Origin of the sequence: Variovorax sp. PBS-H4 (genome assembly GCF_901827205.1) — a bacterium.
Classification (GTDB): domain Bacteria; phylum Pseudomonadota; class Gammaproteobacteria; order Burkholderiales; family Burkholderiaceae_C; genus Variovorax.
On the sequence record NZ_LR594675.1, the window covers coordinates 6,095,771 to 6,320,754 of the forward strand.

General features: G+C 67.1%; 212 protein-coding genes and 1 pseudogene (2 of these 213 running past the window's edge). 105 read left to right on the forward strand and 108 right to left on the reverse strand.

Features of this window, described 5'->3' with window-relative positions; all coding sequences use genetic code 11:
• Positions 1–358, reverse strand: the beginning of a protein-coding gene (gene dbpA / locus E5CHR_RS29000; protein WP_232062229.1) for an ATP-dependent RNA helicase DbpA. Its footprint begins 1,049 nt before the window's first position; only the first 358 of its 1,407 coding nucleotides appear in the window; its start codon is at positions 356–358; its stop codon lies beyond the left edge, outside the window.
• Positions 359–366: 8 nt separating this feature from the next.
• Positions 367–633 (reverse strand): translation initiation factor IF-1, encoded by a 267-nt coding sequence (gene infA, locus E5CHR_RS29005; RefSeq protein ID WP_068679401.1) that lies wholly within the window; start codon positions 631–633, stop codon positions 367–369.
• A gap of 436 nt (positions 634–1,069) precedes the next feature.
• On the opposite strand from infA, the gene E5CHR_RS29010 reads away from it, so the two are divergent.
• The gene (locus E5CHR_RS29010; protein ID WP_162583221.1) at positions 1,070–2,128 is read left to right on the forward strand and encodes a S1C family serine protease; all 1,059 of its coding nucleotides are present in this window, start codon (positions 1,070–1,072) and stop codon (positions 2,126–2,128) included.
• A gap of 7 nt (positions 2,129–2,135) precedes the next feature.
• Here E5CHR_RS29010 and E5CHR_RS29015 read toward each other — a convergent pair whose 3' ends face one another.
• Positions 2,136–3,194 (reverse strand): sugar phosphate isomerase/epimerase family protein, encoded by a 1,059-nt coding sequence (locus E5CHR_RS29015; protein ID WP_162583222.1) that lies wholly within the window; start codon positions 3,192–3,194, stop codon positions 2,136–2,138.
• 168 nt (positions 3,195–3,362) lie between these two features.
• On the opposite strand from E5CHR_RS29015, the gene E5CHR_RS29020 reads away from it, so the two are divergent.
• Complete coding sequence (locus E5CHR_RS29020; RefSeq protein WP_162583223.1) at positions 3,363–4,244, forward strand: gamma-glutamyl-gamma-aminobutyrate hydrolase family protein; 882 nt, start codon at positions 3,363–3,365, stop codon at positions 4,242–4,244.
• Here the strand turns inward: E5CHR_RS29020 and E5CHR_RS29025 are convergent.
• Both E5CHR_RS29025 and E5CHR_RS29030 read right to left on the reverse strand, forming a co-directional pair.
• Positions 4,241–4,423: a hypothetical protein gene (locus E5CHR_RS29025; protein WP_162577781.1), complete on the reverse strand. Its 183-nt coding sequence runs from the start codon at positions 4,421–4,423 to the stop codon at positions 4,241–4,243. The two genes, E5CHR_RS29020 and E5CHR_RS29025, sit on opposite strands and share 4 nt — an antisense overlap.
• A gap of 23 nt (positions 4,424–4,446) precedes the next feature.
• On the reverse strand, positions 4,447–7,368 hold the full coding sequence (locus E5CHR_RS29030; RefSeq protein WP_162583224.1) for a DNA topoisomerase III: 2,922 nt from the start codon (positions 7,366–7,368) through the stop codon (positions 4,447–4,449).
• A gap of 139 nt (positions 7,369–7,507) precedes the next feature.
• Between E5CHR_RS29030 and E5CHR_RS29035 the strand changes: the two genes are divergently transcribed.
• From E5CHR_RS29035 to E5CHR_RS29045, 3 genes are read left to right on the forward strand one after another with little or no spacing between them, the layout of a single operon-like run.
• A complete protein-coding gene (locus E5CHR_RS29035) occupies positions 7,508–8,059 on the forward strand; it encodes an SET domain-containing protein (protein WP_162583225.1) in 552 nt (183 codons plus the stop codon).
• A gap of 2 nt (positions 8,060–8,061) precedes the next feature.
• Entirely contained in the window at positions 8,062–8,859 is a 798-nt protein-coding gene (locus tag E5CHR_RS29040; RefSeq protein ID WP_162583226.1) for a biotin--[acetyl-CoA-carboxylase] ligase, read from the forward strand.
• 2 nt (positions 8,860–8,861) lie between these two features.
• Positions 8,862–9,068 (forward strand): sporulation protein, encoded by a 207-nt coding sequence (locus E5CHR_RS29045; protein ID WP_162583227.1) that lies wholly within the window; start codon positions 8,862–8,864, stop codon positions 9,066–9,068.
• A gap of 66 nt (positions 9,069–9,134) precedes the next feature.
• On the opposite strand, the gene E5CHR_RS29050 is transcribed toward E5CHR_RS29045, so the two are convergent.
• The gene (locus E5CHR_RS29050) at positions 9,135–10,952 is read right to left on the reverse strand and encodes a winged helix-turn-helix domain-containing protein (RefSeq protein ID WP_162583228.1); all 1,818 of its coding nucleotides are present in this window, start codon (positions 10,950–10,952) and stop codon (positions 9,135–9,137) included.
• A 162-nt stretch (positions 10,953–11,114) separates the two neighbouring features.
• On the opposite strand from E5CHR_RS29050, the gene E5CHR_RS29055 reads away from it, so the two are divergent.
• Positions 11,115–12,227, forward strand: a complete 1,113-nt coding sequence (locus E5CHR_RS29055; protein ID WP_162583229.1) for a substrate-binding protein — start codon at positions 11,115–11,117, stop codon at positions 12,225–12,227.
• 78 nt (positions 12,228–12,305) lie between these two features.
• Positions 12,306–12,980, forward strand: coding sequence for a glutathione S-transferase family protein (locus E5CHR_RS29060; RefSeq protein WP_162583230.1), 675 nt, complete (start codon positions 12,306–12,308; stop codon positions 12,978–12,980).
• 18 nt (positions 12,981–12,998) lie between these two features.
• Here E5CHR_RS29060 and E5CHR_RS29065 read toward each other — a convergent pair whose 3' ends face one another.
• The 4 genes from E5CHR_RS29065 to E5CHR_RS29080 all read right to left on the reverse strand — a co-directional run bounded on the left by E5CHR_RS29065 (position 12,999) and on the right by E5CHR_RS29080 (position 17,961).
• Positions 12,999–15,146: an adenylate/guanylate cyclase domain-containing protein gene (locus E5CHR_RS29065; RefSeq protein ID WP_162583231.1), complete on the reverse strand. Its 2,148-nt coding sequence runs from the start codon at positions 15,144–15,146 to the stop codon at positions 12,999–13,001.
• A gap of 126 nt (positions 15,147–15,272) precedes the next feature.
• Positions 15,273–16,721 carry a sensor histidine kinase N-terminal domain-containing protein gene (locus E5CHR_RS29070; protein WP_162583232.1) on the reverse strand — a complete coding sequence of 483 codons (1,449 nt, stop codon included), beginning with the start codon at positions 16,719–16,721 and terminating at the stop codon, positions 15,273–15,275.
• Positions 16,722–16,746: 25 nt separating this feature from the next.
• Positions 16,747–17,418 (reverse strand): response regulator, encoded by a 672-nt coding sequence (locus tag E5CHR_RS29075; RefSeq protein WP_162583233.1) that lies wholly within the window; start codon positions 17,416–17,418, stop codon positions 16,747–16,749.
• A 57-nt stretch (positions 17,419–17,475) separates the two neighbouring features.
• Positions 17,476–17,961: a MarR family winged helix-turn-helix transcriptional regulator gene (locus E5CHR_RS29080; RefSeq protein ID WP_162583234.1), complete on the reverse strand. Its 486-nt coding sequence runs from the start codon at positions 17,959–17,961 to the stop codon at positions 17,476–17,478.
• 148 nt (positions 17,962–18,109) lie between these two features.
• Between E5CHR_RS29080 and recA the strand changes: the two genes are divergently transcribed.
• Together recA and recX are read left to right on the forward strand one after the other, a co-directional pair.
• Complete coding sequence (gene recA / locus E5CHR_RS29085) at positions 18,110–19,177, forward strand: recombinase RecA (protein ID WP_162583235.1); 1,068 nt, start codon at positions 18,110–18,112, stop codon at positions 19,175–19,177.
• Positions 19,178–19,186: 9 nt separating this feature from the next.
• Positions 19,187–19,636, forward strand: coding sequence for a recombination regulator RecX (gene recX, locus E5CHR_RS29090; RefSeq protein WP_162583236.1), 450 nt, complete (start codon positions 19,187–19,189; stop codon positions 19,634–19,636).
• A 10-nt stretch (positions 19,637–19,646) separates the two neighbouring features.
• Here recX and argC read toward each other — a convergent pair whose 3' ends face one another.
• Entirely contained in the window at positions 19,647–20,576 is a 930-nt protein-coding gene (argC, locus tag E5CHR_RS29095) for an N-acetyl-gamma-glutamyl-phosphate reductase (RefSeq protein WP_162583237.1), read from the reverse strand.
• A gap of 194 nt (positions 20,577–20,770) precedes the next feature.
• Between argC and sucC the strand changes: the two genes are divergently transcribed.
• From sucC to E5CHR_RS29135, 8 genes are all read left to right on the forward strand, one after another.
• The gene (sucC, locus tag E5CHR_RS29100; RefSeq protein ID WP_162583238.1) at positions 20,771–21,937 is read left to right on the forward strand and encodes an ADP-forming succinate--CoA ligase subunit beta; all 1,167 of its coding nucleotides are present in this window, start codon (positions 20,771–20,773) and stop codon (positions 21,935–21,937) included.
• Between the two features lie 9 nt (positions 21,938–21,946).
• Complete coding sequence (sucD, locus tag E5CHR_RS29105) at positions 21,947–22,840, forward strand: succinate--CoA ligase subunit alpha (protein WP_162583239.1); 894 nt, start codon at positions 21,947–21,949, stop codon at positions 22,838–22,840.
• A gap of 89 nt (positions 22,841–22,929) precedes the next feature.
• The gene (locus E5CHR_RS29110) at positions 22,930–23,613 is read left to right on the forward strand and encodes a TerC family protein (RefSeq protein ID WP_162583240.1); all 684 of its coding nucleotides are present in this window, start codon (positions 22,930–22,932) and stop codon (positions 23,611–23,613) included.
• Between the two features lie 33 nt (positions 23,614–23,646).
• Positions 23,647–24,456 carry a Stp1/IreP family PP2C-type Ser/Thr phosphatase gene (locus tag E5CHR_RS29115; RefSeq protein WP_162583241.1) on the forward strand — a complete coding sequence of 270 codons (810 nt, stop codon included), beginning with the start codon at positions 23,647–23,649 and terminating at the stop codon, positions 24,454–24,456.
• A 64-nt stretch (positions 24,457–24,520) separates the two neighbouring features.
• Entirely contained in the window at positions 24,521–25,171 is a 651-nt protein-coding gene (locus E5CHR_RS29120; RefSeq protein ID WP_162583242.1) for an FHA domain-containing protein, read from the forward strand.
• 39 nt (positions 25,172–25,210) lie between these two features.
• On the forward strand, positions 25,211–27,484 hold the full coding sequence (locus tag E5CHR_RS29125) for a CHASE2 domain-containing protein (protein ID WP_162583243.1): 2,274 nt from the start codon (positions 25,211–25,213) through the stop codon (positions 27,482–27,484).
• Between the two features lie 26 nt (positions 27,485–27,510).
• Positions 27,511–28,320 carry a 3',5'-cyclic-nucleotide phosphodiesterase gene (locus E5CHR_RS29130; RefSeq protein ID WP_162583244.1) on the forward strand — a complete coding sequence of 270 codons (810 nt, stop codon included), beginning with the start codon at positions 27,511–27,513 and terminating at the stop codon, positions 28,318–28,320.
• A gap of 197 nt (positions 28,321–28,517) precedes the next feature.
• Positions 28,518–29,015, forward strand: coding sequence for a pilin (locus tag E5CHR_RS29135; protein ID WP_174255763.1), 498 nt, complete (start codon positions 28,518–28,520; stop codon positions 29,013–29,015).
• Between the two features lie 318 nt (positions 29,016–29,333).
• Here E5CHR_RS29135 and E5CHR_RS29140 read toward each other — a convergent pair whose 3' ends face one another.
• Genes E5CHR_RS29140 through E5CHR_RS29165 form a run of 6 tightly spaced genes read right to left on the reverse strand, consistent with a single transcriptional unit; the run spans position 29,334 to position 36,851 of the window.
• Complete coding sequence (locus E5CHR_RS29140; protein WP_162583245.1) at positions 29,334–33,509, reverse strand: PilC/PilY family type IV pilus protein; 4,176 nt, start codon at positions 33,507–33,509, stop codon at positions 29,334–29,336.
• Between the two features lie 16 nt (positions 33,510–33,525).
• Entirely contained in the window at positions 33,526–34,158 is a 633-nt protein-coding gene (locus tag E5CHR_RS29145) for a pilus assembly PilX family protein (protein ID WP_162583246.1), read from the reverse strand.
• Positions 34,155–35,360 carry a PilW family protein gene (locus E5CHR_RS29150; RefSeq protein ID WP_162583958.1) on the reverse strand — a complete coding sequence of 402 codons (1,206 nt, stop codon included), beginning with the start codon at positions 35,358–35,360 and terminating at the stop codon, positions 34,155–34,157. Before E5CHR_RS29150 ends, E5CHR_RS29145 begins: the two co-directional genes overlap by 4 nt.
• The gene (gene pilV, locus E5CHR_RS29155) at positions 35,357–35,776 is read right to left on the reverse strand and encodes a type IV pilus modification protein PilV (RefSeq protein ID WP_162583247.1); all 420 of its coding nucleotides are present in this window, start codon (positions 35,774–35,776) and stop codon (positions 35,357–35,359) included. The genes E5CHR_RS29150 and pilV overlap by 4 nt, the downstream gene beginning before the upstream one ends.
• On the reverse strand, positions 35,776–36,363 hold the full coding sequence (locus tag E5CHR_RS29160) for a pilus assembly FimT family protein (protein WP_232062230.1): 588 nt from the start codon (positions 36,361–36,363) through the stop codon (positions 35,776–35,778). Before E5CHR_RS29160 ends, pilV begins: the two co-directional genes overlap by 1 nt.
• Positions 36,357–36,851 carry a type IV pilin protein gene (locus tag E5CHR_RS29165; RefSeq protein ID WP_443083131.1) on the reverse strand — a complete coding sequence of 165 codons (495 nt, stop codon included), beginning with the start codon at positions 36,849–36,851 and terminating at the stop codon, positions 36,357–36,359. The genes E5CHR_RS29160 and E5CHR_RS29165 overlap by 7 nt, the downstream gene beginning before the upstream one ends.
• Positions 36,852–36,971: 120 nt before the next feature.
• Between E5CHR_RS29165 and E5CHR_RS29170 the strand changes: the two genes are divergently transcribed.
• Entirely contained in the window at positions 36,972–38,675 is a 1,704-nt protein-coding gene (locus tag E5CHR_RS29170) for a PglL family O-oligosaccharyltransferase (RefSeq protein ID WP_232062231.1), read from the forward strand.
• Positions 38,676–38,678: 3 nt separating this feature from the next.
• Here E5CHR_RS29170 and moaC read toward each other — a convergent pair whose 3' ends face one another.
• A complete protein-coding gene (moaC, locus tag E5CHR_RS29175; RefSeq protein WP_162583249.1) occupies positions 38,679–39,173 on the reverse strand; it encodes a cyclic pyranopterin monophosphate synthase MoaC in 495 nt (164 codons plus the stop codon).
• A gap of 56 nt (positions 39,174–39,229) precedes the next feature.
• Here moaC and E5CHR_RS29180 point away from each other — a divergent pair, with 56 nt between their 5' ends.
• Positions 39,230–40,786, forward strand: coding sequence for a M48 family metalloprotease (locus tag E5CHR_RS29180; RefSeq protein WP_162583250.1), 1,557 nt, complete (start codon positions 39,230–39,232; stop codon positions 40,784–40,786).
• Positions 40,787–40,789: 3 nt separating this feature from the next.
• Here E5CHR_RS29180 and E5CHR_RS29185 read toward each other — a convergent pair whose 3' ends face one another.
• The 3 genes from E5CHR_RS29185 to E5CHR_RS29195 are packed head-to-tail and all read right to left on the reverse strand — an operon-like array spanning position 40,790 to position 42,388.
• Positions 40,790–41,143 carry a phage holin family protein gene (locus E5CHR_RS29185; RefSeq protein WP_162583251.1) on the reverse strand — a complete coding sequence of 118 codons (354 nt, stop codon included), beginning with the start codon at positions 41,141–41,143 and terminating at the stop codon, positions 40,790–40,792.
• A 21-nt stretch (positions 41,144–41,164) separates the two neighbouring features.
• A complete protein-coding gene (locus E5CHR_RS29190) occupies positions 41,165–41,629 on the reverse strand; it encodes a hypothetical protein (RefSeq protein ID WP_162583252.1) in 465 nt (154 codons plus the stop codon).
• A 21-nt stretch (positions 41,630–41,650) separates the two neighbouring features.
• The gene (locus E5CHR_RS29195) at positions 41,651–42,388 is read right to left on the reverse strand and encodes a TerC family protein (RefSeq protein ID WP_162583253.1); all 738 of its coding nucleotides are present in this window, start codon (positions 42,386–42,388) and stop codon (positions 41,651–41,653) included.
• A gap of 414 nt (positions 42,389–42,802) precedes the next feature.
• Here E5CHR_RS29195 and E5CHR_RS29200 point away from each other — a divergent pair, with 414 nt between their 5' ends.
• Positions 42,803–43,267: a DUF3717 domain-containing protein gene (locus tag E5CHR_RS29200; RefSeq protein ID WP_162583254.1), complete on the forward strand. Its 465-nt coding sequence runs from the start codon at positions 42,803–42,805 to the stop codon at positions 43,265–43,267.
• A 16-nt stretch (positions 43,268–43,283) separates the two neighbouring features.
• Positions 43,284–43,592: a putative signal transducing protein gene (locus E5CHR_RS29205; RefSeq protein ID WP_162583255.1), complete on the forward strand. Its 309-nt coding sequence runs from the start codon at positions 43,284–43,286 to the stop codon at positions 43,590–43,592.
• A gap of 18 nt (positions 43,593–43,610) precedes the next feature.
• On the opposite strand, the gene E5CHR_RS29210 is transcribed toward E5CHR_RS29205, so the two are convergent.
• The 4 genes from E5CHR_RS29210 to E5CHR_RS29225 are packed head-to-tail and all read right to left on the reverse strand — an operon-like array spanning position 43,611 to position 47,844.
• Positions 43,611–44,171, reverse strand: coding sequence for a YaeQ family protein (locus E5CHR_RS29210; RefSeq protein ID WP_162583256.1), 561 nt, complete (start codon positions 44,169–44,171; stop codon positions 43,611–43,613).
• Between the two features lie 34 nt (positions 44,172–44,205).
• Positions 44,206–45,594 carry an adenylosuccinate lyase gene (gene purB / locus E5CHR_RS29215; RefSeq protein WP_162583257.1) on the reverse strand — a complete coding sequence of 463 codons (1,389 nt, stop codon included), beginning with the start codon at positions 45,592–45,594 and terminating at the stop codon, positions 44,206–44,208.
• A gap of 37 nt (positions 45,595–45,631) precedes the next feature.
• Positions 45,632–46,690 (reverse strand): M48 family metallopeptidase, encoded by a 1,059-nt coding sequence (locus E5CHR_RS29220; protein WP_162583258.1) that lies wholly within the window; start codon positions 46,688–46,690, stop codon positions 45,632–45,634.
• On the reverse strand, positions 46,687–47,844 hold the full coding sequence (locus E5CHR_RS29225) for a YjgN family protein (RefSeq protein WP_162583259.1): 1,158 nt from the start codon (positions 47,842–47,844) through the stop codon (positions 46,687–46,689). The genes E5CHR_RS29220 and E5CHR_RS29225 overlap by 4 nt, the downstream gene beginning before the upstream one ends.
• Before the next feature lie 106 nt (positions 47,845–47,950).
• Here E5CHR_RS29225 and E5CHR_RS29230 point away from each other — a divergent pair, with 106 nt between their 5' ends.
• Entirely contained in the window at positions 47,951–48,562 is a 612-nt protein-coding gene (locus E5CHR_RS29230; protein ID WP_162583260.1) for a glutathione S-transferase N-terminal domain-containing protein, read from the forward strand.
• A 362-nt stretch (positions 48,563–48,924) separates the two neighbouring features.
• Here E5CHR_RS29230 and E5CHR_RS29235 read toward each other — a convergent pair whose 3' ends face one another.
• Positions 48,925–49,482 carry a glutathione peroxidase gene (locus tag E5CHR_RS29235; RefSeq protein ID WP_174255810.1) on the reverse strand — a complete coding sequence of 186 codons (558 nt, stop codon included), beginning with the start codon at positions 49,480–49,482 and terminating at the stop codon, positions 48,925–48,927.
• Positions 49,483–49,676: 194 nt separating this feature from the next.
• Here E5CHR_RS29235 and E5CHR_RS29240 point away from each other — a divergent pair, with 194 nt between their 5' ends.
• Together E5CHR_RS29240 and E5CHR_RS29245 are read left to right on the forward strand one after the other, a co-directional pair.
• Positions 49,677–50,534, forward strand: coding sequence for a ferritin-like domain-containing protein (locus tag E5CHR_RS29240; RefSeq protein ID WP_162583262.1), 858 nt, complete (start codon positions 49,677–49,679; stop codon positions 50,532–50,534).
• A gap of 50 nt (positions 50,535–50,584) precedes the next feature.
• Positions 50,585–51,526 (forward strand): RNA polymerase sigma-70 factor, encoded by a 942-nt coding sequence (locus tag E5CHR_RS29245; RefSeq protein ID WP_162583263.1) that lies wholly within the window; start codon positions 50,585–50,587, stop codon positions 51,524–51,526.
• Positions 51,527–51,541: 15 nt separating this feature from the next.
• Here the strand turns inward: E5CHR_RS29245 and E5CHR_RS29250 are convergent, their stop codons facing one another.
• Together E5CHR_RS29250 and glnE are read right to left on the reverse strand one after the other, a co-directional pair.
• The gene (locus E5CHR_RS29250; RefSeq protein WP_232062232.1) at positions 51,542–52,597 is read right to left on the reverse strand and encodes a septal ring lytic transglycosylase RlpA family protein; all 1,056 of its coding nucleotides are present in this window, start codon (positions 52,595–52,597) and stop codon (positions 51,542–51,544) included.
• Positions 52,590–55,415 (reverse strand): bifunctional [glutamate--ammonia ligase]-adenylyl-L-tyrosine phosphorylase/[glutamate--ammonia-ligase] adenylyltransferase, encoded by a 2,826-nt coding sequence (glnE, locus tag E5CHR_RS29255; RefSeq protein ID WP_162583264.1) that lies wholly within the window; start codon positions 55,413–55,415, stop codon positions 52,590–52,592. The genes E5CHR_RS29250 and glnE overlap by 8 nt, the downstream gene beginning before the upstream one ends.
• Positions 55,416–55,440: 25 nt before the next feature.
• Between glnE and E5CHR_RS29260 the strand changes: the two genes are divergently transcribed.
• From E5CHR_RS29260 to E5CHR_RS29280, 5 genes are all read left to right on the forward strand, one after another.
• Positions 55,441–59,568, forward strand: a complete 4,128-nt coding sequence (locus tag E5CHR_RS29260) for a YhdP family protein (protein WP_162583265.1) — start codon at positions 55,441–55,443, stop codon at positions 59,566–59,568.
• A gap of 40 nt (positions 59,569–59,608) precedes the next feature.
• The gene (locus tag E5CHR_RS29265; protein ID WP_162583266.1) at positions 59,609–60,424 is read left to right on the forward strand and encodes a carbon-nitrogen hydrolase family protein; all 816 of its coding nucleotides are present in this window, start codon (positions 59,609–59,611) and stop codon (positions 60,422–60,424) included.
• A 75-nt stretch (positions 60,425–60,499) separates the two neighbouring features.
• A complete protein-coding gene (locus E5CHR_RS29270) occupies positions 60,500–62,509 on the forward strand; it encodes a two-component system sensor histidine kinase NtrB (protein ID WP_232062335.1) in 2,010 nt (669 codons plus the stop codon).
• 34 nt (positions 62,510–62,543) lie between these two features.
• Positions 62,544–63,170 (forward strand): response regulator transcription factor, encoded by a 627-nt coding sequence (locus tag E5CHR_RS29275; protein WP_162583267.1) that lies wholly within the window; start codon positions 62,544–62,546, stop codon positions 63,168–63,170.
• 126 nt (positions 63,171–63,296) lie between these two features.
• Positions 63,297–64,625 carry an NEL-type E3 ubiquitin ligase domain-containing protein gene (locus tag E5CHR_RS29280; protein WP_162583268.1) on the forward strand — a complete coding sequence of 443 codons (1,329 nt, stop codon included), beginning with the start codon at positions 63,297–63,299 and terminating at the stop codon, positions 64,623–64,625.
• Between the two features lie 70 nt (positions 64,626–64,695).
• Here E5CHR_RS29280 and E5CHR_RS29285 read toward each other — a convergent pair whose 3' ends face one another.
• Both E5CHR_RS29285 and E5CHR_RS29290 read right to left on the reverse strand, forming a co-directional pair.
• The gene (locus tag E5CHR_RS29285; RefSeq protein ID WP_162583269.1) at positions 64,696–65,349 is read right to left on the reverse strand and encodes an OmpA family protein; all 654 of its coding nucleotides are present in this window, start codon (positions 65,347–65,349) and stop codon (positions 64,696–64,698) included.
• 35 nt (positions 65,350–65,384) lie between these two features.
• Entirely contained in the window at positions 65,385–65,546 is a 162-nt protein-coding gene (locus E5CHR_RS29290; RefSeq protein ID WP_174255764.1) for a hypothetical protein, read from the reverse strand.
• Here E5CHR_RS29290 and mltA point away from each other — a divergent pair.
• Entirely contained in the window at positions 65,545–66,693 is a 1,149-nt protein-coding gene (mltA, locus tag E5CHR_RS29295; protein ID WP_162583270.1) for a murein transglycosylase A, read from the forward strand. The genes E5CHR_RS29290 and mltA overlap by 2 nt on opposite strands.
• Positions 66,694–66,815: 122 nt before the next feature.
• The gene (locus E5CHR_RS29300) at positions 66,816–69,077 is read left to right on the forward strand and encodes a PhoX family protein (protein ID WP_162583271.1); all 2,262 of its coding nucleotides are present in this window, start codon (positions 66,816–66,818) and stop codon (positions 69,075–69,077) included.
• Here the strand turns inward: E5CHR_RS29300 and E5CHR_RS29305 are convergent, their stop codons facing one another.
• Positions 69,078–69,551 (reverse strand): Lrp/AsnC family transcriptional regulator, encoded by a 474-nt coding sequence (locus E5CHR_RS29305; RefSeq protein ID WP_162583272.1) that lies wholly within the window; start codon positions 69,549–69,551, stop codon positions 69,078–69,080.
• Positions 69,552–69,657: 106 nt separating this feature from the next.
• Here E5CHR_RS29305 and mdeB point away from each other — a divergent pair, with 106 nt between their 5' ends.
• Complete coding sequence (mdeB, locus tag E5CHR_RS29310; protein WP_162583273.1) at positions 69,658–72,306, forward strand: alpha-ketoglutarate dehydrogenase; 2,649 nt, start codon at positions 69,658–69,660, stop codon at positions 72,304–72,306.
• Here mdeB and E5CHR_RS29315 read toward each other — a convergent pair.
• On the reverse strand, positions 72,303–72,932 hold the full coding sequence (locus E5CHR_RS29315; protein ID WP_162583274.1) for a TetR/AcrR family transcriptional regulator: 630 nt from the start codon (positions 72,930–72,932) through the stop codon (positions 72,303–72,305). The genes mdeB and E5CHR_RS29315 overlap by 4 nt on opposite strands.
• Positions 72,933–73,096: 164 nt before the next feature.
• On the opposite strand from E5CHR_RS29315, the gene E5CHR_RS29320 reads away from it, so the two are divergent.
• The 5 genes from E5CHR_RS29320 to E5CHR_RS29340 all read left to right on the forward strand — a co-directional run bounded on the left by E5CHR_RS29320 (position 73,097) and on the right by E5CHR_RS29340 (position 77,591).
• Entirely contained in the window at positions 73,097–74,050 is a 954-nt protein-coding gene (locus E5CHR_RS29320) for a VOC family protein (protein WP_162583275.1), read from the forward strand.
• Positions 74,047–74,946 (forward strand): c-type cytochrome, encoded by a 900-nt coding sequence (locus E5CHR_RS29325; RefSeq protein ID WP_162583276.1) that lies wholly within the window; start codon positions 74,047–74,049, stop codon positions 74,944–74,946. Before E5CHR_RS29320 ends, E5CHR_RS29325 begins: the two co-directional genes overlap by 4 nt.
• A gap of 143 nt (positions 74,947–75,089) precedes the next feature.
• Positions 75,090–75,755, forward strand: a complete 666-nt coding sequence (locus E5CHR_RS29330) for a hypothetical protein (RefSeq protein WP_162583277.1) — start codon at positions 75,090–75,092, stop codon at positions 75,753–75,755.
• Positions 75,756–76,086: 331 nt separating this feature from the next.
• On the forward strand, positions 76,087–77,298 hold the full coding sequence (locus tag E5CHR_RS29335) for a hypothetical protein (RefSeq protein WP_162583278.1): 1,212 nt from the start codon (positions 76,087–76,089) through the stop codon (positions 77,296–77,298).
• A gap of 104 nt (positions 77,299–77,402) precedes the next feature.
• Entirely contained in the window at positions 77,403–77,591 is a 189-nt protein-coding gene (locus tag E5CHR_RS29340; protein ID WP_162583279.1) for a hypothetical protein, read from the forward strand.
• A gap of 15 nt (positions 77,592–77,606) precedes the next feature.
• Here the strand turns inward: E5CHR_RS29340 and E5CHR_RS29345 are convergent, their stop codons facing one another.
• Entirely contained in the window at positions 77,607–77,915 is a 309-nt protein-coding gene (locus E5CHR_RS29345) for a plasmid stabilization protein (protein WP_162583280.1), read from the reverse strand.
• Positions 77,916–78,029: 114 nt separating this feature from the next.
• Complete coding sequence (locus tag E5CHR_RS29350) at positions 78,030–78,380, reverse strand: hypothetical protein (protein ID WP_162583281.1); 351 nt, start codon at positions 78,378–78,380, stop codon at positions 78,030–78,032.
• 125 nt (positions 78,381–78,505) lie between these two features.
• On the opposite strand from E5CHR_RS29350, the gene E5CHR_RS29355 reads away from it, so the two are divergent.
• Positions 78,506–78,721, forward strand: a complete 216-nt coding sequence (locus E5CHR_RS29355; protein WP_162583282.1) for a hypothetical protein — start codon at positions 78,506–78,508, stop codon at positions 78,719–78,721.
• Here the strand turns inward: E5CHR_RS29355 and E5CHR_RS29360 are convergent.
• Positions 78,678–81,008: an ATP-dependent DNA helicase gene (locus tag E5CHR_RS29360; protein ID WP_162583963.1), complete on the reverse strand. Its 2,331-nt coding sequence runs from the start codon at positions 81,006–81,008 to the stop codon at positions 78,678–78,680. The two genes, E5CHR_RS29355 and E5CHR_RS29360, sit on opposite strands and share 44 nt — an antisense overlap.
• A 254-nt stretch (positions 81,009–81,262) precedes the next feature.
• Between E5CHR_RS29360 and E5CHR_RS29365 the strand changes: the two genes are divergently transcribed.
• The gene (locus E5CHR_RS29365; RefSeq protein ID WP_162583283.1) at positions 81,263–81,766 is read left to right on the forward strand and encodes a CinA family protein; all 504 of its coding nucleotides are present in this window, start codon (positions 81,263–81,265) and stop codon (positions 81,764–81,766) included.
• Between the two features lie 176 nt (positions 81,767–81,942).
• Positions 81,943–82,944, forward strand: a complete 1,002-nt coding sequence (locus E5CHR_RS29370; RefSeq protein WP_162583284.1) for an SDR family oxidoreductase — start codon at positions 81,943–81,945, stop codon at positions 82,942–82,944.
• On the opposite strand, the gene E5CHR_RS29375 is transcribed toward E5CHR_RS29370, so the two are convergent.
• The gene (locus E5CHR_RS29375) at positions 82,919–84,073 is read right to left on the reverse strand and encodes a YihY/virulence factor BrkB family protein (protein ID WP_162583285.1); all 1,155 of its coding nucleotides are present in this window, start codon (positions 84,071–84,073) and stop codon (positions 82,919–82,921) included. The two genes, E5CHR_RS29370 and E5CHR_RS29375, sit on opposite strands and share 26 nt — an antisense overlap.
• A 98-nt stretch (positions 84,074–84,171) precedes the next feature.
• Positions 84,172–85,080 (reverse strand): LysR family transcriptional regulator, encoded by a 909-nt coding sequence (locus E5CHR_RS29380; RefSeq protein WP_162583286.1) that lies wholly within the window; start codon positions 85,078–85,080, stop codon positions 84,172–84,174.
• A gap of 133 nt (positions 85,081–85,213) precedes the next feature.
• Here E5CHR_RS29380 and E5CHR_RS29385 point away from each other — a divergent pair, with 133 nt between their 5' ends.
• The gene (locus tag E5CHR_RS29385) at positions 85,214–85,972 is read left to right on the forward strand and encodes an SDR family oxidoreductase (RefSeq protein WP_162583287.1); all 759 of its coding nucleotides are present in this window, start codon (positions 85,214–85,216) and stop codon (positions 85,970–85,972) included.
• Positions 85,973–86,005: 33 nt separating this feature from the next.
• On the opposite strand, the gene E5CHR_RS29390 is transcribed toward E5CHR_RS29385, so the two are convergent.
• Positions 86,006–87,055 (reverse strand): SDR family oxidoreductase, encoded by a 1,050-nt coding sequence (locus E5CHR_RS29390; RefSeq protein WP_162583288.1) that lies wholly within the window; start codon positions 87,053–87,055, stop codon positions 86,006–86,008.
• Positions 87,056–87,213: 158 nt separating this feature from the next.
• Between E5CHR_RS29390 and E5CHR_RS29395 the strand changes: the two genes are divergently transcribed.
• Entirely contained in the window at positions 87,214–87,693 is a 480-nt protein-coding gene (locus tag E5CHR_RS29395) for an FKBP-type peptidyl-prolyl cis-trans isomerase (protein ID WP_162583289.1), read from the forward strand.
• 61 nt (positions 87,694–87,754) lie between these two features.
• Here E5CHR_RS29395 and E5CHR_RS29400 read toward each other — a convergent pair whose 3' ends face one another.
• Both E5CHR_RS29400 and E5CHR_RS29405 read right to left on the reverse strand, forming a co-directional pair.
• Entirely contained in the window at positions 87,755–87,994 is a 240-nt protein-coding gene (locus E5CHR_RS29400) for a hypothetical protein (protein ID WP_162583290.1), read from the reverse strand.
• A 100-nt stretch (positions 87,995–88,094) separates the two neighbouring features.
• Positions 88,095–88,310: a hypothetical protein gene (locus tag E5CHR_RS29405; RefSeq protein WP_162583291.1), complete on the reverse strand. Its 216-nt coding sequence runs from the start codon at positions 88,308–88,310 to the stop codon at positions 88,095–88,097.
• A gap of 403 nt (positions 88,311–88,713) precedes the next feature.
• Between E5CHR_RS29405 and E5CHR_RS29410 the strand changes: the two genes are divergently transcribed.
• Positions 88,714–89,778, forward strand: coding sequence for a pirin family protein (locus tag E5CHR_RS29410; RefSeq protein ID WP_162583292.1), 1,065 nt, complete (start codon positions 88,714–88,716; stop codon positions 89,776–89,778).
• On the opposite strand, the gene E5CHR_RS29415 is transcribed toward E5CHR_RS29410, so the two are convergent.
• Positions 89,775–91,154 (reverse strand): hypothetical protein, encoded by a 1,380-nt coding sequence (locus E5CHR_RS29415; RefSeq protein WP_162583293.1) that lies wholly within the window; start codon positions 91,152–91,154, stop codon positions 89,775–89,777. The two genes, E5CHR_RS29410 and E5CHR_RS29415, sit on opposite strands and share 4 nt — an antisense overlap.
• Before the next feature lie 113 nt (positions 91,155–91,267).
• Positions 91,268–92,284: a Bug family tripartite tricarboxylate transporter substrate binding protein gene (locus tag E5CHR_RS29420; protein ID WP_232062234.1), complete on the reverse strand. Its 1,017-nt coding sequence runs from the start codon at positions 92,282–92,284 to the stop codon at positions 91,268–91,270.
• Between the two features lie 105 nt (positions 92,285–92,389).
• On the opposite strand from E5CHR_RS29420, the gene E5CHR_RS29425 reads away from it, so the two are divergent.
• The 4 genes from E5CHR_RS29425 to E5CHR_RS29440 are packed head-to-tail and all read left to right on the forward strand — an operon-like array spanning position 92,390 to position 96,120.
• Complete coding sequence (locus tag E5CHR_RS29425; RefSeq protein WP_162583294.1) at positions 92,390–92,941, forward strand: VOC family protein; 552 nt, start codon at positions 92,390–92,392, stop codon at positions 92,939–92,941.
• On the forward strand, positions 92,934–94,430 hold the full coding sequence (mhpA, locus tag E5CHR_RS29430; RefSeq protein WP_162583295.1) for a bifunctional 3-(3-hydroxy-phenyl)propionate/3-hydroxycinnamic acid hydroxylase MhpA: 1,497 nt from the start codon (positions 92,934–92,936) through the stop codon (positions 94,428–94,430). Before E5CHR_RS29425 ends, mhpA begins: the two co-directional genes overlap by 8 nt.
• Before the next feature lie 27 nt (positions 94,431–94,457).
• Positions 94,458–95,213, forward strand: coding sequence for an IclR family transcriptional regulator (locus E5CHR_RS29435; protein ID WP_232062235.1), 756 nt, complete (start codon positions 94,458–94,460; stop codon positions 95,211–95,213).
• A 58-nt stretch (positions 95,214–95,271) separates the two neighbouring features.
• Positions 95,272–96,120, forward strand: a complete 849-nt coding sequence (locus tag E5CHR_RS29440) for a fumarylacetoacetate hydrolase family protein (RefSeq protein ID WP_162583296.1) — start codon at positions 95,272–95,274, stop codon at positions 96,118–96,120.
• Between the two features lie 156 nt (positions 96,121–96,276).
• Here E5CHR_RS29440 and E5CHR_RS29445 read toward each other — a convergent pair whose 3' ends face one another.
• Positions 96,277–97,323, reverse strand: a complete 1,047-nt coding sequence (locus tag E5CHR_RS29445) for an aldo/keto reductase (RefSeq protein ID WP_162583297.1) — start codon at positions 97,321–97,323, stop codon at positions 96,277–96,279.
• A 225-nt stretch (positions 97,324–97,548) separates the two neighbouring features.
• On the opposite strand from E5CHR_RS29445, the gene E5CHR_RS29450 reads away from it, so the two are divergent.
• Complete coding sequence (locus E5CHR_RS29450; RefSeq protein WP_162583298.1) at positions 97,549–98,328, forward strand: exodeoxyribonuclease III; 780 nt, start codon at positions 97,549–97,551, stop codon at positions 98,326–98,328.
• A gap of 59 nt (positions 98,329–98,387) precedes the next feature.
• Here E5CHR_RS29450 and E5CHR_RS29455 read toward each other — a convergent pair whose 3' ends face one another.
• From E5CHR_RS29455 to E5CHR_RS29485, 7 genes are read right to left on the reverse strand one after another with little or no spacing between them, the layout of a single operon-like run.
• Positions 98,388–98,753 (reverse strand): hypothetical protein, encoded by a 366-nt coding sequence (locus E5CHR_RS29455; protein ID WP_162583299.1) that lies wholly within the window; start codon positions 98,751–98,753, stop codon positions 98,388–98,390.
• A gap of 12 nt (positions 98,754–98,765) precedes the next feature.
• Positions 98,766–99,362 (reverse strand): cytochrome c oxidase subunit 3, encoded by a 597-nt coding sequence (locus E5CHR_RS29460; RefSeq protein ID WP_162583966.1) that lies wholly within the window; start codon positions 99,360–99,362, stop codon positions 98,766–98,768.
• A 53-nt stretch (positions 99,363–99,415) separates the two neighbouring features.
• Positions 99,416–101,380 (reverse strand): cytochrome c oxidase subunit I, encoded by a 1,965-nt coding sequence (gene ctaD, locus E5CHR_RS29465; RefSeq protein WP_162583300.1) that lies wholly within the window; start codon positions 101,378–101,380, stop codon positions 99,416–99,418.
• 6 nt (positions 101,381–101,386) lie between these two features.
• The gene (gene coxB, locus E5CHR_RS29470; RefSeq protein ID WP_162583301.1) at positions 101,387–102,355 is read right to left on the reverse strand and encodes a cytochrome c oxidase subunit II; all 969 of its coding nucleotides are present in this window, start codon (positions 102,353–102,355) and stop codon (positions 101,387–101,389) included.
• Entirely contained in the window at positions 102,352–102,915 is a 564-nt protein-coding gene (locus tag E5CHR_RS29475; RefSeq protein WP_162583302.1) for a c-type cytochrome, read from the reverse strand. The genes coxB and E5CHR_RS29475 overlap by 4 nt, the downstream gene beginning before the upstream one ends.
• Positions 102,912–103,775: a substrate-binding domain-containing protein gene (locus tag E5CHR_RS29480; protein ID WP_162583303.1), complete on the reverse strand. Its 864-nt coding sequence runs from the start codon at positions 103,773–103,775 to the stop codon at positions 102,912–102,914. The genes E5CHR_RS29475 and E5CHR_RS29480 overlap by 4 nt, the downstream gene beginning before the upstream one ends.
• The gene (locus tag E5CHR_RS29485) at positions 103,753–105,546 is read right to left on the reverse strand and encodes a methanol/ethanol family PQQ-dependent dehydrogenase (protein ID WP_162583304.1); all 1,794 of its coding nucleotides are present in this window, start codon (positions 105,544–105,546) and stop codon (positions 103,753–103,755) included. Before E5CHR_RS29485 ends, E5CHR_RS29480 begins: the two co-directional genes overlap by 23 nt.
• Before the next feature lie 320 nt (positions 105,547–105,866).
• Here E5CHR_RS29485 and phnN point away from each other — a divergent pair, with 320 nt between their 5' ends.
• The 5 genes from phnN (at position 105,867) to E5CHR_RS29510 (ending at position 109,155) form a co-directional block, all read left to right on the forward strand.
• Positions 105,867–106,415 carry a phosphonate metabolism protein/1,5-bisphosphokinase (PRPP-forming) PhnN gene (gene phnN, locus E5CHR_RS29490; protein ID WP_162583305.1) on the forward strand — a complete coding sequence of 183 codons (549 nt, stop codon included), beginning with the start codon at positions 105,867–105,869 and terminating at the stop codon, positions 106,413–106,415.
• 217 nt (positions 106,416–106,632) lie between these two features.
• Entirely contained in the window at positions 106,633–107,166 is a 534-nt protein-coding gene (locus E5CHR_RS29495) for a hypothetical protein (RefSeq protein ID WP_162583306.1), read from the forward strand.
• A gap of 27 nt (positions 107,167–107,193) precedes the next feature.
• Entirely contained in the window at positions 107,194–107,568 is a 375-nt protein-coding gene (locus tag E5CHR_RS29500; RefSeq protein ID WP_162583307.1) for a hypothetical protein, read from the forward strand.
• 197 nt (positions 107,569–107,765) lie between these two features.
• Positions 107,766–108,233 (forward strand): YidB family protein, encoded by a 468-nt coding sequence (locus E5CHR_RS29505; RefSeq protein WP_162583308.1) that lies wholly within the window; start codon positions 107,766–107,768, stop codon positions 108,231–108,233.
• 25 nt (positions 108,234–108,258) lie between these two features.
• Positions 108,259–109,155 carry a YihY/virulence factor BrkB family protein gene (locus E5CHR_RS29510; protein WP_162583309.1) on the forward strand — a complete coding sequence of 299 codons (897 nt, stop codon included), beginning with the start codon at positions 108,259–108,261 and terminating at the stop codon, positions 109,153–109,155.
• Here E5CHR_RS29510 and E5CHR_RS29515 read toward each other — a convergent pair.
• On the reverse strand, positions 109,127–110,095 hold the full coding sequence (locus tag E5CHR_RS29515) for a Bug family tripartite tricarboxylate transporter substrate binding protein (RefSeq protein WP_162583310.1): 969 nt from the start codon (positions 110,093–110,095) through the stop codon (positions 109,127–109,129). The two genes, E5CHR_RS29510 and E5CHR_RS29515, sit on opposite strands and share 29 nt — an antisense overlap.
• A gap of 59 nt (positions 110,096–110,154) precedes the next feature.
• Complete coding sequence (locus E5CHR_RS29520; RefSeq protein ID WP_162583311.1) at positions 110,155–111,537, reverse strand: FAD-dependent oxidoreductase; 1,383 nt, start codon at positions 111,535–111,537, stop codon at positions 110,155–110,157.
• A gap of 127 nt (positions 111,538–111,664) precedes the next feature.
• Here E5CHR_RS29520 and E5CHR_RS29525 point away from each other — a divergent pair, with 127 nt between their 5' ends.
• Both E5CHR_RS29525 and E5CHR_RS29530 read left to right on the forward strand, forming a co-directional pair.
• Positions 111,665–112,447: an IclR family transcriptional regulator gene (locus E5CHR_RS29525; protein WP_162583312.1), complete on the forward strand. Its 783-nt coding sequence runs from the start codon at positions 111,665–111,667 to the stop codon at positions 112,445–112,447.
• Between the two features lie 115 nt (positions 112,448–112,562).
• On the forward strand, positions 112,563–113,147 hold the full coding sequence (locus E5CHR_RS29530; protein WP_162583313.1) for a BPSL1445 family SYLF domain-containing lipoprotein: 585 nt from the start codon (positions 112,563–112,565) through the stop codon (positions 113,145–113,147).
• Positions 113,148–113,166: 19 nt separating this feature from the next.
• Here the strand turns inward: E5CHR_RS29530 and E5CHR_RS29535 are convergent, their stop codons facing one another.
• Together E5CHR_RS29535 and E5CHR_RS29540 are read right to left on the reverse strand one after the other, a co-directional pair.
• On the reverse strand, positions 113,167–113,409 hold the full coding sequence (locus tag E5CHR_RS29535; protein ID WP_162583314.1) for a hypothetical protein: 243 nt from the start codon (positions 113,407–113,409) through the stop codon (positions 113,167–113,169).
• Between the two features lie 81 nt (positions 113,410–113,490).
• Positions 113,491–114,258 (reverse strand): esterase/lipase family protein, encoded by a 768-nt coding sequence (locus E5CHR_RS29540; RefSeq protein WP_197893883.1) that lies wholly within the window; start codon positions 114,256–114,258, stop codon positions 113,491–113,493.
• 208 nt (positions 114,259–114,466) lie between these two features.
• Here E5CHR_RS29540 and E5CHR_RS29545 point away from each other — a divergent pair, with 208 nt between their 5' ends.
• Both E5CHR_RS29545 and E5CHR_RS29550 read left to right on the forward strand, forming a co-directional pair.
• Positions 114,467–114,901, forward strand: coding sequence for a hypothetical protein (locus tag E5CHR_RS29545; protein WP_162583315.1), 435 nt, complete (start codon positions 114,467–114,469; stop codon positions 114,899–114,901).
• 57 nt (positions 114,902–114,958) lie between these two features.
• The gene (locus tag E5CHR_RS29550) at positions 114,959–115,375 is read left to right on the forward strand and encodes a DUF3037 domain-containing protein (RefSeq protein WP_162583316.1); all 417 of its coding nucleotides are present in this window, start codon (positions 114,959–114,961) and stop codon (positions 115,373–115,375) included.
• A 229-nt stretch (positions 115,376–115,604) separates the two neighbouring features.
• Here E5CHR_RS29550 and E5CHR_RS29555 read toward each other — a convergent pair whose 3' ends face one another.
• Positions 115,605–116,132 (reverse strand): HEPN domain-containing protein, encoded by a 528-nt coding sequence (locus E5CHR_RS29555; RefSeq protein WP_197893884.1) that lies wholly within the window; start codon positions 116,130–116,132, stop codon positions 115,605–115,607.
• 67 nt (positions 116,133–116,199) lie between these two features.
• Positions 116,200–116,868, reverse strand: coding sequence for a hypothetical protein (locus tag E5CHR_RS29560; RefSeq protein ID WP_162583318.1), 669 nt, complete (start codon positions 116,866–116,868; stop codon positions 116,200–116,202).
• Between the two features lie 270 nt (positions 116,869–117,138).
• Between E5CHR_RS29560 and E5CHR_RS29565 the strand changes: the two genes are divergently transcribed.
• The 4 genes from E5CHR_RS29565 to E5CHR_RS29580 all read left to right on the forward strand — a co-directional run bounded on the left by E5CHR_RS29565 (position 117,139) and on the right by E5CHR_RS29580 (position 121,873).
• The gene (locus tag E5CHR_RS29565) at positions 117,139–118,257 is read left to right on the forward strand and encodes a type I restriction endonuclease (RefSeq protein ID WP_162583319.1); all 1,119 of its coding nucleotides are present in this window, start codon (positions 117,139–117,141) and stop codon (positions 118,255–118,257) included.
• A 315-nt stretch (positions 118,258–118,572) separates the two neighbouring features.
• Positions 118,573–119,835 (forward strand): SIR2 family NAD-dependent protein deacylase, encoded by a 1,263-nt coding sequence (locus E5CHR_RS29570; RefSeq protein ID WP_232062237.1) that lies wholly within the window; start codon positions 118,573–118,575, stop codon positions 119,833–119,835.
• Entirely contained in the window at positions 119,832–121,664 is a 1,833-nt protein-coding gene (locus E5CHR_RS29575; protein ID WP_162583320.1) for an ATP-binding protein, read from the forward strand. The genes E5CHR_RS29570 and E5CHR_RS29575 overlap by 4 nt, the downstream gene beginning before the upstream one ends.
• Positions 121,661–121,873 (forward strand): KTSC domain-containing protein, encoded by a 213-nt coding sequence (locus tag E5CHR_RS29580; protein WP_162583321.1) that lies wholly within the window; start codon positions 121,661–121,663, stop codon positions 121,871–121,873. Before E5CHR_RS29575 ends, E5CHR_RS29580 begins: the two co-directional genes overlap by 4 nt.
• 322 nt (positions 121,874–122,195) lie before the next feature.
• Here the strand turns inward: E5CHR_RS29580 and E5CHR_RS29585 are convergent, their stop codons facing one another.
• Entirely contained in the window at positions 122,196–123,110 is a 915-nt protein-coding gene (locus E5CHR_RS29585; protein ID WP_162583322.1) for a LysR family transcriptional regulator, read from the reverse strand.
• A gap of 226 nt (positions 123,111–123,336) precedes the next feature.
• Between E5CHR_RS29585 and E5CHR_RS29590 the strand changes: the two genes are divergently transcribed.
• The 4 genes from E5CHR_RS29590 (at position 123,337) to E5CHR_RS29605 (ending at position 128,011) form a co-directional block, all read left to right on the forward strand.
• The gene (locus E5CHR_RS29590) at positions 123,337–123,996 is read left to right on the forward strand and encodes a hydrolase (RefSeq protein ID WP_162583323.1); all 660 of its coding nucleotides are present in this window, start codon (positions 123,337–123,339) and stop codon (positions 123,994–123,996) included.
• A 133-nt stretch (positions 123,997–124,129) separates the two neighbouring features.
• Positions 124,130–126,019, forward strand: coding sequence for an amidohydrolase (locus E5CHR_RS29595; protein ID WP_162583969.1), 1,890 nt, complete (start codon positions 124,130–124,132; stop codon positions 126,017–126,019).
• Positions 126,020–126,021: 2 nt separating this feature from the next.
• Positions 126,022–126,420 (forward strand): DoxX family protein, encoded by a 399-nt coding sequence (locus E5CHR_RS29600; RefSeq protein WP_162583324.1) that lies wholly within the window; start codon positions 126,022–126,024, stop codon positions 126,418–126,420.
• On the forward strand, positions 126,413–128,011 hold the full coding sequence (locus E5CHR_RS29605) for an MFS transporter (RefSeq protein WP_162583325.1): 1,599 nt from the start codon (positions 126,413–126,415) through the stop codon (positions 128,009–128,011). The genes E5CHR_RS29600 and E5CHR_RS29605 overlap by 8 nt, the downstream gene beginning before the upstream one ends.
• A 118-nt stretch (positions 128,012–128,129) precedes the next feature.
• Here the strand turns inward: E5CHR_RS29605 and E5CHR_RS29610 are convergent.
• From E5CHR_RS29610 to E5CHR_RS29620, 3 genes and pseudogenes are all read right to left on the reverse strand, one after another.
• Positions 128,130–128,708 (reverse strand): annotated as a pseudogene (locus E5CHR_RS29610) (SGNH/GDSL hydrolase family protein); the annotation flags it as partial.
• Positions 128,705–129,667 carry a bifunctional enoyl-CoA hydratase/phosphate acetyltransferase gene (locus tag E5CHR_RS29615; protein WP_162583326.1) on the reverse strand — a complete coding sequence of 321 codons (963 nt, stop codon included), beginning with the start codon at positions 129,665–129,667 and terminating at the stop codon, positions 128,705–128,707. The pseudogene E5CHR_RS29610 and the gene E5CHR_RS29615, both read right to left, overlap by 4 nt.
• Positions 129,668–129,701: 34 nt before the next feature.
• A complete protein-coding gene (locus tag E5CHR_RS29620; RefSeq protein WP_162583327.1) occupies positions 129,702–131,381 on the reverse strand; it encodes a Na/Pi cotransporter family protein in 1,680 nt (559 codons plus the stop codon).
• A 165-nt stretch (positions 131,382–131,546) separates the two neighbouring features.
• Between E5CHR_RS29620 and gcvA the strand changes: the two genes are divergently transcribed.
• From gcvA to E5CHR_RS29640, 4 genes are all read left to right on the forward strand, one after another.
• Positions 131,547–132,446 (forward strand): transcriptional regulator GcvA, encoded by a 900-nt coding sequence (gene gcvA, locus E5CHR_RS29625; protein WP_162583328.1) that lies wholly within the window; start codon positions 131,547–131,549, stop codon positions 132,444–132,446.
• Positions 132,447–132,577: 131 nt separating this feature from the next.
• Entirely contained in the window at positions 132,578–133,180 is a 603-nt protein-coding gene (locus E5CHR_RS29630; protein ID WP_162583329.1) for an HD domain-containing protein, read from the forward strand.
• A gap of 50 nt (positions 133,181–133,230) precedes the next feature.
• A complete protein-coding gene (locus tag E5CHR_RS29635) occupies positions 133,231–134,832 on the forward strand; it encodes an L-lactate permease (RefSeq protein WP_162583330.1) in 1,602 nt (533 codons plus the stop codon).
• Between the two features lie 54 nt (positions 134,833–134,886).
• Positions 134,887–136,059, forward strand: a complete 1,173-nt coding sequence (locus tag E5CHR_RS29640; protein WP_162583331.1) for an alpha-D-ribose 1-methylphosphonate 5-triphosphate diphosphatase — start codon at positions 134,887–134,889, stop codon at positions 136,057–136,059.
• A gap of 10 nt (positions 136,060–136,069) precedes the next feature.
• Here the strand turns inward: E5CHR_RS29640 and E5CHR_RS29645 are convergent, their stop codons facing one another.
• Together E5CHR_RS29645 and E5CHR_RS29650 are read right to left on the reverse strand one after the other, a co-directional pair.
• Positions 136,070–136,831 (reverse strand): SDR family oxidoreductase, encoded by a 762-nt coding sequence (locus E5CHR_RS29645; protein ID WP_162583970.1) that lies wholly within the window; start codon positions 136,829–136,831, stop codon positions 136,070–136,072.
• A 284-nt stretch (positions 136,832–137,115) separates the two neighbouring features.
• A complete protein-coding gene (locus tag E5CHR_RS29650; RefSeq protein ID WP_232062238.1) occupies positions 137,116–137,865 on the reverse strand; it encodes a TetR/AcrR family transcriptional regulator in 750 nt (249 codons plus the stop codon).
• A gap of 3 nt (positions 137,866–137,868) precedes the next feature.
• Between E5CHR_RS29650 and E5CHR_RS29655 the strand changes: the two genes are divergently transcribed.
• Positions 137,869–138,420: a DinB family protein gene (locus tag E5CHR_RS29655; RefSeq protein ID WP_162583332.1), complete on the forward strand. Its 552-nt coding sequence runs from the start codon at positions 137,869–137,871 to the stop codon at positions 138,418–138,420.
• Here E5CHR_RS29655 and E5CHR_RS29660 read toward each other — a convergent pair.
• The 10 genes from E5CHR_RS29660 to urtA form a co-directional block, all read right to left on the reverse strand.
• Positions 138,353–138,982 carry an ANTAR domain-containing response regulator gene (locus tag E5CHR_RS29660; protein WP_232062239.1) on the reverse strand — a complete coding sequence of 210 codons (630 nt, stop codon included), beginning with the start codon at positions 138,980–138,982 and terminating at the stop codon, positions 138,353–138,355. The two genes, E5CHR_RS29655 and E5CHR_RS29660, sit on opposite strands and share 68 nt — an antisense overlap.
• A gap of 1 nt (position 138,983) precedes the next feature.
• Positions 138,984–140,135 carry a transporter substrate-binding domain-containing protein gene (locus E5CHR_RS29665; protein WP_162583333.1) on the reverse strand — a complete coding sequence of 384 codons (1,152 nt, stop codon included), beginning with the start codon at positions 140,133–140,135 and terminating at the stop codon, positions 138,984–138,986.
• Between the two features lie 38 nt (positions 140,136–140,173).
• Positions 140,174–142,159 (reverse strand): nitric oxide reductase activation protein NorD, encoded by a 1,986-nt coding sequence (locus E5CHR_RS29670; RefSeq protein WP_162583334.1) that lies wholly within the window; start codon positions 142,157–142,159, stop codon positions 140,174–140,176.
• Between the two features lie 14 nt (positions 142,160–142,173).
• Positions 142,174–142,932 (reverse strand): CbbQ/NirQ/NorQ/GpvN family protein, encoded by a 759-nt coding sequence (locus tag E5CHR_RS29675; protein WP_162583973.1) that lies wholly within the window; start codon positions 142,930–142,932, stop codon positions 142,174–142,176.
• Positions 142,933–143,042: 110 nt separating this feature from the next.
• Complete coding sequence (locus E5CHR_RS29680) at positions 143,043–144,080, reverse strand: aliphatic amidase (RefSeq protein ID WP_162583335.1); 1,038 nt, start codon at positions 144,078–144,080, stop codon at positions 143,043–143,045.
• Positions 144,081–144,142: 62 nt separating this feature from the next.
• A complete protein-coding gene (urtE, locus tag E5CHR_RS29685) occupies positions 144,143–144,829 on the reverse strand; it encodes an urea ABC transporter ATP-binding subunit UrtE (protein ID WP_162583336.1) in 687 nt (228 codons plus the stop codon).
• A 10-nt stretch (positions 144,830–144,839) separates the two neighbouring features.
• Positions 144,840–145,643: an urea ABC transporter ATP-binding protein UrtD gene (gene urtD / locus E5CHR_RS29690; protein ID WP_162583337.1), complete on the reverse strand. Its 804-nt coding sequence runs from the start codon at positions 145,641–145,643 to the stop codon at positions 144,840–144,842.
• The gene (gene urtC / locus E5CHR_RS29695) at positions 145,640–146,686 is read right to left on the reverse strand and encodes an urea ABC transporter permease subunit UrtC (protein ID WP_162583338.1); all 1,047 of its coding nucleotides are present in this window, start codon (positions 146,684–146,686) and stop codon (positions 145,640–145,642) included. Before urtC ends, urtD begins: the two co-directional genes overlap by 4 nt.
• Positions 146,687–146,689: 3 nt before the next feature.
• Entirely contained in the window at positions 146,690–147,592 is a 903-nt protein-coding gene (gene urtB / locus E5CHR_RS29700; RefSeq protein ID WP_197893885.1) for an urea ABC transporter permease subunit UrtB, read from the reverse strand.
• Between the two features lie 38 nt (positions 147,593–147,630).
• Complete coding sequence (gene urtA / locus E5CHR_RS29705) at positions 147,631–148,824, reverse strand: urea ABC transporter substrate-binding protein (protein ID WP_162583339.1); 1,194 nt, start codon at positions 148,822–148,824, stop codon at positions 147,631–147,633.
• A 471-nt stretch (positions 148,825–149,295) separates the two neighbouring features.
• Here urtA and acuR point away from each other — a divergent pair, with 471 nt between their 5' ends.
• The 5 genes from acuR to acuI all read left to right on the forward strand — a co-directional run bounded on the left by acuR (position 149,296) and on the right by acuI (position 154,870).
• Positions 149,296–149,931 (forward strand): acrylate utilization transcriptional regulator AcuR, encoded by a 636-nt coding sequence (acuR, locus tag E5CHR_RS29710; RefSeq protein WP_162583340.1) that lies wholly within the window; start codon positions 149,296–149,298, stop codon positions 149,929–149,931.
• Between the two features lie 87 nt (positions 149,932–150,018).
• Positions 150,019–151,683: a GMC family oxidoreductase gene (locus E5CHR_RS29715; protein ID WP_162583341.1), complete on the forward strand. Its 1,665-nt coding sequence runs from the start codon at positions 150,019–150,021 to the stop codon at positions 151,681–151,683.
• A gap of 21 nt (positions 151,684–151,704) precedes the next feature.
• Positions 151,705–152,964, forward strand: coding sequence for a CaiB/BaiF CoA transferase family protein (locus E5CHR_RS29720; protein WP_162583342.1), 1,260 nt, complete (start codon positions 151,705–151,707; stop codon positions 152,962–152,964).
• 31 nt (positions 152,965–152,995) lie between these two features.
• Positions 152,996–153,877, forward strand: a complete 882-nt coding sequence (locus tag E5CHR_RS29725; protein WP_162583343.1) for an enoyl-CoA hydratase — start codon at positions 152,996–152,998, stop codon at positions 153,875–153,877.
• A gap of 12 nt (positions 153,878–153,889) precedes the next feature.
• A complete protein-coding gene (gene acuI, locus E5CHR_RS29730; RefSeq protein WP_162583344.1) occupies positions 153,890–154,870 on the forward strand; it encodes an acrylyl-CoA reductase (NADPH) in 981 nt (326 codons plus the stop codon).
• 57 nt (positions 154,871–154,927) lie between these two features.
• On the opposite strand, the gene E5CHR_RS29735 is transcribed toward acuI, so the two are convergent.
• A complete protein-coding gene (locus E5CHR_RS29735; RefSeq protein ID WP_162583345.1) occupies positions 154,928–156,379 on the reverse strand; it encodes an amidase in 1,452 nt (483 codons plus the stop codon).
• A gap of 130 nt (positions 156,380–156,509) precedes the next feature.
• Between E5CHR_RS29735 and E5CHR_RS29740 the strand changes: the two genes are divergently transcribed.
• Positions 156,510–157,415 (forward strand): LysR family transcriptional regulator, encoded by a 906-nt coding sequence (locus tag E5CHR_RS29740; RefSeq protein ID WP_162583346.1) that lies wholly within the window; start codon positions 156,510–156,512, stop codon positions 157,413–157,415.
• Between the two features lie 47 nt (positions 157,416–157,462).
• Here the strand turns inward: E5CHR_RS29740 and E5CHR_RS32170 are convergent, their stop codons facing one another.
• The 6 genes from E5CHR_RS32170 to E5CHR_RS29770 form a co-directional block, all read right to left on the reverse strand.
• Positions 157,463–157,528 carry a DUF2200 family protein gene (locus E5CHR_RS32170; RefSeq protein WP_162583975.1) on the reverse strand — a complete coding sequence of 22 codons (66 nt, stop codon included), beginning with the start codon at positions 157,526–157,528 and terminating at the stop codon, positions 157,463–157,465.
• 9 nt (positions 157,529–157,537) lie between these two features.
• The gene (locus tag E5CHR_RS29750; protein WP_162583347.1) at positions 157,538–157,801 is read right to left on the reverse strand and encodes a hypothetical protein; all 264 of its coding nucleotides are present in this window, start codon (positions 157,799–157,801) and stop codon (positions 157,538–157,540) included.
• Between the two features lie 101 nt (positions 157,802–157,902).
• Entirely contained in the window at positions 157,903–163,029 is a 5,127-nt protein-coding gene (locus E5CHR_RS29755) for a non-ribosomal peptide synthetase (protein WP_162583348.1), read from the reverse strand.
• A 96-nt stretch (positions 163,030–163,125) separates the two neighbouring features.
• Positions 163,126–164,121, reverse strand: a complete 996-nt coding sequence (locus E5CHR_RS29760) for a universal stress protein (protein ID WP_162583349.1) — start codon at positions 164,119–164,121, stop codon at positions 163,126–163,128.
• 472 nt (positions 164,122–164,593) lie between these two features.
• Positions 164,594–165,616: a potassium channel family protein gene (locus E5CHR_RS29765; RefSeq protein WP_162583350.1), complete on the reverse strand. Its 1,023-nt coding sequence runs from the start codon at positions 165,614–165,616 to the stop codon at positions 164,594–164,596.
• Between the two features lie 105 nt (positions 165,617–165,721).
• Complete coding sequence (locus E5CHR_RS29770; RefSeq protein ID WP_162583351.1) at positions 165,722–166,630, reverse strand: LysR substrate-binding domain-containing protein; 909 nt, start codon at positions 166,628–166,630, stop codon at positions 165,722–165,724.
• Positions 166,631–166,739: 109 nt separating this feature from the next.
• Between E5CHR_RS29770 and E5CHR_RS29775 the strand changes: the two genes are divergently transcribed.
• From E5CHR_RS29775 to E5CHR_RS29820, 10 genes are all read left to right on the forward strand, one after another.
• On the forward strand, positions 166,740–167,624 hold the full coding sequence (locus tag E5CHR_RS29775; RefSeq protein ID WP_162583352.1) for a dioxygenase family protein: 885 nt from the start codon (positions 166,740–166,742) through the stop codon (positions 167,622–167,624).
• Between the two features lie 28 nt (positions 167,625–167,652).
• On the forward strand, positions 167,653–168,459 hold the full coding sequence (locus tag E5CHR_RS29780; protein WP_162583353.1) for a citryl-CoA lyase: 807 nt from the start codon (positions 167,653–167,655) through the stop codon (positions 168,457–168,459).
• Entirely contained in the window at positions 168,456–169,622 is a 1,167-nt protein-coding gene (locus E5CHR_RS29785; RefSeq protein ID WP_162583354.1) for a CaiB/BaiF CoA transferase family protein, read from the forward strand. Before E5CHR_RS29780 ends, E5CHR_RS29785 begins: the two co-directional genes overlap by 4 nt.
• Positions 169,619–170,593 carry a Bug family tripartite tricarboxylate transporter substrate binding protein gene (locus E5CHR_RS29790; RefSeq protein WP_162583355.1) on the forward strand — a complete coding sequence of 325 codons (975 nt, stop codon included), beginning with the start codon at positions 169,619–169,621 and terminating at the stop codon, positions 170,591–170,593. The genes E5CHR_RS29785 and E5CHR_RS29790 overlap by 4 nt, the downstream gene beginning before the upstream one ends.
• A gap of 145 nt (positions 170,594–170,738) precedes the next feature.
• Positions 170,739–171,956: an amino acid ABC transporter substrate-binding protein gene (locus E5CHR_RS29795; RefSeq protein ID WP_162583356.1), complete on the forward strand. Its 1,218-nt coding sequence runs from the start codon at positions 170,739–170,741 to the stop codon at positions 171,954–171,956.
• Positions 171,957–172,123: 167 nt separating this feature from the next.
• On the forward strand, positions 172,124–172,990 hold the full coding sequence (locus tag E5CHR_RS29800; RefSeq protein ID WP_162583357.1) for a branched-chain amino acid ABC transporter permease: 867 nt from the start codon (positions 172,124–172,126) through the stop codon (positions 172,988–172,990).
• A gap of 54 nt (positions 172,991–173,044) precedes the next feature.
• Positions 173,045–175,036: a branched-chain amino acid ABC transporter ATP-binding protein/permease gene (locus E5CHR_RS29805; protein WP_232062240.1), complete on the forward strand. Its 1,992-nt coding sequence runs from the start codon at positions 173,045–173,047 to the stop codon at positions 175,034–175,036.
• Positions 175,029–175,733 carry an ABC transporter ATP-binding protein gene (locus tag E5CHR_RS29810; RefSeq protein ID WP_162583358.1) on the forward strand — a complete coding sequence of 235 codons (705 nt, stop codon included), beginning with the start codon at positions 175,029–175,031 and terminating at the stop codon, positions 175,731–175,733. Before E5CHR_RS29805 ends, E5CHR_RS29810 begins: the two co-directional genes overlap by 8 nt.
• 44 nt (positions 175,734–175,777) lie before the next feature.
• A complete protein-coding gene (locus E5CHR_RS29815) occupies positions 175,778–176,803 on the forward strand; it encodes a uroporphyrinogen decarboxylase family protein (protein ID WP_162583359.1) in 1,026 nt (341 codons plus the stop codon).
• Between the two features lie 143 nt (positions 176,804–176,946).
• A complete protein-coding gene (locus E5CHR_RS29820; protein WP_232062241.1) occupies positions 176,947–177,891 on the forward strand; it encodes a cytochrome c oxidase assembly protein in 945 nt (314 codons plus the stop codon).
• A gap of 117 nt (positions 177,892–178,008) precedes the next feature.
• On the opposite strand, the gene E5CHR_RS29825 is transcribed toward E5CHR_RS29820, so the two are convergent.
• From E5CHR_RS29825 to rpoN, 3 genes are all read right to left on the reverse strand, one after another.
• Positions 178,009–178,221, reverse strand: coding sequence for a KGG domain-containing protein (locus tag E5CHR_RS29825; protein WP_162583360.1), 213 nt, complete (start codon positions 178,219–178,221; stop codon positions 178,009–178,011).
• A gap of 202 nt (positions 178,222–178,423) precedes the next feature.
• A complete protein-coding gene (locus E5CHR_RS29830) occupies positions 178,424–179,344 on the reverse strand; it encodes a manganese catalase family protein (RefSeq protein WP_162583361.1) in 921 nt (306 codons plus the stop codon).
• Positions 179,345–179,523: 179 nt separating this feature from the next.
• Complete coding sequence (rpoN, locus tag E5CHR_RS29835; RefSeq protein WP_162583362.1) at positions 179,524–180,909, reverse strand: RNA polymerase factor sigma-54; 1,386 nt, start codon at positions 180,907–180,909, stop codon at positions 179,524–179,526.
• Between the two features lie 176 nt (positions 180,910–181,085).
• Here rpoN and E5CHR_RS29840 point away from each other — a divergent pair, with 176 nt between their 5' ends.
• The 3 genes from E5CHR_RS29840 to E5CHR_RS29850 all read left to right on the forward strand — a co-directional run bounded on the left by E5CHR_RS29840 (position 181,086) and on the right by E5CHR_RS29850 (position 183,434).
• Positions 181,086–181,490 (forward strand): histidine kinase dimerization/phospho-acceptor domain-containing protein, encoded by a 405-nt coding sequence (locus E5CHR_RS29840; RefSeq protein ID WP_162583363.1) that lies wholly within the window; start codon positions 181,086–181,088, stop codon positions 181,488–181,490.
• A gap of 87 nt (positions 181,491–181,577) precedes the next feature.
• Positions 181,578–182,969, forward strand: a complete 1,392-nt coding sequence (locus E5CHR_RS29845) for a sigma-54-dependent transcriptional regulator (RefSeq protein WP_162583364.1) — start codon at positions 181,578–181,580, stop codon at positions 182,967–182,969.
• Positions 182,970–183,050: 81 nt separating this feature from the next.
• Positions 183,051–183,434, forward strand: coding sequence for a CBS domain-containing protein (locus E5CHR_RS29850; RefSeq protein WP_162583365.1), 384 nt, complete (start codon positions 183,051–183,053; stop codon positions 183,432–183,434).
• A 21-nt stretch (positions 183,435–183,455) separates the two neighbouring features.
• Here the strand turns inward: E5CHR_RS29850 and E5CHR_RS29855 are convergent, their stop codons facing one another.
• The 11 genes from E5CHR_RS29855 to E5CHR_RS29905 form a co-directional block, all read right to left on the reverse strand.
• Complete coding sequence (locus E5CHR_RS29855; RefSeq protein ID WP_162583366.1) at positions 183,456–188,042, reverse strand: CheR family methyltransferase; 4,587 nt, start codon at positions 188,040–188,042, stop codon at positions 183,456–183,458.
• 197 nt (positions 188,043–188,239) lie between these two features.
• Entirely contained in the window at positions 188,240–188,797 is a 558-nt protein-coding gene (locus tag E5CHR_RS29860; RefSeq protein WP_232062242.1) for a DUF1003 domain-containing protein, read from the reverse strand.
• Complete coding sequence (locus E5CHR_RS29865; protein WP_162583367.1) at positions 188,784–189,608, reverse strand: TIGR04290 family methyltransferase; 825 nt, start codon at positions 189,606–189,608, stop codon at positions 188,784–188,786. Before E5CHR_RS29865 ends, E5CHR_RS29860 begins: the two co-directional genes overlap by 14 nt.
• A gap of 14 nt (positions 189,609–189,622) precedes the next feature.
• Positions 189,623–190,720: a CgeB family protein gene (locus tag E5CHR_RS29870; RefSeq protein WP_162583368.1), complete on the reverse strand. Its 1,098-nt coding sequence runs from the start codon at positions 190,718–190,720 to the stop codon at positions 189,623–189,625.
• A 49-nt stretch (positions 190,721–190,769) separates the two neighbouring features.
• A complete protein-coding gene (locus E5CHR_RS29875; protein ID WP_162583369.1) occupies positions 190,770–191,867 on the reverse strand; it encodes a CgeB family protein in 1,098 nt (365 codons plus the stop codon).
• A 16-nt stretch (positions 191,868–191,883) separates the two neighbouring features.
• Complete coding sequence (locus E5CHR_RS29880) at positions 191,884–193,002, reverse strand: CgeB family protein (protein WP_162583370.1); 1,119 nt, start codon at positions 193,000–193,002, stop codon at positions 191,884–191,886.
• The gene (locus E5CHR_RS29885; protein ID WP_232062243.1) at positions 192,990–194,123 is read right to left on the reverse strand and encodes a glycosyltransferase family 4 protein; all 1,134 of its coding nucleotides are present in this window, start codon (positions 194,121–194,123) and stop codon (positions 192,990–192,992) included. Before E5CHR_RS29885 ends, E5CHR_RS29880 begins: the two co-directional genes overlap by 13 nt.
• On the reverse strand, positions 194,113–195,159 hold the full coding sequence (locus E5CHR_RS29890) for a Gfo/Idh/MocA family protein (RefSeq protein ID WP_232062244.1): 1,047 nt from the start codon (positions 195,157–195,159) through the stop codon (positions 194,113–194,115). The genes E5CHR_RS29885 and E5CHR_RS29890 overlap by 11 nt, the downstream gene beginning before the upstream one ends.
• A 32-nt stretch (positions 195,160–195,191) precedes the next feature.
• Positions 195,192–196,148 carry an MDR/zinc-dependent alcohol dehydrogenase-like family protein gene (locus E5CHR_RS29895; protein ID WP_162583372.1) on the reverse strand — a complete coding sequence of 319 codons (957 nt, stop codon included), beginning with the start codon at positions 196,146–196,148 and terminating at the stop codon, positions 195,192–195,194.
• The gene (locus E5CHR_RS29900) at positions 196,130–197,269 is read right to left on the reverse strand and encodes an NAD-dependent epimerase/dehydratase family protein (RefSeq protein ID WP_162583373.1); all 1,140 of its coding nucleotides are present in this window, start codon (positions 197,267–197,269) and stop codon (positions 196,130–196,132) included. Before E5CHR_RS29900 ends, E5CHR_RS29895 begins: the two co-directional genes overlap by 19 nt.
• Positions 197,266–198,384, reverse strand: a complete 1,119-nt coding sequence (locus tag E5CHR_RS29905; protein ID WP_162583374.1) for an NAD-dependent epimerase/dehydratase family protein — start codon at positions 198,382–198,384, stop codon at positions 197,266–197,268. Before E5CHR_RS29905 ends, E5CHR_RS29900 begins: the two co-directional genes overlap by 4 nt.
• Before the next feature lie 221 nt (positions 198,385–198,605).
• Here E5CHR_RS29905 and E5CHR_RS29910 point away from each other — a divergent pair, with 221 nt between their 5' ends.
• Together E5CHR_RS29910 and E5CHR_RS29915 are read left to right on the forward strand one after the other, a co-directional pair.
• Entirely contained in the window at positions 198,606–199,763 is a 1,158-nt protein-coding gene (locus E5CHR_RS29910; RefSeq protein WP_162583375.1) for an inositol-3-phosphate synthase, read from the forward strand.
• Positions 199,760–200,713, forward strand: coding sequence for a beta-xylosidase (locus E5CHR_RS29915; protein ID WP_162583376.1), 954 nt, complete (start codon positions 199,760–199,762; stop codon positions 200,711–200,713). Before E5CHR_RS29910 ends, E5CHR_RS29915 begins: the two co-directional genes overlap by 4 nt.
• Here E5CHR_RS29915 and E5CHR_RS29920 read toward each other — a convergent pair.
• Positions 200,673–201,743 carry a UDP-glucuronic acid decarboxylase family protein gene (locus E5CHR_RS29920; RefSeq protein ID WP_162583377.1) on the reverse strand — a complete coding sequence of 357 codons (1,071 nt, stop codon included), beginning with the start codon at positions 201,741–201,743 and terminating at the stop codon, positions 200,673–200,675. The two genes, E5CHR_RS29915 and E5CHR_RS29920, sit on opposite strands and share 41 nt — an antisense overlap.
• Before the next feature lie 173 nt (positions 201,744–201,916).
• Here E5CHR_RS29920 and E5CHR_RS29925 point away from each other — a divergent pair, with 173 nt between their 5' ends.
• The 5 genes from E5CHR_RS29925 (at position 201,917) to E5CHR_RS29945 (ending at position 205,801) form a co-directional block, all read left to right on the forward strand.
• The gene (locus E5CHR_RS29925) at positions 201,917–202,450 is read left to right on the forward strand and encodes a protein-tyrosine phosphatase family protein (protein ID WP_162583378.1); all 534 of its coding nucleotides are present in this window, start codon (positions 201,917–201,919) and stop codon (positions 202,448–202,450) included.
• Entirely contained in the window at positions 202,450–204,537 is a 2,088-nt protein-coding gene (locus tag E5CHR_RS31895; protein ID WP_232062245.1) for a zinc finger-like domain-containing protein, read from the forward strand. The genes E5CHR_RS29925 and E5CHR_RS31895 overlap by 1 nt, the downstream gene beginning before the upstream one ends.
• Positions 204,538–204,626: 89 nt before the next feature.
• Entirely contained in the window at positions 204,627–204,905 is a 279-nt protein-coding gene (locus tag E5CHR_RS29935) for a hypothetical protein (RefSeq protein WP_162583379.1), read from the forward strand.
• Positions 204,906–204,992: 87 nt separating this feature from the next.
• On the forward strand, positions 204,993–205,358 hold the full coding sequence (locus E5CHR_RS29940) for a hypothetical protein (RefSeq protein WP_162583380.1): 366 nt from the start codon (positions 204,993–204,995) through the stop codon (positions 205,356–205,358).
• A gap of 191 nt (positions 205,359–205,549) precedes the next feature.
• Entirely contained in the window at positions 205,550–205,801 is a 252-nt protein-coding gene (locus E5CHR_RS29945; RefSeq protein ID WP_197893887.1) for a DUF2934 domain-containing protein, read from the forward strand.
• A gap of 46 nt (positions 205,802–205,847) precedes the next feature.
• Here E5CHR_RS29945 and E5CHR_RS29950 read toward each other — a convergent pair whose 3' ends face one another.
• From E5CHR_RS29950 to E5CHR_RS29965, 4 genes are all read right to left on the reverse strand, one after another.
• On the reverse strand, positions 205,848–206,075 hold the full coding sequence (locus tag E5CHR_RS29950; RefSeq protein WP_162583382.1) for a hypothetical protein: 228 nt from the start codon (positions 206,073–206,075) through the stop codon (positions 205,848–205,850).
• Positions 206,076–206,092: 17 nt separating this feature from the next.
• Positions 206,093–206,911, reverse strand: a complete 819-nt coding sequence (locus E5CHR_RS29955; protein WP_162583981.1) for a ZIP family metal transporter — start codon at positions 206,909–206,911, stop codon at positions 206,093–206,095.
• 109 nt (positions 206,912–207,020) lie between these two features.
• A complete protein-coding gene (locus E5CHR_RS29960) occupies positions 207,021–207,632 on the reverse strand; it encodes a hemerythrin domain-containing protein (RefSeq protein ID WP_162583383.1) in 612 nt (203 codons plus the stop codon).
• Between the two features lie 67 nt (positions 207,633–207,699).
• Positions 207,700–208,194, reverse strand: coding sequence for a hemerythrin domain-containing protein (locus E5CHR_RS29965; RefSeq protein ID WP_162583384.1), 495 nt, complete (start codon positions 208,192–208,194; stop codon positions 207,700–207,702).
• A gap of 248 nt (positions 208,195–208,442) precedes the next feature.
• On the opposite strand from E5CHR_RS29965, the gene E5CHR_RS29970 reads away from it, so the two are divergent.
• Genes E5CHR_RS29970 through E5CHR_RS29980 form a run of 3 tightly spaced genes read left to right on the forward strand, consistent with a single transcriptional unit; the run spans position 208,443 to position 211,314 of the window.
• Positions 208,443–210,176: a RecQ family ATP-dependent DNA helicase gene (locus E5CHR_RS29970; protein ID WP_162583385.1), complete on the forward strand. Its 1,734-nt coding sequence runs from the start codon at positions 208,443–208,445 to the stop codon at positions 210,174–210,176.
• Between the two features lie 36 nt (positions 210,177–210,212).
• Positions 210,213–210,998: an OBAP family protein gene (locus E5CHR_RS29975; RefSeq protein ID WP_232062246.1), complete on the forward strand. Its 786-nt coding sequence runs from the start codon at positions 210,213–210,215 to the stop codon at positions 210,996–210,998.
• Positions 210,999–211,017: 19 nt separating this feature from the next.
• The gene (locus E5CHR_RS29980) at positions 211,018–211,314 is read left to right on the forward strand and encodes a hypothetical protein (RefSeq protein ID WP_162583386.1); all 297 of its coding nucleotides are present in this window, start codon (positions 211,018–211,020) and stop codon (positions 211,312–211,314) included.
• Positions 211,315–211,335: 21 nt separating this feature from the next.
• Here E5CHR_RS29980 and E5CHR_RS29985 read toward each other — a convergent pair whose 3' ends face one another.
• The 4 genes from E5CHR_RS29985 to E5CHR_RS30000 all read right to left on the reverse strand — a co-directional run bounded on the left by E5CHR_RS29985 (position 211,336) and on the right by E5CHR_RS30000 (position 215,467).
• Entirely contained in the window at positions 211,336–211,914 is a 579-nt protein-coding gene (locus tag E5CHR_RS29985; protein WP_162583387.1) for a molybdopterin-dependent oxidoreductase, read from the reverse strand.
• Between the two features lie 88 nt (positions 211,915–212,002).
• Complete coding sequence (locus E5CHR_RS29990; protein WP_162583388.1) at positions 212,003–214,354, reverse strand: phosphocholine-specific phospholipase C; 2,352 nt, start codon at positions 214,352–214,354, stop codon at positions 212,003–212,005.
• Between the two features lie 180 nt (positions 214,355–214,534).
• Complete coding sequence (locus tag E5CHR_RS29995) at positions 214,535–214,885, reverse strand: response regulator (RefSeq protein ID WP_162583389.1); 351 nt, start codon at positions 214,883–214,885, stop codon at positions 214,535–214,537.
• A gap of 165 nt (positions 214,886–215,050) precedes the next feature.
• Positions 215,051–215,467: a hypothetical protein gene (locus E5CHR_RS30000; protein WP_162583390.1), complete on the reverse strand. Its 417-nt coding sequence runs from the start codon at positions 215,465–215,467 to the stop codon at positions 215,051–215,053.
• A 35-nt stretch (positions 215,468–215,502) separates the two neighbouring features.
• Between E5CHR_RS30000 and E5CHR_RS30005 the strand changes: the two genes are divergently transcribed.
• The 4 genes from E5CHR_RS30005 (at position 215,503) to E5CHR_RS30020 (ending at position 217,520) form a co-directional block, all read left to right on the forward strand.
• On the forward strand, positions 215,503–215,712 hold the full coding sequence (locus E5CHR_RS30005; protein WP_162583391.1) for a hypothetical protein: 210 nt from the start codon (positions 215,503–215,505) through the stop codon (positions 215,710–215,712).
• On the forward strand, positions 215,678–216,571 hold the full coding sequence (locus tag E5CHR_RS30010) for a DUF72 domain-containing protein (protein ID WP_162583392.1): 894 nt from the start codon (positions 215,678–215,680) through the stop codon (positions 216,569–216,571). The genes E5CHR_RS30005 and E5CHR_RS30010 overlap by 35 nt, the downstream gene beginning before the upstream one ends.
• Before the next feature lie 23 nt (positions 216,572–216,594).
• On the forward strand, positions 216,595–217,023 hold the full coding sequence (locus E5CHR_RS30015) for a VOC family protein (RefSeq protein ID WP_162583393.1): 429 nt from the start codon (positions 216,595–216,597) through the stop codon (positions 217,021–217,023).
• Between the two features lie 80 nt (positions 217,024–217,103).
• Positions 217,104–217,520: a hypothetical protein gene (locus E5CHR_RS30020; RefSeq protein WP_162583394.1), complete on the forward strand. Its 417-nt coding sequence runs from the start codon at positions 217,104–217,106 to the stop codon at positions 217,518–217,520.
• Positions 217,521–217,523: 3 nt separating this feature from the next.
• Here the strand turns inward: E5CHR_RS30020 and E5CHR_RS30025 are convergent, their stop codons facing one another.
• Genes E5CHR_RS30025 through E5CHR_RS30040 form a run of 4 tightly spaced genes read right to left on the reverse strand, consistent with a single transcriptional unit; the run spans position 217,524 to position 221,478 of the window.
• Entirely contained in the window at positions 217,524–218,336 is an 813-nt protein-coding gene (locus E5CHR_RS30025; protein ID WP_162583395.1) for an alpha/beta hydrolase, read from the reverse strand.
• Positions 218,337–218,340: 4 nt separating this feature from the next.
• On the reverse strand, positions 218,341–219,327 hold the full coding sequence (locus E5CHR_RS30030) for a tripartite tricarboxylate transporter substrate binding protein (protein WP_162583396.1): 987 nt from the start codon (positions 219,325–219,327) through the stop codon (positions 218,341–218,343).
• Positions 219,328–219,332: 5 nt separating this feature from the next.
• Complete coding sequence (locus tag E5CHR_RS30035) at positions 219,333–219,785, reverse strand: cupin domain-containing protein (RefSeq protein ID WP_162583397.1); 453 nt, start codon at positions 219,783–219,785, stop codon at positions 219,333–219,335.
• The gene (locus E5CHR_RS30040; RefSeq protein ID WP_162583398.1) at positions 219,775–221,478 is read right to left on the reverse strand and encodes an alkaline phosphatase family protein; all 1,704 of its coding nucleotides are present in this window, start codon (positions 221,476–221,478) and stop codon (positions 219,775–219,777) included. Before E5CHR_RS30040 ends, E5CHR_RS30035 begins: the two co-directional genes overlap by 11 nt.
• 115 nt (positions 221,479–221,593) lie before the next feature.
• Here E5CHR_RS30040 and E5CHR_RS30045 point away from each other — a divergent pair, with 115 nt between their 5' ends.
• Positions 221,594–222,505, forward strand: a complete 912-nt coding sequence (locus E5CHR_RS30045; RefSeq protein ID WP_162583399.1) for a LysR family transcriptional regulator — start codon at positions 221,594–221,596, stop codon at positions 222,503–222,505.
• Positions 222,506–222,514: 9 nt separating this feature from the next.
• Entirely contained in the window at positions 222,515–223,405 is an 891-nt protein-coding gene (locus E5CHR_RS30050; RefSeq protein WP_162583400.1) for a 1-acyl-sn-glycerol-3-phosphate acyltransferase, read from the forward strand.
• Positions 223,406–223,528: 123 nt separating this feature from the next.
• Here the strand turns inward: E5CHR_RS30050 and E5CHR_RS30055 are convergent, their stop codons facing one another.
• Together E5CHR_RS30055 and E5CHR_RS30060 are read right to left on the reverse strand one after the other, a co-directional pair.
• Positions 223,529–224,347 carry a phosphosulfolactate synthase gene (locus E5CHR_RS30055; protein WP_162583401.1) on the reverse strand — a complete coding sequence of 273 codons (819 nt, stop codon included), beginning with the start codon at positions 224,345–224,347 and terminating at the stop codon, positions 223,529–223,531.
• A gap of 12 nt (positions 224,348–224,359) precedes the next feature.
• On the reverse strand, positions 224,360–224,984 hold the 3' portion of the coding sequence (locus tag E5CHR_RS30060; RefSeq protein ID WP_162583402.1) for a Bug family tripartite tricarboxylate transporter substrate binding protein. The gene runs 368 nt beyond the window's last position; 625 of the gene's 993 nt are visible here — the last part of the coding sequence; its start codon lies off the right edge, out of view — the gene reads right to left on this strand; its stop codon occupies positions 224,360–224,362.

Sequence of the window (224,984 nt, forward strand, 5' to 3'; positions counted from 1 at the left end):
ACAGCTGGCCGCGCAGCGCCACGCCGCCGCACAGCGTGACCACCTTGATGTTCTCCTCGGCGCGTGCCAGGCGGCGGATCTCGGCGGTCACCTGGTCGGCCAGCTCGCGCGTCGGGCACAGCACCAGCGCTTGCACCTCGAAGCGGCGCGAGTCGAGCCGCGCCAGCAGGGGCAGCGCGAAGGCGGCGGTTTTGCCGCTGCCGGTCCTGGCCTGGGCGATAAGGTCCGCGCCGCCGAGCGCTGCCGGCAGGCTGGCCGCCTGGATCGGCGTCATCTGCAGGTAGCCGAGCTGACGCAGGTTCGCCAGCACGGGCGGCGAAAGCGGCAGCGTCGAAAAGTCGACGGCGGGACCGGTCACGTCGATGCTCAGCGACGCGGGCCGTTGTTGCCGCCGGTCGGCGGCGGGCCGCGACGCTCCAGGTGCCGGAAGGTGATCCGGCCCTTGGTCAGGTCGTAGGGCGAGAGCTCAAGCGAGACCTTGTCGCCAGCCAGGATGCGGATGTGATGCTTGCGCATCTTGCCGCCGCTGTAGGCGATCAGTTGGTGACCGTTGTCCAGGGTCACGCGATAACGCGAGTCGGGCAGCACTTCGGTGACCGCACCGTTCATTTCGATCAGTTCTTCCTTGGGCATGAGGACCTCTGAGGTTTGCGTGGATGATTGCGAATGGGCGCCTGCGCAAGGCGACACCGCCTTGCGCCTGAAAACAGTGAGAAGTGCGCAGGCCCGCCGGATCTGGCGCCCACCGGAGCGGACAGCGCGCTCTATTCGCTTCAATGAAGTACGAAGGCAGTGGCGGCATTCACGGGCACCCGGCCTGGCGCACCAACACACTGCGTGACCAGCCGAGAAAGAGCCTGAGGATTCCAGGTCGGCCGGGGAGTGACGAATGCTTCGTCGACTATCGAAGCGAACCCCACATTCTAACCGCTCTGGCATGACTGTTGCTCGACGCTGTCGCTGCCAGCACCAAAGCCCATGGGCCCGGAACGACATCGCGCAGCAGGCTTGCGAGGGCCCGGCCCCGGGGCGCACCATCGCGTCAACCATCGTTGCGAGGAGCGCGGCCATGAAAGATCCAGTATCGTCCCGGCGGCTCCAGTTGCTCGTCGCTGGGATCTTCTGGCTGCTCGTGCTGGCGGCCGTGCCCCTGGCCCTCGCCGCCACGCCGCCGCTGCCGGATGCTTCCTCGTCCCAAGTCCAGGCCCTGCAACGCGCAGGCGACGCGGTGGTGGCGCTCCGCGTCACCGCAACCGAGGGTGCAACCTCGGCCGAAAACCTGGGCGCGCGGCGCTCCGGCTCGGGTGTAGTGATCGGGCCGGACGGGCTGATCCTCACCATCGGCTACCTGTTGCTCGAGGCCGAGACTATCGAGGTCACGACGCAGGACGACCGCACCCTGCCCGCACGCCAGGTCGCTTATGACCTCGCGACCGGCTTCGGGCTGTTGCGGACGTTGGTGCCGTTGCGAGGCATCGCGCCGGTGCCGCTCGCGGGAGTCGACGGCCTGAGCCCCGGCGAGCCCCTGCTGGTTGCCACCGGTGGCGACAGCGGCACCGAAGTGGGCTTTACCGGGCTGGTGGCCGTGCGGCCCTTCACGGGCTACTGGGAGTACCACATCGAGTCGGCCCTCTTCACCAGTCCTCCGGTGCCCAACCACAGCGGGGCGCCCCTTTTCAACCGCAATGGCGAGCTGCTGGGCATCGGCAGCCTGCTCGTCCTCGAGACCGCCGAGGGCCAGGGGCAGCGGGTGATTCCGGGAAACATGTTCGTGCCCGTCGAGTTGCTGCGGCCGGTGCTGGACGAAATGCAGGCCACCGGCCGCAGCCGTGCAAGCATCCGGCCGTGGCTGGGCGTGTCGTCGTCGGAGCGCGACGGCCATGTCGAGATCGTGCGGGTCGACCGCCAGGGCCCGGCGCTTGCTGCCGGGCTCGAGCCGGGAGACGTGGTGCTGGAGGTGGACGGCATCCAGGTGGCCACGCTCGAGGCCTTCTACAAGCAGCTCTGGAAGCGCCCGGCGCCCGACGTCGAAGTGGAACTCACGGTGCAGCAGGGTTCGCAGACGCGCAAGGTGCGCGTTCATGCGGTGGACCGCATGAAGACGCTGCGCAAGCCTGCCGGAATCTAGGGCGGCCCTAGCTGCGGATGCCCAGCATCCGGCGGTTAGCCGCGCTGTCCACCGCATTGGCCGCAAAGTCGTCGAACGCCCGGTCGGCCACGCGGATGATGTGGTCGGCGATGAAATGCGCGCCCTCGCGCGCGCCGTCCTCCGGGTGCTTGAGGCAGCACTCCCATTCGAGCACGGCCCATCCGGGGAAGTCGTAGGCCGCCATTTTCGAGAAGATGGCCCCGAAATCGACTTGGCCGTCGCCCAGGGAGCGGAAGCGTCCGGCGCGGTCGATCCACGGCTGGAAGCCGCCGTAGACGCCTTGCTTGCCGTTCGGATTGAATTCCGCATCCTTCACATGGAAGATCTTGATGCGCTCGTGGTAATGGTCGATGTACGCAAGATAGTCGAGCTGTTGCAGCACGAAGTGGCTCGGGTCATAGAGCAGGCAGGCGCGCGGATGCTGGCCGACACGCGCCAGGAACATCTCGTAGCTCACGCCATCGTGGAGGTCCTCGCCAGGATGGATCTCGTAGCAGACATCGACGCCGACATTGTCGAAGGCGTTGAGGATCGGCAGCCAGCGCCGCGCGAGTTCATCGAATGCCTCCTCGATCAGCCCGGGCGGGCGTGGCGGCCAGGAATAGACATAGGGCCACGCCAGCGCGCCCGAGAAGGTGGCATGCGCGGTGAGCCCGAGATTCGCCGAAGCCTTGGCCGCAAGGTGCAGCTGCTCCACGGCCCAGGCCTGGCGCTTCGCCGGATCATTGCGCACCTCGGGGGCCGCAAAGCCATCGAAACCTGCGTCATAGGCCGGGTGCACCGCGACCAGCTGGCCCTGCAGGTGAGTCGAGAGTTCGGTAATCTGAATGCCGTGCCGTGCCAGCGTACCCTGGACCTCCTCGCAGTAGGTCTTGCTCTCCGCGGCCATGCGCAGGTTGAAGAGGCGGGCGTCCCAGCTCGGGATCTGCACACCCCTGTACCCCAGGCCGGCGGCCCAGCCCGCGATGGCGTCGAGTGAATCGAAGGGGGCGCTGTCGCCCGCGAACTGGGCCAGGAAGATGGCAGGTCCCTGGATGGTCTTCATTCGGTCACTCCTGTCTGTCGAGTCGCACGCAAAAAGAGGACGATCCTATCCCCGCGGCGGTGTCCGACGCAGGAGCGGGTGTGCTGTCCACGGCGAAGGTCTTTGGAACGTTTCACAATACTCTTACTGTTACCGAAGCCGCGGCGGCCCGCGCGGCGCTTGATCGCGATGCCACAAACCGTTTCCGGCCGATTGAAGATCGGCCTGTCCGCCTGCTTTTCCCACGCCGACCCGGCGCGCTCGCTGTTCACCAACAAGACGCTGCAGTACGTCGAGCAGTCGATCACCCACTGGCTGATGTCGGCCGGCGCCATGGTGGTCATGGTGCCCTGCCCCACAGGCGAAACTGCGCGCGGCGACACCAAACTCTCTCACTACGCCGAATGGCTCGACGGCGTCGTGATGCACGGCGGTGCCGACGTTTGGCCCGGCAGCTACGGCGAGGTGCCGCTGAAGGACGCCTGGGTTGGCGACCGCGTGCGCGACCTCTACGACCTGGCGCTGGTCGAGGCCTTCGAGGAGGCGGGCAAGCCCATCTTCGGCGTGTGCCGCGGCCTGCAGCTGATCAACGTGGCCTTCGGTGGAACGCTCTACCAGGACATCGAGGCACAGCATCCCAACGCACTGCGCCACCGCGACCCGGTGACCTACGACCAGAACTTCCACGAGATCGGCATCGCCCCCGGCTCGCGCCTGGCGAAGCTCTACCCGGGCATGGAGCGCGCGCGCGTCAACAGCATCCACCACCAGGGCGTGAAGGATCTCGCCCCGGGCTTCGAGGTTGAGGCCTGGAGCATTCCCGACCGTGTGCCCGAAGCCATACGCCGCAAGGACGGACGCGGCCGCAGCTACATCGCGGCGACCCAGTGGCATCCGGAATTCCACAAGTACGGCAGCACCGAAACTGTGGACGACACGGCCATCCTCGAAGACTTCCTCTGGGCCTGCGCGACCGCGAAGGTGAGCCCGAGGGGACCGCTGCGCACCGCCCCCGGCCGCATCCGCAACCGCGCGGCGCGGCTGCTGCGACAGGCGCTGCTGATGCGCTAGTCGCGCGACGAGCGGTTGCGCGTGCCGCTGACGGCCGCGTCGATGGTGCCGAACACCGTCACCCCGCTGCTGGTGCCGATGGTCGGGCGCTCGCCATCGGTGGCCCCGGACGGCGAGGCACACCCGGCGACAGACCCCAGCGCCACGATGAAGCACAAGGCACAAACGAGCTTTCTCACTGGATCTTCCTTTCGTCGGTTCGTCAGCTCAGGTGCTTGCCCACGATCCCTGCAATCTCGAACATCGTCACCTGGTCTTTGCCGAACACTGGCCTGAGCTTGGCGTCGGCGTTGATGGCCCGCTTGTTGGCCGCGTCCTGCAGGCCATGGGCCTTGATGTAATCCCACAGCTTCTTGATGACTTCGGTGCGCGCCACGGGTTCCGCGCCAATCACCGCCGCCAGGGCGCCGCTCGGCTTGAGACCTGCCGCCGGCTTGCGCGGTGCCTTGGGTACGGCGGCCTTCTTCGCCGCGGGTGTCTTCGCCTTGCTTGGTGAAGCCTTCTTCGCGGTCGCCGGCGGCGCCTTGCCAAAGCTCTTGCGTGCCGGAAATTTGCTGTCGCGTGGCTCGAACTCGAAAGTCACCTTGCCCTCCTCGGCATTCCAGGCGAGGAAGGCCTTGAAGGCCCGGCGCGTACGCATCGAGACGAACTTGTCGAGGAGATCGGTCTTGCCGGTGGCCAGCAGCTTCTCGATCTGCGCGCGCTCGATCGGCTGCTGCAGGATGATCTTGCCGGTCTTGAAGTCGCAGCTCGGCGTCGGCTGAGCCTCCGTGGGCACCGACTTCTCGCAGACGTAGTTGCTGGCGTTTTCGAACACGCGCGCACCGCACTTGGGACAAGGGCCGAGCGGGTGCTGGTCGCTGAAATCGACGATCTCGCCGGTCTCGGCGTTCTTGTCGTCGCCGAAGTCGAACTCCAGCTTCCAGTTCTTCGCCTCCTCGTCGTACTTGAGGATGATCTCGGAGGTGAAGGGCCAGCCGGCCTTGGAACGGAAGCCCTCCAGCGGGCCGATGTGCTTGTCGCGCAGCAATTGCTCGGCCTCCGCGACCTCGAAGGTGCGGCCGGCAGGGGACTTCCCGAAGGAGAAGCCGCACCCGTCCTGCCCCGGCTTGCCGGTGCAGGCATAGCGGCGGTAGTTCTCCTTCACCACGCCGCCGCAGTTCGGGCACGGCGTGGACAGGGTTGCGTAGTCTCCCGGCACGGTGTCGCGGTCGTATTCCTTGGCTTTCTTGACGATGTGCTCCGTCATCCGTGCGATCTCGCGCATGAACTCGGCGCGGCTGAGCTTGCCGTGCTCCATCTGCGCGAGCTTGTATTCCCACTCGCCGGTGAGCTCGGCCTTGGACAACTCCTCCACCCCCAGCCCGCGCAGGAGCGTCATGAGCTGAAAGGCCTTTGCGGTCGGGATCAGCTCGCGGCCCTCTCGCAGGATGTACTTCTCGGCCAACAGCCCTTCGATGATCGCTGCACGCGTGGCCGGCGTGCCCAGGCCTTTTTCCTGCATGGCTTCGCGCAGTTCGTCATCGTCGATGGTCTTGCCGGCGCCTTCCATCGCGCCGAGCAGCGTGGCTTCCGAGTAGCGCGCCGGTGGGCGGGTCTTGAGCGCCTTGAGCTCCGCCGAGTCGACCCGCACGATCTCGCCGGGCTTGACCGGCACGAGACGCTTGCCGTCCTCGTCGTCTTCCTTCTCGTCGTCCTGGGCTTCCTTGCCGTAGATCGCGAGCCAGCCCGGCTTGACCAGCACCTTGCCGTCGGTACGGAACGGGTATTTCTTGCCGCCCTGCTCCACCGTGCTGATGCGCGTGGTGACCTGGTATTCGGCACTCGGGAAGAACACCGAGAGAAAGCGCCGCACCACGAAGTCGTAGAGCTTCTGCTCGGCGTCCGACAGGCCGCTGGGCGCCTGCAGCGTGGGAATGATCGCAAAGTGGTCGCTGACCTTGGCGTTGTCGAAGATGCGCTTCGAAGGCTTCACATAGTTGTCGTCCAGCGCCTGCTTCGCAAAGGGCGCGAGGTGCTTCATGCCGCTGTTGGCGAGCATGCCCATCGTCTGCTTCACCACCGGCAGGTAGTCCTCGGGCAGCGCGCGCGAGTCGGTCCGCGGGTAAGTCAGTGCCTTGTGGCGCTCGTAGAGGCTTTGCGCCAGGGCCAGCGTGGTCTTGGCGCTGTAGCCGAAGCGGCTGTTGGCCTCGCGCTGCAGCGATGTCAGGTCGAACAGCAGGGGCGAGGCGGTGGTGGTGGGCTTGCTTTCCTCGGTGACGCTGGCCGGCCTGCCGCGTGCCGCGTCGGCGATCTCCCTGGCTTCGCGTTCGCTCCAGACGCGATCGGCCCGCTGCTCGGGATCGGCCAACCCGTCGGGTCCGGGCGGAGGCTTCTTCCAGGCCGGGTCGAACCACTTGCCGGGGTAGGTGCCGGCCTCGGCCACGAAGCTTCCGTGCACTTCCCAGTAGTCGCGGCTCACGAACTTGCGGATCTTTTCCTCGCGCTCGACCACCACCGACAACGTGGGTGTCTGTACCCGTCCCACGGTGGTGAGAAAGAAGCCACCATCGCGCGAGTTGAACGCGGTCATGGCCCGTGTGCCGTTGATGCCGACCAGCCAGTCGGCCTCCGAGCGCGAGCGCGCAGCGTCGGCCAGGCCCTGCATCTGCTGCTCGGTGCGCAGTTGCTCGAAGCCTTCGCGGATCGCCTGCGGCGTCATCGACTGCAGCCAGAGGCGCCTGACCGGCTTGCCCAGCGGCGCCTTGCCGCCCGCGTACTGCTCGATCAGGCGGAAGATCAGCTCGCCCTCGCGGCCGGCGTCGCAGGCATTGATGAGCTGCGTCACGTCCTTGCGCTTGGCCTGCTTCACCACTGCGTTGAGCCGGGTCTTGGTCTTGTCCACCGGCTTGAGGTCGAAGCGCGGCGGGATCACCGGCAGATTCGCGAAGCTCCACTTGCCGCGCTTGACGTCGAACTCCTCGGGCGCCTGGATCTCGACCAGGTGGCCGACGGCGCTGGTCACCACGTAGTGCTCGTTCTCGAAATGGTCCTCGTGCTTGTCGAACTTGCCAGCCACCGGCGTGAGCGCGCGCACGATGTCCTGCGCTACCGACGGCTTCTCTGCAATCACCAAAGTCTTCATCAACAGTTCCTCGTATCAGGCCGACGCCGGCCGCGATGACGGCAGTGCGGCAGCCTGGGCCCCACATCTACAATCTGCGGCTTCTCGCGTGCGCACGCGCACGCGCATGCGTACATATCTAAACTAACAGACTTCGGCGATGGCTTCCAAATCCCCCACAACCGGCGGGCGCCGCATCCAGACGCGACGCTCCGGCGTTCACGGCAACGGCGTGTTTGCCGTGCAGGACATTGCGGAAGGCGAGACGCTGATCGAGTACAAGGGCGAGCTGATCTCATGGAAGGAGGCGCTGCGGCGCCATCCGCATGATCCGTCCCAGCCCAATCACACGTTCTACTTTCACATCGATGACGAGCGCGTGATCGATGGCGGCGTCAAGGGCAATGCCGCGCGCTGGATCAACCATTCTTGCGAGCCCAATTGCGAAGCCGACGAACACAAGGGGCGGATCTTCATCAAGGCACTGCGCAACATCGCGGCCGGCGAGGAGCTCAGCTACGACTACGGCCTGATCATCGACGAGCCGATGACGAAGAAGCTGAAGTCCGAGTTCCCGTGTTGGTGTGGTTCCGACCAATGCCGCGGCACCTTGCTCGCGACCCAGGAAAACGAGAAGAAGGACAAGAACAAAAAGAAGAAGAAAAAGACCAAGAAGGCGAAGAAGGCAGGAAAGAAGGACAGCAAGCACTGACCATGGCCGCTCCCTGGTTTGAAGACGAGATCGCCGCCGCCGTGTCCCCGCTGCTGCAGGGGCTGGCGGTCGAGGTTGTCGACGAGATCGACTCGACCAGCACCGAGCTGATGCGGCGCGCCCGCGACGGCCGCGCGCAGCCGGTGCTGCTGGTCGCCCAGCGGCAGACCGCCGGCCGCGGGCGCATGGGCCGGCCCTGGCAGAGCGCGCAGGATGCGCGCGAGCCTGCCTCGCTCACCTTCTCGCTGGGCCTGCCGCTGATGCCGCGGGACTGGTCGGGGCTTTCGCTTGCGGTCGGCGTCAGCGTGGCGGAAAGCCTGGACCCATCGAACCAAGCGCGCATCGCGCTCAAGTGGCCCAACGACCTGTGGGTCGAGGACCGCAAGCTCGGCGGCATCCTGATCGAAACCGCTTTGCCCCAGGACGGCACGGCCGAGCGCTACCTGGTGATCGGGATCGGCATCAACATCGGAGCAAGAGACGCCACGGCCATGAGCGTTGCGCCGGCCTGGCTCACGCAATGGCGCCCCGAGGCAACGGCCTCCCAGCTGCTGCGCGAGATCGTACCGCCGCTGGTGGCTCACGTGCTGCTGTTCGGCGAGCGGGGCTTCGTGCCCTTCGCCGAGCGCTTCGCCGCGCGGGACGCCCTGCGCGGACGCGAGGTGCAGCTCAGCGACGGCACCGTCGGTCGTTGTGCCGGCGTCGGCTGGGGCGGCGAGTTGCTGGTGCAGTCCCCAGCGGGCATGAAGACGATCACCAGTGCCGAGGTCAGCGTGCGGCCCTCACCTTTGAACGAATAACGATGCGTCTGCGCGCGCTCGTGGTCCTCCTGCTCGTGGCGAACCTGCTTTATTTCGCCTGGGCGCGCGGCGGTCTCGCCATGTTCGGCATCGTGCCCGCGCGCCTCAGCCAAAGCGAGCCGGAGCGGCTGGCCCAGCAAATCCGGCCGCAGCTGCTGCAGATTCGCAAGGAAGAGAGCCCCGCCCCCGCGAGTTCGAGGGCGCCCTAGCAGGCTCCTGAACTCGTTCACTCGCAGGCTCCCGGGTCGGTGGAACCTCGCGCGATTGTCTCGCCGTCAAAACCCGAAGCTCTCCCGAGGCGCTCCCTTCGCCCGCTCACACGCCTGCCGAAAATCGTAGGGCACCTCGTCTGCGCAATCGGGCCACTGGCCGCTGGCGAGCCAGAATTCCACCAATCCCAGTCGCGCGCACAACCCCGGGAAGCGTCGGTCGTTGCGCAGCTCGGGCATGCTGGCCTGGAACAGCAGCGCGGTACGGTAGCCGTCAGGGCCCATGATGTCGGCGCTGGTCCCCACAGGACCCAGGCGCGCGCCCTCGGCAGCACGGAACGCCTCGTCGACCAGGCCCAGGTGCGCGGCGTAGACCAGACGCGCCACGTCCACACCCCCGGTGATCATCACGTGCGCCTCGAATTCGCTGCGCCAGGCGCCGATGTGCTCAGGTGTCGGGTCGCGCTTGGCGCGGACAAAAGGGATGGTGTCCTGGAACTCGCGCAGCGGGCGCGTGGCCGCGAGCGCGAGCAGGCGATCGACCGCCGCCCAATCCTGCAGGAAGGCATGGGCCCGCAGCAAACTCGAGATCGGAAAGCTCATCTCGGGGATGCGCGCCACAAGGGCTTCGTACACGGGCACCGCCTCGGCGACCTGTCCCGTGGCCATGCGGGCCAGCGCCACCAGGTTGGCCGACATCGGATCGAGCATGTCCAGGCGGTAGATGCGTTCGGCCTCGTCGAGGCTGGCACGCAGGCGGCCGGTCAGGCGCAGCAGCCAGCTGATGTAACGCCGGCCGTCGCCCGAGCCGGGCGCCTGGCGCAGCCGTTCGAGGAAGCCCTCCGCCTGGATGAACCGGCCGAAGGGCGGCATCACGAAACATCGCGCGAGGAGCGCGTCGTTGTTCTGCGGATCGAGCGCCAGCGCATGCGAGGCCTCGCGAACCGCGTGCCCGGCGCTGGCTGCCCGCTCGGCAAATGGCAGGTACATGTGCAGGAAGCTGCGCACGTAGGCGAGCCTCCCCCACGCCTCCACGAAGTGAGGTGCGCGCTGCGTCACCACCTCGAGCACGCCGACGCTGGTGCGCAGCTCGTCAGGGGCATAGGCTTTGGGGCTAGATCGCAGGTAAAGGTCGTAGAGCGCAGGATCGACTGAGCGCGTCGCAACACCGAAAAAGCCCTGGTCGAGTGCGCGCGCGATGCTTTCGGCGATGTCGTCCTGGACATCGAATATGCCTTCCAGCGCACGGTCATAGTGGTCGGACCACAGCGTCGTACCGGACGCGGCCTCCATGAGATGGGCGCTGATGCGTACCTGGCCGGCCGCGCGGCGGATCGAGCCGTCGAGTACGTAGGCGCAATGAAGGCGTTGCGCCGCCTCGGCCTTTCGTTCGCCACGGAACTGGAAGCTCGTGGTGCGGCTGATCACCCGCAGCTGGGTGCCGCGCGCGAGGCGCTGAATGATCTCTTCGCTGACACCATCGGAGAAGAACTGCATCTCCGGCTCGTTCGACAGGTTGTCGAAGGCGAGCACGGCGATCACGGGGCGCTCGCCCGCAGACGTCGGCTCGGCCGGCGAGGCGGGAGCGTCGTCGTCGAGCAGGGGCAACGTGAACCGGTAGCCGCGCCCCGCCACGGTGGCGATGGCGTCGGGCCCGAGAATCTTGCGCAGCGACGAAATCTGCACGGTGAGGTTGTTCTCCTCGACGACCGTGTCAGGCCAGACCCGAGCCAGCAGCTCGTCCTTGGCGACCACGCGGTCGCGCAGCTCGATCAGCGCCAGAAGCAGGTCGAACGCGCGCCCACCGAGCGGAACCGGCTGGCCAAAGGCCAGCAGGCGGCGCTCGGCCGGCCGCACTTCGAACCCCTTCGCCTTGAAGTCCAAGACCTGAGCGCCTCTCTTGCTTGTCGGGCCCGATTGTCGGGCCATGCGCGGGGCTTTAGCAACGTTTCACATCGCTTAAAGACGCCGCCGACCCCCGGCGCGCACAGTGCCTGCACCCCCATGACAGGGCCATACCCTCCACCATCCGCAAGGAGATCCATCGTGAGCCAAGCATCCATCAAGGTCGGCCTCGTCACCGACCAGACCGGCCCGCTGTCCTTCCTCGGCATTGCCAACGCCAACCTCGCCCGGCTGGTGGTCGACGAAATCAACGCCGGCGGCGGTCTGCTCGGGCGACCGATCGAGCTGATCACGGAAGACAGCGCCACCGATGACCAGGTGGCCGCCGTCAAGGCCGCCAAGCTGGTCCAGCGCGATCGGGTCGATGTGATCTTCGGCGGCATCTACAGCTCCACCCGCCAAGCGATCAAGGGCCCGGCCGTCGTGCAGGGGAAGAAGCTCTACATCTACCCGGAGCAGTACGAGGGCGAGGAGAGTGACCCGCTCATCTTCTGCACCGGCCCGGTGCCGGCGCAACAGGTTGATTCGCTGATCCCCTGGTTGATGAAGCACACCGATGCCCGCAGCTTCTATCTCCCCTCTGCGGACTACATCTGGCCGCACGTGATGAACAAGCGAGTGCGTGCCGCGGTCGCCGCGCACGGCGGCTCGATCGTCGGCGAAGAGTACTTCCCTGTCGATCAGGAGGACTACCGCAGCACGGTCGACAAGATCATGTCCAGCGGCGCGCAGGTGGTCTTCAACACGACGGTGCCGCCCGGCGTGGCGCCGTTCCTGCAGCAGCTGTACGAGGTCGGCTTCACGAAGCGCGCTGGCCGGATCGTGTGCCCGTACTTCGAGGAGAACTTTGCGAGCTTGCTGCCGCCCGAGCATGTCGAGGGGCTCTACAGCTGCCTGGACTACTACCAGGCCGTGAGCGACCCGTTCAGCATGGCGCTGCTGCGCCGCTACGACGAGCGGTTTCCGGGCAGCGCAAAGTTCACAGCGGGCAGCGCCAGCACGGGCCTGTATCGCGGGCTGAAGCTCTGGGAGGCGGCCGTGCAAGAGGCCGGCACGCTGGACCAGGCGGCAGTGATCCGCGCGCTCGACCACGCGCGCATCGCAGAAGGACCGGGCGGGGGCGCCGAAATGGTGCCCGGCCAGCATCACCTGCGGCTTACGATGTACATCGGCCAGGTGCGGTCGGGGCAGATGAAGGTCATCGAGAACCTCGGCGTGATAGATCCCAACGAGCGCGTACAGGGCGCGCAATGAGCCAAGCGCGGCCGCTCCGAAGGGGCTCGCACCGCAGTGCGCAGCACGGAGCTTGTCTGATGAACCAGGAGACCTGAGATGAAGCTCTACTACCACCCCGTTTCCACCGCGAGCCGGCCCGTGCTGCTCTTTGCTGCGGAGACCGGTATCGATCTCGACCTGAAGCTGGTCGATATTTTCAAGGGCGAGCACCTGCAGCCCGCGTATCGTGCGCTCAACCCGAATGCGCTGGTGCCGATGCTGGAGGACGGTGATTTCTGCCTCACCGAGAGCTCGGCGATCCTGAAATACCTGGCCGACAAGATCGACTCGCCGCTGTACCCGAAGGGCCTGCAGCAGCGGGCCCGCGTCAACGAACGCATGGACTGGTTCAACACCCAACTGAGCCGCGACTACTGCTTCGGCCTGGTGTTCGCGCAGCTGCTGCCGCACCACAAGCGGCGCAGCGACGAGGCGCAGGCCGGCACGGTGCAGTGGGGCCAGGAGCGCTCGAAGGTGTGGTTGCAAGTCCTCAACGACCACATCCTCGGCCCCGGGCACAACTACGTGTGCGGCGATGCGATCAGCATCGCGGACCATTTCGGCGCCGGACTGCTCACCTTGGGCGAGGTGATCGGTTGCGAATTCACTGACTATCCGTACGTGCAGGGCTGGCTGGCGCGCATCAAGGCGCTGAAGAGCTGGAAGTCGGTGAACGCCACGTTCGACGGGGTCGCCGCCGCGCACAAGGGCGAGTCGTTCGTGACCGTGTGAAGCGACGGACGCGGGCGCTCAGAAGCCAAAGTCTTCTTTTGGCACGGCCCGTGCCTGTTCGCACGCGCGCTGGAAGTCGTAGGGCACTTCGCTCGCGCAGTCGGGCCACTTGCCGCTCGTGAGCCAGAACTCGACGAGTCCGAGCCGCGCGCACAAGGGCGCGAAACGCCGGTCATTCCGCAGTTCGGGCATGCTGGCCTGGAACAGCAGCGCCGTGCGGTAGCCGTCCGGCCCCATGATGTCGTCGACACGGCCGGCCGGCCCGAGGCGTGCGGCGTCGGCGGCGTCGTAAGCCTCGTTCACCAGGCCCAGGTGGGCCGCGTACACGAGGCGTGACACGTCGACCCGGCCCGTCCGGCGAACATGCGCCCCGAGCTCTTCGCGCCACGCACCGATGTGCGCGGGCGAGGGGTCGCGCTTGGCACGGATGAACGGCAGCCCGTCCTGGAACTCGCGCAGCTGGCGCTGCTCGGCCAGCGCAAGCAGCCGGTCCACCGCGGCCCAATCGTGCTGGAACGCATGGGCTCGCATCAAGCTGGCCACCGGGAAGCTCATCGTGGGCATGCGCTCTACCAGTTCCTCGAACATCGGAATCGCTTCGGCAATATCGCCGGCCGCCATGCGAGCGAGGGCGAGGAGGTTGGCGGACATCGGATCCAGGATATCGAGCCGATAGGCATGTTCGGTAGCCGCCAGCGCCTCACGCATCCAGCCGAAGTGGCGCAGGGCCCAGCCGGTGTAGCGCTGCCCGTCGCCACTGCCAGGCGCGCGGCGCAGACGAACGAGTGCGGCATCGGCCTCGACGAAGTGCCCGAACGGCGCAATCACGAAGTACTGCGCGGCCAGGGCGTCGAGGTTCTGGGGATCGAGCGACAGCGCGCGCTCGGCTTCGCGGTTCACCTGTGCCGCGATGGCCGCGCGTTCGGCAAATGGTTGGTAGAAGCGCAGGAAGGCGCGCAGATAGGCCAGCCGCCCCCATGCCGCGGCGAACTGCGGTGCACGCGCAGTCACCAGTTCCAGCACCCCGACGTGCGTGCGAAGTTCGTCCGGCGCGAAGCCCTTGGGCCTCGATCGGAGATAGAGGTCATACACGGCCGGCTCCAGGGTCGGTGCCGGCGACCTGGCGAACGCCTGATCGAGTGCGCGGGCGATGTTCTCGGAGATCTCGTCCTGCACGGCGAAGATGTCTTCCAGCCCGCGGTCGAAGCGTTCCGACCATAGCGTGGTCTGTGATGCGGCCTCCATCAGGTGCGCGCTGATCCGTACACGCGCCGCTGCGCGGCGGATCGAGCCGTCGAGCACGTGGGTGCAATGCAAGGCGTTCGCCGCCTCGGCCTTGCGATCGCCGCGGAACTGGAAGCTCGACGTGCGGCCGATCACCTTGAGCTGGCTGCCACGCAATACGCGCTGAATGATCTCCTCGCTGACGCCGTCGGAGAAGAACTGCATCTCGGGGTCGTTGGACATGTTGTCGAACGCGAGCACGGCGAGCAGCGGCCCGGCGGACGGCGACGATTTGGTGGCCTGGCCGACCCGCTGCGCCTTCTCCGCGGTTTCAGGCGGCGTCAGCGCGTCAGCGCCAGGGGCCGCCACTTCGCAGACCTCCACCGGGTCGTCGACGCCGGCCATCCGGTAGGGCCCATGCACGGCCCATCGCAGCGCGGCCTCGTCGGCATGGCCGACCGCACCCCGGCGCGCGAAGTCGTAGGCTGTGCGCGTCATGAGGATGCGCCCCTGGTCGGCAAGCGACATTACGCGCGCGGCGATCGCCTTGGCCAGGCCCTCGACTTCCAGGGGCTTGGCGCCTCTCGCGATGTCGGCGGCCGCGTTCTCGCGCAGCACCACCTCGCCGAGATGAATGCCCACGCGCGAGGCGAGGGAAGTCTTCCATTCGGCACCGAGTTCGAGCAGCTGCATCTGGTAGGCGAGCGCGAAGCGCACCGCCTCGACGGGCCGCTCGAACAGCAGGAGGAAACCGTCGCTCTTGTCGATCTCGCGCCCGCCATGGGCAACGAGAAGATCACGCGCGATGCGGTCGTGGCGCGCCATCAACTCGGCCGCAGCGGCGTCGCCCAGGCGCTCGATCAGGTGGGTGCTGGCCACGAGGTCGCACAGCAGCAGCGCGCGAATCGCTGGGGAGGATGGGCCGGGTGCGAGAGTGGGCATGCGGAGTCCCTCGAACGAGACCACCGCGCGGTAGCCGCGTGAGGGCACATCATCGCACGGGGGAAGCCTGCCGGGTCATCAGCGCATGGTCATTGAGGGCGATTCGACGTGCGAGTCAGGTGTCTGTCAGGCCTGGCTGCGCTCGTTGGCGTCGAAGCGCAGGCTGAAGCGTGCGCCGGGCGGTTGCCGGCCGGGGTGTGCGTCTTCCAGGACCACCGTCGCATAGTGCTGCCGCGCAATCTCCAGCACGATCGGCAGGCCCAGGCCGGAGCCGTCGGCTTCGTTGCCGAGCACGCGGTAGAAGGGTTGGAACACCAGCTCGCGTTCGCTCTCGGCGATGCCGGGCCCGTTGTCCTCCACCTGCAGCACGATGATGCGGCCAAAGGGGTCGCCCAGCACACGCGCGGTGATGACGCCCGGGCGCCCGGGCACCGAGGGTGTGTAGTTGATCGCGTTGTCCACGAGGTTACGCACCAGTTCCTTGAGCAGCGTGGGGTTGCCTTCCAGCACCACGCCCGGCGCGCCTGCCTCCGCTCCGTCGTAGCCCAGGTCGATGCGCTTCTCGATGGCGCGCGGCACGGCCTCGCGGATCACCTCGATGGTGAGCTTCGCCAAATCGCAAGGCTGGCGCGCCACGGCCGCGCCGCTGCCCTCTGCGCGCGCCAGCGACAGCAGCTGGTTCACCGTGTGGGTCGCGCGCACGCTGGCCCGGCCGATCTGCTTGAGCGACTGCTTGAGCTCGTCGGCATTGGCCCCCTCGCGCTGCGCCAGGTCGGCTTGCATGCGCAGCCCTGCGAGTGGGGTCTTGAGCTGGTGCGCTGCATCGGCCAGGAAGCGCTTCTGCGTGCCAATGGATTCGTTGAGCTTGTTCAGTAGCTCGTTGACCGACAGCACCAGCGGGACCACCTCGAGCGGCACCGAGGACTCGTCCAGCGGGCTCAGGTCCCCGGGGCGGCGTTCGCGGATACGCGCCTCGATCACCGACAGCGGCTTGATGCCGCGCACCAGGGCCAGCCAGATCAGCAGCACCGCCAGCGGAAGGATCGCGAACTGCGGCAGCAGCACGCCCTTGATGATCTCGGTGGCAAGCACTGATTGCTTCTCGCGCGTCTCGGCCAGCTGCAGCAGGGCCGGTGGCGCGTCGCTGGTGCTGCCGGCGATCCACAGCGAAGCCACGCGCACCGGCTGGCCGTGGATGTCTCCGTCGTGCAGGTAGACCACGCCTGGCGCAGGCAGGTCGTCGGTGTTCGGTTGCGGCAGATCGGGCTCTCCGGCGAGCAGCCGGCCATCCCCGTCCTGCAGCTGGAAGTACACGTGATCCGCATCGTGCGCACGCAGGATCTCGCGCGCTGAAGGGGGCAGCACGAAGTGCTCGGCATGCTGCGACGCATCGACCAGCTTGGCCAGCGCGTGGATGTTGTATTGGAGCGTGCGGTCGAAGGGCGCGTTGGCGATGCCCTGCGCCACCAGCCAGGTCACGCCGATGCTGACCGGTACCAGCAGCAGGAGCGGCGTGAGCATCCAATCGAGGATCTCGCCGAAGAGGGAGCGCTGCGCGCGTTGGAAAAGCTTCACCGAGCGCCTTGGAAAGGAAAACGGATCAGGGGATCTTTTCGAGGCAATAGCCGAGGCCACGCACGGTGGCAATGTGGATCGGGCCCTTCTCGATCTTCTTGCGCAGGCGGTGGATGTAGACCTCAATCGCGTTGAGGCTGACCTCCTCGCCCCATTCGCACAGGCGCTCGACCAGCTGGTCCTTGCTCACCAGCCGGCCCGCGCGCTGCAGCAGCACCTCGAGCAAGCCCAGTTCGCGCGCCGACAATTCGACCATCTTGCCGTCGATGGTCGCCACCCGGCCGGCCTGGTCATAGACCAGAGGGCCGTGCTTGATGGCATTGCTGGTGGCGCCCATGCCGCGCCGGGTGAGGGCACGCACGCGCGCCTCGAGCTCCTGCAGCGAGAACGGCTTGGCCATGTAGTCGTCGGCGCCGTAGTCGAGGCCCTTGACTCTTTCCTCCACGCTGTCGGCCGCGGTCAGCACCAGCACGGGGAGTTGCGATCCACGGGCCCGCAGGCGCTTGAGAATTTCGAGGCCGTGCAGGTTGGGCAGGCCCAGGTCGAGGATCAGGAGGTCGAATTCGCTGTTGGTCATCAGCGCGGCGTCGGCTTGCGAGCCGGTGGCCACATGGTCCACCGCCGACCCTGATGTGCGCAGACTGCGCAGCAGCGCGTCGGCCAGCACCTGGTCGTCTTCCGCTATCAATATTCGCATGCCGTCTCCAGACATGGCGGGCTTGCGCGCGCCGCCGGACGTCTCCCCCACAGGATTTTAGGCGGCTGCATAGGCTTCGAGCCCAATGGAAACCACCGTGGCAATTTCGTCTCCGACGCTGGCGCGGAACTCGCGTTCGGCCTGCGCCACCGCCTTGCGGAAGGCCTCGAGCCAGGCAAGGCCGTCGGCAGTGAACAGCACGCGACGCGCCCGGGCATCGTGCGCGTCTGGACTCCGCGTCACCAGGCCCCAGGCCTCGCACTGGTCGACCAGCTTGCCCATCGCCTGCTTGGTCATGCCTGCGCGCACGGCGAGTTCGGTCAGCCGCGAGCCCTCGCGTGCCAGATGGCGCGTGATGTGGATGTGGGCAGCGCTCACCTGCGCGCGCGCTGCAAGGTTGGACAAGGCGAGCGGCACGTCGGCGTCGTGCGCCATGAGGGCGAGCACCCGTTCGTCGAAGCGGCGCATGGCATGGCCCAGCAGGCGCCCCAGATGCGTCTGGCGCCAGGTGTCGGGTTCGATCGGGAATGCAGGGGACGTCACCGGCTGTCAATAGTAAGCCAAACTGACCAAAAAATAGCCTTATTTGAACTCATCGACCTCTACACTACTGTTCAGGCATCCAGGCTGTCATTAAAAGCAGCTTGAATAAATACCTCTACAAACCATTGATCCTCCAGGAGATTTCCACATGGACGCACTCGTCAAAGGCAGCAGCATCTCGGTCGCAGGCAGCGAAAAAGCCAAGGCCCTTCAGGCCGCCCTGGCCCAGATTGAAAAGCAGTTCGGCAAGGGCACCATCATGCGGCTGGGCGAAGGCGAGGCGCTGGAGGACATCCAGGTGGTCTCCACCGGCTCGTTGGGCCTGGACATCGCACTGGGCGTCGGCGGCCTCCCGCGTGGCCGCGTGATCGAGATCTACGGGCCGGAATCCTCGGGTAAGACCACGCTCACGCTGCAGGTCATCGCCCAGATGCAGAAACAAGCCGGCACCTGCGCCTTCGTCGATGCCGAGCACGCGCTGGACGTTCAGTACGCGCAGAAGCTGGGCGTGAACCTGTCCGACCTGCTGATCAGCCAGCCCGACACCGGCGAGCAGGCTCTGGAGATCGTCGATTCGCTGGTGCGCTCGGGAGCGGTCGACCTGATCGTCGTCGACTCGGTGGCCGCGCTCACGCCCAAGGCTGAAATCGAGGGCGAAATGGGCGATTCGCTGCCCGGACTGCAGGCGCGTCTCATGAGCCAGGCGCTGCGCAAGCTCACCGCCACCATCAAGAAGACCAACTGCATGGTCATCTTCATCAACCAGATCCGCATGAAGATCGGCGTGATGTTCGGCTCACCCGAGACCACCACCGGCGGAAATGCGCTGAAGTTCTACGCCTCGGTGCGCCTGGACATTCGCCGCATCGGCACCATCAAGAAGGGCGACGAGGCGATCGGCAACGAGACCAAGGTCAAGGTGGTGAAGAACAAGGTCTCGCCGCCCTTCAAGACGGCCGAGTTCGACATCCTGTTCGGCGAGGGCATCAGCCGCGAGGGCGAAATCATCGACATGGGCGTGACCGCCAAGATCGTTGACAAATCGGGCGCCTGGTACGCCTACAACGGCGAGAAGATCGGGCAAGGCCGGGACAACGCGCGCGAGTTCCTGCGCGAGAACCCGACGCTTTCGCGAGAAATCGAAAACAAGGTACGCGAATCGCTAGGTATTCCGCTCTTGCCCGAGGACGCGGGCGAAGGCACAACCGGGGCTTGACCACCGGCGATGGCTACCAGTGCTCCTTCCCTCAAGGGCCGTGCACTGCGCCTGCTCAGTCAGCGCGAGCATTCCCGCAGCGAACTCGAGCGCAAGCTGGCGAAGTACGAGGAAGAGCCCGGCTCGCTGGCGCGCGCACTCGACGAGCTAACCGCCAAGGACTTCATCAGCGAAGCGAGGGTGGTGCAGTCGGTGTTGCACCAGCGTGCGGCTCGTCACGGCGCGGCGCGCGTGCGCCAGGAACTGCTGCACAAGGGTGTCACGCCGGAGGCGGTGGCCGAAGCCGTGGCCAGCCTTGCGGAAGGCGAGCTCGACCGGGCGCGCGGCGTCTGGCGGCAGCGCTTCGGCACGCCGCCGCAAACCGCGGGCGAGCGGGCCCGGCAGATTCGCTTCATGTTGGCGCGCGGCTTCGCCGCGGGCATGGTGGCCAAGGTGATGCGCGAGGACTTCGACGAATGAGGGCCTGAACTCAGAGGCCCAGCATCAGCTTCAGGTTCTGCACCGCCGCGCCGCTGGCGCCCTTGCCCAGGTTGTCAAGGCGGGCGATGACGACCGCATGGCGGTGGTCCTCGTTCGGAAACACGCGAATTTCGAGGTCGTTGGTGTCGTTCAGCGCCAACGCGTCGAGTTTGCCGTCATCTGTGGGCGGCAGCACCTTCACGAAATGCTCGGGCGTGTTGCTCTTCGCGTAGTGCGCCGCCAGCGCCTCCTGCAGATCGCCGGCCTTCGGCTTGCCGGGGAGATCTTCCAGATGCAGCGGCAGCTGCACCAGCATGCCCTGCTTGAAGTTGCCCACGGAAGGGATGAACACAGGCCGGCGGCTCAGGCCGGTGTACTTCATGATTTCGGGGATGTGCTTGTGCTTGAGGCCCAACGCATAGGTCTCGAACAGCGGCGCTTCGCCCTTCTCGTAGGCCTCGATCATGGTGCGACCGCCGCCCGAGTAACCGCTGACGGAGGGCAGGGCGATCGCATGGTCGGCGGGCAGCAGACCGGCGTCGATGAGCGGGCGGACGATGGCGATGGCGCCGGTCGCATAGCAGCCGGGATTGGCCACGCGTTCGGCCTTGGCCACAGCGTCCTTCTGGCCGGCCACCAGCTCGGGAAAGCCGAAGACCCAGCCGGCCGCAGTGCGATGCGCCGTCGAGGCGTCGATGATCTTGGGGCGGCGACGCTGGCCTTCGAGCTGGTCGATGAGCGCAACGGATTCACGCGCCGCGTCGTCGTGCAGGCAGAGCACCACCAGGTCGGCCCCCGCCATCAGTTCGCGCTTGGCAGTCACGTCCTTGCGCAGCTCCGGGGCGATGCTCACGAGTTCGACCTGCGGCATCTTCTGCAGCCGCTCGCGGATCTGGAGGCCGGTGGTGCCGGCCTCGCCGTCGATGAAGACCTTGGGCATGGTGAAAGCCTCGGATTGCCTGAGAAGGCCGTAAGAAAAAACTACGTAGTCGCCACAGCGGCCGCTCGCCGTTGGTGCGGCGCACCATGATACAGTCGCCTGCTGTCCTCCGCCCGGCCACCCCGGCGCGCCGTGGCCCGAGGGCAACACGAAATCTCCTGTTCTCAAACCCCTCGTCCCCGAGAGACACCCTCATGAAGATTCACGAGTACCAAGGCAAGGAAATTCTTGCCAAGTTCGGCGTGCCTGTGCCGCGAGGCATTCCGGCATACACGGTTCAGGAGGCGGTCGAGGCCGCCCAGAAGCTCGGCGGCCCCGTGTGGGTGGTCAAGGCCCAGATCCATGCCGGTGGCCGCGGCAAGGGTGGCGGCGTGAAGGTCGCCAAGAGCATCGACGACGTCAAGAAGCTCGCCGGCGAGATCCTCGGCATGCAGCTCAAGACGCATCAAACCGGCCCCGAAGGCCAGAAGGTCCGGCGCCTCTACATCGAGGATGGCGCCGACATCCAGAAGGAGTACTACGTCTCTGCGGTGACCGACCGCGCGACGCAGAAGGTCGCCTTCATCGCGTCCAGCGAAGGCGGCATGGACATCGAGGAAGTGGCGCACTCCTCGCCCGAGAAGATCATCACCGTCTATGCCGATCCCAAGGACGGCCTGACCGACGCGCAGGCCCGCCAGATTGCCGACGGCATCGGCATTCCCGCCGACTCGACCGCACAGGCTGTGGACGTGTTCAAGAAGCTCTACACCTGCTACATGGAAACCGACGCTTCTTTGGTGGAGATCAACCCGCTGAACCGCGACGGCAAGGGCAACATCGTGGCGCTGGACGCCAAGTTCAACTTCGACAGCAATGCGCTGTACCGCCACCCCGAGATCGTGGCCCTGCGCGACCTTGACGAGGAAGACCCGGCCGAAATCGAGGCCAGCAAGTTCGATCTCGCCTACATCAGCCTCGACGGCAACATCGGCTGCCTGGTAAACGGCGCCGGCCTTGCGATGGCCACCATGGACACCATCAAGCTGTTCGGCGGCGAGCCGGCCAACTTCCTCGACGTGGGCGGCGGCGCCACCCCCGAGAAGGTGACCGAGGCCTTCAAGATCATGCTGAAGAACAAGAACGTGAAGGCCATCCTGGTCAACATCTTCGGCGGCATCATGAAGTGCGACACCATCGCCACCGGCGTGATCGCTGCCTGCAAGGCGGTCAACCTGCAGGTGCCGCTGGTGGTGCGCATGAAGGGAACCAACGAAGCCGAAGGCAAGAAGCTGCTGGCCGACTCGGGCCTCCCGATCATCAGCGCGGACACCATGGCGGAAGCGGCCCAGAAGGTCGTCGCAGCGGTCAAAGCGGCCTAAGGAAAAGACATGTCGATCTACATCAACAAAGACACCAAAGTCATTACCCAGGGCATCACCGGCAAGACCGGCCAGTTCCACACCGAGAAGTGCCAGGAATACGCGAACGGCAAAAACTGCTTCGTGGCCGGCGTGAACCCGAAGAAGGCCGGTGAGTCGATCTTCAACATTCCGATCTTCGGCTCCGTGAAGGAAGCCGCGAAGCAGACCGGCGCCACTGTCTCGGTGATCTACGTGCCGCCGGCGGGCGCCGCCGCTGCCATCTGGGAAGCAGCTGAAGCCGACCTCGACATGGCGATTTGCATCACCGAGGGCATTCCGGTTCGGGACATGCTCGAGGTGCGCAACAAGATGAAGGCCAAGGTTGCGGCTGGTGGCAAGGAAACGCTGCTGCTCGGCCCGAATTGCCCCGGCCTCATCACCCCCGACGAAATCAAGATCGGCATCATGCCGGGTCATATCCACCGCAAGGGCCGTATCGGCGTCGTCAGCCGCTCCGGCACGCTGACCTATGAAGCCGTGGCGCAGCTCACCGAAATCGGCCTCGGCCAGTCGAGCGCCGTGGGCATCGGCGGCGACCCGATCAACGGCCTCAAGCACATCGATGTGATGAAGGCCTTCAACGACGATCCGGAGACCGATGCCGTCATCATGATCGGCGAGATCGGCGGCCCCGACGAGGCCGACGCCGCTCGCTGGTGCAAGGACCACATGAAGAAGCCGGTGGTCGGCTTCATCGCTGGCGTGACCGCCCCTCCGGGCAAGCGCATGGGTCACGCGGGCGCTCTCATCTCCGGCGGTGCGGACACGGCGGAAGCCAAGCTCGCGATCATGGAAGAATGCGGGTTCAAGATCACGCGCAACTTCTCGGAGCTGGGCAAGCTCCTCAAAGCACAGATCTGATCTGCCGTCTTCCCCGGCCACACAAGAAGAAAAGCGCTCGCAAGTCACATTGCGGGCGCTTTTTCAATACATAACAGTGGAAAAGAGACATGGAATATCTGCAAACTGCCGACTTCTGGATCGGCCTTGTCAAAATTGTCTGGATCAACATCATTCTTTCGGGGGACAACGCAGTGGTAATTGCGATGGCCGCCCGCTCGCTGCCGCCGGCGCAGCAGAAGAAGGCCGTGCTGTTCGGATCAGGTGCCGCCGTGGTGTTGCGGATCGCACTCACCGTCGTGGCCGCCAGGCTGCTGGCGCTGCCCTACCTGCAGATCGTCGGCGGTGCGTTGCTGCTGTGGATCGGCGTGCAGTTGCTCGGTGACGAGGACGATGGCGGCGGCGAGGAAAAGCAGTACGGCAGCATGTTTGCCGCCGTGCGGACCATTCTGCTCGCCGACCTGGTGATGAGCCTGGACAACGTGATCGCAGTCGCTGCCGCTGCACAGGGGAGCATGCTGCTGCTGATCCTCGGCTTGGCCATCAGTATCCCGCTCGTCATTTTCGGCAGTACCTTGATGATCAAGCTCATGGAGCGCTTCCCCATCATCATCACGCTCGGCGCAGCCCTGATCGGCTGGGTCGGCGGCGAAACGATCGCGAGCGACACTGCCCTGAGCGGCGTGCTCGCCGCGCGCCCCTGGCTGCACTATGCCGGGGCGGCCGCGGGCGCGTTCTTCGTGGTGGCCTATGGCAAGTGGCAGCAGCGACGGGCTGCCGCGGCTGTGCAATGATCGCGGCCCGCTGATTCTCAATCTCATCGATTCATGGCGAACCTAGGCGCATCCGTTTCCCCCGACACCGGCGCGCTCACCTGGGATTTCGCCGCGCTGACCGACCCCGGCCGGGTGCGCGCCAACAACGAGGACACGATTGCCTTCGACGCAGCGCTGGGGCTGGTGCTGCTGGCGGACGGCATGGGCGGATACAACGGCGGCGAGGTGGCCAGCGGCATGGCCGTCGCGCTGCTGCAGGCCAGCTTCGGCCGCTGGCTTGCCCATGCAGGACCCGACGCCAATTCGCGGGCCGTTCGGCGCGCCCTGCAGGCCGGCACGGACGAAGCCAATGCCGCCGTCCTGGAAGCCGGCATCGCCAACCTGCAGCTGCAGGGCATGGGCACCACACTCGTGCTGGCCGCCTTCGGCCCACGGCGCGCAATCGTTGGCCACATCGGCGACTCGCGCTGCTACCGCCTGCGCAACGAATGTCTGGAACTGCTCACGCGCGATCACTCGCTGCTGCAGGAGCAGCTCGACGCGGGCGCCATCACACCCGAGCAGGCGAGCCTGTCGCCGCACCGCAACCTGGTAACCCGCGCACTGGGGATCGAGCGCCACGTCGAGCTTGAAATGCACGAACACAGCGTTGAGGCGGGTGACGTTTTCCTGCTATGTTCGGACGGCCTCAGCGAGATGGTGCCCGAGGGGCAGCTTTTCACGATTCTGTTGCAACAAACCGGCTTATCCGAAAAAGCAACACTTTTGGTTGCAGCGGCGAATGAAAATGGTGGCAAGGACAACATCTCGGTTGTTCTGGCCAGGGCCGATTCGAGCAACGCGCCAGAGGCATCCGGATAGCAGGCTCGAGCAAACCCGCTGCAGGTGACCGCGTGACACAACAAATGAGATCGAGGAGTCGGCTATGCCGAAAATGATCGTTTCGATCGACGGCGTCGTCATCAAGGAAGTGACGCTCGCCAAAGACCGAACCACGCTGGGCCGGCGCCCGTACAACGACATCGTGATCGACAACCTGGCGATCAGCGGCGAGCACGCGGTGCTGCACATGATCGGCGGCGATGTCTACCTGGAAGATCTCAACAGCACCAACGGCACCTACGTGAATGGGCGCGCCGTCAAGAAGCAAGCACTCGAGCACAACGACGTGGTCGAGGTCGGCAAGTACAAGATCCGCTACCTCGTCGGGGCAGGCGCGGCCGAAGGTGCCGGACACGGCCCCACCGTCGTGGCCAATTCCTCCGAGCCGATCCCCCTGACCTCCGCGCCCACCGTCCACACGCCGCTCGGCGGCCCCACCGGCGTAGCCGTCATCCGCGTCCTCTCCGGCAGCGGCGCCGGGCGCGAGCTCTCGCTCCAAAAGGTTGTCACGACCATCGGAAAGCCCGGCGTCGCCGTGGCGGCGGTCACTCGGCGCCTTCATGGCTACGTGGTAGCACCGATCGATGGCGGCACGGCCCTCAATGGCGAGCCTTTGGGCAACGAGGCGGTCGCACTGCAAGACGGTGACGTGCTCGAGCTCGGCGGCACGCGGATGCAGTTCGTCGCCAACTGAGCGTGTGAGGCGCGAGCGCCGCCGAGCCCGCCGGTCCGCATGAACGGACTGCGGCGTCACGGCGCCCGCATCGCCATCACTCTGCTGCCGGTCGCGCTCATGCTGCTTCACGCCGCGGGCGTCTGGCGGCTCCCCTTGCTGGTTCGCCTGGACCAGTTCATCTACGACACCCGGCTGCGCGCGACCATGCCGGGCACGCTCGACCCGCGCATCGTGATCGTCGACATCGACGAACTCAGCCTGCAACAGCTCGGCCAATGGCCCTGGAGCCGCGACAAGCTGGCGCGCCTCACGGACGAGCTGATGGGGCGGCAGGGCGCGGCGGTGCTGGGCTTCGATGTGCTCTTTGCCGAGCCCGACACCAGTTCAGGCTTGCCCGTTTTGCGCCAGCTCGCCGGCGGGCCTTGGCACGACGATCCAAAATTCGCTGCCGAGGTCGAGCGGCTTGCGCCGCAACTCGACCATGACGCCTTGTTCGCAAAGTCGCTCGCCAATCGGCGCGTGGCGCTCGGCTACTACTTCACCCGCGCGGCCGAGGCGCGCGCGACCGGCCGCCTGCCCGTGCCGGCGCTACCAACCGAGGCTCTTCCTCCAGGAGGGGACTACGCCGCGCCCTGGAACGGTTTTGGTGCCAACATCCCGCTCCTGGCGACAGCTGCGCCGGCGGCCGGCTTCTTCAATGTCGTGCTCGATTCAAGCGAGGACGGTGTCGTTCGCTCGGTGCCGCTGCTCGCACGTTACGACGGTCCGGACGCGCGCCGCGGCTACTACGAGTCGCTCGCGTTGGTCGTGCACCGGTTGATCGAAAGATCCCCGCCCGCACTGACACCCGTGTTCGCACCGGACTCCAGCCGTGGTGAAGGATCCCCGGCGCTCGAGGCCCTGCAGTTGGGCACGGGCACCTCCCGGGTGCGGGTGCCCGTGGATCCAAGCGCCAGCATGCTGGTGCCGTTTCGTGGGCCCGGGGGCGCGCGCGGCGGCTCCTTTCGCTACGTTGCGGCCGCCAGCGTGTTGGCCGGCGCTCTCGCCGCCGGCGAACTCGAAGGCAAGGTGGTGCTGATCGGCACCACCGCCCCCGGCCTCCAGGACCTGCGATCGACGCCTGTCGGCGCCGTCTTCCCTGGCGTGGAAGTGCACGCTAACATCATCTCGGGCCTCCTGGATCGGCGACTGCTGGTGGCGCCCGACTATGCGGCCGGCTACGAGCTCGTCACGGTGCTCGGCGCGGGGCTGCTGCTGGCCGTGGGCCTGTCGCTGCTGTCGGCAGCGCGGGCCACCCTGCTGGCCTTGCTCACCGGCGCCGCACTCACCGGGCTGAACAGCTGGCTCTACCTCGATGCGGGCCTGGTGCTGCCGCTCGCGGCCGCGCTCGTCATGGTGCCGCTCGCCTTTGCCTTCAGCATGAGTTGGGGCTACTTCGTGGAGGCCCGCGCCAGCCGCAGCCTTGCAAGACTCTTCGGCACCTACGTGCCGCCGCAATTGGTCGAGGAGATGCGCGCCGACCCGACCCGCTACAGCATGCGGGCCCAGGGCAAACAGCTCACCGTCATGTTCTGCGACATGCGGGGCTTCACCCGGCTTTCGGAGCAGATGGCCCCGGTCGAGTTGCAGGCCTTCCTGAACGCTGTCTTCAGCCGCCTGACTCGGATCATCAGCGAGCATCGGGGCACCATTGACAAGTACATGGGCGACTGCGTCATGGCCTTCTGGGGCGCCCCGGTCGACACCCCCGGCCATGCGGCCCTCGCCGTCGAGGCTGCCTTGGAAATGGCAGCGGCTGTGCGGGAGATCAACGACAAGCATCGTCACAGTGGACGGCCGGAGATCAGCGTGGGCATCGGTATCAACACCGGCCTCATGAGCGTCGGCGACATGGGCTCCGCCGTGCGCCGCAGCTACACCGTCGTTGGCGACGCAGTCAATCTCGCTTCTCGGCTTGAAGGCTTGAGCAGCCACTACGGCGTTGAGATCCTCGCCAGCGCCGCCACACAAAGTGCCGCCCCCGGCTTCGTCTGGCAGGAACTCGACCTGGTGCGCGTCAAAGGCAAGGCCAGGGCTGTGCGGATCTACGCCCCCGTGTCCCGGATGGGTGATTCGGCAGAGGGGTCGCCCGAGGCGCTCGTGCAGTGGGCTCGTACACTGGACGCTTACCGCGCGCAGGATTGGCATCGGGCGCAACACCTGCTGGCCCCGCTGCTCGCTGCCGATGCCAAAAAAGTCCTTTACCAGCTGTACGCCGAGCGTTTAGCCTCGCTGGCGTTGCGGCCCAAGGACCCCGACTGGGACGGCGCAACCCGGTTCGACAGCAAATAGCAAACAGCAGATAAGGGCTCTCTCAAATGCAGGTGCGCGTGTTGGGGTGCTCGGGCGCCATCGCCAAGGACTGCCGCACGACCTCGTTCCTGGTCGACAGCGATCTGCTGGTCGACGCCGGCACCGGCGTCGGCGATTTGAGCCTGGACGAGATGGGCGCCATCGATGACGTAGTGCTCACCCATTCCCATCTCGACCACGTGGCCGCATTGCCGCTGATGCTCGACGCCGTGGCAAGCCGCCGCAGCAAGCCACTGCGCGTGCATGCGCTGCGCGCGACGATCGAGGCGCTGCGGGCCCATGTCTTCAACAACGTGATCTGGCCGGACTTCGCGAGCATCCCCAGTCTGGAAGCCCCATTCGTGAGCTTCCACGACATCGTGGTCGGGCAGGAACTCCACCTGGGTACACGAGCCCCCAAGACGATCGAGGTGCTGCCGGCCGTCCACACCGTGCCGGCTTGCGGCTACGCGGTGCGCTGCGCCAAGGGCGGGCCGCATTGGGTCTTCAGCGGAGATACCGAGCGCAATCCGGCGTTTTGGCACCGGGTGAATCAGCTTGATGTCGCGATGCTGGTGATCGAGACGGCGTTCAGCAACCGGGAACAGGCACTGGCGCGGCGCAGCCTTCATCTATCGCCGGCGACGCTGGCGGACGAGTTGCGGCAGATTGCGGTCGACAAGGGTTACCCGATCTACATCACGCACACCAAGCCGGCCGAGACCGAGGAGATCATGAGCCAGATCGCCGGGCTGGCGGATGGGTCGCAGATGCATGGGGGCGGGCGGGGGTGGGATATTCGATGGTTGGAGGCGGCGGGGGTGCTGCAGGTCTGACTTGGAGTGTCGGGGGATGACAAATTTGTCGGGCTCTGTGCTTCACTGGCAACGACACGTGTCACACGCTGTAAGCCAGATCCGAACTTGTAGGCAGTTCGACTGCGTTGGAGCAGTTGTAACGGGCTGGCACGGATGCTGCGGAAGGTTGAATGCACCGGGGTCTCCCGGGCCTCAATCAACCAGGAGTCTGTTACATGAACCGTGCTATCCGTTCCGCTCAACGCGGCTTTACCCTCATCGAACTCATGATCGTCGTGGCGATCATTGGTATCTTGGCCGCTGTGGCGCTGCCTGCCTACCAGGACTACGTCAAGCGAGCCAAGGTCACCGAAGGCCTGTCGCTCGCATCGTCGGCCAAGACCACCATCGCCGAGAACGCCGCGAACGGCAAGAAATACGATGCCGGCTGGACGGCCCCGTCGGCGACCGCTGCCGTGAAATCTGTAGCCATCGACAACACCACTGGCGCCGTGACCATCACCTTCGACAAGCCAGTGGAAGATGGTAAGACCTTGATTCTTCGCCCGTTCACTGGCCCGAATACCACTCCGGTCGCGCTGCCGGACTCCAGCTCTGGCACATATGACGCTCCCACCGGCAACATCGCTTGGGCTTGCGGCGCTGCTGGTGCCGGCGCCCCCGCAACTGCAGGCACGCTGGATGCGAAGTACGCACCCTCTAGCTGCCGCTAAGCTCCTCCGCACTAAGACGAAGGCCGCCTTCCGGCGGCTTTTCTATTTGTGCCGTAGGTCTTAATAGCGCCGCATCGTAGACACACACGCCGATACGGCGAGCGGCGTGGCGGGCATCGTGATCTCTCCGTTACCGATGGGCTCAAGGGCACCGGCCAGACGCTGTATCGGGTGTTCCCGGTCACAACGCTGCAGACCTAGACCGAGCACCTGATACCAAACAGCCTGGACTACGCGAGCTAAAGGATCGCAAGCTGCTGGCCGCGGCGTTGTGCCCGGTGTGTCAAGCGTTCGACGCCCGGCGCCAAGCCAGCACTCTCAATCCACCGTCGGCACTTCCCGCCAATTCAACAGCCGCAGCCCCAACCCACTCGGTTCCTTGACCCCTTGCTTTTTCACTTCGCCTTGGACGTTGCCGGTCAGCCATCGCGTCCTGCCATCAACCCCCACCACAGCCAAGTCGGTGATTGCTGAACTGGTTTCGACAAAGGCTTGTCCATCAGGCGTCAACGCCGACTTGGCCTTCCCGAAATCGATCGCATAAAACCGGCTGACACCCGACGGGCTGCATGCATCGCCAACAGTCAGCAGCGGCGCAAAAGAAACCACACCATTGAATGCCAGTGGATTGAGCGTAAGGCGCCAAGCGATCGTGCTACTGGTGTCGGAACCCAGATCCAGGTACCACCCCTTCGATGTGTTGGGCAGCGTGACCCCGTTGGTCAGATCGGTCAGTGCAGTGAGGCTTGCACGGGTGATCGGCATGGTTGCGTCGGCAGGCGCAAAGCTGGCCGCATTGCCGTCGATGATCGCGTAGAAACTCTGTGCGGCCGTTGAGCTAATGTCGCTCGGATCGAGCAGCTGGCCGGTGCCGAACATCACGTACCGCTTGCGAGTGACCGGATGGATCTCGATCAGCGGCTGCGTCGTGATGGCTTGCGCCTTGGCGACGGTGGCGCCATCGGTCAACAGTGCCAGTTTCGTGGGTGCCGGGTAGGCGGTGGTGGTGCCACGCGGCGCGGTGACATCGAAGCGCCAGAGCTGTCCGTTCAAGTCGCCCGCGTAGATCGCGTCGGCGGTGTAGTCTGTGAAATCCTGCACGTACGCGGAAGCATGCGTCAGGCCATTCGCAGCAACACCCGTGCTCACCTTCTGAAGCAAAGCACCCGTCTCCGGATTCACGAAGTACAGGTAACCCTTTCCGTCGCTGTTGTTGTAGCCCGAGGTCAACACCACCACCCAGCCATAGCGCTTGGTCTTGATCATCGTGGGCGCGCCAAAGCTGTAGCCCATCGTCGGGTCCGTGAACTCCCACAGCACCTTGCTTGCAACAGTTGCCTCGCTCGTCATGCCCGCAGGGTTGGTTACGTCGATGGCGTAGTAGCCCTTGCCGCCTTTGCCCAGGCCGCCGACCAGGATGGAACGCCACCGGGAAGTGCCATCCGTCACGAAGGTTCCGCCGGCACGGCTGAAATCGACGTCGAAGATCTTGGGCGTGGCGTCGACGTAGTAGTGATGCAGGTAGTTGGGATTGCCCAATTGCGCCAATCCGTCGTCCTGCGGCGTCGCGGGAGAACTCGGCCCCTGGAACAGGGCGCTAGGCACATACGCGAACTGCTCCACGCCGGCATCGGTACCGGTCAGCGCGCCGTTGAACGCATGGAGCATGCCGTCGTTCGCTGCGGCATACACCATCGTCGGGCGGCTGGCCCAGGTGGTCTTGAAGGTCTTGTAGCCGGGGTTGACTGCTTCAGAGAATTTCTCGCTAGGCGGTGCAACGGGGGTCACCTTGGCATTGACGATGTCCCCCAGCAGGGTCGATCGCGTGCGATAGGGCCGGGACGGGGCGGCCAGCGATCGCTCGTTGCTTCGATCACCACGCAGGTAGTTGAGGTAGTTCGCGCGGTCGTCGCCGGTGACGTAGCTCGTGTCGAGAGCCGCCGCTTGCGCGGTCGTGAGGTTGGCCATACGGAATGCGACGCCTGCCGTGCCGCTCCAAGTCGCAATGCGCCTGTTTGTGTCCCAGCCGGTGCCGGCAAACTGCGCGGCGAGTTTGTCGGTGCTGGACCACTTCAGGGTCGTCGTGGGATTGCCCGCGCTGTCGAAGGTGATCTCATTTGCCGTGACGGTGCTGGTCCATCCATTGGCGTCGTACTGCGAGGCGTAAGACGCCGCTCCCGCCGAAGATACCTGCACGGCAGACAGCGAGAACGAGGTGGTGTAAGCCTTGATTGCGCTCACGATGCTCTCGAGCGCCTGAGTCAAACCCGCCACCAGCGTATCGGGCCTGCCGGCGGCGAAGTAGTTGTCAGGACGGTTCTGCGTGGTGTTGGTACGGGTGTCGGTCAACATCTCGCCGTTGGTCGACCACCAGTCCAACGGGATGGTCGCGGCAAAGGTGTAGGGGTCGAAGTTGGCAGGAGCCTTCAACCCCCCGAACTTGGCAGCCAGGTAGAACTGGTTGTTTGCCTGGAAGGGCTGCTCCAGCACGTCGACCCAATAAGTCTGCACGGTCTGCTTGCCGATGGTCCTGGCTTGGCCGGTGACATCGGGGCGGATGTCCTTGGTATTGGCGTCGTAGGCCAAGCCCGCGATGTACGCAGAGTTGTCGCGGCCGCTGTAGCTGTTGGTCGCACCCAGCGTGTCGCCGAGCCCCTGCAATTGCCCGACCTTGTTCGTCGCCGTGATGGCATTGACGGTCGTGTCCGCGGCGACCTCCGCAGGCATGGTGGGCTCGCGGGTGCGGTACGTGGTATTGCCCGCGACGTTCTTGTCGACGTGAGTGTAGATGTCGCCGATTCCCAGGACGAAGTTCCTCTGGCATGAGTATTGGATCGGATCGTTCCAGTTCGTGACGACGGGAAAGCCATCGATCCACGTCTTCTTGGTGGCGGTGGTGGCCCCGGCCATCGCGCTCCATGCCGAGACGTTGCCAAGATTCTTGTAGTAACGCAGCACGGCGTAGTACATCTCGCTGACCGGGTCATAGCTTTTGTAGCTGCCGGGGATCAGCTGGCCGAACTGATTGAGGTAGTTCATTACCCCGCTGTTGTCGATCTGCACCCCGAACTCCGTGGTGGTGGCGCTCGAGTCCGCGCTGTTGGGGTTGGGAACGAGGATACCGGTCGTCTCGTCCCATTCCTTTTGGGTGTTCGCGACAGCCGCCTGGCCAGGCCGTGGTGCAGTCGGACCGACGAACTTCTGTCCGGCGCGCAGCACGCCGCCATCGCGCTGGTCGCTGCTGTCGTTGAGGTAGCCGAAAGCGCTGAACCGGATTTTCTGCGAATACTTCTGGATGAGGCCCTCGGGCTTGTAGTTGCTGCCGTAGGCCTTGCAATTGGCCTCCAGGCCCCCTGCGGCCGTGGAGGGATCGCAGACTTTCACTCGCATCGTGTAGTCGATCGTGCTGTCGCCGGAACTGAACGCAGTGAACGTGCCGGGCGTGGATGGCTTCTGCCACAACAGACGCATGGTGGCGCCGCCGTTGTTTTCGTAGTACTCGATCTTGACGCTGAAGCTTTGCCCGGCAGTGAGGTTGATGGTGCCACTGTCGTTGTCCGTGGTCCCGTGGTCCGACCAGCCGTCGATGACGAGGTTGCTGTTGCTGAAGCTGCCGCTCCCGGAAGTATCGACCCACAGGCGAACGCCGTCGTCGGAGGTAGTCCGGAAGATGTAGCTACCAGATTCAGGCGCCATGAAGGTGCCAGTGTAGCGTGCAGAAAAGCTGTTGGCATTCACGCCGGTACCAGGACTCCCATTCCCCCAATCGTGGTCCGCGCTGTCGTTACTGACCGTCATAACCACGGGATTGCTGAGGGTCTTGTTGTTGTAATAGCTTGCAGCGAAAGTGCGCGCAACGGCATCGTTGATGCTCAGACGCATCTTGAACCCCATGCCATTGACGTGGATGCCGACGCGAGTCGCGGTGTCGTAAGGAGTTGCCCCGGCGATCTCGCTGACGGTGAGATCTCGGTCGTCGAACAACCCTTGCCCCGAATGCCAGCCTTTTTCGAGAATGGTTTCCGTCGTGGTGTCGACGACACGACGGCCGCCTGTCATAGCCCAACGGAATGGATCGATGGTGGCCGTTGCGGCCCAGTTCAGGAAGTTCCCGCTCCACTTGTTAGTGTTCGTGGTGCCGGCGCAGGTTCGGTTGGTGGCAGGTCCCGCGGGATAGAAGTAGCTCGTGTCGCCCGTGTTGGTGCTGTTGGCCGTGGTGGTGGTCTGGTACAGGTAGCACTTGTTCGGATCGAAGTAGCCGAGATAGGTGCTGGCGCTTGTGTAAGCGCCGACGTGTGCTGTCCGGGAGGCCGTCGGCCACTCCACTGAAAGGGCGAGCGCCAGGTTGCCCGGCACCTCCGAAGTCGAGAACACCGGTTGATCGGACAGGGTTGTGGCGGAGGCGAGCAGAGCACCTCCCAGCATGAAGCCGATCGCGATCCCAAGTCCCGCCCCTCTCAGCGTGCGGACGGACAAGAGAGATATTGTTTTCATGGTGATGCTCTGCTGGTTACTCGGGCCTGGAGAACGAGCTCTGCAGGAAGACCTGCGTGTCGCGCGGTCCGTCGACCCGGATGCTGAGGCGATAGAGGGCGGGCGGTGGAATGTCAGGGCGGAGGACACCGGCAGTGCCGCCGGTGACCTGCGTCGTGGATGGCGCCGAAACGCATGCAGTGGTGCCCAGCGTGGCAAAGTTTCCGGTTGCGTTGCACAGCCGATCGATCACGTAGTTCACGGTAACGCCGCCACTCCCGGTGATCGCCCCTCCTGTAGGCGTGAAATCAGCGTTGGTGATGTCCTTTCCGGTAAGGCCGGTCTTCTTGAGCAGCACGTAGGGGATCCCGAGGTCATTGACCTTCAGCTGGACGGCGCTGTAGTTTTCCGCCGGCACGCTGTTGGACGTGAGCGTGGACGTCGCAAGGCCTCCTGTCTTGAACGCTTGCATGGCCCTCGAGACCGCCAGCTCGCCCTGGTTGACCAGATCCCTCCTGAAGGCCAGGTTTCCGGCGCTGAATAGCGATGAGTTCATCGAGCGCATTACCGCGACCCCGCCAGCGAGCAGGATCACGAGAATGATGAGGCAGAACAACAGCACCACGCCCCGTTGGGGCGTTGGCGAAACAGATGCGGCGGCGGTTCTCATGAGGCGGACTGCAGCAACATGTTGCGCAGTGGAATGGTGGTATCGATGACGCGGTACCGGTAGTGTTGGTCAAGCGTCACGGAGCGCTGCAGTGCCGTCGCCAGATCGCTGAAAAGCGTCAGGGAAGCCGGTGACACGGTTTCCTTGTTGAGCTCGGAACTGCGCATGACGAGCGCGATGCGCACGGCGACTATCTGCCTGATGGTGGCCGGTGTCGTCATGAGGTTGGTGATTCCGTACGTCGTACCGCTGGGGGCGACCCAGTCATTGATGATCCCGTCCCCGTTGGTGTCCACGCCATACAACGCCCGGAGCTCGACAACAACATCGGAGATGGCCTGCAAGGCATCCGCGTCGGAACCGGTGCCTGCACTTCTGAGCAGGTCATAAGCAAAAAGAGTCTGGTTCGCGCCCACACCGATCAGTTGGAACCGCACGTTGTTGGAAAGCGTGTTGCCCAGCGGTGTGTAGTAGGCCGTTCCGCTGGCGGCGAGGGTCGCGAGCGATGTCGTGCCGCCAGCCGAAGTGAAATAGCGTCCGCCCAGCGGCAGCACTTCATTGCCTGCGGCAGCAAACGCGGTTGTATCCGTCACATTGACCTGCTCGATCAGGCAATCGGCCGTTCCATCCTGCGCGACAAGTCCAAGGTCACCGCTGGCCAAACCGATCGTGTTCTCGAGCCGCAGGTTGTTGGTGCCAGTAACGCCAGAACGAATCTTCCGGGGGATGTCGCCGGCGGCACCGTTGCCTCCCATCACCATCAGCACGTCGGACCCGGTCGCCGATTGGCCCTGTCCAATCAGTACTGGCGCCACTCGCAAGTCGCCGGCCGCGCTGGCGCCCGCGCCTCCGAGAAAGGACGCAAACGGGGCAGGGAAGGCGCTGCTGCGCGGCAGGATGGTGGTCGCCGTGCCGCCAATGTCGCGCGACACGCTCAGCTTGCAGCCATAGACACCGAGGCTTCCGGACTGCACGAAGCCGGAGCCCGCACTGCGCAGGACGCCGTCAAGGACGTAAGCCGCAAACGCGCCGCTCTGGCTCATGTCGTTGGTCGACGTGGTGGTTCGCTTGTGAGCTTCACCCACGGTCACCACGCTGGTCACCGCGAGCGTGACGATGAGGCCGATGGTCATCGCCACCAGGAGCTCGATGAGCGTCAGGCCCCGCTGCAATGGACGGGAGGTGGATATCGATGCGTTCATGGCGGCGGCGGAAGGGTGACCCGGGTCGTGAGCCGGCTCTTGTCGGCCGCGCTGCGCTGAGGGGGGCTCCACTCGATCGTGATGTCTGCCGTATTGACCAGTGTCGCTACAGGGACGACCGTCGCGGTGGCACTCGGCAATCCATCCTTGGACACATCTGCAATGCGCGTGGCCCATGCAGTCCCGGTGCTCGTGTCTACGGTGATCGAGTTGTTCAGCCACATCGTGCTGGCGATCTCGTTAGCCAGCAAAGCAGCGCGATTGCGATCTGCCGCATCGACCGAGAAGTTCATGGCACGCGTCTGCAAGCCGATCAGTCCGAGGATGCCCAAGGAGAAGAGCAGGATGGACACCAGCACCTCAATCATGGCAACGCCACGCTGAGTGCGCACGGAAGAACGTGGAATGCGCTTCATCAGGGGCATCCATCGGGTGAAGTTGAAAGGTTCCTGGCTGGATCGCACATGCGCACCTGGCCGCCCAGCGAGACCAACACACGCAGCGGCCGGTGGTCGACTCCGGTCATGGTGACGTCGTAGGTCGCAGCAGCGGCCGCACAGCTGGCGCCGCTCGGGCCGGGCGTTGCGTTGGCAACCAGCCGACCCAGCGAGTTGAAGCAGATAGACACCGGACCGGTGATCTGCACATCGTTGCCTACGCTACTCAAAACGCCGGCTTCGACGAATTGGGCGGTCTCGTCGGTGAGCAATTGAACGGTGTTGATCGACCAGTTCCTTCCGTTGGCCACTGCCGTAAGGCTGGTTGCTGGGGAGGTGCTGTTGGTGAGCGAAAAAACGGTCTGGCGGCTGCGGCGCAGCGCTTCGGCCTGCGCGAGGCGAAGGCCGTTCTGCAACGCGTCGGCCACGGTTCGAATCTTGGAGTTGCGGATCCATGCCGTCATCGATGGGAAGCCGAGCGCCAGGAGAATGGCGAGCAGCACGATGGTCACCATCAGCTCAACGAGGGTGAAGCCGACAACATGCGCAGCCCTGCGCTTCAGCACGTCTGTCCCTTCTTCGTGATCCAGTCGTTCGAGCAGCTATTCCACCCGGGCACGCCAGTCACTGTGGTGGAGCGCTGGTTCTGCTGGTCCACCTTGAAGGTGAAGCCGTTGGTCGCTCCACTGCCAACGGCCTGAAGAACGAATGTCGTTGCAGTAGGCGTGCCGTCGCATGAGAGTGTGAAGCTCCCCGCCTTGCGCAGGCTCACGTCCACGAGACAAGGGGAGATGAACGTCGTACCCACCGAGTTGTAGGTTCGGTTGTCTTGGTAGAAGCGTTCCATGTTGGCTCGCATTGCGGCGAGGCCGTTGTGTGCGTCGACGAGTTGACCGCGCAGCACGTAGTCGCGGTAGCTCGGAAGTGCGATCGCTGCAAGGATGGCCACGATCGCCACAGTGATCATGACCTCGATCAGCGTGAATCCCCTTGACGAGCAACGGGAGTGGAGAGCGTTTGACACTTTGTTGACCCTTCGAGCACAGGTTTGCACAGTGATAAATTGTGAACAATGCGCGAGATTTCGCGACGACCGTCCATCTACGGCGCACTTCCTTTCGTCGCCTCTACGTAAGACATTCGTGCGCTTTTTCGCATTGGCACAATGCCGCGAATGAAGAGTTCCGCCGTTCATGCCGGTCAGCCTGCATCGTCGATCGTCCGGACCGTCATGGGCTCGGCAGCATTGATCGCGCTGCCGTTTCTCTTGCCCTTCGCGTCCGGCCCTTCAGCCAATGTCTGGCAGCAACTGGCCACATGGACCTCTGCGGCGCTGCTGCTGCTTGCGCAATCTGCGGCGTTGCCAGCACGCGGCGTCCTGGCTTGGTTGGCAGTGGTCGAAGCGGCGATCATGCTGGGACGGGCGTCCGGCTCGGTCCTCTATCTCTGCGGGGCTGCGGCCGTGGCCGTCGGGGCGGGGATGGCCTGCCTCGGCGCCGGCCTGGCTCGCGCCCCGGCCTCGCGCCAGGCTATCCTGGCCTACGCCCTCCTCGCCGCCGGCCTCGTCAGCGCCATCCTCGGCCTGCTCCAGTACTACGGCCTCGCCGCGCCACTCGTCCCCTGGACCACCACCCCCGACCTCGGCCAGGCCTACGGCAACCTCCGCCAACGCAACCAGTTCGCCACCCTGATCAGCATGGCCCTCATCGCGGCGCTCTGGCTGTACGGCAATCGCGGGCGACGCACCCGCCTCGCACTGATCCCTGCCGCAGCCTTGCTGCTCGTCGCACTCGCCGCCTCGACCTCGCGGACCGGGCTGGTCCAACTGCTCCTGATCAGCAGCATCTCCGCCTGGCTCGCCTGGCGCGAAAGACGGCCGCATCAGGACAAGAAAAGCTCAGCAGACGCTCGCCTGCCGCCCCCCTTGGCGCTGCTCGCGATGATCCCCGTTTACTTCGCGGCCGCCTGGCTGCTCCCTCTGCTCGCAGGCTCAGGGGTAGAAGGCATGATGCACCGGCTGCGTGAAGGCGCGCCCGCCGACCACAGCCGAGTCCTGCTCTGGCGCAACGTGCTCGAACTGATCGCCCAGCGCCCCTGGACGGGGTGGGGCTGGGGCGAGCTGAGCTTCGCGCACTACAGGACGCGCTACCAGGGGCCTCGTTTCGTCGAGATCCTGGACAACGCGCACAACCTGCCCCTGCACCTGGCGGTCGAGCTGGGCGTCCCGGCAGCGGTCCTGATCTGCGGCGGCTTCGTCTGGCTGGTGATGTCTGCGCGGCCTTGGCGCGAGGCCGATCCTGCACGGCTGATGGCATGGGGCCTGCTCGGCGCGATCGTGCTTCACAGCCTGCTCGAATACCCGCTGTGGTACGGCCCGTTCCAGCTCGTTTTCGGTGTGTGCCTGGGCTTCCTGTGGCCCGCATCACCGAAGAAAACTGGCGGGGCGACGGAAGGCCGCCGCGTCCTTGCGCCGTCGCTGGCCGCTGCGCTGGCCCTGATGGTGATCGTCGCGTACGCCGCCTGGGACTACACGCGCGTCAGCCAGCTCTATCTCGCGCGTGAAGAGCGCCTGCAGGCATGGCGGGACGACACGCTGGCAAAGGTGCAGGACTCGTGGCTTTTCGCCAACCAAGTCAAGTTCGCATCGCTTGCGCTCACGAAGGTCGACCGGACCAACGCCGCGGAAGTGCATGCACTGGCGCAGCGCCTGCTTCATTTCTCGCCGGAGCCGCGCGTGATCGTCAAGCTCATCGACAGCGCCATGCTGCTGGGCCTCGAGGCAGAGGCCGCTGAACAAGCCGGGCGCTTCAGGATCGCCTTTCCCGGCGAGTACGCGCGCTGGCTGGCCAAGGCGCCGATGGACGATCCGTCGGAATAGGGTTCAGCCCTTGGGCGGCGGCGACGCCATGTAGCTGCCGGACTTGCCCCCGTGCTTTTCGAGCACGCGCACGCCGTCGATCGTCATGGCGCGGTCCACGGCCTTGCACATGTCGTAGATGGTCAGTAGCGCGACCTGCACGGCCGTCAGGGCTTCCATCTCGACACCGGTGGGTCCGACCGTCTCGACGGTCGCGGTGCATGCCACATGCGGCGTGCCGCCCTCGGCAATCGCAAAGGCCACGGCGACCCGCGTCAGCGGCAGCGGATGGCACAAGGGAATGAGGTCGCTGGTCTTCTTGGCGGCCTGGATGCCCGCGATGCGCGCGATGCCCAGCACGTCGCCCTTTTTTGCGGTGCCCGATTCGATCAGCGCCAGCGTTGCCGCTTGCATCTCGATACGCCCGGTGGCGACGGCGATCCGGTGGGTAGAGGGCTTGGCGGCGACGTCCACCATGTGGGCCTGGCCCTGGGCGTCGAAATGAGTAAGGGAGCTCATGCTTGAACGTTCAGCGGAGTGACGCATCATACGAGGCCCAGCCATCGATCCTCTCCATGCTGCGCCGGACTTCTTCTACCCCTTCGACCCGCAAGCCGCAGCGCCTGGTGCGCACGCTCTGCGCCTTCCTCCTGATCGCCTGCCAGCTCGGCGCGCCGCCGCTGGCGCAGGCCCAGCTGCTGCCAGGCATGGGCGACGGCGAGATGACGGCGAGCACCGAGCGCCGGCTCGGCGACCAGATCGCGCGCGAGCTGTACCGCGACCCTGACTACATCGACGACCCGGTGCTGGTCGAGTATGTGGAGGACATCTGGCAGCGACTTCTGGCGGCGGCGCGCCTGCGGGGGGAGCTCACGCCGGAGCTGGACGAGCGCTTCGCCTGGACCGTGATGCTGGGCCGCGACCGCAGCATCAACGCCTTCGCGCTGCCGGGCGGCTACCTGGGCCTGCACCTGGGGCTGATCTCGGTGACCGGCAGCCGCGACGAGCTCGCCACCGTGCTGGGCCACGAGCTCTCGCACGTCACGCAGCGCCACATCTCGCGCATCATGGCCAAGCAGAGCCGTCAGATGCCGCTGCTGCTGGCCGGCATGATCCTGGGGATGATCGCCGCCGGCAAGAGCCGCAATGGCGATGCGGGCCAGGCCGTGCTGATGGGCAGCCAGGCCGCCTTCGCTCAGAGCCAGCTCAGCTTCTCGCGCGACATGGAGCGCGAGGCCGACCGCATCGGCTTCGGCGTGATGACCCAGGCAGGGTACGCGCCGCAGGGTGCGGCAGCGATGTTCGACAAGCTGCAGTACGCGTCGCGCCTCAACGACAACGGCTCCTATCCCTACCTGCGCAGCCATCCGCTCAACAGCGAGCGGATTGCTGATATGCAAGGCCGCTACCAGTTCCGGCCCGGCAGCGCGATCGCCATGCCGCTGCTCATGGAGCACGCGATGATCGCTGCGCGCGCCCGCGTGCTGGTGCGCCCGGGCGTCGACGTATTGCGGCTGTGGATCGACGCGGCCGGCAGTGGAGAATTCGCGCGCAGCTCGCCGGCCCAACAGGCCGGCACGCTGTACGCGGCGGCACTCGCGGCCAACGAGCTGCGCGACCACCGATCCGCCCGCGCCCTGGTAGAGCGATTGCGAGCGCGCACGGGGGAGGACGCGCGCGCGGCGCGGCTCGCGCGCCTCCTTGCGGCCGAGATCGAGCTCTCGGCCGACGCGCCGGCAAAGGCAGCCACGCTGCTCGATTTGCAGGCGAAGGACCGGCCCGAGATGCTGCTGGCCGCCCAGGTTGCCGCTGCCACGCGCCAGCCGGCACCGATGGTGGCCCCGCTGCGCGACTGGGTGGCCTCGCATCCGCGCGATGCGACGGCCTGGCGCGCGCTGGGCCACCTCTACGGCGCGCAGAACGACACGCTGCGCGCCATCCGCGCAGATGCCGAGGCCAACGCAGCGGTGCTCGACTATCCCGGCGCGCGCGACCGCTTCAAGGCCGCGCAGGAGTTCATCCATAAAGGCGGCGTGCCGATCGACCATTACGAAGCGTCGATCGTCGATACCCGCGCGCGGGCGATCGAGGTGCTGGTGAGGGAGCAGGCGGCGGAGCCGCCGCTCAAGTAGCGCTCAGGCCTTGGCGAAGAGGCCGCCCAAAGCGGCCTCGATGACCAGCCCCAGCAGCGAATAGATCAGCGAGCCGATCAGCGCCGCCACGAAACCGTTGACGTGGAAGCCCGGCAAAAGCCCCGAGGCGGTCCAGAATAGCAGGGCGTTGATCACGAAGAGAAAGAGGCCCAGCGTGACGATGGTGACCGGCAGCGTCAGCACCACGAGCACCGGGCGCACCACCATGTTGAGCAGGCCGATCACGGCCGCGGCGATGAGTGCCGAGGTGAAGCTCGACACCTGCACGCCGCTGTAGATGTAGGTCACTGCCAGCAGCGCGAGCCCGCTCAGCAGCCATTTGACGACGAGTCGCATGCGTGCGGTGTGGCGCCTGTCTTACTCGGACAGCTCGTTGGCCAGCACCAGCAGCGCCCCCATGCCGAGCACCGCGCCCGGCAGGGCCCAGCCGGACTGGCCGGGCGACTGCACGTCGGGTGCGACCGGTTCGAGGTCCACGCCGATCTTGGGACGGCGGGCATCGATCACGCGTGCCGCGCCGTGCTCCATCTTCAGGCGCTGCGTCAGCTCCGGCAGCGGGCCCTTGGCCAGCACGGAGGTGACCTGCCCGCCTTCCAGTTGCAGCAGCGGCAGCAGTTGCTCCTGCGTCTTCGCCAGCCACTTGTTGCGCCAGTTCTCGCGCGCGCTGTGGCTGACCCATTTGCTGATGCGGTGCGTCATGCGCGGCGCGCAGGCCACCAGCACCCAGCGGCGGGCACCCGTGCCGACAGCTTCCGGCGTCAACCGCGAGAGCAGTTCGCGCGCGTAGGCCGCATCGTCGACATAGAGAATGATTTTTTCCATGGATGCTCCTTGTTGGCGAAGTCAGGCGGTGGCGGTGTCCTGCGGCTTGGGCCGGCGCATGGCCACCCACTTGCCGATCAGCAGCACCAGCAGTGCGCCGCCGACACCGGCAATGTAGCGCACCATATCGGTCTGCGGCAGCTTCGGCACCCAGGTCCAGGCGGCGGGGTTGACGACTGCCGGGTCGGACACGGCCATCGTGCCGGCGATCCAGCCCAGCAGCATGCCACCCAGCGTGATGATGATCGGGAAGCGGTCCATCAGCTTGATGACCAGCTGGCTGCCCCAGACGATGATCGGAATGCTCACCAGCAGGCCGAAGACCACGAGCGGCATCTGGTGACCCTCGCCCGCACCTTGCGCGGCCCCCGCGATCGCGATCACGTTGTCCACGCTCATGACCAGGTCGGCCACGATCACCGTCTTCACGGCAGACCACAGCCGGTCGCTGGCGGCGATGTTGCCGTGCGCATCGTCATGCTCGGGAGCGAGCAGCTTGATGCCGATCCAGACCAGCAGCAGCGCGCCAGCGAGCTTGAGGAACGGAATGGCCAGCAGCGTGAGCGCGAAGAAGATCAGGATCACGCGAAGCAGGATGGCGCCGGCGGTGCCCCAAAGAATGCCCTTGGTGCGTTGCGCGGGCGGCAGCTTGCGGCAAGCCAGCGCGATGACGACGGCGTTGTCGCCGCCGAGAAGAATGTCGATCATGATGATCTGACCGACGGCGACCCAGAATTCGGGGGTCAGGAACTGTTCCATGGCGTCCTCTGTTCGATTTGCTTCATCCCGTGCGGGTTGGATCAAGCGGCTGAATGAGGACCCAGGGGTCCCGGACATGCAAACGCTTCGATCGAACCCGCGTGGGCTCCAATCGAAGGTCTTGCTCGGCAGCGTGGGCTGCCCGACAGGCCGGAAGTGTTGTCTTCGTATTGACGACCTGTCGAAGTCCGCCCTCGTGGAGGACGGTTGGGAGCTACTCCCCTTCGGTTGGGCAATTAGAGCATCGAGGGCGCACGCCTGGCAACCGTATTTTTCTCTGCCTTCAAGAAAATAGCGGCTGCATCCCGCGTCCATAGCGCCTCGCATGCTATCAATTTCGGAGCAACGCATAACCTTCGCCAGCCGCCGGGATTTGGCGGGACTATGATGCCCAGCCGCATTTCCGACCCCCCCATGGCCGCCATCCACATCACAGACATCGAGGCCGCCATCAACTACTGGCGCGAGAAGAAGCCGTCGCCCGATGGCGTCACTCTCGCGCCCGAGCTGCGCGCCCTGGCCGAGGTTTACGCGCTGATGGTGTTCCATCACGAGGACGAAGCCGACGAGGTCGGCTTTCCACCGAAGGCCTGGGACGCCTGGCTGGCCTGGTACCAGACGACACCCGACACGCCCTGCATCGCCATCTGCTCCACCAGCCAGGGGGACGACGAATGCAAGGGCTGCGGCCGCAGCTTCGACGAGGTACAGCACTGGCCCTCGATGACGCCCGGCGAGAAGCGCGCCACCTGGCGCCGCATCACGATGCTGGACAAGGCATGGCGCTTCAATCGCTATGCAGAGCGGGCGCGCGAGGCCGAACCGGCCTGGCCGGACGACCAACCCGCGCCCCGCGAACCGGCCGAGCTGCCGCGCTGAACAGGAAGCAAGCGCCATGCGCCGCCTCGCGCAAGCCCCCAACCTGGCGATCGCCACCCTCTGGGCCGATGCCTTGCGCGAAGAGGGCGTCGCGGCCTCCGTGCAGCGCGAATACCTCGGCGCGGCCGCCGGCCAGCTGCCGCCCGACCAATGCCTGCCCGAGATCTGGATCGAGGACGAGGCCCACCTGGAGCGGGCCAGGCAGCTGCTCCACGCCTTGCAGCACAGGCCTCAGCGGCGCTGGCACTGCGGCTGCGGCGAGCTGGTCGAAGGCGGCTTCGAGCAGTGCTGGCGCTGCGGCGCGATGATGCCCGGGGAGCCTTGAGAAGGCGTCGACGACCGACTACTTCCAGCGCACCAGGTCGATGTCGACGCTGTGCGTCCCGTCCCCCAGCATCAGCCCACCTTCCTGGATGGTGGCCTGCAACTGCATCGATCGCTGCGCCAGCGCCGCCAATGCCTGCGACGCGGCCGTCGGCACCCGGTAGACGGCCAGGTTCTGCGGGCGCGTGAGCTTGTTCTCGATGCCGCGCCACCAGACCTCGGCTGCGTGGTGGAAGGCGTAGACGATCGTCTCGTCCGCCTTCCCGCACGCCTTGATGACCGGCTTGTCCTCCGGCTGGCCGACCTCGATCCACAGCCGAACGGCGCCGGTGAAGTCGCGCAGCCAGACGTCGGGTTCGTCCGGGTTCGAGAGGCCCGCGCCGAAGGCCAGCGTGCCGTCGCCCTGGCAGACGTCCTGCAGCTTGTGCGCATTGAGTGCCAGCGCCACCAGCCGGATCATCATCCGCTCGTCGGTCTCGCTGGGATGGCGTGCCAGCGTGAGCGCATGGTCGGCGTAGTAGCCGTGGTCGATGTCGGCTACCGCGAGGGTGGCCTTGAAGATGGTGGATTTGAGCGCCATGGGGTCGCGAGTGTAGGCGGCCCGCGGCGCTGCTTCAGGTCGTCTGCGCCCGGCGCGCCAGCTCGGCGGCCTTGCCGGTGTAGCTGGCCGGTGTCATGGCCAGCAGCCGTTCCTTTTCGGCGTCGGGGATCTCGAGCGAGCGGATCAGCTCGTGCAGCGCTTCGGCGGTCACCGTCTTGCCGCGGGTGACCTCCTTGAGCTGCTCGTACGCCCCCTGCACGCCGAAACGCCGCATGACGGTCTGGATCGGCTCGGCCAGCACTTCCCAGGAGGCCTCGAGATCGTCGGCGAGCGCCTCCTCGTTGAGCTCCAGCTTGCCCAGGCCGGTCGCCAGGCTCGCATAGGCCAGCACCGCATACCCGAAGGCCACGCCGATGTTGCGCAGCACGGTGCTGTCGGTCAGGTCGCGCTGCCATCGGCTGATGGGCAGCTTCTCGCTGAGGTGGCGCAGCAGCGCATTGGCCAGGCCCAGGTTGCCTTCGGCGTTCTCGAAGTCGATCGGGTTGACCTTGTGCGGCATGGTCGACGAGCCGATCTCGCCCTTCTTGAGCCGCTGCTTGAAATAGCCAAGGCCCACGTAGCCCCAGACGTCGCGCGCGAAGTCGACCAGGATGGTGTTGGCCCGCGCCACCGCATCGAAGAGCTCGGCCATGTAGTCGTGCGGCTCGATCTGGATGCTGTACGGCTGGAAGCTGAGGCCCAGGCCCAGTGGCGCCGGCGTCTCGACGACCTTGCGGCTGAACGCCTCCCAGTCGAACTCGGGCCAGGCCGCCATGTGGGCGTTGTAGTTGCCCACGGCCCCATTCATCTTGCCCAGCAGCGCCACGCCGGCGATGCGCTCGCGCGCCTTGGCCAGGCGTACGGCCACGTTCGCGATCTCCTTGCCGACGGTGGTCGGGCTGGCGGTCTGGCCATGCGTGCGCGACAGCATCGGCACCTCCGCAAAGCGGCCTGCCATCTCGCGCAGTGTGGCGATCAGCCCGTCGATGGCGGGCAGCACCACCTTCTCGCGCGCCGCCTGGATCTGCAGCGCGTGGCTCGTGTTGTTGATGTCCTCGCTGGTGCAGGCAAAGTGCACGAACTCCGAGGCCGCCAGCAGCTCCGGCCGCGCCTCGAACTTGGACTTGATCCAGTACTCGACCGCCTTGACGTCGTGGTTGGTGGTCTTCTCGATCTGCTTGATGGCGATGGCGTCGGCCTCGGAGAAATTGGTGACCAGGCCCAGCAGGTACTTGCGCGCGCCGCCGGTGAGCGGTTTGAACTCAGGAAAGCCACAGTCCGACAGCGCGATGAACCACGCCACCTCGACCTGCACCCGCCGGTGCATGTAGCCCTGCTCGCTCATCAGCGGCCGCAGGGCCGAGAGCTTGGCCGCGTAGCGGCCGTCGAGGGGGGAAAGCGCGGAGACAGTGGAGAAACTCATGGCCTGAATTTTAGGTGCCGGTCCCGGGCCTTCAATTTCAGTTCGCTGCGGCTTCCCGGAAGAAAGCCATGCGCTCGGCCGTCGCCGGGTGCGAAGAGAAGGCCAGGCCAATGACGTCGTCGTCCAGCCCGGCGCGCTTCTGCCCGGCACGCCAGCGCTCCACGGCCTCGAAGAAGCCGATCATCACGCGCGGCGAGATGCCGGCGGCGCGCAGCAGCCGGACCGATTCGGCGTCGGCCTCGCGCTCGGCATCGCGCGAGTAGCCGAGCGTGGCCAGCAGCACCGGGGCGCTGCCGATCAGCGTGCCGTAGTCGCCGAAAGCGGCCGACACCGCAAAGCCTACCGCCGACGCCTGCACCAGCTGCCGCATCGCATGCCGCAGGCGCACGTGGCCAAACTCGTGTCCGAGCACACCGAGCACCGCATCCGGGTCGCCTGGCATCAGTTGCACGAGCTCGTCGGTCAGGACGATGGTGCCGCCGGGCAGCGCCAGCGCGTTGGGCCCCAGCCGCTTGTCGCGGGCGCTGCGGAACTCCAGCTTCCAGGCCGGCGCACCCTCCGGGTGGGCCGCCAGCACCAGCCGTGCGAAGGTGCGGCGAATGCGCTCCTGTTCCTCCGGCGCCAGCGCGCTGGGCGTCAGCATTGACTCGTCGATGGATGCGAGCACCTCGGCACCGATGGCCGCGTCGACGCCAGCCGGCACCGCCGCAGTCACGCCGCGCGCGACCCACGGCAGGCCCCACTGGTACAGCGCGGCCGTGGCCGCCAGCAGCAAGGCCAGGGCGAGCGCCACGCCGCGCCAATTCTGCTGGGCACGGACCACCCAGCTCTCGCCGCGGCCGAGCTGCGCGACCCATGCATCCCATGCCGCGACGTCGAGCGCCTGGACGCTGGCGCCTTGCGGCAGATTCAAAAGCCGGCCGCCGTGGCGCGTGCGCTCGGGCCAGCGCAGCTGCGCCAGCGGCACTTTGAAAGATGCAGAGGCGTCGCCGGGCGCAGGCGCGATGACAAGCGCGTTGCCTTCGACGCACAAGCGCGCCGCCTGCGGCCGGCTGCTGTGGCCATCGAAGAAACGCACCTCCAAAACGGCGCTCACAGGCCGATGTCCAGCCCGAACAGGTCGGCCGCCATGTCGCCGGCGGCGCCCGGGTCTTCACGCCGCGCGGTCTGGCTGAGCTGGTCGAGCCCGATGCGCGTCTGCAGCTCGACGGCCTCGAGCTGCGCGCGCCGCGTGTTCACCACGGCGAAGGGCCAGTAGAGGCCGAGCGTCAGCAAAATCAGCAGGTAGTTTCTGCACTGAAGGCGCAGGTAAGTGCCGAACTTCAGGCGGCTGTCGAAGCGCAGCACCTCGTTGCCGGTGGTGGACCACAGCAGGTTCTGCAGCCGCACCTGCAGGTAGGACTTGGGCAGGATGTTGACCAGCAGGATTGCGCCAAAGCCCATGAACGCCGCCACCACCACGAAGGTGGCGCCAATGCCGGTTCTACGGCCCGAGAAGGCGAAAACACCCGCCACCAGCAGCATGAGCGCAAGGGCCGCAAGGCTGATGGCGATCAGCTTGATGAAGATGCCGTAGAGCACGCCCACGTCGGCCTTGAGCCGGGTCTGCAGTGCGCCTATCGCGTAGTGGTCGTGCTGGTAGCGCCGCACACGCCACAGGAAGTAAGGCAGGCCCGCCCCGAAGGCCAGCATGCCGAGGCCGACCACCCCGGTTGCCACGGCCGCCAATGCAGGGGGTTTGCCGTTTGCCGACACGCCGGCCATCGCGCCCGCGAGGGCTACCGGCAGCAGTGCCAAGGCCAGCGGCGGCAGCATGCAGGCGTAGGCACCGGCCATGTCGCCCGTAAAGCGGAAGCGCAGGCCACGCCAGCTGGTGTTGGCCAGCCTGAAGCGCATCGAGGCCCGGAACAGCGCGGGCCACAGCGCGACGAAAGCCAGCGCCGCCACGACCGCCGCCCATCCGGAAAAGTTGCTCCCTACCGAATAGGCGATCAGGAAGCCCGCGGCAATCAACGTGCCTCGCAGCATCTTGGCCGGCTCTCCGTGAAAGTCCAGCGCGTCGCCGCCCACCCACGTGTTGCTGTAGAAATACTTGAGCTTGCGCACCTTGGCCCAGGGCAGGTAGATGCCGAGGCTGACCACGATGAGCAGCAGATTCACAATCCATATGCGGAAATACTCGCTGCCGCTGGCCGTGAACTCGATCGGATGGCGCTCGGGCACCGTTTGGACGGGCGCTTCTGTGACCATGTTCCTTCACCTTCTCCCTGGTTGGTTCGGACGCGGATTCTGCACTGCGCGCGTTCCCCTAGAATCAAAACGCTACAACGACGACCCCCAGGGGGAGAGAGCCCGCATGAAACTGATCGGATCCAACGCCAGCCCTTATGTGCGCAAGGTGCGCGTGGTCATGGCCGAGAAGCGGCTCGATTACCAGTTCGTGATCGAGGACGTCTGGTCCGGCGACACGACCATCGCCAGCTCCAACCCCTTGGGCAAGGTTCCGTGCCTGATCATGGAAGGCAGCGAGGCGATGTTCGATTCCCGCGTGATCGTCGAATACCTCGACACCCTTTCACCGGTCGGCAAACTGATTCCCCAGCAGGGCCGTGAGCGCGCCGAGGTCAAGACCTGGGAAGCCCTGGCGGATGGGGTGATGGATGCCGGGGTGCTTTGCCGGCTCGAGGCCACCTGGGCCGGCCGCGCCGATGGCGAGCGCAGCCAGGCGTGGATGAATCGCCAGCGCGCCAAGGTCGAGGCCGGCATTCGCGCCATGGCCAAGGGCCTGGGCGACAAGCCCTTTTGCAGCGGCATTCATTTGAGCCTGTCGGACATCGCGGTCGGTTGCGCGCTCGGCTGGATCGGCTTCCGGTTTCCGGATATCGACTGGCGCAGCGAGCACCCGAACCTCGGCAAGCTCTACGACAAGCTGATGCAGCGCCCCAGCTTCGCCGACACCGCCCCCTGAGCCTCAGGACGTCCTCAAGCAAAAGCCCCGCACTGCGGGGCTTTTTGTTGGTGAACACTGCTGAACCGGCTCTGCCGGGCCGCTGGTGTTGCCCCCGGTAGGGGGGTGGGCGGCCACACGAAGTGGGCCAACCTGGGGGCGAGATAAAGATGTTACGAGGCGCCCCGAAACGAAGGAGGGAGGGAGGGAGGAGGAGAAGAATCGCCCCGGGATTTCATTCAGACGTCAGGCGTCCGAAAGGCCTCGCAACATAAAAACTGACGGGCTTCCTGGACCCGAGCCGGTAAGAGCGCAAGGCGCGCCGGGCAGTTCCCAGCCAGACGTAAGCGTTTGTCACCACGCCTCGCGAGGCACCGCAGACGTCACTGCGGACCGAGCTGCTTTTCCACCTCGCGAACGAAGCCCTTGTCATCCGGTGAGGTCATGCTGGAATACGAATCCACGACCTTGCCTTCCCGGCTGATCAGGTATTTGTAGAAATTCCACTTGGGCGTGGTGCCCGAAACCTGCGCGAGTTGCTTGAACAGCGGATTGGCTTCGGCTCCCCGGACCGAGGACTTGGCGAACATCGGAAACTTCACGCCGAAAGTGCTTTCGCAGAAGTCCGCGATTTCCTTGTTCGTGCCGGTCTCCTGCGAGAAGTCGTTGGAGGGGAAGCCGAGCACCACCAATCCGCGCGAGCGGTATTTGCTATCCAGCGCCTCCAGGCCCTTGTACTGCGGCGTGAAGCCGCAAAAGCTCGCGGTGTTCACGACCAGCAGCACCTTGCCCGTGTATTGGCACAAGGTCTGGGGTTTCTCGTCTTGCAGGCGGGGGAAGGTGTGTTGCAGGATGGGCGGGCAGCCGGCGGGGATGGCCGCCTCGGCGCCACGCGCACCGGTTCCTTGGGCAACCGCTGCGGCGGGCGCCACCCCGGCCATCGTTGCGAATGCGGCAAATGCCGCAAGAGTGGGAGAAACAATGAGCCGTCGGATTACGCAGTTCATGGCAGTTTCCAGGGTAGAAGTGGGGCTTGGCGGGAAGAGCGGCGCGGTCGTCTATACCGCATCATCGCGCGCTTGTCACGGGGGCGCCAAACCCCGCGTCTAAAATCGCCCGGCTCAGAAAGTGATTGATGCTCTACCCGGAACTTTTCAGACAGCTCGAATCCGTCCGCTGGGACATGGACAAAGACATTCCCTGGCAGTCCTTCGACGCGAGCCGCCTCTCCGAGGAACAGGCCCAGACCATCAAGATGAACGCCATCACGGAATGGGCCGCCCTGCCCGCCACCGAGATGTTCCTGCGCGACAACCGCCACGACAGCGACTTCTCGGCCTTCATGTCGATCTGGTTCTTCGAGGAGCAGAAGCATTCGCTGGTGCTGATGGAATACCTCAAGCGCTTCAGCCCCCGGCACGCCCCTACCGAGCAGGAATTGCATGAAGTGCGCTTCGACTTCGATCCGGCACCGCCGCTCGAGACGCTGATGCTGCATTTCTGCGGCGAGATCCGCCTCAACCACTGGTACCGACGAGCCGCGGAGTGGCACACCGAGCCGGTCATCAAGCACATCTACACCACGCTCAGCCAGGACGAGGCCCGCCACGGCGGCGCCTACCTGCGCTACATGAAGCGCGCGCTCGAGAAGTTCGGCGACGAGGCGCGCGCAGCCTTTACCAAGGTCGGTGTGCTGATGGCCAGCGCCCGGCGCACTGCGCAGGCGCTGCACCCGACCAACCTGCACGTCAACAAGGCGCTGTTTCCCAACGACACGATCCAGAGCCGTGTGCCCGATCCCGATTGGCTGGAGCATTGGCTGGACAAGCAGATCAAGTTCGACGCCGTCTGGGAGAACAAGGTGGGCGAACGCATCCTGCACAACCTGAGCCTGCTGATGAACCGCAGCTTCAAGACCGTGCAGGAGCTCAACCGGTACCGCAAGGAAGTCACGGCCAACCTCGGCCCCCAGGCTGCGTACCAGGGCGCCTGAGCGCCGGCGCGCGCCTGTCACAAGGCGGGCACATCGAACGTCTTGCCGGTATGGACGACTCCACCCGCGCCTTCGACCGACACCGCAAGCGCCTGCTGGGCATTGCCTACCGCATGCTCGGGTCGGCGGCCGATGCCGAAGACGTGGTGCAGGACGCCTGGCTGCGCTGGAACGACGCGACCATCGACGCACTCGACAACCCCGAGGCCTGGCTGGTCACCGTGGTTACGCGCCTGTCCATCGACCGCCTGCGCGCCGCCAAGCTCCAGCGTGAGCACTACGAAGGCACCTGGTTGCCCGAACCGCTGCTGACCAGCGCGCCCGCCTCGCCCGAGCAGATGCTGGAGCGCGCGGACGACATCTCGGTCGCCTTTCTCGCGGTGCTGGAGCGCCTTGCCCCCGAGGCGCGCGCGGCATTCCTCCTGCGCGAGGTGTTCGACGCCGACTACGAAGACGTGGCGCGCACCCTGGGCAAGAGCGAGGCGGCGTGTCGCCAGCTGGTTCACCGCGCCAAGGCCCAGATCCAGGACGAGCGCCCGCGCTTCGCGGTGGAAAGCGACACCCATTGGCGGCTGATGCAGGGCTTTGCAGACGCCTCCGCCAGCGGCGACATGCGCCGGCTGAAGGAGCTTCTGGCCGAGGACGCCGAGCTGATCGGCGACAGCGGCGGCAAGGTGCCGGCGTTCCGCAAGATGTTGCGCGGCGCGCAGCGGATCGCGCAGTACTTCTACGCCGTGCCGCGCCTGCTGGGCGGCGGGCTGCGGCTGGAGCTGGCCGAGATCAACGGCGAACCCGGCCTGCTGCGCTTCTACAACGGCGCTCTGGAATCGGTGCAGACCATCGAGACCGACGGCGAGCGGATCCTGCGCATCTGCACGCAACGCAATCCTGAAAAGCTGGCGCGCATCGCTGCGCGCTTCTCGGCCCGGGTCATCACGCGCGCGGAACTCGAGGCGCTGCGGACCGCCGTGCCGCCTGACGATCTCGCCTGAGCACGCCTCAGTGCGTCAGCGCCGCTCGACGACCATCGGGGCCAGCTGCAAACCGTTGCGCACCTGCTCGGCCATGTCGCGCGCCTGCTCGCGCGAGGCGTAGGGCCCGGCCTGGAGCCGATAGGTGCCGCGCTCCACGAACACGTTGAGGGCCCCTGCCAACCCCGGCATGCCGCGCGCCACTTGCTGCCGGAAGCGCTGGACACCTTCGCTCTGGCTGAAGGCACCCAGCTGAACCCAGAAACCCGATGCCGGCGCGGCTTGCGGCGATTCGGCGCCGGCCGGAGCGGGCGCCGCTTCCGGCGATAGCATCTGCAGTGGCGGCAGGGCGTCCAGCGCGCGAACTTCCGCCCGCGGCATGGCGACGACCGGCGATGTCAGCGCCGCGGGTACGGCGACCGAATCGGCTGCGGTGCTGGAAGCGACGGCGGCCGCGGCAAGCGCCACCGGCGACTCGGCCGGCACCGCCTGCGCCAGGGCGGTGTCCCCGCGCCGCCACGTGCCGGCGCGTATGTCCGCGTTGGTGATGCGCTCGATCTCCACCGGCGCCACCCCGCGCAGCAGGTCGAGCCTGTAGGCGGCGGCGTAGCTCAAGTCGATGATGCGGTCGTCGTGGAACGGTCCGCGGTCGTTCACCCGCACGATCACCTCGCGTCCATTGGCGGGGTTGCGCACCCGCACGTAGCTGGGCAGCGGCAAGGTCTTGTGAGCGGCCGTCATGGCGTACATGTCGTAGGACTCGCCGCTGGCGGTCGATTGCGCATGGAACTTGCGCCCATACCAGGAGGCAAGGCCGGTCTCGCGCCAGGGCCGGTCGTCCGTGATGGGCACGTAGGAGCGGCCTCCCACTCCATAAGGCTTGCTGGTGCCGCCGCTGCCGCGGATCGCTTCGACGCGCGGCTCGGCATCGGGCACCTGGCCGAGGTCGGACGGCGGGTTGGCGCCGGGGCCGTCGCTGCCGGAGCGGCCGCCGCGCGGCCCGCTGGCACAACCCGCCAGCAGCAGCACCAGCGCCGCGCCGGCAGCCAGCACGATGGCGCGAGCGTTCGCGCGGACAGCACACTCAGCCAAACACCGCCTTCCACAGGGCGAGCATGGCTGCGCGCTCGGCCGGCAGCGCGCTCATCGGCACCTGCGTCGGCTCCTCGTTGAGGCGCGCGCGGTGCTGCACGCGGCGCAGCTCGCGGTAGGCCGCGGCAGCGTTGCGGCCGATGCCGGCGGGCAGCAGCCCGGCCTCCTCGGCCCGGATCAACAGGGCAATGTTGCCTACATTCGGGATCAGCTCGGGATGGTCCTTCGCTTCCGAGAGCACGAGGAACTGGACGGCGAACTCGGCATCGACCATGCCTCCGGGGCTGTGCTTGACATCGAAGCGATCGGCCTTCACCGGCCGCGCGGCGCGCACCTTCTCGCGCATCGCGACGATCTCGGCCTTGAGCGCGGCGCGGTCACGCGGCGCTGCGATCACGGCCTCGCGAATGCGGTCGAAGCGCTCGCACAGCGAGCAGTCGCGGCTGTCGCCGCTTCTTTCGCCGCCATCGCCCGGCCCGGAAGCCATGTCCACGAAACGCGCCCGCGTCATGGCCTGGTGCTCCCACGTCCAGGCGGTGTTGCTGCCGCGGCCCAACTGGTATTTCTCGTAGGCGTCGAAGCTGGTGGTGAGCAGGCCTGAATTGCCATTGGGCCGCAACGCGGTGTCGATCTCGAACAGGTCGCCCTCTCGGGTCTTGACGGTCAGCCAGTTGATGAGCTTGCGTACGTAGGCCGCATAGACCTCGCCGGCGCGCTCGTCGTCGTCGTCGTACACGAAAACGATGTCGAGGTCGCTGCCGTAGCCGAGCTCCTTGCCGCCCAGCTTTCCGTAGCCGATGATCGCGAAGCGCGGTGCCTCCCGGTGCGGGTTGCGCACCTGCGGCCAGCACCAGCGGGCAGTCACGCGCAGCACCGCGTCGGCCAGCGCGCTCAGGTCGTCGGCCACCTGCTCGACCGTGATGCGGCCTTCGACGTCGCGCGCCAGCGTGCGGAACAGCTCGGCGTGGTGCGCGTGGCGCAGCAGGTTGAGCAGGCGCTCCTCGTCGGCCTCGCCGGTCTGGCGCAGCGACAGGTGGCGCTCTTCCAGCTCTCGCTCGAACTCGGTCGCCGAGAAGCGGCCGGCCAGCATTTCATGGCTCGCGAGCTCGTCGATCACGCCCGGATGCTGCATCAGGTAGCGCGCCGGCCAGCGCGCCGAGCCCAGCAGGCGCAACAGCCGCTCCTGCACGGCGGGCCGCTCGACCAGCAAGGCGATGTAGTTCTCGCGGCGCATCAGCGGTTCGATCCAGTCGGCCCAGCGCAACGCACCGTCGATGTGGTGGGCGATCTGGCCCGCGCCCTCGCCGTCGGGCTCCCGCAGCCACTGCCCGGTGCGCTGCACCAGCTGGCGCAGGCGCGCGCGCGTCTCGTCGCGCAGGGCCTGCACGCGCGGGCTGTCGCGCCAGGCGCGAATGCGCTCGGCGAAGGGCGCTGGCAGCTCGTCGATCAGGTCGCCCAGGTCGGCAGGAACGCCTTTGGCCGACGCGCCGTTGCATTTGGTGCAGGGTTCCTTTTTGCCGCCGAGCAGCTTGTCGAACTCCTGCGCGACGAACTCGCGATGCGCATCGAGCTGCGCCAGGAACGGGCAGCATCCCTCGTATCCCATCGTGTGCGCGATCCAGCGCAGGTCGTCGTCTTGCACCGGCAGCACGTGGGTCTGCTGGTCGTCCAGATACTGGATGCGGTGCTCGACGCGGCGCAGGAACTCGTAGGCCGCGGCCAGCGCCTCGGCCGTTTCCTGCGGCATCAGGTTGGCGCGCGCCAGGCGCGGCAGGGCATCGAGCGTAGGCCGAGTGCGCAACTCGGGGAACTGGCCACCGCGCACCACCTGCAGCAGTTGCACGATGAACTCGATCTCACGGATGCCGCCGCGCGAAAGCTTGACGTCGTTGGCCCGCTCCGGGCGACCGGCGCTGCGCCGCGCGGCCTGCTCGCGGATCTGCCGGTGCAGGCTGCGCAGCGAGTCGAACACGCTGTAGTCCAGGTAGCGCCGGAACACGAAGGGCAGCACCGCGCCACGCAGGGCCTGGGCCGAACCGTCAACGATCACGCCTTGCGGCGCCACCACCCGGCTCTTGAGCCAGGCGAAGCGCTCCCATTCGCGCCCCTGCACCTGGAAATACTCCTCCAGCGCATCCAGCGAGACCACGCTGGGCCCCGAGTTGCCGTTGGGCCGCAGCGCCAGGTCGACGCGGAACACGAAGCCGTGTTCGGTGGTGTCGCCCACCAGCGCATAGATGCGCTTCACGGCCCGCGCGAAGAACTCCTGGTTCGCCAGGCGCGCGCGCCCCTGCGCGTCGCCCGCGGTCTCGCCGTCGTGGTCGTAGAGGTAGATCAGGTCGATGTCGCTCGACACGTTGAGCTCGCGCGCGCCGAGCTTGCCCATGCCCACCACCCACAGCTGGGCACGTTCCCCCTCGGGGCCCAGAGGTGCCCCGTGCGTGGCCTCGAGCTCGGTGCAGGCATCGCGGCAGGCCACGTCGAGTGCGAACTCCGCAAGCTCGGTCACCGCGGTCGTCACCACCGACAGCACGGCCTGCTGTTCGCAGTCGAGCGTGATGAGCCGCTCCATCACCAGCTGCCGCACGATGCGCAGCGCGTCGGCAACGCCTTCGCCGCGCTCGCGCAGCGCCTCGTAGGCCTGCGCCATGGCGGCACGGCGCGGTTCGCCGGCCGGCAGCAGTGTCAGCTCGCCGGCGTACCGGCGGCGCAGGCGCTGCACGAAACGCGAAGAAGCCGCGAGCCCCGCGTGCGACACATCCGCTGTGCCAGCTCGGGCGTGGGGTTCGGCGGAACCGGGTGGGAGGCTCGCAGTCATAATTCCCGTTACAGCGCGATCCTCAATGAACGACACGACGTCTTCCCCTTCACGTCTGCTCAGGATCACCGCTGTAGCGGCACACTGGTTGTTGGGTTTGCTGATCGGTGCATGGCTGCTGATTGCGCTGTCAGTGCTAGTCCTACACGCGTGGATTGTGCCGCGAATCGGCGAGTACCGTGGCGCACTGGAAGCGCAGGCCAGCAAGGTTATCGGGGTACCGGTGCGCATCGGCTCGATCACTGCCGAGGGCGGTACCCTGTTTCCCAGCTTCGAGTTGCGCGACGTCGTGCTGCAAGACCCCCGCCAGCGCGAGGCCCTGCGCCTCGCGCGCGTGGTGGCGAGCGTCTCGCCGCGCTCGCTGTGGCGGCTGAATTTCGAGCAGCTCTACCTCGAACGCCCGGAGCTGGAGGTGCGGCGCGATGCCGCCGGCAAGCTGCACGTGGCCGGCCTGAGCATGGACACGGACACCACCGGCGAAAGCCGAGGGGCCGACTGGTTCTTCGCGCAGCGCGAGTTCGTCATCCAGGGCGGCATCGTGCGCTGGACCGACGAAAGCCGCGGCGCTCCGCCGCTGCTGCTGTCCGAAGTGCATTTCATCGCCCGCAACGGTCCGCGCAGCCACACCCTGCGGCTCGACGCCACGCCGCCGGCCGGCTGGGGCGATCGCTTCAGCCTGCGCGGCGCATTCCGCCAGCCGCTGCTGTCGGTCCGCAGCGGCAACTGGCAGACCTGGGACGGCGTGGCGTACGCGGAGCTGCCGCGCATCGACATCCGGCAGCTGGGCCAGTACGTCACGCTCGATGCCCGCATCCGGGAAGGCGACGGCGCGCTGCGGATCTGGGCCGATGTCGACGAGGGCCAGATCGCCGGCGGCACGGCCGACCTGGCACTGCTGCGGGTGGACGCCTCGCTGGGGAAGTCGCTCGAGCCGCTGGTGCTGCGCGACGTCACTGGCCGGCTGGCCGGTCGCATGACGCAGGAAGCGCAGGAGTTCTCCACCACCGACCTGCAGTTCCAGACCTCCGACGGCATGCGCTGGCCAGGCGGCAACCTCTGGTTCCAGCACCTGCCGGCGAAGGGCCGGATCGCCGAACGGGGCGCCTTGCGCGCCGACCGGCTCGACCTCGCCGCGCTGGCGATGATCGCCGACCGCCTGCCCCTGGACGACAACAGCCGCAGGATGATCGACGGCCTGCTGCCACGCGGTCTGGTCGAGCGCATCGATGCCAGCTGGCAGGGCCCGCTGGGCGCGCCGGACAAGTACCAGGCGCGGGGCCGCGTCAGCGGGTTCGGCGTCGCGTCGCGTGCGGCGCAGGGCGGCACCGTCCCGACGGCTGCAGCCGCGGCGGTACGCGGGCCGCGCTCCTCCGCGCCGGCTGCAGCGGCGAACGCCGCACCGCCGCCGGCAGCGGGTGTGCCCGGCATCCGCGGGGCCACCATCGATTTCGACGCCACCCAGGCCGGCGGCAGCGCCGCGTTCAGCATTGCCAACGGCGCGCTGGACTTCCCGGGCGTGTTCGAGGACCCGGTGATTGCAGTCGAACAGCTGTCCGCCCAGCTCGTCTGGAAGATCGACGGCGACAAGTCCCAGCTCCAGGTCTCGGGACTGCGATTCGCCAACGCCGATGCTGAAGGAGAAGCGCAGGCCAGTTGGCGCACCAGTGACCCGGCGAGCTCCAGCAGCGGCGCGCGCTTTCCCGGCGTGCTCGATCTGCAGGGCAAGCTCACGCGCGCCGACGGCACGCGCGTCTATCGCTACCTGCCCCAGCACATCCCCAAGGAAACGCGCGACTACGTCCGCGACGCGGTGCAGAAGGGCACCGCCAGCATCGTGGACTTCAGGGTGAAGGGGGACTTGAACGACATGCCCTTCACGGACCCGAAGCAAGGCGACTTCCGGATCGCCGCGCGAGTGGGCGACGTGCACTACGCCTACGCCCCGCCGGTGGCCGGCTCCGCGAAGAACTGGCCCGCGCTGACAGGCCTGAGCGGCGAACTCGTGTTCGAGCGCGCCGGCATGCAGGTGCGCAACGCCCGCGGGCGCCTCGCGGGCGCCCCCGGCATCGAGGTGATCAAGGCCGAAGCCCAGATCCCCGACATGGGCCACCACGCTGTGCTGCTCAAGGTCGATGCCCAGGCCAAGGGCCCCCTGGCGGAGCTGATGCGCGCCGGATCGCCGCTCGCCGGCGAAGCCGCCCCCGCCCTGGCGCGTGCCCGCGCCACCGGCAACGCCGACTACCGGCTGCGCCTGGAGCTGCCGCTGGCGGCCATGGACAAGGCCAAGGTGCAGGCCAGCGTCGCGCTGGCAGACAACGACATCCAGGTCCTGCCCGAGGTCCCGACCCTGAGCCAGGCCCGCGGTACGCTGAACTTCACCGAGGCAGGGTTTTCACTGGCGGGCCTGCAGGCGCGCGCACTCGGGGGTGCCGTGCGCATCGAGGGCGCGGGCCGCTGGGGTGCCACGCAGGAACTGAACCTCCGCGTACAAGGCAGTGCCAGCGCCGAGGGGATGCGCGCAGCACGCGAAGTCGACTGGCTGGCGCGCATGGCCCGGCAAACCACCGGCAGCACCCCCTACACGGCCACTTTGTCGATGCGCGACGGCGCCTCCGAGTTCTCGCTGGCGAGCAGCCTGCAGGGCCTGGGGCTGCAACTGCCCTCGCCGCTGGTCAAGGCGCCCGAGGAAACGATGCCGCTCGCGATCGAAAAGAAGATCGTGCATCGCGAGGCCCGCGCCGGCGGCACCCCCCTGCTGCAGGACCGGCTCTCGATCGAGCTGGCCCGCGTCGGCTCGGCTTTCTACGTGCGCGACATCTCCGGCAGCGACGCGCGGGTGCTGCGCGGCGGCATCGCCATCGGCCTGTCTCCGGGCGAATCCGCGAACCCGCCGGAGCATGGCGTGCTCGCCAACATCCAGCTTGCGCGCGTCGACGTGCCGGCCTGGCAGGCCTTGTTCGGCGACGCCACGGGCAAGCCGGCCCAGGCCACCGAGAGCGGCGACGACGGCTCGGCTTACCTGCCCACCATCGTTGCACTGCGCGCGCAGGAGCTCGCGGTTGGCGGCCGCACGCTGCACAACGTGGTGCTCGGCGGCACCCGCGAGGGCGCGCTCTGGCATGCCAACGTCGATGCGACCGAGCTCAGCGGCTACGCGGAGTACCGCAGCGCGCAGTCGGGGCGCCTGTATGCCCGGCTCGCGCGGCTGAAGATCGCACCCAGCACCGCCAACGCGGTCGAGTCGCTGCTGGACGAGCAGCCGGGCACGCTGCCCGCCCTGGACATCGTGGTCGACGACTTCGAGCTGCTGGGCCGGCGCCTGGGCCGCGCCGAGATCGACGCCGTGAACCGCGGCGGTGCCGGTCGCGAGTGGCGGCTCAACAAGCTGGCTTTCACGACCCCCGAAGCCAGCTTCAGTGCGCAGGGCGCCTGGGCCGCCGCGCCGGCCGCGAGCGGCACCCGAGGGCGCGGCGACCCGCGGCGCACCACCATGGACTTCAAGCTGGACATCGCCGATGCCGGCAGCCTGCTCGGGCGTTTCGGCATGAAGGACGTGGTACGAGCCGGCCGCGGCCGGCTCGAGGGCCAGGTGCACTGGAGCGGCTCGCCTTTCTCGCTCGATTACCCCAGCCTCGGCGGGCAGTTGAAGATCGACGTCGAAACCGGCCAGTTCCTCAAGGCCGAGCCAGGCATCGCCAAGCTGCTCGGCGTGCTGAGCCTGCAGGCGCTGCCCCGGCGCCTCAGCCTCGACTTCCGCGATGTGTTCAGCCAGGGCTTCAGCTTCGACTTCCTGCGGGGCGATGCCCGCATCGACCAGGGCGTGGCCAGCACCAACAACCTCCAGATGAAGGGGGTCAACGCCGCGGTGCTGATGGACGGCTCGGCCGACATCGCGCGCGAGACGCAGAGCCTTCGCGTGGTCGTGGTGCCCGAGATCAACGCCGGCACCGCCGCGCTGGTCGCGACTGCGATCAATCCCGCGATCGGGCTCGGCACCTTCCTGGCCCAGATGGTGCTGAGCCGGCCGCTGATTGCCGCCACCACGCAGCAGTTTCAGATCGACGGCACCTGGGCCGATCCCAAGATCACCAAAATACCGCGAAAGCTGTTGCCGGAAGCGGCGGGCACGCCGGCTCCGCCGCCACCGCGCTGACGCAGCCGAAACCCGACACGGAAAACACAACGGAGCGCTCATGAAAGTCGCCGCCATCCAGATGGTCTCGGCCATTGCACGCGAGGCCAACCTCGCCCGCGCCCATGCACTGCTGGGCGAAGCCGCCGCCGGCGGCGCCGAACTGGCCGTGCTGCCCGAATACTTCTGCCTGATGGGTGCGCGCGACACCGACAAGCTGGGGCTGCGCGAGACCGCGGGCGCCGGTACGGTGCAAGGCTTCCTGGCCGACGCCGCGCGCGAGTTCGGGCTGTGGATCGTCGGCGGCACCCTGCCGCTGGAGAGCGGCGACGAGCATCACGTGTTCAACAGCTCCCTGGCTTATTCGCCCGACGGCGAGCGCGTGGCGCGCTATGACAAGATCCACCTCTTCTTCTACGACAACGGCCGCGAGCGCTACGACGAACGCCGAGTCATTGCGCCCGGCACCGAGCCAGTCTGCTTCGACCTGCCCTCGCGCGACGGGCACCGCTGGCGCATCGGCATGAGCGTGTGCTACGACCTGCGCTTTCCCGAGCTCTACCGCGCGCTCGCGAGCCGCGGCGCCGAGCTGCTGCTGGTGCCCAGCGCCTTCACGTACACAACCGGCTCCGCGCATTGGGAGGTGCTCCTGCGCGCACGCGCCATCGAGAACCTCTGCTGGGTGGTGGCACCGGCCCAGGGCGGCACGCATGAGAACGGGCGCCGGACATGGGGCCACTCGATGGTGGTGGACCCCTGGGGCGCAGTGGTCGCGCAGCGCCCGATCGAAGAGGGCGTCGTGAGCTTCGAACTCGAGGCCGGCCAGGTCGAGCAAGCGCGCACGCAGCTGCCGGCACTTTCGCATCACGTGCTCTGAAGCCTGACGCCGGTGTCCTCCACCACGCTGCCCATCGCAAGAACGGTCCGGGGGGCCTTCTCGGGCCTTCGTTCGCTGCGCTCGCTGCATTCGCTGTGGCAGCGCTGGTTCCTGTGGCTGATCCTCGCCGTGCTGGTCGTTGCACTGCTCGCAACCGTGGTATGGCTGGCTGGCCGCCACGAGGTCGAGCAGGTGCAGACTGCCCTCGACCGCGACACCGCCGATGCCGTCTCCGACCTGCGAAGTGGCCTGCAGCGCAACGCGCAGAGCCTGCGCGCCTCGCAGGTCAACGGCATGGACCGCGAGCACTGGCGCATGGAGGCTGCGGCGCTGCTGCGCGAGCATCGCGAGTGGCTGCGCCTCGAATGGCGCGATGCTGCGCTGCGCCCGCTGGCGGCCGTCGACACGGCGTATCGCCGGCGTCTGTTCGACGAAGCAAGCCGCGGCCCCGACCAGTCCGACGTGGCGTTGGCGTGCGCCGCCGCGCGCAAGGCGGGCGCCCCGGCCTACTCGCCAAGCCACTACGTGCCCTTCGTGCCCAGCGGCGGCCTCGAGGTGATGGAGTTGTGCCTGCCGGTCGACGGCGGCGGCTACCTGGTGGCGAGCTATTCGCTGCGCGACACGCTGATCGAGCTGGTCGCGCCGACACTCACGCGCGGCCAGGAGGTCGCCTTCACCGAGCCCGACGGCACGCGCCTGGTGGCGGTGGGCGCGGCGCGCCGCGTGGGTACGCGCGTCTTCACGGCGCAGCAGCTCGTCGACCTTCCCGGCAATGCACTGATGCTGCGCGTGGACGGCTGGCGGGCCGCGCCGGACCTCTTCCCCAACCTGCTGACGGGCCTGGTGACCGCCATCTCGATCGCCCTGGTCTCCGTCCTGGTGCTGCTGGCACGGGACACCCGGCGGCGGCTGCGCGCCGAGCACGACTTGGCCGACGCGCTGGCCTTTCGCAAGGCGATGGAAGACTCGGTCATCACCGGCCTGCGTGCACGCGACCTGCAGGGCCGCATCACCTACGTCAATCCCGCGTTCTGCGAGATGGTGGGCTTCAGCGCCGAGGAACTGATGGACCGCACCAGCGACATGCCCTACTGGCCCACCGAGCTGGCGCAGGAATACCGCCAGCGCCAGGCCCTTCGGATGGCGGGCGGCGTGCCGCCGCGCGAGGGTTTCGAGTCGGTCTTCATGCACAAGGATGGCCGGCGCTTCCCCGTGCTGATCTTCGAGGCGCCGCTGATCAACGCGCAGGGCACCCAAACCGGCTGGATGAGCGCCTTCATCGACGTCAGCGAACAGCGGCGCATCGAGGAGCTCTCGCGCGCCAGCCAGGAGCGGCTGCAGGCCAGCGCCCGCCTCGCGACGGTGGGCGAAATGGCCTCGCTCCTGAGCCACGAGCTCACCCAGCCGCTGGCCGCCATCGCCAGCTATGCCAGCGGCTCGCTCAACCTGCTGCGCAGCGCAGGAGCCTCTTCCGGCGGCGACCACGGCGAGGTGGCGATGGCCGTGCGACGCATCGCCGAGCAGGCTGATCGCGCCGGCCAGGTGATCCGCAGCGTGCACGACTTTGTGCGCCGGCGCGACCGCGTGCGCGAGGCCGTCCCGCCGCAGGCCTTGATCGATGCCGTGCTGCCGCTGGTGCGACTGCAGGCACGCAAGCTCGGCGTGCGCGTCGATGTGCACTACGAGGAGCGCTTGCCGCGCGTGCTGTGCGACCGCACGCTGGTCGAGCAGGTGCTGCTGAACCTGGCGCGCAACGCGATGCAGGCGATGGACCTGCCCGAGCTCAGCGAGCGCGTGCTGCACCTGCGCGTCACGCGCGCCCGCGCCGTGGGCGAAAGCGACGCGAGCCCCGACAAGGCAGACGTGCGGCGCTGGGTCGAGTTCTCGATCGCCGACCGCGGCGTCGGCATCAGCGAGGAGGTCGCGGCGCGGCTCTTCACGCCCTTCTTCACCACGCGGCCCGACGGCATGGGCCTGGGCCTCAGCCTGTGCCGCACGGTGGTGGAGCAGCACGGCGGCGCGCTGGCCTTCGAGCCGCAGCGCCCGCGCGGCACCGTGTTCCGGTTTACCCTGCCGGCGGCCTGAAATTCTTCCGTCTTTCCCGTTCTTTTCTTCCTTGATGCAACCCCTGATCGATGCCCTGATCTTCATCGTCGACGACGATGCCAGCGTGCGCGAGGCGCTGGCCTGGCTGCTGCGCTCGCGCCGGCTGGTGAGCGAGCAATACGCGAGTGCGGAGGACTTCGAGCTGCGCCTGGCCGAGGGTCCGCTGGCCGATCAACCGCACTGCCTGTTGCTGGACGTGCGCATGCCGGGCATGAGCGGACTGGTGCTGTTCGACCGCCTGGCCGAGCGCGGCTTGCTCGAAGTGATGCCGGTGATCTTCCTGACCGGCCATGCCGATGTGCCCACCGCCGTCGATGCGGTAAAGCGCGGCGCTTTCGACTTCTGCGAGAAGCCCTTCTCGGACAACGCGCTGGTCGATCGCATCGAGCATGCCCTCGGCGCCTCGCTGCGCGCGGTGGAGGCGCAGCGCGCGCGCCAGCTGCTGATGCGCCGCGTCGAAGAGCTCACCGAGCGCGAGCGCGACGTGATGCGGCGCGTCGTCGAGGGCCTGCCCAACAAGCTGATCGCCGACCAGCTTTCGATCAGTGTGCGGACCGTGGAAGTGCACCGGGCACGGGTGTTCGAGAAGATGGAGGTGAAGTCGGCCGTGGAGCTTGCGAATCTGTTGAGAGACGTTTGAGCACGAGCCTTGGAACCGAACCGGCCTGCTGGTCACACAGGCTGGTGCGCTCTGCGTCGCTTTCGCAAGTCATGCGTCGCGGCGCACGCAACCATTTCTCAACACATCGTCAAGAAAGAATGACCCGTGACCCCCAGTTCCAGCACCACGCCCAACCGCACCCCTCCAGGGTCGCCGCGGATTACGCTTCGAGCGCCGCCCAATACGCCGCGCCGCATTTCGAAAGTGCTGGCCCTGTCGATGGGCTACCCCGGCGCGCCAACTCTGGCCGTGCTCTCGATAGGAGGTCCCAGCGACACCCTGGTCCGGCATTGGCAAGATGCTGCCATCGTCTCGGAGTGGAATTTCTGCGCAATCGAGGTGGGCGAAGAAGCGGCCTCCGACACCGAACTGCCCGAACTGCTGCGTGCACATGTGCCGGAAGGCACGCATCTGTACCTCGCACAGCGCGATGCGAAGGTTTCCATCGGAGAGATTGAGGATGTGCGGGAGGTCCTGGACCGGCTGGAGATTTGCTTGGCTTCGGACGAAGCCTTGAACGCCGACGACGTTCGCAGCTGGAATCTTCCTCTGCTCGACGAGCTCGTGCCTTCAGGGCATGTCGGGTCCGATGACGAGGACATTGCCGCGGTGAAGCAACGGCTGGCGGAAAACGAGGCGACTTCCCTTGAACTGAGGGCGGAGATCGGGCAGCTTCACGCGATCATTCTGGCCATGCGAAACGCTGGCGCCGACCCGGGAGAAGGGGAACACACGCAGCCCACCTTCGTGAACGATTTCAACGAACTCCAGTTCTCGAAGCATTGGCAGTCGGTAGCAGGCACCCCGGGCGCAAGGGCCGTGCAGAAGACGATCACGGAGATCTACTACCTGGATGAACCGACGCAAAGCCATGTAGAGGGCCTCCTGCACACGCTTCTTCCCGGCATGCGCGACGACCCGGGCGCGCTACGGTCGGTACTGAATGCTGCAGAGAAGCAGACCACCGGCAAGAACTGCCTGTTCGCGCTTTCGAAGATGTGCATCGCGTATATGGAACACCGCGTCGCCTCGGGTGGACTCGACGACACACCGCTGCTTGCGCTCGACTATGCCCGTTGCGTGCAGCGGCACAAGCTGCTGGAGGACGCCTACGCGAGCACGCTGGAAACGGTGCGAGCTTCGGAAGGGCGGACCTCAGCGCTTGAAATCGAAGTCTCGCTGGCTTTCGAAGACGCCCTGATCGCTGTATTGCGCGACGGCGGCAAGCGCGGGGTGTCTCTGCACAAGGGTGTCATGACGCAGGGACAAGCTGTGGCTGCCGATACCGTCCAGGCGGCATGGCAGGACATGTTGCAACGCGGAAACGCGGGCTTCCAGGATTTCCTGGCCCATTGGACTCCCTGGCAGACGTGGGTCAGTCGCCGCCAGGCGCGGCTGGCCGCAGAACGCAAATCACAGCACCCGATGAACTAGGACACGGCCAGACCAAGGGCATGGCAGGCCCGGCGACGCCGGGCCGATGCCCATGCATCGAGCCTTCATCTCAGCCCTGCGGCCGCTCACCCACGTAGATCTCCACCCGCCGGTTCTGCGCGCGCCCCGCATCGCTGCTGTTGTCCGCGATCGGCTCGCGCGAACCGCGGCCTTCGATGCGGAAGGCCTGCTGCGGCACGCCGCGCGCGATCAGATAGTCGCGCGTGCTCGCCGCGCGCTCCACCGACAGCGGGTTGTTGATGGCATCGGTGCCGGTGCTGTCGGTGTGGCCGATGATGCGCACCTCGGCGTTGGGGTTGTTGCGCAGGCCGTTCGCGAACTGGTTCAGGATGGGCACGAAGTTGGGCTTGATCGTGGAGCGGCCGGTGTCGAAGGAGACATCGCTCGGAATCGCGAGCTTGAGTTCGTTGTTCGGCGTCTGCGTGACCGCGATGCCCGTGCCCTGCGTGGCAGCCTGCATCTCGCGCTTCTGGGCTTCCATGCGCTGCGACCAGAGATAGCCGCCGAGCGCGCCGGCGGCTGCGCCCACGGCAGCGCCGGTGCCGATGGCGCGGCTGTTGCCGCCTGTTGCCGAGCCGATCGCGGCGCCGCCGAGCGCACCGACGCCGGCGCCGATGCCGGTGTTGCGCTGGGTGTCGCTCATGCCGGCGCAGCCGGACAGGACGATCGCGGCGGCGGTGGTGGCGAGGACGAATTTCTTCATTGGAGACCCTTCAGTCAGTGGAACAGGGCGAACCATTATGGTGAGCCGCGCGTGGGCGGTTCGTCGGACGGGGGCGCTTTTTCAGTCTTGTCCGCTTCGTGCAGTTCTCCGCCTTTGCGGCCGGAGAACATCGTCCACCACACGATCAGCACCAGCACGATTCCGGCGCCGAGCGCTTCGAGCAAAATCAATCCCATGAAATTACGACTCCGGTGGTGGGTGGTCGGGCTCGCGATCGTAGCAACGCTGGCCGGCTGTTCCGTCGGCACCCTGAAAACAGAAGCACCGGTCGCAACCGCGCCCTCGAGCCCGCCGCCGCCGGCTCGCGACCTGGGCCCGCTGACCGGTTCGCTCAATCATCCGAAAAGTCGCTGGGTGCCGGTGCCCTGGTCCGAGCTGCCCGGCTTCGAGGACGATGCATTGCATGAAGGCTGGAGCGCGATGATCACCAACTGCGCCCGCCCGAACGCCGCCTTTGCGCCGCTGTGCCGCGAAGTGCGCCAGCTGGCCCTGGCCGAAACCGAGGAGCAGCGCCAGTGGCTGCGCGAACGCCTGCAGCCCTACCGCGTGGAGCCGCTCTCGGGTCCGGGCGAAGGCAAGCTCACGAGCTATTACGAGCCGGTGTTCGAGGCCTCGCGGCGGCCGACCGCGCAGCACACCGTGCCGCTCTACCAGGCCCCCGCCGGCCTGGTGGCGCGCCGCCCGTGGTTCACGCGCCAGGAGATCGACACGCTGCCGCAGGCGCAGGCCGCGCTGCGCGGGCGCGAGATCGCGTGGCTGGCCGACCCGATCGACGTGCTGATGCTGCACATCCAGGGCTCGGGCCGCCTGCGCATCACCGAGGCCGACGGCTCGCAGCGCACCGTGCGCGTGGCCTTCTCGGCGACCAACGAGCAGCCGTATCGCAGCGTGCAGCAGTGGCTGCAGAGCCAGGGCGCGACGAAGGTCAGCCTGTGGCCCGACGACACGAAGCAATGGGTGGCGCAGAACCCGCAGCGCCTGTCGCAGCTGTTGTGGAGCAATCCGCGCTACGTCTTCTTCCGCGAGGAGCCGCTGCCCGACATCGACGCTGCCGCCGGCCCGGTCGGCGCGCAGGGCGTGCCGCTCACCGCAGGCCGTTCGATCGCGGTCGACCGCGACAGCATTCCCTACGGCACGCCGGTGTGGCTGGCCTCGCCCGGGCCCGCGGTGCCCCTCGCGCGGCTGGTGGTGGCGCAGGACACGGGCAGCGCCATCGTGGGCGCTGTGCGCGCCGATTTCTTCGCCGGCACCGGGCCGGAAGCCGGGCGGCTGGCGGCGCGCGTGAATCAGCCACTGCGCCTGTGGGCGTTGTGGCCGAAATGACAGCGAGCAGCGGGCGCAAGCGCGCCCGGCATCCACCGCGCAGCTGACTTGGTGGCGTCATATTGAACTTTTAGCGTATCGGGGTTTACGCAACAACCGTTTCCCCACTGAAAGATTCGCGCATGACTGCCAAGCCCCGCCATGACGTCCTCCCCATCGACCCGGACGACATCGGCCACAACACCAGCCCCAACCCCTCCTTCAACGACCTGCTCGCGTCTCGCCTGAGCCGCCGCCACCTGTTCGGCCTGGGCGTCGGCACTGCCGGCACTGCTTTGCTGCAGGCCTGCGGCGGCGGCGGCAGCAACGGCTTCCCGGTGTTGCCGCCCGCACCGGCCCCGGCACCCGCGCCCGCGCCGGCTCCTGCACCGGCCCCGGCACCGGCACCGGCCGCGCCGAAGCTCGGGTTCAACGCCGTCTCCAAGAGCCTTGCCGACGTCGTCACGGTCCCGGCGGGCTACACCGCGACCGTGCTGTACCGCCTCGGCGATCCAATCGCGGCCGGCGTGCCGGCCTACGCCAACGACGGCACCGATGCACCCCACACCTACGACCGCCGTGCCGGCGACCACCACGACGGGATGACCTTCTTCGGCATGGACGCTTCGGGCAAGTGGGCGCCGGCCAGCGCCGCGCGCGGCCTGCTGGCGATGAACCACGAAGCCATCACGCCACTCTTCCTGCACCCGGCCGGCCAGACCACCACCGGCACCGGCAATGCGCAAGTGCGCACCGTTGCCGACGAAGTGCTGCGCGAGTTCTACCTGCACGGCGTGAGCGTGATCGAGGTCAACAAGGGCGCGAGTGCCTGGAGCTACAAGCAGGATTCCGCCTTCAACCGCCGGGTCCACACGCTGACCGAGATGGCCTTCTCCGGCCCAGCCGCCAAGACCGGCCACCTGGCGACCCGGTTCTCCCCCGACGGCAGCATGACCCGCGGCACGCTGAACAACTGCGCCAACGGCACCACGCCCTGGGGCACCTACCTCACATGCGAGGAGAACTGGGCCGGCTACTTCCGCCGCATCGCCGCCACCGACAACCCGAACCGCACCGCCAGGGAGATCGCCAGCTTCAACCGCTACGGCGTTGCCGGCACCGGCCGCGAACTGTGGGCCACCGTCACGCCCGACACCACCGACGGCCTCTACGGCCGCTGGAATACGCAGGTGGTCGGCGCCGCCGCTGCCGACGACTTCCGCAACGGCGCCAACACCTACGGCTGGGTGGTCGAGATCGACCCTTTCGCGCCTGGCAGCACGCCGAAGAAGCGCACCGCGCTCGGCCGCATGGGCCACGAAGGCGCCTGCCTTGGGCCGGTGACTGTCGGCAAGCCCCTCGTCTGGTACATGGGCGACGATTCGCGCAACGAGTACATCTACAAGTTCGTCTCGACGAAGAGCTGGGACGCGGCTGACATCAACGGTGGCCTGGCCGCCGGCGACAAGTACATGGATGACGGCCGGCTCTACGTCGCGAAGTTCAACGCCGACGGCACCGGCGCGTGGCTGGAGCTCAAGCTCGGCGTCAACGGCATCACCTCGAGCAACACGGCCTACGCCTTCGCCGACGCAGCCGACGTGGTGATCAACGCGCGCCTCGCGGCCGATGCGGCCGGCGCCACCAAGATGGACCGCCCCGAGTGGACGGCCGTCAATCCGAAGACCGGCGAGGTGTACGTCACCCTCACCAACACCAATGCGGCCTCGCGTCCGATCACCGCCACCGACGCTGCCAACCCGCGCTTCTACAACGACCCGAAGGGCGCCGCCGCCACCGCGCAGACCGGCAACCCCAATGGGCACATCGTGCGCTTCTCCGACGACAACGGCGACCCCGCCGCGCTGAGCTTCAAGTGGGACGTGTACCTGTTCGGCGCGCGTGCAGGCGCATCCGCCGACATCAATCTTTCGGGCCTGGTCGCCGACAACGACTTCTCCAGCCCGGACGGCATGTGGTTCAGCCAGGCGACCGGCGGGCTGATGTGGCTGGAGACCGACGACGGCGCCTACACCGATGTCACCAACTGCATGCTGCTTGCTGCCGTCCCGGGCAAGGTTGGCGACGGCGCGGCCAGGACCATCACGAACGTCGATGGTTCCACCACCCGGCAGCAGGCGACTTTCGTCGGCAAGGCACCGGGCACCGACGGCCTGCGTCGCTTCCTGGTGGGTCCCAAGGACTGCGAGATCACCGGCATCGCCGAGTCGGGCGACGGCCGCGCGCTGTTCGTCAACATCCAGCATCCGGGCGAGACCACGCCGGCAGCCAACATCACCACGCCGGCGCAGTTCGGCAGCCACTGGCCGGAGGGCGGCAATGCCCGCCCGCGCTCTGCCACGGTGGTGATCACCAAGGACGACGGCGGCATCGTCGGACTGTGATCAGGACGGCGCCGCCGGCAACGGCAGCGCCGTCTTGTAGCGCACCTGCTTGAGCGCAAAGCTCGAGCGGATCTTCTCGATGCCCGCGATGGGCGTCAGCTGCTCGAGGATGAACTTCTCGAGCGCTGCGATGTCGGCCACGGCGACCCGGATCAGGTAGTCGCTGTCGCCGGTCATCAGGTAGCACTCCATCACCTCGTCGTGCTCGGCGATGCGCTGCTCGAAATCGGCCAGCGACTGCTTGCTCTGCGTGCGCAGGCTGATCGAGATGAACACATTCAGCCCGAGTCCCAGCGCGGCGGCATCGGCCAGCGCCACGTAGCGCTGGATCACGCCGCCCGCCTCCAGCGCCTTCACCCGTGCGAGGCAGGGAGAGGGCGAGAGATGGACACGGCGCGCCAGCTCCACATTGGTCAAGGCGCCGTCGCGCTGAAGTTCGTCGAGGATGCGCAGGTCGATAACGTCCGGTTGCATAAACTGCCTTGAATTGCCCGAATTGCGGCATCTTATGCTGCACCAGAGGCTTAGCCCCTACCTGAACAGCAGCTCATTTCGCGAATCGCGGCCTAAAGTGCGGCTGATGAATGCCCCGATTTCCAACGACCAGCTGCGGGCGCTGCTCGATGCGCCCCTTCACGACCCCGACCCGGCCGAGACCACGGAATGGCGCGAAGCCTTTACTGCCCTCGCCGAGACGCACGGGCCCGAGCGCGCACGCTGGATGCTGGACGAGCTGGCGCGCATCGCCCGCACCCGCCGCATCGGCTGGCAGCCCGAGCTGGCCACTCCTTATGTCAACACCATCGCGGTCGAGCAGCAGCCGGCGTTCCCCGGTGACTTGGCGATCGAGGAGCGGCTGGCCTCCCTGATGCGCTGGAACGCGCTCGCGATGGTCGTGCGCGCCAACCAGGCCTATGGCGAGCTGGGCGGCCACATCGCAAGCTATGCCAGCGCGGCCGATCTGTTCGAGACAGGCTTCAACCACTTCTTCCAGGCACGAGACGCTTCCCATAGCGGCGACCTCGTGTTCTTCCAGCCGCACAGCGCGCCGGGCGTCTATGCGCGGGCCTATCTGGAAGGCCGGCTCACCGCGGAAGACCTGCAGCAGTACCGGCAGGAGCTCAGCGCACCCGCATTCGCCAGCGGCAGCGGCGCGCGCGGCCTCAGCAGCTACCCTCATCCCTACCTGATGCCGGACTTCTGGCAGTTCCCCACCGGCTCGATGGGCATCGGCCCCATCAGCTCGATCTACCACGCGCGCTTCATGCGCTATCTCACGCATCGCCGTCTGCTCGACTGCGGCGCACGAAAGGTCTGGGGCGTGTTCGGCGACGGCGAGATGGACGAGCCCGAATCGATGAGCGCGCTCACGCTCGCCGCCCGCGAGAAGCTCGACAACCTCGTGTGGGTCGTCAACTGCAACCTGCAGCGCCTGGACGGCCCGGTGCGCGGCAACGGCCGCATCATCGACGAGCTGGAGAAGCTGTTCGCCGGCGCCGGCTGGAACGTGATCAAGCTGGTCTGGGGCAGCGACTGGGACGGCCTGTTCGCGCGCGACACCGCGGGCGCGCTGGTGCGCGCCTTCGCCAGCACGGTGGACGGCCAGATGCAGACCTTCGCGGCCAAGGATGGCCGCTACAACCGCGACACCTTCTTCGGCCAGAACGAGCAGCTGGCACGTCTTGTCGAAGGCCTGACCGACGAGCAGATCGACCGGCTCAAGCGCGGCGGCCACGACCTGGTGAAGATCCACGCCGCCTACGCCGCGGCTGCGTCGCATCGTGGCCAGCCCACCGTCATCCTCGCCCACACCAAGAAGGGCTACGGCATGGGCAGCGCGGGCCAGGGCAAGATGACCACGCACTCGCAGAAGAAGCTGGGCGAGACCGACCTCATCGAATTCCGCAACCGCTTCAGCTTGCCGCTCACCGACGAGCAGGCCGCGCAGGCCGCCTTCTACAAGCCGGCGGAGGACAGCCCAGAGATGCGCTACCTGCGCGAGAAGCGCGCCGCGCTGGGCGGCAGCATGCCGAGGCGCGAGACAGCATGCGAGCCGGTCGCCAAGCCCGACATCGCTGCCTACGCGCAGTTCGCGGTGGCCGCCGCGGGCAAGGAGATGAGCACCACCATGGCCTTCGTGCGCATGCTGGGCAACCTGATGAAAGACAGCGCGCTGGGGCCGCGCGTCGTCCCCATCGTGGCCGACGAGGCGCGCACCTTCGGCATGGCCAACCTCTTCAAGCAGGTGGGCATCTACTCGAGCGTGGGACAGCGCTATGCGCCGGAGGACATCGGCTCGGTGCTCTCGTACCGCGAGGCGACCGACGGCCAGATCCTCGAGGAGGGCATCAGCGAGGCGGGCGCCATCGCGAGCTGGACGGCTGCCGCCACCAGCTACAGCGTGCACGGGCTGGCGATGCTGCCCTTCTACATCTACTACTCGATGTTCGGCTTCCAGCGCGTCGGGGACCAGATCTGGGCCGCCGCCGACCAACGCCCGCGCGGCTTCCTGCTGGGCGCCACCTCGGGCCGCACCACGCTGGGCGGCGAGGGCCTGCAGCACCAGGACGGCACCAGCCATCTGATCGCCGCCACCATTCCGAACTGCAAGGCCTACGACCCGGCCTTCGCGGGCGAGATGGCGGTGATCGTCGATGCCGGCATCCGCGAGATGATGGTCGAGCAGAAGGACGCCTTCTACTACGTCACGCTGATGAACGAGAACTACGCGCAGCCCGACCTGCCGCCGGGCGTTGAAGCGGACGTGCTGCGCGGGTGCTACCGCTTCCAGGCCGCTGCGGGCGCGGGCCCGAAGATCACGCTGATGGGTTCGGGCGCGATCCTCACCGAAGTGCTCAAGGCCGCGCAGCAGCTGGCCGGAGAGGGCATCGATGCCGAGGTCTTCAGCGTCACCAGTTGGAGCGAGCTGGCACGCGACGGGCAAGCCTGCGAGGCACGGGCGGTGGCCGGCGCGGCGGAGCCGGGCCAGCCCTTCATCGCGCAGCAGCTCGCCGGCAGCAGCGGGCCGGTGATCGCCGCCACCGACTACGTGCGCGCCGTGCCCGAAAGCATCCGCGCATTCCTGCCGCCCGGCCGGCGCTACCTCACTCTCGGCACCGACGGCTTCGGGCGCAGCGACACGCGGGCAGCGCTGCGCGCCTTCTTCGGCGTGGATGCCGCAAGCATCGTGCGGGCGGCGCGGTTCGCACTCGCCGGCGCAGCCCGCTAGGCGCGCTTCGCCTTCGCCCCCGGCTTTTTCCTCGAGGCCGGCGCTGCGCCCATGGGCGGAAAGGGCGGCAGCGGCCGGTGCGCCACCTCGCGCGCCGCCGCCGCTTCCATCCCCAGCCCGCGAAGCACGCAGGTCGCGACCTCGCGGCCATGGTTCGGAGGCGCCAGCCCCAGCGCCACGCTGCGCATCGCCTGCGCGATGGTGCCGTTGATCAGGTCCATCGCCGCCGCCTCGCCGGGAATGCGGAAGGCCTTCTGCTTGACGCCCAGCCGCAGGTCGGCAAGCACGTAGTGACGGATCTCCAGCAGCAGCTCGGGCGCGGCGGCGGCCACGTCCAGCGTCATCAATGCCCATTGCGGGCTCTGCTCGGCCAGCCAGATGTAGCGCTGGTTGCCGATCGCCATGCGGTGCGCGCCCTCGGTGATGCCCTGCTGACTCTCGCCGATGCGGCGGCACAGCGAGTCGGCCAGCAGCACCGCCACCGCACGCGCCACCTCGTCCTTGGTCTTGAAGTGGTTGTAGACCGTCCCGGTGGTCATGCCGGCAACCGCCGCCAGCTCCTGCATGGTCGCGGCGGCAAAGCCGCGCGTGGTGAACACGCGGATCGCCGCCTGGACCAGCTGCACCCGCGTGCGCTCCCGTTTGGCCAGCCCAGGTTGCGGCCGCCATACGCTTTCGGCCAGGGCATCTGGCAAAAGTGGTATTGACGGTATTCCGAAATTCAAAGCATCATCCATTTTTATACACACATACCATTTTTACTCTGACCGTCCACGAAAGCGAGTTTGCCATGCCCCCCGATCTACGTCTCGGCTACCTGATCTTCGAAGCACGAAAGCCCGCACGGTGGGCCAGCTTCTGCCAGCACATGCTCGGCCTGCCGGCACCGAGGGCCAATGCCGACGGCAGCCTCGGCTGGCAGGTCGACGACGCCTCGCAACGGCTGATCGTGCGGGAGGGCCCGGCCGACGACCTGGCGGCGCTGGGCCTGGAATGTGCCGACGAGGCCACGCTGGAGCGGCTGCTCGCGCGCCTGCGGCAGGGCGGCATCGCGGTCGAGGCGGCGGATGCTGCATCGCGCGACGCACGACGCGTGCAGCGCCTGCATCGGTGTGCCGACCCGGCCGGCAACACCATCGAGCTGTTCACCGGCCTTGACCCGGCCGACCGGCCCTTCGCTTCCGAAGCCTTCCCGGCAGGCTTTCGCACGGGCAATCTCGGCCTGGGCCACGCAGTGCTCGTGTCGAGCGACATGGAGGCGATGGAAGCCTTCTACGCCCTGCTCGGCTTCGGCGTGACCGAGCGGCTCGCCACCCGGGTCGGACCGATGGACATCCGTGGCGTGTTCCTGCACTGCAACCAGCGCCATCACTCGATCGCACTGTTCGACATGCCGCTGGCCAAGCGCATCCATCATTTCATGCTGCAGGCCGAGCGCCTGAGCGACATCGGCATTGCCTTCGAGCGCGCGCAGCGCCACAAGGTGCCGCTGTCGCTGGCGCTGGGCCAGCATCCCGACCCGGACGGCACCTTCTCCTTCTACGGCGCCACGCCCTCGGGCTTCGACTTCGAGATCGGCGCCGGCACGCAAACCATCGATCCCGCGGGCTGGCAGCCCCAACAGACCGGGGTGACCAGCGCCTGGGGCCACAAGCCCAGCCTGCGGCTGCAACTGAAGATGGCTGCCGGCCTGATCGCCCGCAAGGTTTCCGGCACACCGCGCCGCGCGAAGGAGCTGGCATGACGACGACTGCCCGGCGCTGGCTCAAGCGCGGCGCCCTGGCGCTGCTCGTCCTGGTCGCGATCGCCGCCGCGGTGCTCTTCGCGGGCGACCGGCTGGCACGCCAGAAGATGCAGCGCAAGCTGGACGTCACGGTCAAGGCCGTGCCCTATCGGGAGGATGCGGCGGCGGTCGAGCGCGGCCGCTATCTCTTCGCTTCGCGCGGCTGTGTCGATTGCCACGGCGCCAAGGGCAATGGCCACCTGTTCCTCGACGACGGCAAGGGCATGCGCATTGCAGGCCCCAACATCAGCCCGGGGGCCGGCAGCGTGGTGGCCGGCTACGCACCCGAGGACTGGGTACGCGCCATTCGCCATGGCGTCGCCCGCGGCGGCCGGCCGCTGATGGTGATGCCGAGCGAGGACTACAACCGCTTCACCGACGAGGACCTGGCCTCGCTGGTGGCCTACATCCGGCAGCTCCCGCCGACGGCGGGCGGTGCTGCCGTGCTCGATCTGCCGCTGCCGGTGCGCGCCTTCTACGGCTTCGGCCTCATGCAGGATGCCGCCGCCAAGATCGATCATGCGCTGCCGCCTGCGCAGCCCGTGCCCGACGGCGTGAGCACGGCGCACGGCGCATACGTTGCCAACATGTGCCTCGGCTGCCACGGCGCCAAACTCGTCGGCGGCAAGATTCCCGGCGCGCCACCCGACTGGCCGCCTGCGGCCCGCCTCGTGCCAGGCGAAGACAGCGCGATGGCGCGCTATGCCGAGGCCGACACCTTCGCGCGCATGTTCAAGACGGGCACCCGGCCAGACGGGACGCCGATCAAGGTCATGCCTTTCGGGTCACTCGGGCAGATGAACGACACCGACGTGCGGGCGCTGTTCCTGTACCTGAAGAGCCTGCCACCGGGCTGATCGACCTGGGCTCGTCAGGCTGCCCTTCAGGCACCCCAGAGATCCACCCCGATTCCGCGCAAACCTGACGAATTGTTTCGCCATAAAAAGGAAAGTTCAACGACTGCATAAGATCGGCCGCCTCAGAAAACCAAGGGAGAAATATGAGAGCTCTGGTCTTGTTTAGCGCGTTCATCCTTTTGATGACGGGCTTTGCCCACTCTGCGAACCTCTATGGCGATCAGGTCATTTACAAAGGTCAATTACTGTCCTCGGAAGATGGTCGATACAGATTGATCATGCAAGACGACGGCAATTTGGTGTATTACAGGACGTCCGACTGGTCTGCTCGATGGTGGACCTCTACACAAACGACTGGTGGACACCTCGCTGTCATGCAAGGCGACGGAAATTTCGTCGTCTACGATGCCTCTTGGAGGGCGCTGTGGCAAACGGAGACCAGTGGTCGTCCGGGCGCCTTGATTGCAGCACAGAACGACGGCAATCTCGTAATTTATCAGAATGGTCAAGCCATTTGGGATATTGGAGCTGACATCCCTGAACCGACCAAAATAGGCGATACCGTAGGTCGAGCCATGGAGACTAACATGCCTTACGGATTTTTGGGGCACATAGGTTTTTTCGATAGATTTGGGATCTATGAAGTCCTTAATGACGGCAAGCGAACGCTGTTGCCTACAATACACTGGCGAATTTTAAAGAGAGAGCATATAACGGGTACTGGGGCGCCGCCTCTCCAGCCATTCCTGACTACTTTGTCTATGGGTGTTACGCCGATTATTGCGGTCCATCTTCATATAGCACCGTAGACGCAAGAAGGGCAATGGCTTTACACGCATTTCAGATCCTTTCAATAGGTGCAAGCTATACGTATCTATCTCAATTCACAACTGCAGCGCCGCGCAATCCCAGTCAGGGAGCTCGCCGAGGAACATATCGATGCGACACGTACGTTCTCGACATTTTTAACGCGTTCGAGACAAACGTGACCGACGCCAACGGCGTTCCTCTCGATCTCGTTAATTATCCCGCCAATCATCCTCTTCGTCGCTGGTTAGATTTCACGCTAGAACTGAGGTCAACAACAAGAACTCCGCTAAACATTTTCAATAAAATCAGAAGCTATAAAGGTTAGGCACGGTGAAAAAGGCAATTATGATTTTCGGAACTGTGGGTGGCGCCTTGATTGCCTCACTTGCTGTCCTTCAACAAGGGCAAAACTCTGAAACAGGATATGCATTTGACGGGTCGATCAATACTACGACTGTTCCAGCACCCTTAAAATTTGATGGTGCTGCAGATTACAAGGCAAAGATTTCCGTTGCAAATTCGAAAACGGATGAGGAACATCCTCTGCGTTTCTACAAGCCGCAGCCCGGCCTCGAAGGCCGTAATTCAATGGATGAGATTTACTTCAAAGGTGTTCCCGCCACTGCTCAATCAGTCGATCTTGTACGCACGCTTTTGTACAGCGGTACGCTGAGTTCAGACGAAAAGATCCCGCTGCTTCGAATATTGGCGGAGCTTTACGATCGACAAAATACAACAGGTGCCAACACTGACATTGCGCTAATTTTGAAGAAGTTCGCCTTCGATCCCGACAAGCAGGTCGCAGGGCAAGCAGCCATACATTATGCCCGACAGGTGGAATACCAACCAGGAACGGAGCTCGTGTTGAAAAAGGCGCTCGAAAACGGCGCCCTCGACACCGATGCCTATTTTCAGGAGCTGGCCCATCTTGTGCCCAGCGCACCACTGGACAAGAAAAAAGAATTTCTCGCAGAAATTCGTGCAGCCCGCAGCCTGATTGGCCGCGATGTGCTCGTCATGGGCCTCAACAGCGGCGAGGAGTTCAACGCCGTGTCGTTTCTCAAGTCCTCCGAAGACATGGCGGGGTTGCTGCGAGAAACGCAGCCCCAGTTCGGCCCGCGCGTGGGGCTGGGCATCGGGGAGTCGGTTCGCTACATGGAATGGCTCCGCGCCAGTGCCGCGATCGAGAGCCACGAAACGGGGCGCAGCATGGACGACGTCATCGTTGCGAGACTGAGCCGGCCGAACACCGACGAACGCAAGATCATGAGCTTTCTGATTTCGCCCCAGGCAAGGGCCGTGCTGGCGGCTGCCACGCCCGACTCGCCCGTTCAGAAGCTAGTCGCCATTTCGCAGCTCTATGCTTCGCAACTGCCGGGCGACAGGGACATGCCCGCCATGGTCCAGGCGATCAGGGCGCAGATGAAGAACCCGCCACCCCTGCCGCCGCCAGTCGTTCTCATGCCGCCGACCGGGCCCCTCATCGGGCCGAGCTCGGCCCCTCCGGGGTATCCGATGTACGTAGCTCCGCCCCGGCAATAGAACACCAAGCATTCTCCGGGAGCGCAATGCCCCCATTCACTGCTTGGCGGGTCATGTCTGATGCCCCTACCATCTCATCCGCTTGATCGCCAAGGAGGGACACGATGAGCAACGAATTGCGCAGAAAGCTGCACGAGCTGCAGGAGCTCTCGAACAACGCGCCCGACCCTGCCACGCGCGCCCTCATCGAGGCCGTGCGGCTTCAGACGGCGGTGCTCAACGAGCGCCTGTTCGCCGTCGAGCTGCACCTGGCAGAGCTGCTCAAGCGCAGCGGGACCCACCCGCTGCCCTGAACGGCGTGCGTTCGGTCAGTGGGCCGCGGCGTTGCGCTTGCGCGTGGCCGCCGCCTTCTTGGCCGAGGCCGACCGCTGTGCGGCGGTGCGGCCGGCCGAAGCGGCTCCGCCCTTGTGGCCACCCTTGCGCGACGGCGCATGGTTCTCGGCCTTGCCGCGGCCGGAGCCGCTCTTCTTGCCTCCGCCGGTCTCGGCGTTGACCGTGGCCCACGCACGGCGCTCGGCTTCCTTTTCGCCCAGGCCGCGCTTCTCGTAGCCTTCTTCGATGTGCTCGGCCTGGCGTTTTTGCTTGTCCGTATAGGACGATTGGTCACCTCTGGGCATGGTCACTCCTTCAGGATGTCGACGCCCAAATGCTGCGCCGCCGCGCAGGCACTCGGGTAGGAACGCCGAGGCATTGCACGTCAGCGTCCTCCGTCGTGCCCACGTGCATGCAGCTCAGCGCTTCGCCTCGCGCGACGTGCGCTCCCGCTCTGCTTCCTCGAGCTGCGTGGCATCGGTGCCGATGTCGGGGATTCCTGGCTGACCGGTCCCATCGTAGAGCCGGCGGCCCATGCGGCTGCCGTGCAGCGGGTCGTCCTGGCCCACCGCCCGGTTCTGTTCGATGTTGCGGCCCGAGGCATCGCCGCGATCCCCGAGCCGGGCCTCGTGCTCGCCCAGCGGACCGGGTGGGGCAGGGTGTGTGGTCTTGGTGTCGGTCATCGGGATCTCCTTTCGATGCATGAAGGGCGTGCTGTTGTTCCTGAGCTTGCCGCCTGCGCCATGCGACTGGCGCAGTCCGGCAGTCACCGGCGGCGTAGGCGGATTCGCGCGCGCCGCGGCGAGACGAATCTCGGCAGGGCCTTGGCGCGGTTTCCTACAGCACCGCGCAGCGGAGGGTCCTAGCTTGGGTTTTCAGATCACGAGGAGGCCTCATGGGCACGACATCGAACGACCCCTTCCCCTTCCCGACCTCGGAGAAGCACGACGCCCCGCCCGAGCTGCACAAGCCGGTCGCGGAGGAGCCGAGCGAAGAGGCGCTGGACAACGGTGTGGAGGAATCCTTCCCGGCCAGCGACCCCGTGTCGGTCACCGTCGACAAGGTCATCACGCCGAAGAAGGAAGACGCGAAGCAGGACGCGAAGCGCTGAACAGCGGCTGCACCCGCCACCAGGCGGGCAGCAGCGCGCGGATGTCCTCGCGCGCGAAGCGGTCGTCCAGCAGGTAGAGCACGCCCGCATCCTGCTCGGTGCGAATGACACGCCCCGCCGCCTGCACGACCTTCTGCAGGCCAGGGTAGACATACGTGTAGGCGTAACCCTCGCCGAACAGCGCCTGCATGCGTTCACGCATGCGCTCGTTGGCCGGGTTGTGCTGCGGCAGGCCGAGGCTGGCGACGAAGGCGCCGACCAGTCGGTCTCCCGGCAGGTCGATGCCTTCTCCGAAGGCACCGCCGAGCACCGCAAAACCAATTCCGCGGCCGCCGGGCGCGAAGCGCGCGAGGAAGGCCTCGCGTTCGGGCTCGCGCATGCCGCGGGCCTGGGCCCACGCCGGCACCTCGGGATGGCTCGCGGCCAGCGCCTCGAAGGCGCTCGAAAGATAGTCGAAGCTGCTGAAGAACGCGAGGTAGTTGCCGGGCTGCTGCGCATACTGCGCGGCGATGAGACCGACGAGGCGTTGCAGCGAACCGGCGCGGTCGCGAAAGCGCGTCGAGACATCCATGGCGATGCGCACCGTCAGTTGCTCGCAGCGAAAGGGCGAGCCCACGTCGAGTGTGGCAGTGCCTTCGGGCAAGCCGAGCATGTCGCGGTAGAAGGAGAAGGGCGCCAGCGTGCCGGAAAAGCAGGTCGTGCTGAGGCTGCCCGCGAAGCGTCCCCGCAGGAACGGCGCGGGCACCAGGTTGCGGATGGCCATGGCTTCGCCGCCCTCGCTGTCTTCCAGCGTGGATTCGAACACCGAATGCTCGCCGAATGAATCGGCCAGCCGAGCGAATTGCAGCAGGTCGAAGAAGCACTGCTGCAGCGCGCCCTGCGCCTCCTGAGGCTGGGCAGCGAAGTGGTCGCCGAGCGCGACCACCGTCTCCTGTAGCGCACGCGCCAACGCCGCGGGGATGGTGTCGGAGGCGCGGTACGGCTCCACTTGCGTCAGCTGCTGCCGCTGCCATTCGCGCTGCAGCTTGCCCAGTGCCTTCTTGACGGCCGGGGGCGCCTGGCGGCGCACCGCACGCAGACCCGCGGCATGGAGACGGGCGCTGTACATCCCGCGCGCGCGATCCAGCAGGTTGTGCGCCTCATCCACCAGCAACGCTGCGCGCCAGCCTTCCTCCTGGCCCAGTGCCCACAGGAAGGCACTGGAATCGAAGTAATAGTTGTAGTCGCCGACGATGACATCGCACCAGCGCGCCAGCTCCTGGGCGAGAAAGTAGGGGCAGACCGCATGCATCAGCGCGATGCGCCGCAGCTCGGCGCGGTCCAGCCAGGCGATGCCGACGGCCTCGGCGCGTGCGGCCGGAAGGCGGTCGTAGAAGCCGCGCGCGAGCGGGCAGGACTCGCCGTGGCAGCTCTTGTCCGGATGCTCGCAGACCTTCTCTCGCGCCGCCAGTTCCAACACGCGCAACGGGTGGCCTGCGCGCAGCAAGCGCACGCCGTCCAGCGCGATCGCGCGGCCCGAGGTCTTGGCTGTGAGAAAAACGACCTTGTCGATGCGCTGCCGGGCGCCGGCCTTGAGCAGCGGAAAGAGGGTGGCGACCGTCTTGCCGATGCCGGTAGGCGCCTGTGCCAGCAGGCAGCGCTCGGCGACGGCGGCGCGATAAACCGCCTGCGCCAGCTCGCGCTGCCCGGGCCTGAAGCCCGCATGCGGGAAAGCCAGCGCGTCCATGGCGGCATCGCGCGCCGCGCGATGCGCCGCCTCCTGCTCGGCCCAGGCGAGGTAGCGGCCGCACAGCGCCTCGAAGTGGGCGCGCAGGGCCTCGCGCGTCATCGTCTCGGCCAGCGCGCGCTCTTCGTCCGAGCCCAGGTCCAGGTACACCAGCGCGACCTCGAGGCTCTCCAGGCCACGGGCCTCGCACAGTATCCACGCGTAGCAGCGCGCCTGGGCCCAGTGCAGCGCCCGGTGGTTCGCGCGGATGGCTTCGAAGTCGCCGCGGAAGGTCTTGATCTCCTCCAGCCGGCCGACTTGCGGGTCGTAGCCATCGGCCCGGCCGCGCACCCGCAGGCGGCCGAAGCGTGCGGTGAGGCTCAGTTCGCTTTCGTACGCGTCGCCTCGCCGCCCCTGCACCAGGCGGTGCCCGGCGAGGCCCTCCTGCGCACTGGGCACCGGCACGAAGCGCAGGTCCAGGTCACCGGCCCGCGCGGCGAAGGCGCACAGGGCCTTGACCGAGACAACGAGCTCGGCGACCGGCACCGGCTCTGCGGCTGGCGAGGAGGAGGGATCGGTCATCATGCGGCAATCTGGATGAATATACAGTCGACGGCGCGCCGAGCCGTCCTACACCAGTCCTCGCGCAGCACGCACACGCCAGGCGACCGCCGCTTCCTAGGTTGGTAGTCCCATCGACAGGAGACACCCTTGGAAGCATTCGACCTATTCCCGCTCGCCATCCTGATGGCCACCGCATGCGGCGTCGGACCCGCACTCGAACTCGCGAGGCAGCACGCGCGCAGCATGGCCCGGCGGACCTGAGGGAGCCTCTCATGGACAACACGGACGGCAACGGCGCAGGAAAGGCCGCGGCGCTCTACCTGCAGGAGCACGAGCTGGTGCTGGTGACGGCGGAGTCCTGCACCGCGGGGCTGATCGCCTCGCGCCTGGCCTCGGCGCCGGGCGCGGGCCGGGTGCTGGAGTCGGCCTTCGTGGTCTATGACCCGAAGGCCAAGCATCGCCACCTGGGCGTGAAGAAGGCGACGCTCGAGCGCTTCAACCTCACCAGCGAAGCCGTCGCCGTCGAGATGGCGCGCGGCGCCCTGTCGCACAGCGATGCCAATCTGGCGATCGCCAACACGGGCGTGGCCGACGACACGGACGCCGCCATTCCGGCCGGCACGCAATGCTTCGCCTGGGCGTTCCGCGACGGCAGCCGCACGCAGATCTTCAGCGAGACCAAGCGCTTCAACGGGGATCGCAACGAGATCCGCGAGGCCGCAGCGGACTACGCGCTGCAGCAAATCGCCCACTACCACCGCCGCTTCAAGGCCTGACGCGGCTGCCTTTGCGACCGGCTCCGCCGATCGGCGCCTGCACATCGGCGTCGGTCGCATCCTCTTCGTGGAACTTCGCCGAGTCTGCGCGGGCGATGCGGCATCGGACGACATGGCGCGCGGGGCCGGCTGGCTACGGTGGACTCATCCCCACCCGCAACCAGCAGGAGCATTAGATGCCTTCCCCCCAAGACAATTCCTCGCAGGACACCAGCGACGTCGCAGAACAGCAGCGCAAGGTGCAGCGCGAACAGGACGCCAAGGACCGCAAGGCCGGCGATGCCGAGCCCAGCAAGAAGGCGGTGCAGGCCGGCCACCGTCCCGAGCCCGAGAACCCCATGCCGGCCCAGCATCTGCAAAAGCCCGGCCTGGAGGCCGACATGGACCTGCAGCCGCGGTTCCAGGCCTCGGGCTACCTCGGCAGCGGCAAGCTCGACGGCATGGTGGCGCTGGTGACCGGCGGCGACTCCGGCATCGGGCGCGCGGTGGCACTGCTCTACGCGCGCGAAGGCGCCGACGTGGCCATCGTCTATCTGGAGGACGAGCAGGTCGATGCCGAGGAAACGCGGCGCTGCATCCATGAAGAGGGCCGCCACTGCGTTCTCATCCCCGGCGACGTACGCGATCCGGAGTTCTGCCGGCGCGCAGTGAAGGAAACCATCGAAGCCTTCGGCAAGCTCGACATCCTGGTCAACAACGCCGCCTTCCAGCTGCACGCAACCGACATCGAGGACATCACCGACGAACGGCTGGACCTCACCTTCAAGACCAACATCTACGGCTACTTCCAGATGGCGCGCGCCGCCGTGCCGCACCTGCCGCGTGGCGGCTCGATCATCAACACCGGTTCGGTCACCGGGCTGGAAGGCAGCGCGCACCTGCTGGACTATTCGACCACCAAGGGTGCGATCCATGCCTTCACCAAGTCGCTGGCGAGCAACCTGCTGGACAAGGGCATCCGCGTCAATGCAGTGGCCCCGGGCCCGGTTTGGACGCCGCTCAACCCCGCCGACCGCTCGGGCGAGGAGGTGCAGGACTTCGGCAAGCAGACCGACATGAAGCGGCCGGCGCAACCGGAAGAGCTGTCGCCGGCCTACGTGTTCCTGGCAGCACCCGCATGCTCGAGCTACATCACCGGCATCGTGCTGCCAGTCACCGGGAGCGTCGGGGCGGTGTAGCAGCCCGGCGCCGGCCGGCCTTGCGCTGGCGCCGTGTCCAGTGGCCGGCGAGCACGTTGCCGAGGCTGAGCGCGCCCAGCCACAGCAGTTGGCGCAGCAAGTCTGCGCTCGCGCGCTCCACGCGGCTGTCGATCTCCTGCTGTGCACGCGCCGTGCGGCCGAGGCCCGAATAGTCCGGCGGGGACTCGGTGAGCGCCGGCCGCATGCCGCCGTTTTCGACGCGATCCGTACCGGCTTCCGCATCCGATGCAGCTGCCTGCGTGGCGGCTACCGCCTTCGTGCCCGACGCAGATCCGTGCGCGTTGGCGTAGACCTTGGTGAACTCCGCGCCGAGCAGGAAGATCTGTGCCGCGTAATACACCCAGGCCACCAGCAGCACCAGCGAACCGGCGGCAGCGAAGGACTCGTTGACGCCGCTCTTGCCCAGGTACAGCCCGATGGCGAACTTGCCGAGCTCGAAGAGCACGGCGGTCACGAAGGCGCCGATCCAGACGTCGCGCCACGCGATCGTTGCGGTGGGCATCAGCTTGTAGATCATCGCGAACAGCACCGTCATGATGACCAGCGAGATCACCAGGTTGAGCGCGTGCAGCAGGAGCTCCCAGCCGGGCATCAGCCCGCCGAACCAAGTGCCGAAGGCCGACAGCCCAGCGCTCACGACCAGCGACACGATCAGCAGGAAGGCGAGCCCGAGGATCAGGCCGAAGGACAGCAGGCGTGCGCGCAGCACCGCCCACACGCCGGAGGGCTTCTCGCGTTCCGGCACATGCCAGATCCGGTCGAGCGCGCTCTGCAGCTCGGCGAACACCGTGGTGGCACCCACCAGCAGCACGACCGCGCTGATCAGCCCTGCGATCAAGCCCTTCTCGGGCTCGCTCACGCTGCGCAGCATGGCCTCCACCGCGGTGGCGCCATCGCGCCCGACCAGCCCCGAGATCTGCTCCACGATCTGCCCCTGCGCCGCCTCCCGTCCGAACAGTGCGCCGGCGATCGCGATCACGATCACCAGCAGCGGCGTCAGCGAAAAGATCGTGTAGTAGGAAATCGCGGCGCCCATGCTCGGCGCGTAGTCGTCGACCCAGGCGCTCACGGATTGGCGGCAGAGGTCGTACAGGTGCTTCAGGTTCATGGCGGCCTCTCGGTTCGTTGAGGCCAATGTCGTCCGCGCGGCTGCGGCGGCCGTGCGGCAAGCTTGCAAGATCGAGTAGGCGCTCGCTTATTGGATCGTCAGCGCGTCGGCTTCGCACCGCCCGCCCATGCGCGCACGAGCGTGTCGTACACCAGCCGCACGCGCGCGGGCACGGGCGAGCGCTGCGCCCGCCACACGTGCACCGGCCACGGCTCCGGCGCCTCGGCGTCGAGCACCGAAACCAGCTGCCCGGTCTGCAGCCACGGCTCGGCGAGGGGCGCCACCAGCTGACCGAAGCCCAGGCCGGCCAGCACCGCGGAGCATTCGGCATCGGTGTCGTCGGTGACAAAGGCCGGCGCGGACACCGGCATCTGGCGCTTGCGGCGGAAGGCCCAGTGCCACGGGCGCCCGGTCCTCGGGTCGATCAGTGCCGTGAGCGGCAGGCGCTGCAGGTCCTCGACGCTGCGCGGCACGCCGGTGCGCGCCACGAGCGCCGGCGACGCCACCACCAGCAGCGCCATCCGCTCCACTGTGCGGGCCACGAAGCGGCTGTCGGGCTGGCTGCCCACGCGCACGCCGATGTCGATGTGCTGGTCGACCGCGTCCGCCATCTGCTCCGACAGACGCAAGTCCAGCAGCAGGCCGGGATGGGCCGTCAGCACAGGCGCCAGCAGTTGCGGAATCCAGCGGCGGCCGAACACATTGGGCACGGTCACCCGCACGGTGCCCGCGTGCTGCGACAGCGCGCGCCTGTCGGTGCGATGGAAGAGCGCATCCACACCGCCCACGGCCATGCGCGCCCGCTCGACCAGGGCGCGCCCGAAGTCCGTGAGCTGCACACCGCGGGTGCTGCGGTGGAACAGCGGCTCGCCCAGTTCCTCCTCCAGCTCGCGCACCGAGCGCGTGACGACCTGCGGCGACACCGACAGGCGGATCGCCGCATCACGGAAGTTGGGGGCGTCGGCAGCGGTGCAGAAGACGCGCAACGCTTCGAGGCGATTGGACATGGCAGAGGGCTCTTCCAAAAAAAGGAGCGTTCCGGAATCAGGAATTCAGAACGCGCCGAAGTTTCATTTACGGGAACGCCTGGATTTTCCACACTCACGTCACTCCTCCACAACCCATTCGAAAGGAAGCTTCATGACATCCGTTCAAGACAACATCCGCGGCAAGGTCGCCATCGTCACCGGTGCCAGCAGCGGGCTCGGCGAAGCCACCGCGCGCCATCTCGCGGCGCGCGGCGCCAAGCTCGTGCTGGCCGCGCGGCGCACCGGCCGGCTCGAGCAGCTGGTCGCCGAGATCCGGGAAACCGGCGGAGAGGCCATCGCGGTCGCCACCGACGTGGCGAAGCGCGCCGACCTCGAGAAGCTCGCCCAGGCCACCGTCGACGCTTTTGGCCGCATCGACGTGATGGTCAACAACGCCGGCGTGATGCCGCTGTCACCCATGGCCAAGCTCAAGGTGGACGAGTGGGACCGCACCATCGACGTCAACATCAAGGGTGTGCTCTACGGCATTGCGGCCGTGCTGCCGCGCATGCAGGCTCAAGGCAGCGGCCACATCGTCAATGTGGCATCGATCGCGGGCCTGAAGGTGTTCACGCCCATCGGCACCGTCTACAGCGCCACCAAGTTTGCAGTGCGGGCCATTTCCGAGGGCTTGCGCGTGGAGGTGGGCAACAGCGGCGTGCGCGTGACCATCGTGTCGCCCGGTGCCGTGGAATCCGAACTGAAGTTCGGCACCACCGATGCGGAGACCGCCGCCGGCGTGCAGGCCTTCTACGAAGCGAGCCAGATCCCTGCGGATTCCGTGGCGCGGGCCGTGGTGTATGCGGTCGAGCAGCCTGCGGACGTGGACATCAACGAGGTGGTGCTGCGGCCGGTATCCCAGGAGTTCTGAGCGCTTGCAAGCTGCGCCGGCAAGCACGGGCGCTCAGCAGCGTGCAGGCCTGCGCCGCCGCAGCGCCCACCATCCCGCGAGCGCCACCGCGCCCATCGCGGTCACTGCGATGCCGACGCTCGCGGCAGCCTGGTGGTCCGGCCTCGAGGCCGCAAAGCCGCCGTCGATGGCATGTCCGCGCGAAGGCGTGAACAGGTTGCCATCGGTCTGCGGCCGCGGCTCGGCGCTTTTCAGCGCGCGCTCGGTCGCCCACCTCATCAGCCGCGCCATCAGGTTGGGCGCGAGCGCATGGGCCCAGATGCCTGCCCGCGCGCCTGCGCCGAGGTAGGTCGAGGCCCGCGGCCTCCGGCTGAGCGACAGCAGGACCTTGGCCACGCGCCGCGGATCGACCAGGCCCGGAGGCGGGCTGAGCCGGTGGCCGCTGTAGTTGGCGCCGTGCGTCACGCCGGGGGTGTCGACGAAAGTGGGATAGACGTCGCACACGCGCACTCCCGGCAACTCCGCCAGTTCGGCCCGCAGCGCCTCGGAAAAACCGCGCAGCCCGAACTTGCTGGCGCTGTAGGCCGCGGCATAGGGCGACGACACCCAGCCGCCCACGGAGATCATGTTGATCAGCGTGCCGCAGCCACGCGCGCGAAAGTGCGGCAGCACCGCATGGGCGCCGTTCATGTGGCCGAGCAGATTGGCCTCGACCACGCGCCGGTGCGCGTCGATGGGCGTCTGGTCGAACAGGCCGATGGCACCCACCCCGACGTTGTTGATCCAGACATCGATCTGCCCGAACCGTTCCATCGCGGCTTCGGCCAGGCGCTTGACCGCCGCGGCATCGGTGACGTCCGTCGGGTGCACCAGCACGCGCGCGCCGGCTTCGCTGCACTCTGCGGCAACGACCTCGAGCGCTTCGCGCTCCCGCGCCGCGAGCACCAGGTCGGCGCCCTCGGCCGCAAAGGCGAGCGCGGTCGCCCGACCAATGCCACTGGAGGCGCCCGTGAGGACCACGACCGGCGACAGGACGTACGAGGCGTTCGATGATGACGGGGCGGTGGACGTGGAAGAAGCAGGAGGAAAATCAAGGGAAGACATGGGCAGGCTCCAATGTGCGAGACGCGCGTTGCTTCGCTTATCCGGTCGCCCCGGCGCGCGCTTCGTGGGAGCCGGCTCCGTCGCCATGTGGGCGATCGATGACAAGCCTGGACCTGACCGAAAATCCGCTTTCCGAGTCAAGCCCCCCCACACACACCATGAAAATCCAGAAAGACACTGTCGTCACCCTGCGCTACAAGGTCGCCGACGCCACCACCAGCAAGCTGATCGAGGAAAGCCGCGAGCCGATGGTCTACCTCCACGGCGGCTACAACAACACCTTTCCGAAGATCGAAGCCGCATTGGAGGGCAAGGAGGCGGGCTACCAGGCCACCCTGCACCTGGCGCCTGGCGATGCCTTCGGCGAGCGGGACGAGTCGCTGCTGCGCACCATCTCGAAGGCGGACTTTCCACCCGGGGTCAAGGTCGGCGGCCAGTTGGAGGGCCGCAACGACCGGGGCGAACCCCAGGTGTTCAACGTGATGAAGATCAAGGGCCCGCAGGTGATCCTCGACGGCAACCACCCGTTCGCGGGCAAGTCACTGAAGTTCAGCCTGAGCGTGACCGGCGTGCGCGCCGCAACGCAGGAAGAAATCGCGCATCGCCATGTGCATGGCGAGCACGGGCACCATCACTGAGTGGGGAGCCGGCTGTCCGTGCACTGCAGCCACAGATAGCGCATCGCGAGAATCGCGGCCATCACGCCATTTCCCCGCCGAGGATCTCCGGCCGGTTCGTCGCCAGGAAGGCCTTGTGCCGGTCCTGCGGCCAGAGCTTGACCAGGTCTGTCAGGCGCCTGGCGTCGTTCTTGGACGCGTCGGCCTCGGCGGGTGGATCCGTCGCGACCCCGGTTTCCCAGGCCTCAGCTTGAGTGGGCTGCTTGGGTGAGGGGGGCATGAGGGTCGGATCGAAATCCGGGGGCGGGGTGGCGATGGGCATGTCAGGTGACTCCTTGCTTCATTGCAAAGTAGTCCCCGGTGTCGAGGCTCCTCTGTAGGAAGGGGCCGTGGTGCAGGCGGCGCGCCGTCGCGGCTTCGTGTCAGACCCACCAGCACCCGGCAGCCAGTGCGGCGGCCACGGCAAGCAGGCTGGTGTGATCGACGGCCTGCCAGATCAGCTGAGCCACGTTGCCGCCGCCAGGAATGTTGCTCGCGGCCATGACGGAGAAGGTGCAGACGCCCAGCGCGTAGTAGGCGAGCACGGCCAGGAACGGGGTGGCGAAGCGCCTCACCGGACCGATAGCCCGACGCGGCATCCAGCTCGACCTGAGCAGCGGGAGCGGCAACGGCTGGGTACACATGGCCCGTGTGGGGACGCCTCGCTTGCCGTGACGGCGGTCCTCGTCGCTGGGTTGTAGGGGCTGCTGGTCCATGTTGTCAGGGTCGTGGAATCGGATACGCGACGGTCTCTCTCGCCGCAGCCGGCGATGTCGAAGGGTTTCGAAGTGCCTGGGTCCGGCATTGTGGCGTTGCCAAGCCGCCGCCCATTCAGCGAACAGGACGGCCATTGCCCCGCACATCGTTGCGTTCGCGAGGCGACAGCGTCCTGCGCCTGGCACTTCGCCTAGCCTCGATCGACCCCATCTGTGATGAACCATGCCCGGTCGTTTCGATCGGATCAGAATGAATGTCTGTCACACAGGCACAGGAAAGAACATCATGAGCGCCGCTGACCCCATCGTCCGCCTCGAAGCCCTCGGCTTCCCCTGGAAGACCATCGACCCCTTCCTGTTTTGCGCCTACCACGACGACGCCTACCCGCGCGCCGACTCGCAGATGGGGCCCGAAGCCTCGCTGGCCGGCCGCGATCTCGGCCAGGACTTCAGCCGCAGGGATGGATGGAGCATGTACCACGGCCACCCGGTGCCGGGCTTTCCGGGGCACCCGCACCGGGGCTTCGAGACCGTGACCATCGTGCGCAAGGGGCTCATTGACCATTCCGATTCGCTGGGCGCGACCGCGCGTTTCGGCGGCGGAGATGTGCAGTGGCTCACCGCCGGCCGCGGCATCGTGCATGCGGAGATGTTCCCCTTGCTCGACCGCGCCGGGCCCAATCCGCTGGAGCTGTTCCAGATCTGGCTCAACCTGCCCGCGCGCAGCAAGATGGCGCAGCCGCACTTCACCATGTTCTGGGCCGAGGATGTCCCGCGCTTCACCGCGATGGACGGCGAGGGACGTTCGACCGAGGTGGCCAGCATCGCAGGGCGCATTGCGCCCATCGACGGCGAGCCGGGCGCCGGCGGGCCGCTGGCGCCACCGCCCGACTCGTGGGCCGCGCAACCTGATGCCGACGTCGCCATCTGGACCTTGAAGATGGAGCCCCACGCCTGCTGGGTGCTGCCGGGAGCGACCGGCAAGGGGACGCGGCGCAGCCTGTACTTCTTCAAGGGCAGCTCGGTCAGCTTGGCGGGGCACAAGGTAGACCGTCACGCCGCGATCGAGCTGCGGGCCGATGCCCGGGTGGAGCTCGTCAACGGCGACGCGGAAAGCGAGTTCCTGGTCCTGCAGGGCCGCCCCATCGGCGAGCCCGTGGCGCAGTACGGCCCCTTCGTGATGAACACGCAGGCCGAGATCGCGCAAGCCATGGCCGATTACCGCCGCACCCAGTTCGGCGGCTGGCCCTGGGCCGACATGGCACCGGTGCACGGACGCGATCCCGCGCGCTTTGCGCGGCATCCGGACGGCAGCGAGGAACGGCCCGAAGTGCCGGCGGGCGTGCTCTAGACCTCGCCTACGCCGGAATTCGCGTCGCTCTCCAGGGGGTGAGTCATCGACTGGACCGTGAGGTTGTTCCGATAGTTTTTCTCGGCTTGCCTGCGGCCTTCTTGTGCTCCCAAGAAGGTGGCTTTGCTGACCACCGTCAAGCCGTGGCTGCCGCTCGTGTTGAGGAACTTTCCGAAGTACTCGACCAATGGCTGGATCGGGACGCCGGCGTGATCTTCTCGGGTCTGGTCGTCACTATCCTGGAACAGCTGCAACGACAGGGTTCTGGTCAACTGCTCTGTCGCACCCTCCGTCGCAAAACGCCGCATCTGCTCGTTGCGTCGGAGGGTCGGATCGAGCCAGTTCAACGTGTCGATGAGGTCTCGGCTGTCGTTGTCGTTGTCATCCAGGCCATCGCGCGCATTGAACCCCAGCCCTTGCAAGGAATGCAGCGACTGCCCTTCCTCGTGCTCGTGGCGCATTCCGGAAAGTTCAGGGACCCACGATGGGCTGGGAAGCTTGATGTCCCTCAAATGCTTGGCCAATGACGCCCGGGCCACTATGCGTCGACCGTCTCCCGGATCGACCGTGTCGGGGGCATGCAGTTCAATCTGTTGAACGCTGCGCTCCGGCGACAGTTTCAGGTTGGCCGCAACAACGGCCTGGACTGCGCACCAAAGCTCATCTGCCTCCGTACTCGTGACGTCGAGTTTCTCTACACCGCCCGTGCGCAAAACTCGAAGGAGTTCTGAGGATAGTTCTTCGACATTGTGTTCCGCCGAATAGGAATCCAAGCTGATCTCCCGGACGCCGCGCTCGAGCAGGGACAACACTTGTGGAGATCCACTCACGCATTCGAGCGTGTCGCATTGCTGGATGCATTCACGCAGGAGGTCTCGGGTCGCCAAGCTTTGCTCGGGCACATACCAGCGACTGGGTTGGTGGTAGTCGAAGCTCGTGACGCGAGACTGCGGGCTTGCCATGACCTCGTACAGCGCTCGCGCAATCTCGTCCGCAATGCAATCCGACACGCTGACGCCGAACTTCATCCGGCGGTCGTGAGCTTGCTTGAGCAGTCCGATGACCTCTTCGCTGGAGTCTCTCGTCAAGCTCAGCGTAGGGATGAACGACGAGCCTTGCTGCATGGTGGAGAACCGCTCGATGTCCTGCAAACCTGCGTCCCGGAGCCATCCAGACAAGTCACGGCTGTCAGCGTGCGAGAGCGTCTCGCCATCGAGGAATTTGTAGAGGGCTGCCGTCCCCGGCGTGCCCCTTTCCGGCAGATCGAAGGCGCCGAGCTGGCTGCGTCGGACTTCGCTGATCGGTTGCTCTTCACTGGATGCACTGCAGGTCGGGGCTTTTGGCAGTTGAATGTTTCGGTAGCTGCGGATGTGCATGGTCTTCCAATGAGTGAGTGCCACACTGGGTAACCTCGTGCTCGACAAAGGTTCCACTTGCCGTGCGTTCGACCAGCGCTCGCATCCGCAGGCCGCGCCCGGCCTGCGCCGCTTCAATCCAGCTTGACCTTCGCCTGCCGGATCACCCGGCTCCACATCGCGCGGTCGGCTTCGATGAAGGCGCTGAACTCGGCCGGCGTGTTGCAGCGCAGCTCGCCGCCGTAGGAGCGCCACTTGTCGGCGAGCTCCTTCGACTCGCAGGCCTTCTTCATTGCGGCGCTGAGCTTGTCGAGGATGGGCTGCGGCGTTCCGGCCGGCGCGAGCAGCCCTTGCCAGGCGACAGGCGCGTAGTCGGGCAGGCCGGCCTCGGCGAAGGTCGGCACCTCCGGAAAGCTCGGATGCCGCGCCTTGCCCGTGATGGCCAGCAGCTTGAGCTTGCCCGCGCGGATGTTGCCCGCCGCCGCGGGCAGGCCGTCGAACATCAGCTGCACCTGGCCGGCGATCAGGTCGGTGTAGGGGCTGTTGCTGTTGTAGGGCACGAGGTTGGTCTTGACGCCCGCGGCGTCGTTGAACCACACGCCGGAAAGATGCGAGTAGCTGCCGATGCCGGCCGTGGCCACCGTGACCGAGTCGGGCTTGGCCTTGAGCTCGGCAATGAGCGTGCGCGCGTCCTTGGCCGGCAGGGCGGGCGTGGCGATCAGCCCGGTGTTGAGCACGCCCATCAGGCTGATCGGTGCGAAGTCGCGCTCGGCATTGAAGGGCAGCTTGGCGTATAGATGCGGCACCACCGACAGGGAGCTCGTGGTGCCGATGTAGAGCGAGTAACCGTCGGCCGGCGCCTTGGCGGCCGCTTCGGTTCCGATGATGTTGGAGGCGCCCGGCCGGTTCTCCACGAAGAAGGACTGCCCGAGCACCTTGGTGAGCTCGGCCGCGATCTCGCGCGCGTTCGCGTCGGGCCCGCTGCCGGCCGGGAAGGGGGCAATGATCCGGACCGGCTTGGCAGGGTAGTCCTGTGCGTGGACGACGGCGTGCGCCGCCAGCGTGAGGGTGGCGCCGGCGAGCAGCTGCCGGGCGAGCGCGGCAAAGGCATTCTTCATCGACATCTCCATGGTGATGGGGGTCGTGCGCATCGTACGAAAACATCTTTGTTTTGTCAAAATACGATAATCTGCTCGTTTTTATCCAAGATTTTGTTTAACACTACTGCTTGTTCTATCGACAGGAAAAATTGAGCCATGAGCGATCCCCTGGCCTTGCAGTTCAGCCATTTCGGCTTCTATGTGCGCGACCTGCCGCGCATGGCGCGCTTCTACAAGGAGGCGCTGCGCTTCACGCAGACCGATGCCGGCGACCTCGGCAAGGTGCAGCTCGTCTTCCTCAGCCGGGACCCGGCCGAGCACCACCAGATCGTGCTGGCGTCGGGCCGGCCGGAGACCTTGGCCTTCAATCCCATCAACCAGATCTCATTTCGGGTGCCCGACATCGCGACCCTGCGGCGCTTCCATGCACGCCTGGTCGAGCATGGCGCGCAGGACGTACAACCGGTCACGCACGGCAACGCGATCTCCATCTACTGCCACGATCCCGAGGGTAACCGGCTGGAGCTCTTCGTCGACACGCCCTGGTATTGCGAGCAGCCGTTGCGCGAGCCGATCGACTTCGAGCAGTCCGATGAACAGATCCTGGCGCGCGCCGAGGCCCTCGCAAAGCGGCTGCCGAAGTTCATGAGCCGCGCCGAATGGCAGGCCCAGGTGGCGCAGCGCATGGAGGAAGACCGGCGTGGCTGAAGCGGCCGTCTTCGACGTCGCCATCGTCGGCCTCGGTCCCACCGGCGCCACGCTGGCCAACCTGCTGGGCGGCGCCGGCCTGTCGGTGCTGGTGGTCGAGAAGGAAGCAGGGATCCATCCGCTGCCGCGGGCGATCCATTTCGACGGCGAGGTGATGCGCGTGTTCCAGGGCATCGGCCTGCGCGAGCAGGTGCTGGCCCTCTCGCGCTCGGGCACCCAGGGCATGCACTTCGTCAATGCCGCGGGCGAGACGCTGCTGATCCGCGGCGGCACTGCGGCGCTGGGGCCGCATGGCTGCGCCAACAACTATTACTTTCACCAGCCCGAGCTGGAGGCGCTGCTGCGCCGGGGGCTGGAGCGCTTCGACAACGTGACGACGCTGCTGCGGCACGAGCTCATCTCCATCGACGAGGACGACGAGGCCGCTACCCTGGCCGTGCGCCGCCTGGAGGACGGCGCCGCGCTGGACTTCAAGGCCCGCTATGTCGTCGGCGCGGACGGTGCCCGCTCGCCGGTGCGCGCGCACATGGGCAGCCCGATGCACGACCTCGGCCTGCGGCAGCCCTGGCTGGTGTTCGACGTGATGCTCCACAAGGACGTGGACCTGCCCGACCACACCATCCAGCACTGCGACCCGGCACGGCCCATGACCTACTGCAACGTGACCGGCGCGCGCCGGCGCTGGGAGATCATGGTGCTGCCCGATGACGACCGCGAGGCGCTGCTCGCGCCCGCGACGCTGTGGGGCCTGGTCCGCCGCTGGATCACGCCGGCCGATGCGACGCTCGAGCGCGCCGCCATATACACCTTCCACTCGGTCATTGCCGAGGGCTGGCGCCGCGGGCGCCTGCTGCTGGGCGGCGACGCCTGCCACCAGACACCGCCCTTCCTGGGCCAGGGCATGTGCGCCGGCATCCGCGATGCGGCCAACCTGGCTTGGAAGCTCGAGGCCGTGCTGCGCGGCCGCGCGCCGGAGGCCCTGCTCGACACCTACGAGAGCGAACGCGCTCCGCACGTGCGCTCGTTGATCGAACTCGCAGTGCGGCTGGGCAACATCATCCAGACCACCGACCCCCAAGCCGCGGCCGAGCGCGACGCGAAGTTCCGCGCCGGCGAGCCCCAGGTCTTCGAGTTGCCGCCCCAGGCCTTGGGCGCCGGCGCCTTCGACCTTCGCCAGGGCGCGCCGGCCGGCCGCCCGTTCCCGCAGCCGCGGCTGGCCGATGGCCGCCTGCTCGACGAGCTGCTGGGCCGGCGCATCGCCGTGATCGGGCGCAACGGTTCGATCGCGGGCGTCTCGCGCGCCAGCGCCGAGCGCTGGCAGCGCGCCGGTGCCCTCGTGATCGACCAGCCCGATCCCTGCCTCGCGCAGTGGCTGGACGCGCAAGGAGCCGACGCCGTGGTGCTGCGTCCCGACCGATATATCGTCGGGGTCGCGCGCACGCCCGGCGAGCTGGATGCCCTCACCCAACTGCTGCCGGTCGCGCCATGACTGCAAGACCGACCGCAAGGACCCCGCGTGAGCGAAGAAAAATCCAACTCCAGCCTCGAACGCATGCTCGGCGTGCTCGATCTCTTCGACGACCAGCGCCTCGCGCGCACGGCGGAGGACATCGCGGCCGCACTGGAGGTCTCGCTGCCCACCGGCTACCGCTACGTGCGCACGCTGCTGGAGGCCGGCCTGCTGCAGCGGGTCGAGAACTCGCACTACACGCTGGGGCCGCGAATCATCCTGCTGGACCACTACATCCGCCGTGCCGACCCGGTGCTGCGCGAAGGCATCCCGGTCATGCGCGAGCTGGTACAGCAGACCGGCTTCGATTGCGTGAGCTCCGGCCTCTTCGGCACGCAGGTGCTCGACACCCACCGCGAGATGGGCAGCATGCCCGCCACCCTGGCCTATGGCCGAGGCCGCCCCCGGCCGCTGTTCCAGGGCGCTGCCCCCAAGGTCCTGCTCGCCTGCTTCACGCCGACGCAGTTGCGCAAGGTCTTCGAGGCCCGTCGCGAAGAGGCGGTGCGCTGCGGACTGCCGGGCGAGTGGAGCGACTTCCGCAAGTACTACGCAGCGATCCGGCGCGCCGGGCACTACCTGTCGATGGGCGAGCTCGAGCCGCAGCTCGCCGCGGTAGCCGCGCCGATCCTCAAGGGCGACGGCAGCGCCTGGGGCGCGCTGTCGCTGGTGCTGGAGACCTCGCGCCTGTCGATCGTCGACACGCGCAAGCTGGTCCATCTCGTGAGCGAAGGCGCCGGGCGCATCTCGGCCCGACTGGCCTGAACGCTTCCTTCCTTTTGTTGTTGTTCTTCTTTCCATCGACTCCGGAAACCACTTCACCATGAAACTCATCAGCTACCGCTACCAGGACCAGGACAGCTACGGCGCCGTGCAGGGCGAGCGCGTCATCGACCTGCGCGCCGTGTTCGGCACGCGTGCGGCCGACCTCAAGGCACTGATCGCGGCCGAGCTGCTGGCCGAGGCGGCGCAGGCCGTGAGCGAGGCCAAGGCATCGCTTTTGCTGGCCGACGTGCAAAGGCTGCCCGTGATCCCCAACCCCGGCAAGATCGTCTGCGTCGGCCTCAACTACGGCGAGCACGTGCGCGAGACGGGCCGCACCATCACCGAGCAGCCCACGCTCTTCCTGCGCGTGGCCGAGTCGCAACTGGCGCACGGCGAGGACATCGTGCTGCCGCCCGAATCGAGCAAGCTGGACTACGAGGGCGAGATTGCGATCGTCATCGGCCGCGGCGGCCGCCGGATTCCCGAGGCCGAGGCCTGGCAGCATATCGCCGGCTATGCCTGCTACAACGACGCGACCCTGCGCGACTGGCAGAGCGCCACGCCGCAATGGACCGCCGGCAAGAACTTCTTCCGCACCGGCGGCTTCGGTCCGTGGCTGGTCACGCGCGACGAGATCGCCGACGACCAGGTGATGACGCTGGTCACGCGCCTCAATGGCCAGGAGATGCAGCGCACCACCACCGACAAGCTGATCCACAGCATGCCGCGCCAGATCGCGCACATCTCGGCCTTCACCCCGCTCGCGCCGGGCGACGTCATCGTGACCGGCACCCCCGGCGGCGTCGGCGCCAAGCGTACGCCGCCGGTGTGGATGAAGGCGGGGGATGTGGTGGAGGTGGAAGTCGACGCGGTCGGCGTGCTGCGCAACGGCGTGCGGGCGGAGTAGGCCGATCAGCGATGCCGGCAGCCACGCACACGTATTACGCGTGCGCGGTCTGGTCCTGGCCGCGCGGCCAGGGTCTGCATCCCCCGTTTACCGGCAAACGGTAAACGCCGCCCCCGCCCCTTGACTGCACTTTCCCGCCATGGCGGCGCTCCGCGCTCACGCCGCCATCTGCTGCCGCCTCGCCCCACCCTGCCGCTCCAGCATCCACCCCGGATATTCCGCGGGCAGCGCGCTCACCTTGTCCAGCCGGGCCAGCTCCTCACCGCTCAGCTTCACCGCTGTCGCCGCGAGGTTGTCGTCCAGCTGGTCCACGCGCTTGGCGCCGATGATCACGCTGGTGACCACCGGCTGGTGCAGCAGCCAGGCCAGCGCGACCTGTGCGACCGAGACCTTCTTCGCCTCGGCAATGGCCCGCATCGCGTCGATGGTGTCCCAGGCGCGGTCGAGCTGCACCGGGGGAAAGTCGAAGGTGGTGCGGCGGCTGCCCTGTTCGGCCTGGCCGGCCTGGCTGGTGCGGCCATATTTGCCGCTGAGCAGCCCGCCCGCCAGCGGGCTCCAGACCATCAAGCCGACCTGCTCGCTCTGCAGCATCGGCACCAGCTCGCGCTCCAGGTCGCGGCCGGCGATGGTGTAGTAGGCCTGCAGCGACTCGAAGCGCGCGAGCCCCAGGCGCTCGGAGATGCCCTGCGCCTTCGCGATCTGCCAGGCCGCCCAGTTCGACACACCCACGTAGCGCACCAGGCCCTGCTGCACCAGCGCATCGAGGGCACGCAGGGTCTCCTCGATCGGCGTGGCCGGGTCGAAGCCGTGCACCTGGTACAGGTCGACGTGGTCCAGCTGCAGCCGCTTCAGGCTGGCCTGCACGCTCTCGAGGATGTGATAGCGCGAGAGGCCGCGCGAATTGGGCCCCTTGGTGCCCGTCTCACCCAACACCTTGGTCGCCACCACTACGTTCTCGCGCGGGACCTTCAGGTTCCTGAGCGCCTGGCCGGTCATGATCTCCGAGCGGCCGTCCGCATACACGTTGGCGGTGTCGATGAAGTTGATGCCCGCATCGAGGGCCCGGCCGACGAGCGCATCCACGTCGCCCTGCTGCAGGTTGCCGATCTGGCCCCATATCCCGCTTTCGCCACCGAAGGTCATGGTGCCGAGGCACAGTTCCGAAACGAACAGGCCGGTGCGGCCGAATTTCTTGAATCGCATTGAGAGGCTCCTTCTGCTGAGGCGCGACAGTATCCGCCTGCCGCGGCTTGCGCTGCATGCCGGATCGTGGCGCGAACTTGCCCGATCCTGCAAAGACGCCGAGATCACAGGCCCAACGGTGCGCGCTTCCGGAATTCATCGGCGCAATGCATCGCCGCGCCTACGTGCTTCGTGCAGGAAGCACCGCCATGATCGCGGCACGACTCGTCCTCGGTTGCACTTGCCATGAAGATCGCCACTTTCAACGTCAATGGGATCAAGAGCCGCCTGCCGCGGCTGCTGGAATGGCTGGAAGAATCCAGGCCGGACGTGGCCTGCCTGCAGGAACTGAAATGCCCCGACGAGAGCTTCCCGGCCAACGAGCTGCGCGAGGCCGGCTACGGTGCCGTCTTCCATGGCCAGCGCTCGTGGAACGGGGTCGCGATCCTGGCGCGCGGCAAGGACCCGATCGAGACCGGACGCGGCCTCGAAGGCAACTCCGACGACGACCAGAGCCGCTACATCGAAGCCGTGGTCGACGGCGTCGTCATCGGCTGCCTCTATCTGCCCAACGGCAATCCCTGGCCCGGACCCAAGTTCGACTACAAGCTGGAGTGGTTCGAGCGGCTCTGCGCCCACGCGCGCAGGCTCTTCGGCTGCGGCCTCCCCGTGGTGCTGGCGGGTGACTTCAACGTCGTGCCCACCGATGCCGACATCTACAACCCTGCATCGTGGCAAAAGGATGCATTGCTGCAGCCGGAAAGCCGCGCCGCGTTCGCCCGCCTGCTCGGCCAGGGCTGGACCGATGCGATCCGCGCGCTGCATCCGCACGAGGCGGTCTACACGTATTGGGACTACTGGCGCAATCACTGGCCTCGCAATGCCGGCCTGCGCATCGATCACCTGCTGCTCAACGAGGAAAGCGCGCCGCTGCTCACGGCTGCCGATGTGGACCGGGAGGTGCGCGGCCGTCCCGGCGCCAGCGACCACGCGCCGGCGTGGGTCGAACTCGCGTTTGCCAGCTAGGCGGCCTGCGCAGGAAATCCCGCCCGCGATGGCGGCGCGCATGCTTCAGCGCAGCACGCTCACTGCAGGCACGGTGACAGCACCCACGCGGCAAACCACTGTGTTGCGGCCACCAGGGTGAACAGCAGGCCGACGCCCGCCGCCGCCGCGGCCAGGAACCCCTGGCGTACCGCAGGAGCCGCGGCATCGCTGTCGACCGTCGCTTCCGCCTGCTGCTCGCTCCGCAGGCGACGCCACTCGTGGCCGGCCAGCAGGGTGGCGGCCACGCAGGCGAGCAGCGCCGCGACGTTCACGGCATGCAGCAGCCAGCCGGTCTGCGCCGCGCACGATTGCGGCACCGCCGCGTAGGCCAGGGTCTGGCACAGCAGCACGACGCTGGGAATCAGCAGCAGCGCGGCCCAGACCTTGAATGCGCGCAGGTTCATGGCAAATGCTCCTCAATGCAGGCGCGGCACGCCATAGATGACGGCATAGATCGGCAGCCAGGACAACACGACGAAGTACCAGTACAGCGCGTTCTCGCTCACGTCGGAGAAGCGCTGCCCTTCCATCGGGCCGGTGTGGAGAAGCACGTCCAGCACCGCCGTGTCGTAGGTGTCGGTCAGCAGGTGGACCGTGTGCAGCCCGAGCAGCACCCAGACGATGGAGCCGTAGGCATTGCTGTCCCAACGGACGTGCAGGGCGGCAAACTCGAAGCCGCGAATCACCAGGAAAGCCAGCGCGAACAGCAGGCATGCGAGCAGCCAGCGGCGCGCGCCCACCTGGTCGCAGGCTTCGGCTGCACGCTTGGCCATGTGGTTCGGCCACATGCTGACGACGAGGATGAGCGTGTTGATCGAACCCCACATCAGCATCGGGGGCGGCGCCGAGATGGGCCAGTCGTCGGACTGGCTGCGCAGGTACAGATACGCGCCGATCGCCAGTGCGAACAGGGTGCCTTCGATCGCGATCAGGCCGAAGGTGCCCCACCACATCAGGCTGCGGTGGCCGAAGGCGAAGCTCGGCAGTGCGGAGACATCGAGTTCGCGTCCCATCGATCGAGCACCTTCGGCTGCGCTGCTGTTCGCCTTCGGAGCGGCCGAGTCATTCATGGGCTGCGCTCCAGGCTCAGATGCACCGCCGTTTCCGAGCGGCGGGGCCAGAACCACGCGGTGAGCGCAATGGCGATCGGGATGCTGCCCCACACCACCGCCCAGGGCGTGAAGATCGAGCCGACGAAAAGCACCGTCACGGCCATGGCGCTGACCAGCGGCCAGATGGTCGGATCCGGAAAATTGACGCGCAGGTCCGGCCGCGCGTCGAGCACGGTTGTGGCCAGCAGTTCGCGGGTATCGGCCGCGAGTCCGCTCACATGGGTGAAGGCTGGTTGTCTGCCGTCGACGCCGGCGCCCGGGGCCACCCAGAGCGGCTCACGCCCATGCACCACGGGAATCGCGTGGAAGTTGCAAGGCGGCGGTGGCGACGCGGTCGCCCATTCGAGCGTACCGGCGCCCCATGGATTGTCGCCCGCGATAGCTCCGCGGCGCAGGCTGAGCAGGGCGTTCACGATGAAGAGCAGCACCGACAGCGCGATGACGCACGCGCCCACCGTCGCGACCAGGTTCAGGTCGTCCCAGCCCAGCCCCGCCTGGTACGTGTAGACGCGGCGTGGCATGCCCTTGAGCCCGAGCAGGTGCATCGGAAAGAAGGCGACGTTGAAGCCGACGAAGAAGAGCCAGAAGTTCCAGCGCCCCAGCCGCTCGCTCATGAGCCGGCCCGTGAACTTGGGATACCAGTAGTAGAAGGCGCCGAAGAGCGGGAACACCGCGCCGCCGATCAGCACGTAGTGCAGGTGCGCCACCACGAAGTAGGTGTCGTGCACCTGCAGGTCCAGAGGCACGGAGGCGAGCATGATGCCCGTCATGCCGCCGAGGACCAGGATGAAGAAGAAGCCGAGTACGAACAGCAGCGGCGTCTTGAAGTCGAGCCGGCCGCTCCACAGCGTGGCGATCCAGGAGAAGATCTGCACCGCCGACGGGATCGCGATCACCATGCTGGCCGCGGTGAAGAAGCTCTTGCCGAGCTCCGGCAGGTTGGCCGCGAACATGTGGTGCACCCAAAGGCCGAAAGCCAGGAAGGCAGTGGCCACCAGCGCCAGCACCATCGCCGTGTAGCCGTAGATCGGCCGCCGCGCAAAGGTCGGGATGATGGCCGAGAGAAAGCCCAGTCCCGGCAGGAAGATCAGGTAGACCTCGGGATGGCCGAAGAACCAGAACAGGTGCTGCCAGAGCACGACGTCGCCGCCCTCGGCCGGGTTGTAAAAGTGCGTGCCGACCAGGCGGTCCAGGATCAGCATGGTGCTGGAGAGCATCACCGAAGGCATGGCGAACAGCACCATGAAGGCGGTCACCAGCATGGCCCAGACGAACAGCGGAATGCGGTTCAGCGTCATGCCCGGCGCGCGCAGCTTGAACACGGTGGTGATGATGACGATGGCTTCGAGCAGTGCCGACAGCTCGGTGAAGGTGATCATCTGGGCCCAGAAGTCGGCGCGCTTGCCGGGGGAATAGTCGGGCCCGGCGAGCGGCACGTACGCAAACCAGCCCACGTCCGGCCCGGCGTTGAGGAGGAACGCCGTGTAGAGCATCAGCCCGCCGAACAGGAAGATCCAGTAGGCGAAGGCGTTCAGCCGCGGAAACGCGACGCTGCGCGTGCCGACCATGAGCGGCACGAGGTAGACAGCGACGGCCTGCATCACCGGCACGGCGAACAGGAACATCATGGTCGAGCCGTGCATCGTGAACAGCTGGTTGTAGAGGTCCGGCCCGACCAGGTGCGCATCCGGGCGCGCGAGCTGCAGGCGCATGACGAACGCGAGGAGGCCGCCGGCCACGAAGAAGCCGAAGGTCGTCACCATGAAGCGGCGCGCGACCGACTTGTGGTTGACCGCGGCGAGCCAGCCCAGGAGGCCGGGCGGGTCGCGCCAGGTGTCGTCCAGCGCAGCGGCTTCGCGCGACGCAGGGCCGGCGCCGTCCTTCAGGCGCGAAGCGGGAGCTTGTGCGGGCGGGTTCATGGTGTGTCAGCGCAGGGTCTGCAGGTAGCTCACCAGCGCGTCCATGTCTTCGCGGGACAACGCCGTGGCGGGCATGTTGGTGCCGGGCTTGATCTGCTGCGGATCGGAAATCCATCGCTTCAGGTCTTGCGGCGTGTTGGCGAGCGCACCCGCAGCCAGCGTGCCGCGGCCGGCGACGTGAGTGAGGTTCGGCCCGCGCGTCGCCTGCGCGCTGGTGCCGTCGATGGCATGGCACATCGCGCAGCTCGAATTCATGAACAGGCTGCGGCCGCGCAGCGCTTCGCCGGCAGGCGGATCGCCGGCCGTCCGGCGCTGCGCGTCGGCCCATGCCGCGTAGCGCTCCGGCGGATCGGCCACCACGAAGAAGGCCATCAGCGCATGCTGGAAGCCGCAGAACTCCGCGCATTGGCCGCGATAGACGCCGTCGCGGTCGGCACGGAACTGCAGGGTGCTGGTGCGGCCCGGGATCAGGTCCTTCTTGCCCGAGAGGCTCGGCACCCAGAAGCTGTGGATCACGTCGTCGGCCTTGAGCGTGACGATCACCGGCCGGCCGGTGGGCACGTGGATCTCGTTGGCCGTGATGAAGCTGTCGGCGACCTGCGGCTCGACGTAGCGCACTTCCCACCACCATTGATGGGCCGTGACTTCGAGCCGCAACGCGTCTTCGGTGGACAGCCGCGCCAGCGCGCGGTCGGTAAAGAAGCTGGCGCCGACAAGACCCAGCAGCAGCAGCGTCGACACCGTGACGGCAGCGACCACCGTGCGCCGCTTGCCGGCTTCGGGCCTTTCCAGCGACGACACGTCCGGCGGGCTCTGGGGGCTGGAGCGCGGCGCACGCCAGAGGGCGAACACCAGCGCGGCGAGGATGGCGGCGAACACCAGCGTGCAGACCACCAGCGTCAGCTCCCACAGCGTGCGCACGTGCGCGGCCTGGGGACCGAAGGGGGCAAGCACGTCGTGCACGGCGTTCATCACTTCGCTCCCGGCTTCGGTTGCTCGCGGTCGCGGCCCGCCTCGGGTTCGTTGGCCTGCAGGCTGTCGGCGCGGCCGGGCTCCACGTCCTTCTTCAGCTGGCCGCTCATCGAGCGCACGTAGGCGGTTAGCTGCCAGATCTGGTCTTCGCTCAGGTGCCCGCCGAAGGAGGGCATGCCGTTCGGCCGGCCCTGGACGATGGTGCTGAAGATCTGCGCCGGCTCGCTGCCGTAGCGCCACTGGTCGTCGGTGAGCGCGGGGCCGATGCCCCCGCCGCCCTGCGCATGGCAGCCGTTGCAGTTGTACCAGCGATACAGGCGCTTGCCCTGGGCGACGGCGAAGGCATTCTCCACGTAGCCCTCGCCGTTGCCGGCTGGCAGGCGCACTGCGTCGCCGCGCTCCTGGGCAGGCTGCAGGGGGCTGGTCCGCGGCGCCTCGGCACGCGGGCTCGCCTGGTTGTCGGGCGGCGTTTCGAGCCGGCGCATCTCGCGTTCGCAGCCGCCGAGGGCGAGCGCCGCCAGAAGCGCCACCATCGCGGGACCGGCGATCGGCCGCACGTTCATGGCCGCTCCAGGCCCGGGAAGGGCAGGCGCGGCACCGCATAGGCATCCAGGATGCGGTCGATGTCCGCAGCACGCCGCAGAAGGAAGTCATCGAGCCGCGCCTTCATCGCACGGTCGCCTTTTCGCACGCCCATCGCGATCGAGAACGCGAAGGGCAGGTCCACATCGGACGGGGGCTCCGCCGGCGTGAGTTCCAGCGCCGGCACGGCGCGGGCCGCGAAGTAGCCCGCCTGTGGGCCCCAGACCAGCGCAGCATCGAGCTCGCCTCGCGCCACCGCGTCCACCATGCGCCAGGCCGGCGGCCCGTCGCCATAAAGCGTGAAGCCGACCACGTTGCGCACCGCGCCGTGGCGCGCGAGCGCATAGCCGGGCGGCGTCGCAGCCAGGTCGTTGCCGACCAGCTGCACGCCGACGCGCAATGCCGGCAGGCGATCGTCGTCGAAGGAGCGCAGCGCACGGGCACTGCGCGCCGGGCTCGCGCGCTGCACGAACACGTAGCTCGACCGGTAGTAGGGCCGCGTGGTCAGCACGCGCTCGTCGTCGACCGGCACGCCGATGATCACGTCGCACGCACGGGCGCCCAGCGTCTTGCGCACGAAGCCCCGGCGGTCCGGCAGCCATTCGTACTGCAGCGGCCATTGCAGGTCGTCGGCCAGCAAGCGGGCGATGCGGTTCTCGAAACCGCTCTGGTCCTCGCGGGAGTAAGGCAGGTTGTCCGGCTCGGCACAGACGCGCAACGCGGCCTGGGCCGCCTCCTGCGCATTTGCGGGCGAGCCGCCGCTGAAGCCCACCAGCAGGGCCAGCACCACGGCGCCGGCGCGCGCGAAGCCTGCGACGTCAATCCGGCAGCTTGAAGACATACAGCTTCCCGCCCTTGCGCGTGGCAGCGGCCAGATCCTTCATAGCGTTGGCGAACCCCAGCGCCGCCGTGCCGTCGCGTGCATCGAGGCCGCCCGAGACCACCGCCCCGGCCCAGCCGCCGACGCCCGACAACACGGCCACGTACTGCTTGCCGTCGGGACCGCGGTAGGAAACCGGCTGGCCGATGATTCCCGAGTCGGTCTTGTACTGCCACAGCACCGCGCCGCTCTTCGCATCAACGGCCTTGAACCAGCCTTCCATCGTGCCGAAGAAGACCAGGTCGCCGGCGGTCGCCAACGCGCCGCTCCAGACCGGGAATGGCTCCTGCTTCTGCCAGACCACTTTGCCGGCGATCGGGTCCCAGGCCGTGAACATGCCGCGATGGCCGCCAGGTCCCGGGTACATCTTCACGTCGGCCCCGACGTAGGGCGTTCCCGCGATGTAGCTGACCTGGGAGGTCTGGCTGTCCTGGCAGAGATTCTGGTGCGGGATGTAGAGCAGCCGCGTGCGCGGCGAGTACGCAGAGGGCTGCCAGTCCTTGCCGCCCGGCGAGGTCGGGCAGATCTCGCGCACCGTCTTGCCGACCTTCGGCTCCTTGGAGGGCTCGTAGAGCAGTCGGCCCGTCTTCAGGTCCACACCGGACGAAGTCGTGACCTTGACGAAGGCATTGGCCGAGAGCACCTCGCCGCTCGTGCGGTCGATCACGTAGACGTGGCCGTTCCGGTCAGGGTGGACCAGCACCTTGCGCGGCTTGCCGCCGATCTCCGCGTCGATCAGGATGTTCTCGTTGACGCCGTCGTAGTCGTGCAGGTCGTGGGGGCTGAACTGGTAGAACCACACCGCCTCACCGGTGTCGAGGCGCCGCGCGAAGACTCCGCTGGTCCAGCGGTTGTCGCCGGGGCGCTGCTCCGGATTCCATGGGCCCGGATTGCCGGTGCCGTAGTAGACGAGGTCGAGCTCAGGGTCGTACGAAATCCAGCCCCACGCATTGCCGCCGCCGATCTTCCAGGCCTCGGGCGGCCAGGAGCTCACGCCGAGGTCCTTGCCGCGGTCCTGCGGATAGAAGGGCTTGAACTGCGCACCGATCAGCACGTCGCGATCGGGCCCGGTGCTCCACGCGCGCCAGGCCGTCTTGCCGGTCGCCGCATCGAGCGCGGTGAGCCAGCCCCGCACGCCGAACTCGCCCCCGCTGTTGCCGACCAGCACCTTGTTCTTCACCACCAGCGGCGCCATCGTCATCGTCTCGCCGAGCCGGATGTCGCCCAGCTTTGCGCGCCACAGCTCGGCGCCGCTCGCCGCATCGACGGCGATGGTCTGGTTGTCGAGCGTGTTGAAGAACACCCGGCCGTCGGCGTATGCGGCGCCACGGTTGACCACGTCGCAGCACGCGACACCCTGCGCGCCTGCCTCGGGCTTGGGCTCGAACTTCCACTTGAGCGGCGCACCGGGCTTGGTGAGGTCGAGCGCGAAGAGGACGTTGGGATAGGGCCCCACGATGTACATCGTGCCGCCGACCACCAGTGGCGCCGCTTCGTGGCCGCGCATGGCGCCCGTCTCGAACGTGAAGGCCGGCTGCAGCCTGGCGACGTTGGCCCCCGTGATCTGGTCCAGCGAACTGAAGCGCATGCTGGCAAGGTCGCCGGCAGGCAGGGTCCACTGGCCGTCCTGCGAAAGCGCGAGCGCGCCCGGCAGCAGGCTGCTCAGCAGGAGCAGCAGCAGGCGGGTCCAACGGGCGCTTCGCTTCTTTGCGTGTTGTTCGTCGCTTCGCATCAACCGTGACTCCGAAAACCGGGGAGCATCAACAAGGTAGCAAGCCGAGACGCCGCGCCTGTAGGCGGCTTGGCGATTTGCGTATCCGGCTGATACCTTCATCTTTCATCCTCATCCCGGCAACCGGCGTGCCTGCATTGTCAGGAGGCAGGAACATCCAAGCGGCACGCTGACAGCTTGTTTGGAGAAAATGAAACCTCGCGCAGGCTTGCGCGCGACCCTTCTCACATCTGCATGTCAGCCACGACGACGTCTTCTCCTCCACCGGCATTCGCGCGGCGCGCCGCGCGCCCGTCGCGGGGCCACTTCCGCGCCGCCGCATGAAAGGCCAGCTCGTCTACGTCATGGGCCCGTCTGGCGCCGGCAAGGACAGCCTGATCGCCTGGCTCAAGGACCATCTGCCGCCGCACCTGCCCCTGCACCTGGCGCGCCGCACCATCACGCGGCCGGTCCGCGACGGCGACGAGCAGCACCACAGCGTGAGCGAGCAGGCCTTCGGGTTGCTGCACCAGGCGCAGGCCTTTGCGCTGGACTGGCAGGCCAACGGGCTGCGCTACGGCGTACTGCACGACGAGCTCGCGCCGCTGCATCGCGGCGACTGGGTGCTCGTCAACGGATCGCGCGCCTACCTGCCGCAGGCTGCCGCGAGGTTTCCGCAACTGACGGCGGTGCACGTCACGGCCAGCCTCGACGTGCTGCGGCAGCGCCTGCTGGCACGGGGGCGCGAGGCGCCCGAGAGAGTCGAGGCCCGCGTGCAGCGCGCGCTGGCGTTCCTGCCGCCGCCCTACGCCATCGAGGTTCGCAACGATGGCCCCATCGCCGAGGCCGGCGCGCAGTTGCTGCAGGCCCTGGAGCGGCTGCGTCGCTAGAGGCACGGCGCTTTGCCGGGGAGCCGATGCTCAGCAGCGCAGCGCGCTCTGACGCCGCGCTCCAGGTAGGCCATTGGTGATATGGAGAGCGCCGTGTTTTGGGCGTACAACCTCCCGCGCCCAAGGGGCCTGAGCGTCTACCGGTGGGTATGTTCAGTTTTTCGGTGATCGGCTTTGGCCCTGGTATCACCGCCCGTGGCGGGGCAAAGGAATGACCATGGACAAGCCTCTCGGCAAGGCCGTGCTCTGCGCCGGCGCAGCAGTGGCAGCGCTGGTGACGATAAGTTCTGCATGGGCCCACGAACCGGGCCGGATGACTGGCGGCGGCAGCTTTTTCTGCCCCTACTACGGTGGGTTCCAAAGAGTGACCCACGGATTCGAGTTGCACTGCGGAACGGGAGGCGCATTCGAAGGTGCCGACCCGGCCGAGCCCAACAACCTCGAGATCAACTTCTCCGGGGGCGACAACTTCCACCTGACCACTTTGACGAAAGGCCTGTGCAGCGACGACGCGGCCATCGACCAGAAACCTCCGGTCGCGCCCTTCGACACCTTCGTGGGCGAAGGCACCGGGACCTTCAATGGCCAGCCCGCGACGATCTCGTTCACCTTCGTCGATGCGGGCGAGCCGGGCACGGCGGACACTGCCAGCGTCGTCATCACCTCCGGGTCGACCGTGCTCAGTTGCGAGGCTTCCCCGTTGACCTTCGGCAATCACCAGGCGCACAGGCTGACGGGCAGCAATCAGTAACGGGCCGCGCCTCCCAGGAGCTCCATCGTGGCCAGTGGGACGAGCATGCATCGAGCGCGCCGGACATCGGCAGCGCTGTGCCTGGCAGCGCTTGCGCTGGCCCCGGCCGGAGCTTTGCTGGCGGCGGACACCGGCAAGACGCCCTTCATCGAGCTTGGCACGGGCCAGCAGCCCGGCCGTGTCGATGCCGAAGGCGCCGCGCCGGACACCGCCAGCCTGGGCGGCGCGCTCTACAACCCGTTCAGTCCGACCTTCGAGACGGCTGCGTCGACAGCCCGCGTCGCTTCGCAGGCGCCGCAGCAAAGAGGCGGCGGACGCCCCGGACTGGTCACGACGGCCGTCGCGGCGCTCATCGCCGCGGGCTGCCTGGGTGTTCTCGTCCGCTTGCTGGTGGCGGGCTAGTGGCCGCCGGACGGTGTAGCAGCACTGCGCACGGGCCAGGCCCGTGTTTTACCTCTCGCGTTCGAGGCGTTGTCCTATAGGGCTGCAGCGCCCGTCGCACGACGCTGCTTGCACTTGATCAAGGAGCGCACCATGAATCAATCCACGGCATTCATCCACCTGGTGCGACGCGGTCGCACCCACTGAGAAAGATCGACATGGGACTCCTGACCCAAATCCTCGGCGGCCTGGCCGGCAATGCACTCGGTGGCCGCGACCCCCGGCGCGGCGGCGGCATGAGCCCGGTGCTGATGGCGCTCCTGCCCGTCGTGCTCGGCATGCTGAACCAGCGACGCCAGCAGGGCGGCGGCGCAGGCCATGGCGGCATGGGCGGCCTGGGTGACCTGCTCAGCCAGCTCACGCACAAGGGCTACGGCCGGCAGGCCGACTCCTGGGTGGGCACCGGCGCAAACGAAGCGCTGCCGCCGAACGCCATCGACGAAGTGCTGGGCCAGGACCAGCTTCACCAGATCGCGCAGCAGGCCGGCATCGGCGACGACGAGGCACGCAGTGGGCTGTCCGAACTGCTCCCCGAAGTGGTCGACCATTTCACGCCCGAAGGCAGCCTGCCCGCGGGCGAGCAGCTCTCGGCGAGCGTGGACGACTATCTGCGGCGGCTCTCCTGAGGGCTGGCCGCGGCGGAGGCGAGTCGTGAGCCTCCTGAGCGATGCCTGGGCACGCGCGCGGCAGGCCGCGATGGCTGCGCCCGGCCTGGGTGTCATCCTGCAGGCGGTGCGCAACTACGTCGTTCACCAGAGCGCCAACCAGGCGGGCAGCATGGCGTTCTCGTGGGTGCTGGCGATGTTCCCGCTGCTGATCCTGGTGTCGGCCGCCGCGGCCTTCGTCGGGCAGCCGGGCGAGGCGGCGGCCTTGGCCCAGCGCGTCATGGGCTATGCGCCAGCGATGGTGCGCGGCGCGGTGGAACCGGTGATCGACCAGGTGCTGGCCCAACGCAACCAGACCATGCTCACCATCGGCGTGCTGGCGACGCTGTGGACGGCGTCGTCGGGCATGCAGTCGGTCCGCACGGCGCTGAACCGCTCGTACGGCATCGAACGCGGCCTCTCGTTCTGGAAAGCGCGCCTGAAGGTCACGGTGTTCACCTGCATCGTGGGGCTCGGCGTCCTGCTTGCCTTCAGCTCGGTGATCGTGATGCCGTACGTGTGGAAGGCCATAGAGGCCAGCGGCGGGGGCGGCCGGGACGCCCTGTGGATGCACCTCAGCGTGCGCTACGGCCTGGCCTACTTGACGCTGGCGGCGCTGTACGCGCTCCTGTACGGCTGGCTGCCCGACATTCCCCAGCGGCTGTACACCGTGCTGCCCGGCGCCCTCGTGGGCGCCGCGTTGTGGGTGACGGCTGCCGCCACGCTGTCCTACACGCTGCGCACCGCCGGAAAACTGGCGCTGCTGTACGGCAGCTTCGCGGGCGTGGTCGCGACGCTGGTGTTCATGTACATCAGCGCCAGCACGTTGATCTTCGGTGCCGAAATCAACGGCGTGCTGCGCGAGAAGGCCGGGGTCAATCGAGCTGGATCTTCGCCTTCTTGATCACATCGCCCCACAGCGCCGAATCGGACTCGATCATCTTCTGGAACACCGCCGGACTGCCGCCGATGGGCTGCGCGCCGAGCGCTGCCAGGCGCGTCTTGAAGTCGGATTCCTGCATCACCTCGTTGAGGCTGGCGTTGAGCTTCTGCACGATGGCATCGGGCGTGCCGCTGCGCGCCACGATGCCGAACCACGAGTAGAGCTCGAAGCCCTTCACGCCCTGCTCGTCGAGCGTCGGCACGTCGGGGAACTGCGGCGAGCGCTCCAGGCTGGTCACGCCCAGCGAGCGCAGCTTGCCTGATTTCAGCATCGACTGGGCGGAGAACTCGATGTCGAAGTACACCGGCACCTCGCCGGCCAGCACCGCCGTGAGCGCGGGCGCCGAGCCGCGGTACGGAATGGGCGTCATCGAAACGCCGACCACCTGCTTGAAGCGCTCGGCGCCCAGGTGCGGCATGGTGCCCGCGCCGGAGGAGGCGTAGTTCATCGCCTCGCCCTTCTCCTTGGCCATCCGGATCAGGTCCTGGATGCCCTTGCCCTTGAAGCCGGGCGCCACCACCACCTGGTGCGGGCTCTTGAAGACCCCCGCGACGGCGCGGAACTCGCGCAGCGGATCGAAGGACATGTTGGGGTACAGCCACTTGCCGGTGGACACCACGTTGCTCGCCATCAGCAGGGTGTGGCCGTCGGCCGGCTGTTGCAGCACGGCCTCGCTCCCCACGATGGCGCCGGCGCCCGGCTTGTTCTCGACCACGACCGGCTGGCCGAGCTTCTGGCCGAGCCCGGTGGCGATGGCGCGCGCGGTGGTGTCGGACGGGCCGCCCGCCGGAAAAGGCACCACCAGCCGGATCGGCTTGGAGGGAAAGCCCTGCGCCAGGCCCGCGCACGGCAAGGCCAGCGCGGCGGCGGTGATCAGGAGAGAGCGTCGCAAAGTGAACATGAGGGGTCCTGCAAATCCTAGGGTTCGTGTGAAGGCGTTCGTGGCGGGCACCGGCCGCATCAGGCGGGCAGCGCCTCGATCGGCGCCTCGCGTTCGGCCAGCTGCACCGCGGCGTCGCTGGACACCAGCGCGTTCTGCTCGACCAGCACGCGGCGGACCTCGCCGGCCGCCGGCTCCGTGCCCGCAGGCGCGGCGGCGGCGAGCGCCGCGTATACCCCGGCCGCATGGCCGAGGCACATGGCCGTACCCATGTGCCGCGCCCCGCCGTTGGCCTCGCGCGTGGCCGAGATGGCGCGCCCGGTCACCACCAGGCCGGCGATCTCTTGCGGCAGCAGGCACGCCAGCGGAATCTCGAAAGGCGCCGGTGGCATCCACAGCGCGATGCCGGTGCCGCCCGCCTCGTGCAGGTCCATCGGGCCCGCGCCCAGCGCCACTGCATCGGCAAAGCGGACACCGCCGACGATGTCGCTCTCCGTCAGCGTGTGGCGCCCGACGATGCGACGCGTTTCCCGCACGCCCACGCGCTCGGCGATGCCGGCCAGCACCGAGGCTTCGAAGCCGGGCACGCGCTCGCGCAGGAAGTCGACGACCGACTTGACCTGCTGGCGCCCGTTCTGCTCGGCGCGCGTGAGGTCGCCTGCATCCAGCGCGTCGATGCCGGGGATGCGGCTCATCAGGCAGATCGCGTCCTTCTCGCCGGGCGTGCTGCAGAAGGACAGGCTCTCCCAGAACAGCCGCCCCTGCTGCACGCCCTCGACCGCCAGCGCGCGCTTGTCCTCGCGCGGCATGGCGCGGAAGGCCTTCACGTCGACGTTGGACATGCGGAACACCAGCGTGCAGGGCTGGCGGTGGTGCCGCAGCTCGGGCTCGGCGCCCGCGAAGGGCACGCCGGACGCCGCTGCGATGGCGGCATCGCCGCTGGCATCGACCACCATCGCCGCGCGCAGCGCACTGCGCCCGGAGGCGTTCTCGATCACCACGCCCTCGACCCGGCGTTCGCCGAGCAGCGGCCGCACGACCTGCGAATGCAGGTAGACGTCGACCCCCGCTTCTTGCGTGATCTCGTCCGCCGCGATCTTCAGCACTTCGGGATTGAAGGGAAAGTTGGTGATGGTCACCGGGCTGCTGCTCGCCTCGGCCAGCGTGTAGCGCCGAAAGCCCGTGCTGCCCCCGAGTGCACGCACGCGATCGGTGAGCTCGAAGCCGATGCCGCCGACCACGCGCACGGGCCCGTTGAAGAAGCCGATCCACTGCGCGACCATGCCCGCCGTGCCGGTACCGCCCAGGCAGCCCGAGCGCTCGACGACGGCCGTGCGTGCGCCGCTGCGTGCCGCAGCCACCGCCGCGACGAGCCCCGAAGCCCCGCCGCCCACGACGACGACGTCGTAGCGCGAGAGAACGGGCGTGGAAAGACTTTCATTGATGAATTCGTTGCCTGGCATGAGGTCTCCGGAGTGGTGCAGCGCGGCGCCCATGAGGGGCGCGCAGCTGAATGCAGAAAGTTTCCGTATAGAAACTGTTTCCATTATAGTTGCCGTCGAGAATTCCCCCGTCAAAGCCCCTTTCGCCATGCAGACCACCGCCCCCGTCAAGTCCGCCGAGCGCACGCTCGACCTGCTCGAATTCATCGGCCGCAACGGCAATGCCGCGTCGCAGTCGGACATCGTCGTGGGCCTCGGCGTGCCCAAGGGCAGCCTGAGCAAGCTGCTGGCGACCCTGCGCGAGCGCGAGTACGTGGCCTTCGATGCAGAGGACAAGGTCTATCGGCTCGGCCCCGCCGTCCATGCGCTGGTCGCGCAAGCCCAGGCCGGGGCCGACGTGGCCACGCTCGCGCTGCCGGTGCTGCAGTGGGCGACCGAGATTACCGGCGAGGCCTCGTCGTACACCGCCCTGCGCAACGACGAGATGGAGCGCATGTGCGGCGTCGACAGCGAGCAGCCGCTGAGCTACCGTATGAACAATCACAAGCGCTTTCCGCTGTATTCGTCCTCGGGCGGCAAGGCGGTGCTGGCCGAGATGCCGAAGGCGTTGCGCGACGCCTACCTGGCCCGCGCAAAGCTGCAGAAGCTGACGCCCGCGACCGTCGGCTCGGTTGCCGCGCTGCGCGCCCAGCTCGCCACCATCGCCGCGGAGGGCGTCGCCGTGTCGCGCAACGAGCACACGCAAGGCGTGGTCGCGCTCGCGGTCGCGATCCGCCGCGCCGAGGGCGAGGCGCCGGTGGGCGCCATCACGATCGTGGTGCCCGACGCCCGTTTCAACGACAAGCTCGAGGCGCTGTGCAGGAAGACGCTGAAGACGGCGCGCGCGCGCATCGAGAAGGCCATGCAGATGGCCGGCGTCCAGGAGGGATGAATAGCACGCCGGCCGGCCGTGGAGCGCGGCCCGCATCGTCCTACAGCAACGCGCGCAACGGGCTTGCACCTTCCGCCCCCGGCTGTCGCAAGCTGGGGTTCGGAAAGGAACGGCCATGAACACCAGCAAGCTCCGAACCCTTTGCACCGTGGCGGCGTTCTCCGCCTGCAGCGCGGCCTTCGTCGGCTGCACCACCACGCGGCCCGACGACCACCCCACCACCTCGGCGTCGCGCACGTCGATCGATGCGCAGGTCGACGCCACGCTCTCCAAGCTCTACGACGCCGTGCCCGATTCGCGCGAGCTGATTGCCAGGTCGCGCGGCGTGCTGGTGTTCCCGTCGGTGGTCGGCGCCAGCCTGGGCGTCGGCGCCGAATACGGCCGTGGCGCGCTGCGCGTGGGCAACCGCACGCAGGCCTACTACAGCACCACCGCGGGTTCGGTCGGTCTCCAGGCCGGTGCGCATTCGAGGGCGGTGATCTATGTCTTCACCACCCAGGAGGCGTTGGACAGGTTCCGCAACAGCAAGGGCTGGACGGTCGGGGCCGATGCCTCCGTCGCCGCGGCGACCATCGGCGCGAACGGCAGGATCGACACCAACACGATGCGCCAGCCCGTCGTCGGCTTCGTGCTGACCAACCTGGGCCTGGAGGCGGGTGTATCGATCCAGGGCGCGCGGATCGCCGAGGTCCGGCTCTAGCCCCGCTCGCCCTGACTCGCTAGTCGGCGTCCGCGTCGTCGGGCGATGTTTCTACCGGGCCTTCGAGCTCGTCGTCGACATAGGCCATCAGCGCCTCGTTGCCGGCGTCGTAGGCTTCGCGCCAGTTGTCGAAGGTGTCGTCTCCCGTCTCCAGGTCGAGCCAGACGGCCGGGTCGTCCGTGCTCTCCATGAGGATCCAGATGAAGTTGCCCGGACTCGGCCGGTCGACGAAGACGGCAAGGCGGCGGTATTGGTCGGTCATGCGAACAGGGTAGATGCGAGTGGGCACGAACGCCAGAGGCGAATCGCCTACGGCACGCTGGCAGGCGGGCCGCTCGCGGCCTCAGTGGCGCGCAGGGTCGGGATAAAACGGCCGCAGCCCCGCCGGTGCGGCGAAGGGAGCCCACTCGCCTTCCGACTGCGACAGCCGGTCGGCCACCGCATAGAACACGGCCGGGTGGACGCCCAGGCCGAGGTGGCTCGCCTCGACCTCGATGTTTTCGGTGAAGGGCGTTTCTTCCTGGAAGCTGCTGCGCCACGACACGATGCCGTCGGAGCGGCTGAAGATCGACGTGGCGGGCACCTGCGGCGTCGGCCTCACCCACTTCTGGCGCCTGGGATCGTGGGCCGACCTGCCGCTCAGCAGCTCGTACACCTTGGTGGCGCGCGTGGCCTTCGGGCTGCCGTGCAGGGGGCTGCCCAGCGTAACGACGCCACGCACCGACTCGGGGGCCTTGGAGGCCAGCATTCGCGCGAACACGCCGCCGAGGCTCCAGCCCACCAGGCTCACCTTGGTGCCCGAGGTGTCGTGCAGGCGGCGAACCAGGTCGAGCAGGCCCTTTTCCACGCCCGGCCGAGGGCCGCAGTTGGTGCCCAGGCCCCAGCCTTCGACCGTGTAGCCGCGCGTCTCCAGGAACTTCCGGAGCATCTCCGTCGAACCGTCGCTTGCGCCCAGGCCGGGCAGCACGATCACCGTGTGGCCGTCACCGCGAGGCGCGAACTGGAGCAGCGGCCAGAGCGCGAGCGTTGCGCCGGCTTCCCATATTGCCCGGCCCTCGGCCAGCAGCAGGAACTTGGACGGCGGATGGGCCGCGGCGGCTGTCATTGGCATGTGGGTTCTCCCGTGTTCTGTAGCAAGCGCACAAGTTAGGGCGTACCGGGCGAAGCTTCCGCTGGGACAGGAGCCATGCACTGCGTAGGCCAACCTGCCATCCTCGCTGCGTCATGTCTTTTGACATGGAGTGCGCCTTCGATGGCGATCGGAGTCTTGATCGTCCTACTCGCGAGCGGTGCCGGTCGCCTGTTTGATGGATCGCACCATGCACTCCATTGTTCAGACCGCCCTGCGGAGCTTGCAAGGCCTGGCGTATGCCAAGGCGGTCGAGCAGTGCCGGCGGGTGGCCTGGTTGTCGCGCAGCCACGCGGGAGCGGCCCGGCTCGAGGAGCGCGCGCGCAGCGTGGCCGCGTGGGAGAACAACATCTCGATGCTGCGGCTGGCCATGACCACGGAAGAACGCGTGGAGCTCAGGATCAAGCGCGCCATCTACCTGCGCATGCTGCTGGAGAGTGCTCCCGTGCGGCTGCAACCCTGGGTCGATGAGGATGACCTGGCGAGCATGCCCGCCTCGCATCTCTTTGAGTGGGTGGCGTACGACCTGGAACGGCTGGAGCTGGAGGAGATCGAGGGGACGTTCACGCCGGGGGAAGAGGTGCTGTATGTGAGGGAGGCGTTGGCGTACCGGGGGTTTGAGTAGGCGGGCTCTACGTTTTTCGTAAAGCGAACATGAAGGCCTTCGTTCAACATCGAGGGGATGGACGGCCGCTACTCGTACAGCATTACCCGATACGTGCATGACATTGAAACTGGGGAGTTCATCAACGTTGGGGTTGTTGTGGCTTTGTGCGAAGAGCCTTGTGTGGCGGCGAAGTTCACGATGGACCACCGGCGCGTCAAAGGGGCTTTTCCGGGACTGGACGTTGAAGTCTTTCTGATGCGGATGCTGCGCTTGCAGGCGTGCTTCGATGCCGTTGATGCCGCACGGTGCTCCGAGGTGCGCGCCCGCGAAGGTCTGCCTATCGAGGCGCTGATTCGTTCGGTGCTGCCGGTGGAAGACAGCGCGCTCCACTGGTCTCCTGCCGTTTCAGGCGTCTGCGGGTCTCTGCCTGTGTTGCTCGAGGCAGTCTATCGACGCTTTATTGCTCGACATGAATTGATGCGCAGGCGTTGAGCGCCTCGGTATGTTGGCAGGCACGGGTAGTGCAAGCACCGGCTTAGAAGGATCGGTGGAGCAAGCGATCTCAGGACTTGCACTACCGGTTTGCAGCGACAGCGGACATACGGCCGCTCACCATCAAACGCCCGGTCGCCTGCGCTATCCGGACACTCATACTCCAGTTGCAGAGCGAAGCGAATGTCGCACTCGCCGGTGCAGCGATGAGATGCGAGAACTTGCAGCGCTATGCAACCCGCCGGCCCTGCTGCCGCGGCACAGCGGTAGCCTCATCGGTCGCGTCGACCAAGCACTTCAAGAACTTGATCGCCTTCTCCAGATCCTCTTTCTTGATGAGATGGGGCTGCGGAACTCCGCTGCTCAGTACCTTCGAGCGATGGACCGCGTCCCCCCGCTTCTTGATCAACACGTCGAGTTCCATCCGCACGCGGTCGCAGTCGTAGTTGTTCCAGCTCCAACCGTCATAGACATCGATGCCGAGGAAGTCCAGGAACAGCTTGCGGGTCTTTTCCGAGTTGGGGTTGTTGAACTGCTTGAGGGTAAGCTTGAGCTGCTTGAGCATAAACTGGTGCTCGAAACTCGCGTGGTTCGAGCCCAGCCACAGATCCACCGCCTCCTCCACGCGATCCTCGACATAAGTCTCCCACGCCGTGCAGGCCATGATGAGACCTGCTCGCTTTAGCACCTCAGCATTGGGCGGCGGCGGTCTGGTATTGATCGCATTGAAGTGTTCAAGGAGCTCGATGGCATCCATGATCGAACTTTCGAAGGTCTCTCTAGCGGTGGGCATCGGAGCGGTGGCTGGGTAAATCGATGGACGATCAAGGCGCGATCGAATCTGGCAGCACTGGCGCTCGGCCCGAGATTAACTCGACGGCCTCCCGCGGAATGACCCGAGCACGCTTGAGCTGCGCGTCGAAGATAGCGATATACGAGGGCGAGCCGTCCAGCACAAACCCTGAGGCGAATGCCTGGCCGTCCTTCTTCAACTCAACGCACATGTACTTCGATTTCTCGCAGCCCTTGGTGAACTCCACTGCCTCGCGCTCGGCATGTGCCCTGCCGCTGGCGGCGCCCACCGCGTCGGGAACGATCATCACCGCCGTCCAGGCGACGAGCATGACCGGAGTGATCACAGCGACCAGCAATGTGCCCGCCAAGTACCGCGCGAGGCGCCGCACCCAGGCTGCGCGCCCAGCCAGCCACGTCTCCACTGCACCGGAACCGGCATCCCACGGGGACAACAGGATGAAAAGATAGAGCGCCACTCCGACCGCGGCAGCGGCCCACAACCCGAAGTTGGCAAGTATCCCGACGAAGGCGAGGGCCGACTGATTCACCAGCCCGTAGTAGCCGTTGATCAACACCAGATCGGTGGACCTAGGGAAGACGCCTGCATCGATGCCCCAGTACTGCAGATACGACCGGTGTGAGGCCACGCCGATGACGTGAAGGGTGACGGTGCCCACCGCAACGAGCGCGGTCAACAAGCTCAGCACGCCGGGCCAGTTCGGACGAGTGAGACGGGGCTGCGATTCAGGTTCCTCTCGGATCATCAACGAAATTTTGCCGCGCCGCCTCCCGCGAACGGCGGCGGTTTCGTCTCCTGTGCAACGGATCGTGAACAAATCCGCAGGACAGGTCTGTTTCTCGCATTGCGTCGTACATTTTGGGGAGGCATCGATTGTGGGAAGCTTGGTGCCTGACCAAAATGGCCCGACCGTTTTGCAAACGGGACCAACAACAATGAGGAGAAGGAATTGGACTTCATCGACCAAGTCAGATCGCTCGCGTCAAGAGTCGCGGTCGCCAAAGACCTTTTGCAGACGGAAGAGGCCACCAAAAACGCCATGGTGATGCCGTTCATCCAGCTGCTCGGCTACAACGTGTTCGACCCCCTCGAGGTGACGCCTGAACTCATCGCTGATGTGGGAACTAAGAAGGGCGAGAAGGTCGACTACGCCATCCTCAAGGACGGCAAGCCCATCATGCTGTTCGAATGTAAGAAAAGCGGCGGCGACCTTAACATCAACCACGCAGGCCAGCTCTTCAGATACTTCCACGTGACCGAAGCCCGGTTCGGCGTGCTGACCAACGGCCTCACGTACAAGTTCTTCACCGACCTGGAGAAGCCGAACAAGATGGACGAGAAGCCGTTCTTCGAGTTCAACATCCTCGACTTCCGCGAGCAGGAGATCGACGAGCTTAAGAAGTTTGCGAAAGCTGCCTTCGACATCGAGACCATCCTGACGACGGCTAACCACCTGAAGTACACGCGCGCGATCCAGCACACGCTGAACGAATGGATGACCAACCCGCCCGAGGATTTCGTCCGCCTGGTGTCGGCGGAGTTCTTGGTCGGTAAACACTTCAAGGCAGCCTTGAAGGACCAGTTCACCGCTGTGACGAAGCGTGCCTTTCAGCAGCTCATCGGCGACAAGATCAATGAGCGGCTCAAGGGCGCGATGACGCCGGAGACGCCGCTCTCGCCGGTCGCCATCGTTGCAGACGTTGCGGATGCAGAGGCGGGCGCAGCTTCTCAAGAGGCATTCGCCCCATCAGCCGTCGAGCTCGAGGCCTATCAAATCATTCGCGCGATCCTTCGGCCTGTGGTCAAGCCAGGTCGGATCTTCATCCGCGACGCTGCGAGTTATTGCGCCATCCTCTTCGACGACAACAACCGCAGGCCGATCTGCCGGCTACGGTTCAACAACGAGGCCAAGCTAGTTGTCGGGCTATTCAACGAAAGCAAGGAAGAAGAGCGCATCGCGATCTCGACCGTCGACCAGCTGTTCGATTTCGGGGAGCGTCTGACTGCCTGTGTGAACGGATATTTGAACGTGACCGTAGACAAATCCGTTGCGCCGTTGACAACCTAGGTGCTGAGCGAGCACGTGCGAAGATCCTCTAGGCGCAACGTCGTTATCCGCGCCCCATCTTCCGAGTTCTTCACTTGCCAGCGCTGCTTGAACGAAGCCGGCGCTTGCGGCGGACCGATCTCAATCCTCGGCATCGACCGCCTTCCGTCAGTTCGGCAGCGTCTCCTGCCGATCAGCGACAGCGAGGCCGACAGCTATCAACACCAGGCAGTCCCGAGGTGACCAGAGGAGCCCTTCAACTGGATCGCCTGCAGGAGCCTCTTCACACTTGAGTCGCGCAGAATATCGTTACGAACAAGATTACATAGGAGCCGCTTGAACACTTTCCACAACCCTGACCGCTTCATGTCGGACCTCAGACAGATCCTGTCCCAAGGGCGGAAGCGCATCGGTCTGCTGGTCGGCGCAGGAGCACCGATGTCGCTTCGTGTGAATGATGCTGGTACGTTGGTGTTCAAAGGCGGGCACTCGTTGATGCCTGGCGTAGAGGCTTTGACAACCCAAGCAATTGAAACTTTGGTCGGGCAACAAAAAGCCGCTGCCCAGGCGATTCGCGCGGAACTTGGTGCTGCCGCGAACATCGAGTCGATCCTTACCCGCATTCGACTCTTGCAACAGGCGCTGGGTCCTGCACAAGTGCACGGGCTTGACTCCGAAGGCTACAAGGCGCTCGGCGCGGAGGTGTGCAAGAAGATTGGAGAAGTGGTTGGCGCTCCTCTGCCCAAGGAGCGAAATCCCTACACGGAGTTGGTCGCGTGGGTGAGCGGAACGCTTCGGGCGCATGCGGTCGAAATTTTCACAACCAACTACGACCTTCTATTCGAAGAGGCTTTCGAACGATCGCGGGCATCCTACTTCGACGGATTCACGGGGGGACATCTGCCTTTCTTTGATCCGGTGAGCGTCGCCAGCGATGATCTGCCGCCAAGGTGGTCACGACTCTGGAAATTGCACGGCTCCTTGGGCTGGGCTTTGGAGGGCGACTCGGTCGTGCGTGGACGGGGACGGGCAGCCTCGCAACTCGTCTACCCCGATCACCTTAAGTACGAGTTGACCCAGAAGCAGCCCTATTCAGCTTTGTTCGAACGCCTGCGTCAGTTTCTTTTGACGCCTGACAGCATCTTGCTCACGTCTGGGTTCTCGTTTCGCGATGCACATATCTGCGCCGTGCTGGACGAAGCGCTTGCCATGAATGCGAACGCTTCGGTGATGGCCTTCCAGTACATGCCGCTGGCATCTGAGGAGCCTGCCTGCAAGTTGGCATATGAACGTCCCAACCTTTCGGTGTACGCGTCCGACGGTGCCGTGATTGGGGGCGTCAAGGGAATGTGGCGTCCCGGCGATCCTCCGAAGAACTGGGAAGACATTCGAGCCACCTTCTGGGGAGCCAAGTGGCCAGGGGAACAGAATACGTTTCTGCTTGGCGATTTTGCGCTTCTCACTCGCTTCTGCGCCCTTGCCCAGGCGACTGATATGAGTGCCCAAGCCGCACCCGACGCCGCCGTTGCTGCGCTGGGCGGAGGAGCGCCAACGGTCGTTGCAGTCGCCGTAGCGAATGCGGGGGAAACGAAAGCGTGAGCGCCAAGGATCCGACGTTCCTCGGTTTGGTGACCTCTGTTTCAGGTCCAACGGTCACCGTGTCGCTCGCTGAATCTCTAGCGTCAGGCATTGCTCTGATTGAAGGGCATATGTACCGCGTTGCTCAGGTCGGGGGGTTCGTCCGAATTCCTCAGGGATACCAGGATCTCTTCGGCATCGTGAGCGAGGTTGGGGCATCAGCAGACTCAAAGGCAGGTAGCGGCGGACGTTGGATGAGGGTGGAACTCGCTGGAGAGGCGCTGGGGCAGAGCTTCGAACGCGGACTTAGCCAGCTGCCGTCGATCAATGACGCGGTGCACATCGTTACCGAGGCAGACCTTAGGCGCATATATGGGAGCGAGGGCCTTGACCAGATCGCTATAGGCACCCTGTCCAGTTCCGAAAGCATCACCGTCAAGCTGTCGCTGGATGCCCTGGTCACCAGACACTCTGCCATTCTGGGGTCAACCGGCTCGGGAAAATCGACAACCGTCGCAAGCTTGTTGCGTTCCGTAGTCCGTCCAAATCAGGATGGTGGCGCTCCAGCATCTCGAATCCTTCTCCTGGATCTGCACGGCGAGTACACGCATGCGCTGGCCGACTTCGCCCGCGTGTACAGCGCCACACCCCAGCCCGGCGAACGCCCGCTGTTCGTGCCTTATTGGGCACTGCAATCGAGAGACCTTCTGAATTTCGTTGCAGGAGGATTGACCGAGAACCAGGAAATTGCTTTCACAGACAAGATTCAGGACATGAAGGCCGCGGTACTCGCGGCGACCAACTTCCCCGGATTGGACCCTCAATCACTCACCGTTGATAGCCCAGTACCGTTCAGCCTCAAGCAATGCTGGCACGACCTCATCGACTTCGAGATGCGGACTCTCAATGGACCTCAGCGAGACCAGCCGGCGTTGGAACAGGCCGGCGACCCGGCAACTCTGACCCCCCCAAGGTACACCCCGGCGGCGATGGGTGCTGCTGGTCCGTTCCTAAATCAGCAGGCGAAGGGGATTCGACGGCAATTGAATCTGATGCGGTCACGGCTGCTGGATCATCGATTCGACTTCATTTTGCATCCTGGTCCGTGGGAACCCCAGTTGGATGGAACCGTCGAAGCCGACCTAGACAGGCTTCTGGACGACTGGTTGGGGCACGAAAAGCCGGTCACTATTCTTGATTTGTCGGGCGTGCCAAGTTCGGTGTTGACGACTCTCGTCGGCTCCATTTTACGAATCGTCTACGAGGCGCTGTATTGGAGCCGCGAGAAAACCGAAGGGGGAATCCACCGCCCGCTTTTGGTCGTGATGGAAGAGGCGCACAGATACCTTACCGGTGCCAAGGAAGACGGACCGGCGGCAGACATAGTGAAAAGGATCGCCAAGGAGGGGCGGAAGTATGGGATCGGCGCGATGGTGGTTTCCCAACGCCCCGCCGAGGTCGATGAAACGATTCTGTCGCAGTGCGGCACGATCTTTGCGCTGCGCTTGTCAAATCCTGAGGACCGTGCCCGCGTGAAGGGCGCGCTTCCCGACAACTTGGGCGGACTGGTGGACTTGCTGCCTGTGCTGAGAACAGGGGAAGCAATCGTGGCGGGAGAAGCAGCCAGGCTGCCAGTGCGATGCCGTGTAACGCTGCCCCTTCCTGAGCAACGTCCCAAGAGTTCCGACCCCAAGGTGTCCGAAGCCTGGGCCAATAAGAGAGTCGCAGAGGGATACGACCGAGTCGTGGCCTCTTGGCGAGCGCAAAGAACCTTCGCAGTCACGCGAGACCTTAGCATCGTGCGAGTTCCAGTCCAAGATGCACCAGAACCCCAGGGAGGTGAAGTATGAACCGAGAACTGATAGCGTCATCCACAATCATTGCAATCGGCTACGACGAACCGTCACAGACATTGGAGGTGGAGTTCAAGACCGGTGCTGTCTATCAGTACTACAACGTGACGCAGGCGCTCTATGAGCAACTAATGCAGGCGGGCTCAAAGGGGCAATTCTTGGCTTACCAGATCAAGAACGCCTACCCGTACTCTCGCGTCGGATAAGCGCGCTTGGACTGTTTTCGAGGGCTGCGCTTCCGCGCTTCCTGCAAGCTGGGCTCTTGCGCCAGTCGAGAGACAGTCCTCTTCAGGCCGTCGAATCCGACGCGCACTACGTCAGCTCAGAGCGGTATTGCCGTCGCCCGATACGGTCAGTGCGAAAGGCTCCAACCAGTCTGAAGCGGAAGTAGCCCAGACGCACCAGCCTCTGCGCCCCACCCGATTCAGAACGTGACGAAGCGCATTCCAGCGACTTCGCGTGTGACGACTAAAAGTGCCACACCCCGCCATCGGCAAAGACTCACGTCCCCGTCTGACCGTTCGACACTCACACCCCCACAGACCGCGGCAGCAGCGCCGGCACCAGCGCCCGATTCAACCGCTCCCGCCACCACTGCAACGCCCTTCCCTCCGCCCCCGTCTTCCACGCCAGCCAAAACGACTCCGCCGCGCGCGGCTCCTCGGTCGCCAATTCCACCAGCGTCCCGCGCGCCAGCTCACCCCCAATGCACGCCCGCGGCAGATAGCCGTGCCCCAGCCCCTCCATCTGGCAAGCGATCTTCGCCGCCATGCTCGGCACAGTGATGCGCGGCTGCCCCGCGAGCAGTCCCACGGTGCGGTCGGACAGCGTGCGGGCGCTGTCGCCGACCACGATCGCGTTCCAGTGGAGCAGGTCGCCGCGTTGCAGCGGCCTGCCCAGGCGAGTGAGCGGGTGCGTGGGCGCCACGCAGAAGGCGAAGTCGATACTGCCCACGGGTGCGGCCTGGTAGCCGCCGCCGGCAGGACCTTCGCCCGCGGCGATGACGATGTCGGCGCGGCCTTCTCGCAAGGCTTCCCAGGCGCCGGTGAGGGCTTCGCAGCCGATGCGCAGCCGGGTGCCGCAGCGCAAACCTTCGAAGGCGCGGATGTCGCTCGTCAGGGCCTGCGTGGGGATGACCGAATCGTGCACCAGGCACAGCTCCGACTCGTACCCCGTGGCGATCTGCCGCATGCGCGATTCGAGGTCGCCCGCCGCGGTGAGCAGCCAGCGGCCCTCCTTCAGCATCTCGTCGCCGGCAGAGGTGAGCGTGACGCGCGGCCCGCTGCGCTCGAACAGCAGCATGCCCAACTGCTCTTCGAGCTTGCCGACCGCATACGAAATGGTGGATGGCACCTTGTTGAGCCGCAAGGCGGCAGCGGCGAAGGAGCCGTGGCGCGCGATGGCGTCGACGAGTTCGATGGCTTCAAGAGTGAGCTTGAGCATGCGCGTGTCCTGCAGATGAAAGGCAATGTTCGAAAAATTCGATGATGGACGCCGAAAGATTTCGTCGGCGACGGGTCGGGAGCTCGCCATGATTGCGCCCATGCCGAGGGGATCGAAGCCCGAAGCAGATTGTGAATTCGATCGAATTCCAACGGAGGTCGAAGGTCTCAATAATTTGACCTGCTTCTTCCGCCTTCAACGCACGCACTGAACAGAGGAGCTCCCCATGACCGTCAATGTCAAAGCCACCCCCACCCCCGGCGCCAAGCTGCTCAAGCCGGCCGACCACACGCTGGTGATGATCGACTTCCAGTCGCAGATGGCCTTTGCCACGCACTCGATCGACGCGGTGACCCTGCGCAACAACGCGGCGCTGGTGGCGCAGGCGGCCGCAGGCTTCAAGGTGTCGACCATCCTCACGACGGTGGCCGAAAAGAGTTTCTCCGGCCCGATGTTCAGCGAGATCACCGAGGCCTTCCCCGGCCAGGCGATGCTCGACCGCACCTCGATGAACACCTGGGAAGACGCCGCCGTGATCGAGCGCGTGAACGAGATCGGCAAGCCGCGCATCGTGCTGGCGGGCCTGTGGACCAGCGTGTGCATCGTGGGCCCGGCGCTGTCGGCGCTCGACCAGGGCTTCGAGGTGTACGTGATCGCCGACGCCTGCGGCGACGTGTCGACCGAGGCGCACAACCGCGCGATGGATCGCATGGTGCAGGCCGGCGCGCAGCCGATGACCGCGATGCAGTACCTGCTCGAGCTGCAGCGCGACTGGGCCCGCGGCGAGACGTACGACCTCACCACCGGCATCGCGAAGAAGGTGGGCGGCGCCTACGGCCTGGGCGTGACCTACGCCAAGACGATGTTCGGCGCGCACGAAGGCTGAAGACCCGCCCGGAGCGCAGCGCGTGACATCTTCCTCTTCTTCCAACCCCGGCCGCCGCCGCTTTCTCGGCGCGCTCGGCGCCACGCTCGCGGCCCCGGGCCTCGCGCAAACCACCGACTCGATCGAGGCTGCCATGTCCGACACCCAGACGCCCGACCTGATCCTGCACAACGGCCGCATCACGACGCTGGACCGCGCCAACCCGATGGCGAGCGCGGTGGCCATCCGCGACGGCCGCTTCCTCCGCGTGGGCCGCTCGGAAGACGTGCTGCCGCTGGCCGGCCGCGCCACCCGCGTCATCGATCTCCGGGGCCGGCCCGTGCTGCCGGGGCTCATCGACAACCACCTGCACATCATCCGCGGCGGCCTCAACTACAACCTGGAGCTGCGCTGGGACGGCGTGAAGAGCCTGGCCGACGCGATGGCGATGCTCAAGCGCCAGGTGGCGATCACGCCGGCGCCGCAGTGGGTGCGCGTGGTGGGCGGCTTCACCGCGCACCAGTTCGCCGAGAAGCGCCTGCCCACGCTCGAAGAGCTGAACGCGGTGGCGCCGGACACGCCCGTGTTCATCCTCCACCTGTACGACCGCGCGCTGCTCAACGGTGCCGCGCTGCGCGCCGTGGGCTACACCAAGGACACGCCGCAACCGCCCGGCGGCGAGATCACGCGCGATGCCAGCGGCAACCCCACCGGCCTGCTGCTGGCGAAGCCGAATGCGGCCATCCTCTACGCCACGCTCGCCAAGGGGCCGAAGCTGCCGATCGAGTACCAGCTCAACTCCACGCGCCACTTCATGCGCGAGCTCAACCGCCTGGGTGTCACAGGCGCGATCGATGCCGGCGGGGGCTTCCAGAACTACCCGGAGGACTACCAGGTCATCCAGCAGCTCGCCGACGCCGGCCAGCTCACCATCCGCCTGGCCTACAACCTGTTCACGCAGAAGGCCAAGCAGGAGAAGCAGGATTTCCTGAACTGGACGGCGAGCTCGAAGTACAAGCAGGGCGACGACTACTTCCGCCACAACGGCGCGGGCGAGATGCTGGTGTTCTCGGCCGCCGACTTCGAGGACTTCCGCCAGCCGCGGCCCGACATGGCGCCGGAAATGGAAGGCGAACTCGAGGAGGTGGTGCGCATCCTGGCCGAGAACCGCTGGCCCTGGCGCCTGCATGCCACCTACGACGAGACCATCACCCGCGCGCTCGATGTGTTCGAGAAGGTGAACCAGGACATTCCGCTGGCGGGCCTGAACTGGTTCTTCGACCATGCCGAGACCATTTCGGAAAAATCCATCGACCGCATCGCCGCGTTGGGCGGCGGCGTGGCGGTGCAGCACCGCATGGCCTACCAGGGCGAGTACTTCGTCGAGCGCTACGGCGCGGCCGCGGCCGAGGCCACGCCGCCCGTCAAGCGCCTGCTGGAGAAGGGCGTGAAGACCTCCGCCGGCACCGATGCGACCCGCGTCGCCTCGTACAACCCGTGGGTGTCGCTGTCGTGGCTCATCACCGGCAAGACGGTGGGCGGCCTGCAGATCACGCCGCAGCGCAACCTGCTCGACCGTGAAGCGGCGCTGCGCATGTGGACCGAGAAGGTCACCTGGTTCTCCAACGAGGAAGGCAAGAAGGGGCGGATCGCGGCAGGCCAGCTCGCCGACCTGATCGTGCCGGACCGCGACTTCTTCCACTGCCCCGAATCCGAGATTGCGGACACGACTGCGCTGCTGACGATGGTGGGCGGCAAGGTGGTCTATGCGGCGGGCGCCTTTGCGCCGCACGACGAAGGCGCGCCGCCGCCGGCCATGCCCGACTGGTCGCCGGTGCGCCGCTACGGCGGCTATGGCGCGTGGGGCGACCGGGAGGGCGCGCCGCTGCGCAAGGCGATGCGCCAGGCCGCCATGTCCTGCGGCTGCGCCAACAACTGCAATGTGCACGGCCACCAGCACGCGACGGCGTGGAGCAGCACGCTGCCGGTGTCGGACCTCAAGAGCTTCTGGGGCGCGCTCGGCTGCGCGTGCTGGGCGGTATGACCATGCGCTGGACCGCTTCGCCCGTACTTCGCTGGATCGCCTTGCTGCTGCTGTGCGCGGCCTACCTGCAGGGCGGGTTGCAGAAGGCGCTGGACTTCCCGTCGGCCGTCGCCGAGATGAACCACTTCGGCCTCTCGCCCGCCGCCCCGCTGGCGATCGCGGTGATCGTGCTGGAGCTGGGTGCCGCGGCGCTCATCCTCGCCGGGCGCCTGCGCTGGCTGGGCGCGCTGGCGCTTGCGCTGTTCACGCTGATGGCCACCTTCGTGGCGCTGCGCTTCTGGGAGATGCCGCCGGGGCAGGGGCGCTTCATGGCGGCCAACGCCTTCTTCGAACACCTGGGCCTGGTCGGCGGCTTCGTGCTCGTCGCCTGGCACGACTTCCGCGAGCGTGCCCATGTCTGAAACCCGCATCGATGCGAAGCCGGCGACGCCGCCCGGCGCCTTCGCCCCGCTGCGGCAGCGGGTCTTCGCGGTGCTCTGGGTCGCCACCGTGCTGGGCAACATCGGCAGCTTCATGCGCGACGTGGCGAGCGCCTGGCTGGTGACCGACCTGTCGGCCAGCCCGGCGGCGGTGGCGCTGATCCAGACGGCGGCCACGCTGCCGGTCTTCCTGCTGGCGATCCCGGCGGGGGTGCTGTCGGACATCCTCGACCGGCGCCGCTTCCTGGTCTTCGTGCAGCTGGTGCTCGCCGCGGTGAGCGGCACGCTGCTGCTGCTGGCGCAGACCGGCGCGCTGACGGTCGAATACCTGATCGCGCTGACCTTCGTCGGCGGCGTGGGCGCGGCGCTGATGGGGCCGACCTGGCAGGCGATCGTGCCCGAGCTGGTGCCGCGGGCGGACCTCAAGGGCGCGGTCGCACTGAACTCGCTGGGCATCAACATCGCGCGCTCGATCGGGCCGGCCGCGGGCGGGCTGCTCCTGGCGAGCTTCGGCGCGGCCGTCACCTACGGGCTGGACGTGCTGAGCTACGCGTTCGTGATCGCGGCGCTGCTGTGGTGGAAGCGGCCGGCGGCGGTCGACAGCGCGCTGTCGGAAAACTTCTTCGGCGCCTTCCGCGCGGGGCTGCGCTACACCCGCGCCAGCCGCGAGCTGCACGTGGTGCTGCTGCGCGCTGCGGTGTTCTTCCTGTTCGCGAGCTCGGTGTGGGCGCTGCTGCCGCTGGTGGCGCGCCAGATGCTCGCCGGCGGCGCCGACTTCTACGGCGTGCTGCTGGGTGCGGTGGGCGCGGGCGCCATCGGCGGCGCGCTGGTGATGCCGCGGCTGCGCACCCGGCTCGACGCCGACGGCATGCTGCTGCTGGCCGCGCTTCTCACCGCCGCGGTGATGGGCAGCCTGGTTTTCGCGCCACCGAAATGGCTGGCCGTGGCGCTGCTGCTGGTGCTGGGGCTGGGCTGGATCGTGGCGCTGACCACGCTCAACGGCGTGGCGCAGTCGATCTTGCCGAACTGGGTGCGCGGCCGCGGGCTGGCGGTGTACCTCACGGTGTTCAATGGCGCGATGGCCGCGGGCAGCCTGGGCTGGGGCCTGGTGGCCCAGACGATCGGCGTGCCGGGCACGCTCGCGGTGGGCGCGTCGGGGCTGGTGGTGGCGGGCCTGCTGTTCCACCGCGTCAAGCTGCCCAGGGGCGACGCCGACCTGCAGCCTTCCAACCACTGGCCCGAGCCGCTGCTGGCCGAGCCCGTCGCGAACGATCGCGGGCCGGTGATGATCCAGGTCGAATACCGCATCCACAAGGAAGACCACGCGGCTTTCCTCGAGGTGATGAAGCGCCTGTCGCTGGAGCGCCGCCGCGACGGCGCGTATGCCTGGGGCATCCATGTGCACACGGTCGACCCGGAGCGGGTCATCGAGTGGTTCCTCGTCGAATCGTGGGCCGAGCACCTGCGCCAGCACCACCGGGTGTCGCAGGCCGACGCAGACCTGCAGGCCGAAGCGCTGCGCTTTCACACGGGGCCTGCGCAGCCCGAGGTGCATCATTTTCTGGCGCTGTGAGCAAGATCTCGTGCACGAGCGGCGCGATCACACGCCCGATCGAGTCGTGTTGCCTCGAGTCCAGGTGGATACCATCGATATCGCTGCGGCCCGTGACGGCGTTCAGGTCGAAGAAGTGCACCGATTTCGAGATCGCCATCTCCTTCAGTGCGGCGGCAAAGCCCTTGCTGCGTTCGACAGCACCCTCGAACTTCCTCTCGTTGGCACCCTTTGGCTGGATGATCTCTGGCGCAGCGACGACCAGGACCCGAGGGCACGGCATCCCGGGCTCCAAGGGCGCTTGGCGAATGATGTCGACCAACCTGCCCACGCCCAGGGCCGCACCCCATGCCTTGATGTCGGAGGGAGCCTGGAAGTCATTGGTGCCGAGTTGAATGACGACCAACTCGAGCGGCGAATTCATCTCGATGACCTCGCCAAGACCCGCGGCGCCGTTTCGTCCCGGCCGAAACGGGTCGTCCCAAAGCGTCTTTCGTCCCGGGAGGCAGTTTTCCACCACACGGACTTCGCGGGCGCCCGCCTTGTGAAGTTCGGATTCCAGCACTCCTGGCCACCGCTGATGGAAAGCGTATCGCTCGCGGGTGCCAGGAACCATGCCCCAACCCATGCTGTCCCCGTAAACAAGAATCTGCCTCATGGTGTGCTCCTTCTTGCCAGGCTCGTCACCGCCTCGAAAATGGGGATGCGCCTTCCTCATTGCCCGTGAGGTTCGGCATCCAGCAACAGGCTTCCCAGGGCCGCGGAATACACCTTGGATGCCAGGCTGTCCGTGCGACTGGTGAGAATCACCGGCCGGCTTGTTCCCAGGACGACGCCGGCGCAGGAGGCCCCGGCCATGTAGACGAGGGACTTGTAGACCGCATTGCCGGCTTCGAGATTCGGCATCAGAAGAATGTCGGCCTTGCCTGCGACTCGCGATTCGATGCTTTTGGAAGTCGCAGAAGCCATCGATATGGCGTTGTCGAAGGCCAATGGACCATCCACCACCGCATCCCTGATCTGCCCGCGTTCCGCCATCTTGGCGATGGCAGCGGCATCGAGTGTGCTGGGGGCGCCGTGCAGGACCGATTCGGTGAAGGAAAGGACAGCGACGTGCGGCTGCGCGATGCCGAGTGCTCTTGCCAAAAGGACCGCATGCTCAAGAATCTCCACCTTCTCGGCCAAGGCGGGCGCCACGTTCACGACGCAGTCTGAAATGATCAGCGGCGATGGGCGGCCCGGCACCTGCAGCACGAAAGCATGGGACACGCGCCGCGACGTCCGCATGCCGCTGGTGCGGGAAACAACGGCCCGCATCAGTTCATCGGTATGCAGCGACCCCTTCATCAACATGTCGACGTCTCCCGCGCTCGCGAGCCTGCATGCCGCCTGAGCGGCTTCTGCCGCGCCAGGGCCTGTGTCGATGATTTCGGATTGCTGAAGATCGATGCCCTGGCGCGCGCCGAGGTCGAGCAGACGATCCCGGGGGCCGATCCAGCTCACGTCGGCGATCTGCTCCTCGATCAGCCGACAGCCTGTTTCAAGTGCATTTGCGTCACAGGGAAAGACCATGGCGATCTTCCGCCGGCCGCGCTGGCGGGCCGTCGCGAGAACGCCATCGAGGAAGGTGCAGTTTTTGTTGGAGGCGAAGGGAGACGCTGCTTCGAGTTCGGTCATGTGCTGTGCGCGGCTGTCAAGGCTTGCACGCCGTTCAGGCGACGGGTTCATTGGAGGTGGCTGCCAGCCCGACATGCGAATGGCGAATGCGCGTTTTCGTCAGGGCTCCGGCCGCCTCGAGGATCGGATAGGCAATGGAACAGATGTGCGAATTGATCCGCTTCAGGTCGCTGATGAGGTCCAGGTGCAGTGAACTCGTCTCGATGCTCTGGGTCGTCTGCGTCTGAAGCCGGGCCAGATGGTTGACGGCGTAGGCGTGCTCCAGATCTCGAAAGCGGGCCTTCTCTTCGAGCAGCTTCTTCGCGTCGCGTACCTGGCCATCCAGGAATACGCTCATCGCAAGCCTCAGGTTCGCGATCAGTCGCGTGTGCAGGTCCACGATCTCCGCCATGCCGGCATCCGAGAAGCGGTTGGATTTGCGGATCTGCTTGTCCTCGATGTCCTGGACTACATGTTCGATGACATCGCCGACCTGCTCCATGTGAATGGTGAAGGAGACGATGTTCGACCAGCGGCGGCCTTCCTGCTCGGACAAGGCATCCTGGGAAATCTGCGTGAGGTAGAACTTGATGGCCGAATAGAGCTCGTCGACGGTGTCGTCCATCTTGCGCAGTTGCTCGGCCAGCGTGAGGTCGGCGTTGCGCAGCACCGGGAGGATTCCCGCGAGCATGGCCTCCACCACGTCGGCCTGGTGCAAGGCTTCGCGAGCCGCGCAGCTGATCGCGAGAGAGGGGGTTGCCAGGGCGCCGGGGTCAAGGTGCCTCGGGCGAATCTCGCCGACCGGCAAGGAGGGCGTCGGCAAGAGAATCTCGACGACCTTGGCCATCGGGCCCGTCAGTCCGATCAGGAACAGGGCTCGCACGACGTTGAACCCCAGGTGGAATGCGATCACCTGGGCGTGTGCGCTCGCGATGTTCTGTTGCAGCAGGAGCTCGATCTGGGGCAACATGGGCACCGCCACTGCGCATCCGAGCAGCTTGAACAGCAGGCTTCCGAGGGGAAGCCGCAGTCGGACCGCACGCGGCCCCGAGCTGGTGAGCATCGCCAGGATCCCGCTGCCGAGGTTTGCACCCAGGACCAGGCCCAACGCCATCTGCATGGGCAGGACCCCCGATGCCGACAACGTCGCGCTGAGAAGCACGAAGGCAAGGCTGGAATAGGTCGCCATCGTCAGCAGGGCGCCGACGATGATCTCCAGCATCACATCGTCGGGCAAGACCAGCACGAGGCTGCGGAATGTCGAGGAGCCGAGCAGAGGTTGCGTTGCCGTGACGATCAGCTGCAGCCCAAGCGTGATCAGCCCGAACCCGATGAGGACGTGCCCCACGCGGCCGCTCGGTCGCTTTCCAGCGCCGGTGACAAGCACGACGCCCACGAGAACGAGCATGGGCGAGAGCCACGATAGGTCGAAGGAAAAGACGACCGCCATCAGGCTGGTGCCCACCTCCGCGCCGAGCATCACGGCCAGTCCGGTCGGAAGGCCGACCAGGCCATTTCCCACGAACGACGAGATGAGCACCGCGGTGGCCGTGCTCGACTGGACGACGCCCGTCACGGTCATGCCGGCCAGCATCGCCAGGAAGCGGTTCTTCAGGTTGCGGGCAAGCACGCCGCGCAAGTTGGCACCAAAGATTTGAATGACACCGGTGCGCACGATGCTTGTGCCCCACACGAGCAGAGCGATCGCGGCGAGAAGGTTGAGCAGGTGGATCATCGGGGTGGCCCTGCGTGGTGCTGGGCCGGCGAAGCGCAAATGGAAGAAGGGCGCCATTGTGGGTTTGCAGGTGCTTCGCGATCAATCGACCTTTGCTCACAAGCCGAGTGAGTTTTTGTGGAGACCCACCCATGTATGCTTTTTGGACCACCCTCAGTCACTGCCATGCGCGCTCTTCCCCCGCTGAACTCCATCAAGGCCTTCGATGCCGCCGCCCGCCATCTCAGCTTCACGAAGGCGGGTGACGAGCTGTGTGTCACCCATGGCGCGATCAGCCGGCAGATTCAGTTGCTCGAGCAATGGCTCGGCACCGCCTTGTTCCTGCGATTGCCGCGTGGCCTGCAGCTCACGAATGACGGCATGCGGTTTCACACCGAAGTCAATGCCATGTTGAACGGCCTTGCTTCGGTGGCCGACCAGATCCGGCATCCACGAACGACCCGCATCATCCGCGTGCAATCGCTGCCGACGTTCACGATGCGCTGGCTCATTCCCAGATTGCCGAACTTCCAGAGAAGGTATCCAGACATCGAGATCCGGCTGTCGATCGCTGCCGATGCGATGCCGCCGCGTGTCAATGACTTCGAGGTGTTCCTGACCGGCGGCCCGGAAAGCCATCATGGCTTTCGCTCGGGGAGATTCCTCGACGAGCAACGAATCGCCGTCGCGGCACCGGAGTTGTTGCGACGCTCACCGATTCACAAGCCCGACGATCTGAAGCAGCATGTGCTTCTTCACGCCAGCAGCCTGCCGGCGCTGTGGTCCAACTGGTTCTCGGCCGCGGGTAGCCAGACCGTCCAGGGCCGTGGCGAGCTGACCTTCGAGCACCTCTACCTGTCGATTCAAGCGGCCGTCAATGCCGTGGGCGTTGCCATCGGCCCCACGGCGCTGGTGGCAGACGACATCCATGAAGGGCGCCTGCAGTACGTCATGCCCCAGTGCGCGCTGCCTGCCAGAAGCTACTTTTGGTACTCCCCCGAGCGGACCCAGGGTGACGCCGCAGTCGACTCGTTCTGCGCCTGGCTGTTAGACGTCGGCAACACCATGCCTGAGGCTGCGAGCTAGGCGACACGCCGATGGTGCACAGCGCCAAGTTCAGAAAAACTCACAGCCCTGTCCCAACTTAAATCGATTGATACCAAGCAGCTCCGAAAAATAGCATCGCTCGTTCCAAAACCTGAAACCAAGGAGCAAGCATGGCACTGGAGCTTGAGGACATTCGTGCGTTGTTCGACGCATACGGCTCGAGGGCGTACGGCAATGAAGATGTCACCCAACTGGAGCACGCGCTGCAGACAGCTTACCTTGCCGAATCCGAAGCAGCTGATCGGGCGCTGATCGTCGCGGCCTTCCTGCACGACCTGGGGCACCTGATCGGAATGAGCAAACAGGAGGCGGATGGGGCGCCGCGCACGGACGGAGTGTCACCCTTTGGAACGGGCGACGACCTTCATCAGTACGTGGCGCTTCCGTTTCTGCGCCCTGTCTTCCCGAGCGCAGTGGTCGATCCGATCGGACTGCATGTCGAGGCCAAGCGATGTCTGTGTGCGATCGACCCGACCTACCGTTCGAAGCTCAGTCCGCTGTCGATCCACACCCTGGAACTGCAAGGCGGGACCTACACGCAGGACGAGGCGGATGCCTTTCAGAGCCGGCCCTTTGCGTCAGACGCCATGCGGCTGCGCAGATGGGATGACGCAGCCAAGGTGCCCGGAGCCAAGACACCACCGTTCGAGCACTACTTTTCCATGCTCTCAGAGATTTACGCGCAGTCCACCGGCGGCCGCGCAGCGCACTGACAACAAACGACAAAGCGGGCTCGCGTGAGTGCGCGGGTTCAGGAGACAAGATGTTTCATCAATTGACGATTCCGATCGGCGGATCACTGCTGCCCACCTTCATCGTGGCGGCCCTTCCCATCATCACTGTGCTGCTGATGCTTGGCGTTTTCCGGCGACCTGGCTGGCAAGCGGGCATTGCAGGACTTGGGGTCGGCCTGGCAGTTGCAGTGTTCGGCTGGCAATTTCCGGTGGGAATGGCCTTCAACGCCGTGGCCCTCGGGGCGGTGCTCGCAGTATGGCCCGTGATGTGGGTCGTGGTTGCCGCGATCTTCCTGTTCAACATGACGATACGCGCGGGACGCCTCGATGCCTTTCGCGTCTGGGTGCTCGACAACGTGCCGAATGATCGGCGGGTGGTTCTTCTGGTGGTGGGCTTCCTGTTCGGTTCGCTGCTGGAGGCTGTCGCGGGCACGGGCACACCCATCGCCATCACGTCCGCGCTGCTCGTCACGCTGGGGTTTCCGGTGCTCGATGCGTTGGTCTTCATGCTCATCTTCGACACGGTTCCCGTGGCGTTCGGTGCCATGGGCCTACCCATCACCGTCCTGGCTGCAGTCACCGGGCTTCCCGCCGCGGAGCTCGGCCAGATGGCAGGCCGCCAGCTTCCGTTCTTCGCTTTCCTGCTGCCCTTCTACGTGCTCACGATCTACAGCGGGATAAAGGGCCTGCGCGCTGTATGGCCGCTCGCGCTGGTCGCTGGAGGGAGCTTTGCCATCACCCAGTTCCTCGCGGCAAACTTCCTGAGCTATGCGATCTGCGACGTGCTGGCTTCGATCGTGGCGATCTTGGTGACGATGACGTTCCTGCAATACTGGAAGCCCGCCCCCGATGCGAACTACCACGTCAATATCGACCGGGCGAGCATTGCCAGAACGAGCGTCACGGGCCGGCAAAGCTGGTACCCCTGGCTCATCGTTGCGGTGATCGCCGTGGGATGGACCGTCGCCAACCTCGGAAAGATCGGTGAAATTTCCGTACCCTGGCCCGGGCTCGACAAGGCGGTGTTCATCACGGTCTATCAGAAGCCCTATCCGGCGGTCTGGACCTTCCAGCCGTTGACCACCGGCACCGCACTGCTGGTGGCGGCGTTGGTCTCGGCCATGGTCATGCGCTTGTCGCTGAAGGATGTTCTCGGCGCCGCCAAAGACACCTTTAGGCAAACCGCGGTTCCAGTCGCCACCGTCGCAATGATCATCGGGCTCGCGTACCTGATGAACTATGCCGGCATGACATACAGCCTGGGCCTGGGCATCGTGGCAGTGGGTCCATGGTTTCCGTTCGTGTCGGCTTTCCTCGGCTGGATCGCGGTCTTCCTCACCGGCAGCGACACCTCGGGGAACGCGCTGTTCGGCAACATGCAGGTCGTGGCGGCGAACCAGCTGGGTCTCAGTCCCACACTGATGGCCGCGACGAACTCGACCGGCGGGGTGTTCGGCAAGATGATCTCGCCGCAAAGCGTCGCCTGCGGCGTGGCCACCACGGGGATGCAGGGCAAGGAGGGAGCGATCGTGGCGCGTACCTTCAAGCACAGCATCTTCCTGACGCTGCTGCTCGGGGTGCTGGTCTGGCTGCAGCAGAACCATCTGCACTGGATGATTCCCGGCCACTGAAGCGCGGTCACGCTGCCCGGCTCCCTCGCGTGGGAGCTCAGGTAGCATCGCGGCATGCTGCGCGAGACCCACTCAACTCCTCCGCTGGCCGGCATTCAGGGGACACGTGTACTGACGCCGTCGGGTGTGGCGCCGGCTTCGTTCAAAGTCGACCGGACATTGCTTCAGCAGGCCGCACCTTCCGACGTGTTCCTCGACGCCGGCGACCTTCTCGTTCTGCCTGGCATCGTCGACATCCATGGCGATGCGTTCGAGCGATCGATCAGGCCTCGTCCGGGTGTGCAAATGCCTTACGCGACAGCGCTAAAGGACGTCGATATTCAACTTCTGGGCAACGGCATCACCACGGCCTACCACGGCGTGACCATCTCATGGGAAGGTGGGTTACGAAGCGTTCCCGTAGCACAGCAGATGCTCCAGACTTTGCAGGACCGCCGCACCGAGCTGGGCGCGGACCACCGGGTGCATCTGCGCCTGGAAGCCAGATTCACCCAGGGGTGGGGAGTCGCGCATCAGTGGATAGAGGCTGGCCGAATCCAGTTCTTTTCTGTCAATGATCATTGGCCGCAATTGGCCGCCAAGCTTGAAGATCCCGTGCAACTTGCCCGGTTCGCCGAGCGGGCGGAATGCGACGTGAGAACCTTCGTTCAGCGCGTCGAAGCTGCCGCTGAGATCCCGCCGATGGCGCTTGGCATGGAGCAGCTGGTGTCGGCAGCCAGGCGTGCAGGGCTGAGCGTTGCGTCGCATGACGATCCGGATGCGGAGCAGCGGCGGCGCCTGAGTCTTCTGGGCTGCAATGTCTCCGAGTTTCCGCTGAGCGAAGGCGCAGCGAGGGAATCAAGGGCATCGGGCGACCTGATCGTTTTTGGTGCTCCGAATGTGCTGCGCGGTGGCAGCCACGTGGGCGCGCCGGGTGCCGAGGACATGATCCGCAAGGGCTTGTGCGACGTGCTGACGTCCGACTACTACTACCCGTCCCCCTTTCTCGCGGCGTTCGAGCTCGCGCGGCGCGAAGTGCTGCCACTCGCGCAGGCATGGAGCATGGTTTCGCTCAATGCAGCCGCGGCGGTCGGGTTGACCGATCGAGGGCGTCTGAAGGCCGGGCACCGGGCAGATCTCTTGCTGGTGGATGACGCCGCCCCAGGAGCTCCCCGTATTCTCGCCAGCGTCGTCGGGGGACGGCTGCGCTACGCTGCGCATGGCTTCGAAAGCCGCGCGCGGCGCTGAATCGCGTTCTTTACTTGCCGCCCGTCACATCCAGGAATGTGCCGGTGACAAAGGAAGCTTCGGCGCTGGCCAGCCACAAGATCGCTCGCGCCACCTCTTCGGGCTGACCTCCTCTGCCCATCGGGATCGAGTCCTTGACACGGTCTACTCGGCCGGGCTCGCCACCGCTCGCGTGCATCTGCGTGTAGATATGCCCCGGGCGAACGCAGTTGATGCGGATGCCCTCGCGGGCGACCTCCTTGGCGAAGCCGATGGTGAAGGTCTCGAGCGCGCCCTTTGATGCGGCGTAGTCGACATACTCGTTGGGACTGCCAAGCCGGGCCGCTGCAGACGAGACATTGATCACCGATCCGCCTTTCTCGTTGTGGCGGTAGGACATGCGCTTCACCGCCTGCTGTGCGCACAGGATCGGACCGATGGCGTTGACGGCGAAGACGCGATGCAATCGCGCAACGTCGAGATCCTCGAGCCGGCATTGCTTCTGCAGGATGGCTGCGTTGTTCACCAGCACGTCGATGCGCCCAAACGATCGATCGATTTCTGCGAACAGATGCGTCACCTGCTCGGGATCTGCGCTGTCCGCGCGCACGGCCAGCGCTTGCCGCCCTGCGGCTTTGACATCCGAGACGACCGAAGCGGCGGCCGATGGGTCATGGACGTAGCTGATCGCCACATCGTAGCCTTGCGCGGCCGCGAGTCGCGCTGTGGCCGCGCCAACGCCGCGGCCGCCCCCGGTGATCAGAATGACTGGAGATCGAGACGCTTTGTGCATCGCAAGATTTCTGAGGGAGTGAGGGAAGATGAATCGGTTGGACCGGACGTGAGGCAGCGTTGGCGCACTCGTCAAGCCTGCTTGGTTGGCGCCAAGCGCGGGGTCATGCCGAGATCCTAGGGCGATGCGTCTGCAGGCACCATCGACGATATGTCACAGCGGCGGAGAGGAAAAGTCACGCCGAACAGCCGGGTGATCAGATTGATCGGCCATGGCCTGGCCATCGAGGCCCCTGTGTTGCCGCTCCTGGGCTCAACGATTCTGCACGCCTGAACACGGGCGGATCAGGCTTTCAGGAAACCCGTCACCATGCGCGCCGTCTCTTCGACAAGCGCTTCCATCCGATCCTTCGTCACCCCTTTGGACTGGTGCAGCACTGCGCTGTGCGTCAACGCCTCGATCGTCGTGACGCATACGAACGATGCGAGCTCCAGGTCATCGACACCGAGTTCATCCCGAACGCCTTCGAGATAGGCCCTGAACAGGCTGAAATTTTCAGCGCTGAAGGTGTCCAGCTTCTCGAGTTTTCCGACGCGCGGGAGCTGTTCGGCGAGCACCCGATGCAGCGCGGGGTCGACGCGGTGCGCTTCTACCGCGACTGCGACGAAGCTGCGCATGGCCTCGTGCAGCGGCTGGGTCGAGACCCGCGCCAACTCGCTGCGCACCGTCTGCATGATCTGTTGTTGATGACGCTCGATGACAGCGGCGACCAGGGCCTCCTTGCTCGGGAAGTACTGGTAGAGGGAACCGATGCTCACCCCGGAGAGTTCCGCGATGCGGTTGGTGCTCGCCTTGTCGAAGCCCTCCTTGACCAAAATGCGAGCGGTTGCCTCGACCAGGCTGTCTACAGTGGCGCGCGATCGCTCCTGGGTGGCGAGTTTCCTGGGCTTGATGAGAGGTTTTCGCGCCATTTTTTCGACACCGGCAATGCGAGTAGCAAAAGCGAATGATCGCTCATATTCTGAGCAGACGCGAACAGGCGGCGCACCTTCTGCATGTAAGACCTGTGACGCGCCAATACTCAGGAGCTTCATGCCATGCACGACACCTTGCACCATCTCTTCATGTACAAGGCTTGGGCCGACGACCACCTATTGACAGCCCTGGCCAAGCTCGGAGACGACTCCCCAGTCACGGCATTGGCCGTCAAGGCGTTGAGCCACACCTATGTCGTCGACCGGATATTCGCCGCGCACCTCCGGCGAGAAGCTCACCTGTACACATCGGCAAACCTCGACGAGATGCCGAGGCTCAAGGATCTATCCGCCGATCTCAGGAAGAACGATCAGGAATACATCGACTATGTCTCGACACTCGACGGCGACGGGTTGGCCGAACCCATCGACTTCAGGTTCACCGACGGCGCAGCAGGGCGCATGTCGAGAGAGGAAATGCTCATGCATGTCGTCACGCACGGAACAGGTCATCGCGGACAGGTCAGCGCGGTGATGCTGCTCAATTCCGTTGCGCCGGCCAAGGATGGATTCACGACCTATCTGCACGAAGTGGAGGGGTCGACGCTCAGGTCTTGCCAAGCGAAAGGATCTCGTTGGCGTTCAGGATCGTCTGGGCGATCTCCTCGATGCTGACCCGCTTGCTCATGGCCTGTTCTCGGATCAGGTCGTAGGCCTTGGCTTCGCTGATGCTTCTCGAGCGCATCAGGACGTTCTTGGCCTCCTCGATGCGCCGCACGCCAAGCACCTTGCCGCTGAGCTTTCGGAGCTGGCGCTTCTGGGCCTTGAGGTCGCCATGCACCTGCCGCGCCACCACCAGCGCGGACAACAGCCCGAAGGAGCGTACCGGCGACGGCAGCGTCGCCTTGGCGCCGATGCGAAGAACGATCTCGACGATCGTCGGGTTCTCGTAGTTCACGACGGCGATGATGGTCGGCCCCTCGTCCGCGTTGAACCACTCGAAGTTCATGTCGATGCTGTCCGGACGAACGGCGAGAAACACCACGTCGGTGAGTTCCGGCAGCACGGGCAGCGGCGGCCAGAACGCCTGCACATGGCATCCGATGCGGCGAAGCTGCTGCGTCATCTGCTGGCCGTCGGCGTCGTCAGGATGGCAGACCGCGACCCGCAGCATCCGGAGGTTCTTCAGCTGGGTCGGCGTCGGCCGGGCCTTCTGACGTACGGATTCGGTCTCCACGTCAAAGCTCCAGCGTGCTCAGCTCTGCGGCCCAGTCGCCCAGCGAATGGGTCACCATGTAGGGGTCGGGGTGCACCGCACGGGTCGCCTCGCGCACGATGGTGAACTGGCCCTTGGAGTTGACCACGCCAATGCGCGGGTAGAGACAGGTGTGGTGATTCGTCGGATCGATGCGAATCCTGCCCTGCGGTGCGTCGAGCTCGCTGCCGAGGACGTGGGGCACGAGTTGCGCCGGATCGTCGGTGCCCGCGCGAACGAAGGCATTCGCGAAGACATGCGTCTGGAAATAGGCCGCTTCCCAGCACTGGTTCGGAACGCAGCTCGCGCCGAATCGTTGCCGGAACCGTTCGAGGCACCGCAGGTTGGTCTCGGAGTTGATGGATTGGAAATAGGGGGCCGAGGTGAAATGACCGATGCCCGCCCCGCCCATCTGGGACACCTCGGCCTCCGAAGTGGTCAGGCTTCCGATGGGCATCGTCCTGGGGTCCAGCCCGGCCTCCGCATACGCCCGGTAGAGGCAGGCCGCGGAGTCGCCGACGACCGTGGAGAAGATGAAGTCGGGCTGCAAGTCCCGGATCTCCTCGATGATCGGCTGGAAATGCTGTTCGGTTGCGTCCAGCGGCACGTAGCGCTCTGCCACCTTCTCGCTGTTCTGGCGCTGGAGCACGAGCTCGCTCATGATGCGGTTCGACTCGTACGGATAGATGTAGTCCGACCCGATCAGGTACACCCGCGATCCGAAGTTGGCGGTCATGAACTCCGCGAGCTGGACGCTGTTCTGATTGGGCGCGGCGCCGGTATAGATGATGTTGTTGGAGAACTCGAAGCCTTCGTAGAGGGTCGGGTAGAACAGTAGCTTGTTCCACTTCTCGACCAGCGGCAGCACCGCCTTGCGGCTGCTCGACATGTAGCAGCCGAGGATCACGTTGACCTTGTCTTCGAGGATCAGGCGCTCGGCCAGCCTGGAATACACCGCCGGCGTCGACTGCGCGTCGTAGAAGACCGGCACCAGCTCCCGGCCGTCGAGGCCGCCCGCCTCGTTGATCTCGTCGATGGCCAGGAGGGTTCCCTGCAGCTGCGACTTGCCGATGGTCGAGGTCACGCCTGTCTCCGAGTACAGCACGCCCACGCGGACGGGATCTTTGTTGGCCACGGGCTAGTCCTCAGGTTCGATGGCGGATTTTCAGCGCTTCATGCGGCACTCAACCGAGCATACAACCGGCACAGCCGCGCGGGTAGCGCACGGGGATCGTCGACGATGTCGAAATGGCCCCAACCGAAGATCCTGCGCACATAGGCGTGCCCCTGCGGATCGACGGCCAGGCCGTGCACGTGAATGCCTTCTTCGCGCGCCTCATGGACAGCCGCGCGCGCATCCTCGACGAGGTAGCCGGGCTCGTGGACATCGACGTCCGACGGCGCGCCATCCGTCACCAGCAGCACGATGCGATTGCCTGAAGGCTCGCCGGCGAACGCGCGCACCGCATGGCGCAGTGCAGCCCCCATGCGCGTCGAATGGCGAGCCGGTGCGCAGGCGATCATGGACTCGGCCACGTCGTCCAGCGGGGAGCCGAACTCGAGCAACCGGTAGTTGCTGACCTCGGCGCGCGTGTTCGTCGAGAAGCCGTGGATCGCGATCCGGTCCGGACCGTGGGCGACCGCCCGCGCGAGCAGCAAGGCCGCCTGCTTTTCGATGTCGAGGAGGCTGGGGCCTGCCGCATGGAGCCTGTCGTTGGTGGACTCCGAGAGATCCAGCAGCACGAGCACGCTGCTGGTCCGCTCCTGGTGGGCGCTGCGGATGAACAGCCGCGGGTCGGTCGCCATGCGGGCCCGCTGCGCGACCATCACCTCGATGGCCGCGTTGAGGTCGAGATCGTCGCCTTCCCACTGCCGGCGCAGGCGATGGGCGCGGCTGAACCGGTGGGCGCGCACCAGGCGCAACGCCTGGCCAGCGCCGGGGATGGAGGGACTGCCGAGGTCGCGGCGTACCGTCCTCCACGACGGCAGCTTGTCGATGACCGTGCACCAATTGCTGCGCATGACTGCCACGCGGTCGTCCCACTCGGGATAGGCATGGCGGCCCAGCTCGACCTCGTGGGTTGCAGAAGCTTCGGGACGCGGGTCTGCATCGCTGCGCTCCGTCGGGCGGGGGCCTTGCGGTATCGCCGGCGGCTGCTCAAGTTCGATTTCCCGAGTCTGGGCGCGTTCGCCGTCGGAGGCCCAGAGGAACGAGTTGTCGTCCCGGTAGGCGGCCGGCACCCGGTACAGCTCGGCCCGGAAAGGCACGCGCATCTGGCCGAGGTCGTTCGCCAGCACGGAGCCGATGTGCCTGAAGGCGGCATAGTCGTCCAGCCCGAGCAACGCCTGCGACTCGAAGAGGGTGCGCGACTTGTTGACCCAGTAGTTGTCGTCCTGGTAGTGCGGGTCGATGAGCGCGAGGTTCATGCGAGAGATGAGCGCCGCGAAGCTCAAGGCACCCGGTTGCAGCGCATGGGCCAGCGCATCCGCGAACCATCGGCGCATGCCCGGGTAGTCGCGCAGCAACAGGCGTTCCACGCGCGCGTCCTCGATCGCCGAGATCACCGCCAGGCTCATCGGCTTGAGCTTTCCCGCCGGGCGAGCCGGCGTCGAATGAAGCAGGTGGGCCGCTGCGTGTGCAGCCGCCGTTCGGTAGAGGCGGTAGCGATCGGCACCGTCAAGCGCGGTGTAGTCGTTGGGCAGCAGCAAGTGGGTGGGCGTCAGCGTGGGACGAAGCGGCGCCGCATAGAGATCGTCACGGTCGCGGGCCTGGATCGTGATCGGGCGCTCCGTGAGTCCTTCCAGCAGCCATGCAATCGAAGTCGCGACATGCCGGGCGCCGCCCTCTGCGATCTCCCGGTCCAGTGACTCGATCGCTCGCGCGTCGGCCAGCGCGAGGTAGGCACGCAATCGCGCGCGGTCTCCGGCATGCAGGCGCAGTCCGGTGACGATCCACCGGCCCAATGCCTCGACCGGCGCGCGCGCGAGGAGCCATTCGAGCTTGCCTGCCAATGCGGCCGCGCAGGCCTGATCATCCTCGTGCAAGGCATGCAACCAGCTCAGCAACTGCTTGCGTGGCCCTTCGCCCGCCGATGGGTGCGACGACCCGAGCGCGCGATCCACCACGCCGGGCAGGTCGACAGTGCCAGTGGAGATCATGCGCCCGCTTCCGTTCAGTCGAAGTGCGCTTCGACGAAGCCCTGCAGGGCCTTGGCCATGTCCGGGTCATCGGTCAGCGCGCGCGTCATCGTCATCTCGCAGCTCTGGCGCGGGTTGACCCCCGAGCCGATCAGCCGCCCCGCATAGATCAGCATGCGCGTCGAGATCCCTTCGTCCAGCCCGCGGTGCTTCAACGCGCGCGAGCGATGCGCAATGCTCACCAGCAGGCGCGCCGTCTCCAGCGAAACAGCGGCCTCGCGCGCCACGATCGCGCTCTCGATCTCGGCGCCGGGGTAGTCGAATTCCAGCGCGGCGAAACGCTGCCGCGTCGAATGCTTCATGTCCTTGCTGCGGCTCTGGTAGCCCGGGTTGTACGACACGACCAGCTGGAAATCGGGGTGCGCTTGCACCACCTCGCCTTTCTTGTCGAGCGCGAGCATGCGCCTCGCATCGGTCAGCGGGTGGATCACGACCGTCGTGTCCTGCCGTGCCTCGACCACCTCGTCCAGGTAACAGATGCCGCCGTGGCGGACCGCCATCGTCAACGGACCGTCGTGCCACGCCGTCCCGCCGGCATCCAGCAGATAGCGGCCGATCAGGTCGGAGGCGGTCATGTCTTCGTTGCACGCCAGGGTGACGAGTGGCCGGTCGAGTTTCCACGCCATGTACTCGATGAAGCGGGTCTTGCCGCAACCCGTCGGACCCTTCAGGAGGATCGGCATGCGATGGGCGTAGGCCTGCTCGTAGAGCGCGACCTCGTTGCCCGCGGGCATGTAGAAGGGCTCCGCGCCCAAACGATAGCTGTCGATGGCTGACACGTGTTTCCTTGGGTTTGCAGGGCGCGGGGCGCAGACCGCTGGCCATCACCCCGCGCGTGGTGGATTCAGCGGTGTTGCGCCGCCTCGTTCGGAATGCCTTCGATCGGGCACTCGGGCGTGCCGGGCGTCGACCGGGTCAGGCCCTCGACCATCTTTCGGGTGCCTTCGGGGTCGTTGATCCACTTGCCGTAGAACTCGTACGGACAGCCCGCCACGCCGGCTGCCCCTTCGCCCGAATTGATCTTGCCCGTGTAGCCGCGATGGACCAGCTTGTAGAGGAAGTTGTTCGACTGCTGGTTCTTGCGGGCGTCGCGAATGGCGCTGACCGACATCTCGGCGTACTGGATGCCCATTTCCTCGGTGCCGCAATCGCCCAGGCTGCGGCCGTCGAAGCCGATGAGGGCGGAGTGCCCGAAGTACGAGTACACACCATCGAACCCGGTCGCGTTGGCCACGGCCACGTAGACGTTGTTCATCCACGCCATGGTGCGCGCGACCATGATCTGCTGTTCCTTGGCGGGGTACATGTAGCCCTGGCAGCGCACCACGAGTTCGGCGCCGCGCATGGCGCAGTCGCGCCAGATCTCGGGAAAGTTCCCGTCGTCGCAGATGATCAGGCTGACCTTCATGCCCTTGGGGCCGTCCGACACGTAGGTGCAGTCGCCGGGATACCAGCCCTCGATCGGCGTCCACGGCATGATCTTGCGGTACTTCTGGACGATCTCGCCCTTGTTGTTCATCAGGATCAGCGTGTTGTAGGGCGCCTTGTTCGGGTGCTCCTCATGGCGCTCGCCGGTCAGCGAGAACACGCCCCAGACGTTCGCGCGGCGGCAGGCGTCGGCGAAGATCTCGGTCTCGTCGCCGGGCACGGTCGACGCCGTTTCGTACATTTCCTTCGGGTCGTACATGATCCCGTGGGTCGAGTATTCGGGAAAGACCACCAGGTCCATGCCCGGCAGGCCCTGCTTCATGCCGACGACCATCTCGCCGATCTTGCGGGCGTTGGCGAGCACCTCGCCCTTGGTGTGCAGGCGGGGCATCTTGTAGTTGACGACGGCCACGCCGACGCAATCGTTGCTGCTTCCAATATCTCCGTGTCGCATGACGAACTCCTGGTGGTTGGGTGAAAGAAGGGGTGAAGGAAGAGGGGGTGAAGAAAGAGGGGTCAGATGGTCAGGAAGGACTTGACCTTTTCCTGGTCGAGCTGGGCGCGCGCTTCGTCGTGGACGATGCGTCCACGGTCGATGACCAGGAACCTGTCGGCCAGGTCCAGGGCGAAGCTCAGCACCTGCTCGGACACCACGATCGCGATCTGCCGCTCGACGCGCAGCAGGTTCAGCACGCGGGCGATGTCCTTGATGATCGACGGCTGGATGCCCTCGGTGGGTTCGTCGAGGATCAGCACCTTGGGGTCGGTGACGAGCGCACGGGCGATGGCGAGCATCTGCTGCTGCCCGCCCGACAGGTTGCCGCCCCGGCGCGACTTCATCTCGGCGAGCACCGGGAAGAAGCGGTAGATGTACTCCGGCACCGTGCGCTGGGGATGCCGGAGGCCCACGAGGATGTTCTCCTCGACGCTGAGCTGCGAGAAGATCATGCGTCCCTGCGGCACAAAGGCCAGGCCCTTGAGCACCCGCTGGTGGCTGGGGCTGCCCGCCAGCTCCTGCGACTCGACGCGGATGCTGCCCGAGCGCGACGGGAGCATGCCGATCAGCGACTTGAGCAAGGTGGTCTTGCCCATGCCGTTGCGGCCCATGATGGCCACCGACTCGCAATTCCCCACGCGGAAAGAGACATCGCGAATCGCCTGCGACTCGCCATGGAAGACGTTGAGATGGCTGACTTCCAGCATGGCCGCTCCTTCAGTGCCCGAGGTAGACGTCGATGACGCGAGGGTCCGACTGCACCTGGGCCGCGCTGCCTTCGCTGAGAAGGCGCCCCTGGTGCAGCACGGTGACCTTGCTCGCGATGCGCTTCACGAAGTCCATGTCGTGCTCGATGACGATCACCGACTTGCCGCGCGAAATGCGGCGCAGCAGGTCGCCCGTCTGCTCGCGTTCGCGCGGGCTCATGCCGGCGACCGGCTCGTCGAGCAGCAGCAGCTCGGGCGCCTGGATCAGGAGCATGCCGATCTCCAGCCACTGCTTCTGGCCATGACTCAACTGGCCGGCACGGTGATGCAGCATCGAATGCAGGAACACCTCCTGCGCGACCGCGTGGATGCGGTCGAGCACGTCGGCCTTGCGGCGAAAGAAGATCGAGCCCAGCACGTCCTGCTTGCCGGGAATCGAGATCTCGAAGTTCTCCATCACCGTGAGGTCTTCGTAGACCGAGGGCGTCTGGAACTTGCGCCCGACGCCGGCACGCACGATCTCGTGCTCGGGCAAGCCGACGAGTTCTCGGCCGTTGAACCGGACGCTGCCCGAGCTGGGGCGGGTCTTGCCACAGATCATGTCCAGCAGCGTGGTCTTGCCGGCCCCGTTCGGGCCGATGATCACCCGCAGCTCGTCGCGGTGGATGGACAGGCTCAGCGCATCGACAGCCTTGAAGCCGTCGAAGGAAACCGTGAGGTCCTCGACCTGCAGGATCTGCTCCACGGCGGATGAAGCGCAAGACACGGCGGAATTCCCCGGGTTTGAAGTGGACAGCGGCAGCACGGCGCTCATGGCATCACCTTTGCGGCGGCGCGGCCTGCGGCCAGGCGCTGGACGACGCCGGCCATTCCCAGTGGCATGAACGCCACCACCACGATGAAGAGCGCGCCCAGGAAGTAGAGCCAGATTTCGGGAAAGGCCTCGGACAGGTACGACTTCAGGAAGCCCACCAGCAAGGCGCCCACGACCGCGCCCGGGATCGACAGGCGCCCTCCGACCGCAGCCAGGATCACCATCTCGATCGAGGCCACCACACCCACGGCAGTCGGCGATATCAAGCCGACCTGGAGGCTGTAGAAGGCGCCGCCGATGGACGACAGCAGGGCCGCGATCGCGAACACGAACGCCTTCATGTGGGCGGTGTTGTAGCCGCTGAAGCGCACGCGGTCCTCCTTGTCGCGAATGGCGATCAGGACCTTTCCGAAGCGGCTTCGCAGCAGCGCGACGCAGCACAGCATGGCAACGCACAGGGTTGCCGCCTCGATGAGGTACAGCGTCTGCTTGGCATCGTCACTGACGATGTCCATGCCGAGCAGCGTGCGGAAATCCGTGATGCCGTTGGCCCCGCCCGTGTCGCCTTGCTGGCCCACGATGAGCACCGTGCCGGTAAGCGCCAGCGAGAGCGTCACGATCGCGAAGTACACGCCGCCCACGCGCTTCTTGAAGATGGCATACGCGAAAAGGTAGGCGGCGAGCGGGGCCACGGTCAGTATCAGCAGCAGCGTGATGGGGAGGCTGCGGAAAGGCAGCCACCACATCGGAAGGTGCTCGACGCTGCTCCACACCATGAAGTCCGGCAGCTCCGGCGCCGACGCTTCGAGCTTCAGGAACATGGCCATCATGTAGCCGCCCGCACCGAAGAACAGGCCTTGCCCGAGGCTCAGCACGCCCCCGTAACCCCAGAGCAGCACGATGCCGAGCGCGACGAATGCAAACGCCATGTACTTGCCCATGAGGTTCAGGCGGAACGGATCGAGCACCGCGACCATGGCCAGCAGCAGCGCGGCGACGAGGATCGTGGCGCGGGTGTCGCCAGCCCGCAGAAGGGATTTCATCGCTCAGCTCCTCGACCGGGTTGCGAACAGGCCGTTGGGCCGGAAGTAGAGGACCAGGATCACGAGCAGGAGGATCGTGACGCGTGCCATCGACCCGCTCATCAGATACTCCAGCGTGGTCTGCGACTGCGCGATCGCGAAGCCCGAGAGCACGGTGCCGATCAGGCTTTGCACGCCGCCGAAGACGACGACGATGAACGAATCCACGATGTAGAGCTGGCCGGTGCCCGGGTTGGTCGAGCCGATCATCGTGAACACGCATCCAGCGATGCCGGCCAACCCGGCGCCGAGCGCGAATGTCAGCGCGTCGAGCCGCTGCGTATCGATGCCCACGGCCTCGCTCATGGCGCGGTTCTGCGTCACGGCACGAACCTTCAGGCCCCAGCGCGTACGGTTCAAGAGGAGATACACGCCCACGGCGACCGCGATGGTGAGCCCGATGATGAAGATCCGGCTGATCGGGAGCTGGATACCCGCCACCGGTTCCCAGGCGCCACTGAGCCATTGCGGCAATGGCACGCTCACTTCCTGGGCGCCGAAGATCGAGCGGTAGGCCTGCTGGAGGATCAGGCTCAAGCCCCAGGTCGCCAGCAAGGTGTCGAGCGGACGGTTGTAGAAGAACCTGACGAAGCCGCGCTCCAGCAGGTAGCCGAACGCGAAGGTGACGGCGAATGCCAACGCGATCGCGGCGAACAGGTAGACCCCCATCCACAGAGGCGCGAACTTCGAGAACGCGGTCGCCGTCAGGTAGGTGACGTACGAGCCGAGCGCCATCAGCTCGCCGTGGGCCATGTTGATCACGCCCATCAGGCCGAAGACGATCGCCAGGCCGATGGCCATCAGGAGCAGGATCGTGAACAGGCTCACGCCGTTGAAGATCTGCATCACTGCAATGTCGAAGTTCATGGAAGACTCCGGTGTCTGGGGGTGTCCCGCACAGCCGCCTACAGCGTGGGGAAGGGGTTGGGCTCGACCAGGCTCGGCGACTCCCAGACGATCTCGAACTGGCCGTTCGGCAAAGCCTTGCCGACGCGCACCTTCTTCCAGACGTGCTGGTTGGTCGCGTGCACGCGGACCTTGCCTTCCGGCGCGTCGAGCTCGACACCTGCGCTTGCGGCCAGCACCTTCTCGGGATCGAAGGACTTGGCCTTCTCGACCGCGAGCTTCCACAGGTAGACCGAGTTGTAGGCGACCTCCATCGGGTCACCGATCACGCGATCCTGGCCGTACTTGGATTTGAAGGCCTTGACGAACTTCTCGTTGGCCGGGTTCTGGACGCTCTGGAAGTAGCCCATGCAGGCGTAGTAGCCGACGGCGTTGTCCTTGCCGATGCCTTCGATCTCGTTCTCCGAGACGACGGTGGACAGCAGGGTCTGCTTCGTGCCGTCGAGCCCCGCTGCGCGCAGCTGCTTGTAGAACGCGACGTTCGAGCCCCCGACGACGGTGCTGTAGATGCAGTCGGGCTTGGCAGCCTTGATCTTGTTGATGATGGACGAGAACTCGGTATGGCCGAGGGGCGCGTATTCCTCGCCCAGCACCTTGCCGCCCAGCTTGGCAATGCTCGGCTTGGCGATCTTGTTGCAGGTGCGCGGATAGATGTAGTCGGAGCCGACGAGAAAGATGGTCTTGCCCTTCTCGCGCACCAGCCACTCGACGGCGGCCACCACGGACTGCGTGGCTTCCTGGGAGGTGTACACCACGTGCTTGTCCTGCTCCTGGCCCTCGTAGTAGGTCGGGTAGAAGAGCAGGCCCTTGGCGCGGCTGAGTGCCGGCAGCACCGCCTTGCGCGACGCCGACGTGTAGCAGCCGACGATGGCGGCGACCTTGTCGCGCTCGAGCAGCTTGCGGGCTTTCTCGGCGAACACCGAGTTCTCGCTCGCGCCATCCTCCACCACCGCTTCGATCTTGCGGCCCATCACGCCGCCGGCGGCGTTGATCTCGTCGATCGCCATCTTCTCCGCATCCACCAGCGAGGCCTCGGCAATGGCAATGGTGCCCGAGAGCGAATGCAGCAGGCCGAGCTTCACGCCCTCCTGGGCATGGGCCGCTGCGGTGAACAGCGCGGTGCCGGAGGCTGCGCCAAGGACGAACATGGTGCCGCCCGTCTTGACCAGGTCGCGGCGATTCATTGGGCTCATCAGATCTCTCCTTCAAGGGTTGAGGTGTTCGGGTCTGACGGCTCCACCGCTGGCATCTCGCTCGGGTTTCCTGAGGCCGAGTTCATCCCTGGGCGCGGTTGCGTCCATTTCGATGAAGTCGTTTCAAGAAGCCGAAAAAGCAAAAGGGCCTGACCCGGGAGTTAACCGGTTCAGGCCCTGTTGCCTTGCACCTGACTGGCAACACTGGCAGTCGGTGCGAAATGATGAGCGACGAAGTTCTCGTCTGCGGAGAAATTTAGCACGCAGCCCGAGGGTGCGAATAGGGGTTTACGATAAGAAACGCTAGACGATCGGTCTAATTATGTCTCAACTCATCGCTGGGCGCCGGCACGCTGAGGCAGGTCGCAACCGCCTTTCCCCAGCGAAAGAAGGCCTGTGCGACACACTCGCACGAACGGTGCCGGACAAAACAGCTTGATTTAACAAGACAGTCGGTCTAATAATCGGGCCATGAGTTCGATTGCTGTTCTGCCACGCAAGCGTGGCCGCCCCGCCAAGGATGAAGGCGACTTTCGCGCCACGCGCGAGGCGCTTCTCAATGCCGGCGTTGCTGCATTGACGGAAAAAGGCTTCTCCGCGACCGGCATCGACGAGATCCTCAAGTCGGTCGGCGTTCCGAAGGGGTCCTTCTATCATTTCTTCGCCAACAAGGAAGCGTTCGGCGCGGAGCTCATCGCCCGCTACGACGAGTATTTCGTGCGCAAGCTCGACCGGTACTACCTGGACGAGACCAAGGCGCCGCTCGATCGCATCGACGCCTTCTTCGCCGATGCCGAGCGCGGCATGAAGCGCTTCGGATTCCGCCGGGGCTGCCTGGTCGGCAACCTGGGCCAGGAGATGGGCACGTTGCCCGAGCCCTTCCGTGCGCAGCTGACCCAGGTGCTGCTCGGCTGGCAACGCCGCACGGCGACGGTGCTGGAGCAGGCCAGGCGCAAGGGAGAAATCCGCAAGGCGACGGACTGCGCGGAGTGGGCGGCGTTCCTGTGGACTGGCTGGGAAGGTGCGGTGCTTCGCGCCAAGCTCGAACGCAAGGCCGCGCCACTCCAGATGTTCGCCAGGCTTTTCCGCCAAAGCATCGGGGCCTGACCGCCCTTTTTTTTGACCTTTAATAGACGATCGGTCTAATTAAATGAAGACACCATTCCTTGAGCTCGGAGACGGCGGAGGCACGCCATGAGCGCGCCGGCGTTCGACTATGTGGTCATCGGCGCGGGCACCGCGGGCTGCCTGCTCGCGAACCGCCTGAGCGCGGACCGCCATCGCAGCGTCCTGCTGCTCGAGGCAGGCGGTCCGGACAGCTATCCGTGGATCCATATCCCCGTCGGCTACCTGTACTGCATCGACAACCCGCGCACCGACTGGCGCTTTCGCACCGAGGCATCGCCAGGACTCAATGGCCGTTCGCTGCTGTATCCACGAGGCAAGACGCTCGGCGGATGCTCGAGCATCAACGGGATGATCTACATGCGCGGCCAGGCGCGCGACTATGCGCAATGGGCCGAGGCCACCGGCGACGCCGCATGGACCTGGGAGAACTGCCTGCCGGACTTTCGCGCACACGAGGACCACTACCGCCTCGATGCATCGAAGCTTGCCGCATCCGGCGACCTGGCCGCCTTCAGCACGCTTCACGGCTCCGGCGGGGAGTGGCGCATCGAGAAGCAGAGGCTGCGCTGGGACGTGCTCGATGCCTTCGCACTCGCCGCGCAGCAGGCCGGCATCCCGGCCACCGAGGATTTCAATGGCGGGGACAACCGCGGCGTGAGCTATTTCGAGGTGAACCAGCGCAGTGGATGGCGCTGGAATGCATCGAAGGCGTTTCTTCGCCCCATTCGCAAGCAACGCAGCAACCTCTTGGTCTGGACCGGCGCACAGGTTTGCCGCCTGCTGTTCGAGCAGGACGCCGATGGCGTTCGCGTCTGCCGGGGAGTCGAGATCGTGCAGGGTGGCGAGCGCCGCACCGTGAGAGCGACCCGGGAGGTCGTGCTGAGCGCCGGTGCCATCGGCACGCCGCAGATCCTGCAACTTTCCGGCATCGGCGATGCCGCCCTGCTCCAGTCGCACGGCGTGCCTGTAGTCGCGCACCTGCCAGGCGTCGGGCGCAATCTGCAGGACCACCTCCAGATACGCTCGGTCTACAAGGTGCATGGCGCCACGACGCTCAACACCCAGGCGACCCGCCTGCTCGGCAAGGCGAAGATCGGGCTGGAGTACGCGTTGAAGCGCAGTGGCCCCATGAGCATGGCTCCGTCGCAGCTGGGCATCTTCACGAAGAGCGACGCCGCGCGCGCCCACGCGAACATCCAGTACCACGTGCAGCCACTCAGCCTCGATGCGTTCGGGCAGCCCTTGCACGATTTCCCTGCGATCACGGCCAGCGTGTGCAACCTCAACCCGACGAGCCGGGGCAGCGTCCATATCCGAAGTGCCGACTTCTCGGACGCGCCGCTGATCGCACCCGACTACCTGAGCACCGAGGAAGACAGGCGGGTTGCCGCCGACTCGCTGCGCGTCACCCGGCACATCGCCGCGCAGCCCGCGATGGCGCGCTACAAGCCGGAAGAATTCAAGCCCGGGCCCCAGTACGAAACCGATGAACAGCTCGCGCGACTCGCGGGCGACATCGGCACGACGATCTTTCATCCCGTGGGCACCGCAAGGATGGGCGCTGCCTCGGACGAAACGGCGGTGGTCGACAGCCACCTGCGCGTTCGCGGTTTCCGTGGCCTGCGCGTGGTCGATGCCAGCGTGATGCCGACCATCACGAGCGGCAACACCAACAGCCCCACGCTCATGATTGCCGAGAAGGCCTCGCGCTGGATCGCTGCCGGCCAATAGCCCCCAACAGGAGACGACGACATGGAGAGATCTTCCCCCGCCATCCGCCGCAAGGGGCCGCTCAACGGCATCACCGTGCTCGACTTCTCGCGCGTCCTGGCCGGACCCTACTGCACGATGGTCCTGGCCGACCTCGGGGCGCGCGTCATCAAGATCGAGAAACTCGGCACCGGCGACGACACGCGCGCCTTCGGGCCCTTCGTGGACAAGGAGTCGGCCTACTTCATGTGCTTCAACCGGGGCAAGGAAAGCATCGCGCTCGACCTCAAGAGCCCGCGCGATCGGGAACTGCTCGAGCGGATGCTCTCGCACGCCGACGTGGTCGTCGAGAACTTCCGGCCGGGCGTGATGGACCGCCTGGGCTACGGCGCCGAACGACTCGCGCGAACCCATCCACACATCGTCTACGCATCGATCTCGGGCTTCGGGCACACCGGCCCCTTCAGCGACCTGCCGGGGTACGACATGGTCGTGCAGGCGATGGGCGGTGTCATGAGCCTGACCGGCTGGCCCGATGCGCCGCCCGCCCGGGTGGGGACCAGCTTCGGCGACCTGAGCGCCGCCCTGTTCGCGGCGGTGGGCATCGTGTCGTCCCTGTACAAGCGCACGCACGATGCACAAGGCATGCGCGTCGACATCGGCATGCTCGACTGCCAGGCCGCATTGATGGAAACGGCCCTGGCGCGCTTCGATGTCGAGGGCAAGGTGCCGACGCGGACCGGCGACAGCCACCCCTCGCTGGCGCCCTTCGAAACCTTCGCGGCGAAGAACGGCCGCTTCGTGATCGCCGCGGGGAACGATCAGCTCTTCATGCTCATGGCCGACGCGCTCGGGAGTCCGGCGCTTGCGCTCGACGCGCGCTTTCTCAGCAACGACCTGCGTTGCCGCAATCGCCCGGCAATGGTCGCCGCCATCGAGGCCATCACCCGGACGGAGGCGATCGAGCACTGGATCGATCGCCTCAACGAGGCGGGTGTTCCGTGTGCGCCCATCAACACCATCGACAAGCTGTTCGGGCATCCGCAGCTGCAGGCCCGCAACATGATCGTCCAGGTCCAGGGGACGTCGCAGCGCCCGGTGCGCACGGCCGGCAATCCGATCAAGCTCGGTGGATTCGACGACATCGATGCGAAGACGCCCATCCGGGCGCCCGGGCTGGATGAACACCGCGAGCGCATCCTCGCCGAGCTGATGTCGGGGACGGGCGACTACGCCCGAGCCGAGCGGCCTGCAGATGCTCCGGAACGCGATTCACCTGCCCGCCTGGCCGAAGCAGCCTGAACCACCACCACTCACCGCAAAAGGAGTCGACATGTCCGCCACAGCCACCAAGGCTTTGCCCATCGTGCCCGCCCAGCCGCCCCTTGCCAGGACCGACCGCCAGGTGCCGGCGGAAAGCACACCCCACGCACAGGCACTGCCGCTGTATGAAACCATCCTCGTGGAACGCCGCGAGCGCGTCGGCCTGATCACACTCAACCGCCCGCGAAGCCTCAATGCGCTGAACACGGTGCTGTCGCGCGAGGTGGTCGCGGCACTCCGCGCATTCGATGCAGACCCCAACGTCGGCGCCATCGTGATCGCCGGAAGCCCGCGTGCCTTCGCGGCCGGCGCCGACATCGCCGAGATGGCCGACAAGAGCTTCGCCGAGCTCCAGTCGAACGATGTCTTCGCGGCCTGGCAGGGTGTGCAGGCGATCACCAAGCCCATCATCGCCGCCGTCAGCGGCTATGCCCTGGGAGGAGGCTGCGAACTTGCGATGATGTGCGACTTCATCATCGCCTCCGACGACGCACACTTCGGCCAGCCCGAGATCAAGCTGGGCATCCTTCCGGGCATCGGTGGCACGCAGCGCCTCACGCGCTCCGTCGGCAAGGCGCTGGCGATGGATCTGGTGCTGACCGGCAGGAGCATCGATGCCGTGGAGGCGAAGGCGGCGGGCCTCGTCGCGCGCGTGGTGCCTGCCGCCGAGCTCCTGCAGACCGCCCTCGAGGCGGCGCACACCATTGCGGGCTACAACGCGCCCGCCGTCCGCATGGCCAAGGAAGCGGTGAATCGTGCGCACGAAGTCTCTCTGGCCGAGGGCCTGCTCCACGAGCGGCGCCTGTTCCAGGCGGCGTTCGCCACGGACGGCCAGAAAGAAGGAATGCACGCGTTCCTGAGCAAGCGCGCGCCGGTGTTTCGTCATCGCTGAAGCGGGGTGGATATGTTCAAGGCACTGGTGCTCGACAAGTCACCCGGGTTCACCGCGGCGGTGCGCGAGGTCGACGATGCATTTCTACCCGACGGCGACGTCACGGTCGATATCGACTACTCCACGCTCAACTACAAGGACGCGCTCGCCATCACCCACAGCGCGCCGGTCGTGCGCGAATGGCCGATGGTGGCGGGGGTCGACGGCGCCGGTACGGTCCGGGAAAGCAGCCACCCGGCTTGGCGGCCCGGCGACCGCGTGATCCTCGACGGCTTTGGCGTCGGAGAGAGGCACAAGGGCTGCCTGGCGCAACGCGCGCGGCTGCGCGGCGACTGGCTGGTACGCCTGCCGGAGGCGTTCACGACCCGCCAAGCCATGGCGATCGGCACGGCGGGCTACACGGCGATGCTCTGCGTGATGGCACTCGAGCGGCACGGACTCGAGCCGGGAGATGGCGAGGTGCTCGTGACGGGTGCCACCGGCGGGGTCGGATCGGTGGCGGTCGCCTTGCTTGCCAGGCTTGGCTATCACGTGGTCGCTGCGACCGGAAAAAGCGCGGAGGCGCCGTACCTGATGACGCTGGGCGCCACGGCCGTGATCGGCCGCGAAGAGCTCTCGGCCCCGGGCAAGCCCCTGCAGAAGGAGCGCTGGCGCGCGGTCGTCGACGCGGTGGGCAGCCACACGCTGGCCAACGCATGCGCGCAGACGCGCTACGGCGGCGCCGTCGCTGCATGCGGCCTTGCGCAGGGCGCGGACCTGCCGGCCACGGTGATGCCATTCATCCTGCGCGGCATCGCCCTGCTCGGCGTCGACAGCGTGATGGCGCCGCTCGCACGGCGCAACGAGGCGTGGACACGGCTCGCGCGGGATCTCGATCCATCGCTGCTCGAAACCATCACGCGCGAGATCGCGCTGTCGGAGGCCATCGATACTGCCCATGCGCTGGTGGCGGGCAAGATCAGGGGCCGCATCGTTGTTCGCACCACGGACTGAGGGCCCTCGGTCCACGTCCCGCGACGGCTTGGGCTTGGCCTGCAGCGGCCATGCCGACTAAGGTCGACCTGCCCAGACTGCCGGACGACGGGCGACCCAGGGCATCGACTGTTCGAGCTGCCCGGCCAATCGCAGAAGCAGGTCCTCCCGCGCAAAGCCTGCGGCGAACTGAACGCCGATCGGCAAGCCGCTGCCGGGCGCCACGGCGAGCGGCACTGACATTGCCGGCGTGCCAGCCACGTTGGCCGGCGGCGTGAAGGAGGCATGCCGGAAGACGCGGGCCGTCCACTCCAGGCCACTCATGCGATCGGCGCCCTCGCTGTAGGTCCCAAGCGGCCCCGGCAGCTGCGGGAGCGTGGGCGTCATCAGCACGTCCATCTGCACGAACCATTCACCGACGGCCCGCGCGACGGTGTTGCGCACTTCGAGCGCAGCGGCGAAGTCGACGGCGCTTGCGCTGCGGCCGTAGCGATAGTTCGCAAGGGAGGAAGGCTCGAGCGTCGTCGCGTCGACAGGGCGGCCGGTCGCGGCGGCAAGCCCGTCGATCCAGCGCACCAGCGTGGCACACCAGATCTGCGCGTTGGCATGGACGAAGGCTTCCCATGTCACGCCAAGCACCGGCGCAGCCTCTTCGACGTGATGGCCCAGCGACTGGAGGTGACGCGCTGCATTGCGCGTGGCCTCCACAATGGGCTGCGACGTCGGCTCGCCATTCCACGAGTGGAGCATCAGCCCGATGCGCAGCCTGCCAGGGTCGCGTCCCACCTCCGACAGAAAGCTGCCGGCGGGCGGCGAGGTGTAGTACGGGTCGCCGGTCGAGTATCCCTGCACCGCGTCCATCAGCGCCGCACTGTCGCGTACCGTGCGGCTCACCCCAAGTTGCACCCCGAGGCCGGCGAACACTTCGTCGAGGCCCGGGCCGTTGGACGTGCGGCCGCGCGTGGGCTTGAGTCCGAACAAGCCGTTGCAGGCAGCGGGCACGCGGATCGAGCCCGCTGCATCCGTTGCATGCGCCATCGGTACCACGCCCGCCGCGACGGCTGCGCCGGACCCGCCGCTCGAGCCGCCTGCGCTGAGCCGGGTGTCCCAGGGGTTGCAAGTCGCGCCTTGCAATGCGGACTCGGTTTCGGTGCTGAAGGCCATCTCGGGCGTGGTCGTTCGGCCTATGGTGACCAGGCCGGCCTTCCTGAAATGGCGCATGAGGCTCGAGTCACCCGTTGCGACCACCCCCTTGGCCAGGCGGCTGCCGAGCTCGTTCTTCCTGCCTGCCATCTGGATGGCGAGATCCTTGATCAGGAAAGGCACGCCTGCGAGCGGGCTGCCATTCGCCGGAGTCGCCAGGTCCGCTTCGTCGGCCGCCCAGTGCTCGACCACGGCATTGATCCGGGGGTTCACGGCATTCGCGGCGGCGCGCGCAAGACCGGCAAGTTCAATAGGCCGGACTTCGCGGGCGGCCACCAGCCGTGCCAGGCCGACGGCGTCATAGCTCGTGTATTCGCTCAGGTTCATGGTGCTTCTCCAGAAGGTGGAGCACCAAAGATAAGGAAAGCGATCCGTTTTGATTAGCCCATCAAGATGGCAAGAACCGGGCCACGGATGGGACAATCCTGATGTGCGAAGTCTCGGAGGGACGCTGGCCATGGCAAGAGATATGAACGACACGCTGGTGTTCGTGCGCGTCGTGCAGGAAGGAAGCTTCACGTCGGCGGCGCGCGCACTGCAGGTCCCCAAGACCACCGTCAGTCGGCGCGTCTACGAACTCGAGAAGTACATGGGCGCGCAATTGCTACGGCGCACCACGCGCAAGCTGAGCCTGACCGAAGCCGGAGCGATCTATTTCGAGCAATGTCGATCCATTGCCAGCACACTCGAAGCCGCCGAGGGCGCAGTGCACCAGCTGCGCGATGGGCCGCGCGGGTGGCTGCGCGTGACCATGCCCTACTCGTTCGGCGTGAGCTGGTTCGCCCCGCTGCTCCCCGGTTTCCGCGCGACCTACCCCGACGTGAAGCTGGAGATCCTGGCCTCGCATGCAACACTCGACCTGGTCCAGGATGAGATCGACATCGCGTTGCGCCTTGGCGAGTTGCCGGACTCCAGCCTCGTGGCCCGGCGACTCGCGAGCTTTCCCTCCGGCACATTCGCAAGCCCCGCGTACCTTCGCCGCGCGGGCACGCCCGCAACGCCTGACGCCCTGCGTCATCATTCGACACTCGCGCTGCATCAGGCACGTCGTGATGTCGGCTATGTATGGCCGCTGCGAAAGGCGAGCGGCAAGCCTCGCGGCTACTTGATCAACCCGGTCGTTGTGGCCAGCGATCCGGCCCTGCTCCATGACGCCTTGCGCCAAGGAGAGGGCATCTCGCTGGCCATGGAACACAGCATGGCAACCGATGTCAAGGCGCGCCGCCTGGTGCGCGTTCTGCCGGAGTGGATCGGCCCACCGCAGGATCTCAATGCGCTTTCCTCACGGGAGCGGATGCCGTCGCCCAAAGTGCAGGCGTTCATCGCCTATCTGAAGCAGAGGTTGAGCTTCGACGGCGTTTGAGCCGAAAGAACGCAGCAAGCCTTTGACGGGTCGATTCACCGGGGCTGCTACTTCGTACGATTCTTGCGCTCGGCCTTGTGAACGTACAGCGGATACACCGTCGCAAACGGCATCTCGGAAAGCTACGCCAGCGGCGTCCACCCCGAAGGATTTTCTTCCTCGTCCAGGGCTTCGCGCCGTGGACCGACATGGTGCGTCTCATAGAGCCGGCGAAGCGCGTTCACGCCCTCCTGCAAGGCGTGCTCGTAGCTGTCGGTCCCGCGGGGCGACGAGTTCAGAAGGCGAAACTCGTCTTCGGGTCCTTGCGATTCCAGCAGGACCCAATAGAAATGGCCCGGATCGGGCTCGTCGACGGTGACTGCAATGGATCGAAGAAAACTTGGCATGTGGCGTGAAATGAAATGTTGAGCAGGCACACCGCCGATCGATCAGGAACGGGGATTGTGCACTCTCGGTGCGATGAGGGCGGTCCGCCGCTCCGGAAAGCTCAGCCGCTTCTATGCGCCTTGTTGCCCCACCCGGAGAACATCTTGCCAAGCAGGCTTCGCGCCGGTGCTTCCTCGCGCTTCGCGTTGAAGCTGCTGCGCCGCGCTTCGCGCACGGGCGCGGCAAACGCGGCCTCCCTGGAAGCGAGCTGCCCCAGGTTCTCGAACACATAGCGAGGCGGCGCAGTGCGGAAGCCCAGGGCCCGTTCGGCCATCTGGATGACGCGCATGGCCTGCAGCGAATCGCCGCCGAGATCGAAGAAGTTGTCGCTCGGGCGGATGTCTGAAGTCTCGATCTTCAGCACGTCGGCCCAGATCTGCGCCAGCTCCACCTGACCGGCGTCCAGCGCGACAGCGGGTGCTGCCGACGCGGCCAGGCTCATCGCTGGTTCGGCGCGCTCGCGAGCGTCCGGCCTGGCCGCGACCCCGCGCGCCAGATGCGCGAGCTGCAGCGCGGTCTCGGGGGAACCGCCATCGGCAGCCACGGCCGCGAGGGTCTCCTGCGGGTGCTCGGCCACGTGCCGCAGCAACTCGAGGTAGCGGTCGCGCAGGGCCAAGGCCGTTTCACGCGCGTAGATGTCGGCGTTGTAGGTGAGGCCGCCCTCCAGGCCGCCCGGGCCGTCGGTCAACCACAGGCCAAGGTCCTCCGTGGCACCGCGTTGCGAGATCCGGACCGGGCGAAGCTGCAGCGGCCCCAGGCCCTGCGCGCGCTCGCGCGTGTCCTCGAAGGAGAAGAGCACCTGGTACATGCCAGCGCCCTTGGCCCGTGCCGAAAATTCCGGCTCGCCGGCAAAGCGCTCGAAGGGAACCTGCTGGTTGTCGAGGGCCGAAACCACTTGCTGCTTCAGGGACTGCATGAACTGGCCCAGCGTCTGCCGGGGATCGAACGCGACGGGGAGCGGCAACAGGTTGCCGAACATGCCCATCACCGGCTCGGTCTCCGGCAGCTGGCGGCCACGCACGGGCGTGGCGACCACCAGCGAGCGCGTATCGGCGACGCTGCCCAGCAGCAGCACGTACACGCCGAGCGCGAGCATGTTGAGGGTGACGCCGTGGCCGCGCGCCACGGCATGCAGCTGCTGCGTCAGCGCGCCATCGACGGACATCCAGTAGGTATGGCCCTGGCCGGTCATGCCGGCGCCGCGCGGCCGGTCGGTGGGCAGGGCCTTGGGCGGGGCGGCATCGGCAAAGCGCTTCTTCCAGAAGCTCAGCTGTTGCTCGAACTGCGGCGAGGCCAGCCAGCCGAGGTACCACTCGGCGTAGTCGCCGTGCGTGACGCCCAGCTCGGGCAGCTCGTGCGGCACGCCGCCCAGCCTGGCCTGGTAGAGGGCCGACAGTTCGTTGATGAGCAGGTCGACCGACGCGCCGTCCCACACCAGGCGGTGCGGCACGAAGACGAAGACATGGTCGTCGTCGTCGATGCGGATCAGGGCGGCATTGAAGAGCGGCGCGCGATGGAGATCGATCAGCTGGTCCGCCACGTCCTGCAGCTTCTCGACGAGTTCGGGCTCCCGCTGGTCGGCAGGCAGCCCGCTCAGATCGATGCGCATCAGCTCGACGGGCACCTCGGCAGCGATCGATGCGCTGAATTCGCCGGTGTCCGGGTCCCGCGCGAACGACGTGCGCAGCACGGGCTGGCGTTGCACGACCTCGCGCAGCGCGTCCTCGAAGACTGCGGCGTCCAGCGGACCGGTCAGCCGGTGCGCCGAGGGCGTGTTGTAGACGGACCGGCCGGGATGCAGTTCCTCGAGGAAGAGGATGCGTTCCTGCATCGGCGTGAGGGGCGCGCTGCTGCGCCCGTCGCGGCGGGGGATGTGCTCGACCGGCGCGATGCCGTTGGACGCGAGTTCGCCCAGCGCCGCCGACAGCCGCTCGGCGGTGGGCGCCGAGAAGAGCGTCCGCAGCGGCACGGTGACGCCGAACTCGCGTGTCAGCCGGGTGGCCAGTCGCGATGCCAGGAGCGAATGGCCGCCCAGCGCGAAGAAGTCGTCGTGGATGCCCAGGCCCGGCAGGCTCAGCACCTGCTCCATGGCCGCGAGCACGGCGCGCTCGCGCTCGTTGCGCGGCGCAATGGGTGCGAGCTCGGCCGCTTGGCCGGCAGCCGAGGAAGACGCACCGGGCGCCGGCAAGGCCTTCCTGTCGATCTTGCCGTTGGGCAGCCGCGGAAGCGCGTCGAGCACGACGAAATGCTGCGGCAGCATGTACTTCGGAAGGCGTCCGCTCAGGGCCTGCTTCACGCCCGCGGTGTCGACCTGCGCGCCCGCCGCGGCGACGAGGTACGCGACCAGGCGCACGTCGCCCGGCTGGTCTTCGCGTGCGACGACGACGCTGGCGCCCACGCCGGGCACTTCGTTGCAGCAGGCCTCGATCTCGCCCGGCTCGATGCGATAGCCGCGCACCTTGACCTGGTGGTCGATGCGGCCCTGGTGTTCGAGCAAGCCATCGTTGCGCCAGCGGCCGCGGTCTCCGCTGCGGTACAGCCGGCCGCCGGTGCTCGAAGCGGGATCGGGGACGAAGGACTGCTGCGTCAGCTCCGGCCGGCCAAAGTAGCCCATGGCAAGGCCCGCGCCGCCGATGCAGATTTCGCCGGGCACGCCGATGGGGCACCGGCGGCCCTGGGCGTCGATGATCCACACACTGGTGTTCGCGATCGGCCGGCCGATCGAGATGCCGTTGCGCGCGAGCTGCGCATCGTCCACGCGCCACGCCGTGGAGTACACGGTGGTTTCAGTGGGCCCGTACATGTTCCAGAGCTCGCCGCAGCGCGTGTTGAGCGCCAGGGCCAGGTCGCGCGGCAGCGGTTCGCCGCCCGTGATGGCCTTCAACCCGGGCCCGCCTTGCCATTGCGCATCGAGCAGCAGGCGCCAGGCGGTCGGCGTGGCCTGCAACACCGTGACCTGTTCGCGTTCGATCAGCTGGCGGTAGGCCTGGCCATCCTTGGCCGTCTCGCGCGAGACCAGCACGATCTCCGCGCCGACTTCGAGCGGGAGGATCAGCTCCATCACCGCGATGTCGAAGCTCAGCGTGGTCGCCGCCGCGACGCGGTCCTCGGGGCCGATGCGCAGCGTCTCGCGCATGCTCTGGAGCAGGTTGGCCACCGCAGCGTGCGCGATGCCCACGCCCTTGGGCTTGCCCGTCGAGCCCGAGGTGTAGATGAGGATGGCCATGTCGCCGGCCTGCGCGTCCTGCGGGCCGGCGGCGAGCGGCGTGGAGGGCGCGTCCAGCCATTCGGCGTCCTTGTCCAGCCAGAGCACCTGCGCGTCGCCGTCCTCGCACCAGGCGCTCGGCGCATGAACGATGCCGGACGTGGTGATCAGCAAGCCGAGCCGCGCATCATCTGCCTGGTAGTCGAGGCGCGCCTTCGGAAAGTCCGGGTCCAGCGGCACGTAGGCTGCGCCGCATTTGAGCACGGCCAGCAGGGCCACCAGCATGTCTGCGTTCCGCTCCAGGCACACGCCGATGCGTTCGCCGCGGCCCATGCCCCGGGCCCGCAGCGCATGCGCCAGCCGGTTGGCGCGCGCGTCCAGTTCGGCGTAGGTCCACTGCCGCCCTTCGTGCCGCAGCGCGGGGCGTTCGGGCTGCGCCGCCGCCGTCCGCTCGAAGCCTGCATGGACAAGACCGCCGCGCGAGGGCGCCGTGGGCGCAGGCTGAAAAGCGAGGAGGCGCGCTTCCTCGGTGGCGCTGAGGAGGTCGACGCCTCCGAGCGCCGTCCCGGGCTCGCGCACGGCAGCCTTCAGCAGGCCTTCGTACATGCCCATCCAGCGGGTGATGGTCTCGTCGTCGAACAGGTCGACGTTGTATTGCACTTCCCACTGCATGCCGCCCGCGACGGGCGTGAGGTTGAGGAAGAGCTCGAAGTTCTCATAGGCGCGCGGGATGCTGCGCAGCTGCGCCTGCAGGCCGGGGAACTCGCCTGCGGCGCGCTCGGTGCTGGCGTCGACGTTGAAGAGCACGCTCACCAGCGGCAGGCGGCTCGGATCGCGCGGCACCACCAGCTTCTTGAGGAGCGTGCCGTAGGTGAGGTTCTGGTGCTCGAAGGCATCGAGCAGCAGGCCTCGGCTCTGGCTGGCCAGCTCGGACAGCGGCGTGGCGGCATTCACCGCGACCCGCAGCGGCAGGAGGTTGGCGCAGTGCCCGACGAGCCGGGGCATGTCGCTGGCGAGCTGGCCGGCGGCGGCGATGCCGATGACCAGGTCTTCCTGGCCGGTCAGGCGATGCAGCAGGCCGGCGAAGGCGCCGAAGAGCGCGGCGTAGAGGCTGGCGCTCGATCCGGCGGCCAGCTTGCGAACGCCCTCGACCAGCTCGGCGCCGAGCAGGCCGTCGATCCGGCGCGACCGGAAGGTCCGCACCGCGGGACGAGGCCGGTCGAGCGGCAGCTCCAGCACCGGCGCACTGCCGCCGGCGAAGCGGCCCAGCCAGTAGTCGATGTGGGCCTGCATGCGCGGGCTCGCTGCTTCGTCGGCTTCCCACTGCGCATAGTCCGCGTATCGAGGTGCGGGCTCCGGCGGCGGGTGCATGCCTTGTTCATGCGCGTACAGCTCGCCGAGCTCGGTGCAGATCACGCCCAGGGACCAGCCGTCGCACACGGCGTGGTGAGCGCTGATCAGGAGCGTGTGGTCTTCGGGGCCGGTGCCATAGAGGCTCATGCGCAGCAGCGGGCCCTGCTCCAGGATGAAGCGCTCGTGCACGGCCGAGTCGAAGGCCCTCGCCAGCAGCTGCTGCTGTTCGGCCGCGTCGGCCTTCGAGAGATCGATGCGTTGCAGCGCGTAGGGCTCAGGCCGCGCAATGAAGAGCTGCGTGCCGTCCGGCGAGAAGGTTGCGCGAAGGCAGTCGTGGCGTGCCACCATGCGGCCGACGGCGCGTGCCAGGGCCGCATCGTCGAGCGGGCCCACGAGCCGCAGCGCGCTGGCTTCGTTGTACGCCAGCGCTGCCTCGTCGCTCAGGCGATCGCCGAGCCAGACTTCGCGCTGTGCTTCAGTGGTGGGAATGATCCGCTCGACCTCGCCGAAGGCGAAGGGGTCGAAAGCGCCAGTGTCCGGCGCTCCGGCCCCCTGGCGTGCAGCCGCCAGCGGACCGTCCGAGTGGGACTGGGCTGCCGGAGCGGTGTAATAGTTTGAAAGACTCCGCATCGGCAGCAGCATCACGGCTGAGCTGAACACTCCGTGTCAGACAGCGGCGCATGGCCCTGAGAGCCGGCGGGCCGGTCGGGGCCTTCGGACAGCTCTTTACGCGCGGTCGTGGGCGGTTGTCCAACCGGAACGCAGCTTCGCGGGCATGCCGGCCGGACTCGGGCGACCGGGGGGTCGCGGCGCACCGGCCCGGAGCCGGCGCACGGCCGCCGGCTCTGCTTCCAACCGCTTGATGGCGGTCGCGCTGGATGCCGGCTGGCTGTCATGGGGCACCACCAGGACATCGCTGTCGCGGCCGTAGTCGAGCACGCGCTGAGCGACGCTTCCGAAGAGGAAGTCCGAAAACGCCGATGCAGGATGCTTCCCCACCACGACCAGTTCGGCACCGCCGCGCTGCTGTTGCACGAGCACTTGTCGCGCCGGGTCGCCATGTCCGATGGCGGAGAGCACACGATTGCGGCGCGCGTCGTAGGAGTCGGTCAGCCAGAACATGCGGTCCTGCGCGTAGCGACGGCACTGTTCCCGGTACACCTTGATGGCGTGCTCCGAGACTTCCGCGTAGCGAAGCTTGTCCTCGTTGGCGGTGCTGACGGCATGGAACAGCGCCACCTCGGCCTGCTGATTGAGGGCAAAGCCAAGATCCACCAGGGTGCGCGATGCGTCCGTGAAGTCGACCGCCACGACCAGGCTGCGATAAGGCGCTTCGGCTGGGCGCCGCACCACGAGAACCGGCCGCTGGCAGCGTCGGAGCACGGCTTCGACGGGCTGCCCTGCCAGGAAGGCGCGAACGCCCCGGGCCCGCGCCGTACCCCACACCAGCAGGTCGGCACTGCGCGCGGATGCCAGGACGTCATCGAGCGAGAACGCGAGTTGACTCACCGCGCGCACGCGGATCCCGTGGCGCTGATGAAGTTGCAGCGCATGGTGCGCCAGCCGGCACGCCGCATCGGGCGGCGGCGGCTCGCCGGGGTAGGCCACGCAAAGGAGCTTGAGCGTCGCACCGTGCTCGGCGGAAAGATGCCCGGCGCGAGCGAGGGCGTGATCGCCTTGCTTGGAAAAATCGGTGACGGCGAGGATGGAGTGAGGGGTCATGGCAAATCACTTTCGCAATGGCTGGCCAGGCGCAAGCGTCGACGGCGTCGACGCGCGCAACTGCGGCATACGAGGAAGGGGCTCGCGTTCGAGCAGCGGGTGTGGCAACGACGTCGCGCCGTCGCCTGGACGGACGCGTTCAAACGCAGTCGCCGTCGCGCGGGGCTTTGTGCCCGGCGGTGAATGGTTGCGCTAAGGGGAGGAGCGGACCGCCGGGCTCAGGAGAGTGCGCGCGTCGAGGGCCGAGGCGCCTTCTTTGCAACCGCACGTGCATAGGTCGCAGCGAGAAGCAGTGCGGCCAGGGCAACGTGGGTGCAAACAAGGGTGGTGGTCATGACACCGAGTCTATGCACAGAGCATTGCAGGGGCAACCAATGGCCTCAAGCTTCTTGCCAGATTGAAATGCCCGCATGCAGGGTCGCGCAATGTCGGGTTGCGCCGTGACGCTGCTCTTTCAATGATCGGCAGTGGGTCAGCCGTGCTCATCGTCGCGCGGCGCGAGGACCGTGCTGCCCGTGCCGAGATGCCGGGCAAGCGCCTCGATGCAGCAGATGCGCTTGCGCCTCTCCTCGGCGAAGGCTTGCAGGTCCGTGGTTCGCAGTGCATAGCCGGCCTGGCTCAGCCGTTGGGTCACCTGCGCCATGTCCGCGGCGGTAGCCGCGGGGGCGACCGGGGCAAGGTGCAGCAGCCTCGCCAGCTCGCGTGCCAGCGCCTCGCCTTCCTGGCGCGCCAGAACGGCCGGGCCGCGCAGGTCCGGGACGGCCAGCAGGTGTTCGGCCATGAGCGCGAAGTCGACCACGGCCCCCAAGGTCGCAGGCCAGCCGGAGCCCACGCCCGCGCTGCGAAAGTAGATGAGTGAAGGGTGAGAGGCGTGGCTCTGCAGGACCGCGGCACACCAGTCCCTGGCGCTTCGCAGCAGCGATGCGAGTTCGTCGCGGCACCCGAGCTCTGCGTAGCGCTCGAGCAGCACCACGGCAGAAGGCGGATGCCCGGCGGCCGTGATCAGCTTCACGATGCCCACGTCCCGCGCGGCGATGTTCGCCTGCACTTGCAGCAGATAGGTCACGGCCATGGTCATCACGGCGAGCCCGCAGAAGCCCCCGACCACGCCGAGCACCGACGCCAGCCCGGTGGGGTTGGACGTGCCGAACCCGACCGTCGTGAGCGCCGTGCCCGCGAGGTAGAGCGCCTCGCCGAAGGACCGCGCAGGCGGGTCGAACGAATCCCGCTCCGCGTGCGTCATCAATCCGAAGCCGAGCACGAGCAGCGCCATCCAGGCAACGAAGCTGGCGAGCAGCACCAGCGGCGCGAAGCTCAGGCCCACGCCGCCTGGAAACATGCGTCGTTGCGCGGGCAGCGCAAGGTCGACGAGCCGGCGCGACATCCTCAGTGGCCCGCGCGCCTCGCCGGGTACCACCACGGTGTCGAAGACGTCCCGCAGCGCGATCCAGACGATGGCGAGGCCGGCAAGGAATTCCAAGGTTTCTAGGGCCACGGCTGCTTTCGGCTTGGCTGGCGAAGCTTGCACCCTCGTTCACCCCCGGCCTCAGCGGTGCAGGAAAGCGGGTCGCCCTCGCGTTGGACGCGGCCTACGCCGGTTTCAGCCAGGCCCTTCGTGCCGCAGGCTGTTGCCCAGTGCCGTCTTGCGCAGGATCACCGCGAAGGACTGCACGGCCGCGGGCTTGCCCTCCCCCAGCCGCCACAGGATGCCGGGCGTCCGCACCGGCGTCGGGCTTTCCAGCGGGATCATCTTCAGCCCCGCCATGGCCTCGGGCACGGCGTTGATGGCCACGATCGATCCGATCATCGTGCGCGCCACCAGCGCGAGCATGGGTGCGACGGTCGACATTTCGGCGACCACGGTCGGCTCGGCCCCGCAGGCGCGGAAGCACTCGTCGAGCATGGTGCGGGTCGAGAAGCTGGAGGCCACGAGCACCAGGTCCTGCCGGTGCAGCTCCACCATGCGGATGCGCTTGCGGTTGGCGAGCGGATGGGCGGTGGACACGACGAGCACCATCTCCTCGTTGTAGAGCGGCTCGAACCACAGGCCGGTCGGGTCTTGCGGCCGGTAGGAAATGCCGAGGTCGAGCTCGCCCGCCTCGAGCCGCGTGGCAATCACCTCGGCGGCCAGCTCCTCGACGCTGATGCGCACCGTGGGATGGCGCGCGAGGAACTGCGCCACGCACTCGGGGATGAGGCCGATGTTGAAGGTGTGCGTGGCGCCGATGCGCACCTTGCCGGTGAGGTTGCCGGCGCCGGGCTTCAGCAGCGCCACGCCCTGGTCCACCTCCTTCAGGGCGCGCGAGGCAAAGCCGCGCAGCAACTCGCCCGCTTCGGTGGTCACCACCTTCTTGCCGATGCGCTCGAAGAGAGGCTGGCCCAGTTCGTCTTCCAGCTGCTTGATCTGGTGGGACAGGGTCGACTGGGTCACGTGCACGCGTTCGGCCGCGCGCGTGAAGCTCAGGCAATCGGCCAGGGCCACGAAATAGCGTAGATGCCGCATCTCCATGAAAACCCCTGCAATTGATCGATGCCATCGATGATATCCATGGAAATTCATCATTTGCCGCCGCCTGCTGTGCGTCCTATCGTCCGCCGCACAGACAGGAGACAAGGCCATGGCCGACTACAACCAGGACAGCATCACCCAGGACGTGCTCGACGCCTTCGCGAAAACGCCCGACCCTCGCCTGCGCGAGCTCATGACCGCGCTGGTGAAGCACATCCACGCGTACGTGCGCGAGGTGGACCTGAAACCCGGCGAATGGCTGGCGGCAATGAAGTTCCTGGAGGCGACGGGGCAGATCTCGACCGACAAGCGCCCGGAGTTCATCCTGCTGTCGGACACGCTGGGCCTGTCGATGATGGTGGTGGCGCTCGAGCAGGCGCGCGCCAGCGGCGGCGCGCAGGGCGCGACCGAGGCGACCGAAGCCACGGTCGAAGGGCCGTTCTACTGGGCCGGCGCGCCCGACGTGCCGCTGGGTGCGGACATCAGCGGCAGCGCGCGCGGCGAGCCGACCTTCTATATGGGGCGCGTGACCGACGTGCACGGCAAGCCGCTGGAAGGCGCGGTGCTCGACGTGTGGTCGGGCGACGGCGAGGGCAAGTACGACGTGCAGCTGAGCACCGAGCCCTCGATGGCGGCGCGCGGGCGCCTGCGCACCGATGCACAGGGCCGCTACTGGTTCTGGTCGATCCGGCCTGCCTACTACCCGATTCCCGACGATGGCCCGGTGGGGCAGATGATGCATGCGACCGAGCGCAGCATCTTCCGCCCGGGCCACATCCACCTCATGGTGTCGGCGCCGGGCCATGCGCCGCTGACGACGCAGGTCTTCGTCGGCGGCAGCCCGTACATCGACCAGGACGCGGTGTTCGGCAAGCGCGACAGCCTGGTCGTCGACTTCGAGAAGCACGCGCCGGGCAAGGCGGTGGACGGCCGCGAGATGCAGGTGCCCTACTACTCCGCCAGCTTCGACGTCAGGCTTGCACCCGCGGCCTGAACCCCTTTTTTCTTTTGCAAGGACCCTCATGAAGATCGGCAAGGCCACCGTGCCGCGCACGGCCATCTGCACCTCGGACGAACACACCATCGTGATCCGCGGGCGCGATCTCTCGAAGGAGCTGATCGGCAAGATCTCCTTCGTCGACCACTTCTTCCTGCTGCTGACGGGCCAGATGCCGACGCCGGGGCAGGCCGCGGTGCTGAACGCCACGCTGGTCGCGATTGCCGAGCACGGGCTGGTGCCCAGCGTGCAGGCCGCGCGCATGACCTTCGCCGCGGCACCCGACGCGATGCAGGGCGCGGTGGCGGCGGGCATCCTGGGCTGCGGCTCGGTGGTGCTGGGCTCGTCGGAGACGGCAGGGCGCATGTACGTGGAGATCGATGCCAGGCTGCAGGCCGGCACCGCGCTGGACGAGGCGGCGCGCTCGGTCATGCAGGCATGGCGCGCCGCCGGGCGCTCCATTCCGGGCTACGGCCATCCGCTGCACAAGGAGCGCGACGCGCGCGTCGGCGCGCTGTTCGATGCGGCCAGGGCAGCGGGCACGAGCCTGCGCTTCGTCGAGATCGCCGAAGCCTGTGAGCGGCTCCTGCCCGACGTGCTGGGCAAGCCGCTCAAGCTGAACGTATCGGGCGCGATCCCCGCGGTGCTGCTGGGCGCGGGCTTCCCGGTCGAAGGGCTCAAGGGCGTGCCGATGCTGGCGCGCACCGCGGGGCTGATCGCGCACATGGTGGAGGAAATCCGCCAGCCCATCGGCTTCGCGCTGTCTTACCAGGCGACGCGCGAAATGGAATACGACGGCGTTGTGCCCGCGGGCTTCGGGAAGCACGAATGATCCCTGTGCTGCAAGGCCTCAAGGTCATCGAGCAGGGCACCTTCATCACGGGGCCGGCCGCCGGCATGCTGCTGGGCGACCTCGGCGCCGACGTCATCAAGGTGGAGCAGCCGGGCACGGGCGACCCCTTCCGGGCCTTCAAGAACGGGCTGTACAGCCCGCACTACCAGACCTACAACCGCAACAAGCGCAGCATCACGCTCGACACCAAGAGCAGCGAAGACCGCGAGGTGCTGGATGCGCTCATCGCCGACGCCGACGTCTACATCCAGAACTTCCGCCCGGGCGTCGCGGAGAAGCTGGGCGTGGGGGCCGAGCGGCTGCAGGCGCTGAACCCGAAGCTCGTCTACGTGGCGATCAGCGGCTTCGGCTCGACCGGCCCCGCCGCCCATCGGCCGGCCTACGACACCGTGGCACAGGCGGCGAGCGGCTTTCTGAACCTGCTGGTGAACCCCGAGAACCCGCGCGTGGTCGGGCCCGCCATCGCCGATTCGCTGACCGGCTTCTATGCCGCCTACGGCGTGCTGGGCGCGCTGTACGAGCGCAGCCGCACCGGCATCGGGCGCAAGGTGGAAGTGTCGATGCTGGAGGCGATGGCGCATTTCAACCTCGATGCCTTCACGCACTTCTTCCAGGTCGACGAGGTGATGGGGCCCTACAGCCGGCCGAGCGTGTCGCAGTCGTACGTGCTGCGCTGCGCCGATGACAAATGGATTGCGCTGCACATGTCGTCGCCGGAAAAGTTCTGGCGCGGGCTGGCGGTGGCCATCGAGCAGCCCGGCATCTTCGAGGACCCGCGCTTCGCGACGCGCGACGCGCGCATCGAGAACCAGGAGGCGCTGATCGCACTGCTGGGCGCGCGTTTTGCCACGCAGACGCGCGACGAATGGTGCGCCCGCCTGCAGCGCGAGGATGTCCCCAACGCGCCGATGTACGACACCAGCGAGGCTCTGGAAGACCCGCAGGCCAGGCACCTGCAGTTGATGACCTCGGCCCGGCATCCGGTGATGGGGCTCTTTCGCACGGTGCGCTCGCCGGTGAGCTTCGATGGCGAGCGCGCACTGCAGGTGCGGCCGCCGCCAACGCTGGGCGAGCACAGCGACGAGATACGCGCGGCCCTGAAGCGCAAGCGAACAGACAAGGACGACGGAGACAAGCAATGACTTTCAGGACAGCGATGCGCACGCTGCTCGCCGCGGGCCTGCTGCTCGCGGGCGCGGCGGGGCAGGCACAGGCGCAAGACAAAGCGGGGCCCGTCAAGATGGTGGTGCCCTTCGGCGCCGGCACCACCACCGACACGGTGGCGCGCGTGGTCGGCGAGGCACTGGGCAAGGCACTGCAGCAGCCGGTGATCATCGACAACCGCGCAGGCGCGGGCGGATCGACCGGCAGTGACATGGTCGCCAAGTCGGCGCCCGACGGGCGCACGCTGGTGATGGGGACGGTGGGCACGCACGCGATCAACGCCGCACTGTTCAGCAAGCTGCCCTACGACCCGATGCGCGACTTCGCGCCGGTGGCCTTCATCGGCTACACGCCGACGCTGCTGGTGGTGGCGGCGGATTCGCCGATCAAGTCGCTCAAGGACCTGGCGCAGGCCGCCGCCAGGCCGCAAGGCGTGACCTTCGCGTCCGCCGGCAACGGGACCTCGGGCCATCTTGCGGGCGAGCTGCTGGCGCAGCGGCTGGGCGGCAAGATGATCCACGTGCCCTTCAAGGAAGGCGCGATGGCGCTCACTGGCGTGATCGCGTCGCAGGTGGACTTCATGTTCTATCACCCGGCCGCGGTGATGCCGCAGGTCAAGGCCGGCAAGCTGCGCGCGCTGGCCGCCAGCGGCGCGGTGCGCAGCGCCGCGGCGCCGGACGTGCCGACATTGATGGAGCAAGGCATTGCCGACTTCGACCTGGTCGCGTGGTTCATGCTGTACGCGCCCGCCGCCACGCCTGCAGCCACGCTGGCGCAGCTGCGCACCGCCGGCGCCACCGCGCTCGCGCAACCCGAAGTGATGGCCAAGCTGCGCGAGCAGGGCGTGGAGTCGCGCCCGATGAAGACCGACGAACTGCAGCCCTTCAACAAGGCCGAGCTCGGCAAGTGGGCCGGGCTCGTGAAGCGATCCGGTGCGCAGGTGGATTAGCTCACCCCCAGGTCGGCCCACGTCGTGTGGCCGCCCACCCCCTCACCGGGGGCAACACCAGCGGCCCGGCAAAGCCGGCTCCGCGGTGTTCCCCGATCAGTCATTCGTTGGCAGTGGACAAGCAACTAACCAGGAGACGAGGACCATGAAGACGCAGCAGAACCTTCGAGGCATCGGGCGGCGCGCCGCCGTCGGCGCGATCGCGCTGGCCGCGGCCGGCTTCGCGCTGGCGCAGCAGCCCACCGGTGCGCCGATCCGCATCGGCAGCACGCTGGCACTGACGGGGCCGCTCTCGGCCACCGCGCAGATCCACAAGGTGGTGGGGGAGATCTACGTCGAGCAGCTCAACAAGCGCGGCGGCCTGCTCGGCCGGCCGGTGGAGTGGGTGGTGAAGGACGACCAGTCCAAGCCCGACCTGGCGCGCACGCTGTACGAGCAGCTGGTGACCGCCGACAAGGTCGACCTGCTGATGGGGCCCTACGCGACAGGCGCGATCCTCTCCGCCATGGGCGTGGCGCAGCGCTACAACAAGGTGCTGGTGCACCACACGCTGGGCATCCCTTCGCTGGCCAAGTACGACATGCAGTTTCCGGCCTGGTCGATCGGCTCCGACCCGGCGACCACGGTGCCCAACACGCTCTTCGATGCGCTCGCCGCGTCGCCCAAGCCGCCGAAGACGGTCGCGGTGGTCACCAGCAAGTTCCCCTCGATCCAGTTCATGAGCGCCGGCGCGCGCGAGGTGATCAAGAAGCGCGGCCTGACCGAGGTGCTGTTCCTCGAATGGGACTTCGGCAACCGCGACTTCGGCCCGATCGCCAATCGCGTGAAGGATGCGAAGCCCGACTTCGTGTGGGTCGGCGCGATCGGGCTGGAGGGCAACCTGCTGCTCGACGCGATGAAGAAGATCGACTATTCGCCGCCGCAGCACTTCTACCTGTACCCGGCGCCCGGGCCGCTGCTCGCATCGCCTGAAGCGAAGAACGCGCTTTCCGCCACCATCTTCGAGGCGCAACCGCCCTTCACCTCCAACAAGGGCGCAGCGGAGTTCGTGAAGCTCTACACCGAGCGCGCGGCCAAGGCGGGCTTCTCCGACACCTCGGTGGAAACGCAGGCCGCGGCCTCCTACACCGCGTGGCAGATCCTGGAGGCAGGCGTCGTCAACACCAAGAGCCTCGACGACAAGGCGATCGGCACCTGGCTCAAAGCCAACAAGGTCGACACGCTGCAGGGCAAGCTGCGCTTCGACGGCACCGGGAACTTCGGCGACGACCTGATGCGCATCAAGCAGATCCAGGGCGGCAAGTGGGTGGTGGTGTGGCCGAAGGAAGTGACATCCGACGGCGCCAAGCTGATCACGCCGTGACATGAGCGCCGCACGGCCGCCCGAAGGCGCGAAGACCCCCTCGGGGGGCAGCGCAGTACACGAAGTGACAAGCGTGGGGGCCCTATTGAGCGCCGCACGGCCGCCCGAAGGCGCGAAGGCCCCCTCGGGGGCAGCGCAGTACACGAAGTGACAAGCGTGGGGGCCACATGACCGGCTTCACCCTGCCCAGCATCTCGCTGCTGTCCCAGTCCATCCTCTCCGGCATCTTCGTCGGTGCGCTCTATGGGCTGATGGGGCTGGGGCTGAGTCTCAGCTGGGGCCTGCTGCGCCTGATCAACCTGGCGCATTTCGCCTTCGCCTTCCTGGCGGCCTACCTGTGCTACCAGATGGCGACGATGGGCATGGACCCGCTGCTGACGCTCTTCGTCATCGTGCCGCTGTTCTTCGCGCTGGGCGCGGGGCTGCACTGGGTGATGGCCCGCTTCGCGGTGACGCCCTTCAACTCGCTGCTGCTGACCTTCGGGCTGACGGGCATCGCCGAAAGCGTCATCCAGTCGATCTGGACGGCGGACTTCCGCAAGCTCGAGTCGCACTACGGGGAGCAGAAGTTCAGGCTCGCGGGCCTCTACATCCCGGTGCCGGAGTTGATCACGCTGGTGGTCGCCGTGGCGCTCGCCTTCGCAGTGTGGGGCGTGCTGCGGTACACCGACCTGGGCCGCGCGTTGCGCGCGGCAGCGCAGGACGGGCCGGTCGCGGCGGCCTTCGGCGTGAACGAGAAGGCGCTGGGGCTGCTGCTCGCCGGCACCTGCGCGGCGCTCGCGAGCATCGCGGGCGTGTGCCTGGCGCTGAGCTTCACGCTCACGCCTTCGCAGATGTACGCCTGGGTCGGCGTGGTGTTCGCGGCCGTGATGCTGGGCGGGCTGGGCAGCGCGCTCGGGCCCCTGGTCGCCGGAATCCTCATCGGGGTGAGCGAGGCCGTGACGATGGCGGTGACGGCGCCTTCGTGGGCGCCGATCGTGTCGTTCACGCTGCTGATATTGATTCTTTTGTTCAGGCCGGGGAAGAGTGCGTAGATGATGAAGCAGGACGTTGGACTTCATTCCCTCCCCCGCCGGGGGAGGGTCAGGGTGGGGGCCAGCTGCGCATCCATTGCCGCAGACGCATCCATTGCCGCAGACGCATCCACGTCCAGGCGCCCCCACCCCCGCCCTCCCCCGGAGGGGGAGGGAGCAAAAGGACGACGCACGCCGCTCCTGATCCTCGCCGCGGGCATCGCGCTTGCCTTCGTCCCGCAGCTCGGCCTGCCGGCCTTCTACGACTCGCTGCTCTACCTGATGCTGCACTGGGTGGTGCTCGCGACCTCGTGGAACATCCTCTCGGGCTACTCGGGCTACTTCTCCTTCGGGCACGGCGCCTTCTTCGGCGCGGGCATCTACACCAGTGCCAACCTGATGGCGCGCTACGACTGGCCCTTTCTCTGGACCTTGCCTGCGGCAGCGGGCGTGGCGATGGTGCTGGGCGTGGCCCTGGGCGCGGTCGTGTTCCGCGTGAAGGGCGTGCGCGGCGAGCTCTTCGCACTGTTGACGCTGGCGATCACCTTCGTGATCGGCACCATCGTGGTCAACACGCCGCTGGACGGCGGCAACGGCGTCTCGCTGGCGGCGGTGGCGGTGCCGAAGATCGGGCCCACGGCTTCGTCCACCTTCTACCTGCTGGCGCTGGGGGCGGCGGTGGCGACGCTGCTGATCGCGTGGGGCATCCAGGTCTCGAAATTCGGCGCCGGGCTGTTCGCGATCCACGACGACGAAGAGGCCGCCGAGGTCCTCGGCGTGCCGACCTACCGCTACAAGCTCATGGCGTTGGCCGTCTCGTGCGCGCTGGCCGGCGTGGCGGGCGGCATCCATGCGCTGTTCCTGTCGTACGTGACGGCGGGCGAGGTGTTCACCATCGCCGTGCCGCTCACCGTGGTGCTGATGAGCGTGCTCGGCGGCACGCGCCACTGGGCCGGGCCGGCCATCGGGGCCGTGGCGATCACGGGGCTGCTCTACAGCTTCACCGCGGCCGACCATGCGGTGGCGGGCAAGGCGCTGATCGGAGCGATCCTGATCGCGGCGATCCTGTTCATGCCCGACGGCATCCTGGAGCGGGCGAAGCGGCTGTGGCGCCGCGAGCCGGTTGCCCCTGCCTTGCTCCCTCTCCCTCCGGGAGAAGCCGGGGGTGAGGGCGCCGGGCGCCTGGAAAGGCATGGCGGTGGCACAGGGCCGGTGCCCTCACCCCAACCCTCTCCCGGCGGGAGAGGGAGCCATTCATCTGCTTCGCCTGAAGCGGGCGGGCCTGCAGCAACGGCGGGGCTCGCAACGCCGGCCATGGCGAGCGTTGCCCTGCAAGGCGAGGTCCTGCTGCGCGTAAAGGGACTCAGCAAGTCCTTCAAGGGCGTGCGCGCACTGGCCGGTGTGGACGTCGAGGTGCGGCGCGGCGAGATCCTCGGCCTCCTGGGGCCGAACGGCTCGGGCAAGTCCACCTTCATCAACGTCGTCAGCGGCCACTACACGCCCACCGCCGGGCACATCGAATTCGAAGGGCGCAGCCTCGACGGCCTGCCGGCGCACCGCATCGCGGGCAGCGGCATCGCGCGCACCTACCAGATCCCCCGCCCCTTCGGCCACCTGAGCGTGCTGCAGAACGTGGCCATCGCCACGATGTTCGGCGGCGCCGTGCGCGACCCGGCGGACGCTCGCCGCCAGGCGATGCGCTGGCTGGAGTTCACCGGCCTGGAGGCCCGGTGCGACGCCCGGCCCGAAGACCTGAACCTGCACCAGCGCAAGTTCCTGGAGCTGGCGCGCGCACTGGCTTCGCGCCCGCGGCTGGTGCTGCTCGACGAGGTGCTGTGCGGGCTCACGCCCGGCGAGATCGACGACGCGGTGGCGCTGATCCGACGCATCCGTGAGCAAGGCTCCACCATCGTCTTCGTCGAGCACGTGATGCGCGCGGTGATGGCGCTGACGGACCGCATCGTGGTCTTCAACCACGGTGAGCTGCTGGCGGAGGGTGCGGCGCACGATGTGATGCAGCGGCCCGAAGTGATGAGCGCCTATCTCGGAAAGGCCGCCCATGCTTGAAGTGCGCGACCTGCAGGTGGCCTACGGAGCGGCCAATGCGCTGTGGGGCGTGTCGCTGGAACTGCGCCGCGGCGAGCTGCTGTGCGTGGTGGGTCCCAACGGGGCCGGCAAGACCACGCTGATCTCCACGCTCGCCGGCATGCTGCGCGCGCGCAGCGGGCGCATCGTCTTCGAGGGGCAGGACATCACGCGGCTGGCGGCGCACCGCTTCTGCGAGGCCGGCATCGCGCTGGTGCCGGAGGGCCGGCGCCTTTTCACCGGCATGACGGTCAAGGAGAACCTGGAACTCGGCAGCCTGTTGCCGCAGGCGAAGGCGCAGCGGCAGCAGACGATGGCGCAGGTGCTCGGGCTGTTCCCGGCGCTGGAGGAGAAGCTCGCGAGCCCGGCCGGCGAACTCTCGGGCGGCCAGCAGCAGATGGTGGCCATCGCGCGCGCGCTGATGGCGCGGCCGCGCGTGCTGCTGCTGGACGAGCCCTCGCTGGGCCTGTCGCCGCGCATCGTGGGCGACATGTTCGATGCCATCCGCCGCATCAACGCCGACGGCGTGTCGGTGCTGCTGGTGGAGCAGAACGTCGCGATGGCGATGGAAGTGTCGCAGCGCGCCTACGTGCTGGAAGAAGGCCGCATGGTGGCCGAGGGCCAGCCGCAGGAGCTGCTGGCACGGCCCGAGATCCAGCGCGTGTACCTCGGCGTCTGAGCCCTCCCTTCAAACGTTCAAATTCCTTTTTTCTGGAGAAGCCCATGCTGTTCCCCACCACCATCGTCGGCAGCTTTCCGCAGCCGGAGTGGCTGATCGACCGCGCGAAGCTGGCAGGCCGCTTTCCGCCGCGTGTGCGCGCGCGCGAGCTGTGGCGCATTCCGCCGCAGTACCTGGAGGAGGCGCAGAACGACGCGACGCTGATGGCGATTCGCGCCCAGGAAGAGGCAGGGCTCGACATCGTGAGCGACGGCGAGATCCGGCGCGAGAGCTATTCGAACCGCTTCGCGACCGCGCTCGACGGCGTGGACCTGGACAACCCCGGGACGGCGCTGGACCGCTCGGGCCATCCGAACCCGGTGCCGCGCATCGTCGGCCGCATCCGCCGCCGGCACGCGGTGGAAGTGGACGACCTCAAGTTCCTGCGCGCCCACACCGACCGGCAGGTGAAGATCACAGTGCCGGGCCCTTTCACCATGCTGCAGCAGGCGCAGAACGACTTCTACAAGACCGAGGAAGAAGCGGCCATGGACTACGCAGAGGCGGTGAACGCGGAGATTCGCGACCTCTTCGCCGCCGGCGCCGACGTGGTGCAGATCGACGAGCCCTACATGCAGGCGCGCCCGGACAAGGCGCGGCAGTACGGGCTGGCCGCGCTGAACCGGGCGCTCGATGGCATCACCGGCACGACGGCGGTCCACATCTGCTTCGGCTACGCGGCGATCATCCACGAGCGGCCGAGTGGGTATTCCTTCTTGCCCGAGCTGGCGCAATGCAGCTGCAGGCAGGTGTCGATCGAGACCGCGCAATCGCACCTGGACTGCTCGGCACTGGCCGCGCTGGACGGCAAGCGGGTGATGGTAGGGTGCATCGACCTGTCGACGCCCGAGGTGGAATCGGTCGAGACCATCGTCGACCGCATCGAGCGTGCGCTGCCCTATGTGAAGCCTGAGAACGTGATCCTGGCGCCCGACTGCGGCATGAAGTACCTGCCGCGCGAAGCCGCGGTGGGCAAGCTGCAGGCGATGGTCGCGGCGGCCAAGGTGCTGCGCGAGGAACACGCGGCATAGCCGCTGCGCGCGCCGGGCTCCCGCAAGGCTTGGCGTGCTGCGCTTGCTGCCGCGCGGCCCGGCGTCGGACAGGCCCCCTTCTACCCAAGAGACGGCTCCTACCTGCGCGGATGCGCCGCCGTGCTAGACCGCATTCTTCGTTCATGAATCGCCAAGACATGCATCCGCCCTTCCGCCGCTTCCTCGGCCTGTGCCTCTGGGCCTGGGGGGCAACGGCCGCCGCTCATTCGCCGCTCGATCCGGCGACAGGCACAACGGCCGCGTTGCACTGGTCCTTCGAGCCGCTGGTGATCGCGTCGATGCTCCTGAGCCTGGGCCTGTATGCGGTGGGCTTTGCTCGCCTGCGGCAGCGCACGAGGCTGGGCCGCGCGCACCGGCTCCACCACGCGGCGGCCTTCGTGGCGGGCTGGCTGGCGCTGGGCGTGGCCTTCGTGTCGCCGCTCGACGCTCTGGGTGCCTCGCTCTTTTCCGCCCACATGGTGCAGCACGAGATCCTGATGCTGGTGGCCGCGCCGCTCCTGGTGCTGGGCCGGCCGCTGGGCGTGTGGCTCTGGGCCCTGCCGGCGGCCGCGCGCATGCGGATCGGGCGCGGCGTGCGGGCGCCTTCGGTGCGCATCGCCTGGCGCTGGCTGACCTTGCCCGCAAGCGCCTGGGGACTGCACCTGGCGGCGCTCTGGGGCTGGCACATTCCTCGCGCCTTCGAAGCGGCGCTGGCGCATCCCGCCCTCCATGCCGTGCAGCACACCAGCTTTCTCGCGAGCGCCCTCCTGTTCTGGTGGACGGTGCTGGCGCCTGCTGCCCGCCACGGCGGGCGCGGCTTCGCGATGCTGTCGCTCTTCACGACGATGGCGCACACCGGTGCGCTGGGCGCACTGCTCACGCTGGCGCCGTCGCCGTGGTACGCGTCCTATTTCGAATCGGCTTTCGCGTTCGGCTTCGATCCCCTCGAAGACCAGCAGCTGGGCGGACTGGTGATGTGGGTGCCCGGCGGGCTTGCGTATCTGGCCGCGGCATTGACGGTGGCGGCGCGCTGGCTGGCCGGTCGCGGCTCCGCCGGACCTCGGCGTGATGCACTGCCGAACTCATGAAAAGAGCATTCGGATGCGCCTGACCGCGGCGCTCGCCGGCGAGGCCGGACGGGGGCGCGCTGCTGCGCATCGGCAAGCAAGCAAGTAGCGCATTCCTGCGCTCCTGCTTGCCGGCCTTCACGGCTCCACGCGCTTGCTTCGGCCGATGCGGCTCTTCAATCCCGCGGCGCGGGCTTCGGCCGAATTGAACTCGTGGGCCGTGCCTTTCTCATGCGCCGAACGCCCGCCTTCCCGGGCAATGTCACGCTGCCTTTCGGGATCCATGCCCGCAAAGCCGCGCCGGCGCACGCGTGCTGCGCGCAAGACATCGTCGTCATCGTTCAAAGCCATCAGGACTCCTTTCTGGGTAGGAAGAACAAGTCAACAAGGCAGCACGCAAGGCCTTGCTGCCTTCCACACCGCGGCAAGCGGCGTGCCTGCCCCACCCAGCCGGAAGCTCCCTCCCCCTTCGCACAGGACGACCTCTCTTGCGCAGCAGCAAGCCCAGGCGGCTCGCAACCGCCTGGCTTGCTGCAGTTCTTGCCGACTCGCGTTACTTCCGCTTGCGAGCGGATGCGCTCGCGTCGGCGGGCGCGTCCGGATCGTCCGCGGCCATGCCCAGCTCGGCGCCCGTCGGCGGATCGCCCGACGGGTCCGACGCGGTCCTCACGGCCATGTCGTCCACCGCCGACTGCTCGTCGGCTGTCAGCGAGACGGAGGGCTCGCCGCTGCCGCCGTCGACCGCCACTTGCGATTCGGGCTCGCTGCGGTAGTCCCAGTTCGGACCCTGGTTCCACGGTCCGCGCATCTCGTCGCCCTTCGACATGTCGAAGTACACGCTGGTGAACTCAGGCATGCCCGGCAGCTTGCCCGGCGGGAAGTTCGGCGTGATCGAATAGAGCGCCTTCTCGAAGGATTTCTGGTGCGCGATCTCGCGCGTCATGAGGAAGCCCAGGGCCTCCTTCACGCCGGGGTCGTCGGTGCAGGCGATCAGCCGCTCGTAGACGATCTTGGCGCGCGCTTCAGCGGCAATGTTGGAGCGCAGGTCTGCCGTGGGCTCGCCGATCGTGTCGATGTAGGCGGCCGTCCAGGGCACGCCTGCGGAGTTGATCAGCGGAGGGCCGCCGCCGTAGAGCACCTGCGTCACGTGGCTGTCGTTGCCGGCGCCGGTGATGCGCCTGTACATCTCGGCCTCGGTCTCCACCGCCTCGGCGAGCTGGCCCTTCGCGCCCTTGTTGAGCATGCCCACGATGGTGCCGATCACCTCCAGGTGGCTGAGCTCCTCGGTCGCGATGTCGAACAACATGTCCTTGCGGCCGGGGTCGTCCTCGCCGACCGCCTGGGTGAAGTAGCGCATGGCCGCGGCAAGCTCGCCCTGCGGCCCGCCGAACTGTTCGAGCATCAGGTTGGCGAGGCCGGGGTTGCACTCGCTCACCCGCACGGTGTATTGGAGTCGCTTGTTGTGAGAGAACATGAATGAAATCCTTCGCGAAGTAAGGGGTTGGACAGACGGCCAGGGCGCCGCGGAAGTGCAATCTCCGTCGGTGCCCGGCGCATTCGTGTAGTCCCCTCGGGCGGGCTCCTGTCTCTTTTCATTGATGAGTCTCCGGGGCGGAGACCGGCGCGCGATCGCCGGCGCCGAAGCGCATCAGCTCAGGCCCGCGTCGAACCGCGCAGCTCGACGGAATCGATGCGCAACGCCTGCCGGTACTTGGTCACCGTCCGGCGAGCGATGCGGAAGCCCTGGTCGGTCAGGCGGCGCGCGAGTTCGGCGTCGCTGAGCGGCGCCTCGCTCGGCTCCGCCGCGATCAGTTCGCCCACCAGCTGCCGCAGCGCCGTGGGCGCGCTCGCGCCGCGGTGGGCGTGCTGCATTCCGCGCGAGAAGAAGTACCTCAGTTCGAAGACGCCGGCCGGCGTCGCCATGTACTTGTGGTGAACGGCGCGCGAGACGGTGGATGGGTGCACACCCACGGCGTCGGCGATCTCGCGCAGTCCCAGCGGTTTCATTGCCAGCGGTCCGTAGTCGAAGAACAGCTTCTGCTTGGCGACGATCGCCTGCGCGACGTCGCGGATGGTGGACACGCGCTGCCCCACGTTCTGCACCGTCCACCGCGCGCGCTCGAGGCAGCCGCGCAACTCCGCATTCGCTGCGGCACCCTGCTGCTCGAACATTCGGGCGTAGGCCTGGTGCAGCTTGACCCGCGGGACAGTGGCTTCATTGAGCGTGGCCGTCCACACGCCGCGCCGCTTGCGCACGATCACGTCGGGCGTGACGAAAGCCGGGGCCTGCACATCGAGGCGCCAGCCCGGGCGCGCATCGAGCTTGCGGATGCGCTCGGCCGCGAGCTTGATGCGCGCCACCGGCTCGCCGAGCGCCACGGCAATGCGCTGCCAGTTGCGGGACGCCAACTCTCCGAGGTGGCCGGTGACGATGCCACGCGCCAGCTCGCGTAGCTCCGCGTCGTCGATGTTGCTCAACTGGAGCAGCAGGCACTCGGACACACTGCGTGCCGCAACCCCCACGGGGTCCAGCGACTGCACCCGCGTGAGCGCCGCCTGCAGGGCACTCGAGACATCCTCGCCGGCATCGCCGACCAGCGTGCCGATCTCCTCGAGCGAGATGCGCAGGTAGCCGTCGTCGTCCAGGGACTCGACCACTGCAGCGGCCAGCAGGCGCTCCTGCGCGTCCAGCCTGAGCACGCCCAGTTGCGCGTGCAGGTGATCGCGCAGCGACACTTCGGCCGGGATGCGCTGGAGTGCATCGGCGCTCTCCTCGTGCGACAGGCGCGCACCCGGCAAGGCCGGGCCTGTGCTGAGCCGGTCGAGTGCCGCCTCCGCGGACCATTCGGCGCCTTCGAAACCCAGCGAATCAGGGCTCGGGGCCTCTTCCAGTTCGAGAAATGGATTGGCATCCGCCGCCTCGTGGAGCGCCTGCGCATAGTCCAGCGCCGAGAGCTGCAGCAAGCGCACCGCCTGCTGCAGCCGTGGCGAAAAAGCGAGGGTCTGGAGGGGGCGGGCCTGCAACGCGATGGAGCTCATGGTCTTCCTTCTGGGGTGGCGACCTGCGCAACACCCGTGCCAGACCTAACACGCTCAATAATTAATTCTTTTGTTTTCAATTTCGGGTGGGAAAGGAACCGAGCGGCATCCTTTGCGGCAACACTTGCGGATGCGGTCCGACGCCGCCCCGTGCTGCTTTGCCGGACACTCTTCGCATGAGCCACACCTTCGCCTCCGCGGCCCGCACCGCATGCTTCGCGGTACTCGGCCTGACGGCGACCCTCGCCGCCGCCGCCGCATTCGGGCGTGCGGCGCGCGCCGAGGACGAACCCGAATCGAATACTCAGACACGGACCAAGCCTGCGCCCGAAGTGGAAGCCGAGCTGGAAGCAATACGCCAGGCACTCGCCGTACACGCGGCAGAAGCCCGCCGCCTGGACCACGCGTTCCGCACGCCGATCGGGGCGGCGGCGGCAGCGCTGCAGCTGATTGAAACATCCGGTGACGATCCTGAGCTGCAGGCTCAGGCCCGCCAGGTGATCGCGCGACAGCTCAGCCGTATGACAGGGCTGACAGAATCGCTGCGCGAAGCCGCACAGCGGCTCAGCGGCTACGCGTAGGCCGCTGACGCCACTCCCCGGGCAGCATTCAACCCGGCTACGGTGGCATTCCATCGACGCGAAGGCGCAGAGCAAGGGGACAACAAGTTGGGACACGCGCTCATCGTTGAAGACGACGAGGACTCCGGTCGCATGCTGGCGACCCTGGTCAAGCGCGAGGGCCATTCCGTGGCCACGGCAATGACCCTCGGCGCCGCGCGCCGCTACCTCGCGATGCAGCAGCCCGACCTTCTGCTCCTGGACCTGCACCTGCCCGACGGCAACGGGCTCGACCTGTTCGAGGACCGGGGCCTGCTGTCCGACACCGAGGTGGTGCTCATGACCGGCCAGGCCAGCCTGGAAACCTCCATCCGTGCGCTGCGGCTGGGCGCGGCCGACTACCTGGTCAAGCCGGTCAATCCGCAGCACCTCAAGGGTCTGCTGTCGCGGCTCATCCGTCCCTCCAAGCTGCGGGCGGAGCTGGCGGAGGTGACCGAGCACTGGCGCGAGACGGGCCGCTTCGGACCGCTGATCGGCGCCTCGGCGGCCATGCAGAGCATCTACCGCCAGATTGCCCGGGTTGCCGAGACGGCGGTGAGTGTCTTCATCCACGGCGAGAGCGGCACCGGCAAGGAGCTGGTGGCGAAGGCAGTGCACGATCTCAGCCGGCGGCGCGAGCAGCCTTTTCTTGCCGTCAATTGCGGCGCAATTTCGCCGCACCTGATCGAGAGCGAAATCTTTGGACACGAGCGCGGCAGCTTCACGGGCGCGGAGCGCCAGCACCAGGGCTTCTTCGAGCGGGCGCACGGCGGCACCCTGTTCCTCGACGAGGTGACCGAGATGCCGCTCAACCTCCAGGTCAAGCTGTTGCGCGTGCTGGAGAACGGCACCTTCATGCGCGTGGGCTCCACGCAGCTGCAGCAGACCGACGTGCGCATCATCGCGGCCACCAACCGCGACGCCGCAGACGCCGTGATGCGCGGCGCGCTGCGCGAAGACCTGCTGTACCGGCTCAACGTGTTCCCGATCTCGCTGCCTCCCCTGCGGGAGCGAGACGGCGACGTCCCGCTCCTGGCCCGCAGCTTTCTCGACGACCTGCAGCGACAGGAGCAGTCGACCAAGCGTTTCACGCCCGAGGCGATGGAGCGGCTCAAGGCCTACCCCTGGCCGGGCAACGTGCGGGAGCTGCGCAATGCCGTGCAGCGCGCGTGGGTCATGGCGACAGGCCCGGAGATCGACGACGAATGGCTGCCGAAGCCGGCCGGCGCAGGGGCGCCGACGCCGGCGCGCCGGCCGGGCGCCGAGCCGCAGCTGTCCGAGGCGCCGGTGGGCGGCCATCGGGAGCTCAGCATCCGCGTCGGGACACCGCTCGCGGAGGTGGAGCGGCAGATCATCCTGGCCACCTTCGAGTTCTGCGGGCAGCACAAGGAGCGCACGGCGGCACTGCTGGGCATCAGCATGAAGACGCTCTACAACCGGTTGAAGGAATACCGGCTCTGAGCCGCTGCCGCAGGCATGCCGCTTGCCGGGCGCAGGAATGCGCATCCTCGTTCATCTTTCGCGCAGGACGGGAGCCATTTCATGAGCACCGTCTCCGACCACATGACGCGCGGCGTCCGTGCAATGTCGCCGCGGGATACCGCCCAGGCCGCAGCCCAGGTGATGGCGGAGCTCGATGTGGCCGTGATCCCGGTCTGCGATGCCGGCCGGCTGGTGGGCATGGTCAGCGACCGCGACATCACGGTACGCGGCGTTGCCCGCGGGCTGCCGCCGGCCCATACGCGGCTGGGCTATCTGATGAGTGCCGAGCTGCTCTCATGCTATGAGGACGAGTCGATCGACGACGTAGTCGAGCGCATGCGCCACGCGCGGGTGCGGCGCCTGCCGGTGGTCGACCGCCGCCGGCGGCTGGTCGGCATGCTGTTGCTGGGCGAGCAGAGCGAGCTTCACGCCTGGCCGCCCTGACGCGACCGGTGCCCACCTTCGCTACGAAGCGCCGCGCTGCTGCAGCAGCTGCGCCATCGCGTCGATCAACCGCTCCGCCTCGATCGGCTTGCTCAGGTGCAGGTCGAAGCCGCGCGCCAGCAGGTTCATGCCTTCCGTCTGGCTGCCCCAGCCGGTGAGCGCGATCACCACCAGCTTTTCGCTCGAGGGCATCGCGCGCAGCCGCTCGGCCACCTCGATGCCGTTCATGCCCGGCATGCCGATGTCCAGCACGGCCACGTCGGGCATCGCGGACTCGGCCGCGAGCAGCGCTTGCTGGCCGCTGGCGGCCACTGTCGCCTCGTGTCCCTCGGATTTCAGCAGCATGGACAGGGTCCACGCGGCGTCTTCGTTATCGTCGACGATCAGCACCCGCGTCCTGCCGAGCCGGGCGGGAGCCGCCGGCGGCGGCGCTGGCGACGCAGCCGCCGGACCGCTGCCGAGCGGCAGCCGCACGCGGAAGCGGCTGCCCTTGCCGAGGCCCTCGCTTTCCGCCTCCACCTGGCCGCCGTGCAGCCTGACGATGTTGCGCACCAGCGCGAGCCCCACGCCCAGGCCGTCGTTGTTGCGGTGCGCCGCGGCCGGCCCCTGGGCGTAGAGATCGAAGATGCGATCGATGGTCTCGGGCGCCATGCCGACGCCGTTGTCGCTCACGACGATCGCCACCTCGGCATTGTCCGTTTCCACCTGCAGCGACACCTCGCCGCCCGGCGCCGTGTATTTCGCCGCGTTGGTCAGCAGGTTGACGAGAACCTGCGCCATGCGCAGCGGATCGACCCGCACGTAGACCGGCTCGTCCGGCAGGCGTGTCGACAGCTTGTGCTCCCCGGCCTTCAGCAGCGGCTCGGCCGTCTCCAGGGCGCCCTCGACCACGCTGGAGAGCGCCACGTCCTGCAGGTGCAACTCGAGCTGCCCCACGGTCAGGCGAGACACATCGAGCAGGTCGTCGAGCAGGACCTTCATGGTGCGGGACTGTCGCCGGACGATGCGTGAGGCCTGGTCTCGCTGCGGCGGCGTGCTCGATTCGTCCGTCAGCAGCGCGGCGGCGCTGGTCACGGCGGCCAGCGGGTTGCGCAGTTCGTGCGAAAGCACGGCCAGGAAGCGGTCCTTGGCGGCATCGGCCTGCTCCAGCCGGGCGCGGGCGGCCTCGTTCTCCTGCAGCGCATCCATCAGCTCGGCCTGGCTGCGCTTGAGCGCGGCCTGCGCCTCGCGCGCCTGCGTCTGGTCGCGCAGGATCTTCACGAAGCCGACCGGCTCGCCGGAGCTTCCCTCCATGCGCATCATCGTGCCGCTGCCCCAGAAGCGGCTGCCATCCTTGCGCAGGTGAAAGCGCTCGTCGACCGCCCTCCCCTCAGCCAGCGCGGTCTGGGCCTCCTGCACCGGCGCCCCGGCGCGCCGGTCCTCGTCGGTGAAGATGATGTCGGCACGCCGTCCCAGCACCTCGGCCTCGGCGTAGCCGAGCAGTTGCTGTGCGCCCTTGTTCCAGCTGGTGATGGTGCGCTCGAGGTCGGTGGAGAAGATGGCGTAGTCGCGCGCGTTCTCCACCACCAGGCGCAGCCTTTCCTCGCTGCCGCGTAGCGCTTCCGCCGCCTCCCTGGCCTCGCCGATATTGCGCACCGTGGCGGTGCCGCCGGCCACGGCGTCGTGGGCGTCGCGGATCGGAGACACCGTGAGCGACACGTGGATGGCGCTGCCGTCCTTGGCGCGCTGCACCGTTTCGAGCGCCTCGATGCCTTGCCCGTTGGCGATCTGCTGGAGAAGGCGCGCCGTGTCGCTCTCCTCGCCCGCCAGCAGGTCGAGCGGCTGGCCCACGGCTTCCTCGGAAAGGTAGCCGAACACGCGGCGCGCGCCGGCGTTCCAGCTCACGATCCGGCCGTCCAGCGAGAAGCTGATGATCGCGTCCATCGAGGAGGCCACCACGGCCGACAGCCACTGGCTCACCTGCTCGGCCTTCTTGCGTTCGCTGATGTCGATGAATGAAAGCACGACGCCGGCGATGCGGTCCTCGGCCGCCCGATAGGGCGACAGCCGCGCCAGGAACCAGCTGCCGTCAGGGCGCCCCACTTCGCGTTCGATGGGCACGAGCCGGTCGAGCACCTGCTGCGCATCGGCGCCCATCTCCGGGTACTGCAGCTTGGACGTCAGGTCGCTCAGGGGCCGGCCCAGGTCGCCCGGGAGCAGGCTGAACAACCGCACCGCCGTGGGCGTGTAGCGGGTGATGCACAGCTCGCGGTCCAGGAAGATGGTGGCGATGGCGGTGGCATCCATCAGGTTCTGCATGTCGCTGTTGGCATGCGCGAGCTCGTCGACCTTGGTCTTGAGCTCGTGGTTGACGGTGACCAGCTCCTCGTTGATGGACTGCAGCTCCTCGCGGCTGGTCTCCAGTTCCTCGGTGGCCGAGCGCAGCTCCTCGTTGATCGCCTGCAGTTCCTCGTTGCTCGCCTTCAGCTCCTGCGTCGAGCTCTCGTATTGCTCGACGGTGTCGCGCAGGTGCGTGCGCATGCGCTCGAGCTCCTGATCGAGCTGGGTGATCAGCGGCGAGTGTGCGTGCGCCTCCGGCGCCGGCGTTGTCGAGGGCGCTGCGCCGGGCGCGTCGATGCCGAAGAGCACCAGGGTCATGTCGTGGTGTCCGTCCTTCACCGGTACCACCCGCATGGAAAGCGCATGCGCCTCGCCGCCCACCGGCGCCTGCACCTTCGGCGTCTCGACCATCTCCCCGGCCTGGGCCCGGTGCAGTGCGGCGCGCAACTCGATGCGCAGCGTCGAAGGGACCAGGCGCAGCAGGTTGCGGGTCGGCTCGCCGCCCGTGTGCTGCAGCAGCTGCGCCGCGCTGGCGGACATGTGCACGATGTCGTGCTCGGCGTCGATCAGCACCGAGGGGGGACCGAGGTGTTCCAGCAGCTTCAGGTGCAGCTCGCCCCAGGAGGAGCCTCTCGTGGCCGGGTTGTTCGCGCGGCGTCCGGTGATCAGGTTCTGCTGCTCGAACACCCGCCCGGCGATGACGGGCGCCTGCGGCACCGCGTGGCGGGCGTCCAGCGCCAGGGCCAGGGTGCTGGGCCCGCTGGGGACCGGCACGCCCACGCGCGGCACGGCCCGCGGTGCGTAGATGCGGTGCTTCTTGTCGATGACAGTGAAGAACTGGCTCCCCTCGTCCACGGCCTCCGAGGTGCCGAGGAACAGCCGCCCCCCCGGCAGCAACGCGAAGTGCAGCACCTCGAAGACGCGCGCCTGGGCTTGCGGGTCCAGGTAGATCAGCAGGTTGCGGCAGGTGACCAGGTCCAGCCGCGAGAAGGGCGAGTCCTTGAGCAGGTCGTGCGTCGCGAAGAGCACCGTCTCGCGCAGCTCCCGCCGCAAGCGGTAGGCGCCGTGTTCCTTCACGAAGAAGCGGCGCAGGCGCTCCGACGACACGTCGGCCTCGATGGCCGCGGGGTAGACGGCGTCGCGCGCGACCTGCACGGCGTTCTCGTCGAGGTCGGTGGCGAACACCTGGATGGTCGGCGACACGTCGAGCGTGCGCGCGTGCTCGGCCAGGAGCATGGCGATCGAGTAGGCCTCCTCACCGGTCGCGCAGGCCGCCACCCACACCCGCACCGTGTCGTTCGGCCCCTTGCCGACGAACAGCTCGGCCAGGTGCGGCGTCAGCGCCTCGAAGCACTCGGCGTCGCGGAAGAAGTTGGTGACGCTGATGAGCAGGTCCTGCAGCAGCGCACCGGCTTCGCCGGCCCGCGTTCGCAGGCAGCTCAGGTAGGCCGCGAGGTCGCTGACGCCATTGACCTGCATGCGCCGGCCGATCCGGCGCACGATGGTGGCGCGCTTGTAGTACGAGAAATCTCGGCCGGTGCGCGCGCGCAGGAAACCGAGGATGTCGCGCAGGATGGCCTCGTCGGGATTCGCGGGCGGCTCCCGGGCCGGCTGCGCGCCCTCTTCAGGCGGCAGCCGCAGCCTCTTCTCGATGTTGTAGTAGTCCAGCAGGCGGTCGGCCATGTGCGCCACCGGCAGCACCCAGTCGACCATGCCGGTCGCGATGGCCGCATCCGGCATGCTGCCGTGCTGTGCCTCGTTCGGGTCCTGCGCGATCGTGAGTCCGCCACGCTCCTTGATGCGCTTGATGCCGATGGCACCGTCACCGTCGCCGCCGGACAGCACGATGGCCGCCGAATGGGGGCCGTGGGTGTCCGCCAGGGCACGAAAGAAGTAGTCGACGGCCATGCGGCGGCCGGCCTGCGACTCCAGCTCCGCCAGCCGCAGATAGCCGTTGGCCGATCGGATGGCCTTGCCCGGCGGGATGACGTAGACCGTGTTGGGCACGACCTTGCTCGTCTTCTGCACCTGGACCACCTGCATCGGGGTGGCGCGCTGGAGGATCTCCGCCAGGATGCTTTCCCGCTCGGCCGCCAGGTGCAGCACGACGACGAATGCCAGGCCGCTTTCGGGCGGCACCGTCTCCAGGAAGGCCTGCAGCGCCTGGATCGCGCCGGCCGAGCCGCCGAGCCCGACCAGCGGCGTCAACGCGTAGCCCCGCGTCGGGACGGCGTTGTCGATCAGCTCAGAATGCTCTTCCTCGAAGTGGTCAGGGGTGAGGTCGTTCATGGCTCGCGGTCCGTGGCGCCTGGGCCCTGCGCGCCGCCCCAGGCCGATGTTCGATTATGCGAGGCGGGGGCCGCGCTGCCGGTGCCTGTGCACTTGAGTACCTTCTCGCCCGGCATGGTGAATTCAAGGCTGGCGAGGATGATCTTGAAGCGCCGGCATCCGGCGTGCCCACCGGGGTTGCCGCTGGTTGCGCCGGTTCATTCGGCGAGCTTGCGTTCGCTTTGCTGCATGCGGTCGAGCACCTGCTCGGGCGCCACGTCGCGCTTGAGCTCCTCGAGCTCGGGGTCGTGCGCCTCGGCCACGCCCATGCGGCGGGCCATCTCGCCCACCAACGTCACCAGGCGCGTGATCTCGTGTTCGGCCAGCAGGCTGATCTGCAGGTCGAGGTCGGCACGTTCGTCCGCCTGCGCAGCCATGCGGTTCTGGCTCACCAGCACGAAGGTCGAGATGAAGATGGCCTCGACCGAGGCCACCATGGCCAGCACCACGAAGGTTTCATCGAAGCGGGGCACCGGCGGCACCCAGCCGAGATTGACCACGATCCACGCGCCATAGATGAGCAGGTGCAGGTAGACGAACTTCATGCTGCCCGCAAAGGCCGTGATCGCGTCGGCGATCCGGTCCTGCAGGGCGGTCTCCCGCCGTTGCTGCTGCCGGCGCCGGACCAGCGCCTCGATGTTGCGCTCGACCAGCGCCATCGCGGGGGAGCCGCCCTGCTTCGGCGGCTGCCCGGCCGCAGCGTCATCCGCCCCCACGGATCGCTCCGGTTGCCGCCTTGAATTGCGACGCGTACAGCGCGCGGGCGCGCGCTGCCTCCTCGTCGGGCGCGCAGAGATAGAGCTCGTGCCCCGGACGGGCCTCCACGCGCAGGCCGCTCGACCGCAGCATCGCCTCGACGGCGGCATGGTTGGGCGCCCACCAGTTGGTGGGATCGTCGGCCAGCCGGTGCTCGATGAAGGCCATGCGCGGCCAGCCCGACTCGAGCAGCGGCGTGCGGTCTTCGATCGAGCAGTCGGCGGTGTTGGCGTACACCGAATCGCCCGGCATCGTGAGGGTCTGGAACATCAGCAGGCGCCGCGTGCGGCAGGCCAGCAGGTCGAGCGCCAGCAGCGGATAACGCAGGTGATAGAAGACGCCCATGAACCACACGAGGTCGAACATCTCGTCGGAGCGGGCGAGGTCGTAGACCTCCATGCGGCGGAATTCCACCTGCGCCTCCAGGCCGAATTCCTGGGCCGCCCACCGGGCCTGCTCCAGGTAATGCGCATCGACGTCGATGCCCAGCACCGACGCACCGCGGCGCGCGAGCTCGAAGCTGTAGAAGCCGGCATTGCAGCCGACGTCCAGCACGCGCCAGCCGCGCAGGTCGGCCGGCACGAAGGGCTCGATCTGCTGCCACTTGAAGCGCGGGAAATCGCCGCCGAGAAAATGATGCGGCAAGGTCTGCACGCCGCCCGGCAGGTGGAGGTTGTGGAACCAGGGCGCGAGCGCATCGATGCGGCGCTGCAGCGCGTCCGCGCGTGCGTCCGCGGGTGCGTCTGTGGGGTGTTGCCTGGGGCTGGACATGGACGGGCGCTCCTTCATGCCGCCGCGCGCGCACGCAGCGCGTGCACGTAGCCTTCGAGCTGCGCGGCGCGATGCGCGGCCGTGTGCTGCGCCAGGATGCGGCTGCGCGCCCGCTCGCCCACCGCGAGCCGCTCGCTCTCGGGCAGTTCGCGCAGCAGGTGCAGCACTTCGGCGGCCGAGTCGGCGAGGAAGATCTCGCGGCCGGGCTCGAGCAGCGTCTCGATGCCCTCCCACCGGTCGCTCACGATCGGCGTGCCGCAGGCCGCCGCCTCGAAGAGCCGCACGCTGGGCGACCAGCCGGCGTCGATCATGTCGTCGCGCGTCACGTTGAGCGTGAAGCGCTGCCGGTTGTAGAAGGCGCGGTGCTCGGCCGGCGGCAGGTGCTGGATGTGCTGCACGTTGGGCGGCCAGTCGATGCCGCCGGGGTACTTCGCGCCCGCGACGCAGAAGCGCCCTTCTTGCCACCCGCGCGCCGGCTGCAGGAGCATGCGCTCGACCCGCGGCTGCCGGTCGTCGCTGTAGGTGCCCATGTAGCCCAGGTCCCACTGCGGCGCCAGCGGCTCGGGGAAATAGAGCGCCGGGTCGACCGCGCAGTAGAGCACGCGCGCCGCGGGGGAGCCGAACTCATGCTCCAGCCCGGCCAGCGTGGGACCGCCGGTGAACGAGAGATACAGGTCGTAGCCGGCGATCTGCCGCGCCTCGAGGTAGGGGGCCTCGCCGGGCGGCGGTTCGCGCAGGCGCGCGAGCGTGACGGGCGTGTCGATGTCGTAGAAGGCCGTGAGGCCCGAGGCCTCGGCCTGCACCCAGTCGCCGACGGCGACACCCTCGCGCACGAAGGAGCCGACGATCACCAGGTCCGCCGCGCCGATGTCCCCGGCGTGCTTTCGCTGCAGCGCCTCCAGGTCCTCGTAGAGCACGGTGCGGCCGAAGGGCGGCTGCGGCAGGTCGCGGTGGCCGGCGTACCAGGGCACGTCGCATTCGAGGAAGAGCACGTCGTGCCCGCGCGCGGCCAGCTCGCGCACCAAACCGCGGTAGGTGGTTGCATGGCCGTTGCCCCAGGACGAGGTGATCGACAGGCCGATGATGACGATGCGCAGCGGGGCGGGGTTCATCGACAGGCCTCTGCTCGGTTCATTGCGGCTCGCTGCGGCTCACCGCTGCTCATTGGGCCAGCTCCGCCACCCGCGCAATCTCGCGGCCTTCGAGCAGCGCCTCGAGCTCGGCGGCCCGGTGCGCGTAGGTGTGATGCGCCAGCAGCCGCCGGCACGCGGCCTGGCCGATGCGGTGCGCGGATACCGGGTCCAGCCGCTCCAGGTGCGCGGCCACCTCGTCGCCGCTGGACGCGACCAGCACCTCGCGCTCCGGCTCCAGGAAAAGCTCGATGCCGTCCCACGCATCGGTGATGAGGCAGGCGCCGGCGCCGGCCGCCTCGAACACGCGCGTGGCGGGCGAGAAGCCGTAGCGCGCCATGCTCTCGCGGCTGATGTTGAGCACCGCCTTCGCCGTCGCGTTGAAGGCGTTGTGGTCGGCCGTGTAGACATGGCCGATGTACTTCACGTTGCTGGGCATCGCCTTGTCCTCCCAGCCGCTGCCGCCGAGCAGGAAGCGGCCTTCGTGCAGCTGGGCGGCGGCACGCAGGAAGAACTCGTCGACGCGCGCCTCGCGGTCCGGCAGCCGGTTGCCCAGGAACGACAGGTCCGCCACGAAGTGCGGCAGCGGCTCCACCGGGTGATGGGTGGCCGGATCGAGCGCGTTGTAGATGGGCACGCAGCGCCGCGCCCCGAAGCCCTCGTAGGCGGCTACCACCGGCTCGCCGCCGCCGTAGGTGAGCACCAGGTCGTAGCCGGGCACCAGGGCGCGGAAGGGGTCGGACGGGTCGGCGTGCATGCGCTCCAGCGTGGCAGGCGCGTCCACGTCCCAGAAGGCGACGCGGGTGCCGGGGCCCTTGAGGTCGAGCACGGCAGCCTCCAGCAACGCATCGAACACGCCGACGCCGCTGGCCTTGACCACCAGGTCGGCGCCGCGCGCCTGTTCGACCATGCGCAGCGCATGGTGCTCGCCCTCGCCGGGGTAGACGATCACCTCGGCCCAGTCGGGGTCTTCGATGTCGCGGTGCTGCTGGCGTCCGTAGGCATCGGGTTCGTAGAAGCGCACACGGTGCCCGCGCCCGTGCAGCGCGCGCACGATGCCGCGGTAATAGGTCGCGGCGCCGTTCCAGTAGGCCGAGACCAGGCTGGAGCCGAAGAAGGCGATGTCCATGATGGTTCTTCCTTGTTCACGCGATGCTGGGTGACGCTCGGGCGGCGGGCTGGAGCTCGGCAAGAATGCCGAGCAGCTCGTCGACCCGATGCGAGCAGGTGTGGCGCCCGAGCACGGTGCGCCGCCCGTTCGCCGACAGCTCGCGCCGCGCTTCGGGATCGGCCAGCAAGGCGCGCAGATGCCGCTTCATGGCGCGGCCGTCCTGCGCCACCAGGTAGTCGCGGCCGGGATGGAACAGCCCTTCGGCGTCGTCCCAGGGCGCGGAGACCAGGGGAATGCCGCAGGCCAGTGCCTCGAACATGCGGATGGTCGGGATGCCGGGCAGCGCCCTGGCATAGGGCCGGCGCGGCACGTGCACGGTGACCGCATGGTGCCCGAACACGCGCGGTGCCTCGTGATTGGGAAGCCAGCCGCCGTACTCGATGCCGGCGCGCTGCAGCCGCTCGAGCGCATGCGCCGGATAGCGCACGCCATGGATGCGCGCCTTCAGGCCGAGTTGCCGCACCGGCTCCAGCAGGAATTCGCCGAGCTCGGCCTCGCGCTCGTCGTCGCCCCAGTTGCCGATCCACACGAGGTCGCCCTCGCGCGCCAGGCCTTCGATGGGGTGGAAGCGGCGCACATCCGCGGCCTCGTGCCAGGTCCACGCCTGCCGCGCCCAGCCGCGGTCCCGGTACAGGTCGCGGATCACGTTGCCGAACGCGAGCACGCCGTCGTAGTCCGACAGGTCGTACCGGGCCATGCCCGCCGCATCGGTCACGCTGCGGTGGTGCGTGTCGTGGAACAGCAGGCGGTAGTCCCGGTGCGTCCGGCGGTGCAAGCCGATGCGGCGCACCAGCGCATGCGAGCTCCACTCGTGCACGAGCACCAGGTCCGCGCCGTCGAGCGCCTCCTCCAGGTCGAGCGTGGCTTCGTCGTAGAGGCGGCTGCGCAGCTCCGGGTAGGCGCCGGCGAAGGCGGCGAGCGCGGCATCGCCGTGTTCGGCCAGCAGGTTCACGCGGCTCCAGGCATCGCGCGGTTCGCAGACCACCAGCGAATGGCCACGGGCGACGAGCTCGCTGCAGACGCCGCGCAGGAAGTGCGCATTGCCGTGGTTCCAGTCGGACACCAGCGAGTGGCAGAAGATCACGACGCGCATGAGAACTCCTCCAGGCGCGGCGTCGGGGGCGGCGAGGCGTGCGCGATCAGTTGCCGGTAGGCGCGGCGGTAGGCGTGCGCCATGCGCGCCGGCGTGAAGCGCAGCGCGCGGGCCCGTGCGCTGCGCGCCAGTCGGTCGCGCAGCGACGGCTGCGCGATCAGGCGCAGAAGCGCATCGCGCAACGCGCCGTGGTCGTCGGGCGGCACATAGAGCGCGGCAGGTCCCCACAGCTCGCGCAGGCTGCCGATGTCGCCGAGCACCAGCGCGCAGCCCGACAGCGCGGCCTCCAGTGCGCTCTGCCCGAAGGGTTCGTAGCGCGCAGGCAAGGCATAGATCGCGGCCTGCGACATCTGCACCGCCAGCGCTGAAGGCGAGAGCTCGCCGAGCGGTTCCACCGCGTGCGTCTCGCGCATGCCGCCGCCGGGGCTGCGCGTGGCACCCGCCACGCGAACCGGCCAGGGCAGCTCGGCGGCCACGGCCTCGAGCGCCGCCAGGTTCTTGGCCTCGTCCCACAGGCGTCCCGCCGACAGCACCACCGGCTGCTTGGCCGCGGGACGGTAGGCCAGCGGATCGCGCCCGTTGGGCAGCACCAGGCCGGGCCGTGCCAGCCCGTGGTTCTCGGCGAGCGATGCAAGCATGGCGTGCGTCGGCGCGGCGACCAGCCCGGCGCCGGCCAGGCCGGCGGCCACCGCGCGTCGGTAGCGATCGAAGCTCGCAGGCGCGCTGCCGCCACGCACCGCGCGCCACCACGACAGCACGCACGAGTGCGCCACCACCAGCGTGGGCGCACGGAAGCGCAAGGCACCGAAGGCGAACTGGTTGAGGTGCACCACGTCAGGACGCAGCGACTGCTCGAGCTGCTGCAGCCAGTGCCCCGCGGCGGCGACGTCGTCCCAGGGGTCGTCCATCCATTCGAGCCGCCACGTGCTCTCGTGCAGCGACAGCGCCGGAATGCCCGCCGCCTGCGCGCGCTGCGCCGGAGTGAGCGGTGCTCCCATGCTGGCCAGCGTGACGCGCCCGCCGAGCCTGCCGAGCGCGGCAGCCAGTTCCAGCGCGTGGGTCCAGACGCCGCCCACGCAGTCGGCCGTCATCAGGACGTGGAACGGGCGCTCATCGGCCATAGATGGCATCCAGCACGGCCGCGACCTCGGCGACACGGGCCACCTCCGGATCGAAGCCCTCTCCGGCGGCGAGGCGGCGTGCCCAGTCGACTGCGGCACGACCGCCCCAATCGTCCGGCGGCTCGGCCAGCAGCGTGGCCCGCGTGCCGTCGAGGCGCTCGGCCACGAAGTCGTAGAAGGAGCCGCGCAGGTTGCGCAGCCGCGCCCCGCCGCGCGTGCCGTGGAAAGTCGCCTCGATGACGGCATCGCAGCCGGCGTGCAGGTTCCACGAGCAGGCGAGTCGCGCCGTCGCGCCGCCGCCCAGTTCGAGTTGCGCGATGGCATGGTCTTCCACCACCGACGGCCGGGCGCCGAGGCGGCGGCCCTGCGCCCACAGCGTGCTCTGCACTTCGAGCACGTGCGGAAAACCGAGCGTCCACAGCGCCAGGTCCACGAGATGGATGCCCAGGTCGATGACGCACCCACCGCCCGAGCGCTTCGGATCGCGGAACCACGGCTTGTCGGGCCCGTAGGCGTTGTGGAAGACGAGGTCGACCGCGTACACCTCGCCGAGCTCGCCGCTGGCCACCAGCTCGCGCACGCAGCGCATGGCAGCGGTGTGGCGGTACGACAGGTCGACCGCGAGCAGCAGCCCGGCCTGGCGCGCCGCCTCGATCACGCGGGTGCTCTCGACAGCGCTGCGGCCCAGCGGCTTCTGGCAGAAGACGGCGCAGCCGCGAGCCAGCGCGGCCTCGGCCTGCTGCGCATGCAGCGCGCTCGGCGTCGCGATCACGATGCCGTCGAGTCGTTCGTCGAGCAGCGCATCGAAGGACGATGCCGCCGCCGCGCGCGGATGCGCCACGACGGCGGTGCCGAGCGCCTCGGGCCCGGCATCGCACAGCGCGGCGACCTCGGCCGCGCCATCCGCGGCAATGGCCTCCATGCGGTGCCGGCCGATCCAGCCGACGCCAAGGAAGCCCAGGCGCGGCCTGCGGCTGCCGGCGGACACGGCGGCGACAGGGCTTGCAGGCGCGCTCTCGACCATCGGTTCGCTCACTTGCTTTCCTCCTCCTGCCATGTCATGCGATGTCAGTGGCTGGTGACCACGGCCTTGAGAAATCCGTCGGGCCGCTTGCGAGTGAGCTCCAGTGCCTCGCCGAGCCGGTCGAGCGGCAGGCGGTGCGTGATCAGCGGCTCGGGGTCGAGCACGCCCGCGGCCATCAGGTCGATGGCGCCGCGGATGCCCTCGATGTAGCGGGCCGGGTCGCGTTCGTGCGCGTTGACGACGTCGATGCCGCGCCAGTTCCACAGCTGCAGGTTGACCTGGCGCAGGCCGTCCTGGTGATAGCCCGCAATCACGAGCCGCCCGCGCTCGCCCGTGAGCTCGCCGGCCAGGTCGAGCGGCCATTGCAGCCCGACGGCTTCGATCACGCGCTCGCACCAGCGCCCTTCGGTGATCCGCTTCGCTTCTTCGAGGATGCGCGCGTGCTCGTCCATGAGGATCGTCTCGGCCGCGCCGGCCTGGCGCGCGACCTCCAGCGCAAACGGACGGCGTGAGATCGCGATCACGCGCGCACCGGCGTTCGCGGCCAGCCGCGTGAGCAGGGCTCCGAGGAAGCCGATGCCGACGATGGCCACGGTCTGCCCGGCCTCGATGCCGCTGCGGCGGAAGATGTTCACGGCGCAGCCGAGCGGCTCGGCGGGCATGGCGGCATGGTCGAGCTCGGGCGGGATCGGCACCACCGCGTGGGCATCCGCCACGTCGTACTCGGCGTGCGCGCGATAGCTCAGCGCCGCGACCCGCATGCCTTCGCGCAGGCCTTGCACGCCCTCGCCGACGGCCGCGATGCGGCCCCAGCCTTCATGTCCGGGTGCCCCGGCTGCCTGGGGATAGTCGAACCACGTGCGGCCTTCCCACAAGGGCAGGCTCGATGCGCACACGCCCGAGCCTTCCAGGCGCAGCAGCACCTGCCCCGGCCCGGGGGCGGGCCGCTCCACGCGCGCCAGCGTGGCCTCGCGCGGGGCGCTTATGACGCCGGCAAGCATTGGGGCTCCCGGCCGATGCCGATGTCCGCCGCCAGGCCTGCCGGCGCGGCGCCGCGCATCTCGCGCAGCCAGCGATGGAGACGCTCGATGCCTTCGGCCGCGCCGATGCGCGGGGCCCAGCCCGTGGCCTCCCGGAAGCGGCGGATGTCCGACACGTAGTAGCGCTGGTCACCGGTGCGCCAGCCGCCCGCTTCCGTCTGCGGCCGCCTGCCGTCGAGCCGTTCGATGTGCTGCAGCAGGTCCAGCAGGCTGATGACGTTCTCCGGCCCGCCGCCGATGTTGAATGCCTGGCCGGAGAGCCGCTCGATGTGCCGATCGGCCAGCAGGAACGCGTCCACCAGGTCGTCGACGAACAGGATGTCGCGCACCTGCCTTCCGTCGCCGTAGATCGTGATCGGCTTGCGGTCGAGCGCGCGCAGCAGGAAGTGCGCGACCCAGCCCTGGTCCTCGGTGCCGAACTGGTGCCGCCCATAGATGCAGCTCATCCGGAACACCACCGTCTTCAGCCCGAAGCTGCGCGCGTAGTCGTGCACGTACTGGTCGGCCGTGCCCTTGGAGCAGCCATAGGGGCTGTGGAAGTCGAGCGGGCGCGACTCCCCGATGCCATGGCCGGCGAGCTCCTGCGAGACCGGCGCGTAGCGCTGCCCGCGCAACTCCAGGGCGATGTCCTCCAGGCCGCCATAGACTTTGTTGGTCGAGGTCATGATGACCGAAGGCGGCACCCGCTGCGACCGCGCGGCCTCCAGCACGTTGAGCGTGCCCAGTGCATTGATCGAGAAGTCCTCGCGGGGATCGACCAGGCTGGTGGTCACCGCCACCTGCGCCGCGAAGTGGAACACGCGGCGCGCACGCGCGACGGCGCGCTCCACCGCCTTGGCGTCGCGCACGTCCGCGGTGGCGATCTCCAGGCCTTCGCGATGGGTATCGCGCAGCCAGGCCAGGTTGCGTTCGACGCCGGCGCGCGACAGGTTGTCGAGCACGAGCACCGGTTGCTTCTCGGACAGCAGGCGATGTGCGAGGTTGGCACCGACGAAGCCGGCGCCGCCGGTGATGAGCGTGAGCCCTTCGCGGGCCGCGCCGCCATTGAGGACCCTGACCTTGCTTGCGTTGGCCGGCGTCATATTGCGAGCCCCCGCGCGTCGAGTTCGGCGCTGGCCTGGGCCACGCGGTCGACCGCCGCCTGCCCTTCGAGCCAGGCCGCCAGCTCGGCCAAGCCGTCGTCGAGCTTCACCTGCGGCGTATAGCCCAGGACATCGCGCGCCTTCGAGATATCGGCGAAGCAGTGCCGGATGTCGCCCACGCGGTACTTGCCCGTGATCTCCGGCTGCAGATGCTCCTTGCCGGTGACCGCGGCCAGCCGCTGCGCGATCTCGCGCACCGTGCAGGCTTCGCCGCTGCCGATGTTGAACACCTCGCCAGCGGCTGCCGGCGTCTCCAGTGCAAGACGGCAGGCACGGGCGATGTCGTAGACGCTGACGAAATCGCGCTGCTGCCACCCGTCCTCGAAGATCCGGGGCGGGCTGTCGTTCAGCAGGCGCGAGGCGAAGATCGCCAGCACGCCGGTGTAGGGGTTCGACAGCGCCTGCCGCGGCCCGTACGCATTGAAGAAGCGCAGCGCCACCGCCTTCATGCCGTAGGCACGGGCGATCATCAAGCACATGCGCTCCTGGTCGAATTTGGAGAGCGCGTACACCGAGGCCAGCGCAGGCACCTTGGTCTCGGGCGTCGGCGCGGGCAGGAGCTGCGCACCCTCGTCGTCACGCCATTCCCAGTCGGCGCGGCGCAGCTGCTCGAGCGAACGCTCGCCCACGACGCGGGTCTCGCCGCGCGCCGTGCGGTACAGGCCTTCTCCATAGAGGCTCATGCTGGAGGCCACGATCAACTGCGCGACCGGCTTTTCGATCAAGGCCTCGAGCAGCACCGCGGTGCCGAGGTTGTTGGTGCGCGTGTAGTGCATCACCTCGTACATGCTCTGGCCGACGCCCACCGCCGAAGCAAAGTGGAAGACCGCATCGACGCCGCGCAGCGCGCTGCGCACCGCGGCGGGGTCGCACACGTCGCCGTGCATCAGCTCCACGCCGCAGTCGAGGTAGTCAGGTCTTCGTGCATCGCTGCCATGCACCTGCGAGGCGAGGTTGTCGAGGACGCGCACGCGAAGGCCGCGCGCGAGAAGTTCGTCCGCGAGATGGGAGCCGATGAAGCCGGCTCCCCCGGTAATGAGCACAAGCTGCGACATGGAAGTCCCTGTTCTTGTTTGTTGACGGACCGGTCGCGCATCAGGGCACTCGACCGCTGCTGAAGCCCGAGCGTCTTGTGTCGCTGCCTTCTCTCCTGTGCGACCGAACTGACGCGGATGTAGGAACAAAGCTTCGTTACCCCACTGCTGAGCTGGGGTAGGCCGCGTGCGCGCACATGATGGAGGCTCGCTTCAACAGAGAGCAGAGAGGTCATCGATCCATGAACAAGATTCGCGTCGCGATCATCGGCGTCGGCAACTGCGCCTCGTCGCTGGTACAGGGTGTGCATTTCTACGGCGATGCCTCTGGGACGGACTTCGTGCCGGGCCTGATGCACATCGACCTCGCCGGGTACCGCCCGTGCGACATCGAGTTCAGCGCGGCCTTCGACGTGCATGCGGGCAAGGTGGGACTCGACCTCTCGGAGGCGATCCTGCAGGAGCCCAACAACACGATCCGCTTCGCGCAAGTGCCGCAGCTCGGCGTGAAGGTGCAGCGCGGGCCCACGCTCGACGGCATCGGCAAGTACCTGCGCGGCGTGGTGCCGCAGGCCCGCGCCAAGCCGGTCAACGTTGCGCAGGTCCTGAAGGACAGCGGCACCGATGTGGTGGTGTCGTATCTGCCGGTGGGTTCGACCAAGGCGACCGAGTGGTATGCCGAGCAGGTGCTCGAGGCAGGCTGCGCCTTCGTCAACTGCGTGCCGGTGTTCATCGCCTCGTCGAAGCGGTGGCAGCAACGCTTCGCCGACCGCGGGCTGCCGGTGATCGGCGACGACATCAAGTCGCAGGTGGGCGCGACCATCGTGCACCGCATTCTCACGGACCTGTTCCGCAAGCGCGGCGTGCAGCTCGATCGGACCTACCAGCTCAACTTCGGCGGCAACACCGACTTCCTCAACATGCTGGAGCGAGACCGGCTGGTGTCCAAGAAGATCTCGAAGACGCAGGCGGTGACCAGCCAGCTGGGAAACCCGATGAAGGCCGAGGACGTGCACGTGGGGCCGAGCGACCATGTGCCCTGGCTCACGGACCGCAAGTGGTGCTACATCCGCATGGAGGGCACCACCTTCGGCGACGTGCCGCTGAACTGCGAGATCAAGCTCGAGGTGTGGGACTCGCCCAACTCCGCCGGTGTGGTGATCGACGCGGTGCGCTGCGCCAAGCTGGCGCTCGACCGCGGCATCGGCGGGCCGGTGCTGGCGCCGGCCAGCTATTTCATGAAATCGCCGCCGCAACAGTTCACCGACGACGAAGCGCGCGAACTCGTCGAAGCTTTCATCCGTGGCGATGCCGAGGCGCTCGCGCCGACGCCCGCGCGGCCGCCCGAATCCGCCGGGGAAGCGATCGTCGAGCCCGCAAGCAAGAGCAGGCAGACATGATCGAAGCCGTCAAGTTCTGGAATGAGCCCAACAACAAGTCGCACTGGGATCTCGAACTCGACCCCGAGTGGACCGCGTACGGCGCGATGGTCAAGGAGGCCTCGGCGGCAGTCCGCGCGGAGAACGCCGAGCTGACTCAGGTGCTCGGCGGAATCTCGCCGATCGACCCTTTCTTCATGCAGCGCTTGCGCGACCAGGGCGTGCTCGCGGGACTGGACGCGGTGGCGGTGCACGGCTTCCCGCTCGACTGGAACCACTGGCAGATCGGCGAATGGCCTGCGCGCATCGCCGAGATCGAGGCCGTGACGCCTTTGCCGGTGTGGGTCACGGAGGTGGGCATTTCCACCTTCGGCGCCGAGGAGGTGCAGGAGTTCGGCCTGCGGCGCACGGCCGAGCTGCTGCTGGGACGTGTGCCGCGTATCCACTGGTACTCGCTGTACGACCTGCCGAAGGCGTGGCCCGCCACGACGCGGCATCGCGAGGCGGAGGGCTCGAGTTACTACCGGCACTTCCACATGGGCTTGCTGCGCGAGGACGGAACGCCCAAGCTGGCGAGCCGCCAGTTCAGCGCCTACACGCCCGAGATGGGCATCTGCCAGTGGTTCCACTTCGAGGACCATCGGCTCGACGACGCGGTGCGATGGCTGCGGCGCCTCGGCGTGCGGCGCCTGCGCACCGGCCTGAGCTGGGCCGACAGCTGGCGCCCGGGCGCGGACAACTGGTTCGACCGGCAGATGCGCGCGCTCGAAGACTTCGACGTGACGCTGACCTTCTGCTTCACGCCCGAACACCGGGGCGTCGCCGCGCACCACACGAGCCCGCCGCTGGTGGCGGGCGAGTATGCGGAGTTCTGCGCGCGGATGGTCCGGCGTTATGCGCCGGGCCTGCGCAGCGGGGCGCAGGCGCTTCTCACGCCTGTGCCGCGCGACGCGCCTTCGCCCGCGGCTTGAGATGCTTCGCGACGCTCGCCGCAGCCGGCGCCAGGTGCTGCGGCACACCCGTCGCAGTGGCCTGCACTGCCGAGGTTTCGGCGAGCAGGCGATCGAAGTAGGCGATGGTCCGGGTCAGCCCTTCCTCGAGCTGGACGCGGGGCTGCCAGCCGAGGGTGTCACGGGCAAGCTCGATGCGCGGCTGCCGCTGCAGCGGGTCGTCCGAAGGCAAGGGCGCGAAGCTCAGCTTCGAACGGGAGCCGGTGAGGCGGATCACCAGCTCGGCCAGCTCGCGGATGGTGAACTCGCCGGGGTTGCCGATGTTCATGGGGCCGATGCCGGCGGTTTCGCATTCCATGAAGCGATGCAGGCCGTCGATCAGGTCGTCGACGAAGCAGAAGCTGCGCGTCTGCTGGCCTTCGCCATAGATGGTGATCGGGTCCCCGCGCAGCGCCTGCACGATGAAATTGGACACCACCCGTCCGTCATTGGGATGCATGCGCGGACCGTAGGTGTTGAAGATGCGCACCACGCGGATGTCGACCGCGTGCTGGCGGTGGTAGTCGAAGAACAGCGTCTCGGCGCAGCGCTTGCCTTCGTCGTAGCAGCTTCGAATGCCGATGGGATTGACGCGCCCCCAGTAGCTCTCGGGTTGCGGATGAAGGTCCGGATCGCCATAGACCTCGCTGGTGGAGGCTTGCAGGATGCGCGCATGCAGGCGCTTGGCCAGGCCGAGCATGTTGATGGCGCCATGCACGCTGGTCTTGGTGGTCTGCACAGGGTCGTGCTGGTAGTGCACGGGCGACGCCGGACAGGCGAGGTTGTAGATCTGGTCGACCTCCACGTACAGCGGAAACGTCACGTCGTGACGCATCAGGTCGAAGCGCGGGTGATCCAGCAAGTGCTCGATGTTGCGCTTGGTGCCGGTGAAGAAGTTGTCGACGCACAGCACCTCGTGCCCTTCGGCGAGCAGCTTCTCGCACAGGTGGCTGCCGAGGAAGCCGGCACCGCCGGTGACGAGGATGCGACGTTGGGCGTTGTAGATGCGCATGGCGTTGGCTCTTTGGCGTTGGGGTTGCAGTGAGTGAATGAAGGGCCGATGTGAAGAAAAACCTATCAGAGATTTCGATGGCGAGATACCGGACGATGTCGTTCACCGCGGTTGACCCCATTGATGAGCTGCCGCTCGCGCCGCGTTGCATTCGCGGGCGCTAGGGTGTGGCCGTGAACACCTGGCAACCGAACTTCAGCTGGATCAATGACACGCTCGCAGTCGGCGGCAGCTTTCCCGGCGACCGGGCGGAAGGGCTCGCGCGCGAGCACGGCATACAGGCCGTGGTCGACCTGCGCGGCGAAACGCAGCCCGATGCCGTCGTGCTGCGCCGCCACGGCATCGCGCTGCTGCACTTGCCGACGGAGGACATGTGCGGCGTGGCGATGTTCGATCTCGATCGGGGCATTCGTTTCGTCAACGGATTTCTCGACGCCGGGCGGCGCGTGCTGATTCATTGCGAGCACGGCATCGGCCGCTCGGCCACGCTCGCGCTGTGCGTGCTGGTCCAGCGCGGCCAGGCGCCGCTCGACGCGCTTGCGCTGATGAAGAAGCAGCGCCCGCTGGTGTCGCCTTCTCCGGGGCAGTTCGCGTGCTGGTGCGGATGGCTGGAGAGCCACCGTTCGGCGAGCAAGGTCGACTGGCAGGTCCCGAGCTTCGACGAGTTCCAGGCGCTCGCGTATGCGAGCCGCGAGCCGAGTGCGTGATGCTCGTCTACGGAGATGCGGTCCGCCATGAAGACGCCGCCCGCGTGCTCGCCCGCCTGCGGCGCTGCCTGCGGGAGCTTGCGCTGCTGCCGCCCGGACTCGCGCGACACGCACGCCTGGTCGCCGGGTTGATCGAGGCCGGCGAATTCGCACAGGCGTTGGCAGATGCGCGGCACGTCGGCGCGGATGCGGCGATGTCGCTCGTGCGTGCGCTCGCCGAGTGCTGCGCGCGCTCGTGGGACAGCGACTTCGAGGCCGGCGCCGGCGTGCCGGCCGACACCCTCGCCGCTTGCGCAGACCGCCTGCCGCAGGAGCCGATCGGCCTGAAGCGTCCCGAGGGCTATGCCTACTACGCGCTCTATCCCGAGAGCTACCTGGATGCCGCGCGGCGTGTGCACGCGCCGTCGTGGCAGGTGTTCGGCGTGCGGAGCATCGGCACCAGCCTGGGCGCCATGGTCGCGGCAGGCCTCGGCGCCGGATGCCCGGGCACCCTGCGCCCGAGCGGGCATCCGTTCGCAAGGCGGCTCGCGGCGGACGCCAGTGCCATCGACCTGCACGCGGGCGCCTTCGCCGTGGTCGACGAAGGGCCTGGACTCTCAGGCTCCTCGCTGGCGGCGGTCGGGCGCTGGCTGCTGGACGCAGGCGTCGCGCCCGAACGCCTCCATTTCTTTGCCGGCCATGCAAAGGGTCCCGGCGCGATGGCAAGCGCGGATGTACACGCGGTGTGGCGCTGCGCGCAGGTGCACGCGGCGAGCTTCGAAGAGGTGATCCTGCGCCCCGAGCGGCCGGCGCATCGCCTGGAGAACTGGATCGTGCCGCTGGTCGGGCCCCTGCGGGCGCCGCTGCAGGACATTTCGGGCGGACGCTGGCGCGGGCTCCAGAGCCGTCCCGCCGGTGAAGCGCCGCCGGTGCATCCCGCCTGGGAGCGCCGCAAGTTTCTTGCGGAGACTGCCAACGGCCGCTGGTTGGTGAAGTTCATCGGCCTGGGCCGGGAAGGGGAACGCAAGTACCTGCGCGCCAAGGCCTTGGCCGCGGCCGGCTTCGTGCCCCGGCCAGCGGGACTGTGCCACGGCTTCGTGGTCGAGCGCTGGCGCGACGACCTTTCGCCAATGCCGGCGCATCCGGCCGGCAACCTGCGCTCCCGGCTCATCGATCGCATGGGCGACTACCTCGGCTTCCGTGCGCGTTCGTTCCCGGCTCTCGAGCGTGCCGGCGCCTCGGTGCGCGCACTCTGGGAGATGGGTCGCTTCAACACAGAGGCGGTGCTCGGACCCGCGCTCGCTGCAGCCTGGGACGCGTGGGAGCCGGGACTGGACCGCCTGTCGCATGCGGTCTGCCGCATCGAGACCGACAACCGCATGCATGCGTGGGAATGGCTCACGGCCGGCACGCTCATCCTCAAGACGGACGCGGTGGACCACCACGCGGCACATGACTTGGTGGGCTGCCAGGACCTCGCCTGGGACATCGCAGGCGCCGCGGTGGAGTTCGAGCTTTCCGGCGACGAGGTGGCGCGCCTGGTCGCGCGCTGCGGCCGGACACCCGACCCCGCGCTGCTGTCGTTCAGCCGGCTGTGCTACCTGGCCTTCGAGCTTGCCCGCTGCCGCGAAACCATCGGCGCCGCCGCCATCGCAGACCCACCCCTGCAGGCTGCTGCGGCACGCTACGAAGAGGCCCTGCACGCGGCACTCTCCGCGTCACCGTTCGCAACAACGGTGCACAGGAAAACGTCCGACTCCGCCACGGCCTCTGCGCCCGCGCCACGCTGCACGCCAGGGGCAGATGTTGCATCCATGGCTTCAGGAGTTGACATGGAACAGCAGCAAAAGCAAGCCCAGGCCCAGCAGCAACCGCGGGTCGTGCCACCCGTCGACGACGACGGTTCGTCGGTGGCCGGCGAGGAAGACCCGGGCGCTGCGGTCGAACCCACGACGCCGAAGGCGGGTGACGAAGCCCCGCCCGGCACGCCCGGAACAGGCGAAGGGATCTGCCGCCGCTGCGGCGGCAGCGGACGCCTTTCCGCCAGCGAACCTTGCCCCGACTGCGGCGGCACCGGACACGTCACGGTCGGCATCGGCGGCGCCTGAACGCAGTCGCGAAGGCTGGCATGCACCTTGCCACCCTGCTCCGGATCGGACCGCCGGCATCCTGCCGCCGCCGAAACCGGGGAAGTGGAATGACGAGCGCGGACAGGAAGATGGCGCCGATCGACGAGGAAGCGATCAACAAGGCATCACATGATTTCGAGTACCAGGGATGGAAGGTCAAGCTGGCCTTGGACGGCGCCAGTTCGGAGGGGATCGTCTCGGGGCACGCGGATCTTTACGAGCAATCCGTCTTCGTGTGCCGGGTCATGCTGTCGGCACGCCACCGCGACGGCAGCAGCGCGATGCAGGCGCTGGCGCGCAAGGCGCGAGCGCTGATCGACCTGCGGCAGCTGCAAACCAACGACTGACGAGAGGTCGGCGTGGACGGGGTGCGTGTAAATCCTGCAGTACATCTTTCAGAACCCAGGGGGCCTGGGTCAACCAGCGGAAGTCTTATGAACAAAACCTTGAACTCCTGTTTTCGCCGCAGCGCCAATCTTCACTGGGGCCTCTGGGCCCTGGCGGCTGCGGTGGGTCCGGCCATCGCACAGCCCACCGGCAATCCGAAGGGAAGCGCGCCCGTGACCATGGAAGGCAACAGCGCGAAGGCGCCTGCCACGCGCAATCGCAACGCCGGTTCCGAGGAAGAGCGGCGCACGGAAGACCGGGCCGGCGGTTCCACATCGAAGGCCTCCCGCGCAGGCCACCTGCGCACGCCGGGGGTGGGAACGGCCGGCGGGCTGACGGGTCGGCACCCGGGCGACGGCTCCGCCAATCGAACGACGGAGACCGACCAGGCGCCGCCTGCGAAAAAGCGCTGAGCCGCACGACGCTGGGCATTGCCGGGAACGGGCGCGCCGTTTGCTTGTGAGCGGGCCTGGCCTGCGTTCGCCTTCGGCGATGAGCGCCTGCCGGATCACCGACCCCTTTGTTCTTCCTGGAGACCACGTACATGCCACGCTCTGTCAAAGCAGCCAGACAAGATTCCACTGAGCAGCCGCCTTCGAGCAGCGTGCCGCCGCTCGAAGCGGAAGTCAGGGCAGCCGACCTCGGCTCGGCCGACGCAGGGGCAAGCGCGAGCGCAGACAGCGACGAGGCCACGCGGCCCGACACATCGCGCGAAGCCCGCATCCGGGAGGCGGCCTACGCCGCCTATGAGCGCCGCGGCAGGACACCCGGCAGCGAAGAGCAGGATTGGTTCGAGGCCGAGCGATCGATCGATGCGCAAGAGGATGGCACCGGCGGCACCACGCGCCAGCCGTAACCATTGCTTCTCCGAGCCCCCCGCCGCCCGGGCGGGCGCCGATTTTCTAAGGCTCCGTCTTCAACAGCCCTCGGATGTTGAGCACCGCGAGGCAGACCTGCAAAGCGATCAATGCCCATGCGCGACTCGGGATCGCCCAGGCGACCCAGAGGATGTTGCTGAGCAGGAAGATCCAGAAGCCCTTGTTGCGGCGTGTGCGGACGTTGGAACCCACCAGGTAGGCGGCGGCCAGCGACGAGGCGAATGCAGGCCATTGAATCCAGTCGAGTTGCATCCGGCGGACCTGCCCGATCAGCCGAGCGCGGTGTCGAGCACCATCATCACGACGAAGCCAGCCACCAGCCCGACGGTGGCCGAAGCCTCGTGCCCCTGCCGGTGCGACTCGGGAATGACCTCGTGGCTGATCACGTACAGCATGGCGCCCGCCGCCATGGCCAAGCCCCAAGGCAGCATGCCGGCAGAGACAGTGATGAGCAGCGCCCCGAACATTGCGGCCACGGGCTCCACCAGGCCGGACACGATGCCGAGACCTGCCGAGCTGAGCCGCCCGTAGCCGACGCCGCGCAGCGCCAGGGCCACGACCATGCCTTCGGGCACGTCCTGGATCGAAATGCCGGTCGTCAGGGCAGCCGCGCCGACCGGATCGGTGCCGGCAAAGGCGACGCCGATGGCCAGGCCTTCTGGCAGGTTGTGCAGCACGATCGCGAGCACGAACAGCCAGACGCGCCGCAAGGTGCGCGCCTGCGGGCCTTCGAGCCCCTTCACGAAGTGCTCATGGGGTACGGCGCGGTCGATGGCCAGCAGCAGCAGCGCCCCCAGCAGGATGCCGCCGCCGACGATGCCGCCGGCACCCCACGCACTGGCGCCCTGGGCCTTGGCCGCTGCCAAGCCGGGGATCACCAGCGAGAAGGAGCTCGCCGCGAGCATCACGCCCGCGCCGAAGCCGAGCATGATGTCGTAGCTGCGCTGCGAGAACTGCTGCGAGAGCAGCACGGGCAAGGTGCCGAGGGCCGTGGCCAGCGCGGCGACCATGCCGCCGACCAGCGCGCCCTGGATGCGCGCGTCGCCACGCGCCACGCCCTGGAAACCCTCATAGGCCAGGATGGCCATGCCGGCCACGACGATGGCAACGCCCAGGCAGCGCCGCAGGGACAACCGGCGGCGCGGGCCTGGATGCACCGGCGCGCCACCGGAGGGCCACGAAGGTTGCACGGCCTTGCTACCGGCGGAAGCTCGTGAGGTGCGGCAGGTGGCGCCGCGTGCGGCCCGACCGGCTGGCCCACAACAGGCCGAGCGCCGCGAGCCCCGCGATCGACAGCGCCGCCGTGTTGCCCGAGACTGCGCGCCCCATGTCGAGCGCGATCTCGCCGCTGCGCGGCGCGACCAGCTGCACGCGGCGCTTGGTCATGCGCGCACCCAACTCGCCGAGGCGATCGCCCAGCAGGCGCTCGGCCGCCGGCAGGAGGACTGTTTCCTCGTCGGCCACGTGGTGCAGCACCTCGCGCATCAGGGCCATCACGGTCTCGTCATAGTCGACGGCCTCCGGCTCCATGCGGCGCAGCAACCCGATGAGCCGCTTCATTTCCTGATGCTCGGCCATGCTCTCGCGGATGAGCTCGTCCTCGGTGACCTCGCGCACCGCCGGATAGAAGATCTCTTCCTCCAGGCTGGCATGCACCTCCAGCGCAGTGCAGATGGTGGACGCGAGCCCCTTGCGCACGCGCGCCGGGGCGCTGGCCTTGTACTGGTGGAAGGTGGACATCACGTGCGTGTGGTCCAGACGGATCATGTTCGTCGCGGTGGGCAACAAACGAGAAACCAGGTTGTTCATGGCGTGCTCCGTTGCTTGCGCAAAAAAAGGCGGTGGCCTGGCCACCGCCAACCCACGTCGGGCAGGGTCAGGCGGGCGTGGCGGTCAGCTCGCTCATCAGCTCTTCCTTGCGCGTCTCCAGCTGCTCGCGCATGGCGACCAGGTCGAGTCCGCGGGCGGCGCGCGCCTTGACGAAGATCTCGTTGCGCTCTTCCTTCACATGGTGGTCGATGTACTCGCCGAGCACGGTGACCTTGGCGTCGAACTTGTCGTCGACGTCGGTGGCGTCCTGGATCTGCGCGATCAGGTCCTTGGCGCTCGCGTGTTCGACCTCGGCTTCGTCGAGCAGGTCGGTGTCCTTGATGGCTTCTCGCAGGGCCGGATAGAAGATCTCTTCCTCGATCTGCGCATGCACGGTCAGCTCCGTGCAGATCTCGTTGGCGAGCTCGCGCTTCTTCTGCGATGCAGTGGCTGCCTTCGAACTGGCCAGCGTCTCGTACTCCTTGAACATCTTCTTGACGTTGCGGTGGTCGGCATCGAGCAGGCTGCAGGCATCGGGCTCGGAACGTTTGGTGGTGGGCATCGTGGGCTCCAGTGGGTTGGGTGGTTGGGAGGAAGCACAGCTTGTGATGGCCCCATCGGAGCTCGCGTAGGAGCGCGCCGCGGAGAAATGTCGATAAAGCGGAAGGCTTCAGGACGGCGCTGCTCAGCAGTGGCGCGACGTATGGCGGCGCACTGCGCGGCGCACCGCTTTGCGAATCCTCCGCCGTCCTACTGGCGGACCTGGACCGGTCGTGTCAGATCGCGGCCCAACCCCAAGGAGACCCCGTCATGCCCATTCCCGAACGCCGGCTGCAGCGCACGCTGCGCACAGTCTTCGGACTGCAGGCCTTGCGCCCGGGGCAGCGGCAGGTGATCGAGCGCGTGCTCGGCGGACGTTCCACGCTCGCGGTCATGCCCACGGGCGCGGGCAAGTCGCTGTGCTACCAGCTTCCGGCCCTGCTGCTCGAAGGCTGCACGGTGGTGATCTCGCCGCTGATCGCACTCATGAAGGACCAATGCGAGAAGCTGCAGTCGCTCGGCATTGCAGCGGTGCAGTTCAACAGCCATGTGGAAGCCGACGAGATCCGCTCCAGCGAGGAAGCCGTGCGCGACGGCTCGGCGCGCCTCGTGTTCGCCACGCCGGAGCGGCTGGCCGATGCGCAATTCGCGGCACTGCTGCGGGGGCGCACGATCTCGCTGCTGGTGGTCGACGAGGCGCACTGCATCTCGCAGTGGGGGCACGATTTCCGGCCGGCATTCCTGGGCATCGGCACCGTTGCGAAGGAGATCGGCGGGCCGCCCGTCCTGGCGCTCACGGCGACGGCGAACACCGAGGTGGCGGCGGACATCATGGAAAAGCTGGGCATTCCCAAGTCCGGCTGGATCGACACGGGAACGTACCGGCCCAACCTGCACTTCGCGGTGGAGCAGCATGCACGCGAAGACGAAAGACTGCGCCGGACACTCGCGCTGGTCGGCGCTGCGAAGGGCAGCGGCATCGTCTACACCGCGACCGTGAAGGCAGCGGAAACGGTGTACGAGGCGCTCCGCTCGCAAGGCGAATCGGTGGGGCTGTACCACGGACGGCGCAGCGCGGCCGAACGGCGGGAGGCCCAGGACGACTTCATGGCGGATCGGCTGCGCGTGATGGTCGCGACCAATGCGTTCGGCATGGGGATCGACAAGCCCGACATCCGCTTCGTCCTGCACTACCAGATGCCTTCGGGCCTGGACGCGTACTACCAGGAGTCGGGCCGCGCCGGGCGCGACGGCGCGCCTTCGGCCTGCACGCTGCTGTTCCTGCGGCGCGACCGGGCGCTGCAGCAGTTCTTCCTGACCGGGCGCTACCCCACGGAGGAGGAACTCGACGCGCTGCTGCGGGCACTGGAACGGAATGCGCCGCACGCCGACGGCCAGACGATGGAAGACCTCAAGGACCGCACCGGGCTGCCCCAGAACAAGCTGAAGGCGGCGGTCGGCCTGCTGCGCAACCGGCGCATCGTGGGCGTGGATCGCGAAGCCCGCGTGCGCCTGCTGCGTGCCGATCTTGCCGGCGACGAGATGCGTGAACTCCTCGCCAGCTACCGCCGAAAACGCGAACAGGACCACGAAACGCTGGAGCGCATCGTGTTCTACGCCCAGAGCGGCCAGTGCCGCTGGCAGGTGCTGCTGGCCTATCTGGAGGAAGAGGCGCCGCAGGAGCGCTGCGGCAACTGCGACAACTGCCGCCGCATTGCCCGGCACGAGGCGGCCATGGCGGCAACCGTCGAGGTGGACAGCGATGCGCCCAAGCTGCGGCACCCCGCAGAACCCCGGCTGCCGCTGCCGGCCTTCGTCGCGCGCCAGCCCGTCAGGGTCAAGCGCTACGGCGAGGGCAGCGTGGTGAGCGCGGATGCGTTGTCGATCACGATCGAGTTCGCCGACGGCAGCCGCCGCTGCTTTCAACCGGATTTCGTGCAGCCCATCGCCAACCGGAGGAGCCCGGGGCGGGCCGCGCGGTCGGCGGCGACCGCTACCGGATGAGTCCGTTGCAGGTGCCAGAAGGGAAAGGAGTTGCGGATGCCTGAAGATCCCGTCGCGATGCGCACACCGCTCGCAACCGCCCTGCTTGCAGCCGCATGCGCGGTTTTCGGATCGTGCGGCGGCAGCAACACGGCGTCCCCGGCGCCAACGCCCGGTGCGGCCAAGGAAGCCAGCACACGGGCGCTGGAGGCGGGGGCCTCGGCGCTGCAGGACAAGCCGCCGATCGAAGCCATCAATGCGTACCTGGACGGCTTCCACTTCTACAGCGGGAGCCCTGACATGCAGATGGAGGCGCACCACTACTGCGCCATCCTCGACGAGGAGCTGATCCAGTGCGTGATCTACGACGGCAACGTCAAGAATGCGAAGCTGATGGGCGTCGAGTACATCGTCAGCGAACGCCTGTTCAAGACATTGCCGGAGCAGGAAAAGGCACTCTGGCACAGCCACGTGCACGAGGTGAAGTCCGGCCAGCTGATCGCGCCGGGAATTCCCGACGCGGCCGAGCATGCGCTCATGACCAAGCTCGTCGGGACCTACGGAAAGACCTTCCACACCTGGCACACCGACCAGAACAAGCAGCTGCCCACCGGCATTCCCCAGGTGATGATGGGCTTCACCGCCGATGGACAGGCGAATGCGGCGATGGTCGCCGAGCGCGACAAGCGCTTCGGCATCGCCAGCGCGGACAAGAAGAAGCAGCGGGAGGACATACCGGCGCCGGCCATCGCCGATGGCGCGGATGCGTGGCAGAAAGGACGGACGGTTCAGCTCGCAGACCCGACGGGGACGCAGCACGGCCATCCGGCAGGCGGCAAGTAGCCGCACATGAAAGGACCCCATGACCAACTCCTCAGGCACCCACAGCGGCGATGGAACGCGCCCAACCACCAGCGGCGGCACCGACAACATCGGGGCCGGCGAGAAATTCAGCGGCAAGCGCTCGCAGGCCGGCAGCGAAGACAACGGCCCGGCGCCGGCGGAGCGCATGACGGCCAAGCGCAAGGACGCGGAAGCGTCGGAACACGAGGACTCGGCCGCTTTCGGGCTGCGCGAGGACATGGAGCCCGAGACCAACAAGGAGCCGCCGCCGACGAGTGGGAAGAAGTCCGGCGACGGCGGAGACGCGCCGCCGTGAACCGGGGCGCTCTCACCTTCGTCAGCCCCGCGTGACCTCGACGCTGTACAGCCCCCATGGGCACAGGGCGAAGCGTTCCTTGAGCGGCTTGTCCTTGAACGCAGGCAGCGTGTCGGCCTCGTAGACCGCCCACAGGGGCCCCAGCCCGCCGAGCGCGAGCGGGGCGCCATCCATCTCGGTCGCCACGATCATGCGATAGCTGCGCGCGTCTGCCATGCGCACCGGCACGACGTAGCCATCCACTGCGCGCAGGGCCAGCGTCGCGTCGCCGGGCACGCCCGCCGCCTCCATCACGCTGGTCAGCAAGGGGCCGGCGAGCGCGTGGACCTTGGCGTCGTACTCGATCGTCGGCTTGATCCGCACTGCAGGCAGGCGTCGCAAGGCCTCGGCGTCGAACACATAGGCCTTGTCGAACTTGACGCCGTGCTTCGCCATCAACTGGTCGAGCGCCGGATCGACGGGGCCCCGGTTGCTCTTGCCGACCGCGCCGCTGACGGTCAGGAGGCCCGGCCCCTTGGCGGTCTTGTCCGCGGCGGAGGCTTGGAGGGAAGAGAACGATGCGGCCAATGCCGCCGTGCCGAGGAAGTGACGTTTGTTCATCGGGCGATTGTGGGGCGAGGAGCCCTCGCGGGGAAGCACGACCTCCGGCCGCCACGATGAGGCCTCGCCCGGAAACGCACCGATGGACTCAGAAGCGCTCGGGCAGGCCCATCGCGGGATCGCTCACCGCGTGCCGGCCGGTCTCGACGCGCCCGGCGAAGCGGCGGTAGAAGGCGCTGTCGGCATCGCAGCTCACCACGAAGTCGTACCAGTTGCCCGTGGCGTCGAGGCTCCATCGCATGCTGGCGTCGTCGCGGCCCTTGACCCGCACGCTCCAGGGGCCGCGTGGCTGGTGGCCGCGGCCATCGTCATCGCGGTCTTCATGATCGTTGCGTCCACCCTTGCCGCCGCCGCCATGTCCGTCGAGGCGCGGGTAGGCCAGGTTGTGCTGCACGGTGAACCGGCAATCGCGCTGGCCGCCGTTGCGCATCTGCAGGTAGATATCGCCCTTGCGCGCGTCGTAGCCCACGCGGATCTCGGGCAGCGGCGCACCTGCGGCACGCAGCCGGTTCATGTCGCCCTTGAAGTGGCGGTGGAACCCGTTGGGCCCCAGCACCCAGAGGTCGTACAGGCCGGCGTCATCGGTCGCCGCGGCCCAGTCGCCGCTGAGCTGCTTGCCGGGCTCGACCATGTAGCGGCGCGGTACGCGGTCTGCCAGGTGCAGCTTGTCGTAGACGTGGAACACGGCGGCCGCGCGGCCGCTGTTGGCGAAGCTCAGCTGGACGCGGCCACTGGACGAATCGACGCGCGCGGTGGTGTGCAGCTCGTAGGGCAAGGCGCGCGAGGGCCGCACGCCGGTGGCCTGCACCGGCAGCGCGAGATCGACCGGGGGCACGATCTTCGGCAGCGCCTGCTGCGCGGCCGTCAGCGCATCCACCTCGGCCCGGGTCCGGCGGCCGGCCAGGGTGGGCAGCGGCTCGCCGTTGGGGCGCTCGAAGTTGAAGGCGCTGGTCAGGTCGCCGCAGACCGCGCGGCGATAGGCACTGATCTGCGGCTCGACCACGCCGAAGCACTTCTCGAGGAACATGAGGGTCGAGGTGTGGTCGCAGACCTGCGAGTTGACCCAGCCGCCGCGGCTCCACGGCGAGACGACCCACAGCGGCACGCGCGGACCCGGACCGTAGGGCCGGCCGTCCATGGCGGGCTGGCTCGCGGTCGCGGGCGTGTAGTTGTGATACTCCACCGCCACGTCCTCTTCCTTCATCGTGGTGCCGCCAGCCAGCGTGCCGTCTGCATTGCGCGACGGCGCCGAGGGGGTCGGCAGGTGATCGAAGAAGCCGTCGTTCTCGTCGAAGTTGACGAGCAGGACGGTCTTGCTCCAGACCTCGGGGTTGGCCGTCAGCGCATCCAGCACCTGCTGCACGTACCAGCCGCCCTTGGCCGGGCTCGACGGTCCGGGATGCTCGCTGTAGGCCGACGGCGCGATGATCCACGACACCGCGGGCAGCTTGCCATTCTGGATGTCCTCGCGGAAGGTCTCCAGGAAGCCGTGGGGCATCGTGTTGTGGAAGCCCTTGGCCAGCGGGCTGAGCGCATCGTCGACCGCCGGGTCGTAGAAGGGGCCGGCGGCGGTGACCGGCTGCGTGATGTCCGTGGCCGGCACGTAGACCGGGCGGCGCGCCGGCGGCATCTGCTCGATCTGGGCGCGCCAGTGGCGAAAGCCCATCATCTCGTTGCATCCGAAGTTGTCGATCAGGCTCTGGTAGACCTTCCACTTCACGCCGGCCTTCTCGAGCCGGTCGGCATAGGTGGTCCAGGTCCAGCCCTGCGTGGACACGCCGATGTCGTTGCCGCCGTTGAACTGGTTGTTCAGCGCTGCGACCTGCACCTTGCTTCCGTCGGTCGGGCTGACACCGTTCGGCCCGTTGGTGCCGCTCCAGTAGAACAGGCGGTTGGCGATGGTGCCCGTGTGCATGCCGCAGTGGTAGTGGTCGCACAGCGTGAAGGCGTCGGCCAGTGCGCGCTGGAACGGCACTTCGGCCGCTTCGTAGTAGCCCATCGACAGCTGGTTCTTGGCGTCGGGCCACTTGTACATGCGTCCATGGTCCCAGGCGGCCTGCGAGTCCGACCACGAATGCGGGGTGCTCCCGGCACGCTGCGCGTTGCCCTGGGTCTCGTCCAGGTGGTAGGGCACGAAGGTGCTCGCCGGCGTGGTCTTCGTGTAGGTCTGATAGAAGGCGTTCTTGCCGTTCGGCGTCGGGACCGCGAAGCGGTCGCCGAAGCCGCGCACGCCCTTGAAGGTGCCGAAGTAGCTGTCGAAGGAACGGTTCTCCTGCATCAGCAGCACGACGTGCTTCACGTCCTTGACGGTGCCGGTGTCGTGGTGGGCCGGGATGGCCAGCGCGCGGCGGATGCTGGGCGGGAAGGCGGCCAGCGTGGCGGCGGCGATGCCGGTCGTGGCGGTGTTCTGGAGGAATTTGCGGCGGGAGTTCGTGGTCATGTCTGATGCGTTCGTGGGTTCTTCGCACGGGGAGCGCCGAGCTTAGGCAAGCGCAATGTCATAACGATGACGCCGGCGCTGATCAGGTCTCGGCGCGCAAGGGCGGCGGCGGGGCCGGCCGCGGACCTCGCGGCAGCGGCTGAACGAGGTCGATGCTGCGTGGCCGGGCCGCGTCTCGCTCTACTTGCGGCACGCCACGCAGAACTCGATGAGCGCTTCCAGCTGCGTCGCCTTCTCGAAGAAGGCGTCCGCGCCGGCATCCAGCGCCCGTTGGCGCATCGGGTCGCGATCGTAGTTCGACATCATTGCCACCTTCTGGCCGGGCGCTCGCTCCTGGCAGTGCCGCAACACCCTGAAGCCATGCCCGCTTGCGAGGAAGACGTCGATGAGCGCCAGGTCCCATCCGTGCGGATTCGCGTCGAGCCAGGCGCTCGCGTCGGCGTCGGTGCTCGCGGCAAACGCCAGCTCCGCGCCGTCGATGGCGCGCAGGAGCTGCGCGAAGCGTGCCGAGAGCACGGGATCGTCCTCCACGAGAAGGACCCTCAGGCGAGATCCTGGACGGAGATGGGGCTTTGTCATCGGTGTTTGGCAAGCATTGATTCGAGCGCACGTGCGCCTGGAGTTTGCCGTGATCATCATGCGCAAGGCCGCGGCAATCCACGCGCCTGTTCGTCGGCCGCGACCCCTTGCTCGCGCTCATGGCTCGTGGTTCCCGCGGCGCATCGGGCGACGCAGAAGCGTGCCGCCCACTTCGCGCGCTTGCCGCTCGCGCTCGCGGCGACGCGCTTCGGCGGGGTTTGCGATCGTCGGACGTGGCTTGGGATTGAGCTCGCACCACCACGTTTGAACGAACATCGGCCCGGTGCCCTTGCCGCCGCGGGTCGGGTAGATCTCGACCCCCGTCAGCAGCACGCCACGGCCGTCGAGGGCCAGCAGCCTGGCCTTGTCGAGCAGCGGTATGACATAGCTCTCGCCATCCTGGGCGAGCAGCACGGCCACGCGCTTCATGCCCTTGCGATACACCTGCAGCTCGCCGTGCGCCGGCGCGGCCTCGATGTCGTCGCGGTGCAGCAGTTGCCCCTCTCGGCGGCATCGGTAAACAATGGCGAACACAGGCGAAGAATACTGTATGAATGTACAGTAGCGCCATGGACCGCGAGATCTGGATTGCCGTTTGCGCTCACCGGCTTCAAAGACAGTGGCGCACCATCGACCCCGATCAGCTCGACGAGCTCGCCGCAGATCTGTGGAACGACGAGCGCTTGAGAAGATTGGCGCCCGACGAGGCTGCCACACAATGGCTCGAACCATTAGCATCCGCCTATGAGCATCCTGGTCGGAACCGCCTCGTGGACTGACAAGACCCTCATCGACTGCGGGCGCTTCTATCCGAAGGAGGCAAAGACGCCCGAGGCGCGGCTGCGCCATTACGCGTCGATCTTCCCCTTGGTCGAGGTCGATTCGAGCTACTACGGCATCCCCGCGCCTGCCAACGCCCACAACTGGGCAGCGCGCACGCCCGAGCACTTCACCTTCAACGTCAAGGCCTTTCGCCTCTTCACCGGCCACCAGACCGACCCCAAGGTGCTGCACAAGGACATCAGGGAAGCGCTGGGGCCCACGGGCACGCTCTCGTACCGCAACACCCCGCCGGACATCCGCGGCGAGCTGTGGCGCCGCTTCATCGACGCGATTGCACCGCTCAAGGAGGCCGGCAAGCTGGGCCTGGTGCACTTCCAGTTTCCGCCCCGGCTGCAGTGCACTCGGGAGGGCCATGCGCACGTCGAGCACTGCATCGAGATGATGGGGGGCCAGGCCTGCAGTGTCGAGTTCCGGCACGGATCGTGGTGGACCGAGGCGCAGCGCGGCGCCACGATCGACTTCCTGCGCGAGCTGCGTGCCGTGCACACCATCGTCGACGGACCGCAGGGCTTCGCCAACAGCGTGCCCCTGCTGGCCGAGACCACGCATCCCGACTACGCGCTGGTGCGCTTGCATGGGCGCAACGTGGACACCTACAACATGAAAGGCGCGGCGTCGGCGGCCGAGCGCTTCGACTACGACTATCCGGACCGGCAGCTGCGCGAGATCCTGTCGGAGGTGGTCCGCCTGGCCTACAAGGTCCGGCATGCACACATCATCTTCAACAACTGCGACGAGGACAAAGGGCAGCGCAACGGCATCTCCTTCATGAAGATGCTGTTGGCGCATGGGTGAAAGCAAATCAAAGGAGCGTATGCATGGAAACACAGGAGTTGCACCGCGGTCGCCTGATCGATCACATCCAGCTCGTCGTGCGGGATCTGTCCGCGAGCCGGGCTTTCTATGAGGCCGCCTTCGAGGTGCTCAAGATTCCGATGGGCGGCACGGGAAAGGACTATTTCTGGGCGGACGAGCTCTTCATCTCGAGTGCCGACAGCGAGGCCGCGCAGGGCCAGCTGACCGGCCGCCACCACCTGGCGTTCCAGGCCCAGGACCGGGCGATGGTCGATGCCTTCTACAAGGCCGCACTCGCGCACGGCGGCAAGGACAACGGCGCTCCCGGCGAGCGGCCGTATCACCCGGGCTACTACGCCTGCTTCGTGCTCGACCCCGACGGCAACAACATCGAAGCCGTATTCCACGGCGAGGCTCAGCGCAGCGCGGCTTCGGTCAAGGTGACGTTCTGATCCCGAGACGACCGGACGATCCGGGCGGAGACCTCCCGCGGCAGAATGCCGGACCCTGACGACGACCCGCCCGCGTTCGAATGCTCGCCAACCTCGCCCCGTTCGCCACCATCGTCATCCTCCTGGTGTGGATGGGCTTCTTCATGTTCGGTTCGCTGCCGCTGATGATCCTGAAGCATGACACGTCGCTGGACGCACGTTTCATTCGCGGTCTGTTCGACGTGTACTACAAGGCCGTGATGGTGACGGCAGGCGCCGGCGCGCTGGCTCACGCCGCGGCTGGGCGTCCCGTCATTGCCTTCGGAATGGCAGGCGTCGCCTTGATCGCCTTCATCAGCCGCCGCGGCATCCTGTCGCGCATGGACCGGCTGCGCGATGCGATGACGGCGACCGACACGGGCCGCATTCGCCAGTTTCGCCGGCTGCATGTCTGGGGCATGGTCCTCAACGTGGCGCAGCTGTGCGTGGTTTGCGTGGGACTGGTCAAGGCGCTTTGAGCCTCAGGGCTCGCGCAAGAACATGCAGACCTGGTCGAACAAGCGACTGCCCGGAGATGAAAATTGGCGCAGCAAGCTGAAATGGTCGGCCCCTGGCGCAAGGTGCAAGGAGCTCCGGGTTCCCGCCTTGCTCAGCGTCTCGTGAAAGCGCCGGCTCTGCTCGATGAACGCAGGCGTTTCCTCCTCGCCGACCACCACCAGCACAGGTGCCGTCAGCGTGCCTGCGCGATGAAGTGGAGAGCAGGCCGCCGCGCCTGCAGCATCCAGCTCGAGTTTTTGGTTGAGCGTTGTACGCAAGAGGGGCGCGAGGTCGTAGATGCCGCTCATCGCAACAACGCCCGCGATGTCCTGGCCTCCGGACAATGCAAGCTCGACTGCAATGTGCGCGCCGGCGGAGTGCCCCGACAGCAGCAGTGGCGGGTGCTCGTTGTCGTCGACGCCTGCTTGCGCCCTGATCGCGGGTACGCAGGCCTTTGCAGCCCCGACGAGTTCGGGCAGCGATACCGTCGGGCAGAGCGGGTAGTTGACCAGCGCGACATTCAGGCCCGCCGCCGTGTACGCGGGCGCGATGAAGCGGAAGGTCGACTTGTCACGTGATTGCCAGTAGCCCGCATGGAAGTACGCGAGCGTGCCCCTCGGCTTCTCGCGCGCCATGAAGAAGTCGAAGGTCTGGCGTTCCAGTGGCCCGTATCGCACATCGAGGACGCAGGTCTCGGTGCTCACGGCCGCCAGGCTCTCGGCCTCGTACGCGGCGAGCAGCGAAGCAAAGCTCGGGCGCGACTGGCCCTCCACGTACTGAAACTGTGCGTCTTCCATTCTGCTAATCGGCCTTGAGACCCGTGGTCTTCACGAACTGGGTCCAGCGTTGCAGTTCGCTGCGCACGAGCGCGGTGAACTGATCCGGCGAGTTCGTGCCGGCCGCTTCCATGCCGAGCTCGGACAGCCTGTCGCGGATCTGGGGCAACTGCATGATGCTCGTCAGTTCGTGGTTCCACTTGGCGATGATGTCCCGCGGCGTCCCCGCCGGCGCGACGATGCCCTCCCACTCCTTCATGTCGAACCCGGCGATGCCGCTCTCGGCCATCGTCGGGACCGACGGCAGCGCGGTGAGGCGGGTGGGGCTGGTCACGGCCACGGCGCGTAGTTTGCCAGCGTTCACCAGCGGCACGGCCACCGACGTGGTTGCGAACATGGCAGAGACGTAGCCGCCGAGGAGCGCCTGCACGGCTTCCGAAGGCCCCTTGAAAGGCACGTGCAGCATGTCGACCTTGGCAAGTTGCCTGAAGGACTCGCCGAGCAGGTGGGCCGGCGAGCCGTTGCCCCCCGAGCCATAGGTGAGCTTGCCCGGCTGGGTACGCGCAAGTTCCACCAGTTCCTTCGCGCTGCGCGCCGGCACCGAGGGAGGCACCACCAGCACGTTGTACAGCCACACCAGATTGGCGATGGGCACGAAGTCGGCGCTCGTGTCGTAGGGCACCTTCCCGAACAGCGCCGGCAGCACCGTGTGCGTGAGGAACATGACGCCCACCGTGTACCCATCGGGCGCCGCCTTGGCCACCGCGTCCATGCCGATCATTCCCGTGGCGCCGGGACGGTTGTCGACGATGACCGGCTGCTTCCAAGCTTCCTGCAGGCGTTCGGCGACCAGGCGTGCCAGCACATCGGGCGGGCTGCCGGGCGGCAGCGGCACGACGATCTTGATGGGCCTTGCGGGGTAGCCCTGCGCCCAGGCCGGGAGGCTTGCCGCGGCGAGCGGCGCTGCACCCAGCGCGCCCAGGATCCGTCTGCGTTGAATCATGGTGGTCATGGTGTTCATGCCGCCGATGAAACGGGCGGTGCAAAGATGACGTCGTACTCGCGCGCCGCGGCCACCACTTCGGCCGGGCTCGACATGTTGTGGATGCGGCGGTAGAGCGCCTGCAGCTTGCCGGCCGGGGTGGCCCAGAAGAGGGCGGTCACGGGCTCGCCGGTGTTGTTGAAGAAGGCATGCGGGATGCCGCGTGGCATGCGCACCAGGTCGCCGGCGCCGGCCGACGTCTTCTTGCCGCCCAGCATGAGGTCGATGCGCCCGTCGAGCACGAAGATGTACTCGTCCTGGTGAGGGTGGACATGGGGGGGAACGAAGGTCTCGACCGGAAAGGTCGCGTGCCACGAGAAGCTGTCGTCGCTGGTCTGCTTGGGCACGTAGATCTGCCCGAGGATGTTCCACGACACACCGTCGATGCCGGTATGCGCGCGCGTGATGTCGGGGGTTTCAATGGTCATGGGACATTCCTTCCTGGCGAGTGAGGCGATCGAGCGTGGATTTCACAAGGGGGTTGGTCGATGCGAAGCGCGGCTTGAAGCGCTTGCGCGCTTCGCCCAGGTCTTCTTCGTCCCAATAGCCGATGAGGATGCCGCCCTCGGAAATGCGAGGCTGGATCTCCATCGTCTCGATCGCACCGTCCGGGATCGTCACGCGCTGGCGTGGCTGGCGCGCCCAGCGAAACAGCGCCTCGTGCAGGCGCCGGCGAACGCCCTCGTGTTCGGGTGCGGCGCCCAGGTCGACGAATTCGTCCGGGTCGGACGCGAGGTCGAACAGCATCGGACGGTAGCCCTCGGCGAGCACGTACTTCCAGCGGCCATCGGAGATCATCCGCAACCAGGCGTCGCGCGACGGCGTGCCGAGCGCGATGCGCGAATCCTGGAAGGCATAGTCGTACTCGCAGACCACGTGCTCGCGCCAATCGTGCGGACGTTTTCCGAACAGCAGCGGACGCAGCGAGCGGCCGTCCATGATGTGCGGCACCGGCGTGCCGCCGCATGCGTCCAGGAAAGTCGGTGCCAGGTCGATCGCCTCGACCAATGCGTCGCAACGCGTGCCGCGCGTGGCATCGGCGCGCGCGTCGGGGTCGTACACGATCAGCGGTGCGCGGATGATCGGCTCGTGGAACAGGTCCTTCTCACCCATCCAGTGGTCGCCCAGGTAGTCGCCATGGTCCGAGGTGAAGACGATCATCGTCGTCTCCATCAGGCCCCGCTCCTCCAGGAAGGCGAAGAGCTTGCCCAGTTGGTCGTCGATCTGCTTGATCAGGCCCATGTAGCCCGGCATGACGGCGTCGCGCACGCCCTCGCGCGAGAAGGTCCTGGACACGCGGTGCTTCATCATGGCGTCGTACACCGGGTGAGGGTCACGGCGCTCGGCCTCCGAGCGAACCACCGGCAACGCGTCCTCTGCCTTGTACATGCTGGCGTAGGGTTCGGGAACGATGTAGGGCCAGTGCGGCTTGATGTACGACAGGTGCAGGCACCAGGGCTGCTCGCCGGATTCGGCGATGAAGTCCATCGCGCGGCGGGTGATGTAGGGCGTCTCGGAGTGCTCGTCGGGCACGCGGGCCGCCCGGTTCGAGTACTTCAGGAACCAGCCGGAACGGATCTGGCCGTCGTCGTCGACGGTGGAGTTGGCCCATTGCTCCCACGGGTTGTCGCCGTCGAAGCCCTGCTTGCGCAGGTAGTCGTTGTAGCTCGGGTCCGGGTCATGGCCGGAGTAGGGATGGATGCCGTCGTCGCGCTCGTACGGGTCGAAGCCGCATTCGGCAATGCGCATTCCGATGGTGGAAGCCGGGTCGATGCCCAGGCGCGACATCCCTGCCAGGTCGGCGCGCATGTGGGTCTTGCCGACCAGCACCGAGCGCACGCCCAGCGGGCGCAGGTGGTCGCCGATGGTCATCTCGCCCGCCTTCAGCGGCACGAAGTTCCAGCTCGCACCGTGCGAGTGAACGTAGCGGCCGGTGTAGTAGCTCATGCGCGATGGCCCGCAAACCGGCGATTGCACGTAGGCGCGGTCGAAGATCACGCCGCGCGCGGCCAGCGCATCGAGGTTCGGCGTCTTCAGCCTGGGATGGCCGAAGCACGACAAGTGGTCTGCGCGAAGCTGGTCGCACATGATGAAGAGGATGTTCTTCACGCTTCGGTTCATGCCGGTTCCTGTCGTGGGTGGGTATGCGTCGAATGCTAGAGGCCGCATCGGCCCCTGTCGCGTCACATGTTCTTATGCCGATTACCATGGGTTATCGCTATCCTCGGGGCTCACCATGCGGCTCCAGCATCTTCATCTGCTGCTGACTCTTGCCAGGACGGGCAGCCTGCGCGCCTCGGCCCAGGCGCTCAACGTGTCCCAGCCGGCGCTGACCAAGGCCTTGCGCCAGCTCGAGGACGAGTTCGGCACCACCCTCGTGATACGCACGCCCAAGGGAGTACGGCTCGCGCCCGCCGGCGAACTGATCGCGGCACGCGCCGCGACGGTCGTGCGTGAAATCGATCGAGCGCGTGAAGAGGTCGCTTGGCACCTGCGGCATGCCGAGGCGCAGGTGACCGTCGGCGTATCACCGGTGGCGGCGATCTTGCTGGCGCCTGGCGCGGTCGAGCGCTTCGGCGCCCGGTGGCCCCAGGTCAGCCTGCGCATGCGCGATGCGCTCTATCCCCGCGCCTTGGAGCAGGTGCGCGCCGGCGAGCTCGACATGGCGCTGGGGCCTTTGCCGACGGAGGGGGTCGGCCGGGACCTGGTCGTCCAGCCGCTCTTCGACAGCGCATCGGTGCTCGTCGCCCGGCGCAGCCATCCACTGGCGCGCGCCAAGAAGCTTTCGGAGCTGCTCGACACCGGCTGGGTCCTGACCGGGCCGCCTGGCGGGCCCGGCGACCCCCGCAACATTTCGTTCGACGCGACGGGTGCCCGCACGCCGCAAGTCCGGCTCGAATGCGAGTCCTTTGCCACGCTGCTCGCGCTCATGCCGAGACTGGACGTGATCGGGATCATGCCCAAGGGCTTCTTCGATCGCCATGGTCCCGCAATGAACCTCGTCAGGTTGCCGATTGCCGACGTGCTGCCCGACACGACGATCCACGTGCTGCACCGCGCCGACGCGCCGCTGACGCTGCCGGCGCAGCGGCTGCTGGATTCGTTCCTGGCGGAAGCCCATGCGTTGCGGACATCGCCTCACCGCTGACCTCGGCAAATGACCACTCCCGCGGCACCCTCGATCGAGACGCTGACCGAGATCAACATCGTCGACCTGCTGGATTCGACGGGCCTGTTGTGCCTGCGTGGCACGCCGCTGCGACGCGTGTTCAGGCCTGTGGCCCGCCGCTTTGCGCGGACCGCGCACGAGTTCGACGCGCGCGTCGGTGCGCACGGCCTCGCGCAAGGCAGCGCGTGGCTGGTGGACCGGATGACGGCTGGCATCGTCACCCTTGGCCTGGAACACGTGCCGCGGCAGGGCCCTGTGGTCATCCTGGCCAACCACCCGGGAATGACCGACACCGTCGCGCTCTTCGCCAGTCTCGCGTCTCGTCCCGACCTTCGGGTGATTGCGTCGGACCGCCCCTTTCTTCGCGCCTTGCCCAACGTCGCGCGGCATCTGATTTTTCTGCCGGATGACGAAGGCGGGCGCATGGCCGTCGTACGCACTGCCGCCCGGCATTTGCAGGAAGGCGGCGCCCTGCTGACTTTTCCGGCGGGAGACATCGAGCCGGACCCCGCCGCCTTCGGCGCGGACCGGGCCATTGCGTCATTGCAGAACTGGTCGAACAGCTATGCCTTGTTCGGCAGGCTGGTGCCGCGAACGCGGTTCGTGCCGGCGCTCGTGAGCCATGTCATTTCACCGGATGCACAGCGGCATCCGCTGACCTTGTTGCGTCGCACGGCGCGGGACAGGGAGAAGCTGGCCACGGCGTTGCAGGTGGCGCTGGCGCGGTATCGGAATCTGGTGGCGAGAGTGACGTTCGGGAGTTCGCCGAATTCAAGAGCAGGAGGGGCGCAAGCCCTTGACGCATGCATTGCTGCGCAGATGCTGCAGCTTATCGATACGGACGCGCGGCGGCGCTCCCAAGCAGTCCTTGGACCGTAGCCACGAGGCAGTCGAGGCCGCCGCAGACAAGCTAGGCACGGGCCGTCGGTACGTTCAAGCACGACATCCACAGCACGAGCAGCCGCAGGAACTCGAAAAACGCGTCCGCGCCAACTCCAAGAGCTAGAGTTCTTCGGGTTCGAATCCCGCCAAGCGATAGGCCCCTTGAGGATGTGAGGTGTCGCCAGCGAAGCCGCGGCGTACCAGCTCAGTCAAATACATCTCGTCCCACTCGATGTTCGCAAGGTTGACTTCGGTTCCCAACTCCTTGACTAGCCAAGCGCAGATCTTGTGCTTGTAGTCCCTGGAAACCCCGGGAATGACAACCACCGGGAGTTCGTAGATCAACTTTTCAACAGGAAACCGACGCGCCAGCTCCGCGATGAGCTCCCCGCGCACCGTGTTACCCGAGAACAATTCGGACGCTTCAAGGAACACCCAATCTGCACCTGCATCTAGGCAGACCTGAACGTCGTGGATCAGCGTTGGGTCGTCTAGCGAGCCTTCCTTGCGACCTACCTCTCCGAAGACCTTCAGTCCTGTGTCCTTGGCGAGCTTGATGGCGGCACTTTTGTCTTTTGCACTAAGCTTAAGAAGGTTGTCCGACACTTCGATTCCGCTGAACCCCGTGGCCACGACGTCGTCGACGAACTTCTCATAGCGGCCGGTCTTCAGCGCCAGTTCGGCAAACAGACCTCCTGGTGAAGTCGAGATCCCGTGCGCCGCGTACTGCGCCAGCTTGGAGCGGAGCAGCTCGGCGGGCATGAAGCGCGCGATACCCGCGGCGATCTTCGCGAAGTCGATGTATTCGCCCGCAGATTCGACGGTGTCAGTTTGCCGAGACAGGCCCATGCCCCAGTCGATCATCATCGCCAGCCCATTGGTGCGAGGCTTGGCTTGACGTTCCGGAATGGCGAAGTCTTGGAATGCGGTGGTAATCACGAGATCTGTCTTTCAGTCGAGTTTGAGATGCGCCTTCTCCGCGAGCACCTTCCAGCGCTGCAAGTCTTGCGTGACGAAGGTGTTGGTCTGTGCAGGCGTCGCGTACTCGGCATCGATTCCCACCTTGGAGAACCCGGAGGAGACATCGGGCTCCTTCAGGATCGTGCTGATCGCTGCACTCACCTTCTGAACGCGGTCGGCTGGCACGCCGGCGGGGGCTGCAACGACGAACCACTGTGTTGCTTCGAAGCCCGGGAGGGTTTCGGCAAGCGTCGGCACATCCGGCAGATTCTTCGACCTTGTCGCGGTCGTCACTGCATAGGGCTTCAGCTTGCCGGCCTGGATGTGCGGAAGCACCGAGGTGATGCCAAGAACACCCAGGTTGACCTGGCCGCCAATGACATCCGTGACCGCTTGCGCACCGCCTTCGTAGGGAATGTGATTGACGCTGACACCAGCCATCTGGGCGAAAAGTTCACCTGCAAGGTGCTGGGCGGTGCCGTTGCCAGACGACACATAGTTGAAGCTCTGCGGCTTCGCCTTGGTCGCTGTGATCAGTTCCTTGACGGTTCCCGGGAGCGGCTCGGCCATCGTCCCGAACAGCACGGCCGGGCCCTTGCCAAGCATCGCTACAGCG

Bases quoted from the DNA above. Each gene is read 5' to 3' on its own strand.
- E5CHR_RS29385 (WP_162583287.1), top strand. From the start codon at position 85,214: ATGACATCCGTTCAAGACAACATCCGCGGCAAGGTCGCCATCGTCACC.
- ctaD (WP_162583300.1), bottom strand. From the start codon at position 101,380: ATGAACCCGCCCGCACAAGCTCCCGCTTCGCGCCTGAAGGACGGCGCC.
- E5CHR_RS29635 (WP_162583330.1), top strand. From the start codon at position 133,231: ATGTTTCATCAATTGACGATTCCGATCGGCGGATCACTGCTGCCCACC.
- urtC (WP_162583338.1), bottom strand. From the start codon at position 146,686: ATGAAATCCCTTCTGCGGGCTGGCGACACCCGCGCCACGATCCTCGTC.
- E5CHR_RS30020 (WP_162583394.1), top strand. From the start codon at position 217,104: ATGCTCGCCAACCTCGCCCCGTTCGCCACCATCGTCATCCTCCTGGTG.
- E5CHR_RS29390 (WP_162583288.1), bottom strand. From the start codon at position 87,055: ATGTCTTCCCTTGATTTTCCTCCTGCTTCTTCCACGTCCACCGCCCCG.
- E5CHR_RS29880 (WP_162583370.1), bottom strand. From the start codon at position 193,002: ATGCGCGTCGTGATCTTCTGCCACTCGCTGGTGTCCGACTGGAACCAC.
- E5CHR_RS29640 (WP_162583331.1), top strand. From the start codon at position 134,887: ATGCTGCGCGAGACCCACTCAACTCCTCCGCTGGCCGGCATTCAGGGG.
- E5CHR_RS29015 (WP_162583222.1), bottom strand. From the start codon at position 3,194: ATGAAGACCATCCAGGGACCTGCCATCTTCCTGGCCCAGTTCGCGGGC.
- E5CHR_RS29980 (WP_162583386.1), top strand. From the start codon at position 211,018: ATGACCAACTCCTCAGGCACCCACAGCGGCGATGGAACGCGCCCAACC.
- E5CHR_RS29935 (WP_162583379.1), top strand. From the start codon at position 204,627: ATGACGAGCGCGGACAGGAAGATGGCGCCGATCGACGAGGAAGCGATC.
- E5CHR_RS29275 (WP_162583267.1), top strand. From the start codon at position 62,544: ATGCAACCCCTGATCGATGCCCTGATCTTCATCGTCGACGACGATGCC.
- E5CHR_RS29210 (WP_162583256.1), bottom strand. From the start codon at position 44,171: ATGGCGCTCAAATCCACCATCTTCAAGGCCACCCTCGCGGTAGCCGAC.
- E5CHR_RS29170 (WP_232062231.1), top strand. From the start codon at position 36,972: ATGAAGAGTTCCGCCGTTCATGCCGGTCAGCCTGCATCGTCGATCGTC.
- E5CHR_RS29680 (WP_162583335.1), bottom strand. From the start codon at position 144,080: ATGCGACACGGAGATATTGGAAGCAGCAACGATTGCGTCGGCGTGGCC.
- E5CHR_RS29265 (WP_162583266.1), top strand. From the start codon at position 59,609: ATGAAAGTCGCCGCCATCCAGATGGTCTCGGCCATTGCACGCGAGGCC.
- acuR (WP_162583340.1), top strand. From the start codon at position 149,296: ATGAGTTCGATTGCTGTTCTGCCACGCAAGCGTGGCCGCCCCGCCAAG.
- E5CHR_RS29885 (WP_232062243.1), bottom strand. From the start codon at position 194,123: ATGGCCGATGAGCGCCCGTTCCACGTCCTGATGACGGCCGACTGCGTG.
- E5CHR_RS29460 (WP_162583966.1), bottom strand. From the start codon at position 99,362: ATGGGACGCGAACTCGATGTCTCCGCACTGCCGAGCTTCGCCTTCGGC.
- E5CHR_RS29505 (WP_162583308.1), top strand. From the start codon at position 107,766: ATGGGACTCCTGACCCAAATCCTCGGCGGCCTGGCCGGCAATGCACTC.
- sucC (WP_162583238.1), top strand. From the start codon at position 20,771: ATGAAGATTCACGAGTACCAAGGCAAGGAAATTCTTGCCAAGTTCGGC.
- E5CHR_RS29715 (WP_162583341.1), top strand. From the start codon at position 150,019: ATGAGCGCGCCGGCGTTCGACTATGTGGTCATCGGCGCGGGCACCGCG.
- E5CHR_RS29820 (WP_232062241.1), top strand. From the start codon at position 176,947: ATGAATCGCCAAGACATGCATCCGCCCTTCCGCCGCTTCCTCGGCCTG.
- E5CHR_RS30045 (WP_162583399.1), top strand. From the start codon at position 221,594: ATGCGGCTCCAGCATCTTCATCTGCTGCTGACTCTTGCCAGGACGGGC.
- E5CHR_RS29530 (WP_162583313.1), top strand. From the start codon at position 112,563: ATGAACACCAGCAAGCTCCGAACCCTTTGCACCGTGGCGGCGTTCTCC.
- E5CHR_RS29725 (WP_162583343.1), top strand. From the start codon at position 152,996: ATGTCCGCCACAGCCACCAAGGCTTTGCCCATCGTGCCCGCCCAGCCG.
- E5CHR_RS29815 (WP_162583359.1), top strand. From the start codon at position 175,778: ATGCTGTTCCCCACCACCATCGTCGGCAGCTTTCCGCAGCCGGAGTGG.
- E5CHR_RS29650 (WP_232062238.1), bottom strand. From the start codon at position 137,865: ATGAAGCTCCTGAGTATTGGCGCGTCACAGGTCTTACATGCAGAAGGT.
- E5CHR_RS29340 (WP_162583279.1), top strand. From the start codon at position 77,403: ATGAGCAACGAATTGCGCAGAAAGCTGCACGAGCTGCAGGAGCTCTCG.
- E5CHR_RS29180 (WP_162583250.1), top strand. From the start codon at position 39,230: ATGCTGCGCCGGACTTCTTCTACCCCTTCGACCCGCAAGCCGCAGCGC.
- E5CHR_RS29540 (WP_197893883.1), bottom strand. From the start codon at position 114,258: ATGCCAATGACAGCCGCCGCGGCCCATCCGCCGTCCAAGTTCCTGCTG.
- E5CHR_RS29440 (WP_162583296.1), top strand. From the start codon at position 95,272: ATGAAACTCATCAGCTACCGCTACCAGGACCAGGACAGCTACGGCGCC.
- E5CHR_RS29190 (WP_162583252.1), bottom strand. From the start codon at position 41,629: ATGGAAAAAATCATTCTCTATGTCGACGATGCGGCCTACGCGCGCGAA.
- E5CHR_RS29115 (WP_162583241.1), top strand. From the start codon at position 23,647: ATGGCGAACCTAGGCGCATCCGTTTCCCCCGACACCGGCGCGCTCACC.
- E5CHR_RS29515 (WP_162583310.1), bottom strand. From the start codon at position 110,095: ATGTTCACTTTGCGACGCTCTCTCCTGATCACCGCCGCCGCGCTGGCC.
- E5CHR_RS29045 (WP_162583227.1), top strand. From the start codon at position 8,862: ATGCGTCTGCGCGCGCTCGTGGTCCTCCTGCTCGTGGCGAACCTGCTT.
- E5CHR_RS29450 (WP_162583298.1), top strand. From the start codon at position 97,549: ATGAAGATCGCCACTTTCAACGTCAATGGGATCAAGAGCCGCCTGCCG.
- urtA (WP_162583339.1), bottom strand. From the start codon at position 148,824: ATGAGCCCAATGAATCGCCGCGACCTGGTCAAGACGGGCGGCACCATG.
- E5CHR_RS30005 (WP_162583391.1), top strand. From the start codon at position 215,503: ATGGACCGCGAGATCTGGATTGCCGTTTGCGCTCACCGGCTTCAAAGA.
- E5CHR_RS29300 (WP_162583271.1), top strand. From the start codon at position 66,816: ATGACTGCCAAGCCCCGCCATGACGTCCTCCCCATCGACCCGGACGAC.
- E5CHR_RS29950 (WP_162583382.1), bottom strand. From the start codon at position 206,075: ATGCAACTCGACTGGATTCAATGGCCTGCATTCGCCTCGTCGCTGGCC.
- E5CHR_RS29445 (WP_162583297.1), bottom strand. From the start codon at position 97,323: ATGCGATTCAAGAAATTCGGCCGCACCGGCCTGTTCGTTTCGGAACTG.
- E5CHR_RS29675 (WP_162583973.1), bottom strand. From the start codon at position 142,932: ATGCCCGCGGGCAACGAGGTCGCGCTCTACGAGCAGGCCTACGCCCAT.
- E5CHR_RS29910 (WP_162583375.1), top strand. From the start codon at position 198,606: ATGAACAAGATTCGCGTCGCGATCATCGGCGTCGGCAACTGCGCCTCG.
- gcvA (WP_162583328.1), top strand. From the start codon at position 131,547: ATGCGCGCTCTTCCCCCGCTGAACTCCATCAAGGCCTTCGATGCCGCC.
- E5CHR_RS29130 (WP_162583244.1), top strand. From the start codon at position 27,511: ATGCAGGTGCGCGTGTTGGGGTGCTCGGGCGCCATCGCCAAGGACTGC.
- urtB (WP_197893885.1), bottom strand. From the start codon at position 147,592: ATGAACTTCGACATTGCAGTGATGCAGATCTTCAACGGCGTGAGCCTG.
- E5CHR_RS29205 (WP_162583255.1), top strand. From the start codon at position 43,284: ATGCGCCGCCTCGCGCAAGCCCCCAACCTGGCGATCGCCACCCTCTGG.
- E5CHR_RS29630 (WP_162583329.1), top strand. From the start codon at position 132,578: ATGGCACTGGAGCTTGAGGACATTCGTGCGTTGTTCGACGCATACGGC.
- urtD (WP_162583337.1), bottom strand. From the start codon at position 145,643: ATGAGCGCCGTGCTGCCGCTGTCCACTTCAAACCCGGGGAATTCCGCC.
- E5CHR_RS30030 (WP_162583396.1), bottom strand. From the start codon at position 219,327: ATGACCACCATGATTCAACGCAGACGGATCCTGGGCGCGCTGGGTGCA.
- E5CHR_RS29850 (WP_162583365.1), top strand. From the start codon at position 183,051: ATGAGCACCGTCTCCGACCACATGACGCGCGGCGTCCGTGCAATGTCG.
- E5CHR_RS29615 (WP_162583326.1), bottom strand. From the start codon at position 129,667: ATGACCGAACTCGAAGCAGCGTCTCCCTTCGCCTCCAACAAAAACTGC.
- E5CHR_RS29125 (WP_162583243.1), top strand. From the start codon at position 25,211: ATGAACGGACTGCGGCGTCACGGCGCCCGCATCGCCATCACTCTGCTG.
- E5CHR_RS29965 (WP_162583384.1), bottom strand. From the start codon at position 208,194: ATGCCCACCACCAAACGTTCCGAGCCCGATGCCTGCAGCCTGCTCGAT.
- E5CHR_RS29605 (WP_162583325.1), top strand. From the start codon at position 126,413: ATGTCTGAAACCCGCATCGATGCGAAGCCGGCGACGCCGCCCGGCGCC.
- E5CHR_RS29915 (WP_162583376.1), top strand. From the start codon at position 199,760: ATGATCGAAGCCGTCAAGTTCTGGAATGAGCCCAACAACAAGTCGCAC.
- E5CHR_RS29840 (WP_162583363.1), top strand. From the start codon at position 181,086: ATGAGCCACACCTTCGCCTCCGCGGCCCGCACCGCATGCTTCGCGGTA.
- E5CHR_RS30015 (WP_162583393.1), top strand. From the start codon at position 216,595: ATGGAAACACAGGAGTTGCACCGCGGTCGCCTGATCGATCACATCCAG.
- E5CHR_RS29620 (WP_162583327.1), bottom strand. From the start codon at position 131,381: ATGATCCACCTGCTCAACCTTCTCGCCGCGATCGCTCTGCTCGTGTGG.
- E5CHR_RS29060 (WP_162583230.1), top strand. From the start codon at position 12,306: ATGAAGCTCTACTACCACCCCGTTTCCACCGCGAGCCGGCCCGTGCTG.
- rpoN (WP_162583362.1), bottom strand. From the start codon at position 180,909: ATGAGCTCCATCGCGTTGCAGGCCCGCCCCCTCCAGACCCTCGCTTTT.
- phnN (WP_162583305.1), top strand. From the start codon at position 105,867: ATGAAAGGCCAGCTCGTCTACGTCATGGGCCCGTCTGGCGCCGGCAAG.
- E5CHR_RS29600 (WP_162583324.1), top strand. From the start codon at position 126,022: ATGCGCTGGACCGCTTCGCCCGTACTTCGCTGGATCGCCTTGCTGCTG.
- E5CHR_RS29290 (WP_174255764.1), bottom strand. From the start codon at position 65,546: ATGGGATTGATTTTGCTCGAAGCGCTCGGCGCCGGAATCGTGCTGGTG.
- E5CHR_RS29750 (WP_162583347.1), bottom strand. From the start codon at position 157,801: ATGCCAAGTTTTCTTCGATCCATTGCAGTCACCGTCGACGAGCCCGAT.
- E5CHR_RS29535 (WP_162583314.1), bottom strand. From the start codon at position 113,409: ATGACCGACCAATACCGCCGCCTTGCCGTCTTCGTCGACCGGCCGAGT.
- E5CHR_RS29365 (WP_162583283.1), top strand. From the start codon at position 81,263: ATGGACAACACGGACGGCAACGGCGCAGGAAAGGCCGCGGCGCTCTAC.
- E5CHR_RS29970 (WP_162583385.1), top strand. From the start codon at position 208,443: ATGCCCATTCCCGAACGCCGGCTGCAGCGCACGCTGCGCACAGTCTTC.
- E5CHR_RS29545 (WP_162583315.1), top strand. From the start codon at position 114,467: ATGCACTCCATTGTTCAGACCGCCCTGCGGAGCTTGCAAGGCCTGGCG.
- E5CHR_RS29455 (WP_162583299.1), bottom strand. From the start codon at position 98,753: ATGAACCTGCGCGCATTCAAGGTCTGGGCCGCGCTGCTGCTGATTCCC.
- E5CHR_RS30040 (WP_162583398.1), bottom strand. From the start codon at position 221,478: ATGAACCGAAGCGTGAAGAACATCCTCTTCATCATGTGCGACCAGCTT.
- E5CHR_RS29035 (WP_162583225.1), top strand. From the start codon at position 7,508: ATGGCTTCCAAATCCCCCACAACCGGCGGGCGCCGCATCCAGACGCGA.
- E5CHR_RS29320 (WP_162583275.1), top strand. From the start codon at position 73,097: ATGCCCCCCGATCTACGTCTCGGCTACCTGATCTTCGAAGCACGAAAG.
- E5CHR_RS29425 (WP_162583294.1), top strand. From the start codon at position 92,390: ATGAGCGATCCCCTGGCCTTGCAGTTCAGCCATTTCGGCTTCTATGTG.
- E5CHR_RS29475 (WP_162583302.1), bottom strand. From the start codon at position 102,915: ATGAACGTGCGGCCGATCGCCGGTCCCGCGATGGTGGCGCTTCTGGCG.
- E5CHR_RS29020 (WP_162583223.1), top strand. From the start codon at position 3,363: ATGCCACAAACCGTTTCCGGCCGATTGAAGATCGGCCTGTCCGCCTGC.
- E5CHR_RS29355 (WP_162583282.1), top strand. From the start codon at position 78,506: ATGGGCACGACATCGAACGACCCCTTCCCCTTCCCGACCTCGGAGAAG.
- E5CHR_RS29030 (WP_162583224.1), bottom strand. From the start codon at position 7,368: ATGAAGACTTTGGTGATTGCAGAGAAGCCGTCGGTAGCGCAGGACATC.
- E5CHR_RS29285 (WP_162583269.1), bottom strand. From the start codon at position 65,349: ATGAAGAAATTCGTCCTCGCCACCACCGCCGCCGCGATCGTCCTGTCC.
- E5CHR_RS29940 (WP_162583380.1), top strand. From the start codon at position 204,993: ATGAACAAAACCTTGAACTCCTGTTTTCGCCGCAGCGCCAATCTTCAC.
- E5CHR_RS29375 (WP_162583285.1), bottom strand. From the start codon at position 84,073: ATGAACCTGAAGCACCTGTACGACCTCTGCCGCCAATCCGTGAGCGCC.
- E5CHR_RS29075 (WP_162583233.1), bottom strand. From the start codon at position 17,418: ATGCGAATATTGATAGCGGAAGACGACCAGGTGCTGGCCGACGCGCTG.
- E5CHR_RS29955 (WP_162583981.1), bottom strand. From the start codon at position 206,911: ATGGCCATCCTGGCCTATGAGGGTTTCCAGGGCGTGGCGCGTGGCGAC.
- E5CHR_RS29785 (WP_162583354.1), top strand. From the start codon at position 168,456: ATGATCCCTGTGCTGCAAGGCCTCAAGGTCATCGAGCAGGGCACCTTC.
- E5CHR_RS29230 (WP_162583260.1), top strand. From the start codon at position 47,951: ATGAAACTGATCGGATCCAACGCCAGCCCTTATGTGCGCAAGGTGCGC.
- E5CHR_RS29485 (WP_162583304.1), bottom strand. From the start codon at position 105,546: ATGCGAAGCGACGAACAACACGCAAAGAAGCGAAGCGCCCGTTGGACC.
- E5CHR_RS29405 (WP_162583291.1), bottom strand. From the start codon at position 88,310: ATGCCGCGTCGGGCTATCGGTCCGGTGAGGCGCTTCGCCACCCCGTTC.
- E5CHR_RS29960 (WP_162583383.1), bottom strand. From the start codon at position 207,632: ATGAACAACCTGGTTTCTCGTTTGTTGCCCACCGCGACGAACATGATC.
- E5CHR_RS29555 (WP_197893884.1), bottom strand. From the start codon at position 116,132: ATGGATGCCATCGAGCTCCTTGAACACTTCAATGCGATCAATACCAGA.
- pilV (WP_162583247.1), bottom strand. From the start codon at position 35,776: ATGAAGCGCATTCCACGTTCTTCCGTGCGCACTCAGCGTGGCGTTGCC.
- E5CHR_RS29110 (WP_162583240.1), top strand. From the start codon at position 22,930: ATGGAATATCTGCAAACTGCCGACTTCTGGATCGGCCTTGTCAAAATT.
- E5CHR_RS29580 (WP_162583321.1), top strand. From the start codon at position 121,661: ATGAACCGAGAACTGATAGCGTCATCCACAATCATTGCAATCGGCTAC.
- purB (WP_162583257.1), bottom strand. From the start codon at position 45,594: ATGAGTTTCTCCACTGTCTCCGCGCTTTCCCCCCTCGACGGCCGCTAC.
- E5CHR_RS29235 (WP_174255810.1), bottom strand. From the start codon at position 49,482: ATGGCCGGGGTGGCGCCCGCCGCAGCGGTTGCCCAAGGAACCGGTGCG.
- E5CHR_RS29135 (WP_174255763.1), top strand. From the start codon at position 28,518: ATGAACCGTGCTATCCGTTCCGCTCAACGCGGCTTTACCCTCATCGAA.
- E5CHR_RS29345 (WP_162583280.1), bottom strand. From the start codon at position 77,915: ATGCCCAGAGGTGACCAATCGTCCTATACGGACAAGCAAAAACGCCAG.
- E5CHR_RS30035 (WP_162583397.1), bottom strand. From the start codon at position 219,785: ATGACCATTGAAACCCCCGACATCACGCGCGCGCATACCGGCATCGAC.
- E5CHR_RS29590 (WP_162583323.1), top strand. From the start codon at position 123,337: ATGACCGTCAATGTCAAAGCCACCCCCACCCCCGGCGCCAAGCTGCTC.
- E5CHR_RS29065 (WP_162583231.1), bottom strand. From the start codon at position 15,146: ATGCCCACTCTCGCACCCGGCCCATCCTCCCCAGCGATTCGCGCGCTG.
- E5CHR_RS29870 (WP_162583368.1), bottom strand. From the start codon at position 190,720: ATGAACCCCGCCCCGCTGCGCATCGTCATCATCGGCCTGTCGATCACC.
- E5CHR_RS29740 (WP_162583346.1), top strand. From the start codon at position 156,510: ATGGCAAGAGATATGAACGACACGCTGGTGTTCGTGCGCGTCGTGCAG.
- E5CHR_RS29875 (WP_162583369.1), bottom strand. From the start codon at position 191,867: ATGGACATCGCCTTCTTCGGCTCCAGCCTGGTCTCGGCCTACTGGAAC.
- recA (WP_162583235.1), top strand. From the start codon at position 18,110: ATGGACGCACTCGTCAAAGGCAGCAGCATCTCGGTCGCAGGCAGCGAA.
- E5CHR_RS29655 (WP_162583332.1), top strand. From the start codon at position 137,869: ATGCACGACACCTTGCACCATCTCTTCATGTACAAGGCTTGGGCCGAC.
- E5CHR_RS29120 (WP_162583242.1), top strand. From the start codon at position 24,521: ATGCCGAAAATGATCGTTTCGATCGACGGCGTCGTCATCAAGGAAGTG.
- E5CHR_RS29395 (WP_162583289.1), top strand. From the start codon at position 87,214: ATGAAAATCCAGAAAGACACTGTCGTCACCCTGCGCTACAAGGTCGCC.
- E5CHR_RS29195 (WP_162583253.1), bottom strand. From the start codon at position 42,388: ATGGAACAGTTCCTGACCCCCGAATTCTGGGTCGCCGTCGGTCAGATC.
- E5CHR_RS29240 (WP_162583262.1), top strand. From the start codon at position 49,677: ATGCTCTACCCGGAACTTTTCAGACAGCTCGAATCCGTCCGCTGGGAC.
- acuI (WP_162583344.1), top strand. From the start codon at position 153,890: ATGTTCAAGGCACTGGTGCTCGACAAGTCACCCGGGTTCACCGCGGCG.
- E5CHR_RS29480 (WP_162583303.1), bottom strand. From the start codon at position 103,775: ATGTCTTCAAGCTGCCGGATTGACGTCGCAGGCTTCGCGCGCGCCGGC.
- E5CHR_RS29245 (WP_162583263.1), top strand. From the start codon at position 50,585: ATGGACGACTCCACCCGCGCCTTCGACCGACACCGCAAGCGCCTGCTG.
- E5CHR_RS29145 (WP_162583246.1), bottom strand. From the start codon at position 34,158: ATGAGAACCGCCGCCGCATCTGTTTCGCCAACGCCCCAACGGGGCGTG.
- E5CHR_RS29975 (WP_232062246.1), top strand. From the start codon at position 210,213: ATGCCTGAAGATCCCGTCGCGATGCGCACACCGCTCGCAACCGCCCTG.
- argC (WP_162583237.1), bottom strand. From the start codon at position 20,576: ATGCCCAAGGTCTTCATCGACGGCGAGGCCGGCACCACCGGCCTCCAG.
- E5CHR_RS29985 (WP_162583387.1), bottom strand. From the start codon at position 211,914: ATGAACAAACGTCACTTCCTCGGCACGGCGGCATTGGCCGCATCGTTC.
- mdeB (WP_162583273.1), top strand. From the start codon at position 69,658: ATGAATGCCCCGATTTCCAACGACCAGCTGCGGGCGCTGCTCGATGCG.
- glnE (WP_162583264.1), bottom strand. From the start codon at position 55,415: ATGACTGCGAGCCTCCCACCCGGTTCCGCCGAACCCCACGCCCGAGCT.
- E5CHR_RS29770 (WP_162583351.1), bottom strand. From the start codon at position 166,630: ATGGAGATGCGGCATCTACGCTATTTCGTGGCCCTGGCCGATTGCCTG.
- E5CHR_RS30050 (WP_162583400.1), top strand. From the start codon at position 222,515: ATGACCACTCCCGCGGCACCCTCGATCGAGACGCTGACCGAGATCAAC.
- E5CHR_RS29645 (WP_162583970.1), bottom strand. From the start codon at position 136,831: ATGCACAAAGCGTCTCGATCTCCAGTCATTCTGATCACCGGGGGCGGC.
- E5CHR_RS29865 (WP_162583367.1), bottom strand. From the start codon at position 189,608: ATGTCCAGCCCCAGGCAACACCCCACAGACGCACCCGCGGACGCACGC.
- E5CHR_RS29370 (WP_162583284.1), top strand. From the start codon at position 81,943: ATGCCTTCCCCCCAAGACAATTCCTCGCAGGACACCAGCGACGTCGCA.
- E5CHR_RS29830 (WP_162583361.1), bottom strand. From the start codon at position 179,344: ATGTTCTCTCACAACAAGCGACTCCAATACACCGTGCGGGTGAGCGAG.
- mltA (WP_162583270.1), top strand. From the start codon at position 65,545: ATGAAATTACGACTCCGGTGGTGGGTGGTCGGGCTCGCGATCGTAGCA.
- E5CHR_RS29895 (WP_162583372.1), bottom strand. From the start codon at position 196,148: ATGCTTGCCGGCGTCATAAGCGCCCCGCGCGAGGCCACGCTGGCGCGC.
- E5CHR_RS29520 (WP_162583311.1), bottom strand. From the start codon at position 111,537: ATGCCAGGCAACGAATTCATCAATGAAAGTCTTTCCACGCCCGTTCTC.
- E5CHR_RS29990 (WP_162583388.1), bottom strand. From the start codon at position 214,354: ATGACCACGAACTCCCGCCGCAAATTCCTCCAGAACACCGCCACGACC.
- E5CHR_RS29360 (WP_162583963.1), bottom strand. From the start codon at position 81,008: ATGACCGATCCCTCCTCCTCGCCAGCCGCAGAGCCGGTGCCGGTCGCC.
- E5CHR_RS29225 (WP_162583259.1), bottom strand. From the start codon at position 47,844: ATGGTCACAGAAGCGCCCGTCCAAACGGTGCCCGAGCGCCATCCGATC.
- E5CHR_RS29010 (WP_162583221.1), top strand. From the start codon at position 1,070: ATGAAAGATCCAGTATCGTCCCGGCGGCTCCAGTTGCTCGTCGCTGGG.
- E5CHR_RS29780 (WP_162583353.1), top strand. From the start codon at position 167,653: ATGAAGATCGGCAAGGCCACCGTGCCGCGCACGGCCATCTGCACCTCG.
- E5CHR_RS29810 (WP_162583358.1), top strand. From the start codon at position 175,029: ATGCTTGAAGTGCGCGACCTGCAGGTGGCCTACGGAGCGGCCAATGCG.
- E5CHR_RS29795 (WP_162583356.1), top strand. From the start codon at position 170,739: ATGAAGACGCAGCAGAACCTTCGAGGCATCGGGCGGCGCGCCGCCGTC.
- E5CHR_RS29775 (WP_162583352.1), top strand. From the start codon at position 166,740: ATGGCCGACTACAACCAGGACAGCATCACCCAGGACGTGCTCGACGCC.
- E5CHR_RS29735 (WP_162583345.1), bottom strand. From the start codon at position 156,379: ATGAACCTGAGCGAATACACGAGCTATGACGCCGTCGGCCTGGCACGG.
- E5CHR_RS29495 (WP_162583306.1), top strand. From the start codon at position 106,633: ATGGACAAGCCTCTCGGCAAGGCCGTGCTCTGCGCCGGCGCAGCAGTG.
- E5CHR_RS29200 (WP_162583254.1), top strand. From the start codon at position 42,803: ATGGCCGCCATCCACATCACAGACATCGAGGCCGCCATCAACTACTGG.
- E5CHR_RS29150 (WP_162583958.1), bottom strand. From the start codon at position 35,360: ATGAACGCATCGATATCCACCTCCCGTCCATTGCAGCGGGGCCTGACG.
- E5CHR_RS29585 (WP_162583322.1), bottom strand. From the start codon at position 123,110: ATGCTCAAGCTCACTCTTGAAGCCATCGAACTCGTCGACGCCATCGCG.
- E5CHR_RS30025 (WP_162583395.1), bottom strand. From the start codon at position 218,336: ATGGAAGACGCACAGTTTCAGTACGTGGAGGGCCAGTCGCGCCCGAGC.
- E5CHR_RS29325 (WP_162583276.1), top strand. From the start codon at position 74,047: ATGACGACGACTGCCCGGCGCTGGCTCAAGCGCGGCGCCCTGGCGCTG.
- E5CHR_RS29825 (WP_162583360.1), bottom strand. From the start codon at position 178,221: ATGGCTTTGAACGATGACGACGATGTCTTGCGCGCAGCACGCGTGCGC.
- E5CHR_RS29260 (WP_162583265.1), top strand. From the start codon at position 55,441: ATGAACGACACGACGTCTTCCCCTTCACGTCTGCTCAGGATCACCGCT.
- E5CHR_RS29525 (WP_162583312.1), top strand. From the start codon at position 111,665: ATGCAGACCACCGCCCCCGTCAAGTCCGCCGAGCGCACGCTCGACCTG.
- sucD (WP_162583239.1), top strand. From the start codon at position 21,947: ATGTCGATCTACATCAACAAAGACACCAAAGTCATTACCCAGGGCATC.
- E5CHR_RS29040 (WP_162583226.1), top strand. From the start codon at position 8,062: ATGGCCGCTCCCTGGTTTGAAGACGAGATCGCCGCCGCCGTGTCCCCG.
- E5CHR_RS29720 (WP_162583342.1), top strand. From the start codon at position 151,705: ATGGAGAGATCTTCCCCCGCCATCCGCCGCAAGGGGCCGCTCAACGGC.
- E5CHR_RS29760 (WP_162583349.1), bottom strand. From the start codon at position 164,121: ATGACCCCTCACTCCATCCTCGCCGTCACCGATTTTTCCAAGCAAGGC.
- E5CHR_RS29900 (WP_162583373.1), bottom strand. From the start codon at position 197,269: ATGACGCCGGCCAACGCAAGCAAGGTCAGGGTCCTCAATGGCGGCGCG.
- E5CHR_RS29330 (WP_162583277.1), top strand. From the start codon at position 75,090: ATGAGAGCTCTGGTCTTGTTTAGCGCGTTCATCCTTTTGATGACGGGC.
- moaC (WP_162583249.1), bottom strand. From the start codon at position 39,173: ATGAGCTCCCTTACTCATTTCGACGCCCAGGGCCAGGCCCACATGGTG.
- E5CHR_RS29305 (WP_162583272.1), bottom strand. From the start codon at position 69,551: ATGCAACCGGACGTTATCGACCTGCGCATCCTCGACGAACTTCAGCGC.
- E5CHR_RS29855 (WP_162583366.1), bottom strand. From the start codon at position 188,042: ATGAACGACCTCACCCCTGACCACTTCGAGGAAGAGCATTCTGAGCTG.
- E5CHR_RS29185 (WP_162583251.1), bottom strand. From the start codon at position 41,143: ATGCGACTCGTCGTCAAATGGCTGCTGAGCGGGCTCGCGCTGCTGGCA.
- E5CHR_RS29800 (WP_162583357.1), top strand. From the start codon at position 172,124: ATGACCGGCTTCACCCTGCCCAGCATCTCGCTGCTGTCCCAGTCCATC.
- infA (WP_068679401.1), bottom strand. From the start codon at position 633: ATGCCCAAGGAAGAACTGATCGAAATGAACGGTGCGGTCACCGAAGTG.
- E5CHR_RS29415 (WP_162583293.1), bottom strand. From the start codon at position 91,154: ATGCACATCCGCAGCTACCGAAACATTCAACTGCCAAAAGCCCCGACC.
- E5CHR_RS29550 (WP_162583316.1), top strand. From the start codon at position 114,959: ATGGACGGCCGCTACTCGTACAGCATTACCCGATACGTGCATGACATT.
- E5CHR_RS29670 (WP_162583334.1), bottom strand. From the start codon at position 142,159: ATGATCTCCACTGGCACTGTCGACCTGCCCGGCGTGGTGGATCGCGCG.
- E5CHR_RS29400 (WP_162583290.1), bottom strand. From the start codon at position 87,994: ATGCCCATCGCCACCCCGCCCCCGGATTTCGATCCGACCCTCATGCCC.
- E5CHR_RS29140 (WP_162583245.1), bottom strand. From the start codon at position 33,509: ATGAAAACAATATCTCTCTTGTCCGTCCGCACGCTGAGAGGGGCGGGA.
- E5CHR_RS29755 (WP_162583348.1), bottom strand. From the start codon at position 163,029: ATGCGGAGTCTTTCAAACTATTACACCGCTCCGGCAGCCCAGTCCCAC.
- E5CHR_RS31895 (WP_232062245.1), top strand. From the start codon at position 202,450: ATGCTCGTCTACGGAGATGCGGTCCGCCATGAAGACGCCGCCCGCGTG.
- urtE (WP_162583336.1), bottom strand. From the start codon at position 144,829: ATGCTGGAAGTCAGCCATCTCAACGTCTTCCATGGCGAGTCGCAGGCG.
- E5CHR_RS29905 (WP_162583374.1), bottom strand. From the start codon at position 198,384: ATGTCGCAGCTTGTGCTCATTACCGGGGGAGCCGGCTTCATCGGCTCC.
- E5CHR_RS29380 (WP_162583286.1), bottom strand. From the start codon at position 85,080: ATGTCCAATCGCCTCGAAGCGTTGCGCGTCTTCTGCACCGCTGCCGAC.
- E5CHR_RS29420 (WP_232062234.1), bottom strand. From the start codon at position 92,284: ATGCGCACGACCCCCATCACCATGGAGATGTCGATGAAGAATGCCTTT.
- recX (WP_162583236.1), top strand. From the start codon at position 19,187: ATGGCTACCAGTGCTCCTTCCCTCAAGGGCCGTGCACTGCGCCTGCTC.
- E5CHR_RS30010 (WP_162583392.1), top strand. From the start codon at position 215,678: ATGAGCATCCTGGTCGGAACCGCCTCGTGGACTGACAAGACCCTCATC.
- E5CHR_RS29410 (WP_162583292.1), top strand. From the start codon at position 88,714: ATGAGCGCCGCTGACCCCATCGTCCGCCTCGAAGCCCTCGGCTTCCCC.
- E5CHR_RS29920 (WP_162583377.1), bottom strand. From the start codon at position 201,743: ATGCGCATCTACAACGCCCAACGTCGCATCCTCGTCACCGGCGGTGCC.
- E5CHR_RS29790 (WP_162583355.1), top strand. From the start codon at position 169,619: ATGACTTTCAGGACAGCGATGCGCACGCTGCTCGCCGCGGGCCTGCTG.
- E5CHR_RS29595 (WP_162583969.1), top strand. From the start codon at position 124,130: ATGTCCGACACCCAGACGCCCGACCTGATCCTGCACAACGGCCGCATC.